Here is a 229554-nt window from a genome sequence, read left to right on the forward strand (position 1 = left end):
GGAAGTGCCATCCCAGCCTCCATGGCTCATCTGGTGTGGGGAGCGGCGGTTCTCCGTCGCCCCGGGACCGATCGGCGGGCGGCCCGTCGCCGTGGGACCGTGACCCGCCTGCCGCCCTGCTACTCGTCGACCGATCCCGTGCCGCCCGACAGCTGTGCCAGCCGGAACACCACGAACTCGGCGGGCTTGACCGGGGCGATCCCGACCTCGCAGACGACCTGGCCGGAGTCGATGCTCTCGGCGGGGTTGGTCTCCCGGTCGCACTTGACGTAGAAGGCCTCGTCCGGGGTGAGCCCGAACAGGGCGCCCTTGCGCCACTCGTTGACCAGGAACGCCGAGATGGTGCGCCGGATACGCGCCCACAGGGCGTCGTCGTTCGGTTCGAAGACGACCCACTGGGTGCCCGTCAGGATCGACTCCTCGATGTAGTTGAAGAGCCTGCGTACGTTCAGGTACCGCCAGGCGGCGTCGGAGGAGAGGGTGCGGGCGCCCCACACCCGGATCCCGCGGCCCGGGAAGGAACGGACGCAGTTGACGCCGATCGGGTTCAGCAGGTCGTGCTCGCCCTTGGTGATCTGCGTCTGGAGGCCGACCGCGCCCCGCAGGACCTCGTTCGCCGGCGCCTTGTGCACACCGCGCGACGCGTCGTTGCGCGCCCATACTCCGGCGATGTGTCCGCTGGGCGGAACGAAGGTGTTGCGGCCCACCGACGGGTCGAAGACCTTGATCCACGGGTAGTAGAGCGTCGCGAACTTCGAGTCGAAGCCGGCCGTGTCCATCCGCCAGTCCTTGATCTGCTGCGGTGACAGTCCGGGGGGAACGTCCAGGATGGCGACCCGGTCGCCCATCAACTCGCAGTGGGCGATCAGGGCCTGCTGCACCGAGATGACGGTCTCGGCGTCGAGGATGCCGCGCTGATGGGCACTCATCAGGTCGGGCACGGACACCATCGTGATCTCGTCGATGGCCTCCAGCCCGCCGAAGCCCGTCCGCTGGTCCGCGTCACCGATGTAGTCGTCGGCCGACAGTTCGACCGTGCCGGAGGCGGCCGGTGCGGGGGCCGCGGGGGACCCCCCGGCGAGGACGACCGTGCCGGAGTCGGGCTTCGTCGACGCGGCGGCCCGGCTGACCTCCTCCAGGACGATGATCTGCGACTTCTCCTTGACCTTGGTGACGACGTTGTCCTTGCCGCGGCGGGCGGACACCGAGGGGTAGGTCTCCTTCTCCTCCCCGTCCACCTTGACCACCAGCTTGAACGCCTCGTTCGGCGGTGCCTCGCCGTCGGCCCCGCCGACCTCGACCGTGATCTCACCGGTGACTCCCGGCAGCGCCCGGACCCGGAACCCGCCGAGCAGCGCCTCGGCCGCGGACCCGCCGCTCGCCGTTCCGCCCGCGACCCCGGCGGGCGGTTCTCCCGGGACGCCGTCACCGCTGCCGCCGATCCGGACGACGTAGCAGTTCCCGCCCCCGTTGGCGAAGTACCCGTACACGGCGGACGCCAGATAGGAACCCTCGACGAAGTCGCCGAAGACACCCGCGTACTGGCTCCAGTTGGTGACGAGCGTCGGCTCGTTCAGGGGCCCTTGCGGGGCGAAGCCCAGAAACGCGGCGACCGAGGTGCCCACTCCCTCGATCGGCCGTGCCCCGGCCTCCACTTCCTCGACGTAGACGCCCGGGGACAGATACGACGGCATACCCACTCCTCCTTGACCAGCGGCCGAAGCCGATTCTGACTCCGGTCCCGATCACCCGGAACGCGTCGTCGGGCCGCGCCGCGGTGCACAGCCCGCTGCCCGATGAGGCAAGTCGCCCTTCCCCCGGCCGTACCCGCCGTTCTCGTGTACGACGTGGCCACGAACACGAACACTTGCGGCCATGAAGGCGGTGCCGGACAAAAAGACCAGCACGAGGACCGGCGCGGCGCCGGCCCGCCCGACCGTCCCTGCCCAGGCCCAGGCCCAGGACCGGTCCACGGCCGAGGGGTCCGGATCGCCCACCACGGTGGCCGGGCCGGAGAACTCCCCTTCCGCCGGACTCGCCCCGCAACAGCTGCGTCTGCTGCAGGCACGGGCGGGGAACGCGGCGGTGGCTCGGCTGGTCGCGCAGCGCCAGACCGCGGCTCCGCCGTCCACGACCGCCCCTGCCCCGTCCCCCGTGGAAGCCCCTGCCCCGTCCTCCTCGGAGGCCCCGGCTCCGCCGGTCAAGCCGCCGCCGTCCGCGTCGCCCGCGTTCCAGGACCTGAGGTCCGAGGTGCGGGCGAAGAAGACCGCGGCCTCCCGGCACGCTCCCGCCGCGGCGGAGTCGAAGGCCGCGCAGGACGCCGCCGTCGCCCCGCCGGACGACAAGCAGGCCCAGGGCAAGGCCGCGCAGGCCGAGAAGATGAACGCCGCCAAGCCCGGCACCTTCGACAAGGCCGCCTTCGTCGCCGCCGTCAACCAGGCCATCGCGGCCCAGGCTCCGAAGAACCTCGACGAGGCCGACCACTTCTCCGGGTCCGGCAAGGCCGCGGCCGTCAAGGATCAGGTCAGCGGCCAGGTCAGCCAGGGGAAGGCCGCCTCCGCCAAGGAGATCGACACCGCCACCAAGGCGGCCCCGGACCTGTCCGCGGCCAAGGACAAGCCGGTCACCCCGCTCAGCCCCGACGCTCCCCCGCCCGTCCCCGGCACCCCGAACCCGGCGGGCGCGGTCCCGGCCAGGCAACCGGACGCGGTCACCGACTTCTCCGGCGGCCCGCGGCAGATCGACCAGCAGATGGCCGACGCCGAGGTCACCGAGGACCAGCTCGCCAGGAGCAACGAGCCCCAGTTCACCGACGCCCTCGGCGCGAAGAAGGAGGGCGAGAGGCACTCCGCGGCGGCACCGGGACAGGCCCGCGGCGCCGAGGCGAAGCAACTGGCCGCGGCCAAGCAGGGCGCGGCGGCCGCCGGCGCCCAGGCCATGACCGGCCTCGCCGCCGCCCGGACCGCCACCGGCAAGCAGGTCGACGGCGGCAAGGGCGCCACCAAGTCCGCCGACGAACGCAAGCGCGCCGAGGTCACCGCCCGTCTGCAGAAGGTCTTCGACACCACCAAGGCCGACGTGGAGAAGACCCTGTCGGGCCTGGACAAGCTGGTGGACGAGAAGTTCACCGCGGGCGAGAAGGCCGCGCGGGACGCGTTCACGGCCGACCACAAACGCCGGATGGACGCCTACAAGGACAAGCGCTACTCCGGCTTCACCGGCAAACTCAGGTGGGTCAAGGACAAGTTCGCGGGCATGCCGGAGGAGGCCAACCAGCTCTTCCAGGAATCACGCAAGCTCTACGTCGCGCGGATGCAGCAGGTCATCTCCTCCGTCGCCGACGTCATCGGCGCCGAACTCGGCAGGGCCAAGGAGCGCGTCGCGCGCGGCCGGGCCGAACTCAGAGCGGAGGTCGACAAGCTCCCCGCCGACCTGAGGAGGTTCGGCCAGGACGCCGCCAAAGACTTCACGGAGAAGTTCGACGGACTGGACGCCGACGTCAACGCGAAGTCGGACCAACTGGTCCAGGACCTCGCCCAGAAGTACACCCAGGCGCTGAACGCGGTCGACGACGAGATCAAGAAGCTCCAGGAGGAGAACAAGGGCCTGGTCGCCAAGGCCAGGGACGCCGTCGTCGGCGTCATCCAGACCGTCATCGAGCTGAAGAACATGCTGCTCGGTGTCCTGGCGAAGGCCGCCTCCGCGGTGATGAAGATCCTCAAGGACCCCATCGGGTTTCTCCGCAACCTGGTCGGCGCCGTCAGCGCCGGTCTCCGGCAGTTCGTCGGCAACATCGCCGAACACCTGAAGAAGGGCCTGGTCTCCTGGCTGCTGGGCGCGGCCGCCGGTGCCGGCCTCAGCCTGCCCGCCAGGTTCGACCTCAAGGGCGTCATCCAGCTCATCGCCGGTCTGCTGGGGCTGACCTGGTCCAACATCCGTGCCCGCATCACCCGCAAGGGCGTCCCCGACCGGGCGGTCAGCGCCGCCGAGCAGTCCGTACCCGTCGCCCAGGCTCTCCAGCGCGAGGGCCCGGCCGGTGCCGTCGAGCACATCAAGGCGTCCGTGGGCGACCTCAAGTCGACGATCCTCCAGAAACTCACCGCCTACCTGATCCCCACCGTCATCGTCGCCGGCATCACCTGGATCACCTCCCTGCTCACCCCGGCCTCGGCCTTCGTCCGCGCCGTGAAGGGCATCATCGACCTCGTCACGTTCGTGGTGACCCAGGGCGGCCAGATCGTCCAGTTCGTCAATTCGATCCTGGACGCGGTCGTCGCCATCGCCAACGGCGGCGGAGGCGGCGTCCCCGCCCTCATCGAGGGCGCCCTCGCCGCCTCCGTCCCCGTCCTCATCGGCTTCCTCGCCGCCCTGCTGGGCATCGGCAACCTCGCGGGCAAGGTCCGCCAGGTCTTCACGGCGGTCGCCCGCCCGGTCAACAAGGCCATCGACAGGATCGTCGACTTCATCGCGAAGGCGGCGAAAAAACTGTGGTCGAAGTTCAAGCGGAAAACGGGGAAGCGCGAGGGAAGCGAACAGTCGCCGGATTCCGCAAAACACGATGGGCCTCTCAGCCCGTCCGAGGTGAAGGCGAAGGCCTCTCGTGAACTGCGGGCCAGACTCGCCTCCGGAGTGAACTCGGCGGACCATCTGCAATCCGTGGTTCAGGATGTCCACCGCACCAACAGTCCGCTGGGCCTTCACAGGATCGACGTCAGGCCGGGCACCTTCGGAGTGTTCAATGTCTACGTAGCCGCGTCACCTGAGGAATTGGCTACCACCGCCGAGTTCGACAAAGCCATCAAGTTCCGCAAGAAGGACTTCGCCGTACGCGTATCGAAGAAAACGGGACGGGCGACCGGAATTCCGCACACAGCCTTGGTGGGCAAATGGAACGGCGAGCCCCTGCCCCGGCAGGAAAGCTTCGACAAGGACCACCACGCCGAGGACGTACTCACCGCCTTCATCGAGGCGAACCGGGACCGACTGCCCAGCGCCCCGGCTGGCCAGAAGGACCGACTGAACGTGACGATCACCAAGAGTCCGTGCGAGCGCTGTGGCGTACGACTGCATTCGTACGCTTCCACGAAGAATGTCCACCTGACCCTGTCCATGATCGGCCTCTATCGGGGCAAGGGGACCAACGAGGAGAAACAGGCCAGCATCGATGCCATGATCAAGCTGCGGAGCGAAGGGCACGAGCTGCGCGTACCCACCTTGGCGGAAGTGTTGAGCGAGTACGGCGGCGAGGAACTCGACGAAACCTCAATAAAGGCGCTGCAGGGCCGACTTGACGGCCTCAAACCCATTGTCGAAAATATCAATGCCGAAGCGGCAAAAATGGACGCGATCAAGGCTGGTACCTGACGCATGACGACATCACCCGGACAGAATGATCTGATCGACGAAATCCAGGGACGACTGGAGAGCCAGGGATGGCGCGCGGACAGCGGTGAAGGGTGGCGTTGGGTCGACCATACGTACCAGAACGAGAGCGCGACGCTACGGATCCGCTACCTGCCCAAGGTCGACGTACTCCGGTTCGATTTCGAATCCGAGGAGCACCTGGCGCAGCTCTCCATCGCCTTCGAGGATTCCCCCCGCGAGATTCTTGATTTGATCATCCGTGACCAGTCGTCGCTGTCGGAGGAGACCTGGCGGGCGTTCATCGCTTCGCTGATCGAGCTGTCTCCCCGGCTCCTCTCGCTGGCCGACGAGGACGACGAGGAAATCATCACCGATCCGGAAGGGGGCGCGGCAGCGCTGCACGAGATCGAGTGGGAGTGAAAAGCCGCCGTATGGATCCGCAGCGGACCCGTCGTCGGCGAGAAGCCCCGCGGCAGCCGCCTACCCCGTCCACCACACCGCCTTGTTCGTGTCGTAGTCGCGGCTGGCGCTGTGGGCGGCTCGGGTGCCGCCGTTGCAGGGCTGGGCGCACAGGACGCGCAGGTTGGCGACGTCGTTGGCCCAGCGTTTCGCCTCCGCGCGGGTGATCGCGCTGACATTGCGGCCGTCGACCTGCCAGTTCACCGCCGTGGCGTTGGCCTGGACGTAGGCGATGATCTCCGTGATGTGGTCGATGGTGACGTGGCGGTTGCCGTCCGCCGGCGTCGCGTCGCTCAGCCTGGGAATGTACGTGCCGCACTCCGCGCACGCGTACTCGGTCCGCCCGTTCGCGTTCTGGCTGGGCGCCGCGTCCAGCACGGCGGTCGTCGTCGCGGGGGTGAATCCGATGTCGTCCCGGGTGCCGCTCCAGATGATCTCGTCCCTGGGGCCCCGGCTCGGGAGCTCCGGGGCCCGGGGCATGTCGGGGTCGAAGCCCTGCGCGGCCTGCTGCCGGGCGGACACCGGTCGGTTGCCGTACGGGGAGTCGGAGACCGCCTTGCGTTTGGGCCGCTGTGGACCGAGCATCCGCTGGGCGGTCACCAGTTGCACCACCGCCGCGTTGCCGGCCGTCCGTTGCAGGGCGGACAGGGCGGCGAGCGGCGAGGCGCACGGTTCACCGGCGCGCACGGCACCCGCGGGACGGCGTGTCCGCTCCGGGGCCTGCTCCGCCGGCCGTTCGTCATGGGCGCGCACAGCGGTCCTCCTCCGATCGGTCGGTCGGTCGGTCGGTCGGTCATGGAACGAGCAGGTCGACGTACGGGCCGAACTCGCTGGCCAGCGTGAGCCGGCCGAGTTTCTGGTACTCGCGCTGGATGGCGTGGATCAGCTGCCGCATGGTCAGTGGTGAGCCCGCGTCGGCGGTGAGGTAGGCGGCGGTGACGGCGATGGAGCGGATGTTGCCGCCGGCGAGTTCGAAGGAGTCGGCGCAGAAGGGGAGGTCCAGGTCGTCGGCGCCCGGCATGAGGGGGGCCAGGCAGCGCCGCCAGAGGGCGAGGCGCCGGTCGGCGTCGGGGACGGGGAAGTCGATGACCAGGTCGAGGCGGCGGGTGAAGGCGTCGTCGAGGTTGGCACGCAGGTTGGTGGCGAGGATCGCGAGGCCGTCGAAGGACTCCATGCGCTGGAGGAGGTAGGCGCTCTCGACGTTCGCGTAGCGGTCGTGGGCGTCCTTGACCTCGGAGCGCTTGCCGAAGATGGCGTCGGCCTCGTCGAAGAGAAGGACCCCGTTGACCCCCGCCGCCTCGGAGAAGATGCGCTCGAGGTTCTTCTCCGTCTCGCCGACGTACTTGTCGATGACCGTGGACAGGTCGACGGTGTAGAGGTCCAGGCCGAGGTCGGCGGCGATGACCTCGGCGGACATGGTCTTGCCGGTGCCGGAGTCCCCCGCGAACAGAGCGACGACGCCCCGGCCGCGGGCGCCGCCGGGACGCATGCCCCATTCGCCGAGTACGACGTCGCGGTGGCGGGCACGGGCCGTGAGCTCGCGGAGCTGGGTCAGCGGGTCGGGGGGCAGGACGAGGTCGTCCCAGCCGACGGCGGGTTCGACGCGGCGGGCGAGCAGGTCGAGTCCGGCGGAATTCTGGGCCCGGGCGCCGCGGCGTACGTGCCCGGGGCGCAGCTCGGTGCCGTCCAGTACGGCGTTCTGGGCGGCGCTCCGGGCGGCGCGGGTGATCTGTTCGGGGTTGAGGAGGAAGGGGGCCAGGAGGTTCACGAGGTTCACGTCGGCGGGAAGCGGCTGCCCGTACGCGGTCTGCCACAGAGCGGCTCGCGCGGTCGGCTCGACGCGCGGTGCGTGCAGCAGCAACGGGGGGCGGGTGGACCAGGCCGCGTCCCACGGGATCCGTCCGACGAGGACGACGGGGACCGGGGCTTCCGTCAACTGCCTCGACAGGGCGGCCCGTTCACGGTCCCGGTCCAGGGCGTCGACCGGGACGCAGACCAGGCCCGCGCCGGTCAGCCGGGCCTCACGGACGGCGGCGCGTACGGCGTCGGCGGGGACCGGGTCACGGGTGAGGCGGGCCAGGTCCAGGGTGAGCGCGGGGCGCCCGGCCTCGGCGAGGGCGGTGGCGGCGAGGGCGGGGCCCGCGCCGCCCTGCTCCTCCCGCAGATAGACCAGCGGGATCCCGGCGGTGAGGGCCCGGGCCAGCGGGGCGGCGTCGCCCGCGCCGGGCACGGGCGGGGCCGGGGTCAGCAGGTCGGCGACCCGGGGGTCGGGGGTGTCGTCGCCGAGCAGGTGTGCGGTGATCCGGTCCGGTACGCGCAGGGCGCGCCCGAGGAACGGGCGGTCCGGATCCTCGACGATCAGCAGGCCGCCGGAGAGCAGCGGCGCGCCGGCGCCGAGGCGGGCGCGGGCGGAGGCGTCCGCCGGGGACAGTCCGCACAGCTCCAGGGCCAGACCGACGGAGGGCCGACGCCGGGTGACGTCGTCGTTGAGGTAGCCGTAGAAGGACTCGAACCGGGCGTCCAGATCGGGCAGGAGGGCGATGAGCAGGATCTCGACGTCGAGGTCGGTCAGGTCCAGGCCGGCCGTGAGGCGGCGCAGGCTGGTGGGCGGCTCGGCGGCGCCGGCCCGCGTCTCGGCCTCGGCGTGCCGGGCGGCGTCCGTGCGGTCGGGGGCGGCGGGACGGGGTGGCGTGTCGAGGAGGCGGCCGACGGCCTCGTCGGTGAGGTAGAGCCCCCGGAAGGCGTCGTCGGGATTGGGGTCGGTCCGTCTGCGGGCGGCGACGGCACGGCGTACCCGTTCCTCGACGAGGACCACCCGGTCCAGCAGGTGGCGAAGGCTGGGGTTCTCGGCGATGGGAGGCTCCTCGCTCCGCTCGGTGGGCGCGGGTGGGGTGGCGCGGCTCGTGGGTGGCCGGCCGCACGGTTGCCGGCCCCTCACGGGGCGCGGTGCCGTGCCGGGCCCGGCACGGCCGCGAGTGCGGCACGGGCGGGCCCGCGCCGGGTCCCGGTGTCACCACCGGCCCCGGCGATCCGGGACGACACCGGCGCCGGGCACGGGCGACGCGGCGTCGGCTCGTCCGCCACGTCTCCGTGCCGGGGCGCGACACGTGTCCCGGAGGTCCCGGCGGTTCCCGCTCATTCACGGACGCGCCGGGACAGCGCCGGCCGCGGGCGGCGCGGTGCCGCCGGCTCGTCCGCCTCCCGTGCTCCCGTGGCGCCCTGCCCGGTGTGCTCGGTGTGCTCCGTGTTCTCCACTCCGAGTCGCAGGCCGCCCTCCTCGGTGACCGGCGGCCCCACCGGAACGGTCCCCGTGCCGACGAGGGGGACGCTGACCACGAGGTCGAGGGAGGGCTTCAGCTCACCGCCGAGCGCGCTCCACACGTCCGCGAACGACCGGTCCTCGGGAGGCGGCAGCGCGATCGTCATCGGCACCGGCAGCGGAAGCCCGGCCAGTGAACCGGTCAGGTGCTCGGTGGGCATGGCGTCGCTGCCCAGCAGGCACAGCAGGAGGGACGACAGCAGGCGGTGTTCGTCCTCGGGACGCCGGGTCCAGGCGGTGATCAGGTAGGACAGCTTGAAGTACCGGGGCGGGCGGTGCCGGGCGACGACGGTGCCGCGCTCGTCGTACTCGTTGGACAGGCCGCGGGAGCGGCGGCGCATGTCCTCCCGGATGTCGTAGAGGTACAGGTTGACGGTGGGCGCGTTGACCTTGGCCGCCCACTCGCGGGTGGGCGCGTCGAACACGACGCTGACCTGTGTGCCGCCCAGGGCGTCGTTGCGGACGAGGGAGCGCAGTGCGTCGTCCACCTCGTGGATCACGGTTCCACCTCCGTCGTGGTCATCCGCGGCCGCTGAAGTCGGGGGGCTGGAGGCTGCGGGGCACGACGAGGACCTTCTCCGTGCCGACCGGGTCGTACCCGGGCCCCGTCGCGCGCAGCAGCCGCGATCCGGTCCGGTCCTTGCGCAGGACGAGGACCTGGGTGCGGAACGTCCCGTCGGCCTCCACCCGCACCGGAACCGTCGCGGCGGTGATGCCCGCGCTCCACTTCAGACCCACGACGGTCCCGGCCGGGAAATCGCGGCCCTCGGCGAGGACGACGTCGCCGAGCCGGGCGACGAGGGGTTCGACGGTCAGCACGGGCTGCAGGACGCGGAGCCGGGCCGTGTCGGTGTTGTTGGCGGGGACCGGGTCGGTCGGTGTGCCGGCGACCCGGGCCGTCAGGGTGCCGCTGGTGGCCTTGTCGTACGACAGCCGGGTGGTGACCTGGATCCGGCCGCCGGCCTTCAGGGCGCAGGGGTCGGCGGTGGTGCAGCGGTCCTGGGGGCTCACCACGGTGGCAGTCCCGGGGGATGCGGCGGTCAGGACGACGTCCGTCGCGTCGTCCGGTCCGGCGTTGGTGAGGGTGAACGTCGCCGTGACGGTGCCGCCGGTGAAGGCGGGCTGCGGGCCGGCGGCGGCGGTCACGGCGAGGTCGGCGGCGGGCGGGACGGGGCCGGGCGTCATCAGGATGACGGTCACGACGGCGGTGTCGGTGCCGGTGTTGCCCGCCTTGTCGGTCGCCGTACAGGTGACCGTGGTCCTCCCGACCGGGAAGGTGGAACCGGAGGGCGGGGCGCACTTGGTGGGGAGGGTGCCGTCGACGAGGTCCTGGGCGGTGGAGGTGTAGCGGACGGGGGCACCGCTCGGGTTCATGGTCCGCACGGTCCGGTCGTCCACCCGGACGACGGGCTTGCCGTCGTCGACGACGGTGAAGACGGCGGTGTCGGTGCCGGTGTTGCCCGCCTTGTCGGTCGCCGTGCAGGTCACGGTGGTCTTCCCGACCGGGAAGGTGTAGCCGGACGGGGGCATGCAGGTGACGGACACGGCTCCGTCGACGAGGTCCTGGGCCGTGGCGGTGTACTCGATCACGGCGCCGTCGGGTCCGGTGGCCGGCTCGGTGCGGTCCTCCACGGTGACCACGGGCGCGGTCGTGTCGACCACCGTGATCACGGCGGTGTCGGTGCCGGTGTTGCCCGCCTTGTCGGTCGCCGTGCAGGTCACCGTCGTCGGGCCGAGCGGGAACACCGAACCCGACGGCGGGACGCAGGTGACCGGCACCCTCCCGTCGACCTTGTCCTCCGCCGACGCGGGATACTCCACCGTCGCGCCGTCAGGACCGGTCGCCTCCACGGTCCGGTCGTCGACGGTCACGATGGGCGCGGTCGTGTCGACGACGGTGACGACGGCACTGCCCGTACCGGTGTTCCCGTGGGAGTCCGTCGCCGTGCAGGTCACCTTGGTCTCCCCGAGCGGGAACACCGAACCCGACGGCGGGACGCAGGTGACCGGCACCCTCCCGTCGACCTTGTCCTCCGCCGACGCGGGATACTCCACCGTCGCGCCGTCAGGACCGGTCGCCTGCGCGGTGCGGTCCTCGACGGTGACGACGGGGCCGGTCGAGTCGGTCACCGTGATCACGGCCGTGTCGCGGCCGGTGTTGCCCGCCCTGTCGGTCGCCGTGCAAGTGACCGTGGTCCTCCCGATCGGGAAGGTGGAGCCGGGGGGCGGCTCGCACCTCACCGGTACGTCGCCGTCGACGTTGTCGTACGCGGTGACCGGGTAGTCGACGAGCGCGCCGTCCGGGCCGGTGGCCTCCACCGTACGGTCGTCGACGGTCACCGAGGGAGCGGTCACGTCGTCGACGGTGATGCGGATCTGCTCCCGGAAGTCCGGATCGGCCGCGGAGCCGAGGGAGAACTGGACCGTACAGGACAGCGTGGCACCCTGCGGCGCGTCCGGGGACACCGTGATCCGCTCGCTGAAGGAGGCGGTCTGACCGCTGGTCACCTGGACGCTCTCCGGGGACAGGGAGACGCTCAGCGAGCGGTCGCAGTCGACGAGCTGGTGACCGACGGAGACGAGGAGGTTCGTCAGGCCCTGGACGATGGCGTTCGACACCTGGTCCGTGTCGATGCCCTGGAGGTACGTACCGCCGGTGGCCCGGGTGACGAGGGTGGCCTGGCCGTTCTGGCTGTCGAGTCCGTTGCCGCTCACGGAGACGGCGAGCACCTTCACACCACGGCCCTGGAGCTCCCCGACGACGTCGGTGAACCTGTGCCCGTTGCTGGGGTCGTGGGTGGGGGCGTCACCGACCAGCACCACGATGGGGCTGGCGCCGTCCCGGAACGTGTTCCGGCCGCCGACGCCGGTCGCCACCTCGTGGAGGGCGTTCCCCCAGTCCTCCGGCACGTCGTCGCCGTCGGAGGCGGTCAGGGCGTTCACGCCCCGCTGGATGGCGTCGCGGTCGGTGGTGAACGGCTGGTGCAGGAAGAAGAGCCTGCTTCCACCGACGTCCCTCGCGTCGCCGTAACTGGCGACGGCGAACCGGGAATCGGGCTGCACGGCGAAGACCCGGTCGACGATCGTCGGCAGGTTGTTCTTCACGTTGCCGATGGCACCGCCCATGCTCCCGGTGTTGTCCACCAGCAGCACGACGTCCGGCTTGGGCGGCACCGCCGGGGTCCGCACCTGCTTGTCCACGGTGATCGAGGCACCGGGGGCCAGCGACCGTTCCACCAGCGCCGGTGTGACCGGAGGTGCCGGGGACACTGCCGAGGACACGGACGGTGAGGCCGAGGAGGACGGCGAGGGCGAGGCCGTCGTCCGGGCCCGCGGCGTCGGGTCGGCGATGCCGGCTCCCATCGCGCCGAGCCCGAGGACCGCGGCCATCAGGCCCGCACGCAGCCGCAGCAACCGCACGACATCCCCTCCCAGATCGGCGTCCGCCCCACCGTCCCCGGCACCACCCTTCGGCGGAGCGGCGCTTGGGACACCCCCCGGGGAAGCGCGGCCTGCCCCTCCGGGCAATCCGCCCCTCCCCCAGGGCCCTTCCGCAGCGACGCCGCGACGAGCCGTCGGAGGGCCCGACGGGCCGCCTCCTTCGGATCAGCGGGCCGCCTCCTTCAGATCAGCCCCTGCCGGAGCGCGTAGGCGACGACGTGCGAGCGGTTGCGCAGGTGCAGCCGGGTGACGAGTTCGTGCAGGATGTTCTTGATGGTGCGTTCGGAGTACGCGAGTTTCGAGGCGATGTCCCCGGTGTCGTACCCCTCGGCGACGAGTCGGACGACCTCGATCTCGCGGTCGGTGAGCCCGCTGAAGTTCAGGCCGCGCGGCGCCAGGACCTGGCTCTGCAGCTGGCCGACCTGCTCCAGCAGGCGGCCCAGCAGATCGGCGGGAACGCATCCCTCTCCCCTGGCCACCGCGTTGATCACCTGCACCAGCCGCTCCGGCGTCGCCTCGGACCGGCGCAGGATGCCCGCCACTCCGCACTCGGCGGCACCGACCAGCTGCTGGTCGTCGATGCGGGTGGCGATCAGCGCCATCCGGGCCGCCGTCGTCCGCCGGATGTGCCGGAGGATCCGCAGCGATTCCTCGTCTATGGTCTCCACGACGACCACCACCACCGCGGCGGCCGTTTCCTCCCCCTCTTCCTGCAGCCGGATCTCCGGCCGGGGCCGCAGCTGTGAGGCGACCCCCGCTCTGGAGATCGGGTCATCCGCGCGCAGGCACACGACTATCCGGTCCACCACGGTCTCCCCCCTGGTCAAGCGCCTCTCGGCGCGTCGAGCAGTATGCGGCAGGCGACTCCACACGAAGTCAACAAGGCATCAATGGGCACATCAGCTTCCCGAAAGTCTTCCTGAGAGGCCCGTGTAGCCCGCCGTCACCGGTCTTACCGTGCCGCTCATGACAACTGCGGCGAGCCTGGACACGACCGCTGTGACGGTCGAGCCTGGTGGGCGGACGGAAGTGCCCCTCCAGATACGCAACTCCGGCAGCACGGTGGAGGAGTACCGCTTCGAGGTCGTGGGCCCGGCGGCGGCCTGGGCGACCGTCGAACCGGCGAGCCTTTCGCTGTTCCCGGGCAGTACGGGCACCGCGGTCCTCGCGCTGAGCCCGCCCCGGAGCTCGGAGGCACTGGCCGGGGACGTCCCGTTCGGGGTACGGGTGGTGCCCACCAGCGCTCCCGACACGACGGTGGTGCCCGAGGGCGTCGTCACGGTCCTGCCGTTCGCCTCGATCACCGGGGAGCTGGTGCCCCGCGGGTTCGACGGCGCCTGGCGCGGCCGTACGGACGTGGCCGTCGACAACCACGGCAACACTCCGATCACCGTGCAACTGGCGGCCCAGGGGGACAGCTCCCGGGTGCGGCTGAGCCTCTCCCGGGAGACCGTCGAACTGCTGCCGGGCGCGGCCGAGCTGTCGCGGCTCACCCTGCGTCCGACGCGACGGCTGTGGCGCGGCACTCCCGTCGTGCATCCCTTCCAGGTGGTGGTGACGCCCGCGGGCGACCTGCCGCACGAGGCGGTGTCCCTGGACGGCACCTACCAGCAGAACGCGATACTGCCCCGCTGGCTGCCGCGCGCGCTGATGGCGGCGGTGGCCGCGGTGGTGGCCCTGGCCGTCCTGTGGTTCGCCCTGCTGCGCCCGGTGGTGCGGTCGGCGGCCAAGGAGGAGTCCAAGAAACAGGTGGCGGCCGCGATGTCACCGAGTCCCGCCGCGCCCGGCGCCACGGGCGGCGGGGGCGCGTCGGCGGGCGCCGGCGGAAGCGGAAAGGGACAGGACGCGGCAGGTGGTGGTTCACCGAGCCCCGGCGCCTCGGCCGGATCGACGGCCGGAAGCACCGGCGGGGGCACGGGCGGGACGGGTGGCGGAGGCACGGGAGGAAGCGGCGGCGGGGGTGCGGGGGATCCGCGCAGCGCTCAGGTCGAGGTCAAGGACTCGACGGGCGGCGATCCCACGGCCGGCACGGTGTTCCGTGTCCCGAAGGACCATGTGCTGGACCTGACGGACCTCGTGGTGCAGAACCCGCAGGGCGACTCCGGCACCGTCGTCATCGCCGCCGAGGACCGGACCCTGCTGCGGCTCGCACTGCAGAACTTCCGTGACCAGGACTACCACTTCGTCACCCCGATCGCGGTGCCCGCCGGAGGACGGATCACCATGACGGTGACCTGCGCCAAGGTGGGACAGCCGGTGGGCGCTCCGAAACCGGGCCAGTGCGAGGAGTCGGTGCTGGTCGGCGGGACGCTGCGGTCGGTGCCCAGCGCCTCCCCCTCCGCGGCCTGAGCCGACCGGACCGGCCTGAGCCGACCGGACCGGCCGGGGCCACCGGCCGGTCCGGCATCCCGGCGAGCGGGGTCGAGCCCCTACGGCGAGCCGGAACGGCCCCGGGCAGCGGCGGACTCGAGCCGGGCCCGGGGCCGTTCCGGTCACGCGTCACCCGGTTCGTCCTGCTCCTCCTCGGTCCGCTGCACGAACAGCCCCTGCACGTCGGCGGGTTGCTCGTCCTCCTGCTCGGCCTCCCGCTGAACCGCCGCGGACGGCCCGGCGACGGCCGTCGTCCCCTCCGGGGCGTGTGCGGCCGGGGCCGGGGCGGACATGACGCGTTCGGCGTTCGCGCTGGCCTCCCGCTCGTACCGGTCCGAGGGGTCGCTGACCCGGATCCCACCGGGTGCCGCGGTCCCGTCGACCGGACCGCTGCGCTGCTGGATCACATGGGTCAGTTCATGCGCGAGCGTCGTACGCCCGGCGTGGGACGACGGATCGTAGGCGTCCCGCTGGAAGACGACGTTGCTGCCGACGGTGTAGGCGTGCGCTCCGACGGACTTCGCGGACTCGTGCGCCGCGTCGCCCGTGTGCACCCGCACGTCGGAGAAGTCCGCTCCGAGCCTCGCCTCCATGTCGGAGCGGACATCGGCACCGAGGGACTGTCCGGAGCCGGATCCGATGACGTCGTGCACGGGCGAGCGCCGGTCCGAGAGGGGCTCCTCGTCCTGCTCGCGCTGCAGCATGGCGCCCACCGCGCCGTTGCCGACGGCACGCTGCAGCGTGCCCATGCCGGACGGGCCCAGGACGTCGGGGCGGCCCGCGGCCGCCGCCTTGAACAGCCTCGAGTCGTCGGTCCGGGACTGCCCGTGGCCGGCTTGCCGGTGGTCGTGATCGTGATCGTGGTCATGATCGTGCAGGTGATCGGGCATTCTCACTCCCCGGGACGGCTGGCGGCAGACCTCTCTCACCCTGACACTGCCTCAGTGCGCGCGCCGGGTACAGGCGTGCGGCTGTCCACGGGAGTGCAGCCACCGCTGCCCGATGGGGCAGACGCCGTCCCGGGTGCCCGTACGCCGGTCTGCCCTTCCGGACCATGCCGGGATCCGCACTCGCGGGGGCTCTCACCCGATGGAACGTGCACGGCGGGTGGAAGTGGCGGGGACGTGATCGACTGGCCGAAGGCGGTACCGGGCCGCGCTCCCGGCAGGGAGGCAGCGATGGTGCAGGACCGGGCGTACCAACGGGTGGCGGTGGTCACCGGTGCCGCGCGCGGAGTGGGAGAGGCGACGGCCCGCCGGCTCGCGCACCGCGGACTGCGGCTGGCGCTGCTGGGACGCGAGCTGGAATCCCTGCGCCGGGTCGCGGGCACCCTGCCGACCGAAGCGTGCTGCATCGAGGTGGACGTCACCGACGAGCCCGCACTGCGCGGCGCCGCCCGCAGCGTTCAAGCGCGCCTGGGACCGGCCTCGGTGGTGGTGGCGAACGCCGGGATCGCCACGGGGGGTCCCTTCGCCGACAGCCCCGCCGCCTTGTTCGACCGGGTCATCGAGGTCAACCTCATCGGCAGCGCGAACACGGCCCGCGCCTTCCTTCCGCAACTCGCGCGGACGGGCGGCTACTACCTGCAGATCGCCTCCACCGCCGCCTTCGGCTCCGCACCCCTGATGAGCGCCTACTGCGCGTCCAAAGCCGGGGTCGAGTCATTCGCCCAGGCACTGCGCACCGAACTGCGCACCGAGGGCGTGGGGGTCGGTATCGCCTATCTCCACTGGACCGGAACCGACATGATCGGCGAACTGGACGACCACCCCGTGCTGCGCGCTCTGCGTTCCCACCAGCCCCGCCCAGCGCGACGGGTCCACAGCCCCGACCAGGTCGCCGCCTGGCTGACGCGGGGCATCGACAGGCGCGCGACCAGCGTTTACGCCCCGCCCTGGCTGCGTCTCGTACAGCCGCTGCGCCCCGTGCTGCCCCTGATCGTCTCCCGGATCGCGCGCCGTTCCCTCGCCGATCTCTCCGCGGCCGAACTGCACGACGCCGTAGGGGTCCTGGGCGCGGGCGGCCGCGCGGACTGGGAAGCGCACCGGCCACCGCCACCGGCGCCACCCGTCACTCCACCTCAGTGCTGAAACGCCCTCTGGGCTCCGCCGAACAGCCCGCACGCGCCAGGCCGACGCCCTCGAAACGGTCCGCCGGCCGGCCCGCCACCGCCGAGCTCTCGAGGGCCTCCTGGAGGAACGGCGGAATGCCGCGCTCTGCGGGTCACGTGCCGTCCGACGGGTTCGGCCCGTAGTACGCGTCGATGGGTGCGCGTGCCTCGCCGAAGAGGGCCGGGCCGTCCTGTGCCACGGACGGCCACTCCCCCGATCGCGGGTTGAGTTCCACGAGTTGCTCGGTGGAGAGCGCGTACACGACCCGGCCGATGCCGGAGCGGACGATGCCGCCCGCGCACATGCCGCACGGCTGGCAGCTGGTGTACATGGTGGTGCGGGCGGCCGTGTCCGCGTCCAGCTCACGGGCCGCCCACCGGGCCAGCTTCAACTCCGGATGGGCCGTGATGTCGTCGTCCCGCCGGACCGTGTTGTGCGCTTCCGCGAGGACCGTCCCCTCGGGTCCGGCCAGCAGCGAGCCGTACGGCGCGTCGCCCAGCTCCACCGCGCGCGCCGCGATACCGATGGCCTGCCGCAGCAGCGCCTCGTCAGCAGAATCGATCACGACACCATCCTCCACCGCTCGGCGACCGCGGTGAGCGCCCGCCACGCGGCCTCGGGCCGACGGGTCTGATCCGGATCCCCGTCATAGGGGTCGAGCACCACGGTCTGCGCACCGAGCCCGCGAAGCTCCCCCAGATCACCCACGATCCGCTCCAGGTCCCCGACACCGGCGGGCCGTTCGACCTCATGGACCGGAGCGTCGCTCAGCCGCAGCGCGATCCGCGGTGCGAACCCCGGCAACCCGTTGTCCGCGAGAACCGACCGCATCCGCGTCACCGGCAGCCGCAGCGGATGCCAGGCGTCGCCGAACCTGACCGCCCGCCGGATCGCCGCCGCACTGTGCCCGCCGACCCACACCGCGGGCGCGGCTCCCTCCTCCGCCCTCCACGTGTCCCGCACCACTGCCAGGTACTCGTCGGTCAGCCGGCCCCTCGCGCCGAACGGCACGCCGAGCGCGTCGAACTCCTGTCGCGCCCACCCGACCCCCACTCCGAGCACGAACCGCCCGCCGCTGAGCCGTTGCAGGCTGCTCGCCATCCGCGCCACCAGCAGCGGATGCCGGTACGGCAGCACCAACACGGTGGTGCCCAGCCGCAGTTCGCCACCGCTGACTCCGGCCAGCCAGGACAGGGTGGTGAACGGGTCGTAGAACGGCTCCGGATACCGCTGCGCCACATCCGGGGTGACGGCTACGTGGTCGGACACCATCAGCAGGTCGAACCCGAGCCCCGCCGCGACCCGCGCCCACTCGCGCAGCACGCCGGGGTCGGTCCCCGGCCCGAAGTTCGGTACGTTGACACCAAGTTGCATGCTCCGAGGCTATTGCGGCGATCACGCCGAAGGGAACCGGACCTTCCCGGTGGTTCCCGCCTCCTACGGTGAATCTCCCGGTAATGTCGCGCCATGGCCGTGAACCTCGACGACCTCGACTGGGCGATCATCGAGCAGCTCCAGCAGGAGGCCCGCATCTCCCTGAGCGAGTTGGGCCGCCGCGTCAACCTCAGCCCGTCGGCCACCACCGAGCGGGTGCGGAATCTGGAGGCGCTGGGCGTCATCACCGGCTACCACGCCACCGTGGACCTGGCCAAGGTCGGCTACCAGGTACTCGCCGTCGTCCGCCTGAAGTACCCCGGCAACCGGCACCAGCCACTGCACCGCCTCCTCGCCGAGCGCCGCGAAATCCTGGAGTGCCTGCGTACCACCGGCGACGACTGCTACACCCTGAAGGTGGCCGCGACCTCCATGGAGCACCTGGAGACACTCGTGGACGAACTGGCCGGCTTCGGCAGCACGACCACGAGCGTCGTCTACAGCCGAACACTGCCCCACCGCGGCCCCACCCGCCCCTGACCGACAGCCGACCGGCACCGCACGACCGCCGGTCGGTATCGGGGGGCAGGCCGCTCCTGACGCCGTGGCGCGTGCACCCTCCAAGAGGGCACCAAGCGCACAGCCAGGTCGACTTACGATCAGGGCAAGGACCAGTCGTCTGTCACGTCGAAGAGGCACTCATGGCTGAGCTCGTGCGGCAGCAGGACGTCAATGCGTACGTGGGCTTTCACGCCTTCGGGTTGCAGGAGTCCGACGACGCGGACCTGCCGGTGCCTTTTCCGGACGACTTCGACCGGCACGCGTTCCTGAGCACTCACCCGGGGCGCCTGGACATCACCAGCGGCGGCCATACCCACACCGCCACGGTCGGTGTGGAAGTGTGGGACGGGCCACCGCCCCGGCAGGACCGGGCCGCCTGGGACGAGACGGCCGAAGCCGCATTCGAGTCGACCAGTGGACAGATGGCGGTGTGGTCCATGCACACGGGCCGGATGGACGACCTGATCACGCTGGCGGATTCCGGCGGTCGGTGGCACGTCCGTGTCCACTGTGCGGGCCGGGCCGAGGCCGCCGCCCTGTCGGAGGACGAGGGCACCGGCCACGGCGTGGAGCGCTACCTCGTGCAGTTCTGGCCCGCCACATCCTGACCCGTACTGCGGCGGGATCGGTGCCGACTCCCCCGCAGCGCGCGTGAGGGCGACTTCCTCGACGCGTACTTCGTCGGCACGGTGGCCCAGACCGCCGGCTCTTCTCGAACGTGGCGAACGATACGCGCCTGAGCCGGGCGAGGCAGAAGCACGACGGCACCGACCACACGCCGGTCAGCGTCTTCCCGGCTCAGCCGTTCCGCGAAAGGAACCACACCCGTCTCGGATCGAGGCCGCGAACCCCGTCATCGATCGATCCGCGACGGTCCGTTCGGCTCCGCCGGTGCGGACCGGAAGGGCGAGCAGACCGCGGGAGCGCATCGAGGGCCGCCAGCGCAGTTCGCTCGGAGGCACGTCCAGGGCCATGTCCGGAAAGCGGTCGAGGAGCGCGGACAGCGCGATCTCGGTTTCCATGCGGGCCAGCGGAGCGCCCAGGCAGTAGTGGATGCCGTGACCGAGGGCGAGGTGGCCGGTGGCGTCCCGGTGGATGTCGAAGCGGTCCGGGTCGGTGAAGCGGCGCGGGTCCCGGTGGGCCGCGGCGAGGGACAGCAGCACGGTCTCGCCCGCCGGGATGGTCACCCCGCCGATGGAGGTGTCCTCGGTCGGGAACCGGCGGACGGCCAGGGGCATCGGGCCGTCGTAGCGGGCCGACTCCTCCACCGCCGCACTCAGGCGCGCGGGATCGGCCCTCAACTCGGCCGACTGGTCGGGATGGCGAAGCAGGGCGAGGATCGCGTTCCCGATGAGATGAACGGTGTTCTCGTACCCGGCGAACAGGATGAGGAAGGCCAAGGACGTCAACTCGTCCTCGTTCAGCCGGTCCTCCTCGTCGCGGACGGCGATCATCGCGGAGAGCAGGTCATCGGCCGGGGCGGTTCGCTTGCCCGCGATGAGGTGGGTGAGGAAGGACAGCATGTTGCCGATCGCTTCCCTGGCGAGGGACGGACGCGTCGGATCGGGGGCCACGAGAGCGTCGGTCCACGACCGGAAGTCGAGCCGGTCGGCCGGGGCCACGCCGAGCAGGTCGCAGATGACGGTGATCGGCAACGGCGCGGCGTACGAGGCGATCAGGTCCGCGCGTTCGTCCGCGGCGATGGCGTCGAGGAGCTCGTCAGCGGTACGCCGGACCGGCTCGCGCAGCCGCTCGATCCGGCGCGGGGTGAAGGCCCGGGAGACCAGGCGCCTGATGCGGGTGTGGTCCGGGGGGTCCATGTTGAGCAGGTTCGCGTCCAGTGCCGGCGGTAAGGCCATGCCCCGGTAGCCGCCGGGCGTCACATTGCGCTTGTCGAGGGAGAGCCGCGGGTCCGCGAGGGCCTCACGTACGTCGTCATAGCCGGTCACCAGCCAGGCGGGCAGTCCGTCCGTCCCGGTGATCCGGTGTACGGGCCCGGCTCGGCGGAACTGCGCGTAGACGGCGTAGGGGTCGTCGGCGAGTGCCGCGATGTCGATCGGCGCTTGCCGAGCGGGGTTCGTACCAGTCATGCCTCGACCCTACTCAGAGGTCGCGCGGACAGGCGCGGTCGGGGACACCGGCGACAGAGAACGGGCACAGGTCCCGGTGATCATGGAGTTACGGCGCTCTGTGATCACCGGGGAGACCCGTGCCCGTGCTTCCATCACGGCCGACCGAACCACTCCGGGACCGATTCGCGGCCCCGCTGCCCGAGCGGCCGCGGCGAACAGGGACCGAAACGCTCGGGCATGACGGATGGATACGGCATTCCGCTGGGACGAACGCCCGAACCGCCGACCGTGAACCTTCGGCCCCGCTCCGGTCACTTCGGCAGATCGGCGGAGAGGAAGGGAGCAAGGAGCGCGAACAACGCGTCGGGGCGGTCCAGGGGGATGATGTGGCCGCAGTCCTGGAGGCGGTGTCCGACCAGGTCATCGGCGATGGGGCGGAGTTGGCGCTCGAGCCCGCGGCCGACGGGGTGAGAGCCGACGGCCATGGTGGGCATGGTCAGCCGAGCCGTCGCGACGGCGTCCTGGATCTGCCGCGCGCTGGTGGGCAGGGCCCGGTAGTAGGAGAACGCGCAGCGCAGGGCCTCACCCCCGGTGTACGCGTGGACGAAGGCCGCACGGATGTCGTCGGGTACTCCTCGCCCGAGCGTCCCCGAGTCGAGGAACCAGTCGACGTACGGGGCCTCGTTGCCGGCCAGGACGGTCTCGGCGAGGCCGGGCACGGCGTGGAATCCGAACCACCACGGGGCACCGCCCGCGACGACGTCCTCCGCTCCGGGCAGGCGGCCGAGCAGTGCCTCCATCACGACCAGGCGCCGGACGAGGCCGGGCCGGCGCAGCGCGAGCAGGACGGCGGGGGCGGTGCCCGCGTCGATGCCGACCACCGCTGCCGAAGGCTCGCCGAGTGCGTCGAGCAGCCCTTCGGCGTCGGCGGCGAGGGTGCCCGCGTCGTAACCCCCGACGGCGCGCGCACTGGCACCGAAGCCTCGGAGGTCCGGGGCGATGACCCGGTACCGCCCGGCCAGTCGGCCCATGATGCCGCTCCAGAGTCGCCAGGTGTGCGGGAAGCCGTGCAGCAGGAGAACCGCGGGTCCGTCCCCGGCGATGGCGACATTGAGTCGGACGCCGTTCGTCGCGATGCGGCGCAGGTGGTGTGCGGTGGTGACGGGCATGACGGCTCCTCCCGGATGGTTACCATTGGTGACCACAGAACGATAGGTAACCGACCGACCGCTTCCTAGACGGCACTTTCAGGGAAGGTGGTGAGCCACAGGTGACCACCCGAGGAGCCCGGGCCGCCGGTCACGGGGCGCGCGGCGATCTGTTCGATCCCCATTGCCCGACGCGGCAGTTGCTGGACCGCATCGGTACGAAGTGGACGTCCATGGCCGTCAAGACGCTCGCCGATGCCGCACCGGACGAGGTGCGCTTCGCGGAGCTGAGACGCCGGATGCCCGGCGTCTCGCAGAAGATGCTGTCCGTGACGCTGCGAAGCCTGACCCGCGACGGACTGGTGGCGCGCCGGGTCGAACCCACCGTGCCGCCGCGGGTCTTCTACCGGCTCACCGGACTCGGGCTGTCCCTGGAAGCCGCGCTCGCGGGGCTGCGGACCTGGGCGGAGGAGCACATGGCCGAGATCGACCGCGCCAACGAAGCCGCCGCCCGGGAGGCCGACGAGGAGTAGGCAGGCCGGTTCCGCGCTCGGTACGGGTGACTGGGGTACCCGATGCAGCCGTCGTCGCCGCCCTGGTACCGCGTCGCTCTGTCAGGTCGACGTGGGAACCGGCTCCGGCTCTCCGGACGGTCGGGCGGCGACGCGGAGCGCGGGCCGGTGAGCGCGGAGGCTTCCCGGCCCGCTCATCACATGGTGATGGTGCCGGTCAGGCGCCTGCTGCCGCGGTGTAGCGGGTGGCGACGTCCTCCCAGTCGACCAGGTCCCACAGCTTGGTGACGTAGTCGGGGCGGACGTTCTTGTACTGCAGGTAGTAGGCGTGCTCCCAGGCGTCGAAGACGAGCAGGGGGGTGGTGCCCTGGCCGACGCTGCCGTGGTGGTCGTAGACCTGTTCGACGATCAGTCGCTCGCCGAGGGGTTCCCAGGCGAGCACGCCCCAGCCGGAGCCCTGGACGGACGCGGTCGCGACGGTGAGCTGCTTCTTGAACTGCTCGAAGCCGCCGAAGTGTTCGTCGATGGCGTCGGCGAGGACGCCGTCGGGCCGGTCGCCGCCGTCCGGGGAGAGGTTCTGCCAGAAGATCGAGTGCAGGACGTGGCCGGAGAGGTTGAAGGCGAAGGTCTTCTCCAGGCCGACCAGCGAGGTGGGCGTGATCAGGTCCTTGTCGCGGGCCTCGGCGAGCTGCTCCAGGGTGTCGTTGGCGCCCTTGACGTAGGCCGCGTGGTGCTTGGCGTGGTGCAGTTCCAGGATCTGCCCGGTGATGGCCGGCTCCAGCGCGGCGTAGTCGTAGGGCAGGTCGGGAAGCGCGTAGGTGCCCATCAGGCACGTCCCCTTTCACGGGTGCGGGTGATCGTCCCGCGACAGCCTATGCCTTTATTGCGAATAACTTGCAACAACGAATGGCATGCATCAACATGGTCCCCGGCGGGGTCGGCCCGTCAGTCTTCGGTGTCCGAGGGCCTTCCGTCCGTCGGCGTGTCCTTCCTGGAGAGTGATCGTCTTCTCACCCGGCGTCCGCCGGTCCGGCCGGCCCCGCTCCCTCACCGCTTGCCGAGGACGTGGAGTCTTGGTCATGCCCCGACTGATGCCGGACACCGGACCGCAGCGCGTCCTCGCGGCCTCGAACTTCGTCTACACCGTCGGAAGCGGCCTCTACCTCACCGCCGGAGTGCTGTATTTCACCGAGGCGGTTCACCTGCCGGCAGGCCAGGTGGGGCTCGGGCTCGGCATCGCCGGTCTTCTCGCGCTGGCCCGCGGTCCTCGCCGGATCGCCCTGCGGGACCGCCCTTACCTGCTGCTGACCGCCCTCGACGGCATCATGGCCGTCCAGTTCAAGGTGCTCACCGTGGCCATCCCGCTCTGGATCGTCGACGCCACCACCGCCCCGCACTGGATCGTCTCGGCCACCATGCTCACCGGCACCGTCATCGTCGTCGCCTTCCAGGTCCGGGTCGGCCGCGACGTCGATTCCCCCGCCGCCGGCGCACACGCCTACCGCCGGGCGGGCGTGGCCTTCCTCATCGCCTGCTCACTGGTCTCCCTGTCCGCGGGCACACCGGCGTGGGCCGCCGGAGCCCTGCTCATCACCGCGGTGGTGATCCACACGATCGGCGAACTGTGGCACTCCGCCGCGGGCTTCGAGATCTCCTTCGCCCTCGTTCGCCCTCGCCCCGCAGCACGCCACAGGCCAGTACCTGGGCGTGTTCGGTCTCGGTGCCGGGCTTGCCGAAGCATTCGGACCAGGACTGCTCATCGCGCTCTGCATCACCTGGGGCCGCCCCGGGTGGTATGCCGTGGGGGCCATGTTCGCGCTGACGGGCTTGGCAGCACCACCCGCTGTCCGCTGGGCACAACGCCATCGGCACGCTCCGCGGGCGCGGCTCGTGCCTGCGGAAAAAGCTTCGACCGCCTGATCGGGCCGAGGCGGCGGCCCGACCCCGCGGAGCGTGACCGTGGTGTGGTCTTCCCTTGTCGGAAGTACCGGCGGGCGGGGCTGCGAGGATGTGGTCATGGAGCAGACACCGAGTCGGCGGGAAGCGTCGGAGGCGGTCCAGGATCACGGGTGGCGCTACGTGCTGGGCACCTTGCAGACGTCGGTTCCGGTGGGGACGTTGGCTCAGGCGGTCAGCCTGGCGGCGGACGCTGTCGCGGTGTGCGGCGACGACGCCGATCGCCATCTCCGGGTCGATGTCCGCCCCGGCCTGGCCGTCTTCACCCTGCAGTCGTCGGACCACGCGGCGGTCACCGCCCGGGACGTCGAACTCGCGCGTCGGATCTCCGCCGCCGCCCGCGAATCCGGGCTTCGGCCGGAGCCCGGACTCGGAGCGGGGACACCACGGTCCGTCCAGCTTCTGGAGATCGCGATCGACGCCCTGGACATCGCCGGGATCCGACCGTTCTGGAAGGCGGTGACGGGCTATGCCGACGAGGCGGGCGCCGAGGGGCCGGAGGATCCCGTCGTCGACCCGGTCGGGCAGGGCCCGGCCATCTGGTTCCAGCAGATGGACAGCGCGCGGCCGCAGCGCAATCGCATCCACATCGACATCAGCGTTCCGCATGACGAGGCACCCCGGCGGATCGAGGCCGCGCTGGCAGCCGGGGGCCGGCTCGTGTCCGCGACCCGCGCCCCCGCTTTCTGGGTGCTCGCCGACCCGGAGGGGAACGAAGCCTGCGTCACCACATGGCAGGGCCGGGACGGCTGACACGACGCGCCGGTCACGGCCACGCGTCGACGGCCGCGCAGAACTCGCCCCGGAAGCGGGACGACAGGTCCGACGTCCCGCTTCCGGGCACTTCGGCGGACGGCGATGAACGTCCGGCTCAGCACGCGAGTTCGGCGTCCGCCCAGTCCGCGTGGTCCGAGTCGATGCCGTCGCCGCCGTCGGTGACCACGAGGCGGACCACCCGGGCCCCCGTGACGTCCGCGGTGAGCGGCCGGGCCGGCACGGCGTTCGTCAGGGTGCCGCTGGAGGCGACCTCGACGCCGTCGGCCCAGATCGCGAAGGCGACGGTCCCCCGCGCCCCCTTCTCGTCGTCGACACCGACCTCCGCGCTGACCGTCTCGCACACCGTGCCGGTGTAGTACGCGACGGAGCTCTCGGCGTGCACGCCGAGCCCCTTGGCGTATACCGCCCCACCCAGGGTGATCGGATGCCCGTCTCCCGCGGCGCTCTCCCCGTTGCTGGTGTCGCGTTCCACCGGACCCCAGCCGTTCGTGGCCGACATCCACGGCAGGTCACCGAGGTACGACGTCCCCGGGGGCGGGGCCACCACCACCGGGACGTCCAGCGGCAGGGTGCTGTCGACCCGCGCTCCGGACGGCGAGCGGTAGACGGCCCGCAGCGTCAGGTCGTACGACCCCGTGAGCGTCCCCCGTGGCGCGGTCACCCGCCAGTCGGTGCGCAGCGTGCGGCCGGTTCGCAGGGCGGCCGCACGCGTCGGCGATGCCGGTGCGACGGTCCAGCCGGTGGGGCCGGTGAGCGACACGGACACCCGTACGGCGGGCGTACGGCCGAGGTCGGTGACCGTCGTCGTCAGTGCGGCCGGTGCACCCGCCTCCACCAACGGGCCGCCGTCCAGGCCGAGTTCGACGGCGGGTGGATACGAGGCCCAGCGCCGGTCGGCCGCGACCCGGACGAGGACCGTGCCGTGCGCCGGGACGGTCGCGGAGATGGTTCCGGCGGTGTTGCGGGTCCGGTGCCGCCACAGGTCGCGCAGTGTGTAGGCGGGGGCGTCGGGCAGTCCGACCGAGCGGGCCGTCGTCGTGACGCGCTGGGGGGCGCCGGACTCGTTGAACAGGGCCACCGCGCGGCTGCCGTCCTTCATCTCCTTGGCGACGACCCAGCGCCCGCCCTCGGAGGAGACCACCGTGCCCTGTTTCCCGAGCGGGTCCTGGTCGACGGCGATGACCTCCTCGTTCCCCAGGATGTCCAGCGTGGCCGGGGACGCCTTGCGCAGATCGGTGCCGATGAGCAGCGGGGCCGCCATGACCGACCACAGGGAGAAGTGGGAGCGGTACTCGGTGTCGGTCATACCGCCGTTGCCGACCTCCAGCATGTCCGGGTCGTTCCAGTGACCGGGACCGGCGTGGGAGGCCAGGGGCAGGTTCTGCTTCAGGATCGACAGCATCGAGCCCCAGCTGTCACTGATGTCCCCGGTGGTGCGCCACAGATGACCGACGTCCGAGGCCCACTCCCAGGGCTTGTTCTCGCCCCACTCGCAGATGCTGTAGACGATGGGCCGTCCGGTCGCCCTGAGCGCGTCCCGCATGGTCGTGTAGCGGGTTCTGGCGTCCACGCCGGAGTTGTTGCAGTTGTCGTACTTGAGGTAGTCCACACCCCAGTCGGCGAACTGCCTGGCGTCGCCGTACTCGTGTCCGAGCGCGCCGGGGAAGCCCACGGTGTCGCAGGTCTTCGTACCCGCGCTCGTGTAGATGCCGAGCTTGAGCCCTTTGGCGTGCACGTAATCGGCGACGGCCTCGATGCCGTGGGGGAAGCGGGCGGGGTCGGGCACCAGCCGGCCGTCCGCGTCCCGCGAGGGCAGGGCCCAGCAGTCGTCCAGGTTGACGTACTGGTAGCCGGCGTCCTTCAGGCCCTTCTCGACGAAGAGGTCGGCGATCCCCTCGACCATCGCCTCGTCGAAGTCGGCCCGGCAGTGGGTGGAGTTCCAGTTGTTGAAGCCCATCGGCGGGGTCAGGGCGAGGCCGTCGCCCAAGGCGGGCACGGCCGGGGCGCCGGCGGGAGCGGCGACGGCGGGGGCGGCGAGCCCGGTCGCGCACAGAAGTCCCGCGGCGAACGCTCCGGCCACTCTTCGGCGGATGGTGCGGGTGGCGCGGATGGTGCGGGCGTGAGGGTGACGCATCGTTACGTTCCTCCGACTCGCGAAAAAGAGATGGCGACATGTACGTGTCATCGATGCGCGTTTACGGTAGGACTTGTTCGACTGTGATGGAAGACGACTGCCGGGAGGGGTTCGACATCTCGCCAAGTGCCTCGACCTAGCGGCCGGTTGGACACGGATCGAAGCCGCGCGTTCGTTTGTGTTCGAGTCGCGGTGTCGGCGGTGTGCGTGGCCAGATCCGGCCCGCTCCCCGCTCCCCCTCGGGCAGCCACGCCGGATACGCGCCGCCCGGCGCGCGAGCCGCGGAGCGGCCATCGCCACGAACGGGATCGGGCCGACGATGCGTGTCGTCAGCCCCGCTCCGTTGCGCCGTACGCGCCCCTGCGCGCTTCCTCACGCCGCCGGCCGTCGGGCGAGCGTCCCGCGAAGCCGCCTTCCGTCCTTCGCGGCGCTGCTAGCTTGGCGCCACTCGGCGTGCGGCGATCGGGGGAGGCTTCATGGCCGAAGGCACGCAGGACGACAGTGCGTACGGAAGGTCCGACGATCCGGCCGTGGACGCGGCCGAACATCTCGCCGCGGCGATCGGGACACCGGCCTGGGCCGAGGCACGGGAGCGAGTGACCGGCCTTCTGCCGGACGACGATCCACAAGTGGGCGAGCGGATCGAGGCTTGGGCGGCCGAGGCGGCGCGTCACGAGGGCGATGACCTGAGCCGCTTCCTGACGCGCTCGCTGCCGCAGTGGCAACAGCAGATCTCTGCGGCTCTCACGGACGACCCGGAACGGGCGCAGGAGGCCCGCCGATTCGCCGATTCCGTGCAGTCGCTTCTGCCGCCGCCCGACGGCACGACGACCCAGATGGCCATGGCGACGGGCCACGGCACGGTCAACTCCGTCCAGAACGGCAACATCTACTACCAGGTCGTACTCGGCCTCGCTCCAAGACCCCGCAGGACGACTCTCGGCAAGGCGGCCGCCACCGCACTGGGTGCGGGCGCCGTGTCGACGGCAGGTGGCCTCGCCGTCACGAACCATCTCGCCGCCGAAGCCGTGAAGCAGGCCGGCGTCGGCCACCTGCCCGGGGCGCCGCTGGCCGACCCGGCCCAGGCATCCGCCACCGCCGCGCAGACCGCCGGTTCCCCCTCGGTCGCGGGAGCGTCGACGCCGGGCGCCGCGGCGACGAGCCTGAGCGGCGCGACGGTCCTGGCAAAGGCCGCCACCGTCGCCAAAGCCGTCACCAAAGCCACGACCTTCGGCGGTGCGGGTGCCGCCGGTGTCAGCGTGCCCGTCGTGGCAACCGTGGTCACGGTCGTAGTGGTCGTGGTCACCACGGTGATCGTTGTCGTGCCACGCATCATGGGCGGCGCCTCCTGCGACGCGGCCGCCGGGGACCGTTCGGCGCCCGCGATCCTGGCGGAGGCCGCCCGACGCGTGGAACTCACGAGCTTCCGTTACGACGTCACCCGTGGTCGGCACCATGTCACCGGAGCGGCGGACCCGCAGGCGCGGACGGCGTGGTTCCGACAAGGCGTCAGAGGCGGCACCGACACGAGCGGCACGATCGACCAGGGCAAGGTCGTACTGCCCTCCGGCGTGACCACACCGTCCGGAGCGGATCCCCGGTGGGTACGGGCCGACGGCGCCTTCATCGACGCCGTCGACCCCGCCGCCCCGGCCCGCGGACTGCGGTCGGTGATCCGGGCCCGGCGCGACGGCTGCGCCTTCACCGGCACTCTGGCTCCCCCCGCCACCGCGCCCGAAGCATCCGCCGAACCGGCCGTGGCCCGGTTCGGCGTCACCTCGGCCGAGCCGGTGGCCACCACCTCCACCCCGATGGCCGATGTCTCCCCGGTGGACTTCACAGCACGTATCGACGACCGGGGCCGGCTCGTCCGCCTCACCACCCAAGGCTCACCCGACCGGCTGCCCGTCGCCGCCCGCTACTGGGACTTCGGACTGGCGGTGACCGCATCGGCGCCGCCGTCGAGCGGCGCGCCCACGTCGTCCGAGAAGGAGACCCTGACGGGCAGGTGGACGGGAGACTGGTCCACGTCGTTCGGTTCCGGCCGGTTCACGGCCACCCTGTCCCAGGACGGCGAACGCCTCACCGGAGACCTGACGGTCGACGGAGTGCCCTGCTCCCTCGACGGATCCGTCACCGGCACGTTGAAGGGCGACCGCATCACTTTCGGCAACGTGAACAGCGCGGGGACCATTTCGTTCACCGGAAGCGTGGACGGCGACACCATGCGCGGCAGCTTCAAGACCGACTGCTACGACACCTCCGGTTCCTGGACCGCGCAGCGCTCCGGTTCGTGACCGCGAAAGGACACCCCTTGATCCCCGACTGGCTGACAACCCTCGCCGCAGCCGGCTCCGCGGCCCTGGTCGGTGCCGCCTCCACCGACGCCTGGCAGACCGCCCGCGACCGCTTCGCCCGGCTGCTGGGCCGGGGCGACGCCGAGCACACCCGGACGGCAGCCCTGCACCTGGACGCATTGCGGAGCCTCGTCCAGCGCCCCGGGAGCCGGCAGGAACTGGCCGAGGCCCGCCGCACCTGGCGCCTGCACCTCCAGAATCTGTTGGCGGAGCATCCCGACGCCGCCGACGAACTCCGTTCGGCGATCGCCGAACTGCCGCCTCCCGGCCCCGCGTCCACGGCCGCGCCCCGGCAGGAGAACCGGGCGTACGACCACGGGACCGTGAACGCCGTCGTCAACGGGAATCTGACGATCCACCAGACAGGGCCGGACGCGTCCCGCAGCTGAAGGTGTCGCACACCGGACTGTCGCCAAGGACTCGCGACAAAAGCGGTGGGCTCGACCTGGTCGGGGAATGGTGTCGCGCACGAGGCCGCCGAGCGGCGGGGCGCGGTCGGCCGCTTCATCGCACGCGACGAACCCGGCGACGTCGGCGGCCGTCCCCGGGATACTGGTCGCCGTGGATGAGGTCGAGGTCGTCGTCGCCCATTCCGAGCGCGCGACCCTGCGCGTCGGCGACGTGTTCCTGAAGGTGGACGCCGATCAGGCGCGCGTCGACGCCGAGGTCGAGGCGATGGCCCTGGCGCCGGTCCCGACCCCGGAGGTCCTGTGGCGCGAGCCGCCCGTGCTCGCGATCGCCGCGCTCCCGGGGACGACGCTCGGGCGTCTCGGCGAACCGTCGACCGCGTCGCCGACGGCGTGGGCCGCGGCGGGCGCCGCCATCCGGAAGCTGCACGACGCGCCGTTGCCGCCCCGGCAGGGCCAGGCCGGCCGGAGCATCGTCGCTCTGACGGCGGAACTCGACGACGAGTGCGAGCGGCTCGTGACGAACGGCGTCCTGCCCGCCGACCTGGTCGCCCGCAACCGCCAGGTCGCCGAGGCCGCGCTCCGGCCGTGGACCCCGGCGTTCACGCACGGCGACCTGCAGATCGCGCACGTCTTCGTCGACGGCGACGAGGTCACGGGCATCATCGACTGGTCCGAGGCGGGCCGGGGTGACGCCCTGTACGACCTCGCCACCTTCACGCTCGGACACGAAGAGCACCTCGACGACGTCATCGCCGGCTACGGCACCGGCGTCGACCTCGACGTGATCCACGCGTGGTGGTCGTTGCGTAGCCTGCTGATAGTTCGCTGGCTGATCGAGCACGGCTTCGACCCCTTCGCGCCGGGCTGTGAGGTCGACGTGCTCAGATCCCGGATGTGAGGCCGCGCGGGCCGGACTGCCACGTATGCGTTCACCGTCGTGTCACGCAGCGCCGATCAGCTCGACGTGTTCCGGATCGGACCCGACGGGGGCATCGGCACCACCGCCTGGAACCCCCGGCTCGACGTTCACCGGCATACGGCGCGAGCGGTGGATGGCCTGAGGCCGCGGTAGCTCCTTGTGCCTGCCCGCGTTGGCGTGCAGGGTCTTCTCCTTCGAGGCGAAGGCGTTGAACAGCGAGAGGCCGGCCTCGCGCGGGATGTGCTCGTCGTCCCACTGCAGGTCGAACTCGATCGGGATGGTGATCTGCTTCGCCTTCTCGGCCAGGACGTCGGGCCAGTGCTGACCGAAGACCGCGGCCGTGATCCTGGGTTCGGCTGCCACGAACGGTATTCCGATCGCGGTGCCCATGTTGATGCCCCAGTGGCCGACCGGCCCGTCGGTGCCGATCTCCGGAAGTTCCTGGACAGCGTTCAGAGTCGCCTGCCACTCGGGCACGGCGAGCTCGGCCAGGTGGGCGTTGTAGCGGACGGTGATCGGGCCTTCCGGCTCGCCCGCCGCCCTCGCCCGGAACAGTTCGGCGATCTCTTTCTCGTCGTGTGCCGTGCGCGGCCGGTAGCCGTGACCCGGTGCGTCGATGACGGCGACGTGGAAGCCGCAGCCGTTCACGAGGAGCTGGGCGCGGCCCGCCATCTCGGGGTGCTTCATGTGGTTGCCGCCGCCGTGGCCCATCAGGATCAGAGGCGTACGACCGGCTGTGCCGGATGCGGGCGACCAGAGGACACCGGGAACCTCGCCCATGGTGAAATCGCGTTCGACCATGCCCTTGGAGGACGACCGGACCCGTCTGCCACCACCTCCGCACCTCCACGATCTGGATCAACGACCTCCTGAGGACAACTGGTTGATCACTACGCCCCACAGGTCCTGGTGCCGCAGCAGGCAACGTTCGCCCTGTCGGCGGGTACTGTGCCGACGTGGCCGACGAGAAGGACAGCGGGAACGGCTCGATCCAGCGACGTCCACGGGACCTGGTGTGGGATCTGGTGGTGGAGACCGTCTTGCTGGAACTCGACGGCCTCGCTCTCTTCGGGGTTTTCACCCTGCCCGACTCCGACACGTTGGCTACGGGCCTGATCGTGACCGGGCCTGCGGTCTGGCCCGCAGTCGAGCTGTACCGTGCGGGGCCGCCCCGACGGGCTGCCGTCGTCGCCGCTGTCCTTGCGCTGGCAACGGTGACACTGCTCGTGGCCGCAGCAGTGAACTGGGCCCTTCCGGCGTCGGCCGACTCGGAGGCCGGCATCTTCATCGGCTGCCTTGTCGCGATACCCGTCGGCGCGGCTGTGTTCGCGTGGCGCCTCAACAGGGCGAACGTTGCCTGATGCGGCACTAGAGGCCGCGTAGCGCCTGGTGCAGGTCGCCGTAGGCGGTCCAGCAGTCGATGCTGCCGTCGTCGTACAGGCTGCCCATGTACCAGTCGTCATCATCGACAGGCTTCACGAGACACAGGCCCTGAAACCCGAGAACGATCTCCGGGCGTGGCATCTCGTAGGCCTCGCCGACGCCGACGCCGACGCCGACCCACTTCACCGACCGATCGGGATCCAGGGCGGCAGCCTCTCGGTCCCCCGATACATCGCGGATCTGCTGGAGGGTCCATCCTCGGGGTAGTCGCGCGTCGGCCATCCATGGATGGTCCCACTTGCTCTGGCCGGACAGGGCCGGGCGGTTCCCCTGGGAAGAGGGAACGGACGAGCCCTGCCGCGCGGGACAACCACTGCTCTGGATTCCCAAGGACGAGACCACCGGCCCGTGGACCGACATCACGTGAGACCGGTGGAGCCTCAGTGGCCGAGTCGACTCGTGTCGGTGTCCACCGCTCCCCGCTGTTCCCCGTCCGTTCCGGCACGGCCGTGGCACACGCTGTGAGCTTGGATCGTGCGCCAGACGCCGGTCTCGACGCGCTCTTGTCCACCGCGTCCTCGGCGTGCCCACTCCCGCAGTCTTCCGACAGCGCGCTCCTTGCGGGGACGGGTTGCCGAGGATTCGCCGCCGGGATCCGTCATGAACGCCACCAGAGGGGTCCAACGCCTGCGTCCGTTGCGAGCCGTCCACCTCACCGCGGGGAAGTCCGTGATCTCCGTGATGCGCTCCCGGTCGATCACCCGCGTGCGCAGGTAGCCACGGACCGTGATCCGCGCATGCTCGCACGTCGTACCGAGTCGGTGTCCCCGGACCGCCAGGACGACGAACCCGATCACGGACAGACCGGCCGCGAGCCTCGGCACCCCGCCATCGGCCTGCGCCGCGTACGCGATACCGACAACTGCCGGAAGGATTCCGAGGCTGCTGTTCGCCAGACGGTTGAGGGCCGATGGCGATAGCTCCATGGTGTTCCTCGGATGGTCATGACTGTCGGCGCAGCTTACAGTCGGCGCTCGGGCACGTCATGAGCACCAGCCTGGAGGAGTGGAACTGCGGGGCCGTGCAGCGGTCCGGCCGCGTCCTGGCTTCAGGTATGCCTCCCCAGGTACCCGCTGCCCCCTGCAGAAGTCTCGGGCGCCTGTGGTGCGAGCTGTCCTGCCCCGCCTCTGGCGACGCACACCATCACCTGTCCGGTCCGCAACAGATCAAGGACGCAGCCGACGCTCAACCACCAATAGAGGGCTGCGAATACGCGCGCGGAAGCTGCCGAACTTATGAAAATTGCGGCAAAAGGGCGAGAGCAAGGAAATTGAGCGTCAGTAGCGGCCAGCCTGAATCCGTTTTTGCTCGATTCAGTTTCTGCCAGGTCGTTCTCGGCATTCGAGCCGGGTGCGGGCTGAAGCCGCGCCTGATCTTGCCCACGAAAGATCGCTGTGTCATGGGGCACATGAAATCCCAAGCGCTGTCCTCATCGCCAGAGGTCAGTCCCGTCGCGCCCGCTGGGATCCATCGTCAGGATGTCTTCGTGCAGACCCGACAGGGCCCGCCCGGTCGCAGAGCCATCCCTAGCAGTACGAATCGCGCGAGCTGCGGAAGGTCCTCCATGACCTCCGACTGGATCAGGTCGAGAGGATCAGTCACGCCGAGGGCACTGAACTGGGCACGCAGCGACTCCGCGGCAGCCTTCCGCGGCGCGTCCAGGCTGTCCAGCCACTCCTGCCACGCCGGTCGGGGATCACTTATCGCAACAGCATGCCCTACCGTCGCGAGACGGGACCATCGACGCATCCGTCTCGGCCGACCTACCAGACACCGTGGTTCACGGAACCGCGGCCAGAGCCGTGAAAATCACCGGTTCCGCCCTCCCCACCCCACTCCACTCCATTGCGACGTCGACAAGGGTGGCGGGCAAGCCTGGTCGGTGACATACCCACCCTGGTGATTGTGCGGTTCTCCCCCGACACCGCGGAGCACGGCTGACAACAGGCCGCCGGGGGCCCTTCGGGTTTCTCGGACGCGCGGACACGCCCTGGATCCCTGGCCGACGAGGAAGATCCCGCCGTCCCCGAGGACATCGCCCAGGGTCGGCCTCACCGGGCCCCGCAACGCCGCGGTCAGGCGCTGGAAGCGTTCGGCACCCGGGGGAACACAGGGTCGACGTAGCTGTCATCACCTGTTGGAACTGCAGTGCCCGGCAACGGGCTTCACTCTGAAGCGATCAGGAGGCCGCAGTCCCCGCACTCGCGATCCCCTGGCCTTTTCGGGCGGATGTATCGTCGCCGGGTGGCGACGAGCGAGGCGTACAAGCAGCTGGGCGAGGCGGCGTGGTCGTGGGTGCTGGACCAGGTGCGCGAGGACGAGGGCCCGTGGCTCCCGGAGACGGTGCCCGGGGACGGCCGGGCCGTGACACCGGCGAAGGACCGCGACTCGCTGTACTCGGGGATCGCGGGCCTGGCACCGGTGGTGGCGGAGATCGCGCAACACCGTGAGCCGACCGAGCGGGAGCGGGTCCTGGCCGACGGGATCGTGACCAGGTTGTCGGCAGAGGCCGAAGGACGTGTCGAGCCGTCGTTGTACGACGGGCTGGCCGGTGACGGCACGGCACTGCGTCTGCTCGCGCCGGGCACGGAATCCGTCGCCCTGCGGCGGCTGCACGATCTGACGACCTCCGACGGCTGGAGGACGACCCTGGAGTTCGAACCGGACTCCGACGCCCCGCTGAACGACATCATCATGGGTACCGCAGGCATCGTCATGACGGCGGTCTGGGCCGGGGGAGACGTCGCGGACGCGATCGCGACGACGGGGTGCGAGGCGCTGCTCCGTACGGCGGACCGCACGGAAGCGGGCCTGGACTGGGGCATCGCGGCGAGTACGCCGTGGCGGGCGCCCAACTACTCCCACGGCACCGCCGGAGTGGCCGCCGCGCTGGCCGTGGCGGGCGCGGCGCTCGACCGTGACGACTTCGTCGAGGCGGCGGTCGAGGGCACCCGGCACGTCCTGTCGGTGGGTGTGTTCGACGACGGCGGGTTCGTCGTACCGCACACCATCCCGCCGTCGAAACGAGAGGTGGAGCCCCTCACCTACACCTGGTGTCACGGCCCGGCGGGAACCTCGCATCTGTTCTCGGCGCTGTCGCACGCCGGCGTCACGGAGGTGGCCGGGTTCCAGGTCGACGAGCTGCGTCGGCGTTGCCTGACCTCCCTCCTCACGTCGGGCATCCCCGAGCGGCTGCGCCCCGGGTTCTGGGACAACGACGGCCGGTGCTGCGGCACGGCGGGGGTCGGCGACGTGCTCCTGGACGCCGCACAGGACTACGCGGGCACGGACTGGGCGGAGACGCTTCTGCGCGGGGCCCGCACCATGGGCGACGCGCTTGTGGAGCGGGCGATCCAGGACGAGTCAGGTGCCCGCTGGCGCTTTGTGGAGTACCGGAACGACGAGCCCCTGCTGCCGCCCGGCACCGCGTGGATGCAGGGAGCGTCGGGCATCGCGGCCTATCTCCTGCGCCTCGGCCGGTTCATCGAGACAGGTCCGAAGGCTCTTGTGGTGGACCGGCCGGATCAGTGGTGGGCCGTGCCCGACGACGTGCGCTCGACCACTCGAAAGATCTGATGCCGGCCGACGGGCGACCATGTGAGCGTCTCCGAACCGAAGCGCCCGGAGGGCGGCAGCCACGAGGCGCATCGGCCCGAGCCGACACCGGAATGAAGGCTCTGCCTCACCCGACGTCGGAGGGTCTGTGACAGGCCGGACAGCTCATTGGATCAGGTCGGTGTGCGGATGCTCGGGAGAGGTCGGGCAGACGTAGATCTGCATGTTGTCGGTGCTGCCGACTTCGACCTTGGTCGGCTGCGAGGGGCACTGGCCACAGCAGCTCCCGACGGTGTTGGCGGCGTAGGCGGCGGCCTGGTCTTCGTGAGGTGCCCAGCTGTGTCCCTCACCGCCGTCCCATTCGTAGGAGGCGATGGTCAGCAGCGGGACCATCTGCACATCACAGACCGTGCAGTAGCGGGGGTTGGGGTCGGTGCGGCCCCACGGAGGCCAGCCGCCGACCTTCCAGCCGGGAGCGTCGGCCAGATGGACGTCATAGAAGTCCCGCGGACAGTCCGCGTAGGAGCTGTCCACACCGGCGCCAGCTGCCTGCCACCTGCCCCAGTCCTCCACCATCAGCCGCATCTGCGGGCTCAGATCGAGGCTGTCGGGATACTCGGTGATCGCTTCCGGTGCCAGCACGCACGGCTCCGGCAGATAGCCCTCACAGTTCACCTCGAACGGCTCGGGCGGCGTGGCGAGGATGTCGACGACCTCGGCGGCGGACCGCCAGAACAGTGCGGTCGACGGCTTGTGATCCGGATCGTGGTCGTAGGGGCACCACAGGACCTGGAGCAGATCGGCCTGTCCGGGCGGCCGCAGCAGGGGTATGTCGCGCAGGTACAGCTGGGCCACGGGCAGCAGGGGGACCGGGCAGTCCGCGGGCTGCGGGCCGGCGGCGAATCGCTCCGCGAGCCTCGCGGCGTTCCGCTCCTTGACCGCCGCTTCCTCGGGCGTTGTCCCAGGACCGCCGTGATCGCCGTGCCACCGGACCCTCATGCACCTCAAGAGCCGCACGTCGTCCGGCGATTGGCGGAACCCACTGTCCACGTGCAGGTGCGAGGCCTCGCAGTGCGGCCACGGCTCATCGGCCGGCCACAGCAACGGCCCCCCGACCGAGCTCTCCCCGACCGAAGGCGACCCGGGACGCGGGTGCAGCCGAATCACAGGACGCGCCAACGGCGCCAGCTCGGGAAAGACCGCGGTCACGTCCACGGGCCGCGGCGGAGTAGTACGTACGAAAACCATGCCGGTGATCCTGCCACCAGCCACCGACAACCCCTGACCGCCTCAACCAGCTTCGGTGGCACCGGTGTTCAGTGTGCTGGTCACTGCCGTGCACAAGGCCGAGCTTCGCCGGTGCCCCACGGACGCACGCTCAGCGGCGGCCGGTTCCAGGTCCCCGCCCGCTGGTAGCCTCTGCACGCGCTGACCAGCGCGGCCGTCCGGAATCGATCCCGCGGCCCCGTTCTTCGAAAGAGTGACGTGATCAAGCGGGTGCACACGACCGCCGGAGTGGTTACGGCGGCAGTCATGGCCTTGTCCGGATGCAGTGCCACGGAGCCGGGCGAAGCGAAGTCCGCTCCACGGCCTGCGCCAACGGCAAGGTCCGGCAGCGCGGTCGGCACCCCCGCTGCCGGCTCCGGGCCGAGTACCGGTGAAAGCGGCGGCACGCGGCGTTCACGGCCGACCGGGCGTCCCACCCCCACGGCGTCCCCCTCCGTCACCGCCACCCGGCCCCTGAAGGACGCCACCGCCGTGCTCACCCACTGCGCGGACACCGACGACCCGTACGTGACCGTCGAAGTCAGGAATCCGAACGGGCGCGAGGGCACCTTCGCGGTGAAGATCAGATACAAGAACGCGCAGGGCTTCGCCATGAGTGAGTCCTACGACCAGGTGTCGGTGCCGGCCAAGAGCACGGAGAGGGTGCGGGTGGCCGTTGCCGGCATGGGACCCGTGGACGCGATCGATCGCTGTGAGGTCGATCCCCGGGCCGGCGCCGTGCAGTGACGGTCCGTCGAACAGGCGCTCCCGAATGAGGTCGGTGACCGTCGGGCTCCTCGTGGGCCCAGCCGCCGTCACCCGCACCGGAGTTCTCGGTCTCCCGACCTCTCGACCACGGCGAATGTGACGTGAACTACACCGGGATTCAAGGCAATTGCTGCGAGATGTTCAGGCCGCGTCCCGCCACGCCTATCGGGTGATTCCGGTCATCCGGTCGTCCGCACGCCGGACGTGCTTCGATGCGCTGCGGTGATGCCGGGGGACGGCTGGCATGATGGCTGACCATGTCATCCGGACTCGTTTTCCGTCTTGCGCGCGCCGCGGTGTTCGCCGCCGTGTGCGTGACGGTGACGAGTCTCGGCCACGCCCTGATGTCCCAGGGGGTGCCGGCCCGGGCGGTGGGACACGGGTTCGCTGCCACGACCGCGGGGGCCTGGTGGCTCGCCGGGCGCCGCGAGCGCGGTGTGCTGGCGGTGACCGGCTCCACGGTGGCGGCGCAGTTCGCTCTGCACAGGTGGTTCGACTTCGCCCAAGCCTCCGCCGGCCCTCCCGCCATGCCCTGTTCCGGGGCCGGGATGGTTCATGACGCGTCGTCAGCGATGGGCGCCATGCCCATGGACGGCCCGATGACGAGTCACTGGTCCCTGGGCATGGTCGCGGCGCACTCCCTGGCCGCGGTGCTGTGCGGACTGTGGCTGTGGCGTGGCGAGGCCGCCGTCTTCCGTGCCGGCCGTGCGCTGGCGGTGTCCGTCTTCGCTCCGCTGCGCCGGGCCGAACGGATCCGTTCCGTCTGCCAGTTGCCGCCCCCTGTACGTCCGGCACGGTTCTTCGTGCCGGTGCTCCCGGTGCGTGGTGTGCTCCTGCGGCACGACATCGCACGCCGTGGTCCCCCGATGCCCGCAGTCTGCTGCTGACCGTCCGTCCCGCCCACCGGTGGTGACGGGCGCAGTCCGGCGTGCCCTCTTCGACGGCACTTCCCACAACGGCCGTATCTCGTCGAGCCGTTCCCGGAAAGTGGTCCGCCGCGCACGCCGTGCCGCCGCTTCCCGGCGGATCGACCTGCCGACTTCACTCGCACCCGCGTCGCCGACGCCGGGTGCCCATTGGGGATGCATCCATGCCTTCCATTCAGGAACAAAAACCACAAAACGATCTCGAGGCCGCCGACACGGTTCTCGACGAGACCCCTGCCACCGCGGCCCCCGACGCCGCGGCCCCCGGCGCAGCGGCCGCCGACACGCGGCCGGTCCGCTCATGGCGGGGCGTGCGGGCGCTGCTGGTACGACTGCACTTCTACGCCGGGGTGTTCGTCGCCCCCTTCCTGCTCGTGGCCGCCCTGACCGGGCTGGCCTACACGTTCACCCCGCAACTGGACGATCTGGTCTACGGCGACGTGCTGCACGTGGAGCAGTCCGGCCGGCAGCCGCGCCCGCTGGCCGAGCAGATCTCCGCGGCCCGCGCCGCCCATCCGGAGGGCACCCTGGCCTCCGTGACCACTCCGCCCGGCCCGGGGGACACCACACGGGTGGTGCTGTCCGTGCCGGAACTGGGCGAGAAGCAGCGCACCGTGTTCGTCGACCCGTACACCGCCGAGGTCAAGGGTGAACTGACCACCTGGTGGGGCTCGACCCCGCTCACCACGTGGCTGGACGACCTGCACCGCAACCTCCACCTCGGTGAGACCGGACGCCTGTACTCCGAGGTCGCCGCCAGCTGGCTGTGGGTGCTCGTCGCCGGCGGACTCGTCCTGTGGCTGGGACGTGCCCGTGGACAGCGCGCCAGGTCCGCGCGCGGTGTTCTGCTGCCGGACCGGTCCGCCCGGGGTGTCCGCCGCACCCGCGGCTGGCACGCCGCCACCGGTGTGTGGATCGCCCTCGGCCTGCTGTTCCTCAGCGCGACCGGCCTGACCTGGTCCCACTACGCCGGCGACCGGTTCGGACAGCTCCTGGACACGGTCAAGGGACACGCCCCCGAACTCGACACCGCGCTTCCCGGCGCCAAGGCCACCGACGGCGGCGAGCACGCGGGACACGCCGGACACCACACCGGCCAGGACGCGGCATCGGCCGACCCCGCCGCCTTCGACACCGTTCTCTCCGTGGCCCGCCACAACGGCCTGGGCGGCAAGGTCGTACTGACCCCGCCCGCCGACCCCGCGAGCGCCTGGACCGTCGCCCAGGACGACCCCAGCTGGCCCGTCCACTACGACAAGGTCGCCGTCGACGCCGCGAAGGGCGAGGTCACCGCCGAGACCCGCTGGGCCGACTACCCCGCCCTGGCCAAGCTCACCAAGCTCGGCGTCCAGGGGCACATGGGGCGGCTCTTCGGCATCGCCAACCAGATCCTCCTCGCCGTCATCGCCCTGGGCCTGACCTTCATCGTCCTGTGGGGCTACCGGATGTGGTGGCAGCGCCGCCCCACCCGCGAGGACCGCACGACCCGTCTCGGCAAGGTCCCGGCACGCGGCACCTGGCGCACCCTGCCCCTGCCCGTCCTGATCCTCGGCGTCCCCGCCGTCGCCGCCCTCGGCTGGGCGCTGCCCGTCCTCGGCATCACCCTCCTCGCGTTCCTCGTCCTCGACATCGCGACCGGACTCATCCGCAAGGCCCGTACCACGGCGTGACGCCACCCGGCCGAAACCCTGCCGGAGCATAAAACGAGCGAAGGCCCGGGCCACGGAGAACATCTCCGGGCCCGGGCCTTCGGCGCACCGCGTTCCCTGGTGGCCGCGGTGACGCCTGCGCCTCGCAGTGGAGTGCGGTGGCTGAACGATCGGCGCGCCCTCTCCTGCGGGAACACGCAGATGGCGGTGTGGTGGTCGTAGCCGCAGGCGTGCGTCGCGCCGTCGATGCGTGAGGCGTAGGGGACGTCGGCCAGTTCCCGTACGGGCAGGGCGTCCATGGTGCCCCGCAGCAGGACCACCGGGCCGCGGCGGCCGCCCGGGAGCTCGCCGTCAGTGCGACCGTCTATGTTCAGCGGATGACACAGATAGATCTTCCTGCGTTCGAGCATGAGTGGATTCGGTTTGAGTCGTGGCTCCGTTCGAACTCGCCCGCCGATCACGCCATGCTGCGAAGGCCGGCGGAGCGCGAGCGGCTCGTCGAGCTGGAGTCGCGACTCGGCTTCGACCTGCATCCGGAGCTCAAGGCACTGCTGCAGCAGCATGACGGAGCCGCTGAATCCATTGTCGCTCCTGGCTCCCGCAGACGTCTTCCCGCTGGTGCTTTTCTTCCCTTGGGACACCGCCTCAGCGGCGTGGACGACATCGTGATGATGTACGACGTGCTCGTGGACATCGGCAAGGACAACATCGATGCCGACCTGTGGGAGGACGATGAACTGGCCGTGAATCTGTCTTACTCCGTGCCGTTCGCGCTTCCCAACGATGGCGGGGTTGCCTTTGTCGATCACCGCCCCGGACCCTCATACGGTCACGTGTATGAGATGGGCGTCGGATCCGGGGACCTGGACGGAACCCTGTGGGCAACCAGCCTGACACAGCTTTTTCGAACCCTGACCGATGCTTTGGAATCCGACGGCCCGTTCCTCCACTACTGGCCCACACCCTACGAAGACGAGTCAGGCCACCGTTGCCTGGAGTGGCAGATCCGAACCTGACGCGGTCGCCCTGCTGGCGCGGTTCCGCCGCCTCGGCGCGGGTCACCGCAGATCCCGGATCAGCCTTCCCAGGGTCGCGTCCACCCTGTCCTCGTCGAACTCCTCCGAACCCACCAGCAGTGTCACCGACCGCGAGCCGTTCCCGGTGACGGCGTTGCGAAGCTTGTGCCCGGTCTCCATGAAGCCGCTGTGGCCCCAGGTCACGAGCCCATCCTTCTCGTAGCGCTCGACGCCCAGGCCGTATCGGCCGCCCTCTCCGTCGGGCACGGTCCGCTTCATCTCGGCCAGTTGGGCCGGGGGCAGCAGTCGGCCACCCATCAGAGCGGTCCAGAAGACGGTCACGTCCGCTGCGGTGGAGACCAGCGCGCCGGAGGCGTCGGAGCCGGAGACGTTCCAGTCGGTCCGGTCGCGCAGCCTTCCGCCGCGTTCGACGTAGGCCCGCAGGGCCGGTGACGGGAGCGTGGTGCGGTCGCCGGGCCAGGAGGTGTGTCGCAGGCCGAGGGGGCCGGTGATCCGCCGCTGGATCTCGGTGGCGATGCTGTGACCGGTGACTTCGGTGACGATCAGGCCGGCCAGGTTGTAGTTGGTGTTGGAGTACGAGAAGCCGGAGGCGGGCCGGTCCGTGGGCGGGGGGAGCTCGAGGGCCTGCCGGACCGTCCACAGGGGCTCGAAGTGCTCCCAGCGATGGGCTGTCTCGTCTTCCCAGTACGGAGCGTCCAGGTAATCGGGCAAGCCGCTGGTGTGCTGCAGGAGCTGACGTACGGTGATGCGGCGGCCGTCGTAGTGCCTGGAGCGGATGAGGCCGGGCAGGTAGTGGTCGACGCTGTCGTCGAGCCGGATCCGGCCCTCGGCGGTGAGTTGCAGGACCACGGTGGCCACCCATGCCTTGGTGTCGCTGGCGATCCGGCTGTGCTCGTCGCCGGTGACCGGGCGGCCGGTACGGAGGTCGGCCAGGCCGACACCGCCCTTCCAGGCACCGCAGCGTGGGCTCTCGATCGCCACGCTGATGCCCGAGGCCCCGGCGCCGCGCAGTGACTTCAGTGCCGACCGGAGCGGCCGGGTGTCGCACCGCGGGGTGGTGACGGTGGCGGAGACCGCGGGGGCGACCAGCACAGAGGCCGAGATTGCCAGGGTCAGGGCCACGGCCAGGTTCTTCCTGCGTCGCATGAAGTCCTTCTCCTCAGAAGGTCGGAATCGGGCTGTCCGTCGCCACGATCTCCGTCCCGACGGGGCGACCGGTACCCGCCGGGCCACGTTCAGTTCCCCGCCGACCGGCGGGTTCCGTAGGGAATCCGCATCCGCACCCGGTATCCCCCGTCCGCGACCGGTCCGGCTTCCAGGACGCCGCCCAGCGTCTCGGCGCGTTCCCGCAGGCCTGTCAGGCCGTGCCCCGAGCCGGGCAGCGGCAGTACGGGACGGGTGGCGGGCGCGTTGGTGACGGTCACGCCGCAGGCGTCGGGGTCGTGCCACAGGCGTACGGCCGCGGTGGCGCCGGGTGCGTGCTTACGGATGTTGGTGAGGGCTTCCTGGACGCAGCGGTAGACCGCGCGCTGCGCCGGGGCGCCGAGGTCCGCGGGCAGGGCTCCGGTCAGCTCGGCCTCGATACCGCCTGCCGCGACGAGCCGGTCGAGGTCGGTGAGGGTCGGCTGTGGGGTGAGCTCCGTCGCACGGCCGCCGGAGACACGCAACAGAGCGACCATGTGACGCAGTTCGTCGAGGGTGTCCACGCTCAGCGCCCGGATCGTGCGGGCGCCCTCCCGGGTGCCGGGGTCCTTGGCCGCCACCTGGAGCGCACCGGCCTGCACGGCGATCAGGCTGACCTGGTGCGAGACGACGTCATGCATCTCACGGGCCAGTTGGGCGCGTTCGCGGGCGAGGACCCTCTGGGCGTGCAGCAGTCGCTCGTGCTCGCGGACCTCCTCGATCTCGGCGAGGCGGCGGCGCAGGTCCCGGCGGGCCTGGACGAGCTGGCCCAGCAGGACGGGTGAGGCGGCGGTGGCCAGGGTGTAGAAGAAGTTGACGGCGGTCCAGGTCCGCTCCCCCGAGAAGACCTCGCCCGGCGGCCAGGGCAGAACGGCGGCGAGCGCGAACAGCAGCGCGCACAGTGTCGGCGAACGGCGGCCGCGAGCACGCTCGGCGAGCGTGAACAGCGCGGCGGACGGGGCGAACACGAGGTCCAGCACGAGGGTGGCGGGGAGGGTGAGCAGAAAGACCGCGAGGGGGAAGCGGCGGCGTACGACCAGCACGGCACAGGCCAGCACGGCCAGGACGACCGTGACCGGTGGGGCGCCGCCCCCGTCCCACAGCGCCACCGCCGCGTCGGCGGCGGCGACCGCGACCACCAGCGCGTCGACACCCCACGACCGCACGGCGGTCACCGCCTCGTCCCCCGGTCCATGAGCAAGCCGGCTCGCTGGGCCAGCAGCGCGGCCTGCACCCGGCTGCCCACCCGCAGTTTGCCGAGGATCGTGCTCACATGGTCCTTCACCGTGCTCGGGCTCAGGTGAACGCGGGCTCCGATCTCCCCGTTCGACAGTCCCTCGGCGACCAGGACGAGAACCTGACGCTCCCGCTCGGTGAGTCGCCCGACCCTGGCCACGTCCTCGTCCGCCTCCGGGTGCCCCCGCAGCACCGCGTGCGACGCCTTGGGCGACAGCACCACGCCGCCCGCGGCGAGCGTGCGCACCAGCTGCGCCAGCTGTTCCGGCTCGGTGTCCTTCAGCAGGAAGCCGGCCGCGCCGCTGCGCAGCGCCGTCAGCACGTACTCGTCGGTGTCGAACGTGGTCAGCATGGCCACCACGGGCGGCTCGGGCAGTGCCCGCACGGCACGCAGCACGGTCAGCCCGTCGACGTCCGGCATCCGGATGTCGAGCAGCAACACGTCCGGGCGCTCACGGCGCACCGCCTCGACCGCCTCCGCGCCCGCCGCGGTCGCGACGACCCGGACGTCGTCGGAGACGCTCAGGATCAACTCGAACCCGGAACGGACGAGCGCCTCGTCGTCCACGACCACCACACGAATCACTCGGGACATCCGCCGAGGCTACGCCGCCGCGCCCGGAGCGCGGCGGCACAGCAGCCGGTCGGCGGGACGGCACCCGCCGACCGGCGGGGGTCGAGTCCACCGGGGCACGCGTCGCGCCCGCCGAGGCGGATGCGCAAGCGACGCGTCCTGATCTCTAGGCCGAGGAGCCGATCCAGGTGGCGAAGGCTTGGACGAGACCGGTGTAGAACCGGTCGTCCGGTACCGAGCCCGGGTTCTTGCCGGCGTCGTAGAAGGCGACGTTGGTGAAGGTGGCCGACGCGGAGGCGTTGAGGTTCTTGTAGAAGGCGAGCTTGCCCCGGCCGAAGCCGACGAACAGCCAGAACACCCCGAGCGAGGCGGTGTTCTGCAGCAGGGAGCGGATCTCGGCCTTGTCACAGGGTTCGTCGCCGACCTGGGTCACGATGAAGGCGGGGTCGGCTGCTCCGGATTCCTGGTAGTGACCCACGGCGCGACGCATCGACGCGGCGACGTCGCCCCAGCCCCAGTCGATCTGGGTGTGCAGCCGGCCGATGCGGCCGCGGTAGTTGTCCAGCCTGATCTCCTCCAGGAACGGCTGGTCCTGGCTGGAGAAGATCACGGGAACGGTGCCGTCGTCGTCGAGGTTCGCCGACAGTGCCAGGATCCGCTCGGCGAAGGCCTGCACCGCGAACGACTCGTACAACTGCTCCATGTGCCAGTCGTGGTCGAGAATCAGGTACACCGCGGCCCGCCGCTCCGCGATCCCGCGGTCGGCGAGGGCTTGGCCTGCCTGACGTACGGGCGCCGCCAAGCCGGGTGCCCGTCGCTCGACCTTCGCCAGATCGATCGCAGACCGTCCCGGTCCCGGTGCCAGGGCTGTTGGGCCCGGCACACGCGCGACGGGGGCGGCGGGCTGCTCGGGTTCGACGTCGACGCCGTAGTCGGTGGCCAGTCCCGCCAGGCCGGAGGCGTAGCCCTGTCCCACGGCACGCACTTTCCAGCCGCCGCTGCGGCGGTACAGCTCTGCCAGGACCACGACGGTCTCCCCGGAGGTGAAGTCCGGTGCGGTGAACGACAGGTCCGGGGATCCGGCCTGGGTCACCGTCAGCTGCGGCGCCCGCGTGAAAACGGCCCCCGGCTGCTGCGGATCGGCACTCGCCGCGATCACCACGCGGTCCACGCTCTGCGGCACACGAGCCAGGTCGGCGGTGACCGCCGAACCGGCGATCGACACCGCGTCCTGGACCGGGTGGTTGTAGAAGACCAGGTCGTCGTCGCCACGCACCTTGCCGTCCGCTCCCAGAAGCAGCGCCGACACGTCCGCGGCCAGTCCCGGAACCGACACCGACAACACCACCGGCCTCACGGCCAGTGCCGCGTTCTCCCCCTTGCACAGCGACATCGCCTGCACCTCAGCCCCCTTGATCGCCGGGAGGGAACGCTAGACCTCCCGCACCCGACCGACGGCAATTTCGGGCAAAGCCCACTCCATCGACACCGGCGTCCTGTAGTAGCGGTACGCGCCCAGCAGCCGGACCCCGCCCTGCGGTGCCGACAGAGTTCGACTCAGGAACCGGGATCGGCGAAACTCGCTTCCGCTGCGGTACCGGTCAGACCCAGCGTGCCCTTTCCACGCCCAAGGCTTCCGCCGGGAAGGCCGCCCGACAGGCGACGCGCCGGTGTTTCCTCACCGGGGGCAGGACTTTCGTCCGTAATCGCGCTGTGGGAAGGTTGCGGGCCCGATCCGCACGAAACGCGACATCGGAGCCTGGCCAGCCGACTGGAGCGAGCGCTCTCGGCCCTTCGCACGGGCCAAGACAGCCGACGAGGTCCTCGACGAAGTCGCAGCCTGCCGCCGACGAATCTCTGACTCAGGTCACCATGGCCTGTCCGGCGGATCCGCAGACGGCGCTCTTGGCCGGCCGTCCACGCCCCGTCGGCCCCGAGCAGTGCGCTTTTCTCCAATACCCGGCAGCGCGGCAGGCGTCAGCCTGGGACCCGGCAAACGGCGTCCGAGTGTGCGGGCACGCGTTCTCGCGAGGCCGTGAGCCCGGCTCGGTCCCAGCTCGGGTCCGGCCCTCACCGGGCCAACTGCCTTGCCCGATCTACGGATCGGCGACCCGGGAGCGCAATCGGGTCGGGCTGAGTCGGGGCCATGCAGCACTCCTGCCGACCAAGATACGATCTTGGCCAACTGACCATTTTAGGGGGAGATTTCACAGTGAAGTCAGGTGCCAAGACGGCCCTTCGCGCGGGTTCCGTGGCCTTCTGCGCAACGCTCGCAGTGACGTTCGCGGGCGCGGGGCCGGCAAGTGCCGCTCCGTACAACACGTTTCTGGTCAACGCGGCAAGCGGCAAGTGCCTGGAAGTGCCCTGGGGCAACTACGACAACGGCGCACCGGTCCAGCAGTGGAGCTGCAACTGGGGCGACAACCAGAAGTGGGCGGTGTATCCCACCGCTGACGGCTACAGCATGATCGTGAACGTGCAGACCGGAAATTGCCTCGAGGTCGCCGACTGGCGTACGGACCAGGGTGCTCCCGTACGGCAGTGGGAGTGCACCAACGGCGCCAACCAGCACTGGGTGGTCTCGGGCAAGGACGCCAACAACCAGGTCATGGTCAGGAACCGGAACAGCTGGATGGTCATCGACGACCCGGGGGCCAGCGGCGCCAACGGCACGCAGATGATTCAGTGGAAGTACAACTACGGGGCGAACCAGGTCTGGACCGTCCGCTGAGGATCGCTTCAAAGCAGCCTGCTGCGACCACAGATGCCGAGTGGGCGCCCACTCGGCATCTGCGGAGCGCGTCTGTGGAGCGCGCTCGGTCCCAGCTCGTCAGCGGCCCTGACGATCGTCGATGTCATGGCCTCGAGCGATCGTCTGCTCGATCTCATCCGGAGCATGCCGGAGGTCCACCAGGCGGTCCTGCCGGGTTGCCGGGCCCGTTGGTCCGGCATGGGGCGGGTGAGTGGAACGATCACCGCCACTGGAGTCCGCGCAGGTGATCGCGGTCCGGGCGGCGCGGCTGTCGTCACGCGGGGGCGCCGCCCGGTCGGCGGAACCGATGTCGTCCGCGCCCTTGCTCAGCGGACGGCCGTCGTTGTGGTCGATCAGCGCGGTGAGTGCCTTGGCGAGCGGCGTCCAGCCGTCCGCGCCGAGCAGTAGGCCCCCGACTGGAAGGCCCGCTACGCGGTTCGCTCAGGAGTCGAGGGCACCATCAACGAGTCTGCCGGCCCCGGCGGAAGGCCGGCTGCCCGGCGGCCGTCATGTGCGGCCTTGGCGGCGGTTCAGACGGCCGCAGCAATCGCTCGGGTGACGGCCGCAGCGATCGCTCGGGTGACGGCCGTGATCGCCGGGGCGGGGTGGCCGGGGAGGCGTGCCACGAGAATCCGGCGGATCTCGCGGGGTGCGCCGTCGACGTGCAGCAGGCTCACTCCCGGCGGCAGCACCGGTGAGAGCCGGGAGGGCACCGTGGTCACGCCGAAGCCGCCGGCGACCAACTGGAGTTTCGTCAGCCAGTCGCGTGCGGAGTGGATGATGCGCGGCCGTCCGGGCAGGCCGGGCCAGACGCCGAGCAGCGGCTCGGAGCTTGATGACGGGGTGGCGATCCATGCGGCGTCGGCCAGTTCGTCGACGTGCACCGTGGTGCGTCCGGCGAAGTCTCCGGTCGAGGGCGCCGCCACGACCAGTTCGGTGTCCGCGACGGTCTCGACGTGCAGGCGCGGCGAGTCGCCGTCGAAGGGCCGGTGGGGTGGGCGGGACGTCAGTACGGCGAGGTCGAGCGAGCCCGCGCGCAGCGCCCGGATCAGTGAGGGCGTGGTGCCCTCGCGGGTGGTGACCGTGATCTGCGGGTCGGCCGCCGCGAGGTGTGCGAGTGCGGCGGGCAGGATCGCCGCGCCCGCGCTCAGGACCACCCCGAGCCGTACCGGTTCGGTCCGCGGGACGGTGCCGGTGAGCTCACGCTCGGCCGCCGCGAGCGAGGCGAGGACCGTGTGGGCGTGCCGCAGCAGGGTCAAGCCGGAGGGAGTGAGCCGTACCCCGTCCGGGCGGCGTTCGAACAGGGCGGTGCCCGCGCTGCGTTCGAGGGCGGCGGCCTGGCGTGAGACGGCCGACTGCGTGTAGCCGAGCCGGGTGGCGGCCGCGGTGAAGCTGCCGGACTCGGCGATCTGCCGCAGGACCCGCAGGCCCGTACTGGAGACGTCCATGCCGAATACGCATACCAGAGATGCCAGATCTTCGCTTCCCGCATACTCCCCCGGCTCCTAGTGTCGATCCCGCGAGCATCGACGAACACGGAGGTCATCACGTGCGAGCAGCGGTTCTGACGCGGTTCGGCGCCCCGCTCACGGTGCGGGAGGTGCCCGACCCCGAGGCCGGAAGCGGCGAGGTGGTGGTCGAGGTCCTCGCCGCCGGCGTGGCCCCGTACGCGGCCGAGGTCTTCAGCGGCGAGCGGAACTACCCCCTTGTCCCTCCTGTCGTGCCCGGTGTCGGTGGAGTGGGGCGGATCGTCCACGTGGGCCCGGACGCCACCCGGCTGCGCGTCGGCGACCTGGTGTGGTGCGACTCGACGGTGCGCTCGCGGGACGACGCCCTGACGCCCGACATCACGCTCCAGGGCTGGAGTTCGCGCGGCGAGGGCGGCGCGCGCCTCGCCGAGTACCTGCACGACGGCGCGTTCGCCGAGCTCATGCGGGTCCCGACGGAGAACGTCTTCCCGCTGCCCGCGGCCGCGGGGGACGATCCGGCCCGCTGGGCCGCACTCACGGTGCACGCCATCTCCTACGGCGGGCTGCTGGCCGGCGGGCTCGCAGCCGGTGAGACGCTGCTCGTCAGCGGGGCCACCGGCAACCTCGGCAGCAGCGCGGTCGCGGTCTCGCTCGCCATGGGCGCGGGCCGCGTGGTCGCCCCGGGCCGCAACCGGGCCGCGCTCGGCCTCCTCGCCGACCGTTTCGGTCCGCGTCTGCGCCCGGTCCCGCTGACCGGGGAGGAGACCGGCGACCGCGCGGCGATGTCCGCGGCGGCCGGCGGCCCGATCGACATGGTGATCGACCTGCTCCCGCCGAGCGCACCCAGCTCGGCCTCGCGCGCGGCGGCCATGACCGTGCGCGAGTACGGCCGCGTCGTCCTCATGGGCGGCGTCGGCATGCTCGGTGGCGACGACCTCGCGCTCCCGTACCCCTGGATCATGCGCAACTCGATCACCGTGCGCGGCCAGTGGATGTACCCGCGCACGGCGAACGTCGGCATCATCCGGCTCCTCGCCTCGGGCACCCTGGACCTCGCCCCCGAACGGGTCCGGTCGTTCGGCCTCGACGCCGTCAACGACGCCGTCGCGTACGCCGCCGCGCACGGTGGCCCGTTCGACCGCACCAGCCTCACCCCGTCAGCCGGCTGACACGGCCCGCTGATCCCCACCACCCGCACGACCCGTCACCCTCACGAGCACAGGCAGCCGTACTGCTGCCGTTCGCCGTGGACGAAGCCGATCGGGGCCCGGCCGGTCACTGCTTCGTGGCGAAGCCGCCGTGTCGATCCCTCGGATGCGCGCTCGTCCGCCGGAGACGCCGACCCGTCCTGGCAGGAGTCCTACTCCGTCACGACCGGAGGTAGCGGTTCACGGGCCGCGTGCCAGGCAGGGGGGAGGGCGGCGACGCCCGTGCGGGCGGCGATCACCCCGCCCGCGATGGCGCAGGTGGTGTCGATGTCGCCGCGCCCGGCGACCGTGGACCACAGGCCCTCGTGCAGGTCGTCGAGGTGCCCCGCCGCGCACCACAGGGCGTACGGGACGGTGTCGGGCCCCGACATGCGGTAGCCGGATCCCAGGACCTCCGCCGCATGCCGGACCGAGGTGTGCTCCGGCATCCGGGCCGCGATCCGCACTCCCGACCGGACGTCGCTGTCGGGAAGCCGTTCGGCGACCGCTCGGAGGAAGTCCGGCCTGGCCGGGGTGCGCCCGCCCCGGCTGCGGGTTGCCAGCGCCGCGGCGAGGGCGACCGCCACCGCCGCGGCGACCGCCTCCCGGTGGTGGTGCGAGACCGCGCTCTGGCGGGCGGCCTGCTCGGCGACCGCGTCGAGGTCGGTGGAGTGCCAGGCCCCGAGCGGGGCGGCGCGCATGGCCGCGCCGTTGCCCCAGGAGCCTTGGCCGCCGAACTGTCCGGCGACCACCTCCTGCCAGGGCTCGCCCGCACCGATCCGGCGGAGCACGTCATGCATCGACGCTCCGTAGCCACGGTGCGTGTCGTCGGCGTAGGCCGCCGCGAAGCGCAGGGCGAGGCGGTCCTGGTCGACGGTGCCGCCGCCCTCGGCGAGTTCCCGGACGAGGACGAGCGCTTGGGCGGTGTCGTCGCTCCACCGCCACAGCGGTTCCGGGGGCAGCGTCCGGGCCTCCAGAACCGCCGGACCTTCCCAGCGCAGGATGCCGAACCAACGATCGCCGAAGGCGTCACCGAACGCGAGCCCGTACAACGAGTCCAGCACAGCAGTGGGCACGGTGATCATCGGGGCAGTATCGCAGCGCGCCGACGCCCCCGCACTCCGGTTTCGGGGCGGACAGGCTTCCGGCCTGGGCATGGTGCCGGGCGGCCTGGTCTTGAAGCCCTTCCGTCAGGAGTTCTTGCCGTCACGGGCGGTTCAGGCCCCACGTCTGCAGGGTGTAGGGCCGTCCCTTCTCCTCGCCCGTGATCAGCGGCACGTCGAGCAGGGTGAAGCCCGCCTTGGTGGCCACGGCGACGCTGGCGGCGTTCTCGGCCTCCAGTTCCAGGATCACCCGCCGCGCGTCCCACCGCTCGAAGGCGTACGCGACCATCACCCGTACCGCCCGCACCGCCAGCCCCTGGCCGCGGTGCGCCGGGCCGACCGCGTAGCCGATCTCCATGTCCTCGGGGGTGCGGCGCAGCATCACCTCGCCGAGCGGCGCTCCGCCGTCGACCGTGATCGCGAGCAGCACGACCGTGCCCTCCTCGCGCATTCGCCGGTCCCGGGCGAGGCGTGCGCGGGCGGCGGCTTCGTCGAAGGGGGAGACGAGCGGTGTCCAGTACGCGATGTCGGGGTGGTCGAACAGCTCCGGCATCGCCGCCAGGTCCGCCTCCGTCCAGTCACGAAGGACGAGGCCCTCCCCCGAGAGCTCTATCCGCTCGGGAAAGGACGACGTGGTGCTGCTCATGGCGGGACCTCCCTGGCCGGTTCGGGACAAGGCAGGGTATCCGGAGAAATCCTCGGGGCCGGGCCGGTCGCACCACCATGGGGAGCCCGCCCGCCCGGGCCGTGTGTACGGAGCGAAAGCCCTCTCGCTCCACCGGAGCCGACCGAGGCCCGATCCCATGGGACTGACACCTCAGCACAGGGTGATAGTCGGCCCGGCAGGCGTGGCGCGGTGAACTCCCTGACAGCACTTCGCCTCGCCCGGTCCGCGCGGGCGAGGCGAAGCGAAGGGCGCATCACTCGTGGAACCCGCCCGACGGGCACGCGGGCTTCACGAGAGTGAGGCGGAACCTCGTGTCGGCCGGTCGCAGGGCTCGTACGGCGGCGTGCGGTCGTACGGCTGCTGCCCTGTCCGGGTCGGGCACGAGGGGGTTGCCGTCAGCGGTCGTGATCCTCTCTCATGCCAGGGCGAACTTCTGGGCACCGGAGCCGTTGCAGTCGTAGATCTGCAGCCGGGTGCCGTTCGCGGTGGCACCCGAGGGCGAGTCGACGCACCGGCCGGTGGTCGGGTTGGACATCGAGCCGTCGGCGTTGGCCACCCAGTTCTGGTAGCCGCCGCCGTTGCAGGTGGCCAGTTGGAGCTTGGTGCCGTTCGCGTTGGCACCGCCCGCGATGTCCAGGCACTTGCCCAGTGTGCGCAGGGTCTGGCCGTTCCAGGTCCACTTCTGGTCGAGCGAGGTGGCCTGCTGGCAGTCCCACAGCTGGACCGCGGTGCCGTCACCACCGGTGTCGTCACCCGCCACGTCCACGCACTTGCCGCCCGGACCGTAGATCGGGGTGCCGATGGCGAACTGCTGGGCGCCGGAACCGTTGCAGTCCCAGATCTGCAGCCGTGTGCCGTTCGCGGTGGCGCCCGACGGCGAGTCGATGCACCGGCCGCTGGCCGGGTTCCGCAGTGTGCCGTCGGTCTGCCGCACCCAGGACTGGTAGCCGCCGCTGTTGCAGGTGGCGAGTTGCAGCTTCGTGCCCCCGGCGCTGTTGCCGCCGGCGATGTCCAGGCACTTTCCGAGGGTCTGCAGGGTCTGGCCGTTCCAGGTCCAGTGCTGGTCCTTGGCCGTCGACTGGCAGTCCCACAGCTGTACGGCGGTGCCGTCGCCGCCGGTGTCGTCACCCGCCACGTCGACGCACTTGCCGCCCGGACCGGTGATCGTCTGGCCGGTCACCGAACCGCCGCCGCCACCGCCGCCACCGCCGCCACCGGAGCCCGGTCCCTTGTTGTAGACGGCCACCGAGTCGATGACCAGCTTGCCGCCGGAGACCGTGGAGGCGTTCGGGCCCCCGCCGAAGGCGTCGGGGAAGCCGCCGCCGATCGCCAGGTCGTAGATGATGAAGAAGGGGTGGTCGACCGCGTCGGCCCAGGTCGTCGCGTCCACCTGGTTGGCGTTGACGGTGAAGAAGTTGTTCCCGTCGAGGTAGAACCGGATCTGCTCCGGTGACACCGAGCGGTCGATCTCCGCCGCGTAGTCGTGGAAGCCGGTCTGGCAGCCCGGACAGGCGCGCTCACCCGAGCCGATGCCGGTCGACTCGTTGCACGGCCCGCCCGGGTTCACACCGCAGTGCAGGGTGCTGAAGACCGAGCTGCGGCCGTTGATGTCCTCCATGATGTCGACCTCGCCGGACTTCGGCCAGGTCACACCGTCGCGCAGCGGCGCGCCGAGCATCCAGAACGCCGGCCAGTAGCCCGCGCCGTTGGCGGTGGTGACGTTGGGCTGCTGGAGCACGGACTCGATGCGTACGACGCCGCCGGCCGCGGCGCCGAAGCCCGCCGACTGGGTCTCCACACGCCCGGAGGTCCATCCGGCCCGCGGGTCGGAACCGGAGTGCAGCGCCTGGAGCACCAGATGGCCCTGACCGTCGTAGTAGACGTTCGAGGTGCTGTTGGTCATGGTCTCGATCTCACCGGTGCCGAAGTTGCTGCCCGGACCGGTGTCGTACTTCCACAGGCTCTGGTCGATGCCGGTGCCGGAGGCGCCGTTGAAGTCGTCGCTCCAGGTGAGCGAGAAGCCCGACGGCGTCGGGGGCACCGCGGCCTGGGCGGTCGACGTCGAAGTGACGGTGGCCGCCACCGTCATCACGACGACGGGAATCAGTGAGAGCGCTCTCTTCCACGCGCGGCGCTGTGCTCTTGCGGGGAGTAACTGCATAGGTCTGGCCTCCGGGGGAAAGGCATGATCGCGTTCGTTCGCCGTACCGCTTCACACATGGGCTGCCATGGACAGACAGACCCGCAGTGGACGGCCGGGCTCGGGTCCCTCAGCCGACGGACGCACCATCAACACAGGTGACGGCTGGTGGTGTTGAGCCTTGTGGAGTTCTGTGCGGGGCGACGTTATTGGACCGGACCAATGCAGTCAAGGCTGTTGACCAGTCATGCCTGGAGGCGCTGACGTCCGTGACTCGGCACGCCGGGGGCGGTTCGACTCGCCGGACGGGCCGTGGTCGTCGACCGCACCGGTGATCACCGCCCGGAAGGACCGGCCTCGCTCCGGCCACGCCGGCGCCGGACAACGGTGTCTTCTCGTCGGCGAATTCAGCGAATTCAGCGGATGTCGTGGTCGGGATGGGTCCGGTCGTACGCGTGCCGTGCTTCGGCGATGACGGCACGGTGGGCGAGCGACCAGTCGGCGAGTGCCTTGACCAGGTGGGTCAGGCCGGCTCCGGTCTCGGTCAGGCGGTAGTCGACCTGGGCCGGGACGGTCGGGTACACGGTGCGCAGCACGAGGCCGTCGCGTTCGAGCCTGCGGACGGTGAGGGTGAGCATGCGCTGGGAGATGCCGTCGACGGCGCGCTGCAGCTCACGGAACCGGCGTGGTCCGCCCGCGAGTTCGACGATCACGAGCACCGACCATTTGTCGCCGATGCGGTCCAGGACGTCACGGATGCCGCAGTCGGGGTGGTCCTCGCGGCCACAGGGGTCGAGGTCGGCGGGGTCGGTTACCCCGGTGTGCGTGAGTGACATGGAACTGCCTCCTTGTGGCCGGTGGACGTGCGATCGAGGATCAAGCGTAGTTACCGATGAGAACCACGACGGAAGACTGCGATTGACATGATCTTGGTTACGGGAGCGAACGGGAACCTCGGCTCGGCCACCCTTGCGGCGCTGCGTCGCGGTGGCGCCACCGCGACGGGCGGCAGCCGCACACCGGGCGCGGGGACGCGGCACCTCGACTTCGACGACCACGCGAGCCTCGACCTCACCGGGGTGTCGACCCTGGTGCTGGTTTCCGCCGGTTACGCCGAGGACGACCGGGTCGTCGCCCGGCACACGGCGGTCCTGGACGCCACCGTCCGCGACGGCGTCGACCACGTCGTCTACACGAGCTTGACCACGGCCGGCGACCATCTCGGGTTCGCCCTGGCGCACCGTGCCACCGAGCGTCTGGTGCGGGCGAGCGGACTGTCCTGGACGATCCTGCGCAACGGCCTGTACGCCGAACTCTTCGGCGGCCTGCTGACATGGCACGGCGACGGTGTGGAGTCCGCGTTCGGGGACGGTGCCCTGGCCGCGGTCGCGCGGGAGGATCTCGCCGCTGCCGCGGCGGCCGTAGCGGCGCGTCCGGCCCGACACGGCGGGCGGGTCTACGACCTCGTCGGTACGCCGATCACGGCGGGCCAGGTGACCGATCTGCTCGGGGTCCCGCACCGCGCCATCGGGCTGGGCGAGTACCGGCACAGGCTCCTCCACGGGACACCGGGGCTCCTGCCGTTCCAGCCGCCCATGCTCGCTTCGATCGCCACGGGCATCCGGCACGGCTTCCTGGACGGCACCTCTCCCGACCTCACGGACCTCCTCGGCCGCCCGGCCCGCGATCCACTGTCCGTGGCCGTCGCGGCCGCGGCCGCCTCGCGGCCGGAGACAAGCCTCCCGTAGGACTCCGTCAGGTCCGACTAGGCCTTGGCCGGCCTCGTCCGCGCGCTCGACGACCGACAGCGTCTCCTATCCTGTCGGCTCGTCGCTCCGCGACATGCCTCTGAGCCACTCGTACAACTCGACGCCGTCCTGCCCGCCGAGAAGGACGTCCACGACATTCTGGTTCACCGTCCCAGGCAACGCGCAGGCCAGAGCCGCTGTACGCCGTGACTGCCGCGACTCCCACTCGATGAATCGGTCCACGGCATCTCCTACTGCTCCACCAGGAGGGTCTTGCCACTCCCGCGCCCCTCGCCCTCCGTCCCCTGTGGCAGGGGCGCACGATCCTTCGCAGGGTCATCAGGCAGATCATGGGATCAACCTGAGCACTCGTACTCATGCGGCCGCCTCGCCTGCACGAGCAGGATCAAGGGCATGGACTTACCCATTGCCCCACCGGCCTTCGACGCGACCACCGGCCCGAAGCAGCGCCGCCGTGCCGACCGAGGCGCCGACATCGGAGCCGGATGCGGTCTGGTGTTCCTGGAGCTGATCGCCTTGGCAGTGGTCTTCGGACTCTGGTTCCTGTCCGGGTTCAACCTGGATCCGGCCAAGACCGTCACGAGCGACTCGTTGTGGAAGTACCTGGCTGCCGTCGGCGGAGTGGGGCTCCTCGCCATCGCGGCGGCCGTGATCGCCGCGTGGGTCGGGGCTGTCGTGACGGTCGTCGCCCAGGCCGTCATGGCCGTCCTGATCTGTGTACTCGTCCTCAGCGGGGCTGCGGTGCAGTCCCATCAGGATCGCCTGTGCCATGACGTGCCGTCAGCGGCCGGCTGCAGGAGCGACAACTAGCAGGACTCCGTGAGGCCTTCCTCCCGTCCCGGATCAGGCCGTATGGAACTGGCCCGGCGGGGGCGGTTCCTCGAGCTGAGGCGGTGGATATGACGCGCGTCGAACCGTGAGGGCCGAAAGGGCTGATGGGCACGGGAGGAGGCGGCAGACTGGTGATCCACTGATCCACGGGATTCGTCGAACGAGTGAACGTAGGGCGGAGCGGCTGTGAGCGTGACCTTACCGGCACATTCGTGGAGACGCTCGGCCCGCGCCGTCCTCTGCGGCGCCCTGCTGCTCGGCGGGCTCGTCGCGTGTGACGGTGACGAGGACGCCTCGCTCTCGGCACCAGGGGTTTTCTACGTCCGCCCCTACGGCGACACGTCCCGCCCCTCGAACAAGACGGTCTTCCGACTCGGCGTCAAGAACGGCGCGCGGACCACGACCCCCCGCCGACTGACCATAGACGTGCCGCGCGACGCGCAGGACGCCGTCCGGCTGCGCGTCATGATCGAGGACTGCAAGGGGAGCTCCACACACGTCACATGCGAAGTGCAGGACATGTCCGGTGATTGGTACGGCGGAGGGCATCTCGTCCCGGTCGCGGCGAAGGGCAGCGCGGCGGGCGACTCGGGCGTCCTGCGGATCACGTACACCACCGCCGACGGGAAGGAACTCACCGCCCGTACCCGGGTCGTCGTCGGTGAACCGGTCGTGCAGGTGCGCGCCACCACGTTCGAGGACGTCCCGCCGGGAGCCGACGTGGCCGTCCCCGTGGTCGTACGCAACGCCGGCGAAGTGCCCGTCAGAGGCCTGGGTCTGCTGCTCGACCCCGGGGACCTGGAGTTCCGGCAGCGGTACGCGAACTGCCGTTACCCGACGCAGATGAACGGACGCGCCGCCGTCTGCCGCCTGCCCGAGGTGCGGATCGATCCGGGGCAGGCGGTGGTGATCCGGCCGCCCGTGCGGATGCGCGCCTCGAAAACACGGATGTACGGCGCCTACACCCGGCAGGTGTGGGCGCTGGACGCCGGGGCGGGCCCGCACAGTGTGGCCCTGGAGGGCGGTGACTTCGGCGACGGTCCGGTCCTCGAGGCGTTCCCGGCACGGCCCGCCGATCTGAAGGGCACATGGACCAGCGGCGACTCGGCCTCCGAAAACGTACGCCTCGGCACCGGCGCCGACTTCGGCGTCATCGCGGTCGTGCTGCCCGGCTCCTCCGGCGACAAGCGCGTACTGCGGCTGGTCGTCCGCAACAACGGCCCCGGCGACCCGGGCCGCTCCACCCGGCTGGAGTTCACCCCGCCCGTCGGCTCGGGCGTGCTCGAGCAGCCCATGTACGAGGTCGACGACGGCGAGTACGGGCCCTACTGCAAGTCGAAGGACTTCGCCTACGCCTGCGACGTGGACGAACTCGGACCGGGAAAGTCCCGCACCTTCGAGTTCGTCCTGCGCCTCGACAGGCCGGGGAAGGGCCTCGTGCGCCTCGAGGACAGCGAGTCGGCGACCGCGAGCGGGGTGTTCAATCCCGACCCGGACCCGAGCAACAACACAGCGTCCGTCAGGATCCGCTGAGCGAGTGCCGTCCACGGACGTTTCCGGGGCTGCTCGCCGGCCCCACCTCCGCGCCTCCACGCCCCGGATCGACGACCCCTGAGGGCGACTTGGCCGATCACGGCGTCGCACCGGGCCTAGTCCGGCGGTCGCGTGTAGACGACGACCACCGGGCGTTGGAAGTTGAACTCCTCGACTCCCCGGGCGGAGATGTCGCCGGCGCCCCACACCTGGCGTGTGCCCGGCACCTGGACGAGGCCGTAGAGCTCCAGCCGCTGGCTCCGGTCGAAATCCGTGATCCCGCCGGATCTCCCCGGTATCAGGGGCGGTGCGCCGACGGGGTCGACCGTGCCGTCGACGTGGAGCCGTGCCGTCGGCCCGAGCAGGCCCCGGGCACCGTCCGAGGCGACCGGGCGAGTGGCGTCGTAGGGTGCCCGGAGCCGCTTCTCCCAGTGGCTGCCGTCCCAGTGGGCGACGATCGGCGCCTCGTCGTCGCCCTCGTCCGGTTCGTCGCCCCGGTAGGACTGTGTGCCGACCGCCCACACCCCGTCCGGACCGGAGATCACCACCTTCCGCAGTTCGGCGCCGTGATCGTCGCCGGGTGCGGCGGGGGCCGGAGGATCGAAGTGCGGGACGGGACTGAGCCGCCAGGTGCGTCCGTCGTAGTGCATCGCGGCGGGCTCGGGACGGCGGGTGCCGTACACCTCCTTGCCGGGCAGGGAGCCGACCGCCCAGATGTCGTCGGGCGCCCGTCCGGCGATCGCCGTCGCCACGGCCGGCAGTCGCACCTCCGTCCAGTGCGCGCCGTTCCAGTGCCAGATCGTCCGCGCCTCGGCGGGCCACTGGTCGGGGGGCACGGCAGGTCCTGCCAGCATCCACACGTCGTCCGGGGCGAAGACGGCCGCGTCCTGGTACTGCCTGTCGACCCGTCCTGGCGGTGGGGGTACCTCCCGCCAACGGCGGCCGTCCCAGCGGGCTGTGAGAAGGGCGAAGTCCTTCCTCGGGTCACCGGCGAAGAGCCAGGTGTTGTCCGGTCCGGACGACCGCAGCCGGGGCCGCTGATCGGTGAGGTCCGCGAGTACCGGCAGTTCGGCGGCGGCGTCGTGGTCACGCCACTGCCGGCCGTCGTAATGGAGGAAGAAGGTCTTGCCGTCGCGTCCCAGTGTGATTCCGAGCGCCCAGGCGTCCCGCTCCGAGGCCGCTGCCAGATCGATCAGCATGGCGTCGTCCGACGTGCCGGAGTACGAGACCTTCCAGCTGCCCGGCTTCGCGTCCGCGGGCGACGGCGACGGCGACGGGGTGGTCCTGTCGCTCTTCGACGCGACCGGCACCGGCCTGGTCGGGGAAGGCGCCCCGCCGTCCGCCTTCCCCGCCCGGCCTCCGCACGCGGCGAGCAGCATCAGGCACAGAACGGCGCTCGCGGTGCGCCTCGTCGTGCGACCGCGAGAGTCGGGCGTCATCAGGTACCTCCGGCATCGAGCAAGATCGCGAGAGTCTAGGCCCGGGTGCGGCCGCACCACCAGACCCGCGGCAGACGGACCCGCGGCAGACGGACCGACCCGCCGACCGTCGGGCGGCACCGGCCTCCGGCCCACCGGCTCCGACCCATCGGCTTCCGGCGGCTTCGTGAAGTGGTCCCGGAGCGCACGCTGTTCGTCGGCGGCCCGGGCTCCGGGGTCTCCCCTGGCGGAAAGCCACCGGGCGCACTCGCGGCGCTGGGATCATGAGCCATGCGACCGGACGACTGGCACCTCACCGAAGACGTCGACAGTTTCCTCGCCCGCGCCGGTGACTTTCTGCGCTCACGGCCCGGCCGGCACATCATGCAGCTCACCTGGGCCGAGAGGGTACGAAAGCGCGGGGCGGACGCGTTCGGCGCCGTGGCGCCCCTCTTCGGCGTGCTGGAGCGAGGGGGCGAGGTCCACGCCACCTTCTACCGTCTCCCGCCCCGCGGTTTCGGCCTTTCCCCGCTCACTCCCGAGCAGGCGGACGCCCTCGCCGTCCGCCTGGCCGCCCTCGGGCACTTTGTCCCCCACGTCAGCGCGGACCACCGTACGGCCACCGCTTTCGCCGAGGCCTGGCGGCGGCACACCGGGGCGACTCCGAAACCGCGCGACCCGCGGCTGCGCCTGTACCGCCTCGAAACGCTCACCCCACCGGATCCGATGCCCGCGGGCCGCGGCCGCGTCCTGGGCGAGCGGGACCTCGAACACGTCATGTTCTGGTGCGGCGAGTTCGCCCGAGCGGTCGGGGAGGACGTGTCCATCAGCGCCGACACGTGGGCCGACACCCGCTTCGCCGACAAGCGCTACACGCTCTGGGAGACCCCGGACGGCACCCCCGTCTCCGTCGCGGGCATGAACCCGCTGATCGGCGGCCAGATCCAGGTGGACATCGTCTACACCCCGGCCCACCTGCGCGGCCACGGATACGCGGCCGCCGTGACGACGGAGGTGAGCCGCGCCGCGCTCGACGCGGGCGCGAGGGACGTGGTGCTGTTCGCGGACCTGTCCAACCCCACCAGCAACGCCCTCTACCAGCGCCTCGGCTATCGCACGCTCACCGACTGGACCGTGTACGACTTCCGGCGCGACACGCTGGAGAGCCCTGCGGCGTAGTACCCGCGTTCAAGACCACCGGGACCCGCCCGCGCCGAAAGCGCTGCCCTGGGGGCTACACGGTGTGCCGCAGCCAGCGTTGGAGGACCTCGTTGACGTCCTCCGGAAGGGCGCTGATCTGGTCGATGGCGGCACGGTCCTCCGGCATCGGGGGGACGCCGACGGCGGTCAGCGTCGCGTGCAGTGCCAGGCGCCGCTGGTCCCGTGGGTCGAGGGTGAAGCCGAGGCGCTGGGCGGGGTCGGGCGGCGGCAGCAGTGCGTCGATGTCGTCGCGGGACCGGGCCGCGGCCGTCCAGGCGCTGTCCTGAGGGTGCACGGCGTAGGGGTCGACGAAGGCACGGGAACCGGGGTTCTCGCTGCTCCAAGAGGTCATCTCCGGCTCCTCACCGTATGTGCTGCGGACTACCCCTCCAGAGTTCCGCGAGAGCGGCTTCGGTTGCGTCCGCGGCCGTATGTCACGCCGACGGAGTCATCGGCGGCTGATCACCTCGTGTGACCGGCGGACGGCGGCCGGTGTTCCGGAGCCCCGTGGGACCGTCATCGCCCGCCGCCCCATCGGACCGCGGCGGCACCGGCGAAGTCGCCGGCGTGGGCGAATCCCCCCAGCACGACGAGGTCGCCGTCCTTGACTTGGCCCGAGCCGATCGCGTGGTCCAGGGTGACCGGGATCGCGGCCCCGAAGAGGTTCCCGCACCGGTCGAAGGTGTTCAGGTGCCGCTCGGCGGGCAGTTGCAGCGCCTCCCGCCAGTTCCGCAGGAAGGTGCGGTTCGGCTGGTTGGTGACCAGGACGTCGATGTCGCCGGTCGCCACGCCGAGCCGCCGGCACAGATCCGTGACCACCTCCGGGACCAGGCGGTTGCCGCGCGCCAGGACCTTGGCGACGCTCGCGTCGGTGAAACCGATCCGCAGCTGGGACTCCCCCGGCTCCCAGTACTTGCGGCCGTCGTCGACCGCCACGGTCATGTCGCCGGCGAACTCTCCGATGTGCCGGGTCTCCACGTCCAGGACCGGACTCCCGGCCGACGTCGTCACCCATCCCACGCCGCAGCCGTCGCCCGGGATCGCGGCCTGCGCGAGCCGGCGCACCTCGGACTGGGTGAAGCACTGGCCGGCGGCGCTCTGCGCGTTGCAGATCAGCGCGGTCCTCGCGTCGGTGGTGCCGAGGATCTGCCGGGCCAGTTTCAGCATGTACACGAAGGAGGCGCAGCCCGCGTTGGCCACGTCGATGAGCCATTCCGGGTTCAGCCCCAGTCGGCGTGCCACTTCGGTGCCCGCGCCGACGAACGGCAGATCCGGCAGCTGACTGTGCACCAACAGGACGTCGACGCCCCGGATCTCGTCCCTGCCGTGCCGTTCGATCAGGGGCTGCACGGCGCGTTCGATCATGTCCGTGTTGGTCTCGTCCGGGGCGACGTGGTGGCGTGCCGGCGGGGCCTTGAACATGGGGTTGTTGCGGAGCTTGTCCTCGGCTCCCGGGTAGTCGGTGTAGAACTCCGCCGGTACCGGATCGCCCGGAAGGTAGGCCGCGACGTCGGTGAGGCTGACCGTGGTCACCGGGCCACCGCCTTCGCGGGCACCGTGCTCACCGGTTGTCCGTTGCGGTGGCGGTGTTCCAGGATCGCCTTGAGGTTGTTCATCTCCACGGTGTGCCCCGCGTAGAACAGGTCCCAGTAGTCGCCCACCCAGGGCCGGTCGGCGCTGGGAGCCAGGCCGGGGTGCGGGTTCGCGTCGTAGTAGGGATGACGGCAGTTGGTCCAGGTGATCACCGATCCCGGCTTGTCGAGCACCAGGCGGGCCGGTACGACACGCATCAGGTAGATCATCCACAGCTTGTCGCCCTGGTCCCAGGAACAGTGGTAATCCACGGTCATGGCCTCGGGGTTGGCGACCACCTTGCAGTAGATCCGGGTGTCGTCCTCCAGCCGGTCGCGGCCGACCCACAGTCCGGGGGTGGTGCCGGAGGGGGCGAAGTCCCGCAGGCTGCAGGTCCACTCCTCCAGGTGGTGGCCCTGACGGAGGTAGTCGTACGTCAGTTCCGGCGGGCAGTCGACGTACTCGTGGATGGTGCAGTACTGCCCGTACACCTGGTGGTGGGGGTAGACGGAGTGGGTGAGTTCCACGCAGTGGGCGGTCAGTTCGTCCCTGCCCGGGTTCTCGATCCGCATCAGGCCGGGGATGTCAGCCAACGTGGACGACTCGTCGCTCATCTGAACTCTCCTTGTTGTCGGCACGGTCGGCACGCTCGGCACGACCGCCGGCTTCGGCGAAGGACTGGAAGGGCAGGAACGGGGGGACCTCCCTCGGGTCGCAGTCCAGCGCCACGAACGCCGGGCCGCCGCCGGTGTTGCCGCGCAGCAGCGCCTCGCGCAGCTGCGCCGCGTCCTCGGCGCCGGTGACGTCGAGGGACGGGAAGGCGGCGGCCATTCCGGCGGCGATGTCGGTCCGGCCGAAGAGGTCGTCGCCGCGGACACCGCCCTGGAGGAACTCCTCGCGCAGCACGCACATCGCGTGGGCGTTGTTGTTGAAGACGACGAAGGTGACGGGCGCCGAGTGCTCCACGGCGGTGTGCACCTCCGCGCCGTGCATGAAGAAGGCCCCGTCGCCGGCGAGTACGTAGGTGCGTCGCCCGGTGGCGAGCGCGGCGCCGATGCCGGCGCCGAAGGTGTAGCCCATGCCTCCCATGCCGAGCGCCACCACGAAACGGCCGTGGCGCGGCGCCGGGAGGAGGTGGACCGCGCTGGCCCCCGTGTTGCCGGCGTCCACGAACACGTGCGCGTCCTCGGGCAGCGCCGCCTCCACCGCGGCGAGGGCCTGGGGATAGGAGACGGTCCGGCCGCGGACGGCCGGTGAGTCCGGTCCCTCCGTGGGGGCGGGGCGGGGGCCGGGGTGCCGGGGGCAGGCACGCGGGTCCGACGGGAGCCGGCCGGTCACCGCGCGCAGCGCGTCCCGCAGGTCCCCGCCCAGCGCCGTGCCCGGCACGTAGGGCCTTTCGGGGTCCAGGCACACGACCTCGGTGGCGGCCAGGGCCCGCTCCAGCCCGCCGCGCGCCAGGAGCGGCAGCCGGGTGCCGACCAGCAGGCACACGTCGGCCCGCCGCAGACAGTGCTCGACGTTGGCGTGGCCCATCACCCCGGCCACGCCCGCGAACCGGGGATCACGGTTGTCGAAGACGTCCTTGGCGTCCGGGGTGACCGCCACCCACGCCCCGAGGTTCCGGGCCAGCTCCGACAGTTCCGCGCGGGCGTCCGCCGCGGCGACGCCCTCACCCGCGATGACGAGGACCGTGTCCGCGCCGCGCAGGACGTCCGACACCTCGGTGACAGCCGCGTCGTCGAGCCGTACCGCCGGGGCCGACGAATCTGCCGGCGCCGTCGGCGGTATCACCACGTCGGACGAAGGCGCGGCCGGTGAAGACGCGGCCTGCGCCGGCACGACCGGTGCCGGCACCGGATCGCGGCCGGACAACCGGATCCGTGCCTGTTGCACGTCCTTGGGCAGCAGCAGCACCGCCGGCCCCCGCGGCTCGGTCCGCGCCGCCGCCATCGCCCGCGGCAGCAGTTCCACGAGCGAGTCCGCGTCCTCGACCCGGGCGCAGAACCGGGAGATCGGGGCGAAGACCTCGCCCGCGTCGAAGGAGTCCCCCTTGCCGCTGGTGTCCTGGAACGCGCCGTGGCCCTCCTGGACGGTCGGCGGCTGGCCCACCAGCGCGAGCAGCGGCACCCGGGAGGCGTACGCCTCCGCGAGGCCCGGCACCAGGTTCATCGCGCCACCGCCCGACGTGGCGGCGACGACACCCAGGCCCCTGGTGGTCCGGGCGTATCCGTCGGCCATCGTGACGGCCGAGAACTCGTGCTTGGCGACCACACCGCGGACGGTTCCGCCACGGTGCACGGCGTCGTACAGGTCCTCGATGTTCGCGCCGCCGACACCGAACACATGGGTGACTCCGGCCCCGGCGAGCTCGCCGGCCAGATAGTCGGCCACGCGTACCGTCTCGGCCCCGGGCGTCTGCGTGCCGGTGGTCATACGGGGCTCCCCTCCCTCTCCTGGCGCCGGTCGACGAAGCCGGCCGGCGTGATCACCTGAAAGCGGTGCCGGTACTCCTTCGGGGTGAGCCCCAGGGCCCGCCCGAAGGAGCGGAAGAAGGTCTCGGGGGCCCCGAATCCACAGCGGCCCGCTATCTGGCCGATCGGCAGGTCGGTGGTCTCCAGCAGTTCGCGGGCGCGGGCGATCCGCGTGCGCTGGACGTACTGGCCCGGAGTCGTGCCGACCTCGCGCCGGAAGACCCGGGAGAAGTTGCGCGGGCTCATGTTGGCCCGCTGGGCCATCTCGGCCACGGGTAACGGGTTGTGGAGGTTCTCCAGAATCCACTCCTGCGCGGTCCGGATCGGCGGATGGTCGGCCAACTGGGCGTCCAGCACCGCGCTGAACTGGGACTGCCCTCCGTGCCGTTTGAGGAAGAGCACCAGGAACCGTGCCGTCTCCAGGGCGAGTGCCGCTCCGTGATCGGCCTCGACCAGGGCCAGCGCCATGTCGATCCCGGTCGACACGCCCGCCGAGGTGACGAAGGGGCCGTCCCAGACGAAGATCGGCTCGGCGTCCACCGTCACCGCCGGATAGCGACAGGCCATCGCCTCGCTGTACGCCCAGTGCGTGGTGGCGCGTCTGCCGTCCAACAGGCCCGCCTCGGCCAGCAGAAAGGATCCGCCGCATACCGAGGCCACCCTGCGCGACCGGGCCGCCGCCGCCCGGATCCACGAGACCAGCGCCTGGTCCTGGAGCGCTTCACCGACACTCCATCCGCCCGGGACGAGGAGGGTGTCGACGGGGCCCTGTCCCGCCTCCAGCGGCAAGGCCTCCACGCTCACCCCCGAACCCGTGCGCACCAGTGGCGCGTCGGCGGAGACCAGGTCGATCCGATAGGGAACGGCCCCCCGGGGGAGGAGCCGGTTCGCGAGGTCGAACACTTCGATCGGTCCGGTGATGTCCAGCGCCATGGCGCCCGCGTACACCACCACAACAACACGTCGCTCTGACACGGTCACAGCCTGTATCGGATCTCGGACTGACTGCAATGACAGATCACTGACGCATCCGGCCAACAGACGGCCACCCGAAGGGAGTTACGGGCCGCTGGCCAGGCAGTTCGCACACGGCCACGGCCACGACGGGTGAGGTAACTCACAGGGACCGGACGTGAGCGGCCACCCTGCGCACCCGACTCGATCGGGCACAGGATGTCGGGTCCGGCACGGTGGACGCCGCCTAGCGTGGTGGTCGTCAAGAGGAAGGAGACCGGGCGTGCTGGAACGGCTGAACCAGGCCATGGAGCACATCGAACGCCATCTCGGCCAGGACATCGAGGTGGAGGAGCTGGCACGCATCGCGGCCACCTCGGAGTACCACCTGCGCCGGATGTTCTCCGCGCTCGCGGGCATGCCGCTGTCGGAGTACGTCCGGCGCCGTCGGCTCACCCTCGCGGGTGCCGAAGTGCTCGCGGGGCGCGAGACGCTCCTGGAGATCGCGGTGCGCTACGGCTACGGCTCGGGCGAGGCGTTCGCGCGGGCGTTCCGCGCCATGCACGGCATCGGACCGGGCGAGGCCCGGCGTACCGGGGCCGCGCTCGACTCCCAGCCCCGGATGGCCTTCCGTCTCACCGTCGAAGGGAGCAGCAGCATGCGATACCGCGTCGCGCACAAGGCGGACTTCACCGTCGTCGGGCTCAAGGCCCGGGTACCGCTGGTGCATTCGGGACCGAACCAGGCGATCATCGACTTCGTCCGCGGGATCGCCCCGGGAACCCTGGAACGCCTGGAGAAACTGTCGGACCAGGAGCCGCACGGCATCGTCGCGGTCTGCGACGACCTCGACCCCAGCCGCGCCGAGGGCACCGAACTCGACTACTACCAGGGCGTGATCACCTCCGTGGCCGCGCCCGAGGGTGCGACCGCGCTGGCCGTCCCGGCCGGCACCTGGGCGGTCTTCACCACCTCCGGACCCGCGCCACAGGCCATCCAGGAACTGTGGCGGGACGTCTTCACCGAGTGGTTCCCGTCGAACCCGTACCGCAGCCGGCCCGGCCCGGAGATCCTGCGCACCCGCCTGTCGCCGGACGGGACCGAGGCCGACGCCGAACTGTGGCTCCCGGTGGAGCCCGAGCACGGCTGACGGAGCGGCAAGCCCCCGGGACGGGCGGGTGCGGGCGCGTCGGCCGGCCTCCCGGTTCGGCCGACGTGCTTCCCGGCGCCGCTCGCGGTCGGCCTCGGGCTCGGTCGACGGGGCCGGCCGGGGCGAGGAGCGGACGCCGTCAGTCGAGGTCCGCCTGCCACAGGTCCGGGCCGAACACCTCGTACTGGATGTCGTGCGGCGCGACGCCGCGTCCGAGGAGCGCGCTCCGCAACGGCTGCATGAAAGCCAGCGGGCCGCACATGTAGTACACCGCGTTGTCCGGCAGGTCGACGTGGGAGAGGTCCATCATCCCCGCGAAGACGCCCTTCACCGGCTCGTTGGTCTCCGCGCCCTTCTCGTACCAGAGGTACATCTCGGCGTTGCGCAGTTCGAGCACGTCGCTGACCACCTGGCGGCGCAGCGCGAACGACGCCTCGTCGAGGTCGGCGTGCAGCACGGTGATCGGCAGCCGGGACTCGGCCTGGACGAGGTGGGAGAGCATCCCGGCCATGGGGGTGATCCCGATGCCCGCCGTGGCGAACACCACCGGCCGTCCCGAGTCGTCGAGCACGACATCGCCGTAGGGCAGCGACAGGGTGAGGACGTCGCCCACGTCGACCGTGTCGTGCAGGAGGGCGGACACCTCGCCCTCGGGTTCACCGTTGCCGCGGACCCGCTTGACCGAGAACTGGCGGTGTTCGCCGTCGTCGGCCCGGGTCAGGCTGTACTGGCGCGGCTGGCGCACCCCGTCGGGCATGTCGATCAGCACCGTGACGTACTGGCCGGGGAGCGAGGTCGTCACCAGGCGGTCGTCGACCCGTTTGAGCACGAACGTCACGACGTCCCGGGTCTCCCTGATCTTCTTCTCGACCTCCCACTTGCGCCACACCGTGTCCGGTGTGACCCCTCGCGCGCTGTAGAGGCCGCGCTCCTGGTTGATCAGGGCGTTCGCCATCAGCCAGTAGACCTCGTCCCAGGCCGCTGCGACCTCCGGGGTGACCGCGTCGCCCAGCACGTCGACGATGGCCCACATCAGATTGTCGTGGACGGTCTGGTACTGGTCCGGACGGATCCCGAGGGAGGCGTGTTTGTGCGCGATGCGCTTCAGCAGGTGTTCCGGGGTCCGCTGCGGTGTGCTCACCAGGCCACTGGCGAACGCCGCCACGGATCCGGCGAGCGCCTGCTGCTGTTCTCCGTGCGCCTGGTTTCCCCGGTTGAAGACCCCGTCCAGGAGTTCGGGGTGGTTGGCGAACATGTGACGGTAGAAGCGTTGGGCGATCTCACCGATGTGTTCACCGACGACGGGCAGCGTCGCCGTGATGACGGGTCGGGACGTGTTGGAAAGCATGACGCGTATCTCCAGCGCAGGCGAAGTGCGGGACAGGCATCGGACAACTGCGGCATCGCTCGTACGGCGGCCGGGGCCGGGGCGGAGCCGCTCGCCCCGCACGGGTACCACGGCCGTCCTCGATGGCCGGATCGCCGGGACGCCCGGCACGACGTCCGCGCTCCACGCTAGAAGGGGACGGGGCGCTTCGCACCCCCGACTCCCGCATCGGTGGGCTTTCCCCGGGGTCACCTGTGGCGTGGAGTCCGGGGCGCCCGTCGACCACGGGTGGCGCCGCCACGGGCGTTGCTACCGTGACGGCATGGGACGTCGTCGACACCGGCAACTGGTCATGGGGAACGATCGGTTCCGGTGGTGGGTCAGCCATCGCCACGCACCGGCTCCGGATTCCGGCGGTGCTCTCGGACACTCGTGCCAAGAGGTCCTCTCCGTCGCGCGCGAGGGTTCTCCGGGAGCGATCCGCATCGTCTTCGCCTCGGGCCCCGGTCGTGTCGTGGGCGGGGGTGGCTGGGGGGCTCATGAAGGGGGCGTCAGTCGTGCGGGAGGCGGCTACCTCAACCTCCACCGGCCCGCGACCGTGCGAGAGCTGATCGAAGAGGCCCTGGCGGACGGACAGCGGTTCGGGCACGCCACCCAGGTCGACGGATGGCGCTTCTTCGATGCCGCGGCCGCGCGCGTACCACCGGAACGCCCGGAACCGTCGGCCGGGTCATCGGCATGAAGCGGTTCCGTACGACGGACCCCGCCGCCGGCGACGGTCGTACACACCGGGCCACCGCCGCCACCGCCGCCGAAAACGGGCCACATCGGCGGTCCCCGCCGCAGAACGGGCGGCCCCTCGGACAACCAGCCCTACGATTGTGCCGGTTGACGAGCCGTACCATCTGTTGAGACCCCGGCGCACCGGGACGTCGTACGGGAACGGCCGGCTCGTCCCCGTCATCGGTCCCGGCCCTCCTCGCGAGGCCGTGGAGCGATGAGCCGCACGTGTCCGTCGGGGCGGGCCACGACGCGAAAGGCAGCGACATGGTGCAGTGGCAGGGGACCAACTTCACCGTGGACGGACACGAGCCGACCAGCGCCGAGGAGTACTACCGGATCGGCCTGCACTGCTGGAACACCGGGCAGCACCCCGGTGCGGAGATCCGTTTCCTGGAAACCGCGGCGTCCACCGGTCACAGTGCCGCGATCGAACTGCTGGGGCACATCGACTACACGCAGGGGCGGTACGCGAGCGCGGTGCCACGGCTGCGGCACAGCAGCCGTTCGCCGCGAGCGGCCTTCTACCTCGCCTCGCTCTACCACCACGGATGCCCGCAGGCGGGCATCGTCCAGTCGCTGGAAGAAGCGGCCCGCTGGTACCACGCCTCGGCCGAACTGGGCGAGCCCGAGGCGATGCTCGTCCTGGGCGACCTGTACCTGGAGCGGCTGATTCCGGCCGGCAGGGCTCCCGCGGAACACGCCCTGGAGCAGTTCCTGGCGGCCGCCACGCGCAACCATCCCTACGGCCAGTACCGTGCCGCGGAGATCTACCGGACCCTCTACCAGGACAACGAGCGCGCCGCCGTGATGTACCAGTCCTGTGTGGACAACCCGATGACCGAGCGCCACGCACTGGGGTCGATGATGATGCTCCAGAGCCAGGCGCACCTGCGGGAGATATCGGCCTTCAGGGCGGCGCGCCGGCAGCAGCAGCGACGTGACACCGCCGGTCCCGGGCGACGGGGCGACTTCTACTGACGTCGTCCCCCGCCCCGCACCGCCCCGGCCGTGCGGGGCGGGTCCGGGCGGCCGCATCCGTCGTCCGGCGCGGGCTTCGTCTACCGTGGAAAGCGCCTGCGCGACTCCCCGGTTCCGCTGCGGACGAGCGCGGATTCTCGATGAGGGAGCCGTTCATGACTGACAGCATCTGGGGCTACGACCCGGCCGCCGGGCACGCCGCGGGCACCGATCTGGTCGGGTACAAGGTCGAGGCCGTCGACGGCGCCATCGGCAAGGTCGACAAGCACTCGGACGACGTCGACTCCGCGCACCTCATCGTCGACATCGGCGTGTGGATCTTCGGCAGGCACGTCATGCTGCCCGCCGGCACCGTGAAGCGGGTCGACCGGGACGCACGGAAGATCTACGTCGCGCTCACCCAGGAGCAGATCAGGGAGTCCCCCGAGTTCGACAGTGCCCGGCATGTCGGCGATGCCGACTACCGCGACCAGATCGGCGGCTACTACCAGGGCCACCGCTCCTGACCCGCCGGCACCGCTCAGCCCTGGGCCAGCTCCGCCACCGGCTGCCACTTCTCCCATGACGCCAGGCGCTGCTCGTAGTCCGCCCTGGCGATGCCCAGCGGCGCCGAGCCGAAGAAGCAGCGCAGCGGGGGCTCCTCCGCGTCCACGATCTCCAGCACCGCCGCGGCGGAGGCCCGCGGGTCGCCCGGGGTGCCGACGCGCTTGCGCCGCTGTTCCTGCACTTCCTCGTGGAACTCCGCGTACGCCGACAGCTGCTCGGACGTGCTGGACGAGGAACCGGCCCAGTCGGTGGCGAACCCGCCCGGTTCGATCAGGGTGACCTTGATGCCGAACTGCGCCACTTCCTGTGCCAGCGCCTGGCTCATGCCTTCGAGTGCCCATTTCGACGCGTGGTAGATGCCGACCAGCGGGAAGGCGCTGATCCCGCCGATGGAGGAAACCTGCAGGATGTGGCCGCTTCCCTGCTCGCGCAGGAACGGCAGTGCCGCCTGGGTGACCCACAGCGCCCCGAACAGGTTGGTCTCCAGCTGAGCGCGGGCCTCCGCCTCGGTGAGCTCCTCGACCATCCCGAAGTGCCCGTAGCCGGCGTTGTTGACCACCACGTCGAGCCGCCCGAACCGCTCGTGCGCCAGCCGTACGGCGGCGAAGTCGGCGTCGCGGTCCGTGACGTCGAGCCGCAGGGGCAGCAGCCGCTCCCCGTAGGCCTCGCGGAGATCGTGCAGCGTGGACAGGTCGCGGGCCGTCGCGGCCACCGAGTCGCCGCGTTCCAGTGCGGCGATCGCCCATTCCCGCCCGAAGCCGCGGGAGGCGCCGGTGATGAACCAGGTCTTCTGTGTCATGGAGTGCTCCTCGTGGAAGGCGTCGTCCGCTCGGTCACCACGTCGCCGCGGCGCCACTCCTGCCACCCAACACCTTCGAGTGCGCTCCAGCGCAAGTCCGGCCTCCCCGGGCGCGGCCGGACACCGGCTCCCCCCGTCCGAAGGGCCGCCGCGGCCGGTCCGGGACGTTCCCGGGCGCTGCGGACGGGGGGCGCGGAGCCGTCACGCCTGTACGAGCTGCGGTTCCGGTTGCTGCACGGGTGCGGTCCGCGGGTCCCACAGCCGGGTGGTCCGCACGTATCCGTAGATCACCGAGGCCATCGCCAGGAGAAGGCCCGGTCCGAACACCCAGGCGTGCCGGGCCATCTCCACCGGCAGATAGCGGTACGACAGCAGGAGCAGGGTGAAGATCACCGAGCCGTAACCGACGAGCGCGATTCCCGCCCGGTCCCATCCTCGGTGGAACGAGCGCATGGCCGCCTCGATCGTGAGCGCGAACACCACGCCCGCGACGAGATCCGCGCCGTAGTGGTATCCGAATCCGAGCGTCGCCGTGAGGGTGCCGATCAGCCAGAACGCGCCCGCGTAGCGCAGGAGCCGTGAGCCCTCGCGCGTGTGGATGAAGAGCGTGGTGGCCCAGGCCGTGTGCAGGCTGGGCATGCAGTTGCGCGGGGTGACCTCGTCGAACGGGATCGCGTGCGGGGTACCGACCGGCACCGGGGTGTGCGGCCACAGGTTGGCCGCCGCCCATTGCCCGCCCTCGGCGCCGTAGGCGAAGACCGGTCCGGCCACCGGGAAGATCATGTAGATGGCGGGCCCGACCAGGCCGATGGCCAGGAAGGTGCGCACCAGATGATGGCCCGGGAAGCGGCCCTCCTTCGCCACGTGGCGCAGCTGGTAGAGCGCGAAGACGGCCGCCGCGAGCGGCAGCTGGCCGTAGACGAGGTGGATGGCCTGGTAGCCGATCGGGCCGGTGGCATTGACGATCCGGCCCATCACCCACGACGGGTTGCCCAGCGCGTGGTCGGCCGTGGCCACGTACGCGTCGAGGACCGTCGGACGGGTCTCCGACGTGATCATCAGCCAGGTGTCGCCCGTCTTGTGACCGGCCACCAGGAGCAGGCCCAGCCCGACGCCTTTCAGGAGCAGGACGCGTTCCTTGCCCGTGCGGCGCGTGACGGCGATGAACGCGTGGCCCAGGATCACCCACAGCGCGCCGTTGCCGAACATCATCTCGTCGGCGTCGACCGCCCAGCGCACCAGGAAGAAGACGACGTCGATTCCGGCCGCGATCCCCAGCGCGACGAGTCTTTGCCGCCAGGAGAGGACGACCATCATCAGCGCCAGACCGGCGTACAGCAGCGGTCCCGAGGTGGGGGCGAAGATCGCCTCTCCGGCCTGGTTGACGATCGGCCCCGGCGTTCCGTAGTGGCGCGCGATGATCTCCATCGCGACGAGGAACCCGAAGGTCACGACACCCGCGACGGTCCACAGGATCACCCGCGGTCGGCTCTGTTCGTCGAAGTCAATTATTTTGTTTATTCGTGAAATTACTCGGGATGTTATAGATATCAACTGTTTGGCCGTTTTGTTAGATATTGATCAAATGACTCACCCTTCGCGCTAGACGGCGTGTTCTTCTAGTGAAGGACGGACGATCAGGGCAATCGTCGTGAGTTCGATCATGCTATGAGCGTCACAGGTGCGTTTCAAGGGTCACAGCCTGTGCAAAGGCCCACGGATTCCGTGCCCGCCGATCTGCCGAAGCGCCCGAATACTGCCACTCTGACTGTGGATCATTCTTCGACGCTCAGGGGTTTTCATGGCGCGGACAGGCAGGAGACCCATCTCTGGACCGAGGACGGGGAGTCGGCCGTGACCGGCTCCCCGGCTTCCGGCGGCCGCTACGGGGAAGATCTGTTCGAGCCGGAACATCCGCAGGAGGCCGAGCGCATCGACGCGGCGGCGCTGGTCTACGACCCCTTCACCACGGACCGCCTGCGCGCGCTGGGCCCAGGGCCGGGCAGCCGCTGCCTGGAGGTGGGAGCGGGGACCGGGACCGTGGTCCGGTGGCTGCTGGAGGAGGCGGGAGCCGCGGAGGTGGTCGCGCTGGACCGGGACACCGGCGGCCTGGGGACCCTCGCGGGCCCACGGGTACGGGTGGTCACCGCCGATCTTCGGGACGAGGGCCTGGACCTCGGCCGCTTCGACCTCATCCACGCCAGATTCGTCCTCATGCACCTGCCCGAACGCCGACGGCTCGTCTCACGTCTCGCGCGATGGCTGAAGCCGGGCGGCTGGCTGCTGCTCGGCGACGCCGTGGAGGTGCCGAACCCCCTGGACACCTCGTCGGCCTACCGGCGGACCATGGACGCCATGTGGCAGGCACTGCGGTCGACCATCGGCACCGACACGTCGGACGTCCCGGCGTATCCGCACTTCCTGAGGGAGGAAGGGCTCCGGAGCGTCGGCGCCGAGCTGGTCTGCCCCCCGCTGGTCGCGGGCGGCCCGCTGGCCCGGTTCTGGTCCGAGACGCTGGACCGCATGCGGCCGGCCCTCGAGGAAACCGGACGAGTGGACTCCGTCGTCATCGACGAGGCGCTGGCCTACCTGGCCTCCCCCCGGCTCGCCGAGCTCGGCCCCGGCATGGTGACGGCCTGGGGGCAGCGCCCCTGAGCCCACCGGATCGCGGGCCCGCCGGTCGTCCTCACGTCTGCCGGGACGGCTCGTACGCCTCGGCGGCGAGGCCGAACGTCCAGGCCACCCCCTCCCGGGCCGTACGGGTCGTCGGCGGGACGCGCAGCCAGTACGTGCGGTTCGTCCCGTCGGGCTCCGGCGTGGAGTTGACGACCTCCACCATGACCACGTCCTCGTCCCCGGCCAGTTCGACCCGCCACAGCACCCCCGTCTCGTCGCGGTGGACGGGAACGGCCCCGGACTCGTCCAGGTACCGGTCGTAGCCGTAGTGCTCCAGCATCACCCGGCGCAGTTCGGCGTTCTCCTCGTCGCGTATCCGCTCGGGCGTCAGCGCGGTGAGTTCGTCGAGGAAGGTGCGGGGCACCGGCATCCCCCGCCACGCGTAGAGCTCGAAGCCGTCCGCGTAGCGCAGCGCCGGGCCGTCCCCCCGGTCCAGGCGTCCGGCTTCGTCGCGGTGCAGGACCAGCGGGCGTTCGCTGACGACCGCCACCTTCTCGTACGGCCACCACCAGCCCGCCTCGCGCGCCACCGCCGCGACCCCGGCCAGGGCACTCGTCCCGTCGGGGTCGAAGGCGCACAGCCACGCCGCGTCGTGCTGGCCGAGGGTCGCGTCAAGGAGCAGCAGCCGCACCCGGCTCTCCTCGTGCCGGTCGGCGGCGAGGTCCTCGACGACGCCCGCGCGCACCCGGTCGGCCAGGGCCCGGGCCGACTCCCACAGGGCCGCCGCCGTGGCCCGCCAGTGCCCGCTCCATCCCTCCGGTCCCAGCCGTTCGTGCGCCCGGGCGCGTTCCGCCGCCCAGGGTCCGGTGACGACGGCGCTCCGGACGCTGGGGCCGGTGTCCCCGAGTTCCGGGCCGTCGGCGGACGCCCTGCCCATGAGGATGCGTACGGCCTCGTGGGGCGAGCGCGCCCAGACGACGCGCTCGGGCTCGTCCAGCCCGGCCTTGCGGTAGGCGAGCCTGACGCCCTCCTCGGCCGCCGCCCGGTCGCCCGCCCCCGTCCGTGTCGCGGTGGCACGCCAACTGCCCTGTTCCATCACACCGTTCCTCTCCGATATCCCCTGTGTCCGAGCGGCACGACGGACCCGTCAGTCGGCGACGATCCGCACCGAACCCGGCACGTACTCCCGCTGGCGGATCACCCGGTACCAGCCCTTGGGGAGCGGTATCGCCCCGTGCTCCTCGTGCACGACCCGCGCCCCGTCGGGAACGTGCAGGAGCATCGGGCCGAACACCCCGCCGTCCCGTACCAGGCGCCCGGGGCCGACCACGGCGTGGGCGTGCCCGGTGACTTCCCCGAGGGCCAGCACGAGTCGTCCGCGGCCGTCGCGGGGCTCGGACGCGGCGTCGAGGGCGTGGTCCGGCACCGCCTTCTCGTCCAACGGCACGATCAGCACGTCTCCTTGGCGGAACATGGGTCTCCCTCCCGGCGCGGCACGGGATGTGCCATGGGAAAAACCGTAGGGGCGACCACTGACAATCGGCCTCCGGCCGCACGTACACCCTGGCTGACCAGGCATCATGTCGTCGATGACCGGTGGTCGCGCCCCGGCCGGGCCGCTCGGGCCGGTCGTCCGGCGGGCGCCGCCCCGCTTCCGTCCCCAGGTGCCGACCCGGTTCGCCGTGATGTCGGTGGGACTTGGTAGAACTCGTCTGTCCGGGTGCGAACCGCGCGCTCCGGACTCTCCACCACGACCGTCGACCCACCGGAACCGGCACGAAGGAGCGGGCGCGCATGACCGTCAACAGGCACCTCGAGGAGTTCCACGGCCTGCCGGCCTTCACCTTCCCGGACGCCGACGACAAGTCGCCCCGGGCCAGGTCGCTCCCCTCGCCCGAAACCGTCGCCTGGCGCATCGCCGTGGACGCCTACGACAGCGAGGAGGAGTGGGAGGACGCCTTCGCGCGCTTCCTGGACGCCGTGGACACGGAGCGGGTGCGGGCGCTGATCGTCGGCGCGTGGAGCGAGGTCTACGACACGTCTCCCCACGCGGTGATCGACGCCCTGGTGGCCGCGCGCGACCGACTGCCCGCGCTGCGCGCGCTGTTCCTCGCGGACATCGTGGCGGAGGAGTGCGAGATCTCCTGGATCGTCCAGGGTGACGTGTCGCCCCTCCTGGAGGCCTTCCCCGCCCTGGTCGAATTCGGCGTCCGCGGCGGCAACGGCCTGGTCTTCCCCGCCCTCCGGCACGAGGGGCTGCGCACGCTGACCGTCGAGACCGGCGGCCTGCCCGTCGAAGCGGTGCGCGGCATCGCCGCCTGCGACCTGCCCTCGCTGGTGGCACTGGACCTGTGGCTCGGCACCTCCGAGTACGGGGGCGACGCCGATGTCGCCGACCTGGAGCCGTTCTTCGCGGGCACCCGGCTGCCCGGTCTGACCCGTCTGGCCCTGCGCAACAGCGAGATCCAGGACGCCATCTGCGCGGCGCTGGCCTCGGCCCCCGTCGTGGCCCGCCTCACGCACCTCGACGTCTCCATGGGCGTGCTCACCGACGACGGCGCGACGGCCCTGCTGTCGGGCCAGCCGCTGACCCACCTCGAGGTGCTCGACCTGCACCACAACTACCTCAGCGAAGGGGTGCGGGCGCGCCTGCTGGAGACGCTGGAGCCCGCCGGTGTCGTGGTCCACGCCGACCAGGACGACGCGGACTCCGACGAGGAGGAGGACGGGACGGTCTGGCGTTTCGTCGCGGTCGGCGAGTAGCACCGGAGCGGGGAACGAGGAGGCGGGATGGGCGGGTTGCGGCCGAAGGGCGCGCCGGTGAAGTGGGCGGTCGTGGCCAACGGGGAGAACCGCCGGGTGGCTCTGTTCGCAGCGGCGGCCGAGGCGGCGGGCTGCGGCACACCGCGGGTGGTCGAGTGGCGGGACGTACTGCGGGACGGCGGGCACGACTTCGCCGACGACGAGGTCGTGCGGCTGGACTCCCCCGGAGAGAACGCCGAGGTGGACCGGCTGTTGCGCGGCATCGACGAGCCGACCAGGGTGGAGGGCTCCGCGCGCTGGTACGCGGGTTTCCTGGACGGTGTGCGTTCGCTGCGCGGGGGCCGCCGGCTCGACGACCCGGCGGACCTGGCCGTGCTCTTCGACAAACGGCTGTGCCACGCCCGTCTCCACGCGGCGGGTGTGCCGGTGCCTCAGTCCCCCACCTCCGGAGCCCTCCGGACCGTGGAGGACTGGGACGGCGTCCGGGACCTCATGGCGGAGGCCGCGCTGCGGCGGGTCTTCGTGAAGCTCGCGCACGGTTCGTCCGCGTCGGGTGTGCTGGCCGTCGAGACGACCGCCTCCGGCCGGATCCGGGCCACGACCTCGGTCGAACGCACGGCGGACGGCGACCTCCACAACTCCCTGCGGATCCGCCGCTACACGGACGAGGCGCAGATCGCGGCGATCGTGGACACGCTCGCGCCGGACGGACTGCACATCGAGCGCTGGCTGCCGAAGGCCTCGCTCGGCAGCAGGTCGGCGGACCTGCGCGTCGTGGTCGTGGCCGGTCGCGCGACCCACGCGGTGGTCCGTACGAGCCGCTCTCCCCTGACCAACCTGCATCTGGGCGGGGCACGCGGCGATCTCGCGGCCGTGCGCGCCCTGGCCGGTGACCGCTGGGCGGAGGCCCTCTCCATCGGCGAACGGGCCGCCGCCTGCTTCCCCGGCACCCTGTGCGTGGGCGTCGATCTGCTGCCCGCCGTCGGCTGGCGCCGGTTCGCCGTCGGGGAGGTCAACGCCTTCGGCGACCTGCTCCCTGGGCTGACCGGCCTGCCGGGCAGCGGCGCGGAGGGCCTGGACACGTACGCGGCGCAGGTCGCGGCGCTCCGTTCCCTCTCCCCCGGACACTTCCCCGTACGACCCGCGCTTTTGCTCGACACCCCCACCAGGACAGCACATGCCCCAGCCTGACCCCGGCCGCGCACCGGCCATGACACCTTCCGCCCCGGGACCGGCCGGGACACCCGACATGAACGAGGTGGTGGGCCGGGACGACCTGCTCCTGCTCACCCTCGACACCCTGCGCCACGACGTGGCCGTCGAACTCGCCGCGGCCGGCCGCCTGCCGAACCTGGCCGCGCACCTGCCCGGCGGCACCTGGGAGCGGCGGCACGCGCCGGGGAACTTCACCTACGCCTCCCACCAGGCCATGTTCGCGGGCTTCCTGCCCACCCCGGCGGCACCGGGACCGCATCCGCGGCTGTTCGCGGCGCGGTTCGCGGGCAGCGAGACGACGGCGGACCGCACGTTCGTCTTCGACACCCCGGACCTGGTGTCCGGCCTCGCCGCGCACGGTTACCGCACGGTGTGCGTCGGAGGCGTCGGCTTCTTCAACAAGCAGGGCGCGCTGGGGAGCGTGCTGCCGGGTCTCTTCCAGGAGAGCCACTGGGAGCCGGAGTTCGGGGTGGCCTCGCCCACCTCGTTCGAGGCCCAGGTCGCGCGGGCCGAGAAGGTCGTCGCCGGACTTCCCGCGGAGCAGCGGCTGTTCCTGTTCCTGAACGTGTCGGCGCTGCACCAGCCGAACTGGTTCCACCTGCCCGGTGCCACCCGCGAGGCGGGCGACAGCCGGGCCACCCACGCGGCGGCCCTCGAGTACGTCGACGCCCATGTCGGACGGCTGTTCCGCGCGATGAGCTCGCGCCGCCGCTGCTTCGCCGTCGTCTGCTCCGATCACGGCACGGCCTACGGGGACGACGGCTACACCGGCCACCGTCTCGGTCACGACTGCGTGTGGACCGTTCCCTACAGCCACTTCTTCCTGGAGCCGACCGCATGACGCCCGCCCCCGTGACCGCCCCCACCGGCCCCCCGCGCCCCTACCAGAGCTATACCTACGCCTATCCGCACAAGACCGCCTACCGGCCCCTCGACCCGCGCCCCGCGCTGAGGGACCTGTGGGCGGGCGAGTCCCGGCGCTCGCTCTCGCTGTACCTGCACATCCCGTTCTGCGAGGTCCGCTGCGGTTTCTGCAACCTGTTCACCCGGATCGGCGCTCCCGGCGACCTGACGGGACGCTATCTGGACGCGGTGCGGCGCCAGGCCGCCGCGATGCGCGAGGCACTGGGCGACGGGGAGACCCCGCGTTTCGCCAACGCCGCGTTCGGGGGCGGCACACCGACGTTCCTGGAGGCCGCCGAGCTGGAGCGGCTGTGCGACATCGCCGAACGGGAGATGGGCGCCGATCTCCGCGCGATACCGCTGTCCGTCGAGGCCTCGCCGTCCACGGCCACGGCCGACCGGCTGGCCGTGCTGGCCGAGCGGGGCACCACCCGTCTCAGCCTCGGCGTGCAGACCTTCGTCGAGGAGGAGTCCCGTGCCGCCGTGCGGCCGCAGCGGCGCTCCGAGGTGGAGGCGGCGCTCGCACGGATCCGCGAGGCGGCCTTCCCCGTCCTCAACATCGATCTCATCTACGGCATCGACGGTCAGACCGCGGCCAGTTGGCGCCACTCGCTGGACGCGGCCCTGGCCTGGCGGCCCGAGGAGCTGTACCTCTACCCCCTCTACATCCGCCCCCTCACCGGCCTCGGCCGGCACGCCGACGCGCGGACGGCCGATCTGGAGTGGGACGAACAGCGGCTGCGGCGCTACCGGGAGGGCCGCGACCATCTGCTGGCGCACGGCTACGAGCAGGTGTCGATGCGCATGTTCCGGCGCGCCGACGCACCGCCGCAGGGGCCGGACGACTACGCCTGCCAGACCGACAGCATGATCGGCCTCGGCTGCGGTGCCCGCTCGTACACCTCGACGCTGCACTACTCCTTCGACTACGCGGTGTCGATGCGGGAGATCCGCGGCATCATCGACGACTACACCGCCACCGAGGACTTCTCGCGCGCGCTGCACGGCCGCCGTGTCGACGAGGACGAGGCACGGCGCCGGCATCTGCTCCAGTCCCTCCTCCAGGCCGAGGGCCTGCCCGTCGCCGACTACCGGCTGCGGTTCGGATCGGATCCCCGCGACGACTTCCCGTCCGAGATCGGCACGCTCGTCGCACGGGGATGGCTCGCGCACGAGGAGGACGAACGGCTCCGCCTCTCCGCCGAAGGCCTCGCCCACTCGGACGCGATAGGCCCCGAGTTCTTCTCCCCGGCCGTCCGGGACGCCATGGCCGCCTACGAGACGAAGTGAGGCCCCGGTGGACCTGACGATCCTGTACCGCGGCCCGCTCGCCTCCTGCGACTACGACTGTCCGTACTGCCCGTTCGCGAAGCGCCGCGACAGCACCGAGCAGCTGCGGACCGACCGCGCGGCGCTGGAGCGGTTCACCGCGTGGGCGGGCGAGCAGCGCGAGGACCGGCTGTCGGTGCTCTTCACCCCGTGGGGCGAGGGCCTGGTCCGCTCCTGGTACCGCCGCGCCCTCGTGGAGCTGTCGCACCTGCCCCACGTCAAGCGGGTGGCCATCCAGACGAACCTCAGCTGCCGTACCGACTGGCTGCGGGAGGCGGACCGGGACACGGTGGCGCTGTGGTGCACGTACCACCCCGGGCAGACACCGCACGAACGGTTCGTCGCCAAGACCCGGCGGCTCGGTGAGCTGGGCGTCCGCTTCAGCGTCGGCGTCGTCGGCCTGCCCGAGCACAGGGAACCCGCGCTCAGGCTGCGCGCGGAACTCCCGGAGCACGTGTACCTGTGGGTGAACGCCGCCGAGGGGCACACCTACACGGACGAGCAGGCCGCCGAGTGGACCGCGCTCGACCCCCTCTTCCCCTTCAGCCGCCACCCGCACCGCTCGGCCGGTCTGCCCTGCCGCACCGGCGAGTCGGTCATCTCGGTGGACGGCGACGGAGCGGTGCGGCGCTGCCATTTCGTCCGGACCGAGATCGGCCGGCTGTACGACGGCTCCTACCGTGCCGCGCTCGTCCCGCGTCCCTGTCCCCTGACCGCGTGCGACTGCCACATCGGTTACGTACACCTGGAGACGCTGCCGCTGTACGACGTCTTCGCGGGCGGTGTCCTGGAACGCGTCCCGCGGGAGCTGCCGGGCCGGGCGCCGCTTCCGGTGGTCCCCGCGACCGGCTCCGCCTGACAGCCGGACCCGGGGCGGCGGCCGTCCCGGTCCGGGCGGTGTCAGCCGTCGCGCCTTCGGGCGACGTAGACGGTGTTGGCCGCGGTCCCGCCCTGGAGCGGATTGTCGAAGTCCACGACGTGTGCCGCGGTGTCCGTGAAGACCTCCGCGAGCACCGCGCCGAACTCGTCGTCCGGCGGGTCGTTCGACCACAGCGCGAACACCCCGCCGGGACGCAGCAGTTCGGCCAGAGCCGTCAGACCGGCCCGTGTGTAGAGCACGGCGTGGTCGGGGTGCAGCACATGGCGCGGCGAGTGGTCGACGTCGAGGAGGACGGCGTGGAAACGGCGCCCGGGCGTCTCGGGGTCGAGGCCGCGTGGCACGGCGCCGTCGGCGGACGGCGGTCCGGCCGTCCCCGCTCCCCCGGTGACCATCGTGAAGAAGTCCCCGCGGACCAGCCGGCACCGGGGGTCGGACGCCAGTCCCGCGCCCAGGGGCACGAGCCCGCGCCGGTGCCAGTCGATCACTTCGGCCAGGGTGTCGACGACGACGAGCGACCGTACGCGCGGATCGTCCAGGGCCGCCCTGGCCGTGTACCCGAGGCCGAGTCCGCCCACCGCGACGTCGAGCGGGCCCTCGGACAGCCCGGCCAGGCCGAGCCGGGCCAACTCGACCTCTCCCGTGGTGAACAGGGAGGACATCAGGTACTCGTCGCCGAGCTTCACCTCGTACACGTCGTCGCCCGAGAGCGGGTCCCGTCGGCGGCGCAGGCTGATCTCGCCCATGGCCGTCGGCCGCCAGTCGATCTCCTCGAAACGTGCGCTCATCCGATGTTCTTCTCCCCGGTCTCGGGCCGCCGCGCCGGGCGGCTCGGGCCCGGTGCTCGGGAGGATCTTCACATGGAGCGCGGCCGGCGAGCGGTCGAACGGTCGCGCACCACCGGAACGAGTCCGCCCGCTCCGTCGTACGGGCCCGCGTCCCGGTCCGGCGGGAACCGCCCCTCAGAGGGTGAGCACGGGCCGGACGGAGAAGTCCTCGCACATGTCCTCGCCCTCGGGGCCGTACACGAACTCGGCCATGGAGGGATTGCGGTTGGCGGTGGCCAGGGGCAGCCACGCCAGCAGGGTGCCGTAGCCGCCGCACACCGACTCTCCTCCGTCGCCCCCGTGGACGGCGGTGACGTCGCTCGTCAGTTCCGTGCTGTACGTGTCATAGGCGATGCGCAGGCCGAAGGCGTTCGGCTGATGGTGCGGCCCGGTGCGGTCCCCGTACGGAATGCGGTCCAGCGGGCATTCGTCGCCCCATCGGAACAGGGTGCGGGCGCCCGCTCCACAGGCGTGCTCCCACTCGTCGGAGGTGGGCATGCGCAGTCCGCGCGCCGCGAGCTCCGCGGGTGTGTCGGCCGGGAACTCGATCAGCTTCTCGTCCTCCACCGCCATGAGCACGGTGGCCAGCGTGACGCTTCTCCGGGGGCTGAGGACCTGCGCGAGGTAGGCCCGCAGATCGGCGCCGAGGCCGAACCCGGCCTCCAGGCTCCGCGCGTAGTCGGCGGTCTGCTCGGCCGTCGGCCGCCACGCGTCGGCGTCGAATCCGAGCTCGACCGTGCCGCCCGGTACGAGGGCGAATTCCTGGGCGTTCCGCTCGATCCGGACGCGGTGGAACGGGGACCCGAGGTGCTCGGCGCTCTCGACCGCGGTCACCCGGCCGCCCACCGTGTCGGCTGCTTCCTGGGCGACTCCACGCGCGGTCCGCAGGTCGAACGAGCGCCAGTGGTCGAGAGTGAGATCAGCGAGAGACATGCACCGGAGTGTGCCACGGGGGTCCGACATCGCCCGGGCGAGGCGGAGCGGCTGCCGGTGCGCGGCGGTGGCTGCCCACCGGCGGCACGGGAACGTGGTGACCGGGCTCCTACTCCTCGGTGCGGGCGGTGTCGGCCACGGGCTCGCCGGAATCGGCCACCGGCTCCGATGCCCCGCCCGTGTCCCGGCCTCCCGTCAGCCGCAGGGTGACCAGGGCCGTCAGCCCCGCGATGGCGCCGAAGGGGAGGGCGGCCGGGACACCCACGTCGAGATGGGTGATCAGGGACACCGGCCCCCGGACGGGGAACGGGTCGTCGAACGCCAGGTGCACCGTCCGACCCACCGACAGGGCGAGTACGGTCGCGCAGACCCCGCCCAGGGCCATGGCCGGCGCCGTGGTCCGGGTGAGCAGTCCGGGCAGCAGCCGCAGCGCCCACCAGACCACGACCAGCATGAGCGCGTCGGCGGCTCGGTACAGCGGCCCGTCGCCGATCGGGATGCCCGTCGGGCCAGTCCAGCTGCCGAGCAGCAGCCAGACACGCAGCAGCGCGCCGGGCTCGGACAGCCGCCCTCTGCCGTCGAAAGAGGTCTGGATCCAGGCGGCCACCGACGGGTACGACAGGACCACCAACGACAGTGCGATCACCGCGGTTCCCGCGCTCGCGGCCAGGCGGGCGGCGCGGGGTGCCACGGTCCGGCGGGGCGACGGCTCCGCCCCCTCGGCGGTGGCCCGCGCCACGAGCACGGTGACCAGGGCGGTCAGCAGGCCCGCGGGCACGGTGGCCGACCCGCTGGACACGCTCACCGAGGCCAGTCGCGGCAGCAGCCCGAACCCGATGTGCCCGCCGGACGCGATCTCCCACGGCGCCGAGACGGTGACGGCCAGCACCCCGGCCATCGGGGCCCAGGCCCACAGCCCGAGCACGGTGGCCGGAGTGCGGCCCTGTGCCGGAGGGATCCTGCGGATCAGGAGCAGTGCGCCGGCCAGGAAGAACGCGAAGACCGCCACGAATCTGATCCGCATCGCGGTGGTGTACAGGTCGGCGTAGGCGCCTCTGTCGAGGTCCGCGCTCCGGTCCGCGACGACGTCCTCGGGTCCGCCGGCGAGGAGGGCCGCTGAACGGTGGTACGTCCAGGGGCGCAGCCACATCCGGAGTTCGCTCACGACCCCGGCGTCGAACACATGGGGAACGCCTCGCGGTTGGAGTGCCTGGGCGCTTTCCGCCGCCCCCCCCCACAGCAACAACGTGATCAGCAGACTTCCGACCAGTGCCGGTATCACCGCGCGCCGATATGTCACGTGCGTTCCCACGCCCCCGCCTTGCATTCATGTGTGCTTCAACTAGCCGTAGAATAAGGGCAGTTGATTGTTCAGCGACGATCGCTCCCGGACAGGACGAGCGAGCGGCGAGGACGGGGAGGGACAAAAAAAGACCCTGCCCCGGAGAAACACGGGACAGGGTCTTCACAGGATCAGGCGTCCGCCACCAGGAGCCGATAGCCGACGTCGATGGTGTCGAGCGCGAGCAGGTCGGACTGGCGACGGTGCCAGTGGCCCGTCGCGAGGTCGTCGGTGAGCGCCGCGAGGCCGGACGCGAGGGCGTCTTCTCCCGTCTGGGCGAACAGGGAGATACCGGCGCGCACTTGGGGGTCGAGGTAGGCGTGGGGTCTGCGCCAGTACGCCGCGCCGAACCCGTCCGTGCAGTCGTGCGGGACGTGGACGGGTTCCTGCTCCGCCCCGCCGAGCAGAGCGGCGAGCCGGTCGATCGGGACGGCCCGGCCGTCGTCGAACGCCGCGGCCTGCGGGAGGTATTCGCGCACGAGCCAGAACCTCTCGCGAAAGATCTCCTGGTCCCAGGTCAGGATGACGATGCGGCGGCGCGCGACCCGGCGGAGTTCGGCGATGCCTGCCACGAGGTCGGTCCAGTGGTGGACGGTCAGCAGTGCCATGACGGCGTCGGCGGCGTCGTCGCGCAGCGGAAGGCGTTCGGCGACCGCGCACACGGCGGGCGCGGAGCCGCGCGGGCGCTGGTCGATCATGATCTGGCTGGGCTCGACGGCGAGGACCGTCTGCCGGGGCTCGTAGGAACCGGTACCCGCCCCTACGTTGACGACTGTCGCGGCGTCCCCGAGCGCGGCGTGCACCTGCGCGGCTATGCGCGGATCCGGCTGCCGGGTCCGGCCGTACGTCGCGCCGAGCGTGTCATAGATGGCCATGCTTCCCAGTATCACGAAGGAGCCGCCCCCAGCGGACCCGCTCCGCGCGCCGGCTTCGGCATCACCGTTCGGCACGGATGACCGGACGGGAAAAGGCCCCGTCCCGTTCAGTACGGGACAGGGCCTTCATGGAGCGCCGGGCAGGCCTTGCACCTGCATTTCCCCGCAGGAAGCGGGGCGTCTTTCCTTGGACCACCAACGCAGCACCGCCCGGAGCGCTTGCTCCGACCAGCTCAAGATCAATAGTACCAGACGATCACACCGGTCGCGGTGACGAGACGGGTGACGAGACGTTCGGGCTCGGACCCGCGGAGGATCCGGGAGCCCTCCGGGACGCGCGAGGAGCACGACGGCCGGTTCCAGGCGCGGGTACGTCGCTTCACCGGGCCCTCAGCCGGCGGCCGCCGGGCGGTCTCCGGCGCCGTACAGGCGACCGTGGGCGCCGTGCACCGCGGTGCGCCCGGCTTCCAGCGCGGCTTCGAGGAGGTCCCCCTCCCGCGCCAGGCGGCCGACGGTCGGCGAGTCCGGGGCGGGGCGGATCGAGACGATCGCCGCGTGGTCGGCCAGGCGGGCGTCGTCCTCGGCCAGGCGCGTCTCACGGTCGAGGAACACCTGGCGCAGGGCCGCGGGTTCACGCCGCAGCACCGTCTTCGCGATGAGCGGGGCGGAGCGCGACGGCCGCGCGACGTCGGTCGTGCGACGCGACCGCAGCACCATGACGTGGGTCGCGCCCTGGGCCAGCGCGGTTCGGTAGGGCACCGATTCGGAGACCCCCGCGTCGTAGAACCGGCGCCCGCGCAGCGTCACCGGCCGGCCCGCCAGGAACGGCAGGGAGGCGCTCGCCCGCAGTGCGAGGCGCAGCTCCGCGGCATCACCCACGAAGGGCCGCAGGTCGGTGGATTCCCCGGTCTCGGCATCGGTCGCCAGGGGGTGGTACTCGATGTCGCTGGCGAGGATCGAGGCGAAGTCCATCGGCGCGCAGTCCTGGTCGCCGTAGCGGTAGAGGACCTCGTAGAAGGCGTGCAGGTCCACGAGCGGCTTGCCGCGCAGGGGGTTCGAGCGCCGGATCAGCGTCCTGGCGTACTTGGGAACCGCCCAGAAGCGCAGCGACTGCGGGCTCGTGCTCAGCAGCCACGCGCCGGAGGCGGCGCCGGCGGAGGCGCCGTAGACGGCGTCGAAGCTGTCGGTCAGCCCGAGTTCGTGGAGGGCGAGAGCCATCCCGCCGGCGATGATGCCGCGCATCCCGCCGCCCTCGATGGCCAGGGCGACGCGGTGTCCGTCGGCTCGCGCGCCGGGGCGACTGCCGGTCCGCGCGCGCTCGGTGAGCACGTGCCAGACCGGGTGCGGTTCCTCGGGCCCGGGTGTGGCGGCGGAGGGCGTGGCGGTCGTCGTCATCGTGGTCAGGGCTCCAGGGACTGCTCGGGGGTGGTGTGTGCACGCGGTGCTCGGGGACGGCCGGGCACGAGCCCACCCGCGCCCCCGGGATCGCGGCCGACTGCTGCCGACCGGCCGGCGGTCGGCCGCGTGGACGGTGACGGTCCGGGCCGCGCGCCGCGGGCCGCGACAGCACCACCCGCCCGGGACATCACTTTAGCAGTCAATAGCCGCTCACTAGCCGATGGCTAGTGAATCGTGTGCCGCATCGGAGCGGAAGACCGGACGGGCACGGCGAGCGCCCCGCAAGGGCCCTGGCGGGGCAGCCGTCGGCCTCGGCGGGAACACCGTCCATCACCGGCCGTGAAGGCCGGTGACTCACGCCTCGACGGACTCCGCGGCCCCCGGCGCGGCCAGAAGACCGCGGACGGTCAGCAGCAGGGTGGCCCGCAGGTCGTCGTCCGAGAGGTCGGACAGCTCGCCGAGGCCCTCCAGCATCCACACGCACATCACGTAGGCCATGCGTTCCGCCGGCGTGGGCGAGCTGCCGAACAGCACCCGCAGAATGCGCCGCCTGCGCCGGTCGTTCTCGGCGTAGACGCTGGCGGCCCGGATCTCGGGGTCGTGCAGGAGCATGGTTCCGAGTTCGCGGTGCCGTACCAGGAAATCGACCCAGCCGACCGCGTACGCCTCCAGCCTCTCCTGGCGCGACGGCATGCCCGCCAACTCGTCCAGGAGCACCGTCATTTCCTCGACGGTCGGATCGAGCGACGCCTGGAGGATCTGCGCCTTGGTCCGGAAGTGGTAGTAGACCGCGGCCTTGGTGAGGCCCATCTCGTCGGCGATCGCCTGCAACGAGGTCGCTTGGTAGCCACGGCCGGCGAAGAGCCGCTGGGCCGTCTCGACGATCTGCCGTCTCGTCGCCGCGGCCTGGGCGGATCGGCTGACGACCGGGACGCCCGGCTCTCGCTCGCTGGGCACGCTCGCTCGCTCCCGCTCGGGTCTCGCCTTGATGGGCTGCTGGTGACAAGGGACTGAACGCCCACTTTACCCGCGCGGTCCGTCGGCCGGCGAACGGCGGGCCGGTCGCCCGGTTCCCGCGCGGGCGGGCCCGGGCACACCTCAGACCTGGGCCGCCGGCTCGAGCGCCTCGACGGCCGCCGCCGCCGCGGCGGAGTCCCGGCCGTAGAAGATGTCGATGTCGACCTCCTCGCCGCCCATGGTCAGGGTGTCCCAGGCACCGCTGAGCACCAGCATGCGGAGCGTGCTGCTCTCCAGGGTCCCGAGCCGTTCGAGGATCGCCTCGTCGTCCGGCAGGCCGGTCATGCGCTTCGCCAGGCGGGAGCGGATCCCGCGCAGCCGCTCCAGCAGCGTCGCGGTGTCGGCCTCGCGGTCCGGTTCCTCGGCGATCCCGTCGATGCCGTGCGCGATGATGTCCTTGATGGCCCAGGTGTCGCCCTTGTCGTCGGTGGTCACCATCGCCTTCCAGGCACGGCTCTTGTGGCGGTACTGGAGCATCGACATGGCGGCCTCGTGGCGCAGGAAGTCCGCGTCCCGGAAGGGCTTGCCGTTCCACGCCCCGTTGAGGGACCGCGCGAGTGAGATCGCCGACGCCAGACCGCTGTTGAGCCCCCGGCCCGGCCAGAAGTGGATGGCGTTGGCCGCGTCGCCCAGCAGGAATCCGTACGTGCCCGGGGAGTTCGCCGTAGGTGGCAGCAACTCGGCGGTGAAGCGCGGACGTTGCACCATGTCGAGGCGGAACGAGGTGACCGCGCTCAGTTCCCCCGGCTCGACGCCGAACAGGCGCAGTCCTTCGCCCACCCGCTTCCACAGGGCCGAGCCCCTGATGAGGGCGGGCAGGAACAGGGTGCTGTGCGTGGAGCACCGGAAGTCGCCGTGCTCGTCGCGTCCCATCAGACAGGGTCGGGAGGCGATGCACTCCTCGAAGACACGACGGACCGGATCGATGCCGACGACCTCCGCGGCCTCCGCCTCCGTGAGGCGCATGTTGAGGAAGCCCTCGCCACGCAGGGAGTTCAGCAGGAAGCGGTTCTGTCCGACGGTCAGCAGGACGGCCATGGGGTCGGCCAGAACCGATTTCACGCGCAGCCCGAGCACCACGTCCTGCAGATGACGGCCGTTCAGCGAGTAGATCGACTCGTCCGCCTTGCCGAACTTGGCGGCGAAGTGCTCGCGCGTGTGCGACCGCCCGCCGTCGCAGATGGCGAGCACGTGCTGGCCGGCCAGCGCGTCCTGCTGCTCCTCGACGCTGAACCGGGCGGGGACGAGCCGGATCCGGCCCCGCTTCTCGTTCGCCACCTCCAGGAGCCGGTCCTCGATGTAGGCGATGCGCATGTTGCGCGGGTGGTGATCGCCGATGGAGTCGGGACCCGAAGGCCACATCTCGGTGTAGCTGTCCGGGTCGAAGAGCCGGGCCTGCACCTCCTCGGGCAGGCTGAGGTACTGGCGGCTCTGTATGGTCACCACCTGCTGGCGCCGCACGTTGCCCTGGCTCTCGTCCTTCCAGACGATCTTGCGGCCCTGCTTCCGCCAACGGCCGTCGTAGACGGTGATGTTCACCTGGGCGCCGAGGAAGTGTTCCAGCAGCAGGGCGAGCGACAGGCCGACGGGTCCTCCGCCCGCGACGGTGACCCGCAGCACCGGCCCCCGTTCGATCTCGTCGTCGTCCAGGGTCAGGGACCGCGGCAAGGAGAGCGCCATGATCGTCTCCATGGCGTCCGCGACCTCGAAGCGGAACTCCTGGTCACCGATGGTGATGTCGTCCCCGGGCTTCAGGAGCCGGGAGTCGATCTCCTCGCCGTTCACCAGCGTGCCGTTGCTGCTGCCGCAGTCATGCAGCACATAGCCCTGGGTGTCGTCCAGGACGATCTCCGCGTGGAAGCGGGAGACGCTCAGGCTGGAGACCACGACGGTGTTCTCGGGGTTGCGTCCGAACGTGACCCGGGTGCCGATCACCGGTATCCGCTCTCCGGCCAGCAGTCCTTCGCGTCCAACAAGCACCGGCGCCACTGGATTTCCTCCCCAGGTTGACAACATCGCTGCTGTCGCGGCGCCACCGGCACGCCCCTCCGCGCGGGCATGGCCGGGCAGGGTGCGACAGGTAGGGCGGGGCGACACTCGCTCGACGTACGGGAACGGCGGACTGTTCGGTCTGACAACGGCGTAGAGTCGCTTGATCGGTACGGATGGTCCATCATGCCCGATTCCGCAGTCTTTCGGGAGAGGCCGTCCGGCGTCGGCGGAACGGACCGCGCCGAGGCCGGCGCGACCGCGCCGCGCCCCGCGCTCCACGGCTTCCGGGCGCCGCCCGCGTGCAGGGGATCCGTTCGCCCCCGGTGCGCCGATGTCTTCCCCCGACGTCCCGTCGGGAGGCGAACTCGATGCCGGGGAAGGGGAGTTCGGGTCCGCCGAGGAACCCGGCGGGTTCACCGCGCGATCGGACGGGACCGGGTGCCGCCCCGGAAGGCGGACATCAGGCGATGAGGAAGTCCGCCCGTCCCTTCTTGACACCGCCGATGAACTCGGCGACGACCGACGAGGCGCAGATGAGGGCGGGGCCGTCCGGGTCCGTCGCCTGCCTGACCGCCACGACGCCGCCGCCGAGTTCCTTGATCTCGACGCAACCGCTGTCGCTGCCGGAGCCCCAGGGCCTGCTCCACCCCTGGGCTCCCAGCTCTTCGGCGGCGTTCACGGCGTGGTTCATCGTTCTGTCTCCTTGCGGACGTCCACCGCGGAGCAGTCTGCCACGGCCCTCCCCCTCACGGACAGGTTTGGTGATCCTCACGGCGCGCACCGGCCCCGGTCACCGCCACCACTCGGCGGCGAGAGCCTCCACCTGCGCCGGGGTGGAGACGGAACGGACCGGGATCCCTTCCGGCAGGGTCCTCCGGGCGAGGTTGGCCAGTACGGAGCCGGGACCTGCCTCGACGACGCGGAGGCGCCCGCGCGCCATGGCCGTGAGGGTACGCATGGAGCCAGCCCAGCGCACGGGCATGACGAGCTGACGGAGCATCAACGCCCGCCATCGTTCCTGGTCGTGGAGGTGGGCGCGGGCGTCGACGTTCGCGATCACCGGGCAGCGCGCCGGGTGGAGCGGGGTGCGGTCGACGGCCGCGGCCAGGCGCGGGGCGGCCGGAGCCATCAGGGGGGTGTGGAACGCTCCGCCGACCGGGATGCGCAGCGCGCGTGCGCCGTCGCGCTCGGCCTCGTCGGTCAGCGCCGCGACCGCTTCGACGGTGCCGGAGACCACGACCTGTTCGGCGCCGTTGATGTTGGCGACCCACACCTGGGCCCGGCGTTCGGCACGCATCCGGGCGGCGAGCCTCTGGGCCCTGGGCACGATGCCGGTGCCGACGAGCACCGTCATGGTGCCGGGTGCGAGCCGGTCGGCCTCTTCCATGGCGGCCCCGCGCTCGGCGACGAGCCGGACACCGTCCTCCGCGTCGAGCACCCCGGCGGCGGTCAGGGCGGCGTACTCGCCGAGGCTGTGCCCGGCGCACACCGCGGGCCGCAGATCGCCCACCACCGTGCGCAGCGCGTCGAGCACCACCATCTCCATGGTGAAGGTGGCCAGTTGAGCGGCATCGGCGCGGGCCAGCCGCTCGGCTCCGGCATCCAGCAGCAGCTGGCCGAGATCCCGCCCGGAGACCTCGGAGAGGCGTGTGACGACCTTCCAGTGCGGAGTGTCGCGCCAGGGTTCGCCCATGCCGGGTCGCTGGGCTCCCTGGCCGGGGAAGAGCAGGCCGACGCCGAACGGCACGGCCTCGGTACGGGGAGCCGTCCGCGGGGACGACTCCTGTGACATCGGTGCGGACACCTTCTGAAGTCCCTTCCCGGTGCGGATGCCCCGGACTTCCGGAACCGGGGGCGTACCGGTTCCGGAAGTCCGGTCGGTGCGGGGCACGTTCGGGCCCCGGGTCAGCGGACCCGTGCCGCCGGTCCCGCCCCGGGGACCCGCGGCACGTGGACGTTCAGGACGTCGCTCAGGTAGGCGGGCAGGGAAGCCCGTACTCCGGCGAACGGCTCGTGTCCGCCGGGATAGCGCTGCCATGTCACCGGATGCCCCCAGTCGGTGAGCAGATCTCTCAGCACGGCGCCGCTGCGTTCGGGGACGACCCAGTCCCGTGCCCCGTGGCCGATCCACACCGGCAGGCCGCTGCCGGCCGGCGACGGTCCGCCCGCCGGGAGCAGTGCGGGCAGGTCGGGGGGCATGAAGGGCGCGTAGAGCGCCACGCCCGCCAGCCGCCGCGCGTAGGTGAGGGCCGTGGTCAGGGCGACCGTGGCGCCCTGGGAGAAGCCCGCCAGCACGATCCGTCCCGCGCCGATCCGGTCGGCCTCCGCGTCCAGCAGTGCCGAGAGCGGCCGGTGCACCGCCAGCAGGCCCTCGACGTCGATCCGGTCGATCGCGAGGAGGTTCTGCGGGAACCAGCACGGCACCGCCAGACCGCTCAGCAGGCTCGGAGCCTCGACGGGGGCGCGCGGGAACACCCCGCGCACTCCCGCCTCGGCGAGCCGGAACCGCTGGGTCACGGCCATCAGGTCGCCCGGCGCCTGGCCGATGCCGTGCAGCCACACGACGGTGCCGCGGTGCGGTCGGGTCGGGTCGGCCGTCTCGTACTGCAGCCGGTCCATCGTGCTCATGCCGGCCGGGGTGCCGGCCGTGGCGTGGCCGGACGGCGGAAGAGCATCGAGGCGTACTGGCCGCCGAAGCCGAAGGAATTCTTCAGCACGGTCCCGACCGGTCGCCGGACCGGGGTGAGGGAGGTGCGCACGGCGCAGGCCGGGTCGGGCTCGGTGGTGGTCGTGACGGGCGGGATGACCCCCCGGCACATCGTGAGGGCCGCCACCGCCGTCTCCACGACGCCGGAGGCCGCGGAGCCGTGCCCGGTCAGCGACTTGACGGCGCTGACGTCGAGGTCGGCCATCCGTTCGCCGAAGACCTGGTGCAGTGCGCGGGCCTCGGTGACGTCGTTGAGGCGGGTCGAGGTGCCGTGGGCGTTGACGGTGTCGACGTCGTCCGGGTGCGCGCCGGCCTGTTCGAGGGCGGTCCGCATGACCCGTTCGATCATGTCCACGCTGGGAGCGGTCATGTGGCGGGTGTCCACCGCGAGCCCCCAGCCGCCGATGACGGCGTACGGCTGTGTCATCCCGCGCCGGGCGGCGTGCTCCGCCGTCTCCAGGACGAGCGCGCCCGCCGACTCGTTGATGACCATGCCGGTGCGCCGCCTGTCGAACGGCATGGACGCCTGGGCGGGGTCGCCCTTCCAGCGCGAGAGCGCCATGAGCTGGCCGTACTGGGAGAGTACGTACGGTGTGTTGCGCGAGACGGACGCCGACACCACCGCGTACCGGGCGCGTCCCGAGCGCAGCAGCCGGGCGGCTTCCGCGATGGCGCGCAGCCCTCCGGAGCAGGTGGCCTCCAGCCGTACGGGGACGACGGCCGTCCCGAGGCGGTCGGCGATCTCGGTCGGGTAGGCCGACAGGTCCCGTGTCTCGGGCGGGAGGTGCCTGCCCCGCAGGTGTTCGAGGACGGCCGAGGGTTCGTTGCCGATCCTGTCGTAGCGTTCGGCGAGGTCTTCCATGTGGGTGACGTAGTCCTGCGGGAACGAGCCGGTGGGGCCCGGCCACACGCGCGCGTAGACCAGGGCGGCGGGCCCGTCCTCCGCGGGCAGTTCGCCGAGGCGGGCGTCGGCGAGGGCCTGGTCCACCGAGGCGAGCATGAGGGAGTCGCCCCAGGACCTGTCGGGTGCGCCGTAGTCGGCGGCGACCTTCGCCTTGACGTCCTCCGGGATCAGTCCGGCCGTCCACCCACAGGGCAGTCCGGTGGTGTCCATCCGTTCCTCCAGGACGATTCCGGAGCGGCCTTCGAGGTTGGCCGACCAGAACGTCTCGACGTCCCCGCCGATGGGGGTGATCACCCCCATGCCGGTGATGACGATGTCGTCGCTCATGTCCGTGCCTTCCCGTCGTCGGCCGGGTCGCCGTGCGTCGATGCGATGACGAGGGCTCCCGCCGCCGTCGAGTGCTGCCCCTGGTTGAACGCCGTGACCAGCGCGGTCGGCGCCGGCCCCAGGGGGCGGGTCTCCCCCATGACCGGATCCAGGCCGCCGAGTCCGGGGTCGGGGCGGCGCAGCAGGCCCACGGGAGGAAGTCCTCCCCGTGCGAAGCTCTCGACGGCCAGGGCGGTGTCGATGAGCGCCGAGCATTCGAAGGCGTTGCCGATGGTGCCCTTCGAGCCGGTGACGGGCAGGCCGCCCGCGCGGGGCAGCACCGCCCGCGTCTCCACGCGGTCGAGGCGGACCGAGCCCGCGCCGTGCGCCCACCAGGCGGTGGGGGTGGTGCCGGCGTCGGCGAGCACGGTGTCGACGACGAGTCCGGCCGAGGCCGTGACGTCGGCGGCGGCCAGCACCTCGCAGCCTGCGAGCCGGGCGCGGGCCGTGCCGCGCGCGATGTCGGCACGCTCCAGCAGGACGGCGGCGGCACCCTGTCCCAACAGGGTCCCCGACCTGTCGGCGTCGAAGGGTCCGGCGCCGGCGGTGGCACGTGTGCCGAGGGGTTCGTCCTGGTCGAAGGCGGCCATCGCGGTGGTCGTCAGCGGCGGTGCGACGCCCACGACGAGCATCCGGTCGAGTTCTCCGCTCTCCAGCAGCCGTACGGCCAGGGCGAGCGCGCCCGTGCCGCCGGCCGCCGCCTCGCCGTAGGCCGCGACGTTGGAGCCCCGGAATCCGCTGGCCATGGAGACGAACTGGCCCAGCTGGGAGGGGATTCCGCGGATGTAGGAGTAGTCGGGAACCTCGTCGTGGAGGAACTTGGCGAGGGGCCGCCGGTCGCCCCGGAAGCGGGAGGCCAGTTGCGGGATGACGTCGCTCAGCTCGTCGCTGCTGCTGCCCACGGCCATCACGGTCCCACCGCGCACGTCCTCCGTGTCACCGGTGATCCCGGCCTGCTCCAGGGCCTGGCGCGCGACGGCGACGGCCCAGCGGGCCGACTGGTTGGCGTACTTGCCGGCGTTGGCCCAGTCACGGCCGGCGGGCCAGGTGATCTCCGTGGTGTCGACGGAGGCCGAGGGCCACGGCAGTGCCGGGGCGGGTCCGTCGTGGCCGCCGGTGTCGAAGAACGTCTTGCCCGCCGCCATGGCCTCCCACAGCCGGGCCGCGCCGATGCCGGCCGGGGAGATCACCCCGAGGCCGGTGACCACGACGTCGGGACGGTCCTGCCGTCCGGCGCGTTCACTCGGCACGCCGGCCTCCGCCGCTGATGCCGCCCCACAGCCGGTATCCGCCGTCGACCGTGATGGTCTGTCCGGCGATCCAGGAGGCCTCCTCCAGGCAGAGCAGGGCGACGACGTCGGCGCTGTTCTCCGGCGTCGTCATGCGGTCGCCGGGCCACGGGGAGACGGACAGCTCCTTGGTGACGCCGTGGGCGAAGTCGGGGCGGACCTTGAAGACCCCGGTCTGCACGAGTCCGGGACGTACGCAGTTGGCGACGATGCCGTAGGGCGCCAGCTCGTAGGAGAGGTAGTCGGTCAGCGCCTCGAGCCCCGCCTTGGCCGCGGCGAAGAGTCCGGCGCGCGGGATGATGCGCGTGGTCGTGGAGTTGGTGATGGTGATGAAGCGGGCTCCCTCGCGCTCACGCATCAGCGGGAGCGCGTGCTTGGCGAGCAGCCAGGTGGCCCGGGAGTTGGTGTCCTGTACGAACTGCCAGTCGCCGAGGGAGGCTTCCGCGAGCCTGGCGAACTTGGTGGCGGCCGCGTTCTGGACGAGGATGTGGAGGTCGTGGTGGATCTCGCCGATCTCGGCGATCAGGTTCTCGATCTCCGCGGGCTCGCTCAGATCGGCGCGGTGCAGGGTCACTTCCGTACCCTGCTCGCCGAGTTCCTCGGCGAGTTCCTTGGCCGGGCCCTCCCGGTCGACGTAGTTGACAGCCAGGGTCGCTCCCCAGGCCGCGAGTTTGCGGGTGATGCCCGCGCCGATGCCGCGCGAGCCGCCGGTCACCAGGGCCACCCGCCCCTTGAGGGGCTGGTACTGACTGTCCATCACTGAACCCTTCCTGTCGCTGCGGTCCGCTGCGCGGCGTGCCGCAGCAGTACGACGCTCATGCGTCCGATGGCGTACGTCCGGTCGTTCTCGTCGAACACCCGGCGGGTGGTCTCCACCAGGCCGATCCGGTCGTCGATCTCCTCCGCCCGGTCGGTGGCGGTGGTGAACCAGAACGGGGTGTCGGGGTACAGCGGCCTGACGAAGTCCCAGCTCAGCCGTCGCATGCCGACGATGGCGGCCGGGGAGCCGTGCTGGACCACCCAGCCCGAGGTGATGGAGTGGATGAACCCTCCGGGCACGATGCGCCGTCGGCGGTCCGTGCCCTGGGCGAAGTCGTCGCTGTCGTGCACCGGGTGCTTCTCCCCCATCAGGTCGAGGAGTCGGTCGAGAAGCTCACTGCTGAAAACCACGGGTCCGAACCGGCGCACCGGTGCGTGCGCCAGGTCCTCCCAGTACTTCACGTCCCCCACGGCTGTTCCTCCGTCCGCCCCTGGTTCACCGGGACCGCCGGCCCGGGCTGCGCATGATCATGCGACCGCCGTCCACGGTGAACGTCTGGCCCTGGATGTAGTCCGCCTCGTCGCGGGTGAGGAAGGCGACGAGTCCGCTGATGTCCTCGGGCAGACCCCAGCGGGTGCCGTCGCCGTCCGAGCCGAGCCGGTCGGCGACGGCCTCGGTCATCTCGGTGCGGACCTTGCCGGGTGCCACGCAGTTGACCCGGATGCCCTTGCGTCCGACCTCCACGGCCAGGGCGCGGGTGAGGGCTTCCAGGCCGCCCTTGGACGCCGCGTAGGCGCTCTGTCCCGGTCCCGGGGTACGCGCCGAGTTGGAGGAGATGTTGACGATGCGGCCCCAGCCCTGGTCCAGCATCGTCGGCAGGACCGCCCTGCTGGTGAGGAAGGGGCCGGTGAGATTGGTCCGCAGGACGTTCTCCCAGCGGTCGGTCCGGGTGACCGCGAGGAGCTGGTCGTCGATCACCGCGGCGTTGTTGACCAGGACGTGCAGGGCGCCCTCCTGTGCGGTCACCCTCTCGACCAGGTTCTCGACCTCGGTCTCGTCGCCGACGTCCGCCCGGTGCAGGACCGCGCGGCCTCCGGCGGCCTCGATCTCCTTCACCACGGCCCGTCCGGCGTCCACGGCGCTGCGGCAGACGAGGTGCACGGTGAGTCCGTCGGCGGCGAGACGGTACGAGACCGCGGCGCCGATCCCCCGTGAACCACCCGTGACGAGAGCGACGCGGGCGGCCGCGGCCGGCTCAGGCACGACTGCCGGCGGCCACGACGGCCACGATCGAGGCGATGCTGCGGTGGTGCTGGTCGGCTTCGGCGTTCCACTGGTCGAGGTCGAACTCGATGCCGAAGCGCCGGTTGATGCGGCGGGCGAGCTGCAGCAGGTCCAGCGAGTCGAGACCCAGGTCCTCGACCACGGAGTGTCCGGGCTCGACGGTCTGGTCCGCTGTACCCGGCTTGACCTCCTTGAGCAGCTCGATGATTTCGGCCAGGGCGGTGTTGGAAACGGTGGTCATTGCGTTCCTCCGCGGATTCGACAGGATCAGGCCGGGCCGGCGCCTCCGGCCGGGCAAATCCATGTCAGCAGAGCGACGAATGAGCCAGCAAGGCCGTTATGCAGCAGGACTCAGGACACTCACTGGGGCGCTCGGGCGGAGTTCACGCAAAACCCCATGTGGACGCACGGATCTCATCACTCCACTTCTCGGACAAAATGAACCAAACATCTACCGAAAGAAAAGGGATCCCCATGCAGAGTAAAGTAGGGTAAAGCCGTCTTGACTCTTCGTCGAAGCCATCCATAGCGTCGATCTATGTGAGCCCAAGTAAAGACCAAAACGGGCCCTCCTAGCGGTGCGCAATACGCGGGTCCCGGCATCGACCGAATCAGTGGGCGTCGTCGATCGACATACCATCGGACGCGTCGCGCATCCGAAAGTCTCGACATCCAGGGGGCAGTGGTGGGGCGGAGCCGAACATCGATACCGCGATCCGCGCCGTGCTACGAACTGGCTCAATGGCTGCGCTCGCTGCGCCAGCGGTCCGGGCTCACCTACCGGCAGATGGCGGAGCTGACCGAGGGACTGCGCATCGCGGATCCCGCTTGTTCCGCCGTCACCCTGTCCCGGGCCGACCGCGGCACCTTCCTGCCCCGGCGCCATGTCGTGGAGGCGTACGCGCAGGTCTGCGGCGCCACGCGGCGCGAGGCCCGACTGCGCTGGGAGCAGGCGGCACGGCAGTCCGGCCACACTCCCGACGGCCGCGAGGTCGCGTCCGCGCCACGCGCCGAACGCAAACTGGAGCTCGTCTACCACCCGGCCCACCTCCTCGAGGCGATGCACCAGGCGCGGCTCGCCGCCGGCCAGCCGTCCCTGCGCGAAATGGAGAAGAAGGCCCGCGACCTCGGCGCCGGACCGTTGCCGCGCAGCACGGTCGCCGACATTCTGGCCGGTTCTCGTATGCCGTCCGAGGAACTGCTCGTCGCCTATGTCCGGGCATGCGGGCAGAACGGGCGCCGGATTGCGCTCTGGCGCACCGCATGGGCTCGCGCGTTCAGCACCTATGCCGCGTGACGGACGTGCCATGAATCGACTTGCGGGAGCATTTCAGCAATGCGAAAACCATGAACACATCAACGCGATGGAAGCGTTTCCCGGCAGGGCGCATTTCGTACACTGATGATTTTCTCACGTTCTGTCGCCGCAGCCGGTGCGGCGCCGGCGGATTCTCGCCGTGGGCGGTGCCGGAAAATCCGCGAACACCGACATGAGATCAATGACGGATTTCCGGTGTCGTGGCGATGAACCAGCCGGTCGGGGAGAGCGAGACGACACCCGTGGCGGAATCGACGGAGGAGTCGCCCGCGACCGGCGTCCACGGAGCCGCCGGAATGCCGGCGGTGGCCGGGGCGGGGCCGAAGTTGAGCGCGACCGCGACGGTGGAGTCGGAGTCGGGCGCGGTCAGGGTGTAGCCGAGGACGGCGCCGTCGAGCGTGTGGATCCGGGTCCGGGCACGTACCAGCCAGGGGTGGCGGCGGCGCGCGCCCACCAGGGTCTGGTGCAGCCGCTGCACGGCCAGCCCTTCGGCACCGAGCCCCGACGGGGAGCGGGGGAACGCGGGACGGATGGCGTCGTCCCCGCCGGCGCGGTCCTCCTTGACGCCCTTCCGGGCGCGCTCGTCCCCCGCGTAGATCGACGGCGTCCCCCCGACGGTGAACAGCACGGCGAGCGCGTGTGCCAGGTGACGGGGTTCCTCCAGCCGGCTGGCGAGCCGGGTGACGTCGTGGTTGCCGACGAACGTCTGCGGTGCGAAGGTGTCGATCATGGCGTTGTGCCGTTCGAGCGCCCAGGCCAGCTCGTGCGGATTGCGGTCGTTGAGCGAGCTCCAGATCGCCTTCCACAGCTCGTACTGCGTCACGGTGTCCAGTCCGCCCTCGGCCACGTACGCCGCGTAGTCGCCGTGGATCACCTCGCCGCTGAACCACACACCGGGGTGACGCGCCCTGACCCGGTCCGTGACGGTCCGCCAGAAGGACCGGGGAACCGCGTAGGCCGCGTCCAGCCGCCAGCCGTCGACACCCCGGTCGAGCCAGTGGCCGAGGACCTCGGCGACATGGTCGGCGACCGCGGGGGACGCGTGGTTCAGGGCGACGAGATGACGGTGCCCCTCGAAGGTCCGGAAGTCGTCGCCCTCGGGGACGAACCAGTCCGCGTACGGGGAGGCGGTGCCGCGCCGCGCCACGTCGGCGAAGGGGGCGAAGGACCTGCCGACGTGGTTGAAGACCCCGTCGAGCAGCACCCGGACCCCGCGCGATGCGGCACGGTCGATCAGTTCGACCAGGTCGGTCTCGGTGCCCAGGCGGGGATCGACGCGGAAGTGGTCGGTCGTGTCGTAGCCGTGGGTCTCGGCGGCGAAGACCGGGCCCAGGGCGAGGCCGTTGCAGCCGAGCCCGACCAGGTGGTCCAGCCAGTCCGCCAGGACCGGCAGCCTGTGCCGCACGGGCGCGCCCGCGGGCAGCGCGTCCGGCTCCGCCCCGAGGAAACTCAAGGGGTGGACGTGCCACCAGATGGCGTGGTCGGGCCAGGACACGGGAGCCTCCGTCAATGGGGTCGGGTCGTGGAGCCGGGCACGGTGACCGGGGAGTCGGCGAGGCCGTTCATCAGACGGGCGGCGAGCAGGAGGACCTGCCGCTCCGTCTCGGTGAGGCCGACGAGGGCGATGTCGAGCCAGGCGTCGCGCTGCGCCATGTCACGGGCGAGGGCCTCGCGGCCCGCCTCGGTCAGCTGCACCACGCGCTGCCGTCCGTCCTGGGCGTCGCGCGTCCGGCTGATCAGGCCTTCCTGTTCGAGGTCGGCGAAGACCCGGGTCAGGGACTGCGGCTGCTGATGATCGGCGGCGGCCAGCGCGCCGGCGGACATCGGGCCGTTGCGGCGCAGATGGCCGAGGACGCTGCTCTTGTTGAGGCTGAGCCCGTCCGCGGGACGCTCCGCGCTCAGCCTGCGCGCGAGCCGGATGACGCCCTGCCGGATCTCGGCGGAGGCCCGGCCGTCCCGTCGCTCGGACCCGGATCGTCCCGCGTCCTCGTGTTCTGTTCGCTCTCCCATCACATTGCTAAGGTATCACTTACGATACCCGCCGGAGGGTGAGTCTCCAGATGGCTCATTTATGGCCCATTCCAGCAGTTTCCTTGGCGGTGGTTCTACGTGTTGCGTAGTTTTCTCAGGTCGGCACATCGTGCGCTGCACTTCGATCCGCGAGGGACGCACCTGCGGACGACGGCCGTGTCCATGGCCACGGTGCTGGGCACGTACGGCTTGGCGCTGCTCGTGGAGCACGAGGCGGGGCTGCGCGTGGACAGCGTGGTGCAGGCGGTGGTGATCGCCTCGGCGCTCGGCCGGGTGCAACGCCTCTTCGACCGGACCGACCGGCTGCTGGCCTGTGCCGTGCTGCCGTGCGCGGCGGCGGCGGGCACCGAGCTGAGCACCTTGATCCAGCAGCACCCCGACGCGGGGGACGCGGCGTTCGTCGTGGGGGTCGCGGGGGCGATCTGGGTACGCCGGTTCGGCGCCCGCGCCACCCGGGCGGGCACGCTCGTCGTCCTGCCCCTGATAGCGGTCCTGGTGGTGCCGGCCGGGGCGGTGCCGGCCGGCGGGCACGGACACACCGCCTGGGCGGCCGTGACGGCGCTGGCGGCGGTCGTCTGGGGAACCGTGGTGACGTGGACGGCCCAGCGCACCGGTCTCGTACCGCGACCGCCCTCCGCGAAGGTGACCACGGTGCCCCGCGCCCCGCGCCGCCGGCCGGCCGCGAGCACCCGGATGGCCCTGCAGATGGCGGCGGCGCTCACCGCCGCGTTCGCGATCGGCCGGAATCTGTGGCCGGACCACTGGGCGTGGGTGGTCCTCACGGCGTTCCTGGTGTGCAGCGGCGCGCGCAGCCGCGGCGACGTCCTGGTCAAAGGGGCCTGGCGCACGCTCGGCGCCGCGGCCGGCACGGTGGTGGCGACGGCCGTCTCCGGGCAGTTCGGACCGCGGTCGGACACCGCGGTCGTCGTCATCTTCGCCGTGCTCGCCGTGGCCACATGGCTGCGTGAACTCAGCTACGCGTACTGGGCGGGCTGCGTCACCGCCGTGCTCTCGCTGCTCTACGACTGGTTCGGGCAGAGCCCCGGGGATCTGCTGCACACCCGGCTGGCCGGGATCGCGGTCGGCGCGGTCCTCGGCGTGGCGGCCTCCTGGCTCCTGCTGCCCGTCCGCACCGAGGCGGTGGTACGGGCCCGTACCGCGGCGGCGCTGTCGGGTCTGGGCGAGCTGATGGAGGCCGACTGGCGCGACGGTCCGGCCGTCCGCACGGCGCGGGCCCGGTTCGCCTACCGTGTCCAGCAGTTGGCGACCGTGACGGCTCCGGTGCGGGTCCTGGCCGCCGTGCCGGCCCCCCGGGCCGTGTCCGCCCGCTGGCGTCCGGACCCCTTCACGCTCCGGTCCGTGGCGGCGCTGCGGCACTGCGCCGATCCCGTGGACGACCTGACCGACGCGGCGGGTTCGGCGCCGGAGACCCTGAGCGCCGACGCCGCGGTGGCGCGACGGCGCGCTCAGGTCGCGGCCCACGCACTGGCCGTACGGCGTGCGATCGGCCGGCGCCCGGCCCCGCCCGCCCCGGCGGAGACGACCCCGCGGGAGCGGTTCCGGACACTTGGGACGGTCGCCCCCACCGACCGGTCCGTTCCGGCCGCTCTCGCCGCCCTCGACGCGATCGACGCCCAACTCGACGTACTCGGCGCCCTGTTCACTCCACCGCCGCCCCTCACCGCCGACGTGTCCGCGGCAGCGGCCGGTTGACGGGAGGGCGCCCCGGCCGCGCCCGCCGCCGCGCGGGACGGCCGACGTCGTGGAAGCGGACTACCTTGGCCCGCATGGACACGACTCGATCGGGTTACCGCTATGTCGGGCCCGGCGATCTCCTGGCTCTCGTCCGGGCGGCCAAAGAGGGCGCGCGCATCCGGTCGGCGGCGGACCTCGCCCGATGGGTGTTCGCCCGCGGTGCCGAGGAACGGACCGAGCCCTTCACCTTCGTGGTGGACGCCGAAGGGGCACTGCGTCTGGCGCCGCGACGCAGCGAGCACGTGGTGTGCGCGGGCGGAGAAGCGGTGCTGAGCGCCGGCGAGGTGGGCTTGCGCGAGGAGTGCGGGCGGTGGGTGGTCGACGAGATCACCAACCTGTCGACCGGATACTGCCCGGACGTCGACTCGTGGCCGGCCGTCGCACGCGCCCTGGACCGCGCCGGCATCGGACACCCCGGTGGCTTCACCCACCCGGTGGTGTTCCGGCGCTGTGTGTCGTGCCGGCAGGTCAATGTCGTGCGCGAGGACCACTTCGTCTGCGTGTTCTGCGACGAAGCCCTGCCACCCGGCTGGAACATCGACCGGGAAGGCCGCCGGACCGGTACCGCCACCGATGACTTTCGCCGCTCCCGGTGGTCTGCCTCGTGAGGGTGGGCGGACGAAAGCGAGGACGAACGTGTTTGTCTTGGTTCCCGGGGCCGGGGGTGCGGCCTGGTACTGGCATCGTGTGGTGTCCGAGCTGCGGGCGAGGGGGCACGAGGCGGTCGCGGTCGATCTGCCCGGCCCCGACGAGTCCGCGGGCCTGCCCGAGTACACGGACTCCGTGGTCGCGGTGATCGGCGGTCGTACCGACACCGTGCTGGTCGCGCAGTCGATGGGCGGATTCACCGCGCCCATGGTCTGCGCCCGTGTTCCGGTCGGACTGCTGGTGCTCGTCAACGCGATGGTGCCGCTGCCGGGCGAGACTCCCGGCCAGTGGTGGGGCAACACCGGATCGGAGCCGGCCCGCATCGCCGCCGCCGAAGCGGGCGGATACGGCACCGGACTCGACCTGGACACCTGCTTCCTGCACGACGTCCCGGCCGAGGTCGCCGCCGCCGGGGCGGGCCATGAGCGGCCGGAGGCCGACATCGCCTTCGGTCAGCCCTGCGACATCGAGCGGTGGCCCGACACGACCACGCGGGTGCTCGCCGCGACCGGGGACCGGCTCTTCCCCGTGGACTTCCAGCGCCGGGTGGCCCGTGACCGCCTCGGGATCGACGCCGAGACCATCCCCGGCGGGCACCTCGCCGCGCTGTCGCGCCCGTCCCCTCTCGTGGACCGGCTCGTCGAGCGGCTGCCGTGAGACGTACGTCGACCTCCCACGCCCCGGCGGTACTCGGATGACCCGTCGGCACCCCCCGCGACCTGGCCGATCGGCGAAACGTATCCCCCTGGCGCGAAGCTCGTTGAAGTGGTCAGCGCGCAAACGCCCCCGACGGATGCGCGACGTGAGGGCCCGAATCCCTGCCCGGTCTCGGGCCCTCACCCCCTCCACCGCCCCGCCCGGTCAGGGCCCGTGCCGCCCGGCGGGACATGCCATGATCCCCACTCATGAAGACGCCGAACCCGTCCATGGTCCGGGCCGCCGCCCGCAACAACGCCGAGTGGTGCGCCGCGATGAGCCGGTCGCACGGTGTGGAGGGCGAGTTGGGGGAGCAGGCGTGGACCGCCCCGGCCCGTACTCCGCCGTACTACCCGGACGCGGTGACGCTGGTGCCCGGCGCGGCCCCGGACGCGCTGCTGGCCCGGATCGACACCGCCGCACCCGGCGCCTCCGTCAAGGACAGCTTCGCCGACCTCGACCTGACGCGGGCCGGCTTCCAGGTCCTGTTCGAGGCCCGGTGGATCCACCGTCCGGCGAACGAGCCCGCCGGGCCCCCGGGTCTCGCCTGGGAGGTGGCGGACGACGCGGACGCGTTGCGCGCGTGGGCGCTGGCCTGGGACGACGGGAACGGCGACGCGGATCTGTTCCGCCCCGAACTGCTCGACGACCCGGCCGCTTCCGTGCTCGCCGGGCGCTCGGGCGACGGCCGGGTGGTCGCCGGGGCGGTGGTGAGCCGCGGCGGCCAGGTGGCCGGGATCTCCAACGTCTTCGCACACGACGGCGGTCCCGACACGGTCTGGTCCGACTTGCCCGGCGTGGTTCACTCGCTGTTCCCCGCCCTGCCCCTGGTCGGCTACGAGCACGGCGACGACCTGACCGCCGCCGTGCGTCACGGCTTCGAGCCGATCGGCCCGTTGCGGATCTGGACCCACCCCGGGCGGGGCTGAACCGGGTGCGCCGGCTCAGTGCTGCGGCCGGTGGTCCGGTTCGGTACGCGCCGGGACGCACCGGCACCCGCCGCTAGGAGGCCCCGCCGGACAGCCGCTGCGCCGCCCGCTCCCCGCGTCGTTCCACGGGCTCGACCCCCCATGCCGCGCCCAGACCGGCCGGTGGCATGTCGACGTAGATCGACTCGTACGAACCCTCCGGGACGATGTACGTCTCGTGCCAGACCCCCACGCTGCCCTTGCTGCTCCGCAGCCGGCGGTTGAACGCCGCCCACGCGGGACGGTGCTCCCCGGACTGGTCGGAGGCGTAGGCGAGCAGCTTCTCGCGCGACTCCCAGTACTGCGCGACGGTGAACACGCGCGGACCGCCGCCCAGCCCCCGGTGACCCAGGAAGCCGCTGTCGCCGTTCCGCGAGAGTTCCTTGAGCATGCGCGGCATCGCCGTCAGGGCCGGCAGCCAGTGGCGGACCGCCCGCCATCGGTTGATCCGCATACCGATGAGGAAGACGACGACGTCGCCCTTGGCGGCGGCCGTGACCCGCCGCCCGGATGTCGGTGCATTACCCATGAGATTCCCTGTTCCCGTGTTGGATAGTGGCACGATCCATGCTTGGATAGTGTCACTGTCCGATGGAGGGCGCAAGAGCGATGGAGGGCGCGAGAGCATGCGACTGGCGGAGCTGAGCGAGCGCAGCGGTGCGTCCACCGCCACGATCAAGTACTACCTGCGCGAAGGACTGCTCCAGCCTGGACGTCGGATCTCCGCCACCCAGGCCGAGTACGGGGAGGAGCATCTGCGGCGGCTGCGCCTGGTGCGGGCGCTGATCCAGATCGGCGGGGTCTCGGTGGCCGACGCGCGCGAGGTGATCGCCGCCGCGGAGGACGATTCCCTGGACCACCATCTGCGGCTGGGCGCGGCGACCAGGGCGCTGCCCTGCGCCGAGAGGCCCGCCGAGGACGATCCCGCGGTGGCGATCGCCTGCCGCTCGGTGGAGGCGCTGCTGGAGCGGCTGGGCTGGTCCTGCGACCCTGGTGTGGACATGCTCAACCCCGCCCACCGGCGGCTCATCGACTCGGTCGCCGCGCTGGTCCGGCTCGGCTACCCCTGCGACACCGAGCAGTTGCTGCCGTACGGGCGGCTGGCGGCGCAACTGGCGGTCACCGACCTGGACATGGTCGAGGAGCAGCCGACCCCGGCCGGGCAGATCGAGGCGGCCGTGGCCCTCACGGTGCTGTACGAACCGGTGCTGCTGAGCCTGCGGCGCATGGCCCACGCGGAGGAGTCGGCCCGGCGGTTCTGAGACGTCCCCGCCCGGGTGCGGGCCCCGCCCGGCCGCCCCGTGGGCCGACGCGCGGGGATGCACGTGGACGCCACCGGAGACACCGCCGGGACCCGGCCGGCCCGTACGTGCGGGCCCGGTCTGCCGGGTCCCGGCGGTTTCGGTGCGGCCGTACGTCCTTCACGGCACGGCGCGGCATGGCGCGGCCCGGCCCGGGCGTCGTCCGCCCCGGTGCGCGGAGCGCGCCGACGCCGGCCGGGTCGCGGTCAGTTCAGTTTGCGGCACAGCAGGGCGGCCGGCCCCTGACTGGCGCCGAAGCGGGTCGTGAAGGCGATTCCGGCGGCGTACTCGTCATCGGCGCACTGGCCCTTGTAGTCGCCGTTCGCGAAGTCGCCCCCGGCCGCGTCGGCGGGCCGGTTGTCGGAGCGGTCGAACCACACGGTCCGCCCGGCGCCCGCCAGCGGGGTGCCGGCCGGAACGCACAGGGCCGCCGACGTCCGTCCGCCCCGGCGGCTGTAGCCGATGAGGAAGTTCCCCGCGGGACACTGCAACTTGGTGTACCCGGAGGCCCAGTCGCCGCCCGCCGGGACATGGCGCTCGTCGGTGACGACCGTCTGGGTGCCGGCGGAGGAGCGGAGGTCACCGGTGGAGACGTCGGTGCACAGCGCGCGGACACCGCTGTGACCGAGACCGATCAGCCGCTCGCCGTCGGGACAGACGGCCTTGGACGCGCCCGGGTTCCAGTCGCCGCCCGCGCGCACCCGCAGCGACTGCACGTGATCGCCGTGATCGGTGGCGAGCATGTGCCAGCCGGGAACCGCGGGAACGGATCCGGTACGGGCCGGGGCGGTCATGAGCCGGTTCCACGCGGTGCCGCGCCAGTCGGACCCGTCGAGGATCCCGTACCGGTTGCCCGAGGTGTCGTAGCGCAGCAGCGACCAGTCGTCGTGCCCCTCCCAGCCGACGAGCGGCCAGTAGGCGAAGTCGACGTCGTGGTCGGCGAAGTAGTCGGTGATGTTGCCGAACCAGGTCCGGGCGGCCGCGCCGGTCTCGCCGGCCCCGATGCCGAACTCGCTGATCCACACGGGAGCGGTGAAGTGCCGGTTCGCTTCGGAGGAGACGAAGAAGGCCTGGTCGTTCAGGACTTGGTAGAGCTGGTCGCGGGTGAGGTCCTGGTAGCGGGCGTCGTGGGTCTCGCCGATTCCGGTGGCCCCGCTGTGGTTGGGACCGGTGTATCCGTAGAAGTGCGCGGAGTACACCAGCTTGTGGGCGGCGACGAGGGTGTGGGACAGATTGCGCGCGGGAGTGAGGGTGGGGCGGCCGTGCGCGAATCCGTCGACCGGGATGCCGGTCCAGTTGATCCCCTCGATGACGATGAGGAGGTTGGAATTGGCCTCGGAGAGGATGCGGTCACCGGCGAGCTGGGCGGCCGCGTACCAGTCGTGGGCGTCGCCCAGGCCCCAGTTGGGGTCGTCCAGTACGTCACGGCGCACCTCGTTGTAGAGGTCGGCGCCCACCACCCGTGGATCACCGGCGTAACGGCGGGCCATGAAGACCCAGTCGTCCGCCCACTGCTGGGTGGACTGACTGCTGTTCCAGCGCTCGTTGCCGTCGACGCCGCAGCACCAGCGCGAGGTGTTGGTGTGGTTGTTGAGGATGACGGCGAACCCGCTCCGGGTGAGTGCCGAGACCACGGCGTCGTAGACCTGCAGGGGCGTTTTGCCGCGCAGCCCCGGGTTGGCCGTGACGGCGGCGTCCGGCACCGGTGCCGTCGCGTGGATCATCGCGTTGGAGAAGGGCAGCCGGATGCTGTTGATGCCCAGCTCGTGGAAGTCGTCGAGCAACCGGGGCAGTGACGCCCGGTCCAGGCCGAGGGGGATGCCGTAGGAGTTCTGGCCCGCGTGCTGATCGGCCGGGTCGTCGGCGCTGCCGCTGCCCGTCCAGGAGCCTTGCGCGCCGTCCCAGTTGGCCGACTTCAGCCGGAACCGGTCGCCGTCGGCGTCCACGACGTACCGCCCGCGGGTGGACAGCGGCGGTTGCCACGCCTCGGCCGCCGGAGCGGCGGCGGAAGCTCCCTGCGCGCCGCCCGCGGGATCCGAGGTGGTGGCGACCGCCCCGGGAGCCGTGGCCAGCAACAGGAGCGCCGCCGTCGCTAATGTCAGGTACTTGCCAAATCTGAGGGTAGGCATCGGACCTCTGTGAGGGGTGTCGGTACGCGGACGTGGGTGTCGGTGCCCGTCGGCGCCCGAGGAGCGGTGTCGGCCGCGGCGTTCCGGTGCGACGGGGCGGGTCGGGCTCGTGAGCCTAACGGGAAGACCCGCTCGGGGCGACGGCCGGGTTCAGGGGTGACGCTCGGCACACGGCACCACTCCCCCGGGCCGGGAGACAGCCGGTCAGCGGACCCGGATGAACAGCACGTCGTATCCGCTGTTCGTGCTGCGGGACTTGACGTAGACGCCGTCCGACCCACCGTTGGGGTTGCCGGTGTTGCCTTCGACGGTCGTGAAGCCGGAACCGCCGCTCACCGTGCGCACGATGCCCATGTGCTCGTGCCCGCCGGTGTAGTCGTTGCCCCCGTTCCAGTCGAAGGCCACGATGTCGCCCGGCTGCGGGTTCGTCGTCACCGAGAGGTGGTAGTTGCCGGCCCGCGCCTGCTTGACCCAGCCCACGACGTACGAGTTGCGGTAGGAGCTGGCCCCGGTCTGCTTGGCCACCCAGCTCACGAACGTCGCGCACCAGGCGTAGTTGCTGGTGGACAGCGACAGGCCCACGGCCGATCCGTAGCTGTTCGCCCGGGCACTCCCCTCGACCGTGCCGACCTCGGCCGCGGCCACGTCGAGGATCTTGCCGTACCCGCCGCCGGGCGCGGGCGAGGACGGCGGGGTGACCGCGCCGTACAGGGCGGCCTTGGTGTTCGGACCCACCTGGCCGTCGACCGACAGGCCCTTCTCGGCCTGGAAGTCCCGCACCGCGCTGTCGGTCAGCGGCCCGAAGTCGCCGTCGACGGCGAGGTCGGCCCCGTGATGGTTGAGCAGGCTCTGCAGTTCGGTGACGCAGCCGCCGCGCTGGCCCTTCACGATGTTGCCCGGGCACGAGCCGGAGTTGAGGTTGACCGGCGCCGGCGCGCCACTGCCGCCGCCCGTGCTGATGTTCGCGTACAGCGCGGACTTGGTGTTCGGCCCGACCTCGCCGTCGACGGAAAGGCCCGCGGAGGACTGGAACGCCCTCACGGCGGCCAGGGTCAGGGGACCGAACTGGCCGTCCACGTCGAGGTGCTGCCCCTTGCCGTTGAGCAGGGCCTGCAGCGTCGCGACGCAACCGCCGCTCTGCCCCTCCACGATGTTCGACGGACAGGACGTCGATCGCAGGTCCAGGGCGGTGGACGGCGACTCGTCGGTGTCGTAGAGCTCCCGCTTGGTGTTCGTGCCGACCTGGCCGTCGACGGAAAGGCCGTGCGTGGACTGGAAGTCACGGACCGCGCTGTCGGTCGCCGGTCCGAAATCGCCGTCCACGTCGATCGAGTAGCCGAAGTGGCGGAGCAGCCGCTGCAGTTCGGTGATGCAGCCGCCCTTGTTCCCCCGGACGACGTTCGCCGGGCACGACGAGGAGGTGAGTTTGATCGGCGGCGGGGCCGAATCACCGGTCGCGTACAGCTTGGCCTTGGTCCGGGGCCCCACCAGCCCGTCCACGGCGATCGCGGTGGAGGACTGGTACTCGCGTACCGCGTAGAGCGTCTTCGCCCCGAAGCTGCCGTCCACCACCAGACCGGCGCCGTGGGCGTTGAGCAGGTTCTGCAACTCTGTGACGCAGCCGCTCACCTGGCCCTGCCGGATCACACCGGGACAGGACGAGGAGGTCAGTCTGATCGCCGCGGGCGCCGCCGACGCCGGACCGGCCCCGAGCAGGGTGCCCGCCGAGAGGAGTGCCGCCGTGACGGCGAAGACCCCGGCTCTGCCCCTCCACCCCGGTCTCGCGCCCGTGGGGCCCCGATGCCCGATGAGCGCTTTGCCGGTGTCACCACGAAATGAACTCGTTCTCATGACTTCGAGACATCTCCTTCGCCGGATATGCGGATCACCGTCGAACCGTCGGCCGACCCGAAACCGCACGCTGCCGTGATGTGTCGTTCATGGAAGGCTTCGCCCGCCCGACAGACGCCCACCTCAGGCTTACGGCCGGTAAATAGCGGAGAAATTGACATTTCGGCCAGGTGGGCACGATTGCTCACCAACAGCCTCGTGCAGGAAGGGAGTTGAGGTCTCAGAAAATCATGATCGGGCTGTCTTTCCGCGCATGACGGTGACAGTTCACGCCCGCGCGCACAATGCAAGGCCACACAACTGGCTTGATTCAATCGCTGTCGACGGCCTGTAAAATCGCATGCGCGGCGGATTTTTGGAATTCAGCCTTTTCCGGCGGTCTGTCTCATTGAGCCGCTTCCGGACCGGTGCGGGTCTCCGCCGAGTGCCGTGCCGGCTCAGCCGACGGCGGGGACCTCGGAAAGACCCATCACGGGGCGGCCGAGCATCCCTGTCAGCACATGCTGCTGCCGCTCGGTCAAGGAGGCGACGAAGACCACCAGGTCGGCATCGGCCCTTTCGCAGCTCTCAGCCACCTCACGGACCTTCCCGGAGCTCAGCAGCGTGCGCGACGAGTACGGCAGGGCCATCTTCCGGGCCCCGCCGTCCGAGACGCCACGACGTTGCACGATCCGCCCGACGACCCGGGCGCCGCGCGCCGTCAGTCGCAGCGCCGCCGCGTCCATGAGCGCGGCGAAGTCCTTCTCCTTGGCGGAGAAGAAGCCGACGAGCATGACGTCGGCGCCCGCCACCGCCACGGGTACGTCCCGGAGCCCGGCGGACTCCACTTCCTCGCGGCGGGCCGGACGCCGGTCTCGACCTCGGAACCGGTACATGCTCCAGAGGTTAGGGGCTGTCCCGCCCCGTGCGCGAAAGGTCAGCTCGCCCTGGACACGGCGGTCGCGGCGTCCTGTGAACGTTCGTGTTCCATGCGGGCCGTTTCCAGGAGGTGCAGCCAGGAGGTGACCGTCGGCCGGCGGCGCAGCAGAGCACGGCGCTCACGCTCGGTCATGCCTCCCCAGACGCCGTGCTCGATGCGATGGTCCAGCGCATAGGCAAGGCACTCGGTGAGCACGGGGCAGCCGATGCACAGCAGCTTGGCCCGGTTCTGCGCCGCGCCCTCGACGAACAAGTCGTCAGGATCGGCCGTACGGCACAGTCCTCGATCGCTCCAGTCGGTGCTCGTCATCTCGTGATGCCGTCCTCTCCCCTGGCCCCCGCCTGCGAGTTGCCCTTCTGCCCTGGGCAACAGGCATATGACACTACGCCTTTCGAGGACCGCCACTCAATCTGCGGTGCGGCACCACACCAACGAGTGAGCGCCGCTTGCCTCTCGCGCGCGGCAGCGCTATGAAGGTGCCTCGACGGTTCACGGTCCGGGTCGATGTCTCCGGTGGACGGTGCGGCCTTTCCTTCACCATGCGTGACGGAAAGGTCCACGAACACCGTGCCCGGGTGATCCGACTCGGACGGAATGCCTGTCCGTGATCGCCGGGACGGTTCGGGGTCGGTTCGTGGTCAGTTCGCGGTCAGCGTCACGGCCGCTTTGTAGGTGCACAGCACCGGCGCCGTCTCGATCCGTGTGACGGCGTCCCAGGCGACCCGACGCGTCAGATAGTGGTGCAGGGCCTCCGCGTCCCGGCACAACGCGTGGGCGACGAGGTTCGTCGGACCGGTCGTCGCCGCGACGACCGCGAGTTCGTCGTGGCCGGCGAGCGCCGTCGCCACCGTGTCCAGATGCGCCGGGGCCACCTGCATCCACACCGACCTCGGCGGTGCGCGGGAAACGATCCCGTGGTTCAGCGCCGCCTACACCCTCGCGTTCGCCCTGGGCCTGCTGACCGGCGCCCGGCTCGGCGACATCGCGGGCCGCAGGAGGGTCTTCCGCGCCGGCGTCGTGGTGTTCGCCGCCGCCTCCCTGGCCTGCGCGCTCGCGCCGGGCGCCGCGACGCTGATCGCGCTGCGTGCCGTGCAGGGTGCGGCGGCGGCCGCGGTCGTCCCGCAGACCTTCGGACTGATCCGGGCCATGTACGAGGGCGGCGGACTCACCAGGGCTCTCGGCACGATCGGTCCGGTCATGGGGCTGTCCGCGGTCCTCGGCCCGGTTCTCGGCGGCGTCCTGACCCGTGCCGACGTGTTCGGCTCCTCGTGGCGGGCGGTCTTCCTCGTCAATCTCCCGCCGGCGGCGGTCCTGGCCGCGTCCGTGTTCCTGACCGAGGACCGCGCACCGGCACGGCCCCGCCTCGATCCGGCCGGCACCGTCCTCGCCGTGCTCGGCACCGCGCTGGTCGTATGTCCTCTGGCTTCCGGGAGTCCGGGACCCGCCAGGTGGGCCCTCGCCGCCGCGGGTGCCGTGGTCCTGGGCGTGTTCGTCGTCCACCAGCGCCGGGCCGGCCGCCGCGGCCGCGCCCCGCTGATCGAGCCCGCCCTGCTGCGCGGCCGGGCGTTCCCCGCCGCCCTGGCCACGTCCGCCCTGTTCTTCGCCGTCATGAACGGCGTCATGATCACCGTCGTCCTGCACCTCGAACTCGGCCTCCGGGACGGACCGCTCACCGCGGGTCTCACCCTGCTGCCGTGGTCCGTGGGACTCGCGACCGGCTCCTGGGCCGCGGGCACGCATCTGGTCACGCGGTACGGGACGCGTGTCATGCACACCGGCATCGCCGTCCTCGCGATCGGCCTGGCGGCCGCCGTCCTCGCGTACCGCGGCGCGGACCCCGGCTCGTATCCGGCCGCGCTGCCCGCGGCCCTCGCCGTGGCCGGGCTGGGCACCGGCCTGTTCACCCCGCCGTTCTTCAGCACGGCGCTCAGCGGCGTCGGCCCCCAGGAGACCGGCTCGGCCGCCGGTCTGCTCAACGCCGTGCAGCAGCTCGGCGGGACGGTCGGTGTCGCGGTCGTCGGCGGCGTCTATCTGGGGGTGTCCGGCGACGCGCGCACGGCGGCCGAGCACGCGCTGGTGACCGCCTCGGCCGTCCTGGCCGCCGCGGCGGTGTCGGCCGCGGTCATGACCACCCGCCGCGCCGCCCGCCGAGGACCGGCCGACGCCACGGGCGCGCGGACGGACGGCTCACGCCCGTGACCGGCGCGGACCCGAGGCGCGTACCGGCGACCGGCCCGGAGACGGGACACCCGCGCGGGCTCGTGGCCGACGTCCGCGGCCGGCACGGGCCGCGGACGTCGGCCTCCGCTCAGGCCTCCGCGCGCCTCGGCAGCCGCCAGTTCGGACGCACGAAGTGGCAGGTGTAGCCGTCGGGGTAACGCTGCAGGTAGTCCTGGTGCTCCGGCTCCGCCTCCCAGAACGGACCGGCCGGCGCGACCTCGGTCACGACCTTCCCCGGCCACAGTCCGGAGGCGTCGACATCCGCGATGGTGTCCTCGGCGACCCGCTTCTGCTCGTCGTCGAAGTAGAAGATGGCGGACCGGTAGCTGAGACCGATGTCGTTGCCCTGCCGGTTCTTCGTCGACGGGTCGTGGATCTGGAAGAAGTACTCCAGGATCGTCCGGTAGTCGGTCTTCGCGGGATCGAAGGTGATCTCGATCGCCTCGGCGTGCGTGCCGTGGTTGCGATACGTCGCATCAGCCACGTCGCCACCGCTGTACCCCACCCGCGTGTCCAGAACACCCGGGAACGTCCTGATCAGTTCCTGCATGCCCCAGAAGCAGCCACCGGCCAGCAGCGCCTTCTCCTCGTTCCGGCTCATCGCACGCACCCCTTCTTCCTAGTCCTCGTCAGACTCGCACGGCACCGCTTCGCGCGCCGCCGGCGATCCGTCCGCCCCGCCCTCACAGCGACGTGGCACCGCATTGCACAAGGCCGGAAGGGCCGTTCGAAATTCCCGGTCCGGCACCCGGGACGCGACGGGGATCCGGCCCCCGCCCGGACTCCGGGAGCGGGCGCCCGCACGAGATCGATAACGATCGCGCAAGTTTCAACCGACATCGGCTTGAGAATTTGCTATCGCGACCATGAAAAGGGCTCAATGTCCTTCGCATGTAAGCAGTGAAGCGTTAGGGAGCGGATGAACGGCACGATCGACGGCTTCAGCTACGGGCTGGTCACACCGGTGGCCGCCTACGTCATGGCCTGTGTGGGCTCGGCGTTGGGGCTGCGCTGTGTGGTGCGCACGGTGCACCACGAGCCCGGATGGAGGCTGGGCTGGCTCGCCCTGGGAGCCGCCTCCCTGGGCTGCGGCATCTGGACGATGCACTTCATCGCCATGACGGGCTTCTCCGTGGCGGAGACGCCCATCACCTACGACATCCCGCTGACCGTGCTCAGTCTCCTCGTGGCCGTCGTGGTGGTCTCCGCGGGCGTCTTCATCGTCGGGCACCGCGGCGCCACGCGGTTCGCCCTGGCCGTGGGCGGCTCCATCACCGGCCTCGGCGTCGCGATGATGCACTACCTCGGCATGTTCGCGATGCAGCTCAACGGAGATCTCGGCTACAACGCGTTCACCGTGGCCCTGTCCGTGATCATCGCCCTCGTCGCGGCGACCGCCGCGCTGTGGGCCGCCGTCTCCGTGCAGGGCTTCGTCCGCACGCTCGGCGCCAGCCTCGTCATGGGCCTGGCCGTCACCGGCATGCACTACACGGGCATGGCCGCCGTGAGCGTCCACGTCCACAACAGCATCGACACGGCCCCGACCGTCACCGGCCAGGAGGGCTCGTCGCTCCTGCTGCCCATGCTCCTGGGCCCGATCATCTTCCTCATCCTCGCCGCGGCCATCGTCATGTTCGACCCGGTCCTGATCCTCGGCGACAACAGCTGGGACAAGCCGGCCAAGGGGCGCCGCTCCAAGGTCGTCGCACGTGGAAACGTCATGCCCGTGCGGCTGCCCGGTGTCGAGGACACCTCGCTGCCGATGGCGCACAGCGTCCCGCAGGCCGACCACTGGTCGTCGGCGGCGCCCCAGTGGCCCGCCGCCGACGTTCACGCCCCCCAGTACGGCGACCCAAGCACCGGCGTCCCCCACGGAACCCGGTACGAGGGGGAGTAACCGCCTCCCGCGCCCCTCGACGGCCCGGCCGACGCGACCGACCTCGCGCTCGTGCCGGGCCGTCTCCGTCTCCGTCAGACGGTTTCGGCACGGGGCCCCTCCGGCGCGCCGGGCAGGAGCCGCGGCCGTACCCGGTCCGCGCGACGGCACCGGCGGTGACGTGCTTCGGCCCCCTCGGGATGATCTCGGGATGATCTCGGGACTAGGGTGCCTCGCATGACTTCCGCTGCCTTACGGGGTACGACGCTCCACTACGACGACACCGGATCCTCGGCCGGGCTGCCCGTCCTGCTGATCCACGGGCACCCCTTCAACCGGTCCCTGTGGGCTCCGCAGACCGAGGCGCTCGTCGCGGCCGGACACCGGGTCGTCACCCCGGACCTGCGCGGCTACGGCGACAGCGGGGTGGAAGCCGGGACCGTGTACCTCTCCGACTTCGCCGACGACCTCGTCGCCCTCCTGGACCACCTGGACATCGACCGGGCCGTGGTGGGCGGTGTCTCGATGGGCGGGCAGATCGCCATGGAGATGCAGCGCGGTCACGCCCACCGCGTCCGCGCGCTCGTCCTGTCGGACACCTCCGCGCCGGCCGAGACGGACGACGGCAAGGCCTTCCGCAACCGGCTGGCCGACCGTCTCCTGGCGGAAGGGATGGACGGCTACGCGGACGAGGTCATCGACAGGATGCTCGCCGACTACAACGTCACCGCGATGCCCGACGTCGCCGAGCGCGTCCTGCGCATGATGCGTGCCACCGATCCCCGCGGTGCCGCGGCGGCCCTGCGCGGCCGGGCAGAACGCCCGGACTACCGGGACACGCTCGCCGCCGTGCGGTCCCCCGTGCTGATCGTCGTCGGCGCCGACGACGTCTACACACCGGTCGGCGACGCCGAGGCCATCCACGGGCTCGTCCCGCACGCGACCCTGACCGTCATCGACGGCGCCGGCCACCTTCCCGGTGCCGAACAGCCCGGACGGTTCAACGCCGCGCTCCTCGATTTCCTGGCCACCCGGGTGATCACCCGCACCTGAGCGCCCCGGCCGGTACTACGCCACGCCCTCCGTCGGCACCTCGAACCACATGGTCTTGCCCGTGGGCGTACAGGTGCTGCCCCAGCTCTCGGCGAGCAGGTCGAGCAGTTCCGTGCCCCGGCCGCCCTCCGCGTCGGCGTCGACCTCGCGGCGTACGGGGCAGAGCGGCTCCGTGTCCTCGACCTCGCACTGCAAGCGGTCGTCGCGCAGGCACAGGTTGAGCCGCAGGGGGCCGCGCGTATGGCGCAGGGCGTTGGTCACCAGCTCGCTGACCAGGAGCTCCGCGGTCTCGGCCAGCTCTTCCAGGTCCCACTCGTCCAGTTGCGCCGTCACCAGGCGCCGGGCCCGGCGGGCAGAGGTCAGTTCCCGCGACAGGGGCCAGGAGGCCTCCCAGCGGGTGACGCGGGCGCGGGGCGCGTCGAACGGGCGGATGGGTTCCAGCACGCGTGACCAGAGGGCCCGGTTCCGGGCGAGCCACGAGGTGGGCGCGGCCGCCTCCTCGGACACCTCGTTCTCCTCGCCGCGTCTCATGACTTCCTCGCGCCCCTGCTCCTCGGGCCGGCGGTAGAACCGGGCGAAGCGCCCCCGGCGAGAGGTCGCCAGGAGGTCGATGGCCCCAGGGGCCATGGGAATCAGTCCCTTCTGCACTGAAGGCGACCACACCGCTGAGCGGCACGGACCCGTCGGAGACGACCGGTCCGGACATTGTCAGGTCACGCGTTCACGTAACGCCCGTCACGATAACAAATATGCATGTAGCGATCGCTACGGTAAAAATCCTTTCCAAGAGTACAGATCGGCACATATGGAATGTGTCTGGTGTCACACGACCGCACAGCGGCCACCTCACGGCCGCCGGGAGCCCTCATGGCACGACCGCCTGACCAGCACAAACGCCGCGAGCTGACCGACCGGGTCCGCGCGTACCTGGTGCGCAACGGCCTCGCCGGGCTGTCCCTGCGCCCACTCGCCCGAGCCCTCGGCACGAGCGACCGCATGCTCCTGTACTACTTCGGGACCAAGGAAGGCATGGTCGCCGAGGCACTCGCCCTGGACGAGAGGCGACCGCTCATGCAGGCCAGGGCCGTGTTCGACTCCGCCGAGTCCCCGCGGGACCCGGCGGGGATCCGCCGTTTCATGGAGGAGACCTGGCAGCGGTTCGGCGCCCCCGACCTGCGCCCCGCCCTCCCCCTCTACGTGGAGATCATGGCCGCCGGCCTGATCGACCCCGACCGGTACGGGCCTGTCCTGCGTGACGTGCTGGCCGAGTGGACGGACCTGCTCGCCTCCGCCTTCCAGCGCCTCGGCATGCCGGAGGTCCGCGCCCGGACGGAGGCGGCCCTGCTGGTCGACGCGTCCTTCGGCCTGGTCGTCGCCTCGCTGGCCGAGGGCGGCCGGAAGCAGGCCGACGCGGCCTTCCACGCCCTCCTCGACCGCCTCGAACCCGGCTGGCACGTCACCTGAGAGGTTTCCGCGCCCGAGGCGCGCCCGGCGGCCCGGCCACGACCGGTGGGGCTCCCGCCCGGAAGGACGCGCCCGGCGTCACAGCTTCGCCCCGAAGTCCTGCGTCCACCACGGGCCGCCCGACCCCTTGTGCACGCCCACCCCGATGTTCTTGAACGAACAGTTGAGGATGTTCGCGCGGTGCCCCGGGCTGTTCATCCAGGAGTCCATCACCGCCGCGGGGGTCTGCTGGCCCATGGCTATGTTCTCGCCGTACGTGGACCAGCGGTAACCCGCGGCGGTGATGCGCTCACCGGGGTCGGCGCCGTCGGGGTTGGTGTGCTCGAAGAAGTCCCGGGCGGCCATGTCGGCGGAGTGGGCCTGAGCCGCGTCCTCCAGCTGCGGGTCCTCCGTGACGGGACCGCAGCCGGCGGCCGCCCGCTCCTTGTTCACCAGCGCGACCACCTGCGCCACCGTGGTCGTGGGGGCCGACTGCGTCTGCGCCAGGCCGGACACCCGGCGGGTCGGCGCGGCCGAGGAGGCGGCGGCCGACTTGCTCGGCCCGGCGGGACGGGGTGTCTTGGACGCCTTGGCCTTCGCCTTCTTCGACGCGGACGGCGAGGGCGACGGAGAGGCCGACGCCGTGGCGGTGGCCGACGCCGAAGCGGTGCCGGAGGCGTCGGGCGCCGAGAGGTCCGCGACGGGGGCACCCGCCGTCCGCGAGGGGGACGCCTCGTCGGTTCCCGATCCGGGCCCGAGGTCGAAGTACCAGAGGCCGCCGCCCGCCACGCAGACCGCCACGAGGGCTCCGCCCAGGGCCCGGCGCCTCACGCGCCGGCGCCGGCGCGCCTCGCCGCGTGAGGCCGCTCTCCCGCCGGACGCCCGGTGCCCGGCCCCCGACGCCGAACCCGTGGCGGCCATCCCGCCCGAAGCGCTCCGCAGCGCCGCGGTCAGCCCCGGTGACACGGCGACCAGTGCCAGTCCGGCCAGCAGCCCCTCCACGGGCATCAGTCCGCTCCACAGTCCGGAACAGCGGACGCAGTCGCGGGCGTGCCGGGCGATCCGCTTGCGCCACAGCGCCGAGGGCCGGCCGTCCCAGGAGGCGAGGACATCCCGCAGTTCCTCGCAGGCCGGGCGCGCGGCGAGGGCCCGTACGACCCCCCGGGCCGTCTCCAGCTGCGCCTTCATCCGCTGCACCCGGACCGCCGTGTGCTGCGGCGACAGCTCCAGCGCCTCGGCCATCTCGGTCCGGGTCACCTCACCGGCGCACTCCAGCCACCACAGCGAGAGCACGCCCCGGTCGTCGGGTTCGAGCCAGCGGGTCGCCAGCGCGGTCTCCCGCCGCTGGCCGGAAAGCTGGAGCCGCACCATGGTGAGGTCCACGAAGTCGGCGCCGGGGTCCGCGAGGTCCTCCGCCTCCTCCACTCCGCCGGGAGCGTCCTGCCGGTCCCGCCAGTGCGCCCGGACCTGGTTCATGGCGATCGCCACGAGCCAGGAGCGGAAGCTCTCCGGGGCACGCAGACCGTCCAGCCCGTCCAGGGCGCGGAGCATGGTGTTCTGCACGACGTCGTCGACGTCGACGGATCCGTTCAGCGCGCGCCCGACGATGTTGTACACCAAGGGGAGATAGGCGCCGACCAGGGCGTCCTGGGCCGCCGGGTCACCCGCTCGGGCGGCGGTCACCAGTGCCGTCGGCTCCACCCCGTGCTGTCTCCTCATGAAAACTTCCCTGTCCTCGACTCCGAACGATGCTGCCGTTGCATGGGAGACCACCCACGGAACCTCGAATAACAGTTCTCCGGAGACTCGTTCGCAGATGCTTCTCACACCGGTGCGCGATGGGCAAGGAAGAAGATCACACCGGCGGCGGTCCGGTGGGCGGCTGTGGGCCCGCTGGTAAAGTGGGGAGCACGCTTCGAAGTCGCCGGGGCCCGTGCCGAGTGGTACGGGCCCCGGGGCGTTCCGGGCGTCAGACCGAGGAAGGTTCCCCATGAACGCGAAGCCGCCGGCCCCTGGACTCCCCGACACCGGCGACCGTCAGCCGGCGCCGCGGGACGACGTCACGGCATCACCGTCCCGCTCGGCGGGCCTGTCTCCCGCCGCGTCGTTCGACGCCCTCGGCCTGCCCCCGGAACTGCTGGACAGGATGACCGGGCTCGGGGTGACGGAGCCCTTCCCGATCCAGGCGGCGACCCTGCCCAACGCGCTGGCCGGACACGACGTCCTCGGCCGGGCGCGCACCGGCTCCGGCAAGACGCTGGCCTTCGGACTGGCCCTGCTCGCCCGGACCGCGGGCCGCCGGGCGGAGGCGAAGCGGCCCCTCGCGCTGGTCCTGGTGCCGACCCGGGAACTCGCGCAGCAGGTGAGCGACGCGCTGGAACCGTACGCGCGGACCCTGGGCGTACGGCTCGGGACGGTGGTGGGCGGCCTGTCGATCAACCGGCAGCAGGCCCTCCTGCGGACCGGCGTCGAGGTGCTCGTCGCGACGCCGGGACGGCTGACCGACCTGGTGTCGCGCCGGGACTGCTTCCTGAACCAGGTGCGGATCACGGTGCTGGACGAGGCGGACCAGATGTGCGACCTGGGTTTCCTGCCCCAGGTCTCGGACCTCATGGAGCAGGTGCGCCCCGACGGACAGCGGCTGCTGTTCTCGGCCACGCTCGACCGGGGCGTCGATCAACTCGTGCGGGACCACCTCCACGACCCGGTGCTCGCCTCGGTCGACCGGGTGGCGGGCTCGGTCACCACGATGGAACACCACGTGCTGAACATCCACGGCGCCGACAAGTACGCGACGGCGACCGAGATCGCCGCCCGGGACGGCCGGGTGCTGATGTTCCTGGACACCAAGGCGGGCGTGGACCAGTTCACCCGTCATCTGCGGGCCAGCGGCATCCGGGCCTCCGCCCTGCACAGCGGGAAGTCGCAGCCGCAGCGCACGCACACGCTCGCCCAGTTCAAGGACGGCGAGATCACCGTGCTGGTGGCCACCAACGTCGCGGCCCGGGGCATTCACGTCGACGCGCTCGACCTCGTCGTCAACGTCGACCCGCCCGCCGACGCCAAGGACTATCTGCACCGCGGCGGGCGCACCGCGCGGGCCGGGGAGTCCGGGAAGGTGGTCACCCTGGTCACCCCGGACCAGCGGCGCGATGTGAACCGTCTGATGTCCGAGGCCGGCATCCGGCCGACCGTCACGCAGGTGCGCTCGGGCGAGGCGGCGCTGACCGCCATCACCGGGGCCAGGCGTCCGCCGACACTGCCGAAGTCGAGCACCGGCAACGCGCCCTTCCGCGGCATGGGCACGCGTCCCGGACGTCCCAAGGAGTCGCGCAAGGCCGCGGACGCCCGCAAGGCGGCGGAGGCCCGCGCGGCGGCCCGGGTACGCAGGGGGCGCTGACGACGCCCGGATCAGCCGCCGCGCCCTGAAGACGAGGCGGGGCGCCGGTCCCGGGGTTCCCCCGGCGAGGCGCACGGGCCGGGTGCCGTCCGGGCGCCCGGCGCGGGGTACCTCAGCCCACCGCCTGCTTCTGCTTCACGAGCGCGCCGGTCCTCGCCGCGCGGACGGGAATGGTCAGTCGGGTTCTACGGCGTGGCGGGCAGCCGGACCGTGACGAGGAGGCCGCCGGCGGGGCGGGCGGCGAGGTCGAGCGTCCCGCCGTGGGCGCGGACGACCCCGGCCACGATGGCGAGGCCGAGGCCGACACCGGCGTGTTCGCCGGTGTGCACGCGTTCCGTTCCCCGCTGGAACGGTTCGGTGAGGGTCGACACCAGTTCCGGTGGGAGCCGGCTTCCCGTGTTCTCGACCCGCAGCACGCTCGTGTCGCCGTCCCGCCCGGTGTGGACCGTCACGGTGCCGCCCTCGGGGAGGTTGTGGACGACGGCGTTCTGGACGAGGTTCGTCACCATCCGCAGCAAAAGCTCTCCGGAGCCGCTGGTACGGGCCGCCTCGCCGGTGACGTCGAGCGTGATCCGGCGCTGTTCGGCCAAGGGGAGCAGCGTCTCGGCGGCCTCCTCCGCGACGAGGGAGAGGTCGACGCTCTCGCGGGGGAAGTTTCCGCGGTCGCTGCGGCTGAGCAGCAGGAGGGCCTCGGTGAGGTCGATCGCCCGCGTGTTGACGGTGTCCAGGCGTTCGATGAGTTCGTCCCGGTCCCCCGTGGGATCCTTGCGGGCGACGTCCAGGAGTGTCCGTGAGATCGCCAGCGGGGTGCGCAGTTCGTGGGAGGCGTTCGCGGCGAACCGCTGCTCCTCCGCCACCTTGGACTCGAGTCGGTCGAGCATCGAGTCGAAGGCGTCCGAGAGTTCGCGGAATTCGTCCTGGCGGTCCTTCATGCGGATCCGATGGGACAGCGATCCGCTCCCGGCCGTCCGTACCGCGTCCGTGATCCGGGTGAGCGGCGAGAGCATCCGGCCGGCGAGGACCCACCCCCCGAGGAGGCCGAACACCAGGAGGAACACCAGCGCGACGGCCGCGGCGGGGGCGAATCCGCGCAGGAGGTCGGAACGGCTGGGCCCGACGATGATCACGGCGCCGTACGTCTTCTGGATGAGCCGGGGGTCGTTGGTCGGCAGCCAGCGCAGTACGAACACCCACATCACGACCAGCAGGAGCGTGCCGGCGACGAAGAGGAAGCCGGCGTAGCTGAGGGTGAGCTTCAGTCGGGCGCTGCGCCCCGGGCGTCTATTCATGGGTGCCGTCGGACCGGGAGGTGTCCGGGCGCGCGTCGATCCGGTACCCGACGCCGGGCACCGTGGCGATGATCCAGGGCTCGCCGAGCCGTTTGCGCAGGGCCGAGACGGTGATGCGGACGGCGTTGGTGAAGGGGTTGGCGTTCTCGTCCCAGGCCCGCTGGAGCAGTTCTTCGGCGCTGACGACACCGCCGTCGGCGGCGACGAGCACTTCCAGCACGGCGAACTGCTTCCGGGTGAGGGCGACGTGCCGTCCGTCGCGGAAGACCTCCCGGCGGAAGGGGTCGAGGCGCACGCCCGCGAGCTCGCGGACCGGCGGCCGGGCGTACGCGCGCCTGCGGTCGAGCGCCCTCAGCCGCATGACGAGCTCCCGCAGCTCGAACGGTTTGGTGAGGTAGTCGTCGGCGCCGAGCTCGAACCCGGAGGCCTTGTCCTCGATCCGGTCGGCGGCGGTGAGCATGAGGATCGGGATGCCGCTGCCGGAGGCGACGATGCGCCGGGCGACCTCGTCGCCGGAGGGGCCGGGGATGTCCCGGTCGAGGACCGCGAGGTCGTAGGAGTTGACGCCGAGCAGTTCCAGGGCGGAGTCCCCGTCGCCCGCGATGTCGGCGGCGATCGCCTCCAGCCGCAGACCGTCACGGACGGCCTCGGCCAGGAAGGGCTCGTCCTCCACGATCAGTACACGCATGTCCGAAGCCTAAGCAGCAGAGCGTATCGCCGGCGTATCGCGACCACGTCGCGCCCGGGGCGCACGATCAGCCCACCGCCGTCGGCACGGGACCGGGCCGGTCGGACGGGTTTCCCGCCGTGGTGCGCCACCAGCGGTGTGACGCCAGCCCGGCGAGCAGGGCACCCGTCGCGTTGACCAGGACGTCGTCCACGGAGGACACCCGGTCCAGCCACAGCACGTACTGCGCGACCTCGACCAGGACCGAGCAGCCGGCCCCCAACGCCAGGATCCGCGGCACGGACGCGAACGCCGCGAACCGCATCGGGGCGAAGAACCCCAGCGCCGCGAAGACCAGCAGGTTGCCGATGATCCCGCCCGTCCCCATGGTGGCCAGGTCCCGCAGCGGTACCAGGCTGACCCGGCGGGGAGCGACGCCGGGCGCGAGGCCCGGCATCATGGTCAGCCACAGGAACGGCACCGTCCCGTGGACCATGCCCACCTCGGCCAGCGACGAGCGCCACGCCCGGGCCGAAGCGGCGCCGGCGGCACGCCGCCAGGACGCGAGGGCCCACGCCACCAGCACGGCGAGCGGCACCGCGACGAGCGTCATGAGCACCACGCCGTTGAAGGTGTCGTAGCAGCCGTGCCACCGCCCGGCCATGCACCTGGGGGCGGACATCATGAGCGGCCGCCGGATGAAGAACAGGGCGCCCGCCACGCCGAGGACCGCCAGGCTCAGGAACACGGTCCTGAGGGCGCGACGGGGTGCTGAGGAGGATGCGTCGTGGCTCATGCTCCCAGTGAAGGGAAGGGCCGGTTGCGGGGGCGTATGCGCTTTTCGATACGCCCGCGATATGCGGAGCCGTCCCGGAAAACCGGTGGGCACGCCCGGCCGGGCCTGTCACGCTCGTCGCATGGGAGCGTTGGAGGGTGTGGCGGGCAGGGTCGCCGGCGGGGAGACCGTGGAGTTCCGGCCGAGCGGCACTTCGATGGTCCCGCTGATCCGCAGTAGGCAGCTCGTGGCCGTCGCTCCGGTCGACCCGTCGAAGCTCGCGGTCGGAGACATCGTCCTCGCCCGTGTGGCCGGCACCGTGTACCTGCACCTGGTGTCCTCCGTGGATCCGGCCAAGAAGCGGGTGCAGATCAGCAACAACCGGGGGCACGTCAACGGCTGGACCGGTCACGGCCGTGTGTTCGGCATCTGCGTGGCGGTCGACGGGACGCCCCGGGCCGGTGCCGCGGCCAAGGTGCTGAAGGCGGAGCCGGTCACCGGGTCCGAAGAAGGACCGGGACGGTCGGCGTCGTCGTAGCGACGGGTCGAGGAGCGCCTGCGGGATGCCGAACTTCTCGTGGGGGGCGAGGTCCGCCCCGGGTGACCGTCCGGTCGGGCACCGCGGGGCGGTCCGAACTCACCCTCTCGGAAGGCGAGTTCAAGGAGCCACCCGGCTAGAGCGCCACCAACCGCCCGCCGCGCCCCCGCAGTCGGACCGAGGCCACGGTGCCGCAGACCAGTGCCACGCCGAGGAGCGTGCCGCAGGACTCCGCCACGGCGTACGCGTCGCCGGCGAGAGCGGCGCGCATGCCGCGCACGGCCCAGTAGCCGGGTGAGGCCGGGGCCACGTCCGAGACCCAGGCCGGCAGGGCGGCGAGCGGGACGAGCGCGCCTCCGACACTGCTCAGCAGCATGCCGCCGATGTCGTAGGCGGCCGAGAGCGCGCCCAGGCTGCGGACCAGCACGCCGAGCAGCGCGCCGAGTCCGAGGAGCGCCCAGCTCCAGCTGAGCAGAACGCCCAGCAGCAGGAACGGGTGCGGGACGGGCAGGCCGAAGGCGCACACGGCGAAACCCACGACGGTGAACTGCTGGGCGAGCAGGACCGCGAAGGCCGGGACGGCCTTGCCCGCGAGCAGTTCGGCGGGACGCAGGACGGTCCCGCGCAGACGGTCCCAGGTGCGGCCGAGCCGTTCGGTCAGGATCGCGCTGCCGCAGATGCCGATCGCGAGCAGCGAGAAGGTGACCAGCGTGCCGACGACCGCCTGTTCCGTGCCGGCGCTCTCGCCCTGCCCGGCCGTGTAGAGCGGCCGCAGGAGCGTGACGAAGACGAGCGGAAGGACCAGCCGGCTCAGGAGCGGACCGGGTTCGCGCGCCATCAGCAGCACGTTGTGGCGTATCAGCACCCACAGGCGGGCGGCGGACTCACGCGGCATCACGGACCTCCGTGCGCGTCGCGGCGGTCGCGGGATCCGCGGTCTCCATGGATCGGTAGAGGTCGTCCAGTCCGGGGCGGCGTACGTCGACGGACGCGGGTGTACGGCCGGACGCGAGCAGGGCCGCCAGATCGGCGCCGGGGTCCGTGGTCGGCCGGCGCAGTTCGGGTTCGGCCGGGTCGGCGAAGGTGACCCTGAGTTCGCCGGGCAGGTGCCGGGTGAGTTCTTCCTGCGTGCCGCGCGCGATGATCCGTCCGGCCCGCGCGAGTGCCAGCGTGGCGTCGAGGTCGACGAGTTCCGGCAGGTAGTGGGTCGTGTAGACGACGGCCGCGCCCGCTTCGGCCCGGGCCCGGACCGCGTCCAGCAGGGCCGAGCGGGTTTCCGGATCGGCTCCGGCGGTCGGCTCGTCCAGCAGGAGGAGCGGTGGTGAGCCGACCATGGCGGTGGCCGCCTGGACCCGGCGGCGCTGGCCTCCGGACAGGGCCGCGACGGGCCGGTCCGCGACGTCCGTCAGACGCAGTTCGTCCAGGACCCGGGCGATCTCCGCGGCCCCGCGCCGGCCGCGGAATCCCGCCAGTCCGGCGAACAGCCGCAGGTTCTCGCGGGCGGTGGCGCTGCCGTACAGGGCGAGTTCCTGCGGGGCCACGCCGAGGAAGCACCGCGCGGCCCGGCCGTCGCGCAGCGCGTCGAGGCCCGCGACGGTGATCCGGCCCGCATCGGGACGTACGAGACCGGAGACGGTCTCCACGAACGTCGTCTTGCCCGCGCCGTTGTGACCGATCAGGCCCACGATCTCCCCGGCCGGGACCGTCAGGTCGAAGCCGTCGAGCGCGCGGCGCGGCCCGTAGCGCTTCACCAGCCCCTCTGCGATCAGCATCATCCGTCCCTCATGAGGTCTACACCGTATACGTCTACACTGTAGACCCATGAGTGGGAGACGGGAAGAGATCCTGGACGCCGCCGTGGCCATCGCCGACGAGCGCGGGGTCGACGCCGTCTCGATGCGCGCCCTGGCCGATCGCGTCGGGGTGACACCGATGGCGCTGTACCGGCACGTCAAGGACAAGGCGGCACTGCTGGACGGCATGGTCGGACGGCTGCTCACCGCGTTGCTGCCCACGGATCCGGCCGAGGAGCACACCTGGGACGAGCGGCTCCGCGCCCTCGCGCACGCGGCCCGGAAGGTGACCCAGCAGCACCCCTGGGCAGCGCATCTGCTCTTCTCACGGCCGGCCGTCACCCCGGACGGCCTGCGTGCGGTGGACATCATCTACACGGCGCTCATCGAGGCCGGGGTCCCCGAGCCCCAGGTACCCCGGCTGGAACGCCTGATCAGCACCTTCGTCATCGGCTTCGCGGCCTCGGAGGCCTCGGGCCGCTTCACTCCCGGCGCGGAGGACCCGCGCGGCCGTCGGGGCCGTCCCGACGACGGCGAGCTCCCCGGCCACCGCGCCCTCGGGCCGTGGCTGGACCTTCCCCTCGACCTCACCGCCGAGTTCGAAGCCGATCTCGCCGACATCACGCGCCTGGTCGAGGCGGTCGCGCGGCACGAGGAGTGATCCGCGCCCCGGACGCGCGGGGCGGCGACCAGGTCGTACGCACGGCCCCCGCTCAGTCGGTCAGGCCCAGCGCTCCCGCCGCCTGGATCGCGAGCCAGACCTCGGCCAGCGCCCCCGTCGACGTCAGATCACGGTCGGCGAGCGCCCCGAAACGGCGCAGCCGGTAGGCGAGGGTGTTGGGGTGGATGTGCAGCGCGGCGGCGGCCGTCTCGGTGCGGCGGTCGCGCTCCATCCAGGTGCGGGCGGAGACCAGCAGCTGCGAGTCGTGGCTCTCGTCGTACCGCAGTACGTCACCGAGCACGTGCTCGACCAGCGCCGTCAGGACGGCGGGATCGTCCGGCAGCCACCGGCCCGCTCCGTCGTCGCCGTAGTGGACGACGGCACGGCCCGACTCGACGGCCTTGGACACCGCCCACAGGGCCTCGCGCTGGGCGACCTTCAGCGCGGCGCCCGGCGGGAAGGGACGGCTGGCCCCGGCCGCCACGGCGGGCAGCGCGCCGACGGCGGCCGCCAGTTCCGGCGCTCCGAGGACATAGCGGTCCTCGCCCCGGGTGAGCAGCAGATGCGGCCGGTCCTCCAGGCAGCGCAGCAGCGCCTCGTCGGTCGTGCGGCGCACGACGAGCAGCACGGTGTCGCCCTCGATCGCGTGCCGGGCGAGCCGGCGGCGCGCGGCCTCCGGGTCGAGCACCTCCTGCAGCAGCTCGGCGAACGTCTCCGCCCCCTCGCGGCGCAGCGTCTCGCGCTCGTTGCGGACCATCGCCAGCCGCAGCGCCGCGACGGTGGCGATGTGCTGGACGACGGCGAGCCCCGCGGGCCGGGCGCCCTCGCGCTCGTACGCGACGAGGAAGCCCGCGGGACCGCCGGGCGCGGGGACGGGGAGGACGAATCCGCCGGGGATCGCCGGCGGGGCGTCGACGGAGGCGGGCAGGACGGCCGGGTCCGGTACGGGGACGCCGGGCAGGAGCGGGCGTCCCTGGGGCGTGCAGAGGAAGACGTCGTAGCCCGACAGGCCTTCGAGACGGCGCAGGAGTGTCGGTGTGTCGAGGTCCTCCGCGACCAGCCAGCGCAGCGCGCCGAAGACCTGGAGCTGCGCGCCCAGCCGGTGCCGGGCCTCCTCCTGGGCCGAGGCCGCGACCTCCTGGGCGACGGCGATGAAGGGAACGGCGAGCGGCACCTCCAGGACCGGGAAGTCCCGCTCCTCGGCGGCCCGGAAGAACGCGTCGTGCAGCGGCGGCATGTGCAGCTGCGCCGAGAGCGCGAGACCGGACGCCCCGGCGTCGTCCAGCCGTTCCAGATAGGCGCGCTGTTCCGCCGCGGTCCGGGGGATCGCCAGACCCGCCGTCATGATCAGCTCGGCTCCCAGGAGCCAGGGCGTCGGGTCGACGAGCTCGCTGGCGTGCGCCCAGGAGACGGACCGGTCCAGGCCGCCGTCGGCCTTCAGCGAGAGCTGGAGCGCCGGCGAGGAGAGCAGGTCCCGGATCGTGAGTTTGTCGCTGGCCACAAATGACATCGTACGCATCTGTGATGGCCACCATTGTCGCAGGTCACCGGGGGCCTCACACTGTGGGTGCCAATATTTGAGTGGTGCATAAACGTAGATTGGAGGAGCCGTGACGACCTCGGTCACCGAAATCGAGACATACGGCGTCGAGCGCATCCCGGACGAGGACCGCACGGCCCGGCCGATCGACTTGTTCCGGCTCGCCTTCGGCGGCGCCAACACCTTCGCGACCTGTGTGCTGGGCGCCTTCCCGATCCTCTTCGGCCTCTCCTTCTGGCAGGGGCTCGCGGCGACCGTCCTCGGGCTGGTCGCGGGTGCGCTGCTGCTGGCCCCGATGGCGCTGTTCGGCCCGGCCAACGGCACGAACAACGCCGTCTCGTCCTCCGCGCACCTGGGCGTGCACGGCCGGGTCGTCGGCTCCTTCCTCTCCCTGCTCACCGCCATCGCGTTCTTCTCGATCTCGGTGTGGTCCTCGGGAGACGCGCTCGTCGGCGGCGCGCACCGGCTGGTGGACGTCCCCGAGTCGGACCTCACGTACGGCATCGCGTACGCGATCTTCGGCGGACTCGTGCTCGTCGTGTGCATCTACGGCTTCCGCTTCATGCTGCTGGTCAACAAGATCGCGGTGCTGGCGGCCTCGGCCCTCTTCGTGCTCGGCGCCTTCGCCTTCGCCGGTGACTTCGACCCCGGATACGCGGGCGCCTTCGCCTCGACCGCCGACCCGCTGTTCTGGCCGTCGTTCATCGGCGCCGCGCTGATCGTGCTGTCCAACCCGGTCTCCTTCGGCGCGTTCCTCGGCGACTGGTCCCGCTACATCCCCGCGAACACCCCGCGCCGCCGGATCATGGGCGCCGCGTTCCTCGCGCAGATCGCCACCCTGCTGCCCTTCGTCTTCGGTCTGGCCACGGCGTCGATCATCGCGACGAAGGCCGCGAAGTACGTCGACCCGGCCGCCCCGAACTACGTCGGCGGACTGCTGGCGATCTCCCCCGGCTGGTACTTCCTGCCGCTCTGCCTGATCGCCCTGATCGGCGGCCTGTCCACCGGCACGACGTCCCTCTACGGAACGGGTCTCGACTTCGCCAGCGTCTTCCCGCGCTTCAACCGCGTCCAGGCCACCTTCTTCATCGGCGTCCTGTCCATCGGGTTCATCTTCCTCGGCCGCTTCGCGCTCAACCTCACGCAGTCCATCTCCACCTTCGCCACGCTGATCATCACCTGCACCGCGCCGTGGATGGTCGTCATGGCGCTCGGCTACGTCACCCGGCGCGGCTGGTACGACCCGGAGGCGCTGCAGGTCTTCAACCGGCGCCAGCGCGGTGGCCGCTACTGGTTCGCGCACGGCTGGAACTGGCGCGGCATGGGCACCTGGATCGTCAGCGCCGTCGTGGCCCTGCTGTTCACCAACCTGCCGGGCCAGTTCGTCGGCCCGCTGGGCGACCTCGCCGACGGCGCGGACATCTCGCTGCCGGTCGGCCTCGTCCTGGCGGTCGTGCTCTACTTCGCCGCGCTCACCGTGTTCCCCGAGCCGCGTGCCGTGTTCGGCCCGGACGGACCCCGCTTCGTCCCGTCGTCCGACACCGGGATCACGCCGATCACCGGTGGCGCCGAGGAGAGGCCGGCCGAGCCCGCCGCGGCCGTCTGACCCGCCACCGCCACCCCCACGAACCGGGCGCCCGGTCCTGACCACCGGGCGCCCCGATCAGGAGCCGAGCATGAGCACCACCACCGCCCAGGAGATCCGGGCCGCCGCGGACGCGCTCGTCGCCGCCTTCGCCGAGGGCCGCCTCGACGACTACTTCGGCGCCTTCGCCCCGGACGCGACGTTCGTCTTCCACACCACGCCGCGGCGGCTCGGCTCCACGGCCGAGTACCGCGCCCTGTGGCGGCGGTGGGTGGAGGAGGACGGTTTCCGCGTCCTCGGCTGCGTCTCGTCGGCACCGCTCGTCCAGCCCTTCGGCGACACCGCGGTCTTCAGCCACGACGTGGAGACCCGCGTCGCCACCCACACCGGAGAGGAGACGGTGCACGAGCGGGAGACCATCGTCTTCGCCCGCTCCGAGGACGGCGCCTGGCTCGCCGTCCACGAGCACCTGTCCCCCCGTACCACCGCCTGACCAGGAGAGACGTTCCATGAGCAGCACGTTCCGCAACTACGTCGACGGCGCGTTCGCGGATGCCGCCGACGGCCGGACGCTCGACGTGGTGGACCCCACCACGGGTGACGTCTACGCGACCTCCCCGCTCTCGGGAGCCGCCGACGTCGACGCGGCGATGGCGGCCGCCGCCGCGGCCTTCCCCGTCTGGCGCGACGCGACCCCGTCCGTGCGGCAGCGCGCGCTGCTGAGGATCGCCGACGTGATGGAGGCACGGGCCGAGGAGCTGGTCGCGGCGGAGAGCCGCGACACCGGCAAGCCGCTGCACCTCACCCTCAGCGAGGAACTCGGCCCCGCGATCGACCAGGTCCGCTTCTTCGCGGGCGCGGCCCGCATGCTGGAGGGCCGCTCGGCCGGCGAGTACATGGAGGGCATGACCTCGATCATCCGCCGCGAGCCGGTCGGCGTCTGCGCCCAGGTCGCGCCGTGGAACTACCCCCTGCTGATGGCGGTCTGGAAGTTCGCCCCGGCGCTCGCGGCGGGCAACGCGGTGGTCCTCAAGCCGTCCGACACCACCCCGGCCTCCACCGTGCTGCTCGCGGAGATCATCGGCGGTGTCCTGGAGGAGCTCGGCCTGCCCAAGGGCATCTTCAACGTCGTCTGCGGCGACCGCGAGACGGGCCGCCTGATGGTGGAGCACCCGACCCCGGCGATGGCCTCCATCACCGGCTCGGTGCGCGCCGGCATCCAAGTCGCGCAGAGCGCGGCCAAGGACGTCAAGCGGGTCCACCTGGAGCTGGGCGGCAAGGCCCCGGCCGTGGTCTTCGAGGACGCCGACCTGGTGAAGGCGGTCGAGGACCTGGTGGTCGGCGGCTTCTTCAACGCCGGCCAGGACTGCACGGCCGCCACCCGCGTCCTGGTCCACGAGTCGGTCCACGACGAGTTCGTCGCCGCTCTGGCCAAGGCCGCGGCCGCGACGAGGACCGGGCAGCCGGACGACGAGGACGTGCTGTACGGGCCGCTCAACAACGCCGACCAGCTCGCCCAGGTCAGCGGCTTCGTCGAGCGCCTGCCCGAGCACGCGCGGATCGAGGCCGGCGGCCACCGGGTCGGCGACAGGGGCTACTTCTACGCCCCGACCGTCGTCTCCGGCCTCAGGCAGGACGACGAGATCGTCCAGAACGAGGTCTTCGGCCCGGTCATGACCGTGCAGTCGTTCACGGACGAGGACCAGGCCGTCGCGTACGCCAACGGCGTCGACTACGCGCTGGCCTCCTCGGTCTGGACGAAGGACCACGCGCGGGCGATGCGCATGTCGAGGAAGCTCGACTTCGGCTGTGTGTGGATCAACTCCCACATGGCGCTCGTCGCCGAGATGCCGCACGGCGGGTTCAAGAAGTCCGGCTACGGCAAGGACCTCTCCGCGTACGGCTTCGAGGACTACACCCGGATCAAGCACGTCATGACGTCGCTCTGACCGGACGTGCCCGCACGGCACGGATGAGACGACAGGGGTGAGCCCGGCGAAGGCGCCGGACTCACCCCTGCCTCACGTACGGCGAACCGTCCTGCCACGAAGGACGGGAAGAACGGGAGCGCGGGCGGGTACGGCCGACGAGCCCGAGCAGGAAGCCGGCCGGAATGCTGATCAGCCCCGGTGTCTGGAGCGGGAACCAGCGGAAGTCATGACCGGGGAAGACCGCGAACGGGGTGCCCGACACCGCGGGCGACCCCGCGAGCAGCAGCAGAATCAACGGCAGGGTCCCGTAGACGGTCCAGCGCACCCCGGTGGCCGAGTGGCCGGGCAGGAAGAGCGCGTACAGCAGGACCGGGGCGAGCACCGAGGCCGCGACGGCGAACGACAGCGAGATCAGCGTCATCCTGCCGCGGTCCCCGAGGGCCGCCGACACGACGACGGCGACCGCGCCGACCAGGACGATGGCCAGCCGTGCCCGGCGGATCTCCCCTGCGGGCGAACGGTCCCCGCTCCCGTGGGCGGGCCGCCCGCCGAAGTCGCGGGCGAGAGTGGAGGCGGCGGCCAGCGTGATGCCCGCGACGGCCGCGAGGGTGGTCACGAAGACGGCACAGGCGACGACCGCGAACAGCATGCTGTGCCGGGCGCCCCCGGCGACCGGGTCGAGCGCGCCCGTCACCATCAGCAGGGCGGTCGCTCCCCCGGGATCGGCGGCCCGCACGGGCCCCCGGCCCAGCAGGGCGCAAGCACCCAGTCCGGCCACGACCACCCCGGCGCACACCACCGCCACGGGGCCCACCGCCCAGCCGACGGCGCGCCTCGCGGTGCGGGCCTCCCCGACCGGATGCAGCCTCATGGTGATGTGCGGCAGACAGGCGGCGCCCACCACGAGGGTGGCCCCGAAGCCGATCAGATCGAGGCGCCCGGCGACGGAGTGCCCGAAGTGGAGTCCGGGGCGCGCGTAGCCGGCGCCCGCTCCGGAGTGCTCCCGGGCGGCACCGAAGAGGGCCGGCGGCGACCAGCCGTACCGGGCGAGGACGGCCCCGGCGAGAAGCAGCATGGCGGTGAGCGCCACACCGACCTTCAGGATCTGCACGTATCCGACGCCGCGCATCCCGCCGAACGCGGCGTAGCAGACCATCAGGGTCCCTCCGGCGACGGTGCACCCGGTGAGCGCGCCGTCCGGAAGTCCGAACATGGCCGCCATGACACGTCCGGCGGTGGAGAGCTGCACCAGGAGCAGCGGGGTGAGGACGACGAGGGAGGCGACACCGAGGGCCCGGCGTACGGAGGGGGTGCCGAGGCGGTCGGCCAGGAAGTCCCCCAGGGTGAACACCCCTTTGCGGCGCAGGGGTTCACCCAGGAACCGCATCACCAGCCAGAGCGAGACGACGGTGGCGCCGGCGAAGAGGACGCCGTCCGCCCCGTCGAGGGCGACCGCGCCGGTGGTGCTGAGCAGGGTGGCGGCGGAGATGTAGTCACCGGCGACGGCCAGTCCGCCCCCGACCGGTCCGAAGGCCGCGCCGCCGCCCGCGTAGAAGTGCTCGGGGTCGTCCAGGTCGGCCGCCGCCAGGCCGCACAGCAGCAGGGACACGGCGACGAAGCCGAGGAAGACCACGACGGCGAGCGACTCTCCGTCGCCGCCGCTCATCGACGGCCCTGGGACGCCGTCGGCACGGACGGGCCCGCCGGTGCGCCCGGCACCGGGGACGAGGAGGACACGAGAGCTGCGGGAGCTGCGGAAGACATGCCGGGCATGGCATCAGCCGAGCGGGGGGACGTACAGGGGACGGTGCTCACGGAAGGCACACGCACAGTGCCCGCGGGACGGATCTGTGCGGGAGCACACCCCGTCGGTCCCTCGGACCGCGTTGGTCCATCGGAATGATTCACGGGCACCGCGGGGTGAACGACGGGACGGTACGCCCCTCGTGGCCCGTCACCGGTCCCCCGCGGTCACTAGCGTGGCTGCCTGTGTCGATGAGCTATGCCTTTGTGAACCTGAAACCCGGAGTGGGCAAGACGACGAGCGCGGTGTGGCTGGCCCACGCGCTGCACGAGTCGGGCCGCCCACCCCTGCTGGTGGACTCCGACCCCGCGTCCTCGGCGCTGCGGTGGAGCGAACTGGCGGGGGGTTTCCCCTTCCCCGTGGTCTCCCTCCCGGTGGGCGACGTGCACCGGCGCGTGAACGACTTCCTCGGCGACCGGCAGGCCGTGGTGCTCGACGCCCCGCAGCTGGAGGACCACGCCCACATCGCCCGGAGCGTCATGCGGTACGCGAGCGAGTGGATCGTGCCGGTGACCCCGTCCCCCATCGAACTGGACCGCATGGCGCCCATCGGCCGCGAGATGGGCGACGTGCAGTCCCTGCGGGCCAGGCCCGCCCGCTCCGCCGTCCTGCTGAACCGTACGAACCGTCCGGACGCCACCCGGACCGGTCCCGACGCCGATGCCCGCGAAGCGCTCACGGAACGCGGCTTCGACGTGCTGTCCACCCACATTCCCCGACTCGACCTGTACTCCCAGTCGTTCGGCAGCCCTATCACGGTCAAGGGCTCGGCGTACATGGATCTCGCGGACGAGCTCGCCAAGCGTCAGGACACGATGTGAACCAGCGCAAGGACACCTACCGGGCCGCCCTGCGGCGGGAGCCGGACACCGCCACTCCCCGTCACGCCAAGGTCGCACGGCTGCACACGCGGTACGTCCGGGTGACGATCGAGCTGGACCCCGCACTGCCGCGCGAACTCGGCCGCTGGGTGGGGCCGCCGGTGTCCGCGCTCCTGCGCGCCGGCGCCGCCGCCCTGCGGCCCCTGACGGGCACCTCGTAGACGCGTACCGAGGCACCGGTCCGTGGGGGCGGGACGAAGCACCACGGTGCCCGTTCGTCCGCCCGGGCCGGGAGCCGTGCCTCTCGGACCACCCGGGCACGGTCATGTGACGGGGTCTCAGGTCTCCATCGGGTGGCCGCCGTCGCCCTCGACGACGACCCGGTCGACGCCCGGCTCGTCGCCCCGTTCGACCATCGTCAGGTCGATCCGCCCGTCACCGGTGGTGTCGAACTGGTAGAGATCGGCCTTGCCGTCGCCCGTGGTGTCGGTCATCCAGACGTCGGTCCTCCCGTCGCCGTTGGTGTCGGCGCTGAGGACGACGTGATGCTCGTCGCCCTGGGTCTCGACCACTTCGCCCGTGCCGTCATTCGTCTCCATGACGGCCGGTTGCCCCGGCCGACCGCTCCGAAACGGTGTGCCGCCGTGCCCGGCCGGCAGCCGGTGTCCCGTCCATGGGGCAGGATGGGCGTCATGACCGAGATCCGCACCCCCCGCCTCCTCCTCCGCCGCTGGTACGACGACGACCTCGCCCCCATGGCGGACATCAACGCGGACCCCGCGGTCATGCGCTGGATCGGCGACGGTTCGGTCCGCGACCTGGACGCCACGGCCGAGGAGATCGAACGCTGGGAGGAGGAGTGGGACGAGGAGGGTTTCGGTGTCTTCGCCGTCGAGCTGCTGGCCTCGGGCGAGCTGGCCGGTCTCGCGGGACTGTCGGTGCCCGGGTACCTGCCCGAGGTGATGCCCGCCGTGGCGATCGGCTGGCGGTTCGGCTCACCGTTCTGGGGACAGGGCTACGCCTCCGAAGCCGCCCACGCCACATTGGAGTTCGCCCTCCAGGACCGCGGCCTCGACCGTGTGATCAGTGTCAACCGGACGGAGAACCGGGCCTCGTTGAACGTCGTCCGCAAACTGGGCATGGAGCCGGAGAGGACGATCGAACACCCCGAGTACGGCTTCCCCCTGAGCGTCCACGCGATCGATCTCACCGAGTTCCAGGCCTGATCCGCCTCCCCGCGCGGACCCGCTCCGGCGGACTTCGGCCGGACTCCGGTGAGCGGGACTCCGCCGGTCCGGTAGCGTCCCGCGGCCCCGCGGGCGCGGTCGGCCCGCCGCGGCGCAGCGTCTCGGCCACCGCCGTGTTCACCACCACGACGATCGCCATGACCACGGCGGCGACGGGACGCCCCATCCCGTGAACGGCCACCGCGCCACCGCCCAGCACCACCGCCCAGCACCACTCCGGGCCCGTCGGCATGGGGTCCTCTCCTTCAGGGGTGCCGGCACGACAGGGCCGCACGGCTCGACGTCCCCGTTCGCCGAACCCGGTTCGGGCGGGCCGCGTCGAGGTCACCGAACGCGGGCTCCCCGGATTCCCGGCCCCGGGAACACGGCACCGTCCCCCCGCTGTTGAGGGCGACGACACTGCCGGGCTCCGGCCGCTGCGGGGTGTCGCTGTCCGAGGTCTGTGGGAGGTCCGTCCGAGCGGGGAAGAGCGGTGATCGTGCGATGAAGGCGGTGCGGTTCCACGAGTACGGCGGGATCGATGTGCTGCGGGTGGAGGAGGTGGAACGGCCGACGCCCGGCCCCGGGGAGGTACTGGTCGAGGTCCGCGCCGCCGGGATCCAGCCCGGCGAGGCGATGATCCGCGAGGGCGCGCGGCACGGACGCTGGCCGGCGACCTTCCCCTCGGGACAGGGCAGCGACCTGGCCGGGGTCGTGGTGGAGACCGGTCCGGACGTGCGCGGCTTCGCGGTGGGCGACGAGGTCCTGGGCTTCACCCACGACAGGGCGAGCCATGCGGAGTTCGTCGTGGTGGAGGATGTGAAGCTGGTCTCCCGTCCGGAGGGGCTGCCCTGGGAGGTGGCCGGGTCGCTGTACGTGGCGGGTACGACCGCGTACGCGACCGTGTTCGCGGTGGACCCTGGGCCGTCGGACACCGTCGTGGTGTCCGGCGCGGCGGGTGGTGTCGGATCGCTCGCCGTGCAGCTCGCGCGGCGGCGCGGAGCCACGGTGATCGGGCTGGCGAGCGAGCGGAACCACGCCTGGCTGAAGGACCGGGGCGTCGTCCCCCTCGGCTACGGCGAGGGCGTCGCCGAGCGGATCCGGGAGGCTTCCGCCGGGAGCGTCGACGCGTTCATCGACACGTTCGGCGACGGCTATGTGGATCTGGCCGTCGAACTGGGCGTGCGGCCCGAGCGGATCAACACGATCCGCGACTGGCGGGCGGCGGCCCGGGTCGGCGCCCACACGTACGGGGAGGGGGCGGCGGCGTCCGCGGTGGTGGTCGGCGAACTGGCCCGGCTCGCGGCGCGCGGTGAGCTGGAGGTACCGATCGCCGCCACCTACCCGCTGGAGCGGGTGCGCGACGCGTTCCGCGAGCTGGAACTGCGGCGGGCACACGGCAAGATCGTGCTGCTGCCCTGATCCAGGCCGACGGCGGGCACCGACGGTCGGCGGTCCGGTGGAGGACCTACGGATTGCGGCAGGGTCCGCCGAACGGCGGGCGGTCCGCGGCCTGGGGCCTGTGGCCTACGGCAGGAGCCGAGTACCGGCGGTCGGCGGCGCCGCCCGTCCGCCGTGTCCTCCGCGCGCGGGCCGGGCCCGGGGCGCGCCTCGCCGTACCGGCGGTGAACCACCCGCTGCCGAGGGCGACTTCGGGCCGTCCGGGGGGGCGAGGTCACGCATCCGCGGCCACCGCCCTCAGACCGGCCAGCGACTCCCGGACGAACTGGGCCAGTTCCTTCTGCTCGGTCCGCTCGATCCAGCGCCGGAACGCGAACTTGAAGACGGCGATCCCCACCTCCGCGGCGAGGCCCGCGGAGGCCTCGTCGACACCGCGCAGGCGCAGCGCGTCCGCGAGCGTCGTGGACAGCGACGCGAGTTTGATCAGCTCGCGTTCCTGCAGCTCGGTGTTGGCGTCGATGACGAACTGTCGCTGCCGGGCGTGCTCCTGGCGCTCCTCCAGCACGGCCGCCGCGCCTTCGAGGGCCACTGCCACGGCGTCCATCGGGGTGGCGGACTCGGGAGCCTGCGCGACGGCACGCGCGAGCACGTCCTGGAGCTCGCTCGACCCCGCGAACAGCACCTCGCGCTTGTCCGCGTAGTGCCGGAAGAACGTCCGCTCCGTCAGCCCCGCCCGCTCGGCGATCTCCGCCACCGAGGTGCGGTCGAAACCCCGCTCGACGTAGAGCTCCAGTGCCGCCCGCGCGAGGCGGCCGCGCGCGTCCGGCTGCCATCGACCCATGCCCGGCATCGTACTCGATGGCAGTCCCTGACATCAGGACCGTGAGACCCGACGACAGTCACTGACATCAGGTGTTACGTTTGATGACAGTCACTGACATCGCTGGCCGCCCCGGGCACGCGTCCTCCGGCGCGGGGGCGGCCACTCCGACTGGAGGCTTACTCATGCGTGTTTTCGTCACCGGGGCGTCCGGGTGGATCGGCTCCGCACTCGTCCCCGAGCTCATCGGCGCGGGCCACCAGGTCGTCGGGCTCGCCCGCTCGGACGCCTCGGCCGCGGCCCTGACCGAGGCCGGGGCCGAGGCGGTGTCCGGCACCCTCGACGACCTCGACGTCCTGCGCGGGACGGCGAAGGCGTCGGACGGCGTGATCCACCTCGCGTTCAAGCACGACCTCGCCTTCACCGGCGGTTTCCAGGACGCCGCCGACGCGGACCGCCGCGCCGTGGAGACCTTCGGCGACGCGCTCGCGGGCTCCGGGAAGCCGTTCGTCATCGCGTCGGGCCTGGTCGGGGTGGCCCCGGGCCGTATGAGCACGGAAGCGGACGGACGGACGCCGGACGGGGCGACCGCACATCTGCCGGGCGGCCCGCGGACCCGGATGGGCACCGCCCACGTGACCCTCGCCCTCGCCGACCGGAACGTCCGCTCGTCCGTCGTACGGCTCCCCCCGACCGTGCACGGCGAGGGTGACGGCGGATTCGTCCCGGCCCTGATCGGCATCGCCCGCGACAAGGGCGTCGCCGGGTACGTCGGCGACGGCACCCAGCGCTGGCCGGCCACGCACCGCGACGACGCCGCCCGCGTCTTCCGCCTCGCCCTGGAGGGCGCCCCGGCGGGATCGGTCCTGCACGCGAGCGCGGAGGACGGCGTACCGCTCCGTTCGGTCGCCGAGGTCATCGGCCGCCACCTCGACGTGCCCACCCGTTCCGTCCCCGCCGAGGAGGCGGCCGAACACTTCACCTGGCTGTCGGGATTCATCGGCCTCGACAGCCCGGCCTCCAGCGAACGGACCCGCGAACTGCTGGGCTGGCACCCGACCGGGCCGGGCCTGATCGAGGACCTCGACAAGGGGCACTACTTCCGGACCGACGGGGAGTAGGCGCCACTCACGGCCGTTCCCGGAACCGGTGCGGGGACGGGTGCTCGGACCGGAAGCGGTTCGCGTTCCTGCGGGAAGAGGCCTCCCCCGCAGGAACGCGAACCAGCAGCATGACGGCCTCTCGGCCCACGGAACGGCGGGCCCGGCCGGGGCGATCCCGCACACGGGCCGTCCCCCGCCCCCGTTCGGACCTGTCCGACCGCGCGAGCGGACAGAGAACAGCCAGTCAGAGGTTGACGCAGGTCCGGTAGTCGCACCCGGCCGCCCGCCAGTTCCCCACGTAGCCCTGGAACTGATGGTGACCGTAACCGTGGTCCACCTGAGCCCGGGCTCCGAGCATCACCTCGAAGCGGCGGTACATGCCGACCAGCTCTTTTATCGGCGGACCCCCGCTGGGGGCGAACCCGAGGACCGCGACGTGGAATGCGGTGAACGCTGAATCCCGACCGTCGGATGCGTTCTTGAGGACGAGCCGGGTCGCGTCCCGCCCGCCGCTGCCGCCCGCAGCGCAGCGCACTCCCTGCTCCCAGGGCTCACGCCCTGGTCGAAGCTCCGGACGAGCACGTCGTCCAGGGGAACTCGCACGGCTCCTCCCTTTTGTCGTTAACCGCCCGTTCATGCCCCCTTTGCCCAACCATCATGATTCGTCATCGGCTGATCATGATCCCTGGTGGTTGTGGTCACCGTTCAGATGGGCGTCCATGATCGGAATGGGGCCGGGAACAGGTCACGGACTCCCGCACCAGTCCGGTGCGTGCTGTGTACACCACAGGCCGAAGCAGATGGTGGCCGGACCGTCCGGATCAGGACGCTGTCCGAGGACACCGATGGGGGATGGGGAAGTCCGGCCCGGCGCCACCCGTCGGGCAACCGGACGACATCTTCCCGAACGAAAGTTGACATGATGGATGCGAAAGACCTCTTGATGCTGGTGCGGGTGGGCTGCCTGCGCGAGGGTGCATTGGCTGCCTGGACGGCCCGGCAGGACTTCGATCTGGCCATGGCCGAGAGTGCCACCGCCGCGTACCTCCGCCTGGCCGACCATCAGATCCCGCTCTCCCCGGAGCGTCCCGCGGAGGAGGTCTATGAGACCTGTCGCGCGGCCCTGGCCGCCGCACCTGGCGGCAAGGGGGTGATCGGCTTCCTTGATTCGACCCTGCCCCTCGTAGCGCGGCTCGCCGAGGAGTTCGGCCTGCCGGGTTGCTCCTCGCAGACGCTTCGGATGCTCACCGACAAGGCCTGGGCGCGTGAGCGCTTCGCCGAATCCCAGGTGCCCGGCCCGCTTTTCCGGGTACTGAACGCGGCCACCACCTCCTCTGCGGACAGGCAGGCCGCGGTCGACGGCCTCGCCTATCCATTCATCGTCAAGCCGGCCGATTCCTCGGCCGGACGGGGCGTCATACGCGCCGGATGCGCCGAGGAACTCGACGCGGCCTGGGACACCGCGGCGCGCTTCACCAAGACGGGGACCCTCCTCGCCGAGGAGGAGATGATCGGCGACGAGATCAGCGTCGAGACGGTCACAGTCGCAGGCAGAACCGTGGTCCTGGCTTGCACCGAGAAGCTCAGCACCCGAGGCGAGTCGTTCGTCGAACTCGGCCAGGCGGTCCCCGCACGCCTCGGCCAAAGCCTTGAGGCCGAGGTGAAGGACATTGCGGTCGCGGCGCTGAAGGCGGTCGGCTACGACTACGGCATCGCCCACACCGAGATGATCCTCACGGCCGACGGTCCGCGGATCATCGAGGTCAACCCGCGGCCGGCCGGCGACTGCATCCTCGACCTCATCCGGCTCACCACCGGGACCGACGTGTACGACATCGCCGCCGACCTCGCCCTCGGCCGGCCCGTCGACGTCGACACCCTCGAGCGGTCCGATTCCACCGGCGGCGCGGCCATCCGCTTCCTGACGGCGGAGCCTGGTGTCGTCCGCCGCGTCGACGGTGTCGCAGAGGCTTCGGCCCTGCTCGACCGTGCCAAGGAGCGCCTGGTCCTGCTCACCCGGCCCGGTGATGTCGTGGAGACCGTCACCACCAATCTGCACCGGCTCGGATACGTCATCGCCGTGGGTGAGGACACGGCAGCCGCGGTCGCGCGGGCCGAGGAGGTCGCCGCCTCGGTCTCCATCCGCACCTCCCCGTCCGCCGAGGGTGAACCGCCCGCCCGTCGCCTGCCGAGCGCGGAGTGCTGGACCTGATGACCGGCCGCGACAGTACGACAAGGACTTCCATGCAATCGCCTGACTCCTACTGGCTGACCACCGGGCCGGAGTGGACTCGCGGCAGCGCCGCACTGCCCCGGCACACCGGTGTGTGTGTACTCGGTGCCGGTGTCATGGGCTCGACACTCGCCTACTGGCTCACCCGCGCCGGACAGCGCCCCCTAGTCCTGGACCGTAACCCGAGCCCGGCCATGGGCTCCTCCGGCCGCAACGCCGGCCGGCTCATCCAGGGCGGTCACGCCCAGCATGCCGTCGCCATCGAACGTCACGGCCACGCCGAGGCGCTGGCCCTCTACCAGGCCACCCTCGTCAACCGGGACCTGGTGCGCGAGGTGGTCGCGCGCGAAGGACTGGAGACGACCCGCCACGCCACTGCCAAACTCGACCTGGCCGTCGAGGAGGACGAGGCACTCGAACTCAAGCGGACCGCCGAAGCCCTACGCTCGGACGGCATTCCCGCCGAATGGCTGGACCTCCCGGCCGCCCGCGAGGTGTTCGGCACCGACCTGCCCGACACCGTGCTCGGCGGGCTGTACCGGCCGGACCAGGACTCGGTCCACTCGGTCGCCTACGTCCGGGGCATGGCGGACACGGCGGCCCGCGCAGGTGCCGAGTTCGTGTGCGGGGTGACGGCGACGTCCGTGGAGCCCGTGCAGGGCGGCGGCTGGCTGGTCACCACCGATGCCGGCCAAGTGGCCGCCGAGCACGTGGTCGTGGCCCTCAACGCGTGGACGCCCCGGCTGCTGCCAGAGCTGGCACCGGTCGTCCAACCCGTGCGCGGACAACTCGTCCAGACCGCACCGGTGCCCTTCCGCATCCCCCAATGGGGTCTCGATCGCGGCCTCGTCTACGGAGGCCAGGCACCGGACGGCTCCTTGCTCCTCGGCGGACTGCGCACCACCGTCCCGGGCCGGGACGAGGGCATCGACCTGCCGCAGGACGGGAACACACCCGCCTTCTCGCCGGAGCTGGCCGACCGGCTGGCCACAGCGCTCCCCGCACTGCTGCCGGAGACCACCGGCGTACCGGTGGTCAGGGCATGGAGCGGAGTGATGGCTTTCACTCCGGACCGCTGCCCACTGGTCGGGGCCTGGCCGGGCCGAGAGGGCCTGTGGGTGATGGCCGCGTTCAACGGCCACGGCATGCCGTACTCGCAGGTCATGCCGGAACAACTCGCGGAACGGATCCTCGGCGGCCCGGGGGCGGGCATACCGACGGCCTTCGATCCCGCCCGTTTCCTCTGAGCCGGAGCAACCATGTCGCATTCATCAACGCTTTCGCCGTCACCGGCAGACGAGTCCTGGACCGTCTCCGGCCACGACGGTGCGCCCCTGCTGGTCATCGGTGCGGGCCCCAAGGCCATCGCCCTCGCGGTCAAGTCGCACGTGCTGCGCGCCGTCGGATTCGACGTCCCCGAGGTGATCGCCGTCGAACGGGACCGCCCGGCCGCGAACTGGTGCGAGGGGCGGGGCTGGACCAACGGGCGGCAGCCTCTGGGCACCCTCCCCGAGAAGGACCTCGGATTCCCCTACGACTGCGCCGTGTGGGGAGACTCCCAGGACCCGGTGATGGGGGAGCTGGCTCAGCGCATGACCGGGTTCAGCTGGACCGGTCACCTTCTCGACCGGGGCGGGTACGCGCGCTGGATCGACCGCGGACGGCCCCAGCCGAGCCACCGGGAATGGGCCGACTACCTGGAGTGGGCCGCGGACCGGGTCGGTCTCAGGACCGTCATCGGAGAAGTGCGGCGCGCCGAACTCGTCGACGGCGGCTGGGCCCTGGGCGTCGACAGCGGCAACGGCCAGACTGTGGTGCACGGCTGCGGACTCGTGGTCTCGGGCCCGGGCCCGGCCACCGGTGTCGTGCCCACCGACGGCGACCGTGTCCTGAGCACCGGCGACTTCTGGCGTCTCACCGCCGAGGGACTGCCCGGATGGGCACGCAGGGTGATGGTCGTCGGAGCCGGTGAGACCGCGGGCACGATCGTGCGCGAACTTGCTCTGTCACTGGACCGTGACGTCACGGTGGTGACCCCGCGGGCCACCGTCTACAGCCGTGGCGAGAGTCCTTTCGAGAACCGCTACTACAGCGACCCCACCGGCTGGGCCGGCCTCACCGAGGCGGACCGGCGGGAGTTCATCCGACGCACCGACCGTGCCGTCTTCTCCCAGGAGGTGCAGCGCGAGCTGGCCCCCGCGGCGAATGTCACCTGGGAGCCCGGCCGAGTGGTCGGCACGCGTCACACGGACGACGGGCAGTTCGTGGTGGACCTCGTGTACGCGCAGAAGCAGCGGAGGCTGCCCACCGACCTGGTCGTCGACGCGACGGGCGGCGATCCGCTGTGGTTCGGCCAGATCCTCGGCCCGCGCGCCGAGGGCGCCCTGCGCGCCGCGCTCGGCGGCCCCGTGACCCGCGACGGTGTCGAACGGGCCATCGACGCCTCGCTCGCGGTGACAGGACTGCCGGCACCGCTGCACCTGCCGAACCTCGCGGCGTTCGCCCAGGGCCCCGGGTTCCCCAATCTCAGCTCCCTCGGCCTTCTCTCCGACCGGGTGCTGGCGGCCTACACGCCCTCGGCGCACCGCGAGTCCGCGCGCGGCCGCACGGGCCGATCCCCAGCCACGTCCCGTACCGAGCAGACCGGCAGCCGGTTCTCCCTTCCTTCCACCAACGCAGGAGCAGCACACCCGTGACCCGACAGACGATGACCGAAGCCCTGGAGCAGGGCATCGACTTTGTCCAGCTGCTCTTCACCGACATCGCGGGACGCCTGAAGACACTGGAGATCCCCGCCGGCCGCTGGGCCGAGGTACGCGACCGGGGCTGGACGCTCGACGGGGCCGTGCTGCTCGGGTACGGCGACCCCCGGCACAGCGACCTCCGGCTGGTCCCGGACACGTCGACCCTCGTGCGCCGGCCCTGGACCACCCCCTCCGGGCGGACGGTCGCGATGGTCTTCTGCGACGTCCTGGACGCCACGGGCCGGCCGTTCGCGGCCGACCCGCGAGCCGTGCTGCGCCGGGCCGTCGAGAGGTCGCAAGCCCGTGGACAGCGCCCGGTCTTCGGTGTGGAGGCCGAGTTCTATCTGCTGCGCCGATCGGACCCCGGCGCCACCGGGCAGCCGGCCGACAACGCCGGCTACTGGGACCTGGGCGTCGACGAACAGGCCGACGAGGTCTGCCGGGACATCAGCGAAGCACTGGAGCAGATGGGGCTGACCGTCGACGGGCACCACCACGAGGTCTGCCACGGACAGCGCGAGATCGTCTTCCGGCACGGCGGCGCCCTGGAGACGGCGGACCGGCTGCTGCTGCTCAAGCACACGGCCCGGGTCATGGCACGCCGTCGTGACATGGCGGCGGTCTTCATGCCCAAGCCGCTCGCTCATCTCTACGGCAACGCCCTGCACGTCCATGTCTCGCTCGAAGGCACCGGAGCGGACTCGGCACCCCTGTTCCACGATGCCGCCGACCCGCAGGGCATGTCCGCGCTCTTCCGCAGCTCTCTCGCCGGTGTTCTCGAACACGCTCCGGCGCTGACGGCGTTGGGCAACCCGAACGTCAACTCGTACAAGCGGCTCGTCCCGGCCTCCGGCACGCCTGTGCACCGCAGCTGGGCTCGGCACAACCGCTCCACGGCGTTCAAGGTCGTCGGCGACAACGCCGCACCACGCTCGATGCGGCTGGAGATGCGCAGCCCGGATCCCGCGGCCAATCCGCATCTCTTGTTCGCAGGGGTGCTCGCGGCATTCGCCGACGGCCAGGACAGGGATCTCCCGCTCGCCGCCGCATGCGAGCAGCCGGCCGACGAGCTGACCGCGGACAACCTCGCCGTGCACGGAATCACCGCTCTGCCCACGGACCTTCCGTCCGCCTTGCAGGCCCTGGCACAGGACACCACCGTCCGCGGCGCCCTCGGCGACCTTGCCGTACACGCCGTCGACCGGGGCGCCCGAGCGGAGTGGTCCGCGTGGCACCGCATCGTCACCCCCTGGGAGATGGAGCAGTACGCGGAGACCGTCTGACCCGCCGGCGGCCGTGCCGATGCCGGCCGCCATGACCGCCTTGCCGACTCATGGAGGAACCACCACCATGCACTTCACCGCCGAAAGCACCGACGGCCCGATCGCCGTGCCCTCCCCGGACCACGAATGGACCGCCCTGTTCTTCATCACCGAACCCGGCATCGGCGAGATCCTTCCCGAACTGGCCGGCTGCACGACGGGCCTGTGCTCCGTCCGCGACGACGCCGCCCGGTTCGCCCGTGCCGGGGTCCGGGCGCTCGGCGTCAGCGCGCACGCCCCCGGCCACCTGGCCGACTTCGCCCGGACCCGGGACCTGGGCTACCCCCTCATCGGTGACGGTGACCTGACGCTCGGCCGGACCCTGGGCGTACCCGAGGTACGAGCCGACGACCGCACCCTGTTCGCCCGGGCCGCGGTGGTCCTCGACCGGACCGGCGAGGTACGGGCCCTGCTCCACCCGGTGCCGGAGCCGGAGCGTCACGCCGCGCTGGTCCTGGAGAAGATCGCGCAGCTCAAGGCCGAGGAAACCGCCGAGGCCGACCGTGACTGAGGGCGGTACCACGCTCGCCTCCCGGGTCCGAGCCCTGGTCCCGGCCCCGGGAGCCCCCCGAGCGCTGGCGCTGTCCACCCTCGTCGGGCAGACCGGCAGTGGGCTGTTCCTGCCCGTCAGCGCGCTCTTCTTCACCCGCTCCGTGGGGCTCGCCCCGTCCAGGGTCGGACTCGGGCTCGCTGTTGCCGGTCTGATCGGACTGGCGGCAGCCGTCCCCATCGGCCGGATCGCGGACCGGTTCGGTGCCCGGGGTACCTACGCGATCGCCCTGCTCGGCCAGGCCGCGGCAACGGCATCCTTCGCGCTGGTGCACTCGCTGTGGGCCTTCGTCCTGGTCAACACGCTCGCGGCACTCGCCGAGCGAGGAGGCGCCGCCGCCCGTGGCGCCGTCATCGGGGGCGTGGGCACCGGCGAGGCACGGGTCCGGCTGCGGGCCATGCTCAAGTCGGTGACCAATGCGGGACTGAGCACAGGGACGGCCCTGGCCGCGCTCGCCCTCACGGCCGACACCCGCTCCGCCTACCTCGCGGTGGTGTTCGCCAACGCGGTGGCCTACCTGGGCGCCGCGCTGCCTCTCGTACGCGTTCCCGCCGTCGCACCCATCGGCCGCGGGCAGGCCGGGCCGCCCCGCCGCGCGGTGCTGCGCAACCGGCCCTACACCGCGGTCACGGCCCTGTGCGGGATCACCAGCATCCACTACGACGTGCTGTCCCTGGCCCTGCCGCTGTGGATCGCCGGGCACAGCAACGCCCCGCAGTGGAGCATCTCCGCGGTCATCCTGGCCAATACCGTCCTCGTGGTCCTGCTCCAGGTGCCGTTCTCCCGGGGCACGGGAGAGGCGGCGAAAGCCGCGGGCGCGGTACGCCGCTCGGGCTGGGTTCTCTGTGCGGGCTGGGCAGTGATCGCCTGTGCCGTCTTCGCCGACTCGCCCGTTCTGGCATTCGCCGTGCTCGTCGTGGGCATGGTGCTGCACACCGTCGGCGAGCTGTGGCATTCGGCCGGCAGCTACGGCCTCAGCTACGAACTGGCCCCGGCAGGTTCACACGGCGAGTACCAGGGGTTCTTCTCGCTCGGTCGCGGCCTGACCGCGGCCCTGGCCCCCCTGGTGGTCACCACTGTCTGCCTCGCCGACGGCGCCGACTGGCGTCCGGTCGGTGGCTGGCTGCTCCTCGGACTGATCGTCGCCGCCGCCGCGTCCGCCGTACCCCGCGCGACCCGCTGGGCCGGGAGTGCCGAGGCGGCCCGGACCGGCGCCGAACCGCCCTCCTCCCCCCTCCGCCTCCCCGTACAGGAATCCGCATGACTGTTCTCGACCCCTCCCCCACAGGTGTGCCCAAGGACCAGCACCTCGACCGTGCGGACCTGCCCGGCCCGGCGGTCCTGGTCCTGGGAGGCGGCACCAGGCTGCCCAAAGCCTTGCGCAACCACGGAATGTACGTCGTCTACGGCGGTGGCACCGACGAGTACACCGCCGCGCACCACGAGGCCTGCCACGAGGCATGGCTGCTCTCCGGCAGCTCCGAAGACGCCTGGGTGGCCCGGGCGGTGGCCCTGCACCAGCAGATTCCCTTCGAGCGTGTGGTCACGGTCCGGGAGCGGTTCCTGACCACCGCAGCGCGGATCGCCGACGCCCTCGGGCTCGCCGGCAATCCCCTGCAGACCGTGCGGGCGCTCAAGGACAAGGCCCGGATGCGAGAGCTCCTCCAGCGGCGGGCCCCGGACAGCGCCGTACGCGCGAAGGTGATGCGGACCGTGGAGGAGGTCGACGCCTTCGTGGCGGAGGTCGGCCTGCCGATCGTCCTCAAGCCCCGGGACGGATCCGCCAGCGAGGGCATCACGATCATCCGTCACACCTCCGGCATGGCGGCGGCCCGTCAGCTGGTGCGCTCCCGTCCGGAAGCCCTGCTCGCCGAGGAATTCCTCGACGGGCCGGAGTTCAGTGTCGAGACGTTCAGTGACCAGGGCAGCCACCGCCTGCTCGCGATCACCGAGAAATTCACCGGACCCGGCGCCGTGGAGATCGGTCACCTCGTCCCCGCACGGATCAGCGCGGACGAGTACGCCACCCTGGAAGAAGCGACCGGCGACTTCCTCGACGCCATCGGCCTGCTCGAGGGCCCGGCCCACACCGAGGTCATCCTCACCCCGCGGGGACCTCGTGTCGTCGAGTCCCACAACCGCCCGGGCGGCGACGGCATCGTCGATCTCGTCCGTCATGTCACGGGCCTCGACCTCCGGGACCTGCTTGCGGCCCAGACAGCAGGCGAGCCGCTGCCCGCGGCGGACGGCGAGCGGGCCGGAGCCGCGGCCACCTGGTTCCTGACCACGGACCCCGGGCTCGTCACCGAGGTGTCCGGATGGCAGGCTGCCGCCGAACAGCCGGGAGTCGTGGCTGTATCGCCCGCTGTGCGGGCCGGGGACACCGTGGCGCCACTGGGCGGATCGGACGACCGGTGCGGCTCGCTGATCGCAGCCGCCCCCACCCCCGACGAGGCCCTCGACCGTGCTCGTGCCGCGTTGAGCCTCGTCACCGTCCACACCGTCGTAGCGCCCCAGCAGGCGCCCGAGAATCGAGACAGCCGATGACGTCCGCCGCCCCCGCCCCGCCCTTCACCGCGCGCAACTCCCTGACCGCACGCTGGCTCGGCTCGTCCACGGGCGCGACGCCGGTCTGGCCGGACCAGCCCGATGCGGCACGGTACGAGACGGTCCTCGACGGCCTGGAGGACCGGTTCCTGACCCGCCCCGCCTTCCTCGAGGCCGACGAGACCAAGGCCCTCGAAAAAGACCTGAACGGGACAGTGGACCTCCTGCTCTCCCTGCCCGATCGCCTCTTCGGCGGAGACGTCCACGCCTATGCCGCCGCAACGGGGCTCCGGCCCGAGCAGGCACGGCTGGCCCTCCGTACCCCCGGGCAGCAGCCTGCGAGGATAGGCCGAGCGGATCTGTACCACGACGGCACCCGCTTCCGCCTCCTGGAATTCAACCTGAGCAGCGCCCTGGGCGGCTTGCAGACTCCCGAACTCAACCGGCTGCTCCTGGCACACGACGACCTGGCGGCCTTCGCCGCATCCGAGGGCCTGACATTCCCCGACACCGTGGGGGCGCTCGCGGCCGTCATCCTCGAAGCCGCGTACGATCTCGGCCGATCCCGGGAAACACCTCGCGTCGCGCTCATGGACTGGCACGCCGGCTACGCCAAGACCGAGCCGGAGATCCGAGCCCTGGCACGGCTGCTGGAGCCGCACGGAATCGAGGCGATCCCCTGCCACACCGGCCAGGTGCGGGAGACGGGCGGCCGCATCACCGTCGACGGCCGTCCCATCGACGTCGTCTACCGCTACTTCACGCTCGGCGAGCTGACCGCAGACGCCTCGTCGCTCGCACGAGCCGAGGAACTCCTGGACGCCTTCACACGCTGTGCCACCCCGTTGCTGTCGCCGCTGCGTACCTCCATGCACGGCAACAAACGGGCGCTCGCCATGTTGTGGGACGACCGCTGCCAGGCCACGTACACTCCGGTCGAGCAGGACCTGGTACACAGGTTCCTTCCGTGGACGCGCGAGCTGCGGCCCGGGACCGCCCTCATCCGCGGCGAGCAGCAGGACTTGCCCGCCTACTGCCTGCACCACCGCAGCGACCTGGTTCTGAAGCCTTCGCACGGTCTCGGCGGTACGGGTACGGCTGTCGGGCGAAGCATGTCCGACCAGGAATGGGCCGCGGCCGTCGACACGGCGGTGAAGGAACGCTACGTCGTCCAGGAACTCGTCCGGCCGAGCCCCGAGCAGTTCCCCACGCCGGACACCGGAGAGCTCTCTCCCTGGACCCTCAACTGGGGCGCCTTCCTCATCGGCCACCAGTACGCAGGAGCATTCCTGCGCGGGCTCCCGACCGGCCGCGGCGATGTGATCTCGTACGACAACAAGGCGTACGCCGGCTGCGTCTTCGAGAGCCGACGTGCGTGAACGACCGGCCGGGTCCGCAGCCATGCCCGGAACCCCGGGACCGGGCTGATCGATGCGGTCGACTCCCCACGCGATCGCCCGTGTCGGCGCCGGGCATCAGGAAGCCGTCCCGCCGGAACATGATGGCCGGCGGGGTGGCGCTCGGCCCTGGGCCGGGCCGAGTGACGGGTAGCGTGACGTGCCATGACGGCCACCGAATCGGCGCGCTTGGTGATTGCCTACGTGAGCGCCGACGAAGCACTGCACCGCGACTTTGTCGCCGATCCCCCGGACGCTCACATCGTGCGCGTGAGGAATCCCGATCCCACGCTGCGGGACGAATTCGAGAAGGCCGGTTTCCTAGTCACCCCCGGCTGGGTCAACTGGACAGCCCGGGTACGGAGTTCCGAGGAGGAACACCTCGCCGGGCTGGTTCCGGGGGAACGCAAGGAGGTCCGGCGGATCCGGCGGATCATGGAGCGTGACGGAGTCACGCTCCATGTCACGCACGGCATCGACGAGGGCGACCTGGAACGGTTCCTGACGCTCTACGACCGGCAGGTCGCTCGCATGCCTCACGGCGTGAACTTCCTGAGGAGACAGCTGCAGCGGATACGCGCCGAGCGCGATCAGGTCATCGCGGGCTTCGCCTCGGCCGACGGTGTCATGGTCGCGGGCTGCCTTGGCTGGATCCGGCGCGACGGCGCCCTGCTCCACCTGCGGTTCTCCGCGACCGACACCAGCGGCAGGCTCAACGGCGCGGTGCGCGCCGTGTACTTGAAGATGTTCCAGGCCGCCCGCGAGCGAGGCTGCGACTGGATCTCGCTCGGCAACGACCCCGCGCTGTACGGACACACCGTCCAGCCCGGCCTGTTCGTCTTCAAGAGCCGGCTCGGCTTCACCCCCGTCGCCTCGCGTGCGGTCGACGTGGCCATTCCCGGTGACGAGGCGGACCTGATCCTCGATCTCGGTCCGCTGGCGCGCCCGTCGGTGGTGCTGGCCCACCATGACGCCCCCGTGAGCGGACCGGTTCCGCTCGACGAAGCCCCGCGGCTACGTGCTGTCGTGCTCTCGGACGGGCTTGAGCACGAGCTCCAGGGCCTGCGCACCGACGCCGTGGCCACGATCGAGCGGCGCCGTGTCCCCGCCCGCCTCCGCGATGACCGAGGCGAATGAGGTCACGTAGGTCCGGACGCTCTTCCTCGCCGTATCGGTGGCGGGATACCGCACATGCGCGAACAGACCACTGCTCGTCCTGCTGACCCACATGTCCACTCCTGCTCCGCTGCGCGAGCAGGTGAGGATGTGCGCCCGCGCGCGCTCGTGCTGGGCGGACCCCGCGAACCCGCGGTAGTCCACGTACGACAGCCAGGACGCGGGCCGGTCGAGAGCGGGGTGACGCAGCTGTGCGAGGACCTTGTCGGCCGGCACCGAACGATGCGGCAGAGCCGTCCGCACGGCGGCGTCGGCGCGGGCCAGGACCGGGTCGAAATCCCGGCCGTACGGTACGTCGAAGGCGATGGGCAGTCCGTTGACGAACCAGCCCATCGAGGCCTTCGTACGATCGTCGCGGGTGTGCACCGGGATGATCGTACGGAACCGTTCGGCACCGGAGCACAAGGCAAGAGCGGCCAGCAGACCCGCGAGGAATCCGCTCCCGCTGCGTCTGCACCGCCGCTCCAGCCGGTCGGCGCCGGCCGCATCCGCCAGCGGGAACTCCTCGGCCCGCAGCGGCGTCAGGTCGCCGTCCGGCTTGCCGAGGTCGACGGGGAAGCGCACGGCGGGTGAGTCCCCGGGACCGAGCATGTCGTGCCACGCGGCCGCAGCCGCGGCGACTCGCTCCCGCGAGACGTCCGCGGCCTCTTCGGCGCAGTGGGCCAGGAAGCTGCCCGCCGGGGGGACGGCGGGAGGCAGCCCGTCGCTCGCGGCCGCGTACAGTTCCCTGATCTCGTCGACGGCCAGGGCGAGTGAGTACAGGTCGGTCACGCTGTGGTCGAAGGCCATGAGGAGGGTGCAGCCCTCCTGCCTCAGCACCGCCGCGAAGGTGTAGGCGGGCCACCGGGCCGGGTCGGTCCGGTTGTCGAAGATACGGCCCAGCCGCGCCACGGCCTGCCGTCCCGAGGTGTACGTCCCCGCATCGGTGGGCCGTGTGGCGACCGCGGCGGGAGGAAGCACCCACCGCCGCAGGCCGCCTCCCACCGGGTCGAAACCGCTGCGCAGCGTGTCGTGCCGGGCGACGAAGGAACGCAGCGCCGTACCGAGGGCGTCGAGGTTCACCCGTCCCTGCAGGTCCAGGGACGCCGCGTACCACCGCGGGGCGCGCGCCGACGGCGCGCGCCCCGACCGAGCGGTGAGATGGGACCACTGGTTGGAGGAAGCGGGGGCATGGTGCGGTCGTGGCGCCGAGGACGCGGTGACGCGCCACTCCACGAGCCGGCCCGGGCCCGGGTCGAAATCGCTCAGCGCGATCATCCGCATGGCGCGCTCCCGGTCCCGCTCGTCGCGCCCGGCTGTGCCAGCTTCCTGGCCAGCCGGTGGGCCAGGGCGAGCGTGGTGAGGGAGGGATTGGCCGCGCCGAGCCGCGGGAACGTGGCGGGGCCCGCGGCGTAGAGGCCCCTGACGGCGTGGAACTGGTGGTCGTCGTCGAGGATGTCGCCCAGCGGGAGGGTCCCGCCTTCGTGGTCCTCCGTTCCCACGCTGTTGCACCAGGTGACCGGTGTGTTGACCGTCATGGCGTCCACGGCCTCCGGCAGCGCGCAGTCGTTGCCGCGGGCGGGCCGGTCGTAGTCGGCGAACGACAAGGGCGCGGCGGGGACGCCGAGCAGTTCGCAGATGGCAGCCAGGTACTCCGTGAGCAGGTGCTGCTGGCGGGCCAGCAAGTCGCGGTCGTGGACCGAGGGAGCCGAGCTGACCCGGACGGGCCAGGGATACACCGGGCCGGGCACGCATTCCACGTAGCTCTCGTCGCAGGGCATTTGCTCGCCCATGGCTCGCACTTCCAGCAGCACGTCCCCCAGAGGGCGGAGGTGAACGTCGACGAAGAGGTTCGACCGCGCCTCCTGCGGACCGGGGGCCATGTACGAGCCGGGCGGGAGGGCCTCGATGAGGCGGGCGGCCTCGTCGCCTTCCAGCCGGAGGAAGACCCCCTGCACGATGTGGTCCGCAAGCCGTCCGAGGCGCGGTCGGCGGCCGCGGTCGCAGTCGACCAGCGCCTGGATGGCCAGCCGGGTGCTCTCCACCGTGCCGGCGCAAAGAACCACTCGATCCGCCGCGACAACCGTTTCGGGCCCGGATTCCGGTTCCACGGGACGGATGACGACGCCCCGGCAGACGCCGTTGTCGACCTTCACGCGCACCGCGGTGACACCGGTCAGAAAGCGGATGCCCTCCGGCTCACGGGTGCCCGTGCCCGTCTCGCCGTCGCGCCATGCGTCCAGGGGCGAATAGGCGTACCAGCGCCCCGGCACGTCACGACTGGGCCGTCTCGCCCGTGGGGTCGCCCGCAGCACGGTACCCGCGAACTTGACCTCGGTGTCCTCGGCGGCCCCGTCGACGCCCTGCCAGGCACGCAACTCCTGGCCGACACGGTCGTACAGCGGGGATCCGCCCTCCCAGGACTCGGTGAGGTCGGAGACGACGGAGCGCGGCCAGTGCGGCTCCGCCAGAGCCCAGTTCTCCAGCGGCAGCGTCACGCCGTACCAGTAGAGCGATCTGCCGCCGAGCCGTCGGCGTACTCCGGAAGCGCCGGCGTAGTGCGGAGGAGTGAGCGAGGTCCAAGGCCGGTGAAAGGTGCTGTCGGTGTCCGGGGCCAGCCACAGGCGGAGGGCGTCGTCGCCGGTCCCGGTCATGTTCACATGGCGAAGTTCCGTCCGGGCTCCGGCTTCGAGCACGAGGACGTCGCCCACCCCGTACGTCTCCAGCTTCCGGGCCAGTTCGAGTCCTGCCAAGCCGCCGCCGACGATGACGGTGCGGGGTGTGCCGGTGGCGGGTTTCATGCAGCATTCCTGTCGGAGGAGGGGGACGGGGCGGGGGCGAACAGGGCGTGGGCCTGTCGGAGCGCGTCCTCCGGATCGCCCCGCGGTATGAACTCGTGACCGACGAAGCCGCCGTAGCCGCGCTCGCGCAGCAGCAGGGCGATGGCGGGCCAGTTGACCTCCTGACGGTGGTCGAGCTCTTGGCGTCCGGGCACGCCGGCGGTGTGGAGGTGGCCGATCCTGTCGAGGTGGGTACTGATCGTGCGCAGCAGGTCTCCCTCCATCAGCTGCATGTGGTAGACGTCGTAGAGCAGCCGCAGGGCAGGCGAGCCGACCAGGTCCACGACGGCCGCGCCCCACGCCGTCGTACGGCATTGGTGGCCGGGGTGGTCCACCTTGGTGTTCAGCGGTTCGAGCAGAAGGCCGACGCCGGCCTGTTCCGCCCTCTGCGCGAGGGGAGCGATCCCCTCCGCGCAGATGGCGATGGCTTCCTCGTCCGTCGCGGCGCCGGTGTCCCCGGACATGACGGAGAGGTTCAGGACGCCGGCGTCCACCGCGCGGTCCAGGGCCCGCAGCACCTGATCGCTGAGGTCGGCGTGGTGCACCCGGTTGTTGAAGCCGATGTCGATGGACTCGTGCCCGTCGACGACGACCAGGTCGAGACCGAGGTCGCGGGCCCGGGGCCAGAGTTCCTCCGGGAGGAAGTCCACACCCTCCAACCCGATGGAGGCCGCCAGACCCAGCAGGTCGGGGTGCTGGACGGGAGCCTCGGCGAAGGACCACCAGGCGAAGCTCTGGCGAAAGCTCATGGCTTTGCTCCTTGGGCATAAGCGGACAGCGGGGGTGAGTTCAGGGCGGTCACGAGACGGTGGACCCAGTCCTGGACGTGTTCGAGGAAGCCGTCGCCCGGTCCGACGGCGTCGACGATGCGGCGGTGGCTCTCGGCCTGGTAGGCGGCTCCCAGGGCCGGTGCGGCGTCGAGCGCCACGTCGAGGTCCTGTTCCGGGACCAGATCGGCCCACACACAGGCCACGGCGGCCCGTGCCCGCGTCCACTGCGCGGCCGAGGCGGTCTTGAGGGGGCGGGCGAGGTCGACGAAGGGATGGCTGATGCCGCAGTCGGTCCAGTCGATGAACATCCAGCTCTCCCCGGTCCAGGCCGCGTTGTCCTTCTGGACGTCGCCGTGGACCAGCGTGGCGGGCAGGCCTGCCCGCGATACGTCGTCGAGCAGCGAGGCGAAGGCCGGCAGCACGGCCCGCAGTGCGTGCGCCGCTTCCGCTCCGAGGAGGTCCGTTCGGGCCGCGAGCGCCTCCGTGTCCGCGAGCATGTGCTCCAGTCCTCGGTCCGGGCAGCCGAGGAGAGCGAGTTCCCGCGCCTTCCCGACGGTCTGGCGCTGGAACCGGGCGAGGGAGGCCAAGGCCTGGTCGGGGGCGTGGCCGGGCTGGGCCGGCATGTGCGCGCTGAGCAACCAGCCGTCGCCCGCGCCTATCACGCCAGGGGCGATGTCCGGCCGCCGGTCGGCGACCCAGGCCATGACCCTGCCCTCATGGGCGAACAGGTCCGGCACCCGCTTGAACCAGACGGTGCCCGCGGTGGTCGGGATGCGCAGGACGGCAGAGATCGACCATTGCCGTACGGGTACGGCCGTGCCGGTCCGCCGCAGTCCGGCAGCGAGCAGTTGCTCGTCGACGAAGCCGAGGACGGTCTGCGGCCAGTCGCCCCGGCACCAGTCGGGAACGGCGTCCGGCATGGTGGTCTCATCCGCGAGCTGCGGCATGCCGCTCGACCTCCGCACTCGTGAACGCCGGCACGTAGAACTCCTGTCTCTGGTAGGGGTACGTGGGCACGGCGACCCGGCTCGTCCTCCGGGGACGGGGAAGTGCGAACCAGTCGACGGTGCCGCCGGCCGCCCACACCGCGGCCAGGGTGTTCAACAGCGCCCGCCAGTCGTCCTCGGGGCCCGTTCGAGCCAGGGCCGTGACGACCGGCCCCGTCGGGTGCGCGGTGTCCGCACCGGCGCTTCCGGGGGCGCACAGCACCCACAGCGGCGACGGGGAGGGCGACGTCGGCGACGGTGGCGGCGACGTGCCCTCTTCCAGCATGCGCACCGCGTCGGCGAGGTCGAGAGTCCCGGCGACCACCGATGCGGTGATCGTTCCGGAGCCGGTGCCCGACACTCGGGAGGCCTCGGGCAGCAGCCCGGTCAGGGCCTTGGCGAGTGCGTACTGCGCGGCGAAGCCGGTCACCGTCGCGGTGCGTGGCTCACGCTCGGACGTGGCCTCGGGGCCCGGCCGGTCGGGCAGGTGCTTCACACACTCCCGCCAGGCCTCTGCGTAACCGGGCAGCCGCTCGGCGAGCCGGGGCGCGTAGCGCTGACCCGCGGTCTCGAGCGGGGGGAACAGCAGCACGGGTTCGCGTACGACACCGTCGGAACACGTCGTGACCCTCCCCGCCGGATCCGCCAGGAGGGCTGCTGCCTCTTCGGCCGAGGACACGCGCAGCGCGGCCCGGACGGGCAGCGCGGTTCGCCCGACCTGGGCGGTGAAGGCCACGTCCGGCAAGGCGTCCCCGGCATCCGCGAGGGTGTCGGCGAAGCTGCTGCGCAACTGGGCGAGCGCGGTGTCGTCGTGGGCCGACCACACCAGCAACTCGTCGTCCTCCCATAGGGGTTCGCCGCAGGCAGGCATCTCGGGCGCCTCCTCCAGCACGACGTGGGCGTTGGTGCCGCCGAAGCCGAAAGAGCTGACCCCGGCGCGGCGGGGTGCGCCGGTGCCACCGCGCGGCCACGGCAGCAGCCGGTCCGCCACCCGGAAGGGCGACTCGTCGAGGTTCAGCAGAGGGTTCGGCGAACGGAAGTTGACCGTGGGAGGGATCTGCTCGTGCCGCAGGGCGAGCACGGTCTTGATCAGGCCGGCGATGCCGGCCGCGGGTCCGAGATGCCCGATGTTGGACTTGACCGAGCCGATGACGCAGTCCTGCGCCGGCAGCGCCCGGTCGGTCATGCAGCGCATCGCCTCGGCGAGGGCCTGCACCTCGACGGGATCGCCGACCTGGGTCGCCGTCCCGTGCAGTTCGACATAGTCGAGGTCTGCGGCGTCCACCCCGGCCGCGGCGAGGGCTTCGGCGATGACCCGTTGCTGCCCGCCCGCACTCGGCGAGGTGAAGGTGGCTTTGTCCGCGCCGTCGTTGTTGACCGCGGAGCCGCGGATCACGGCATGGACCGTGTCGCCGTCGGCGAGTGCGTCCTCCAGCCGCTTGAGGACGACGACGCCCCCACCGCTGCCGAAGACCGTGCCGCTGGCCTCGGCGTCCAGCGGGCGGCAGCGGCCGTCCGCCGACTCGATACCGCCTCGCACGTGCTTGTAGCCGCGGCCGTAGGGCATCTCGATCTCGACGCCTCCGACGACGGCGGCATCGCAGTCGCCCAGGCGCAGCCCCTGGCAGGCCAGGTGGACCGCCACCAGGGACGAGGAGCAGGCGGTACGGACCGTGATGCCGGGACCGGTCAGGCCCAGCCGGTGCGAGACGAACGTGGCCAGGTAGTCCGCATTGTTGCCGAGCATCAGCCCGGTCTCGCCGACCAGCGGCATCAGATCGGGGTGCGCCCGGATGTGGTCCTCCGCGTAACGGTCGGAGGCGCAGGTCCCGTACACACCGATCTGCACATCGTCGTCGGGCACCTGGCCGGCGTGCTGGAGGGCTGTCGAGCACAGCTCCAGGAACAGCCGGTGCTGCGGGTTGCGCAGCAGGGCTTCGCGTTCCGACATGCCGAAGTAGCGGTGGTCGAAGTGCCATACGTCGTCCAGCAGGGGGCGGGCGCGCACATAGCGGTGGTGGGCCAGGAGCTGCGGGTCCTCGCCGGTGGCCGCCAGCTGTTCGTCCGTGAGCCGGTGGATGGAGTCGCGCCCCGCGACCAGGTTGGCCCAGAAGTCCTCGATGTTCCTGGCGTCCGGCAGCCGGGCGGCGAGTCCGACGATTGCGATCGGATCCCTCATGGGTCAGCTCCTCTTCATTTGTTTCAGGCGGGCTCGCGCGGACTTGCGCAGGGCGCGCTCATCGCCCCCGGACGCGCTCAGGGGTGCGTGCGACGCCGGGGCGTGTGCCGGGACCGCACGGTCCGGAGCGGCGGTGAGGTGCGCGGCCAGTCGGCGCGCACTGGAGAACCTGAAGACGTCGGCGAGCGGGAAGCGCAGGCCTTCCTCGGCGACGAGCAGGCGATAGAGCTGCAGCAGGTCCAGCGAGGTGAGGCCCGCGCGGAAGAATTCCGTGTCCGGGCTCAGGCCGTCGCCGGTTCCCAGTCGTTCCTCGGCAAGGCTGCGCGCACGGTCGGCGATACGTCGGGCCAGCGACGGCGCCGACGCAGGCACGTCGTCGGGTACCGCCGGATTCTCCCGGGTACTTCTGGCCAGGGTGCGTAGCGCCGCGAGATCCACCTTGCCGTTGCGGGTCACCGGCCACTGCTCCACCCGTACGAACCGCGTCGGCACGGCCCACCGGGGCAGCCGCTGCCGTAGAGCCGCCCGCACGTCGAAGGGGCGAAGCGGCTGTTCGTCCTGGTACCAGGCGATGAGGTCGCCGGCCTGGTCCGGACCGTCCATGCCGACGGCACAGACCCGTACGCCATGAACACTGGCCAGGGCACCTTCGACGCCGTCGAGTTCCACTCGATAGCCCGCGACCGTCACCTGCCGGTCCCTGCGGCCCACGATGTCGATCGTCCCGTCCGGGGCGCGCCTGGCCAGGTCACCGGTGCGGTAGCGGGAGACGGCCTCGCCGCACCGGCCCCGCGCCACTCGTACGGGCCCGGAGCGCTCGCTGTTGCCGAGGTATCCCAGCGCGAGTCCGCGGCCTGTCACCACGAGTTCTCCGAGCACGCCGATGGCGGCGTCCTCCCCTCTGGCCGTACGCACGGCCAGGCGACGGTGCGGCAGGCCTGCGGCCACGGGTGCGCCGTCCTCGGCCCCGTCACGCCAGAGGGCGAGGCCGCTGGCTTGAGGGGTCTCGGTGGTGCCGTAGAGATTGTGGATCCGGGCTTGCGGACAGAGCCGGGCGAGGCCGCGCGCGTCGGCGTTGCGCAGTCGCTCGCCGTGGAGGACGACATGGCGCACGGAGGGCAGCCGCAGGTCCGGACCGGCGACAGCGGTCACGATGCGTGCGAGCGAGGGGGTGAGGTGCCAGACCGTCGTCCTCGAGGTCGCGAGGAGGTCCAGCAGAGCCTGGGGGCCACCGCTCTCCTCGGTCCGCGGCACCTGCACCAGGGCCCCCAGGAGGAGCGGCAGGATCAGGTCGCGGAACATCGGATCGTGGGCGGGCGGCACGGTGAAGCAGAACCTGTCCTCGCGGTCGAGGCCGAGCGCATCGCTGTATGCGGTGAGCGCCTCGGGCAGAGCCTCGGCCGGGAGGAGGACCACACCGGGCGTTCCGGTGGTGCCCGACGTGACCAGGGCATGTCCGGGCTTGCCGATGGGGATGTCCTCGGGGGCTTCCGTCGTCGGCGGGACACCGGCGAGGGCGGCGCGGTCGAGGGGGAGCGTGGACAGACCCGGGGGGACCGCGGTGGCACCATCGAGGGTGAGCAGGATCTCCGCGTCCGCTGTCGCCATGGCGGAGGCGATCCACTCGCCCGGGGCCGCGCCGTCCAGCAGCAGCACGGGGTTTCCCGCGTACCAGGCGCCCAGCACGGCCTGCGGCAACTCGGGACGGCGCTCGGCGAGCACGGCGACCAGGGCACCGGGGGGAGCGCACTGCCGGATCCGTGCCGCTGAACGCCGTATCAGCTCCCCGAGTTCACCGAACGTGACGCGGTCGGGGCCGGACCCGATCGCCGGACGGCCCGGATCCGCGGCGGCGTGGCCGAGGACCTGCCGTACGAGGTCCGTGCACGTCTGGAGCTCGGGGGCGGCCTTGATCCCGCAAGACGCGGGGCGGGGCGACGGAGGCGGTGGCAGAAGAGTCAGGGTCTGGAGTTCGGTGACGCACTGCCGCAGGAACTCCCGGGCAACGTCTCGTTCCCAGCGGTCGGTCGCGTGGACCAGTTGGATCCGGTAGTCGCCCGACGCGTCCAGGTGCAGGTACAGACCGAGGTCGAACAGCGACCAGCGCACGTCGGCCATGACCGGCCGCGCCCCGAGACCACCGAAGGACCGCGGTGGGGCGGCCTGGGTCAGGTCGTTGAACCAGACCTGGAACAGCGGGTTTCGGGCCAGGTCGCGGGAGCCGCCCACGGCCCGGACGATCTCGTCGAACGGCACTGATCCGTGGTCCGCCGCCGCGAGCAGTGCGTCGGCGACGGGCTCCAGCAGGTCGTCGGAGGTGGCTTCCGCCGGCGTCGTCAGGCGTACCGGCATCGTCCGCATGAAGAAGCCGACGGCGTCGTGCGCCTGCGCCGTCTCCCGGCCGGACACCGGCACGCCGACGACGACTTCGGGCTGGCCGCACCAGTCCGCCAGCACACGGACGTAGCAGGCCAGAACGACCATGGGCGGGGACACCCGGCGATACCGCCCGAGCTGTCTGATGAGCGCCGACAGCTGAGGGCCCAGGTCCTCCTCGACGGCCGCCCCGAGGAAAGAGGGCCGGTCCGGATGCCGCTGGAACGGCAGCGCGATCTCGGGAACGGCGCCGGCCAGGGTGGTGCGCCAGAACTCCGTGTCCCGCTCGCGCCGGAGCGGATCCGTCCCGGCCGCGGCGATCACGTCGCCGTACTGGACGGGCGCGGTGCCGTCGTGGCCCGGCAGATCCGACAGCTCGGCCGTGTACTGCTCCTCCAGCGCCCCCCACAACAGGTCCAGGGAGCGCTGGTCGGAAACGAGATGGTCGACGACCATGACGAGAGCCGTCCGTCGGCGGGCAGCGTCCGTCACAGCGCCCAGGACGGCTCGGCGCGGCCGGTCCGCCGGAAACGGATCGTCGGACAGAGTGCGCGCGAACTCCTGGACGCACTGGTCCCAGGGAGCGTCCCCGGCCTGCTCCACCCGCAGCACCCCGGCCTCGCGGCCGACCGCTGTGAAGGGGTGAATGCGCTGGTGGGCGCGGCCGCTGCCGTCCTCCTCGATCGTGGTGCGGAGCACCTCATGGGTCTCGACCAACCGGGTCCAGGACCGGTGCAGGGCAGCGGTGTCGAGGAGTCCGTCGCACTCGAGCACACCCACCACGTTGTAGGCGGGCGAGTCCGGGTGGATCTGCCGGTGCAGCCACAGGCGGCGCTGGTCGGGCAGCAACTCGGCGCGCTCCCGGTCGGTGCGTCGGGGCACGTCCGGGCGGGAGCCGGCGGGCGCCTCGGGCAGGAGCGCGCGCAGTCCGTCCAGGGAGAGGTCCTGGCGCAGGAACTCGCTCAGGGGGACCCGTACGCCCCACCGCTGCAGGACGCTGCCGGCCAGCCGTACGGCCGCCAGGCTGTGTCCGCCTGCCTGCAGGAAGCCGAGATCGGAGCGCTCCGGCGCGGAGCCCACCGCCTCCGCCCAGCAGCGCGTCAGCTCGTCCATGTCCTGCTGGGGTGCGGCCGGCGGGCGGGTCTCGGCCACCACGCGGGTGAGCCGGCCACGGTCGGTCTTGCCGCTCGACGTCAGCGGGACGGCGTCGATGCTCAGGTAGCGGGCGGGCTGGTGAGCCGGGGGAAGACGCCTCTCGACCGAGCGTCGCACCGCTGCGAACAGCTCGGCCTCGTCGTCGGTGATACCGGTCGCGACCACGAAGGCGGCCAGCTGCGTGCTGTGCCCGTCGTGCACGGGAACCACCACGGCGTCACGAACCTGTGCGCACTCCTTGAGGACGTCCTCGACCGCCCCCGGTTCGACGCGCTGGCCCCTGATCTTCACCTGCCCGTCCGAACGGCCCAGGTACTCCAGGGCGTCGCCCCGGATCCGGACCAGATCGCCGGTGAGGTAGATGCGGGGTACCGGACTCCACGCGGGAGCGTCCACGAAGGCCGCGCCGGTCAGATCGGGCCGGCCGAGGTACCCCAGAGCCAGCGGCTGTCCACCGATGGCCAGCTGGCCTGTCTCGCCCTCGCCGACGGGAGAGAGGTCCTCGCGCACCACCAGCAGGGTGCAGTTGGCGATGGGCCGGCCGATGAGGACGGCATCGAGCGGCTCACCGTCGCGTGGGCACGGCCAGAAGGTGACGTCGATCGCCGCCTCGGTCGGGCCGTACAGGTTGTGCAGCTCCGTACCGGACAACTGCGCCCGAAACCGCTGCACCTGCCCCTCGGTGAGGGCTTCGCCGCTGCACATCACCGCACGCAGTGACCGGCACCCCGCCACGCCCGGCCAGCGGAGGAACTCCTCCAGCATCGAGGGCACGAAATGGCAGAGGGTCACCTCGTGGCGGGTGATCCAGTCGATGATCTCGGCAGGATCGTGATGGGCCTCCGGCGGGAGGAGCACCAGCCGGCCGCCGCTGATCAGCGGAGCCCAGAACTCCCACCCCGAGACGTCGAAGGTGTACGGGGTCTTCTGCAGGATGCGGTCGTCCGGGCCGAAGCCGTACTCCTCGCACATCCACAGCAAGCGGTTGCACAGCGCCAGACTGGGCACCACGACGCCCTTGGGCCTGCCGGTCGACCCGGAGGTGTACAGGACGTAGACCGGGTGCTCGTCCGGACACGGCCGGGGCGGGTCCCACGGCCGCGCATCCGACGCGTCGGTCCGCACGACGTGCTCGACGTCCACCAGGGGCACACCGGTGTCGGCCGGGAACCGGTGCGAGCCGGAGGCGACCAGGGCGATACGTGCCCCGGAGTCCCGGACCAGGGTGTGCAGGCGCTCGGCCGGGTCGTCCATGGCCAGCGGAAGGTAGGGGGTGCCCGCCTTCAGCGCGCCGAGCAGAGCGACCACGAGGGCTGTTCCGCGCGGCATGCACACCGCCACGACGTCGCCGGGCCGGGCTCCGGCCGCGGCCAGTGCGCGGGCGACCCGGTCGGAGGCCGACTCCAGCTCGGCGTAGGTCAGACTGCCGTCGGTGTCCACGAGCGCCGTCGCGTCCGGGGTGGCAGTCGACTGCTGCCTGATCAGCCCGACGAGTCCGTACGGGACCTCCCGTTCCACCGTCGGCCCGATGAGGACCGGCACATTCCGTTGGCTCCCGCTCACCACATCAACTCCGTTACACGACACGACAACGACGCCCCGCGCTCACACGGCCAGGTGCTGTTCGACCATGGCCTCGCTGGCCTGCCACAGGCGGGCGGCCGACTCCTCGTCCCGGGCTGCCGCCGACTCCTGAGCGGGCTGCCGCTTCTCGTAGTAGACGGCCGTGGGCGCTGCGCCCTCGTCGTCGGTCGCCAGCCACACCAACGTCTCCGCGCCCTCCTCCGGCCGGCCGTAGTAGAAGCGCTCGAAGGGCTTCACCAGGCGGAACCAGGGCGAGTCGCGGTTGAGGTCCGTGCTGATGGCACCGGGGTGGAAGCAACTGGCCGCCAGCCCCGTACGACGGCGCAGTTCGGCGGTGAACAGGATGTTGGCGAGCTTGGACGTGGCGTAGGAGGCGGGACCGCTCCAGTCGCGTTCCATCTCCAGGTCGTCGAGGTCCAGGCGGCCGTCGACGTGCGTGTCGGAGGACGTGGTGATCACCCGGCCGGCGCTCTCGCGCAGCCGCTCCTGCAGCAGCATCGTCAGGAGGAAGGGCGCGAGGTGGTTCACCGCGAGACCGAGTTCGTGGCCGTCGGCGGAGAGTCGGCGCCTGCCGGGCTGGACCCCGGCGTTGTTGACCAGCACGTCGATCCGCGGGTACCGCTCCAGCAGGGTGGCGGCCAGTTCACGGACGGCGCGCAGGGAGGACAGATCCGCGCGGACGGGTTCGGGAACCTCGACGCCGACGGGTGCGGCCTTGCGCATGCGCTGGTGGGCGCGGGCCAGCTTGGCGGGGGTCTGGCCGAGGGCCAGGACGCTGTGCCCCTGGCGGCTGAGTTCGACGGCCGCCGCAGCACCGATGCCGGAACTCGCGCCGGTGATGACGATGGTCTTGCCCATGGTCTCCTCGTTCTCGATGGTCGATGGGGACGTCAGGCCGGCAGTTGGTCGGCGAGGCGGCGGATCTTGTCGAAGGCGTCGACGACGGCCTGGGTGTGTCCGGGGGACCCCAGGAGCATCGGGTGGTGCAGGAGGACGGTGCGCTCGGCCTCGCGGTGGGCGACCGGCAGCTCGAACCGCGCCGGGTCGAACTTCCAGGCGAAGTCCTGGTCCGCCAGGCCCGGCAGACGGCGCGGGTCGTAGAGCGGGTGGCCGTTGAGCGGGCGGTAGGGCGTGTGCACCCAGAACCCGAGCTCCGCGCTGAGCGCCCGGCAGACGGTGGCCGCGCTGCGGCCCGCGAAGGCTCCCGGACGCAGCCGGATCGCGTAGTGGTAGTAGGCGCGCCGGTCGTTGGCCGTATACGGCTTGATCGGCTCCAGGTCTCCCTCCGCGCCCAGTGCCTTGTCGAGGACCTCCGCCGCTGCCGCCCGGCAGGCGTTCTGCTCGGGCAGACGCTCCAGCCCGTCCAGCAGCAGCGCCGACTGCACCTCGCTGATGTGCATGTTCCAGCCCTGGACGAGGGAGAGTTCCTCGAGTTCAGGGCGGCCGACCTCACGCGGGCCCAGGGCGTAGCGCCGCCCGTCGCCACGTACCATCTCCGCGCGTTCGCGCAACCCGGGGTCGGAGGTGACCAACAGCCCGCCCTCCCCGGCGGTCAGCGTCTTGCCCTGCTGGGCGCTGAAGGCCCCGAAGTCACCGAGGCTTCCGGCGCCCGCGCCGTTCCACGTCGAGCCGTAGGCCTGTGCCGCGTCCTCGACCAGGGCGAGCGAACGGCGCCGCGCGATGGCTCGCAGGGCGTCCATGTCGGCCATCGCCGAGTAGAGGTGCACGGCCATGACGGCGACGGTCGCCGGCGTGATGGCAGCCTCGACCGCCTGCGGATCGATGCACAGGGTGTCGGGGTCGACGTCCACGAGGACGGGTATGGCCCCGGTCCGCGCGACGACGGAGGCCGAGGCGACCCAGGTCAGACCGGGGACGATGACCTCGTCGCCGGGCTTGATGCCCAGCGCGTGCAGCCCGGTGATCAGCGCGCTGGAGCCGTGGTCGACCGGCACGCACCAGCGCGCCCCGACGAACTCGGCGAAGCGTTCCGCGAGTTCGACCTCGACGGCCGGCCTGCCGGTCCAGTGGCCGCTGATGGCCCAGCGTTCACCGTTCAGCACCTGTGCGACACGCTCCGCCGTGTGCGGCCCGAGCTGCGGCCAGCCCGGCCAGTCCCCCGACCACACCGGCGCCCCGCCCGCCAGAGCCAGTCGCCCGGTCATACCGCGACCTCCTCGGCGAGCCGCGCGGCGGCCGGCAGGAGCCCGGAGACCACGTCCTCCACCAGCCACAGCGGCACGGTCACCAGCGGCAGGTCGGGGGAACCCAGGGGCTCGCCGAATCCGCGCAGCAGGACCATGACCGCCTCGTCGGGGCCGGCGGTCATGTAGCCGCGCTTGTTGTCGGAGCGGACCGTCGCCATGATCTCGTCCACGGTGATCCCTGCGGGCACGGTGAGCGGAGCACCCAGGGCACGGGCGAGTTCGTCGTGCACAGCCACCTCGTCGGCCGTGAGCACGCCCAGCTCGGCCGCGATCCGCGCGGCGACGAGCATGCCGAACATGACGGCCTCACCGTGCGAGACGCCCTGGGCGCCGCGCAGCTTCTGGTCGCACAGCTCGACCGCGTGGCCGACCGTGTGCCCGTACTCCAGGATCAGGCCCGATCCCTGTTCCCGTGCGTCCTTGGCGGTGACGCCCGTCTTGGCGGCCAGGCTCTCCTCCAACAACCACAACAGGGATTCCGGGGCCGTCAGGTCGCCGTCCGCCAGCAGCTTCCGCATCGCGGGGATGGCGTGGGGGGCGATCGCCAGGCAGTTCTTGGTGGCCTCGCACAGCCCCGAGCGCAACTGCTTGTCCGGCAGCGTCCGCAGGAGGGCCACGTCCAGGTAGACGGCCTGCGGTGTGAGATAGGTGCCGAAGTGGTTCTTGCCGCGGCTGCTGTTGATGGCTTGCTTGAGGGAGATCACCGAGTCCATGGCGGCGACCGTCGTGGTGGGCACATGAACCATGCGCACCCCGCGGTAGAGCAGCGCAGCCAGGACTCCGGCGAGGTTGCCGGGCACTCCGCCGCCGAAGGCGATCACGACAGACCTGCGGGTGGCTCCCGCGGCCACCGCCCGCTCCAGGTGGCCGGCCAGATGCTCCAGGGACTTCATGCCGTCGCCCGCGGGGAGGGAGAGCACCTCCACGGGTGCCAGGGCACGCAGGCCTTCCAGCAGAGCCTCGCCGTGCAGAGCGAGCACGTTGTCGTCGGTGACGACGAGGAAGCGGTCCGCGTCGTACTCGCCGAGCGCGGCGAGGATGTCGTCGATGCAGTCGTGACCGTAGTGGTAGGGGTAACTCACGTCTCCGAGCCGGATCGGGCGCATGCGCATTCCCGCTGCTGTCATGGCGGAATCTCTCCTCGTCTCACTGATGTCGTGTGGGTGGTGCGTACTGCGCACGGCGTGCTCAGTCCTCGGGGAGGTAGCGCAGGAGACGACCCCACATGGCCACGTCCTCGGCGTCCTCCGCGCCCTCGGCCCTCGGTGCGCCGAACCGCGTGGCGTACTCGGCGATCTCGCTCAGCACCCACCGGACCCGGTAGAAGTCCAGGAAGGGCCGGCGGCAGTCGGGTACATCGATGCCGAGGGTCCGGCGGACGTGGAACCAGTCCCGTTCCGGCGGCCCCCACAGGGCGCCGCCCCAGTCGGCGAGGACCAGTCCGTCCGCGCCGCGCAGGATGTTGGCCGCGCTGGGCTCACCGTGGGTCAGGACGAACGGCTCCCCCTGTGCGGCGCAGACGGCTGCCAGATCCGCGAGCTCGCGCAGCATCGCCCGGATCGCGTCGCGGTGTGTGCGCAGCAGCCGGTGCAGGCGGGCACGGTAGCCGTTGCCCACGGCCGGTGGGGCGTCGGCGAAGTCCAGGGCGGCCGTCAGATCGTCGCGGAAGGCGATCTCGTAGCTCTCGCAGGGCAGTTCCGTCGCCGCAAGGGCGGCCTTTCCGGCGCGATGCACCTGGTCGAGCAGGGTGACGACCGCCGTGGCGTCGTCCGCGGTGATGCCGTGCGGGGTGAGCTGCTCCAGTTCCCGGTAGGGGAAGACCACGACCGGGTACCGGCCCACCGTGCGCACGATGCGCCCGTCTGCGCCCATCAACGGCGCCAGCACCCGCGCCGTACCTGACCGCTCGAGCAGATGCGCCGCGTGGTAGGCGCCCGGCACGTGGCCGCGCAGGTCACGCCGCAGGCTCACCCAGAGGGCACCGCGCCGGAAGGACCAGCTGTCCTCACCCAGAGGGACGAACTCGAACGGCTGCGGGTCCGCGTCGTAGTGCAAGTCGATCTCGCGACCCAGCTGGTCCAGGTCGACATCGTCAGGTGGCAGCAGCACTTCGGGCTCCTTCCGGGTGGTCCTCGAAGGCCGGCAGATGGGCGGCGAGCACGGGCCGCAGTGCCGCGTGCATGGCGGCGCCGCCGTACAGCAACCAGGCGGCGTCGAGCCGACGGCCGCCCGCGGGGTCCGCGAACACGCCCCCGGCCTCGGCGACCAGCAGGGCGGCCGGCGCCTGGTCCCAGGGATTGCCGCCTTCGTCGAGCACCGCATCGAGGCGGCCTTCGAGGAGAGCCGCGATCACGGAGACCTCGTCCTCGCACCACTGGGCATGACGGGCGATCGCTGCGGCAGCGGGCGACTCCCCGGGCGGAACGAATCCACCGACCCGGGCCCCGGTCAGCCGGGCGGTGTGCGACAGCTTCAGAGGCGCGGTCACGGACAGGGTGTCGGCCGCGTCGACGACGTAGGCCCCGCCCCCGCGGACCGCCCACCACCAACGGTTCTCGGTGGGCCGGGTCAGCACGGCGACGGCGAGTCCGTCCTGGTCCTCCAGAGCGACGTGGGCGCCCCAGGCTCGTCCTCCCGCGAGGTAGGGGACGGTGCCGTCGATCGGGTCGATGATCCAGCGACGGCCCGAACGCCCCGTACGGTCGCCCGACTCCTCGCTGAGTACCCCGTCTTCAGGGCACGTGCGGGCAAGGAGGTCACCGAGAGCGGCGTCGACCTCCAGGTCTGCGTCGCTGACCGGGGTGCCGTCCGGCTTGCTGCGGTGGGCCACCCCGCGCCGGAAGTACGCAAGGGCTATGTCGGATGCCGTCTTCGCCAGACGGTGTGCCAACTGCACGTCGGCAGCGGTGACATCGGTATGCACGGGTTCACCTCCTTTCGGCCGCACGTGGTGCGCGGCTCGTCGTCAGATGGCGTCCAGGGGGTTTTCGAGCACGGTCAGCGCATGCCGGCCGAACGCGTCGGCCACTGACCGGTCCACTCCGGCGCGCTGATGATTCAGACGGGCGTCGATCTGCGCCGGGGTCACGTTCCACACCACGTGCAGCGGCCGCCAGTCGCGGATCACCACGGGCACGGGTACGGGGGTGACGCCGACGCCGGGCAGGGCGGGAACGTCCTGCGCCGTGACCCGGCCGCTGTTCAGGTTGACCTTGAACAAGCGGGACAGGCCCAGTTCCTGCAGGATCAGGTCCGAGTAGACGTCGCGGTACTTCTCGGCCGCCGCCCACTGGTCCCAGACACGCCGGGCGAGTTCCACGAGGGGAACACCCGGCTCCACCGTCACGGCGGTGAACCGCGAGTTCACGCAGTGTCCGACGAGGTGCCGCTTGCGTCGGTCCTCGCGACCTGCGGTGTCGGTACCGATGAGCTGCGACCGCCACCCCGTCGTGCGCGCGACGGCAGCCGCCGTCGCGCCCAGGAGCACGGCTGACGGTGAGACACGGGCCTGACGGGCTGCGCTCCGGAGGGCGGCGGTGGCATGGTCGGGCACGCGCAGCGGCACGTGGCCGAGCACCAGAGGCGGCTCCCCGGCGGACGCCGTGGGCGCAGGCCAGGGCACCTGGCTGGAGAAGCCTTCGGCGGCTTCGCGCCAGAAGGTCACCGCCTCCGGCAGCAGGGTGGAGACCAGTGCACGCTGCTCTGCAGCGAAGTCGGCGTAGCTCCAGTCCAGTTCCGGTAGCCGGGCCGACCGCTTCTCCACGCGTGCGGTGTAGCACTCCGACAGTTCCCGCCACAGCGCGGACAGCGACCAGCCGTCGTAGACCATGTGATGGATCGTCAACGACAGGAAGACACCACCGGACAGGACGTGCAGCCCCGGCCGGAAGAGCGGCGCTCCCGACAGGACGGCATCGGCGCCGTGCCGGCCGGCCGCGAGGGCGTCGGTGAGCGCCGCCAGGTCCCCGTCGGTTCGGGACTCGTCGAGGGCCACCAGGGGCTCGGGGTGGATCTCCTGCAGGTACCCGTCGCCATGGCGGCGGATCACCGTCCGCAGCGCGGCATGGCGCCGGACGACGTCCTCGAGCGCTCCGGCCAGGGCGGCGCGGTCGACCGGGCCGTCGAGCCGGAACAGGCAGACGAAGTCGTAGCGGTCGACACACTCGGGGTAGTCCAGCAGGTTGCGGACCATCTCGTCCTGCTGGGGGGACAACGGGGCCAGTGTCGTGCCAGTCATCGTGCTCGCCTCTCCGCGTACGCCGTTTCCTGGATCCCGTACAGGTCCGCGTAACGGCCCTGGAGCCGCATCAGCTCCTCATGGGTGCCGCATTCGGCGAGTCGTCCCTTGTCCAGGACCAGGATCTGGTCGGCTCCGGTGACGGTGGAGAAGCGGTGCGACACGATGACGGTGACTGTCCCGGTGGCGCGCGCGAGCCGGCGGGCCCGGTCCATGTACCGCTCGAAGATCGCCTGCTCGCTCGGCGCGTCGAGGGACGCTGTCGGCTCGTCCAGGATGAGCAGGAGCGGGTCGTGGCGCATGGACGCCCGGGCGAGTGCGGTGCGCTGCCACTGCCCCTCCGACAGGTCGGTCCCGTCGAGTTCGCGGCCCAGCTGGGTGTCCAGCCCCTGGGGAAGGGTGGCGAGGAGCGTTTCGGCGTCCGCGTCGCGCACCGCTTCGGTGATGCGCGCGCGGTCCTGCAGGCTGGGCAGGTCGCCCAGACCGACGACCTCCGAGAAGCGCGTGTGGAAACGGCCGAAGTCCTGGAAGGCGGCGCTGGACCGGTCCCGCCACGCCCGGGTGTCGAGGTCGGCCAGGTCGGTCCCGTCCACCGTGATGCGCCCGCTGTCGGGACGGTAGAACTTGCCGAGCAGCTTGACCAGCGTCGTCTTGCCCGAGCCGTACTCGCCGACCACCGCCACCACGGATCCGGCGGGCAGGCGGACGCTGAGGCTGTCGATGGCGAGCCGGTCGGTCCCCGGATAGGCGTAGCTCACGTCCCTCAGCTCGATGCCGGCGTGCAGCGCGGCGGGTGCCGCGAGGCCCTCGCGGGCGGCAGCGTCCTCCTCGGTCACGTACTCGCGCAGCCACAGGTAGGGCTCGATCAATCGGCCGGCGCCGGCGGTCGCGGTGGTGCTGACGACGGTCGTCTGCACGCTCTGCCGCAGGCTCGCGGCGACCGTCACCGCGAGGACCAGGTCGCCCACGGTGCCGTGGCCGTGCGCGGTGCGGTAGGCGACCAGCCCGAGCCCGCCCACGAAGCCGGCGACGAAGAGCAGCCAGCCGGTGAACTTCCACGCCGCCGCCGTCAGCTGGGCCCGGTACCGGGGGCCCATCGCGGCCCGCCAAGCCTCAAGCTGGCGCCGCGCGAGATCGGGACCGGCGCCACAGACCCGTATCTCCTTGCCGCTCGCCGCCTGCGCCGCGAGGTCGGCGAGATGTTGCTCCAGCCGCTGGGCCTCCGCGGTCTCCACCTCGACGCGCTTCACCACGGCCTGGCCGCGGTGGTCGCACCAGACGGGCACGGCTGCGACCAGCAGCAGGAGGAGCAGCCACGGGCTGACGGTCCCCAGCAGCAGCATCACGAGGACGAGCTTCGCGACGCTGGCGACGGCCAGCAGGGCGTTCCACATGCTCGCCACCAGCTGGCCGGTGCCTGCCCTGACCAGGCTGACGCGGTCGAGGAAGTCGGTGCGCTCCAGATGTTCGAGGCCCTCGAGACGGGCGATGTCCCGGTGCACGCGCGGATGCAGATCGAGCCTGCCCACCCGGTCCGTGGTGGTGATGCGGAGCAGCCCCGAGGTGTCGTGCAGCACCAGATTGAGGGCATAGGTCAGACCCGCGGCGACGGCAGCCGCCACGGCACCGGTGGTGTCGCCCCGGACGATCGCGTCGACCGTGGCCCGCAGGGCCAGCGCGCTGACCGCGACCGCGACGACCGACAAGGCGATCGAGGCCAACGTGGCCGCGGTCAGTCGGCGCTGACGCCGCCAGGACAAGACGAACAGTTCGGCCCACAGGGCCAGATACGCCTTCATCACACTGCCGTTTCTTCGAGCCTGTCATCGTGTCCGCGTCGGAAGCGCTCCGCCTGAACGGCGAACATCTCGGCGTAAACGCCCCCGAGCGCGATCAGTTCGTCATGCGTGCCTGCCTCGGCGATCCGGCCGTGGTCCAGCAGGACGATGCGGTCTGCCTGCCGGACGGTGGACAGGCGGTGGGAGATGAGCACCACGCTGGTGTCGCCGCGGTGCCGTGCCAGGCGCTGGAACACGTCGAACTCGGTACGCACGTCGAGGTGGGCGGTGGGTTCGTCCAGAACGAGAAGGCGCGCGCCCTGCTTCACCGCGTACAGCGCACGGGCCAGGACCACCTGCTGCCACTGGCCTCCCGACAGGTCGACACCACCGCTCCGGGAGCGGGCCAGAGGGGTGTCCCAGCCCTGGGGGAGCCGGGAGAGGACCTCGTCGAAACCGGCGTCCCGGGCCGCCGCCTCGATCAGCGCGGGGTCACGGGGCACGCCGGCCTGCCCGAGCGCCACGTTGTCGGAGGCAGACAGGTGGTAGCGCACGAAGTCCTGGAAGACGACGGACAGCCGGGTACGCCAGTGCTTGAGGCCGTGGCGGCCCAAGGGAACGCCGTCGACGCGGATCTCTCCCCCGGTGGGCCTGTACAGGCCGGACAACATCTTGATCAGCGTCGACTTGCCGGCGCCGTTCAGCCCGACGATCGCCAGGAGTTCTCCCGGCTTGATCTCCAGGTCGAGACCGTCCAGCACCATGCGGTCCGTCCCGGGGTACGAGAACGACACCTTGTCGAAGACGACCGATGGAGGAGAGCCGAGGTCATCGGCTTCCACGGGCTCACCCTCCGAGGCGGTCTCCGCGTCGGGCTCGGCGATGGCCTCGCGCAGTTCCGCGAACGCCTTCAGCACCCGGATGCCGCCGACGATCTGGTACATGTCCGAGTTGGGGCCGAGCACCTGGAAGAGCGACCAGCCCGCGGCGAGCACGGCCGTGGCGACGGCCACCGTGCTGTGTCCGCGTGCGGCGTCGAGCGAGACGATGACGTAGGCCGGGATCAGGCCCACTGAGACCAGTAGGAACTGCTTCCAGCTGGCGAAGAGCATCCGCGTGATGTAGCCCCACAGCGGTGCGTTGGCCTCACGGATGTGCTGCTGCATCCGCTCGACCATCCAGTCGGCGAAGCCGAACACCCGTACGTCCTTGCCTTCACCGGGCGAGACCGCCGCGCGCCTCCACACATCGGCGTGCAGCTCGCCCTTCGTCGCCCCCTGCCACAGCTGCGACAGGCCGAAGTCCTGCCGGGTGCGCACCATCCGGTTCAGGGCTGCGGGGACCAGCACCAACGGGATCAGCCACCAGGCGTAGCCGAGGAGCACCCCGCACGCCGCGGCGGCGCCGACCAGGCCGCACAGCCAGCGCAGCTGCCCGATGGCGGCGTCGGAGGGAGTGCAGTCGTAGCCGCGGCTGCGGTCGGCCATCGCCTCCTTGATCAGGGCTTGCACCGCCGGGCGTTCGAGGGCCGCGTAGTTCTCGCCGCTCGTTGCCACTTCGCTGACCCGGGCCCGGTGGCGGCCGTCGATCCGGCTCGCGGCGAGGAACGTCAGCGGGCCGGTGGCGGCCGTGGCGAGATGACCTGCGGCAAGGACGGCGCCGAACAGGGTCAGGGGTGCCAGCGCCGCCTGGTAGACGTTCGGGACACCGGCAGCGTCCAGCTTCCCGACGAGCAACGCCAGTGCGCCCGCCGTCGCCGCCGGCACCAGGTTCTCGACGAGCAGGGCGACGCTCAGCGTGGCCACCACCAGGGGGCCGACCGCCTTGAGCACCGTGAACAGGTGGAGCCGGTCCTTGACCGCTTCCACGGGACCTCCAAACGTGGGGCGAGGGGGTGTTCCGGGACGCCGGCGCTTACCGGTAGGTCTCCAGACCGCCGGTGCGCCGGATGTCCAGGGAGACACAGTGGAAGGAGCCGCCCAGCGTCCTGGCGTGGGTCAGGCGTTGCGGCAGGACGTCGACCCCGTGCTTCTCGAGCGTCCGCAGCAGCTCGGGCTGGCGGTCGTCGGCCACGACCAGGCCCGGCTTGAGAACGAGGAGGTTCATACCGATCCAGGTGGAGCAGTAGGGGCGTTCACCCACAAAACCGATGTCCTCCAACTCCGGGCACCAGATCTTCTCCCAGTCGCGCAGGAATCCCGGCATGTTGTCGTCGTTCACCCGCTCGGGGTTCAGGAGGACCAGGCCCGGACGCAGCGGGACGATCGTGGAGTCCACATGAGTGGAGGCATAGAGGTCACGGCACGGGTGGACGGTGTACTTGTCACCGAGGACGGATTGCAGCCAGCGCCAGCCCTTTTCGTTCCCGCTGTCGGAGACCAGGTAGAGAATGTCCGTGCCGAACCGGAGGACGTTGGCGGCGTCGAAGGCAGGCTCGAGGTCCAGCAGGCGGTGCCCCGCCCGAGCGGTCGCGTCGAACATGTCGTCGGCGAGCCGCGGCTTGGGGCCCGAGATCCACTTCGCACCACTGTCGAAGTACTCGATCAGCATGTTCTTGTACGCGAAGGGCTCCAGGAAGCGGGAGCGCAGGACCATCGGGGTCTCTATGACGGTGTCACCGATGGTGAGCAGGACGTCGCGCGGGCAGTAGTTGTAGAAGCCGTCGGTCTGCCAGTCCGGGGTGCTGATCGTGCCCGACAGATCCGTCGGGTCCGGCCTGCGGACCGTGATGCCCAGACCCCTGAGCGACTCGCACAGCCGCTCCAGATCGTCACGGGTCTCCTCGAACACCTGCTGGGGGACCGGCCCCGAGGGAATCTTGTCGGCTGAGCCGTACTGGGTGAACTCGATGGCGAACAGATCCGTGCCCGGGCGCGGCACCCGGGCGCCTTCGATGGATCCGATGACCACTTCCTCCAGCGGGTCCCATTCGTTGTGGGCGTTGACCAGGCTCATGTCGTCTCCTCCAAGGTGGGCGTGGCGACGGCTGCGGCAGCCGGTCGCGGGTCGGTGATGTGGAATCGCAGCTCGCCGAAGTAGCTCTCGCCGTCGGGTCCCGGCACCCACGCCTCGGCGGGGTCGGGCAGCATCTCCGTCACGGTCAGGGCGACATCGCCGCTCTGCCTCTTCAGCGCGGCGCGCAGCGAGGCGCACAGCGCGGAGACGTACAGCGGGCTCGTGAAGTCGATGTACAAGGGCTTCGCCTCGGTCGCGATCTTCACGAAGCAGCGCTCCGGCAGCCCCAGCCGGCCGCGCCAGCGGCGCGCGGCCAGGAACTCGCCCGCCTCGTCCCTGATCGCCGTCAGGCCGGTGGCCTCGCAGGTCGTCCGCCACGTCTCACGGACGACGACCAGGTGGTCGATGACCAGCCGCGGAGTGTGCTCGGCCGGGGCCACGAGTTTGAAGGCGTCCGCCGCGACGGTCGAAAGGAACGCGGAGAACACCTCGATGAGCGGAAGATCCCGCCCGTCGACGGTGGCGGTCGGCGCACCGTCGCGCAGCGCCACCGGGATGCCGCTCACAGGCGTGGTCCTCGTCAGATCGGCACCAGGGGCGGGGGCGAATCCGAGGAAGTGGTCGTCAGCGTCTCGTTCGAAGGGCACGAGTCGGCCGGCGTTGCGCGGCCACACGGCGGGGAAGAGCGGCATGACGCGCCGTATCCCGTAGTCCTGGGTGACGAGCTTGGTGACCCACCGCGGTTCGGGCCTGGCCCAGCTGAAGAGTTGTCCTTCCATGGTGGGGACGGCCGCGTGGAGCTCGCCCAGTACGACGCGGTAGTCGCCCTCGTTGACCGCTTCCGGCGAGCGGGCGCAAATGTGCAGGTCCGGACTGTGGAGGCGGGCCGCGGACCATCCGGGCCGGTCCGCGGGGAAGGCTTCGTCCACTTTCCCGGCCAAGTCCGTCGCCGTCCAGCGCAGTTCCCGGACCTCGCGGGTGTCCGCGGGCAGCTCGAGCAGGCGTGCCCAGCGGTCGGCGAACTCGTCGAGCACGGCCTCGGCGGGACTGGGCCCGCTGCCCATGAAGAGCGAGAGCGCCTTGTACCAGATGGTGCCGAGCATGACGTCCGCACCGTTGTCCGAGGCCTTCGCGCAGACGTGCAGGAGTTCGCGTTCGAAGGCCTCGGCGAGTGCGGCAGTCAGCCAGCGGGTCGCCTGCAGGACTATCGCCATCGGGGGCGCCAGTTCGTCGAGGAACCGCCGTCCTAGGGTCAGCTGCAGATCGCGCGTCGTGTCCTCGTAGCACAAACCGCGTCCTGCGTAGACGGCGCCGCCGTGCCGCCGCGGTTCGCACCCGGTGAGTGAGGTGAACTCCTCTGCCAGCAGACCGAGAGCGTCGGTCAGGGCATGCGCGTCGCCTGCGGCGACTGCCACCTTGTCCCGTGCATCCGTCAGCCGGCGCAGCCCGAGCGTCGCCCGCTCCCGCGCTGCCGGGTCGCCGATCGCCGCAATACGCGCTTCGAGGACGGACTCGGCGGTGGTGTCCAGGGGAAGATGGGCGTTCCAGGTCAGCAGCTTTTGCTCCACCAGCTGTGCCATGGCTGCGTAGACGTCGGCGGGCTGCTCCAGGCCGGGCGCGCCCGCGGCGATCAGAGCGGCGGCGATCTGCGATGCGGGCCGTGAACCGTCACTCGCCGCCAGGATCTCCGCCTGCGCCGCGGAGACCTCCACGGACGGCAGGCCGGGCCGGTGCAGTTGTCGTCCGTCCAGCCGATGGTGTGGCTGCCGCGCGGGCGGGAGCCACGGGCGGATCTCCGGGTCCTGGGCCAGCCGGTCGCCGTAGGCCAGTACGGCCCACGGTTCGAGGAACACCGTTCGGCCGTCGGTCAGGCGGTCTCCGACGGTCGCGGTGACGTCCGGTGACGTCGGATCCAGGGTGATCCACAGCGACGGACCGAAGAAGCCGATGGTCTCGGTCTTGGCGCAGTAGCGCTGCCAGAACCTGCTGAGCTGCTCCTCCCGGTAACGGCGCTTGGCATTGCGGCGGATCGGCTCCTGGTTGCGCAGGAGCGAGTCCAACAGGCCGACGACGGCGGGACTCTGCCATGCGATCGCCTCGCGCAGGCGCGGGTCGGCCGCGACCCGGTTGACCTCGGTCGATGTACGGTCGACCGCCGCGAGAAACGCACCGAGGAACGCTTCATGGTCCGCGTCGCCGGCCAGATGCGCGTCGGCCGCAGCGGCGCAGTCCGGCGCGGCGAACCGTTGCAGACCTGAGGCCGGGAAACCGGTGCTGCGCAGCAGAGCGTCGCGCCAGATCAGCCACTCGCTGTCACCGAGCCTGGCGTGATGCGGCAAAGCCATGGGTGCCTTCCTGTCGGATGATCTGTGCGCGCCGGGGCGACTAGGTGTTCTGCGGGGCGGCGCTACGGATGGACGCGAGGAGCCGCTCGTGGATCTCTCGGACGGTGCCGGCGACGACGATCTCCTGGACGTCGACCTCCGCTCCCCAGCGCTCTTCGGCGACGATCGCGACCTGTAGAGCGGTGAGGGAATCGCCGCCGAGCTCCACGAAGCTGTCGTCGGGGCTCGGCTCGGGGACCCCGATCATCTCTGCGATCAACTGAGAAACATCCCCGAATTCGGGCAGCGGGCTCACTTGAATTCCTCCGGATTCGAAAGTGTCAACTGTTGATGTCGGGCGGCTCAGTCCCATCCGACGTCGCGAGACGAGGCTGCGGCGACGGTCGTGCGGCCGTCGAAGTTCCCTGCTCCCGCCTGCATCGCGAAAGCGCTTGCCATGACCAGCGTGACGATGACAGCGAGTCTCTTCATTAGTTCTAAGCTCCTCAGGATCGCGGGCCGACCGGTGATCTGTTCGCCCGGTGGGATCACTGTTGCAGCAGAGATCATCACGCCACAGCCGATGCCACTATCATCATGTTCTCCGCGACAAGTTGATGGTGTATAAATGGGGGAAAAGTGGACAAGGTGGATCTCGGTGAATGGCCGCCGCTCACTTCTGACGCGGCCGAACTGTTCATGGCGTTGTCGAGCGGGCGGCGGCCCGGGAAGGTGAGTGATCAGGCGTGGCTGGAGTTGAAGTCCATGGCTTTGGTCGCGGGAACCCCGGATACCCCTCGCCTGCGTGACCCCTCGCGCCTGCTGCGACGAGCGGAGAGCGAGTTGCGTCAGAAAGCCGCCGCGGTGGAGGCCCAGGTGGCGAGCTGCCATGAGCAGCTCACACCGCTTGTCGCCGGCTTCGCCGCCTGGCAGGCAAGAAATGATTCGCCAAGTTCCGGATTCGAAGTGCTGTCGGGGTTCGACGAAATCAACATGGTGATCACCGATGCGTTGCGCGACGCCAAGGTCGAGGTTCTCACGGCCCAGCCCGGAGGCGGCCGGTCCGCCAGCACCCTCGAGGATTCCCTTCTCCGCGAAACGGAACTGATCCAGCGAGGAATGCGCGTGCGGACGCTCTATCAGCACACGGCCCGCTTCAACCCGGCAACGCGATATTATGTCGAGCGGATTTCCGAGATCGGCGGCGAAGTACGCACCCTCGATGAATTCTTCGACCGCCTCATCATCGTCGACCAAACCGTTGCCTTCATTCCGTTTGCGGATGACAGGTCATCCGCCCTTGCTTTGCGGCATTCGGCTGTCGTGCATTTCTTGAGGGGTGTGTTCGATCGCGCCTGGATACGTGGCGTCGAATTTGCCGCCGAAGAGCCGCGCGAGATCTCGAGGCAGGCCGTGGACAGTACCCGCCTCGCCGTTGCCCGGCTCCTCATCCAGGGGCACACGGACGAAGTCGGCGCCCGCCGCGCCGGCCTGAGTATCCGGAATTACCGTGAGCACATCAAAAGCCTCATGAATCGCGTCGGTGCGCAGAGCCGCGCCGACCTCGGATTCCGCATCGCCCGGTCGAACCTGCTCGACGGAATGGACGACCTCGACGACGGTGAGTGAACCGCACCGCCCGAAGTCGGCCGGGAAGCCCCGGTCCGATGTGGCGGATGCGGCCCCGGGCCGCCGGTGAGCCGGCCGCGTGGCGGCGCAGGGGTCAGAGGGGGGAGGCCCGCCGCCCCGCCGGGCTTCACCCGGGGCCTCCGCCCGCCTACCTCTCCGGAACGTCGCGTCGACGGGGCAGCCATGACGGCTTCAGCCTGAGGCTCGTCGCGCAAACGTCGATTCACGGAGCGGTGGCAGCCCCCGTGCCGCGACCCTCCCGCAAGTGGCGTGATCTCCAGAACGCCACCTGCGGGAGTGGCGTTCCCGGCTGAGGCACCGAGCCCGGGCGTCACCGGCTACGTCGATCTCATCACGCACTGTTCACCTGTACCTCGAGGAATGATCGAGTTATGTTCGCGTGCCGGATTCGATCAAGAACAGCCTCTGCGGAGGGGCCGGCGTCGGTCGCCCTGCGGGAAGAAGCCGGGCAACGATGAGCAGGGACCGTCCCGTTGCCGCCGAAGGGCGAGACGCGGGGTATGTCCTCGCCGCACGGGTCCTACCGACTCGTCTCGGCCAGGCTTGATATCGGCTTCGGAATATCGCGTGACAGGTGGGACAGGCGACGGTCCCGGGCCGCGAGAAGTGGCTGCAATTCGCGTGTCATTGCGGCGGGGCTGGTGTCGGCTTCCCCTTTGGCTGGGTATATGCCCTGATGGCTGGGTAGTTGCGGGTGCTCGGGGGCGAGTGCTGGGCGATGGTTTTATGGGTACGCCCAGAGCGTGACGAGGACGAACGGGTTGTCATCTATCGGCTGTCGCGGGCGTGTGAGGCGCCGCGGGACGTGGTGATGCGGGCCCGGATGATCGAGTCGAGCCGGTCGGGGCTGCGGGTGCCGGCGGTCGCGACGGAGCTGGGCCGCAGCCAGAGGACGGTACACGGCGTCCTGCGCACTTCCCGACACGTCGTCCGGCCCTGCGAACCCTGCCTGGCGTCGTGATCGACGCGGCCGTACGCGTTTTCGTCCTGCCCGGCCCAGGCGTCTTCCGGCTGCTGGTCGCCGCCTTGCCGCTGTCCCTCGGGACCTGGCCGTGCCGGCGCGCGCTCCACCCCGCCCGGCAGCGCCCCAACACGGCCGAACCATCGTCCAGGCGCTCGTGAGCGGGTCAGCGCGCGGTCCGGGCCGTCGGTCCGGAAGGAGAGCCGCTGTGGGAGTACCGGCACGGCTGCTGGGGGCCTGGACTCGGCCACGCGCACACGGGGGACGAGCAGGAGGTGTGCAGCGGGATCGAACACGGGTCCTGCCGCGTCTCCGACGACGGCCGGCTCGTCTGGGCACATGTCGTGCTCGGCCCGGAGGAGGACTGGCAGGAGTGCCGGGGCGTCCTCGACGCCCGGGACGGACGGGAACCGGCTCGGCTGCCGCTGGACGGCGCGGCCTCCGGTTCACACCACATGTCCCACCCGGACGGCCTCCACATGGGGCTCTGCGCCGACATGGGGCAGGACGGCATCCCGCTCCACTGGGCACGCCGGGACGGCGAGGAGCTGACCGGTCGGGACCTCGACGAGTCCTCGGACCGCATCCTGATGGACGTCCACCCCGGCCGTCCGGGCTTCCTGACGGTCGAGCACCACGGAGCCGACCTGACACTGCACGCCCTGGACGGCACCGTGCTCGCCGAAGGGGTGCCCGAGCCGTCCGACGAGGAGGACCCGCCCCGCTGGGACCACAACTGCGGCTTCGTCGACGCCGACACCGTCATCGCCTCGACGGTCGAATCCGACGAGGACCCCGACCGGCCCCTCCACTGGATGCTCGATGCCCGCACCCTGCGGGTACGGGACGCGGTCGTGTACCCCACGGGCCGTGTCCGCGGCCACGTGCGCCCGCTCGGGGACGGCACCTGGCTCACCTACGACGACGAGGGCGAAACACTCGACCGCTGGACCGTGGCAACGGCTTCGGCCTGACGGCGGGTTCGCGCCGGACCGCTCCGTCGCGTCCGCCGCACCGCGAGGCGCGGTGGGTCGGGGAAGCCCACGGCCCACCGGCCGCCCTCGCGCACACGAGGTGCGCTCGGTGGCCGGTGGGCCGTGCCCGGAGACGGGGGCGGGGAGGGTGACACGGCCGTGCGTGAAGCGCGGGCGGGCCACCCGGGGTACGGACCTCAGCGGGCGAGAGCGGCTTCGCTCGGCGCCTGGGTGCGGGGGTCGGAGGTGAGGGCGTGGAGGATCTCCTCGACGCTCTGCTTGGCGTCGCCGAAGAGCATGCTGCTGTTCTCGCGGAAGAACAGCGGGTTCTGCACGCCCGCATAGCCGGAGGCCATGGAGCGCTTGAAGACGACGACCTGCTCCGCCTCCCACACCTTCAGCACCGGCATGCCCGCGATCGGGCTGGCGGGATCCTCCTCCGCGGCCGGGTTGACGGTGTCGTTGGCGCCGATGACCAGGACGACGGAGGTGTCGGCGAGGTCGTCGTTGATCTCGTCCATCTCCAGGACGATGTCGTACGGCACCTTGGCCTCGGCCAGCAGCACGTTCATGTGTCCGGGCAGACGGCCCGCCACGGGGTGGACGCCGAAGCGGACCTCCACACCGCGCTCCCGCAGCCGGCGCGTGAGCTCGGCGACCGGGTGCTGCGCCTGGGCCACGGCCATGCCGTAGCCGGGGGTGATGACGACGGACCGGGCCTGGGTCAGGAGCTCGGCCACCTCCCGGGCCTGGATCTCGCGGTGCTCGCCCTGCTCCTCGTCCCCGCCCGAGGGAGCCTCGATGCCGAAGCCGCCCGCGATGACCGAGATGAAGGAGCGGTTCATCGCCTTGCACATGATGTACGACAGGTAGGCGCCCGAGGACCCGACCAGCGCGCCCGTGACGATCAGCAGGTTGTTGTCGAGCAGGAATCCCGCCGCCGCCGCGGCCCAGCCGGAGTAGCTGTTGAGCATGGAGACGACGACCGGCATGTCGCCGCCGCCGATCGAGGCGACGAGGTGCCAGCCCAGGACGAGCGCGAGGACGGTCACGGCGATCATCAGGCCGAGGCTCGGGCTGATGGTGAACCAGACCGTCAGCGCCACGAACGCCACCAGCGCCGCGACGTTGAGCGCGTTCTTGCCCGGCAGGACCAGCGGACGGGACTTGATGCGCGCCGACAGCTTGAGGAACGCGACGATCGAGCCGGTGAAGGTGACCGCGCCGATGAAGATCCCGATGAAGACCTCGGCGTGGTGGATCCCCAGCAGGTCGGCGGTGACGTGCTTCTGCGCGTCCCCGTGCGCCTCGACCTCCAGGTAGCTGTTCCAGCCGACCAGCACCGCGGCGAGGCCGACGAAGCTGTGCAGCACGGCGATGAGTTCGGGCATCTGGGTCATCTCGACCTGCCGCGCCCGCCAGACGCCGATCGCGGCACCCAGTGCCATCGCGACGACGATCAGCGTGACCGCGCCCGCGGTGATGCTCTGTGCCGCGAGCACGACGGTGGCGACCAGGGCGAGGGTCATGCCGGCGATGCCGTACACGACACCGGCGCGGGAGGTGCGGTGCTGGGACAGTCCCGCCAGGCTGAGGATGAACAGCAGGGCGGCGACCAGGTCCGCAGCGTGGGAGGCTGTGGTTGACGTCATTGTGGCTCAGCCCTTCGAGAACATGGACAGCATGCGGCGGGTGACGGCGAAACCGCCGAAGATGTTCACGCTCGTCAGCAGGATCGCCACGAACGAGAGCGTGGTGACGACCGCGCTCTCGTGTCCGATCTGCAGCAGCGCTCCGATCACCACGATCCCGGAGATCGCGTTGGTGACGGACATCAGCGGCGTGTGCAACGCGTGGTGCACCTTGCCGATCACGTAGTAGCCGATCACCACCGCCAGCGTGAAGACCGTGAAGTTCGCCGCGAGTTGCGCCGGAGCGAAGGCGACCAGGGCGAACATCGCCAGCATGCCGGCGCCGATCAGGGCGAACCGGACCGCCGGGGTGAGCCGCGGCTCCTTGGGCTTCTCCGCCTGTGCGACCGCCTCCGCGGGCGCGGGCTGGGGAGCGGCCGAGACCGCCACGGGCGGCGGGGGCCAGGTGACCTCGCCCTCGCGCACCACGGTCACCGCCCGCTGGACCACGTCGTCGAAGTCGATGACCAGCCGGCCGTCCTTGCCGGGGGTGAGCAGCTTGAGCAGGTTCACCAGGTTGGTGCCGAACAGCTGCGAGGCCTGGGTGGGCAGCCGGGACGCGAGATCGGTGTAACCGATGATGGTGACGTTGTTGTCGGTGACCACGGTGCGGCCCGCGACGGTTCCCGCGACGTTGCCGCCCTGGGCGGCGGCCATGTCGACGATGACGCTGCCGGGCTTCATCGCCGCCACGTCCTCCGCCGTGAGCAGCCGCGGGGCGGGGCGGCCCGGGATCAGCGCGGTCGTGATGACGATGTCCACGTCCTTCGCCTGTCCGTGGTACAGCTCGGCCGCGGCGCGGTCGTAGTCGGCGGAGGTCGCCTTGGCGTAGCCGTCGGTGCTTTCCTCCTGCGCCACGTCCACCGCGAGGTATTCGCCGCCCAACGACTTCACCTGGTCGGCCACTTCCGGCCGTGGATCGGTCGCCCGGACGATCGCGCCGAGACTGGAGGCGGCGCCGATGGCGGCCAGCCCGGCCACACCGGCACCGGCCACCAGCACCTTCGCCGGCGGGACCTTGCCCGCGGCCGTCACCTGGCCGGTGAAGAAGCGCCCGAACGCGTGCGCCGCCTCGACCACGGCCCGGTAGCCGGCGATGTTGGCCATGGAGCTGAGCACGTCCATGGACTGCGCCCGCGAGATCCGCGGTACCGCGTCCAGGGCCAGCACGGTGATGGGCCGGCCCGCGAGCTCCGCGAGAAGGTCCGCCCGCTGGGCCGGACTGATCAGCCCGATCAGCGTCGCGCCGTCGGGCACCCGCGCGATCTCGCTCGACGAGGGGGAGTTGACCTTCAGCACGACGTCCGTCTGCCAGGCGTCGCCGATCCGGGCTCCCGCCTCGCCGTAGGCGTCGTCCGTGAAGCCCGACGCCGCACCGGCTTCCGACTCGACGACGACCTCGTAGCCCAGTCCCACCAACTGGCGCACCGTGGCGGGCGTGGCCGCGACACGGGTCTCCCCGGGAGTGGACTCGGCCACCACTCCGATGCGCTGGGGCGGGTGGTGGGCCGGTTCTTGTGCGGGCATGGCGATGTCTCCCTCGGGGGGCACGGATGTGGAGGCACAGAAGTTCGACAAGGGGGAGGTCCGCACCCCTTGGACGCAGGAACTTACATGGTGGAGCGGGCTGTTCGGCACAGCACGCAGCCGTGACTTGTTTCACGCGAGGTCTGTCGCCGACAACACGGTGACAGGGGTTCCGCGATCCGGTGTTCCGGGAAACATCCGCCGGCGTTTCGACGCCTCGGGAGTGGGTATCGGTTCGGGCTCAGATCAGGCCCGCGCCGATCCCGCGAGGAGGCGAAGCGGCCTCCCCTCTCCTCCGGATCCCCTCCCCTCTCCTCCGGATCCCCTTCCCGTTCTCCGGACCCCCTTCCCGCCTCCGGACACAGGGGCCGCGCGGCCCGCCCTCCGAGTCACCGTGGCCGGGTGCGGCGGACCGCGGTCCGCCGCGTCCGGACGGCGCGGACTTCGGGCACGGGAGTTCCGGCGAGGAGCTGACGCCGTTACACGGAGGTAATCGTTCCGCAACCTTGACTGCATTGGTCCGGTCCAATAGCGTCGCCCCCGCACAGAACCCCACATGAACCAACTCCCCCCAACCGTCATCTTGTTGACGGCCTGTCACCCCCTCCGGGAGGGCCCCCGTGGTTTCCCGACGTTCTTTCCTGGCCAGAGCCGTTGCCGTCACCGGTACGGCCGCGCTCAGCCCGTTCTCACCGGTCTCGCCGCTGACGTCCACCGCGACCGCAGCGGGAGTCTCGCTCCCCGTGAAACTGGCGAACAACTCCGGCCAGGACACCGTCTACGCCTACATATCCGGCACCGACAGCAGCGGCTGGCCGGTCTTCGTCTCGGCGAACGGCGCCTTGAACCGGCTGCCCAGCCCGTCGTCCCCGGTGACCCCCATCGCCGACTACTCCATCGCGCTGGGTGCCTCCGGGTCGGCCGCCAAGACCGTCACGCTGACCGACTACATCATCGGCGGCCGTGTCTGGTTCTCGGTCGGAAAGAAACTCCAGTTCTTCGCCAACCCGGGCTCCCCGCCCGGCGTGGTGCAGCCCGCCCTGGTGAGCTCCGACCCCAACTGGGCCACCAACTGGACGTTCTGCGAGTTCACCTTCAACAGCGCCAACCTGTACGCCAACATCTCCTACGTGGACATGGTCGCGCTGCCGATCTCGATGTCCAGCACCGGCAGCGGCGGCAACCAGTCCGTCAGTCCGCTGCCCTCCGGCGCCCTCGCCTCCATCGCCTCCGGCCTGCAGGCGCAGCACGCCTCCGACGGGGCACCCTGGGACAGGCTGGTGGTCACCGACTCCTCCGGCGGGGTGCTGCGCGTCATGGCGCCCGCGCACTCGCCGGTGGACTTCGGCGGCTACTGGAACGACTACCTGAACCGGGTCTGGAGCCACTACGCCACCACCCCGCTGACCATCAACGGCCAAGGCAGCATCGGTTCCTACACCGGCAGGGTCTCCGGCGACGCCATCGTCTTCTCAGGCCTCAACACCAACGGCGTGCCGTTCACCAAGCCGAGCGCCGTCGACATCTTCGGGTGCGCGTCCGGTCCCCTCTACAACTCCGGCGGGGACGCCCGCGGGGCGATCGCCGCCCGGCTCGCCGCCGCGATCAACCGCAGCTCGCTGCTGGTCTCGGGCGGGAACAACAACCCCGACGGCGTGAACCCGTCGCAGTACTACACGGACTCGATCACCAACCACTACGCGCGGCTGGTCCACAAGTACGCCAGCATCGGCTACGCCTTCCCCTACGACGACGTCGGCCCCACCGGCTCGGCCCCCGTCGACGGGCACATCCAGGACGGGGCGCCCACCTCGTGGAGCATCACCCTGGGCGCCGGGGGCACCGGCGGAGGTTCGGGGGGCGGCTCGGGAGCGGTCAGCGCCTACAGCACCGTCCAGGCCGAGTCCTACTCGGCGCAGAGCGGGACCACCACGGAGAGCTGCTCCGACACCGGCGGCGGCAGCGACGTGGGCTACATCGGGAACGGCGACTGGCTGAAGTTCTCCTCCGTCGACTTCGGTTCGGCCTCCCCGGCCCAGTTCAAGGCCCGACTGGCGTCGGGCGCGGCCACCGGTGTCAGCGGTGCCGTACAGGTGCGGCTCGACAGCACCACCGGCACGAAGATCGCCGAGATCAACTTCGCGAGCAGCGGCGGCTGGCAGACCTGGCAGACCGTTCCCGCGAACATCGTCGCCTCCGCCACCGGGGTCCACGACGTCTACCTGGTCTTCTCCTCGGGCAGCGGCGCGGACTTCACCAACATCAACTGGTTCACCTTCACCAAGTGATCCGCGGCTCCGCGGCAGCAGCCGCCGCGGGCACGGCGCTTCCAGGCGGAGAGGTACGCGCCCGGGGCGACGGTCGCGGGTCGTGAACCGGCCCGCGCACGGTTCGCCGACAGCGGTGCGACCGCCCCACCAGGGCGGTCGCACCGCTGTCGGGCGGTCGCACCGCTGTCGGGCCGGCAGGCCTTCAGTCCGTCCCGGGGCGCCGGGCGCCCGCGTGCCTCACCCTGCCGAGACCCTGTCGACGGGCTCGACCGCGTCGGCGGTGGCGGCTGCTTCGTCCTGTGCCATGCCGAGAAAACGCTGGACCGTCTGGACCGGCATGTCGAGCCCCTCGGACGCCGCCTGCATGCCGCCGAACACCTGCACCGCCTCGGCGACGGCCATGGCCAGTTCGACCTCCGCCTTGCGGACCTTGTTCTCGGCCTTGTCCACGGTGTCGACCACCGCCAGCTGACGGCGCTGCTTCTCCTGGAGTCGCTGCTTGCGCGAAAGGGCTTTGTCGGAGTTCTGCACAGACATGACCAAGATCATAATCAGCTGGGTGCGCACCGTAAAATCGGCGACCCGTCCGCGCCACGGTCACGTTCCCGGCTCGCGGGTCGGCACGCCCTTCGGCGTCGTGGAACCCGCGGCCGGTCGGTAGGGTGTGCGACTCGACGAAGATCAACCACGCGCGGTCGAGGGGCCGTTGGGGAGGGAGGGGTCGTGGGCGATCTGCCCGGCGTGTTCGCGCTGCCCCGGATGCTCCGTCATTTCGGGGCCACCGGCGAGCACATGCCGCCGGACGGCGCGGTGGAGGTGGACGCGCCGGACTCCGCCCTGCGGACCGCGCTCTCCGCGGCCCGTTCCGGGGACTGGGAGCCGGCGTCGGAACTGATGGCGCGGACCCGCACCGCCCGGGACTGGGACCGGCGCAACCGGTACGGCGCCGGGCTGGCCGAACTCGCCCTGCACCACACCGGATGGCTCGACGACTGGCACCGGAAGCGGCCCGGCGACCCCGATCTCGCCCTGGTCGCGGCCGAGCTGGAGATCGACCGCGCCTGGGAGATACGCACCGCCGCGCGCGCCCGTCATGTGTCGCGGGAGCAGTTCCAGGCGTTCCACACCCTCCTGCGCGACGCCGAGCCGGTCCTGCGGACGGCCGCCGACCTCAACCCCGGCGACCCCGTGCCCTGGCGGATCCTCATCGCCCACGCCATGGGGCTCGCCGCTCCCCGCCCCGTGTTCGACGAGTACCTGGCACGGGGGCGCGAGGCGGACCCCCACCATCTGGGGCTGCACGCGCGCGCGGTGCAGTACCTGGCCCGGAAGTGGTACGGCTCCCACACGGAGATGTTCGAGTTCGCCGAGTCGGCCGCCGCGTCGGCCCCCGAGGGTTCACCGCTGCGCGGACTGCCCCTGCACGCGGTCACCGAGTACGCGGTGGAACACGAGGCGGGCAGTCGGCGGGGCCCGGTGGACTGGTCCCGGATCGAGGGTCATGTCGAGGCGGGTCTGAGCCTGTCCGCCGGGTACGGGCCGGGCGACCGGCGGGCGTCCGACCTCCGCAACCATCTCGCGCTCGGTCTGATCCGCTCCCGGCGCGAGGCCGAGGCACTGGAGGTCTTCCGCCTCATCGGCACCGACGCGCGCACCTTCCCCTGGGCGTACCTGGGTGACCCCAGGGAGATCTTCCTTCTGATGCGCCGGGGAGTCCGTGTGCACGTCGCCCGCCGGACGCCGTACTTCAACGGCTCCGTACCGGCGCCGGCTTTCGGCGGCACGGCGGACGCGGCGGCCCCGGCGACCCCGGCGGCCCCGGCGGAAGGTACGGTCCAGCGCGCCGCCATGGCCGTCGCGCTCGCCGGCGCGCCGCTGCGCGACGTCCGCGAGGCGATCCTGATCACCGGAACGACCATGCGCCTGGCTCCGGCGCGCCGCGGCGGCACGTTCGTCGAGATCGCGCCCTCGGCGGATCCGCCGGGCCGCCGCAAGGGCGTACGCGGGACCCTGCTCGGCGAGGGCGGACTGCCCTCTTTGGCGCGCACGTTCAGCCGGGGTGCGAAGTGGCCGGTGCTGGTGGCGGTCAAGGAGGGTGCGGACTACACGCTCCACCTGTACCGCGACGGCCGCCCGGTGACCGTCCACGCCTGGTGGGCCGACCCGGCCGAGATGCCGACCCAGGAGGAGGCGGCGGAGCGGGCGACCGCGCTGGCCGCGGCCTACGGGATACCGGACCCCCGCCCCCTCACCGCGATCCTGCGGGGCACCGGTGATCCGCGGCAGCACCTCGACGAGGCGTTCGCGGCGCTCGGACTGCCCGCGCCCCCGGCCAGCTTCGGGCACCGCCCCGAGCCGCTGGCCGAGGAGCCGGGCGCGCAGCTGGTCGAGCGGAGGTCCTTCTTCCGAGCGATCAAGGAGTCGCTCGCCTCCGAAGGCGATCAGGCTTCGGGAGGAGAGCTGCCCCCGCTGTCCTGACCTCCGCGGGCCGGTTCGGCTCCCGGTGCCCTCCCCCGGCCGGCACCGGACAGGTCACCGCCTGACGGGCCTGACGGGCCGGTTCCGCTCGGACCGGTCCTCGCCGTGCCCGTCCGCGCGCCCACCGCGCGGCCGCTCCCGCAGCCCCTTTCCCCGGCTTCTCCGGCCGGGCCGGGAATCGGACACGTCGGTGGTGTCGCCCCCGGTGCGGCGGTCCGCGACGCCAGGCGTCGCGGACCGTGAGGTCCAGGAGGGACGGCCCGCAAGCGCGAGCGGGGTCCCGACGGAGCGGCGGAAATCTGCTCCGGGCCCTGCACCCGGCTCACTCCCACGCTCACCCCCAGCAGCTCGATCAAGCCATTTTCCCCTCACCTGAATGGCTCAACAGGATCTAGAGTGTGCGCGTGACCGAGCAGAACTCCGAACTCATCGCCGGCCGGTACCGGCTGGTCGAACGCATTGGCCAGGGCGGTATGGGCCAGGTCTGGCGCGGCCTGGACCAGCAGCTCTTCGGACGCGAGGTCGCCATCAAGGAAATCCTCTTCCCGCCGGGGATGGAAGAGGACGACCGCGCCACGCTGCTCCGGCGCTTCACCGCCGAGGCTCAGGCGGCGGTCGTTCTCAGCCACACCGGGATCATCACGATCCATGACGTCGTGGAGCACAACGGCGCCCCCATGATCGTCATGGAACTCGTCCGCGGGCAGTCCCTGGCGGCCGTCATCCGCCAGGAGGGCCGACTGCCGGCGCGGCGAGTGGCGGAGATCGGCGCCGCCGTGCTCGACGCGCTCGCCGAGGCGCACGAGGCGCGGATCGTCCATCGCGACATCAAGCCGGACAACGTGCTCCTGTCCAAGGACCGGGTCGTCCTCACCGACTTCGGCATCGCGCACCTCGCGGACGCCACGACCAAGCTGAGCCACAGCGGGATCGTCATCGGCACGCCGCAGTACATGTCCCCGGAGCAGTTGGAGGGCAAGCGCCCGACCCCCGCCAACGACCTGTGGGCGCTCGGCGCCACGCTGTACCACGCCGTCGAGGGGCAGCCGCCCTTCGCCGCGGAAGGGCTCCACGCCCTGGCCGTGGCCGTCTTCACCCGCCCGTACCGGCCGCCGGTCCACGCCGGACCGCTCGCGCCCGTACTGGAAGCGCTGCTCACGAAGGACCCGGAGCAGCGGGTGAGCACGATCGAGGCCGCCGCGATGCTGGCGGCGGCGCTGCGCTCCCTCCCGGCCCGGGAGGAGGCGGCCGCCGAGCAGGAGCCGGGGCCCGAGGGCGGTCCCTCACCGGACGCCGCGACGGAGCGGGCACCGCTCCCGGTACCCCCCAAGCCTTCCAAGCCCCCCAAGCCCTCCGATCCGCGCGGGCAACGTGAGCCGCGCGAGCCGCGCGAGCCGAGTGAGCCGCGCGAGCCGCGCGAGCCGCGCGAGCCGCGCGAGCCGCGCGAGCCGCGCGAGCCGCGCGAGCCGCGCGAGCCGCGCGAGCCGCGCGAGCCGCGCGAGCCGAGTGAGCGACATGTGCCGCATGAGCCCACGCTCCTGGACTCCGGGGCGTCCCCGGCCGACACTCCGCGCCCCGTACCGGAACGACCGGCCGACCCGCCGCGGATCCCCGCCCCCGTGCCCCCGGCCGAGGATCCGGTCCCGCCGGAAACGACGGCCGAGATGGAGCCGGGCGAGCCGAAGCCGGTACGGGCGCGCGCCCTCACCCGGCGTTCCGTGGTCCTGGCCACGGCACTGGCCACACTCGCGGCCGGCTCCGTCCTGACCTGGACCCTCTCGGGCGAGGACGGGACACCCGGTGGAGGGACCGGCGGCAAGGCGTCCGGCAACGGCGCCGCGGCTCCCGCCGTCACGGTGGTGATCGGGGTGGACGCACCGCTCACCGGCGCCGTGTCCCCGACGGGCGTGGGCATCCGGAACTCCGCCGACCTGGCGGTCAGGACCGCGAACGAGAAAAAGTACGTCCCCGGCGTGAAGTTCGAGATCAAGGCCCTGGACGACGCCTCCGACCCCGCCAAGGGCACGTCGAACGCGGCCGGTTTCGTGTCCGACGCCAAGGTGCTGGGCGTCGTCGGACCGCTGAGCTCCAGCGTGGCCCGGGCCATGGCGGCACCCCTGGCCGAGGCGGACCTGGTCAACGTCTCACCGGGCAACACCGCTCCCGAGCTGACGCTGGGGCCCGACTGGGCCGCGGGCACCAGGTCCCGTCCGTACGGCACGTACTTCCGCACCATGACCACGGACGTGGACCAGGGGCCGTTCGCCGCCCGCTACCTCCACACCGAGGCCGGGAAGGGCAAGCTGTACGTCATCGACGACGACAGCGCGTACGGCACCGCCCTCACCTCCGGCTTCACGGCCGAGTTCGAGAAGCTCGGCGGGACCGTGGTCGGCACGGAGCAGGTCGGTTCCGCACAGAGCGAGTTCTCCGGCCTCGCCAAGAGGATCCGGGCCTCGGGCGCCGACGCCGTCTACTTCGGCGGCTACTCCGAAACCGCCGGGCCGCTCTCCAAGCAGCTCAAGCAGGCCGGGGCCGCCATCCCGCTGATGGGTGGCGACGGCATCCTCGACCAGGAGTTCATCGCGTCCAACCCGAAGGCCGACGGCGACCTCTCCGTCAACATCGGCGTGCCCGTCGAGGAACAGGCGGGCGGGGCGGACTTCCTCGCCCGGTACCGCGAAGCCGGGTACCAGGACCAGACCGACTGGTACGGACCGTACGCCTACGACGCGACCTGGAGCCTCGTCGAGGCCGTGAAGTCCCTCGTGAAGGACAATGGCGGCACCCTCCCCCAGGACGCGCGCGCGAAGATGTCACAAGCCGTGGCCCGGCTCTCCTTCGACGGGGTCACGGGCCGCGTCGCCTTCGACGAGTACGGCGACACCCGCAACCGGCGTCTGACGGTGTGTTCGGTGGCCGGCGGCCGATGGACCACCGTGACCAGCGGCACCGCGCCTTCCTGACGCCCGCCGCCCCGGGACCGGCAGCTGGATCCTGTCCGCTCGCGACCCCGTTCCCGGGCCGGCCGGGTGAAGGCCGCGATCCGGACCTGCCCCTACTGCACCGGGCCGGCCGCGTACGCCAGCGGAGGTGCGATCGCCTGCGCGTCCGCTCCCTCGCCGACCCACAGGGCGATGAACAGCGCGGCGGTCGCCTCCAGCAGCCCCGCCCGTTCGAGACCACCGCCGGCCACGGGTTCGCAGCCCACGTCCCGCACCAGCTCGCGCACCCGCGCGAGAGCCGTCCCGTCGTCCCCGCAGACCGGCACGGCCAACGGCCGCCCGTCGAAGACCGGCGGCCGCATGCGCCACACGTCCTCGTGGCAGAGGTTGAAGGCCTTGACCACATGGGCTCCGGGTGCCGCCGCGGCCAGTCGCTCCGCGGCCGAGAGACCTCCCCGCGTCAGCAGCCGGAAGCCCGGCCCGACCGGGTTGGAGCAGTCGATCACCACCTTGCCCTCCAGAACCGCGCGCAGTTCCCCCGCCACCGCCGCTCCCGCCTCGAAGGGCAGCGCGGCCAGCACCACCTGGCCGGACTCGGCCGCCGAACGCGGGCTGCCGGACTCCGCCCCGCCCCCGACGCGCTGCGCGAGCCGCCGCGCCTTGTGCGGGTCCCGCCCCCCGATGGTCACCTCGTGCCCGGCCCGCGCCCAGTGGGTGGCGAGCGCGTCGGCCATGTTGCCCGTTCCCAGTACGCCGATCCTCATCACACGTTCCCTCTCCGTGTCCGCTTCGAGCGATCGCACCGACACTAGAAGGCCGTTCGGGCACCATTCGGTACGTGACGACCGACGCCTTCCTCGCGGACTGCCGCGCCCGCCTCGCCTTCGACCTGCTCTCCAACACCTGGAACGCCGTGGTGCTCTGGGCACTGCGTGACGGCCCCAGCCGCCCGGTCGAACTACGCGAACGGATCGGGGGCATCAGCTCCAAGGTCCTCACCGAGACCCTGCGGCGGCTGCAGTCCAACGGGCTGGTCGACCGGCAGGCGCATCCCGGCGCGCCACCACGGGTCGAGTACCGGCTCACCGCTCTGGGCCGGACCTTGCTGGCCCCCATCGACGCCGCCGGCGCATGGGCCTTCGAGTACGGTGACGAGGTCATGGCGGCCCAGGAAGCGGCGGACACACCCACCGCGCGAAGGGTGCCCCGGACGGTCGCCCCGCCCGGACCACCCGTGCCTCCCTCCGAAGGTCCCTGACCGTCCGGCCGGTGCGGCCGGCTCGCCCACGGCGATGCTCTCGTTCACCGATCGGCCTCGATCTCCGACGTCCGGTGGCCCGGCCTCTCCGCCGGCATCACCGCGCCACTCGTACCGGCTCCGGTCCGGGTTTCAGGCCCCCCGCATGAGCTCCGTGTTGACGGCGGCGACCTTGGCGTACAAGGGCCCCTCGACAACGACGCCCTGGCCCCTCCCCCGCCGCCACGGGTCCACGTCGATGACGGTGACGAGCGCGTTGCCCAACCCGACCACGACCCACCAGTCCCGCCCGTCCGCCCGCACCCGCCAGGTCGACTTCACCCACTTGCCGGTGTCCGTACGTACCTCGGCCGAGACCAGTTCCCAGCCACCCGGGTCGAAGCACACCAACTCCTCGACGGGAGAGTCCCGTTGGCCGGCGCGCTCGACGACATGGCCGCCGCGGGCCGTCAACCGCACCGGCTCGCGCAGGATGTGACGGACCCGCACGAAGAGGGAATCGGGGCCCGACTCGACGTGGAAGCGAGCGGTCTCGAAACGCGGCGGCACGGCGAACTCCTCTTGACCGGGCGGGCGAACCGGACAGCGCACACGCGCCGACGGCTCCGGCCCACCACGAACAGGCGACGGCCCACCCTACGATCACCGCAGGCGGGCGGGTCCGCCGCTGCCCCGGTCCGGGCACCCGGACGCATGTCGCCGCGCCCACTGCCGGCACGAACGCGGTGTGCCGCAGAGCGCACTTCGCGCCCTCCTCGCCGGAACGCGCGCAGCGAGCGGAGAAGCCCTCGTCCGTGATGGCCACGAGGCGGGTGCGCAGGTCGTGCGCCGACCACGGCGACGGACCCCGACAGCCGGACATCATGTCCTGAGCGACCTGCTCTTCCGCGCCCGCCCCGCCAAGGGCCTCGCACCACCTCAGGGCGTGAAACCCCAGGGTGAGTCAGGCGTTACGACCGGGCTCGGCCGGAGTCGGCCGACGGAGCAGGTAGACGCCCGCGACCGAGACCAGGACGGCCATGCAGGCGATGAACACGAGCCCGGCGCCCTCCAGGCCGATCGGGCCCACCAGCACGCCGACTCCGATCACCGGTACCGAGATGCCCGCGTAGGCGACCACGAACAGGGTGGAGATCACCGCCGCGCGCTGGTGCTCGGGAGAGGCCTCGGCCACGGTGGTGAGGGCTCCGCGGAACGCCAGGCCCTGACCGCCCCCGCCGACGATCGCGCTCAGCACCACCAGGACCAGGAGGTCCCAGCGCAGCGCGCCGGCGAGCAGCGCGAGGCCGCCGAGGAGCGCGGCGCAGCCCAGGGGCAGCGACCGGACCGCGCCGACCCGGCCGACGGCGAGCTGACCTGCGGTCGAGGCGAAGAAGGCGAGGGCGACGACCAGTCCGCTCACCGCGCGGTCGGTCACGTCCAGGGACTCGGCGAGGAACGCGGGGCTCACGGAGGTGAACACCCCGAACAGGGCGAACCCCACGAACGCGGCGATCGCGGGCGGTCCGAACACCGGTCGCACCTGGGCGGGCAGGCCGGGCCGTTGCGGTCGTACGGTGCTCAGCGGCCGGCGTTCGCGTACGGTCTCCGGGAGCCGCAGCAGCACGACGGCCGAGAGGGCCACCAGGACGAGGTGGACGACGAACGGCAGGTACAGCGGCCAGGGCGCGTACTGCGCGAGGAGGCCCGCGAGCAGCGGACCGCAGCCGAGTCCGCCCATGTTGGCGGCCGTCGCGACGAAGGTGGCCCGGGCGGCGCCGCCCGGCGGTGCCAGCTCCATCACGTAGGCCGTGGCGGCCCCGGTGAACAGGCCCGCGGACAGGCCCGACAGCAGCCGTCCCGCGTACAGCCAGCCGAGGCCGGTGGCGCACAGGAAGCAGACGGCGCTCGCCGCCGCGAATCCGAGGCCCCACAGGAGCACCGGCCGTCGGCCCACCGAGTCGGAGGCGTTGCCCGCGAGCAGCAGCACGCCCATGACCCCGAAGGCGTACACGGCGTACACGACGGTGACGGTCAGCTCGGAGAATCCGAACTTCTCCTGGTAGAGGCCGTACAGCGGGGTCGGCAGTGTGGTGCCGGCCATGCAGACGGCGAACACCGCCCCGCTGAGCAGACACCGGCTCCATCCTCGGCGATCACCGTCCATGCCGCCGACAGTAACGTCGTGGGCCGCCGCGGTCCGGCCCGACGTGCCGCCGGGCGTGGTCCGCCCTCCCGCGAGGGGAGGACGGACCACGCCGACGGCCCGTCAGGGGGCCTGGGCGAGGCGCACGCGGAGCAGCGGGCAGGCGTGTGCCGGGCGCCTCGTCGTCAGGAGCAGCCGGCCGGTGCCGCCTGGGAGGCGTCGTGGATCAGCGCCTCGTGGGCGGCCTTCAGCCGGGCCACGTCGGGTTTGACCACCTTGCGGTCGTAGGTGATCAGGCCGTTCAGTTCTCCCTCCACGTCCGAGATCTGGGTGTAGACGGCGCCGTTGCCGCCCTTGCAGGCGAGTTTGTGCACCTCGGCGAGCCGGGCGAGGTAGTCGTCGGTGTACGCCGAGGGGTCGACGTCCACGTAGGACTGCTGGACGGACCAGGCGTGTCCGGGCACCGCGAGTCCGAGGCCGCCGTACTCGCCACTGACCAGGGCCCGTTTCCCGTCCGGGTTCGGCGGCAGCGCGGGGCTCGGGTAGCCGTGCTCGTCGATGATGTCGCCGGTGCCGCCGTCCACGCCGAGGTTGATGCCCGACATGGAGTTGATCAGGCGCGTCGGGTCCCAGGACTTGGCCTGGTCGGCGATGCGTGCCTCGTCGTACTGGCCCCAGCCCTCGTTGAAGGTGACCCACATGACGACCGACGGGCTGCTGATGTGCTCGTCGATCATCTGCTTCATCTCGCGCTCGTACTCGGCACGGGACGCGCCGCCGGGGTTGACCCCGGCGGTCATGGCGGGCATGTCCTGCCAGACCATCAGGCCGAGCTTGTCCGCCCAGTAGAACCAGCGGTCGGGTTCCACCTTGATGTGTTTGCGGACCGCGTTGAAGCCCATCCGCTTGTGCGCCTTCAGGTCGTACGCGAGGGCTTCGTCCGTGGGCGCGGTGTAGAGGCCGTCCGGCCAGAATCCCTGGTCGAGGGTGGCCATCATGAAGACGGGCTTGCCGTTGAGGACGGTGCGCGGGGTTCCGCCCACCTGCTCCACGGCGATGGACCGCATGCCGAAGTAGCTGCCGACGCGGTCGGCGCCGACGCTCACCTTCAGGTCGTAGAGGAAGGGGTCGTCGGGTGACCACAGGTGCGGGTTCGTGATCTTCAGGACGAGCGGCCGCCCGGTGCGGCCCTTGACGGTGGCGACCTCGCGGTGTCCGGCGTACGCGGTCGCGGTGACCCGCACTCCGTTCCGTACGCCCTTCGGCTCGACGGTGAGCCGGCCGTTCTCGACGTCGGGCGTCAGCTCGAGCGAGTCGACGTGGGCGGAGGCGACCGGCTCCATCCAGACCGTCTGCCAGATTCCGGAGGACGGGGTGTACCAGATGCCGCTGGGGTCGATGCGCTGCTTGCCGACGGGCGGGTTCTCGCCGTTCTGCGCGTCGGTCGGGTCGTAGACGCCGACGATCAGTTCCTGGGTGCGGCGGCCGGGCTTGAGCGCGGCGGTGATGTCGGCGCTGAACTTGTCGTAGCCGCCCTGGTGTTCGGCGACCTCGGTGCCGTTGACGTAGACCTCGGCCCGCCAGTCGACGGCGCCGAAGTTGAGCTGGAGGCGCTTGCCGGAGCCGACCTTCCAGTCGGCGGGCACGGTGAAGGTGCGCCGGTACCACATGCGGTCCTCGTGCCGTTCGATGCCGGAGAGCTGGGACTCCACCGGGTAGGGCACGCGGATCTTCTCGGCGAGCTTCTTGCCGACCGGGGGCTGTTCGCCGGCCTTGGCCGGGGCGAACTGCCAGGTGCCGTCGAGGCCGCGCCAGTCGGTCCGGGTGAGCTGGGGCCGGGGGTACTCGGTGCGGGTCTTGCCGGCCTCGACCTGGTCGGCCCACTTCGTGCGCAGCTCGTGGGTGGAGCGGTTGGGGCCGCTGCTCCAGAAGGCGCTGACAACGTTGCCGTTCGTGCCGGAGAGGCCGCCCTTGCCGTCGTAGCGCAGGTCGGCGGTGCCCTTGGCCGTGCCGGTCTTGTTGCCGACGACGGGTTCCTTCAGGCCCACGATGAGGGACTTGGGGTCGGCCGGGTCCAGCTTCGCCGTGGACAGCGGCCACTTGGCGCCGCCGATGACGGCTTCGACGTGGTCGGTGAGACCGGCGGGGGGCGCGGTGAGCGGCTGGGCGAAGTCGAGGCGCAGGGTGCGGCCGTCGCCCTGGACCGTGGTGGCGATCGCACCGTCGTAGGCGTAGCCCTCGGGCAGCCGGAGCGCCGACTGCGGGACGGCGGTCCTGGTGCCGCCGGGCGGGGTCCAGCGCAGGTGCAGGTTGGAGCCGCCGAAGTGCTCGAAGTACTCGACCTTGATGTCGTAGGCCTGTCCGGCGGTCAGGTCGATGGGCCGGGCGGTCTGTTCGCGGTCCCAGTCGTCGACCCAGTGGTCGATGGCGAGGCGTCCGTCGATCCACAGCCTGAAGCCGTTGTCCCCGATGATCGAGAACGTGTGCGGGCCGGTCTTCTCGGGGACGATCCGGCCGGTCCAGCGGACGTTGACGTCGTCCGACCGTCCGGTGGCGAAGGAGAGCCGGGGCTCCAGGTTGTCGAAGTCGAGGTTGGTGTCCAATCCGGTGGCCTTGAGCTCGTGGAAGTCGAAGGCGCCGGGGGCGGACTGGGTGTAGTACTCGCCCTTCAGGCCGTGGACTTCGACGGGGTCGCCGGCGGCCGTGGCGGCGGGGGTCGCGGTGAGCCCCGCGAGGCCCAGTACCGCGACGAACAGGAGTGCCATATGGGTTCGGAGTCTGCTTTTGCGCACGGATCCTCCTTGGCTGAGGAAGGGTGGCGGCTCGTTGCTTCAGTCTGTACAACGTTGGAAGTAGCGGGAGTGGGCATCACAGCACGGGTCCCGACCCCTGTCCAGGGTCATGACAAAAGCCCAGGCGGCAGAGGCGCACATCGATGAAGAGGAGATCCCTTGCGGGTCAGCCTGAAGGACGTCGCGGAGCGCGCCGGCGTCTCGATCAAGACGGTTTCGAACGTCGTGAACAACTATCCGCACGTCACCCCGGCCATGCGGGCACGGGTCCAGGAGGCGATCGACGAGCTGGGCTACCGGCCGAACCTCACGGCACGCCACCTGCGCAAAGGACGCACGGGCATCATCGCCCTCGCCGTCCCCGAGCTCGGCAACCCGTACTTCGCGGAGCTGGCGGGGGCCGTCATCGACGCGGCGGCCGAGCACGAGTTCACCGTGCTGCTCGACCACACCCGCGGCGACCGCGAGCAGGAGGTGCTGGTCAGCCAGGGCTTCCGGGCCAATGTCATCGACGGTCTGATCCTCAGCCCGCTGGAGCTGGAGGACGAGGACCTGCGCTCGCGCACCGACGACGTGCCGCTCGTGCTGCTCGGCGAGCGGCAGTACGAACTGCCCTACGACCACATCGCGATCGACAACGTGTCGGCCGCGCGCAGCGCCGTACGCCACCTGCTGAGCCGGGGACGCTCGCGGATCGCCTACCTGGGCGCCCGTACGGATTCGGCCAACCGGCCGGCACATCTGCGACTGGCGGGCTGGCGCGAGGAGTTGACGGAGGCCGGGGTGCCCGCGCCCGACGAACTCGTGGTGCCGGTCGGCGGCTGGGACCGCGACGAGGGCGCGCGGGCCATGGCCCGGCTGCTGGACTCCGGGGTCCGTCCGGACGCCGTCTTCGCGTACAACGACCTGGTCGCGATCGGTGCGATGCGGGTGCTGCACGAACGCGGTCTGCGGGTGCCCTGGGACGTGGCGGTGGTGGGCTTCGACGACATCGAGGAGGGGCGTTTCGGAGCGGTCACCCTGACGACGATCTCGCCGGACAAGCAGGCCATCGCCCGGATGGCGGTGGCCTCCCTGCTGCGCAGCCTGTCGGGCCGGACCGAGCCCGGCGGACGTGAACTGACCGCGGATTTCACGCTGGTCGAGCGCGAGAGCACGCTGGGACGGCGCTGACGGGATTTCGGACGGAGGGGTTTACAGGCTTCTTCCAACGATATAAAAACCTCCCCGGAACGACGAGTACACCGAGTTGATCGCAAGAGCCGATCATCCCCGGGAGCGCTCTCAGCGCCGGGGCCGCGCCGTTTGGGGACTCCATGAAGCCGCTCGCACCACGTCATCGCACCTCCGCCAGAACCCTCCTCGCCACCGGCCTCGTCACGAGCCTCGCGCTCGTCTCCGGGTGCGCGAAGTCCGAGGACGACACCGCGGACAAGGACAAGGGCTCCGCGAGCCGGAGCGAGCAGGGACAGGTCGTCGCCTCGCCGTCCACGGGCTCGGGACCGACCTGCGCGATCGACGCCTACGGCGCCGAGAAGATCGATCTGAAGTCGGCCACCGTCGGCTTCTCCCAGTCCGAGAAGGAGGCCAACCCCTTCCGGATCGCGGAGACCGCGTCGATCAAGGCCGAGGCGGACAAGCAGGGCGTGAAACTGCTGACGGCCAACGCCCAGTCGCAGTTCTCCAAGCAGATCAGCGACGTCCAGGACCTCATCGCCAAGGGCGCCGACCTGCTCGTGATCGCGCCGCTCAACTCCGACGGCTGGGAACCGGTCCTGCGCTCGGCGTCCGCCAAGCACATCCCGATCGTCACCATCGACCGCAAGATCAACGCCACCGCCTGCAAGGACTACGTGAGCTTCATCGGCTCCGACTTCGTGGAGCAGGGCAAGCGCGCCGCGGACCAGATGATCGAATCGACCGGCGGCAAGGGCGAGATCGCGATCCTGCTCGGCGCCGCGGGCAACAACGTGACGACCGAACGCACCAAGGGCTTCGAGGACCGCATCGAGGAGAAGGCCCCGGGCCTCGAGATCGTCTTCAAGCAGACCGGTGAATTCGCCCGGGAGAAGGGCCAGTCGGTCACCGAGAACCTCATCCAGTCCAAGCCCGGCATCACCGGGATCTACGCCGAGAACGACGAGATGGGGCTCGGCGCGGTCAACGCCCTCAAGGGGGCCGGCAAGAAGCCGGGCGCGGTGAAGATCGTGACGATCGACGGCACCCGCAACGCCGTCCAGGGCATCGTCGACGGCTGGATCGACGGTGTCGTCGAGTCCAACCCGCGCTTCGGGCCGCTCGCCTTCCAGACCCTGGACACCTTCACCAAGGGCGAGAAGGTCTCCCAGGACATCGTCATCCAGGACAGCGCGTACACCAAGGACAACGCCAAGTCCGACCTGGGCAAGGCCTACTGACATGTTGTCGGTGAAGTCCTGTCGAAGACCTTCCCCGGCGTGAAGGCCCTGTCCTCCATGGACTTCACGGCCCGCACCGGGGAGGCGCACGCCCTCATCGGCGATAACGGCGCGGGCAAGTCGACCCTCATCAAGGTCCTCACCGGCGTCCACCGGCCCGACGAGGGCGAGGTGACGTACGACGGCGCCCCGGTCCGCTTCGCCACCCCGCTCCAGGCGCAGCACGCGGGGATCTCCACCATCTACCAAGAGTACGGCGCCTTCCTGGGCGTCGTCGTCATCGCGCAGACCTGGCTGGGGCGCAGGCGCCGGGTGCTGTGAGGGCCGGGATCCCGTCCGCGCCCGGAAACGGAAGACCCGCACCGGTCGGTGCGGGTCTTCCGTGGTGATGCCGTCCTGCGGGTTCGTGCCTTCACCGGGTCCGATCGGGTCCGGCACTACGGCCGGTCATCTCCACGTCCCGACCGGATGCCACCGGAAGCATCCTGAACGGGAGTACCTTCAGGCGCTGTTCAGTGACCCTGGTGGCCCTGACCCTGGTGCCCCTGGCCCTGTCCCTGGCCCTGCCCCTGGCCCTGTCCCTGGTGCCCCTGGCCCTGGCCCTGGCCCTGGCCCTGGCCCTGGCCCTGGCCCTGGCCCTGGCCCTGGTGGCCCTGCCCCTGGCCCTGGCCCTGGCCCTGGCCCTGACCCTGGCCCTGACCCTGGTGACCCTGGCCATGCCCACGGTTGTCGCCGTGGCCGCGGTTGTCTCCACGCCCGTGGTCGTCACGGCGGTGGTCGTCACGGCCGTGACCGCGGTCGTCCCCGTGACCCCGGTGGTCGTGACGGCCATGACCGCGGTCGTCTCCGTGACCCCGGTGGTCGTGACGCCCGTGGCCACGGTCGTCCCAGTGGCCCCAGTGGTCGTCACGGTCGTGGTGTCGGCCCCAGGAGACGCTGTCGACGAAGCGGCCGCGCTCGGTGCGCAGCGTGGCGGTGTCGGAGTGGTTGTCCCACACCTCGTTGCGGCGGTCCTGGTAGAGGTCACGGCTGGTGTCGCGGCCGTAGCCGGTGTGGACGCGGACGGTGGAACGCCCGGCCAGACGGTAGTCGTCGAAGGTGTAGCGGTTGCCGTCCCGGTCCGACAGCGTCCAGCCGTCCAGGTCGATGCCGCGACGGCCCGAGTTGGTGATTTCCACCCACTCCGCGTTCAGGGAACGGGCGGAGCGGTCGTCAAAGCCCGGCGCGTTGGCCTGCACCCTGCTGATGGAGACGTGCGAGCGCTCGAAGCGCGGCTCCGCGGCCGAGGCCGACACGGAGGCCGAACCGACCAGAGCGCCGGCCGCGATGGCCGCGGCCGCCACACGGCGGGCAGTGACAGACGTGGAAACGGACATGAAAGCTCCTCAAGGTTCGAGAGCCGGCACACCCCGTGCGGGCCCCCCTCGCGGGGAACCCGCACGGTGCGACCCTGTGCGAGTCCCGGCCCGGTGGCCGAGGACTCATAACTTGCTCCACATCCCCGCCCGGGACGGACGACACCCGACCGCTGTTACAGATTACGGACATATCAGTTACAGGCATCTGTATATGGCCTTTAACTACGGAAAGCTGAAAAGTGATGGACTGTCATCCTCAACTCCCTTACTCCCGAAGCATCCTGGTCGAATCAGGGCATCTCTCGCGTCAGCACACGTCACCGGCCGGTCACCCGAAAGTGAGTAACACCCTTCCGGTCCGGTCCCGCGGAAGAAGCGTGTCGCGACGCATCGGCGAGCCCTTCACCCGAGCACTCGTGCGTCCCGGCCCCCCCCTGACGGGCGGACCCGCTCAGTTCTCCAGACGGACCGGCATCAGTACGGAGAACGTGTGCTCGTCGTCGGGCCGCCGGATCGCGATGGGCGCGGTGGGAGCGCCGATCTCCAGAACGAGCCGGTCGCGGGCTCCGGCGTCGAGCGCGTGCAGCAGGTACTCCCGGTTGACGGCGACCTGGTTCTGGTCGCCCCACCGGTCCTCACCGAGGGTCACCGTTCCGTCGTCCGTCACCTTGAGCAGGCTGAGGTCGGCGGCCGTCCCACCCGGTCCGCTCGCTTCGCCCGTGACGACGGGGCCGGTCCTCACCGCTTCCCGGAAGGCCGCCGTGTCGACCAGGGCCTCGCGGCCGTCCGGCGTGCGGACGAGGCGGCGGTAGTCGGGGAAGTCGTGGTCGAGGCAGTGGCCGGCCGTCTGCCCGTCTCCGCTCTCCAGCGTCACGCGGTCGCCGTCGACGGCGAGCCGGACCGGTTCCCCGCCGTTCAGCAGGGCCCGCATCGCGTCCACGAGCGGGGCCGGAACGATGGTCTGCACGCGGGTGCCGGTGTGCCCGTCGGCGCTCGCCCGCGCGACGGCCATCCGGTACCGGTCCGTGGCCACCACGTCGAGCGTCCCGCCCTCGATGTCGAACAGGACACCGGCGAGCATGGGCAGTTCCGGGTCCCTGCTCGCGGCGAAACGGACCGCGTCCAGCGCGTCGGCGAGTTCCGGCGCGGGGACGGACAGACGGACGGCGGCGGTCCTGGGGGACGTCATGGGTTTCTCCCTGCTTTCGAGAAGTGCTCGGAGCGTGGAGAACTCGTTGCGGGCGTCGGACAGACCGGCCTCGAGGCGGCGTAGATGCTCCTGGAGCAGCTTGCGCACCAGGTCGGTGTCCGCGCCGGACCAGCCGGCGAGCACCATGCGGATGTCCGCCAACGGCATGGCGGCCCGGCGCAGCCGGGCCAGCAACCGTGCCTCCTCCAGTTGCCCGGGGTCGTACCAGCGGTAGCCGCTCACCGGATCCACCCAGGCGGGGACCAGCACGCCACCACGGTCGTAGAACCGCAGGGCGCTCACGCTCAGCCCGCTGTCCCGGGCCATCTCACCGATGCTGCGCATCTCGCTCTCCACACCCGGAACCCTGGACCCTCGACCATGTCGAGGGTCAACTCCGGTCACGCCCGGGTGGCTCTCGGCCGGGCCCGGGTCAGACCGGGCAGTCGGCCGGCGTTCCGGCCGTGCCCCAACGGATCATCAGATAGCCGGACCCGCTCTTCTCCGCCACGGCGTAGCGGGAGTACGGCCACGTGTCGCCCGCGCCGTCCCGCTGCCTCACCAGGGCCCGGCACGCCTCGCCCGCCGCCATGTCGGCCCAGGCCGCGGTCTGCTCCTGGTTCCAGGTCCTGTAGTCCGACCACACGTACATCGCCGAGTGCCCTGGATCGAAGCCCATCTTGAGTTCGGCGTTGCCGAGCTCGCGTTCGGTGCCGAGGGTCCCGCGCATCCCGTTCGTCCGCTCGATGATCTTCCTGGTCGCACGGTCCGCGACGTCGATCTCGTCGCTGTCGGTACTGGGAATCATGGCCTGGCCGAGGCCCTGTTCGTCCGGCTCCCAGCCCAGCCCCGCGTAGGAGGGGTCCAGGGCGTCGTCGTCGGCCGACGCGCACCGCGCGCCGGTGGTGAAGCCGTCGTCCCAGGTCACCTGCGGGTCATGGCCCGTCGTCTCCTTCACCATGACGTAGGTGCGGTACGGCAGGTCCGGGTGCAGCCGCAGGACGGCGTCCCGCAGCGTCCGGCACATCAGGTCGGCGACCTCCGTCTCCGCGTACATCGTTCCCGGCTCGTCGGAGGAGAGCCGGTACGAGAGGTAGACCTCCCCGCGCGGGACGTGGAACCTCACGGTTCCCGGGGTGAGGTCGATGCCGTCGCCGAGCTCCTGGACGAGAAGACCTTGGTCGCGCAGGACCGCACGCGCCACGTCGTGCTCGCCCTCGCCCCGCGCCGGCCGTGCTTCGGCCCAGCTCTCCGCGCTCGCCGGGCCGCCGCTCACGGCCGGCTTCCGCTTCTTCGACGTGCTCGCCCTCGTGCTCGCCCCGGACGGCTTCGGGAGTCCGGCCGGAAGTGAGGCGGGAGCGGAGGAGAGGGAAGTGGGGGAAACGGGAGTGGAGGAGGCGGGAACGGAGGACACCGGAACGGAGGACACGTCGGAGGCTCCGTGACGGCCGCCCTCCGCCTTGCCGGGCATCAGGGCCATCACTCCGCCCGCCAGCCCCCCGATGACCGCCGCCGCGACGACGAGCATGCCGCCCCATGGCCTTCGTCCGCGTCTCGCGGGCTTCGGCCACGCCGGATCGTCCACGGGAGGCATGTCCCAGACCGCTGTGATCATGTCCTCGGCCCGGGTGAACAACGTGTCGGCGCGCATCGCCTGGATGAGCTGCGCGGCCAGGAGTTCGAAGCACTCCTCGGCGGCGTCGTCGGCCGAGGGACGGTCGCCGGGTTCCTTGGACAGTGCCCTCCGCACGATCTCGCGCAGGGACGCGGGGACGCCGTCCAGGTCGGGTTCACCGGACGTCACGCGGAACGCGACCGCGTCGGGCGCGCCGGTCCCGAAGGGCGGTCTTCCGGTGGCCGCGTAGGCCACGAGCGCTCCCCAGGCGAACAGGTCGCCCTCGGGCCCGGTGGCCCCCGTCCGGTACTGCTCGGGGCTGATCCAGCCCGGGGTGCCCGTCGTGGCTCCGGGGTGGGTGGCCCTGGTGTCGTCGTCGGCGTGCGCGATCCCGAAGTCCAGGACCCGGGGGCCCGAGGGCGTGAGGATGACGTTCTGCGGTTTCACGTCGCGGTGCACCACGCCGACGGCGTGGACGGCGGACAACGCCTGCGCGGTGGCGGCCGCGAAGGCGTACAGACCGGGACCGGTGAGCCGTCCCTGGGCGAGCACCTGCTGGTTCAGCGTCGGTCCGGCGACGTACTCGGTGGCCAGCCACGGGTTCGCGGCGTTCGCGTCGGCGGTGAGCAGGGGTATCAGGTAGGGCCCGGCGACACGGGAGGACATTTCCACTTCGCGCCTGAAACGTGCCCTGAAATGGGGGTCTTGAGCCTGTGAGGGGTGAATCACCTTCACCGCCACACGCATTCCGTCGGGGGCCACTCCGGCATGGACGGTACCCATGCCTCCGGCACCGAGACGACCGACGATCCGGTACGGACCTATTCGGGAGGGATCGCCGGCGTGAGCCGGCTGGACTCTTCCGGAGGATCCGGATTCGCTCACTGATGGTTCCTTCGTGCGGGACTGAACGGTCGAGCAGGTGGAGATGTGACGGGGGGTCGGAGGCGGGGGCCCGGGTCCAGCAGGCTGCCTCCACAGGCCTTTTGGGTGACTTCCCGTCCGGATGTTATGCGCTCGTCCGCCTTCTGGATAGAGAAACCCCTGATCAGGCGGTGCGCTCTTGCCCGGCGGGTGACGATGTGCTTGCGGACCGTGTCGCGGGCAGCGCGGACAACCGGCCGCCCGCCCGCCCTGATCCGTTCAACTGCCTTACGGGAAAACCTTGTTGAGGCAGAAATCGGCGGTGGCCCCGTGACCGCGCGGATCGGGGACGCCGGCCGGGCGTGCCGTGGGTCAGGACCTCGGGTACGGTCCCTGGCGCGGTCGCGGTGAAGTCCTGGCCGGGGCTCCCGGTCCGGGCGGCGGGGCGCCGGCCTCCGCGGGTCGCGGGAGCGCTTCGGCCACCGGCCCGCCCGGCCGGCCGAGCGGTGTCCCGTCGGCCGAGCCTCCCCTGGCCGACCGCGGTCGTGCTGCCCGTACCTCCTTCCCGGCCGACAATGGACGTACGGCGGGGACGGGCCCGGGGAGGCGCCGGGGAAGGAACGTCCATGCCGAAGCGGCCCCCCTCTCCCGGTCGCGTACGGGCCGCGCGGCAGTCGGCACGGGTCACGGTCGCGTCCGCCACCGGCTTCTACTCGGCCCTCTACGCCCTGGACCGGCCGGTCGTCGCCGTCTACGCCCTCTTCACGCCGATCGCGCTCGGCATCCTCTCCCCGGTCCCGGGCGGCGGCCGGGACCGGGCGCGTACGGTCCTGTTCGCGCTGCCGGTGGCCGTGGCGCTGACAGCCCTCGGCACCGCTCTCGCCGTGACGACCGGCTCCGCCGTCGCGGGAATGCTGGTGATCGGCTTCACCTTCTCCTTCGCCTCCGCGTACGGACCGGCCGCGGCGAGCGTGCTCCCGGGCCTGCTGCTCTTCTACGTACTGGCCTGCTTCCCGCCGTACGCGCCGGACACCCTGCCACAGCGGCTCGGCGGCCTGCTCGCCGGCGGCGTCCTGCTGGTCCTGTGCGAGTTGCTGCTCCTGCCCGCCCCGCCCGTTCAGCCGTACCGCGCGCGGATCGCCGCCGCCCTGGACCTCGCGTCCTCCGCGGCACTCGCGTCCGCCCAGGGCCACCGTCACGCTCCCGAGCGGGCACGGCGCCTGCGCGAGGCGGGACTGGCGCTGCGCCTGTCGCAGGCGCCGCCGGCTTCGCGTCCGACCGGGGCGGGCCGCACCGACCGCGGGCTGGCGCAGGCCGGGGCGGCGACCCGGCGGGTACTGGACCAGCTGGCCCGGACGGCCGAGCGGCCGGACTCCGCGACCGCCGCCGATCCGCCCTCCGAGGCGCTGTTGCGCGGTGTCGCGGCGGGCTGCGCCGCGACGGCGGGCGCCCTGCGCGGCACTCGCGCCGTTCCGGGACCCGAGGCCCTGGAGGAGATGGTCGCCGACTTCGTCGCCGTACGCGGACGTCCGTCCGGCACCGGACCCGACGCGGACGCCAAGGCGTCCCTGCGGCTGCTGGAATGCCGGTCCGACCTGCTGGTCACGGCGGCCTCGGCCCTGACCGCCCAGGCGGCGGTGGCCGTGGCGATCGGCGGGCGCCGCGACTCGGCGGGACTGCCGCCCGAACAGTTCTGGTACGCGGGACCGTCCGCGGCGCGGCTCCTGACACTGCGCCTGACCGGCAACCTGACCCTGCGTTCGGTCCTGTTCCAGAACGCCGTACGCACGGCCCTGGGGCTCGGGGCGGCCCGTCTCGTGGCCGGAGCCCTGGAGCTCTCGCACGGCTTCTGGGTGTTGCTGGCCGTGCTGACGCTGGGGCGCACGACCGCGGGAGCGACCTGGTCCACGGTGCGCTCGGCGGCGGTCGGCACGCTGGTGGGCGCGCTGGCCGCCGGGGCGCTGATCTTCGGGGCCGGGGACACCGTCGAGGTGTACGCCGCCGTGCTGGTGCCGGTGATGTTCGTGGCCTTCTCGGTGGGGCCGATCGCGGGACCGGCCTGGGCGCAGGGGCTGTTCACCCTGGTCGTCGCCACCGCCTTCAGCCAGCTCGCTCCGGCCGACTGGCGGCTCGCGGAGACCCGGCTGCTCGATGTCCTGGCGGGCTGCACGATCGGGCTGGTGTGCGGCGTGCTGGCGTGGCCCGCCGGAGCCCACGCCGAGGTCCGGCGCGGGGTGGCGGAGGTGCTGCGCGCGGCGGCGCCCCTGGTGCGGGCCACCGCCTCCGCCGTGGTCCACGCCTCCGGCGACGCCCGGCCCCGACGCGGTGCGGCCGAGGAGGCGCTGCGGCTGACCCGGCACCGGCTCCGCATCGCCGAGGGTGCCTACGCGCAGTACCGGACGGAGGGCGGCAGGGATCCCGTCGCCAGCGGACCGGACTGGCACCTGGCGCTCAACTGCGCCTCCCACGCGGTGATCGGATCCCATTGGCTGCCCCGTCAGGCGTACGGTCCGGCGCCGCCCGAAGCGGTCCGGTGGGCCCGGGAGTCGGCCGCGCGACTGGCCGCGGCGATGGACGACGCGGCGGCCTTCCCTCCCGGTGGAGTCCTGGCGGCGCCGGTGCCCCTCCCCCACGAGGTCGTCTCCGCCGCCCCGGCGCCCGTGCTGCCCGCGCTGGTCGACGTCGACACCTGGCTGCGGACCCTCGCGGCGGAGCTGACGGCGATCGGCGGGAGCGGTCCGGACGAGCCGCCGCCTCCGGTCCGGGACGGCGGAGCGCGACCGGCGGCCTCCCGCGACACCGCGGCCCGCACGGGAGGGTGACGGGTCAGTCCTTCGCGGGGGCCGGCTCCACCACCGTGAACTCGGCGGGCCCGACCGTGAGGGTGCCGTCGGTCAGCGGGCGGCAGCGGACTCCCCCGCCGTCGCGCAGCGCCCGTCGCGCGCCGGGGCCGAGCGTGGTGTCCATCCACGCGCAGGGCCTGGCCGCGCCGCGTACGGCGAGCACCACGGGTCCGGAGCCGCAGTCCAGGGAGACCGTCGCGCCGACCCAGGCGTCGATGTCCACGCCCCGCAGCAGAACGTTGCGCCGGGTCAGCCGGAGGTCCGCCGCCGCGTCCGGTCCCGGCGGGAAGCGCTCGGCGGCCATGACGGTGACCGATGCGTCGCGATGGGCCGGACGGCCGAAGTAGCGGTCGCCGACGATGCCGAGTCCGGCGCGCACCCGGGCCGTCGTCACCAGTTCCGTCCCGGGCAGCGGGGGCACTCCGTCACCCGGACGGCCCTCGAACCGGTGCACGGCCGAGACCAGCAGCTGAAGGACTTCCACACGTCCCATCCCATCGAGCCTAGGCGACGTCCGCGCGAAGGGTCCGCGGATTCGCGGGCGGGGGCACCGAAGGGGTCGTGTGCCGGGCGTCCCGCTGACACGGGGACGCCCTGCGTGACAGGGTCGGCGGTGATCGGGGACAACTGCGGCGAAGGGGGCTCGGGTGGACACGGGAACGTGGGACGCGCTGGTCGGCTCGATGAAGAGCGCGTACGACAAGGGCGTGCGTGAGGGTGCGGTGCCCCGGCCGGTCATCATGCCGCTCGTACGGGGCGAACTGGTCGGGCTGGTCTGGCTCCGGCCGGCGAAGCCCGGGGCCGACACGCTCACCGGCATCGCGGCGCTGTCGAACATCGCTGCGGCGGCCTGCGCGGACGAGGTCGTCCTGGCCTGGGAGACGCAGGACGTCGCCACCGCCTGTGAGCTGCCCGTCCTCGGCCCCTCCCCGTGCCTGAACATGGTCCGCGCCACTCCGGACGGCCATGTACTGCACCAGTTCCCCTACACCGAGGAGTCCTCGTCCGCGGGCCCCGAGGGCACGGACGGGCCCACGACCGTCCTCGACTGGAAGCGGGCCCCCGCGCCGCGGCCCGGCGGCGAGCTCCCCCCGCCCGTCCGGGCCGCCGTCGACTACGCCTTCACCCCCATGGAGCTGGACCATCCCAATCCCTTCGGCGTCACCGTCGTCCTGATGGAGGAGGACGGCTACACCGTGCGCCTGACCGACGGCTTCGAGCACTGAACATGCCCGTGCGACGCGCCCGCGGGGCTTTCGCCCCCTAGTCTGAGCGGGCGTGGTGAAGCCGCGCGCCCTCAGCGGGCGGTCCGTGATCGCAGCACAGGAGGAGCCGTGTCCGGTCAGTTCGAGGCGACAACCGAGATCGACCGCCCCGTCGAGGAGGTCTTCGCCTACCTCGCCGCCGGTACGAACGACCCCCGGTTCAGCCCCAGGGTGCAGGCGATCACGAAGACCCCGGAGGGCCCGACGGCCGTGGGCACCGTGTTCACCAGCACGGTCAAGGACGCCGGCATGAAGACGGGCCGGAGGTTCCGGATCACCGAGTTCGAGCCGCCCCACCGGATCCGCTGGGCGGAGGTCTCGAAGAACGCCGTCATGGCGACGGAGGGCGGCTACGACCTCGAGTCCACCGGCGCCCGGACCACCCGGGTGAGGATCTTCAACGTCCTCGAGGGGCGTGGCATCGGCAAGCTCCTGGTGGGCCTCGCGCTGAGCGCGGCCCGCAAGGACGCCGACGCGTTCGGCAAGCGGATCAAGACGGCCGTCGAGGCTTCCTGAGGAACACGGGACGGCGCCCCGCGCTCAGGGCGGGGCGGGCTTCTCGCCGAGTGGGCGCCCCGGGGGTTCCGGTCCGGGGCGTGCCCGCAGCTCGGTGACGACGGACCAGGCCACCGACACCATCGGTACCGCCACGACGGCACCGGTCACGCCGGCCAGGATGCTCCCCGCGATGACGGTGACGGCCACGACCACGGGGTGCAGCCGGACCGCCCAGCTCAGGACGAGCGGGTGCAGCACGTGCCCCTCCAGCTGGCCGATCACGACGATCAGCGCGAGCACGATGATCGCGACGACCGGTCCCTTGGTGGCCAGCGCGACGACGGTGGCCACGCCGAGCGCGACCGGCGAGCCCACCAGGGGGATGAACGCGGCGAAGAACTCCAGCAGTGTGAGCGGCAGCGCCAGCGGGACGCCGAGCGCGTAGAGGGCGATGCCGACGAGGATCGCGTTGGTGGCCGCCACGATGATGATGCCGCGCGTGTAACCGGCGAAGGTCCGCCAGGCCGCCCGCCCGCCCCGGTCCCACGGGTCCCGCGCGCCCTGCGGCATCAGCTCCTGGAACCAGCGCCAGAACCTGTGCCCGGAATGGACGAAGAACAGCGAGCAGAACAGCGCGAGCACCAGCCCGGTGGCGAACTCCACCGCGCGGCCGGCACCGCTGAGGGCGCTGCTGATCAGTTCGGAACGGTGTCCGGAGACGAAGTCGGCCACCTTGCCCTGGAGGTTCGACAGCACCGCGTGGCTCAGATGGAAGGGGGAGCCCTCGAGCCACCGTTCGATCCGCCCCAGTCCCCCGGCGAACTCATGGCCGAGCTGCCCCGCCTCGCCCGCCACGACCCGGCCGACCAGCGCCATCACGCCCAGCACCACCAGGATGCTTCCGATGAAGCTCACGATCACCGCCGCGGTCCTCGGCATGCGCCGTGCCAGCAGGTCGGCGAGCGGACGCAGGACCGCCGTGACGACCAGGGCGAGGAACAGCGCCACGGCGACCAGTTGCAGTTTCCCCAGGAGGGCGAAGACCACGTAGGCGACGACCCCGACGACGAGCAGCCGCCACGCGTACGCGGCGGCCGTCCGCAGCCCGTGGCCGACCGGGTCCCCCTCGTGGTCCCCGGTGCCGCGCCGGGCGTCGCCGCGCGCCCGCGCGACCGACAGGGCACCCCGGGAGGAACGGTTCCCCACGACGTGACGCGTCCGGCGCCCGCCGCGCCCCCTGCCGGGCTCGTCCGGCCCTCGGCGTGGACGACGCGATCCGGCGTTCACCTGTGTGCCACCGTCCTCCCGTCGTCGGGGCCACCCGCCACGCGGGCGTCCTGGCCAGCGTGGTGTCGCGCACCGTGCCCCGCAACCCGGGACGCACGTGGTCCCCGGCCACGACCGGCGTGCCGCCGCCCCGGCCGAAGGGACGTCCAATAGCAGACAAGGCCATTAATGTCATTCACGACATTCCCCCCTATATTGGGTCTGTGATCAGGCGGCTGGACCTACTCGACACCGCTGACGACGGCATCACGGAAAGCGAGGTCTTCCGGCTCGCCCTTCAGCACTCCATCGCGGAGCTGGGCTGCGTCGGCGGGGCCGTCTACCTGCGGGGCCCCATGTCGGCCCTGCGTCTGGTGTACTCCACCGGACTGCCGTCGTCGCTCACCCGCGCGTGGGAGATCGTCGACCAGGACGGACCCACCGCGACCGCCCGTGCCGTGCGCTCCGGCGAGCACGTATGGGTGGCCGCGCTCCCCTCCGACCTGGACGAGCCAACCGCTCCACTGCTGTCGCAGTCCGGCTGGTTCTCCGTACCGCTGGTCCACGAGGGCCGTGCCATCGGCGCGATCACGTGCCTCACCGGCGACAACGAGGAGCCCACGTCCGAGCAGTGGACGTTCCTCACCGCGGTGGCCGGATGGACCATGAACCGGCTGAGGAAGATGCCGGAGCCCGCGCGCCTGGGCACCGACCTCGACATGACTCCGGTCGGTTCCTGGGAGTGGGACGTGCGCACCGGCGAACTGGTCTGGGACCGGACCGCCATGAAGGTCTACCAGACCGAGCCGCGGGAGTTCGCGCCCGTCGTCGAGACCTGGATGAAGGTGGTGCACCCCGACGACCTCGCGAGCACCCTGGCCGCCGCCGAACGCAGCATCCGCACCCACGCGCCCTTCGAGGCCGAGTACCGGATCCGGCGCAGCGACGGGGGCTACACCTGGACCCGCGCGTCCGGTCATGTCGTGCTCGACGACGAGGGCCAGGTCGCGCGCATCGTCGGGAAGGGCTGGGCCAGTGACGCGGCGCGCTCCACCCGCGACGCGCTCAGCCGCGCCCTGCGGTACATGAGTGACGCCTTCCTGTCCGTGGACGACGACTGGCGGATCACCTTCGCCAACCTGGAGGCGGAACGCGTTCTCGGTTCGGCCGACGAGATGCTCTTCGGCCGGAACCTGTGGGACCTGCCCGCCCTGCGCCACGTGCCGGACCTGGAGGAGCGGTGCCGGAGCGGCGCCGCGCGGTCGACGGCCGCCGGCTTCGACATCACGCTGGCCGACACCGGACGCTGTTACGACCTGCGGATCGTCCCCGTCCCCGGCGGCCTCACCGTGTACTTCACCGATGTCACCGAGCGCCGCCGTCGTGAGGCCGAACAGGCGGCGGCCGTCCGCGCCGCCGCCGAGCGCGCGAGCCGGACGGCGGAGCTGACCACGCAGCTCGCGGCGGCGACCACCTCCGAGGACGTGGTGACGGCCGTCGCCCAGCGCGTCCTGCCCCCGTTCGGCGCCCAGGGCCTGCTCGTGCTCGTCCTCGAGGACGAGAGGCTGGTGCACATCGGGTCGGTCGGCTATCCGGCCCCCTTCCTGCGGCAGATGCACGGGGCGCACGGCATGGAACCGACGGACGCCGATCCCGTCGGGCGGGCGGTCCTGAGCGGCGAACCCCGTTTCTACTCGTCGCGCGAGGAGTGGAGCACCGCCTTCCCCGGCGCCGGCAGCCGGCCCCCGACCGACAAGGAGGCCTGGGCGTTCCTCCCCCTGACGGCCTCCGGACACACCTTCGGCGTGTGCGTCATCGCCTTCGACGCCCCGCGGCACCTCACGTCCGAGGAACGCACGCTCCTCATCACCATCAGCGCCCTCGTGGCGCACGCGCTGGAGAGGGCGCGGCTCTACGAGGCCGAGCTCACCCGTTCCGAGGAACTCCAGCAGGCGCTGCTGCCCCGCGGGCTCCCCACCGTGCCCGAGACCACCGCGGTGGCGCGGTACCTGCCGGCCGGGCAGACCTCCGACGTGGGCGGGGACTGGTACGACCTGATCCCGCTGTCCGCCGGCCAGGTGGCCCTGGTCGTCGGTGACGTGATGGGCCACGGTCTGTCCGAGGCCGCGACCATGGGGCGCTTGCGCACCGCGCTGCACACGCTGGCCGCCCTGGAGCTGCCTCCCGACGAGATCATGGGCCACCTCAACGACATCGTGGGCGGCCTCGGCGAGCACGCGTACGCGACCTGTCTGTTCGCGCTGTACGACTCCACCGACGGATCGTGCACCGTGGTGCGGGCGGGCCATCCGCCGCCGCTCGTCGTCCGGCCGGACGGCAGTGCCCACTTCCCCGAGATCGCCGTCAACCCTCCGCTGGGCGCCGCGTCCCCTCCGTTCGAGACGACGGAACTGGAACTGCCGGCGGAGAGCCTTCTGGTCCTCTACACGGACGGGCTCGTGGAGTCGCCGCAGCGGGAGATCGACCAGGGCATGTCCCAGCTCGCCGGTCTGTTCGCCGGCCAGGCCGGCTGTCCCGATCTGGAGGACCTGTGCGACTCCGTGGCCTCGGGGCTGCTGCCGGGCGGGCCCACCGCCGACGACGCCGCCCTGCTGATCGCGCGTCTGCACCACGTGGCCGACCGGCAGGTGGCCTCATGGAACCTGCCCGAGGGCCCGGAGGCCGCGGGCGAGGCCCGTCGCCACGTACGGGAGCAACTCGCCCAATGGCATCTGGACGACCTGGTCATGACGACGGAACTGCTGGCCAGCGAGCTGGTCGGGAACGTCATCCGGCATGCCGGCGGCCCGATCGGCCTTCGCCTCCTGTGCAGCGGAACGCTCGTCTGCGAGGTGTCCGACGCGAGTCTGACCATGCCCCGCATCCGGCGCGCCACGGACACCGACGAGGGGGGCCGAGGGCTCCAGCTCATCAACGCCCTCTGCGAGCGCTGGGGCAGCCGTTACACCCCGGACGGCAAAGCCATCTGGACCGAACAGGCCCTCCCCGGCGCGGCGGAACAGGCGGACGACGAGGGGCCCGTCGGGCCCCCCGGTCCTCCGTCCTGAGACGGCGTCCGACGGGGCCCGGCAGGCCCGTCCCGCTTCCCGACGGGAGGCGGCCGGTTCAACCGCGCGCGAACTCCAGCAGGTCGGCGTTGAACACCTCGGCGTACTTCGGCACCATGGCGAGGCCGTGAGGAGCGCCCGGATACACCTTGTAGACCGCACCCTTGACGAGCTTCGAGGATTTGTCGCCGGAGGCCACGATGGGAACGATCTGGTCGTCGTCTCCGTGCACGATGAGCGTGGGGACGTCGATCTTCTTGAGGTCTTCGGTGAGATCGGTCTCGGAGAACGCCTTGACGCAGTCGTAGGCACCCTTGATGCCCACGGTCATTCCCCAGAGCCAGAACTCGTCCCGTGTCCCCTGGGTGACGGTCGATCCGTCACGGTTGGCGCCGTAGAACGGGCCGCTGAGGTCCTTGTAGAACTGCGACCGGTCGGTCTCGACGCCCTTGCGGATCTCGTCGAAGACGTCGATCGGCAGACCTTCGGGATTCTCCGGCGTCTTGAGCATGAGCGGCGGGATCGCGCCGACCAGGACCGCTTTGGCGATCCGGCCGGAGCCGTGCCGGCCGATGTAGCGGGTGACCTCACCACCGCCTGTCGAATGACCGACCAGGATGACGTCCTGGAGGTCGAGCGCTTCGATGACCGCCGCCAGGTCATCGGCGTAGGTGTCGAGGTCGTTGCCGTCCCAGGGCTGGCCGGAGCGTCCGCCGCCGCGCCGGTCGTGGGCGACGGCCCGGAAGCCGTTGTCCGCCATCACCTTCATCTGGGCGTCCCAGGCGTCCGCGGTCAGTGGCCAGCCGTGGGAGAAGACGACCGGCCGGCCCGACCCCCAGTCCTTGTAGAAGATCTGCGTGCCGTCCTTGGCGGTGGCGAAGGGCATGTACGGGTCCTCTCGAATCCGGTCCGGAATTCCGCGCCTCACACGCTGCCGACGCCCGCTTCGAACCTGTCGACGGCGCCGCCGGCAGGTTCGTCGCCGGCGGTACGTCCGGCAGTCGCTCCCCATGACGGCCCACGGCTCGTCCCTGCCACGGCCCCTCCGTGCCAGGCCGCGGATCAGTGGCGGACGCACGAGGGGCGGGGGGACGATCAGCAGCACGCATGACCGGAATGGGCGTGTAACCCACATCACACTAGCCCAGGTGCCACGCGGCGTCGCGGCGGACGGACACCGCCTCCGCGCCCACGGGCCGGACCGAGCCGTCGGGGCGACGACCACACCGCCCACACCGTCCAGGACCCGCCGCCCTCACGTCACGGGACCGCCCTCCCCCTGCCCGCCACCGGGCCCGAAGAGACCGCCGGCCACCACGCCCCTGGTGGAGAAGGTGACGGGTTCGCCCGGCAGGGAGTCTCCCGGCGGGATCCCCGGATGGTGCCCGTCGCCGGGCGACGGGCGCCCGGAGCGGGGGCCGAGGGCCAGCCGGGAGACGATGCGGTAGCGGTCTCCGCGGTAGATCGAGTGGACGTACTCCACCGGCCGGCCCGAGGCGTCCGAGGTGAGGCGCTCGAACAGCAGGGCCGGGGACAGTTCCGGCACGTCGAGCAGGCCCGCCTCGTCACGGGTCAGGACGGTGGGCTCGATCGACTGGACCGCTTCACCGACCTGGATGCCGTGCCGCTCCCCGAGGTGCTCGTACAGGTCGCCGTTCTCCAGTTCGTCACTGGTCAGGTCGGGCACGAGGTCGGCGGGGACGTGCAGGTACTCGATGGCCATGGGTGAGCCGTCGACGAGACGGAGCCGTGCCACGTACCGGATGTCCGCCGCGGGAGAGATGCGCAGCCTGCGGCCCACCCGGGCGCCGGCGGACACCGTGCTGAACTCCAGGAGTCTGCTGGTCCAGGTGCCCGCGGCCCGGGGCAGACTGAAGGTCCGCCGGTCCGGGACGAGTTCCTGGGTGATCTTCTCGGCGGCCACGAACATGCCCCGTCCGTGCTCCCGCACCAGGAGCCCGGCGACGACGAGTTGATCCACCGCGGCCCGCAGAGTGGGCCGGGAGACCCCGAGTTGTGCGCAGAGCGCGCGTTCGGAAGGGATGGCGTCACCGGGACGGCGTTCCTCGATGAGTTCGAGGATCGTGTCCCGGACCCTTTCCCGCTTGAGTACCGCGCGGGAGGCGGCGGGATCGATCTCCATGCGGAACCCCGTTCGTCGTCGGTGCCGGCCACTGGTACAGCTCCCGACCCTAACTGGTCCGCTGGTCAGAGGGACTGCTTCCGCGTCTCTTCACCCGGTGGGCCACACACGCCACCCCGTCCGGCCAAATCCCCTTGCTGGCAAGGGGGTTGACGCACGCATTGGTCTATGCCACTTTCAGGCCAACGCCAACTGGTCAAGCACGGCATGTCTCCTCGTGTTCCTGCGAACCCCCACCTCCCGCGGTCGGCGGGAGCCCACCGAAAGGAACCCACATGAGCAACCGTCCCCTCTCGGGCCGCCGCCGCGTAGCCCTCGCCCTGTCGGCCCTCCTGGGCGGCACCGCCCTGGTGGCCGTTCCCCTGTCCACCCCCGCCGCCGCGGCCGGAGGACTCGCCGTCCAGTACCGCACCAGCGCGAGCGGGGCCACCGCCGACCAGAGCGAGCCCTGGTTCAAGGTGCGCAACACCGGCTCCGCCGCAGTGCAGTTGAGCCAGGTGAAGATCCGCTACTACTTCAAGGCGGACTCGGCGAGCGCCACCTACCGCTTCGCCTGTTCCTGGGCCGTCAAGGGATGCGCGAACGTCACCGGCACGTTCGGCACCCTGGCCCACCCCACCGGAACCGCGGACAGGTACCTGGAGATCGGCTTCACCTCCACGGCCGGATCGCTCGTACCGGGCGCGGACACCGGTGACATGCAACTGCGCTTCTACCAGTCGAGCTGGCAGCCCCTGAACCAGGCGGACGACTACTCCTTCAACGGTGCGCAGACCTCGTACGCGGACTGGAACAAGGTCACCGCCCAGCTCGCCGGGGCCACCGTGTGGGGCACCGCGCCCGCGGGCAACGACCCCACGGATCCGACCGATCCCACCGATCCGACGGACCCGCCCGGCGGCGGCCAGGCGCTGTTCGACGACTTCAGCTACTCGTCGTACACCGACCCCGCGATCTCCGCGCACGGCTGGAACGTCCGCTCCAACTCCGGCGGCCCCGGCGTCCCCGGCGCGACCTGGGACCCGTCCAAGGTCACCTTCCCCACCGTGTCCGGCAACAAGGTCATGAACCTGGAGACCTCGACCGCGGGCACCGGCGAATCGACCCGGCAGACCGAAGTCCTCACCAAGAGCATGAAGTTCAAGAACGGCACCTACGCGGCGCGGGTGAAATTCGCCGACGCCCCGAAGTCCGGCCCGGACGGCGACCACCTGGTGCAGACGTTCTTCACCATCAACGACCTCAAGGCGCCGATGGCCGACGACTACGCCGAGTACGACTTCGAGTACCTGCCCAACGGCGGCTGGGGCGAGACCGGCAACATCCTGTACACGACCTCCTGGGAGACGTACAACCCCGACCCCTGGCAGGCGGTCAACCAGCACACCGAATCACGTCAGAGCTACGCCGGCTGGCACGACCTGGTGCTCACCATCGACAGCGGCAGCATCAAGTACTACGTCGACGGGCAGCTCTTCGGCACCCATGACGCCCAGTACCTGCCCGAGCGGCCGATGTCGATCAACTTCAACCAGTGGCTGATCGACCTCGCCGGACAGACCTCGACCACGGCCCGCGCGTACGACGAGCAGGTCGACTACGTCCTGCACGTCAAGGACCAGGTCCTCACCCCGGCCCAGGTCGCCGCCAAGGTGACCGCCTACCGCGGAGCCGGAACGGCGTTCGTGGACGAGGTGCCGTCGTCCTGAACCGACAGGTGCGTACGGGGCCCGTCCCGGCCCGAACCGGGACGGGCCCCGCAACCGGGTCAGTGGTGGTGGCCCGACCCCCGGTTCAGTTCGGCCAGGACCGCGCGGGCCATGGCCTCCTGGCCCAGGGCATTGGGGTGTGCGGGGGCCGCGGGCGAGGTCGGGCGCAGCGGCTCGATCCAGCGGTCGGCGGGCGCCTTGCACATGTCGTGGCCCACGGTCGGCTTGTACGTGTCCACGTACTCGGCCCGGTTCAGGAAGGCGACCGTGCGGAGCATCAGATTGAGCTTCTTGCCGGTGTCGCGCAGGTAGGGGAAGTCCTTCGCGGCGAAGGGCACCGTCGGGTAGCAGCCGCTGCCGTCGTCGGGCAGCAGGTCGGGGTAGCCGACGACGACCACGCGGGCGTGCGGAGCCCGCGCGTGGATCTCGCGCAGCACCCGGGCGACCTTGGGAGCCGTCTGGAGGATGTTCACGGTGAGCTGGTCGTACCCGGCCGCGTTGTAGTACTGCTGGCACGGGTTGCCCGCGAGGTCCTTGGAACTGAGCCCGGCACAGGTGGAGATGATCGGGCCGAAGCCCATGTCGTTGCCGCCGATCTGCAGGGTCACCAGGTCGGTGTCCCGCTTCACCGCGTTCAGCTGGGGTCCGTTGGTCCCCTGCGCCTTCCACATCTCGTCGGTCTTCGCTCCGGAGCAGCTGACGTCCGTGAACGAGGCGACCTTGCGGGCGGCGGCGGTGATCGAGGGGTAGTTGTGGTCGGACCGCGCGCAGTTCGCGTCGACCTGCTGGGGGATCAGGGGCCCGGACGTGTACGAGTCGCCCAGGGCGACATAGTCCACGCCGTGCTTCCCGTGTCCCTCGCCCGCCTCGGCGGGGGCCGCCGCCGCCACGCCCGCGACCAGCGCGCAGCTGCTCAGCGCGGCCCCCAGCGCCATACCGCCCCGTCGCCTCGAAGCGGTGTTCTCCGGACGCGTGTGATCGTTCATCGTGCCCTCCCCTGGTGCCATGACAGCCTGCTGAACGGGTACCGGTTGCCCGCGGGCGCACGTCGTCGCGGCGCCGCGGGGGACCGGACGGCTCCTGCCCGGCAGACCCAACCCGGTCTGTATACCGGCCGGTAGGCCGCCGGAACAGGGTTTGATCGCCCTCCACTTGTCCAACTCTCATCCATCCGGGCACGGTGCCCGGTGGGGAGCGTCCTCGCGCCGCCCGGCTACGTCATGGGGGCCGACCTCTCGGAAGGCACGGGCGCCGTGTCCCCGAACCGGAGGGTGAAGTCCTCCAGGGCCAGGCTGAGCAGCGGGGTGCGCCGACTCAACTCCCCGAGCGGACTGCCCTGTCGGGCGATCCAGCGAGCCCGCGCCGGCCGCACGGCGGAGCGCGAGCGGACGGCGCTGGTCTTCAGCGCGCCGTCGAGCGTCTGGACGACCCGGTACGTGAGGGGCCAGCGGCCCGGTATCCGGCGGCCGGGTTCGAAGGCCGCGGTGGCCAGGACGTCCTTCTCCGTCGCGGCCCCGGCCCGTAGGCCCGCGGTCCGGTCGATGTCGAAGTCCGCCATCTCCTTGGGGATGCCCCACAGTTCCCGGCCCCCGGTCATCGAGGCGGCGCTGTCCACCCAGATGTCGGTGATGCAGACACGCGGGCGGCGGCCGTCCCGTACGAGGACGGCCCGGAGCAGTTCGTTGTAGCGCAGGACGCTGTCGTTCTCGTAGACGACCCAGGCCGCGCCGACCGCGCCGCGCCCGGCGACGGTGACCGGCCGGGTGCCGTCCGCCACCGGCGGCAGTTCGCGCTCCGGCACCAGCCACAGCGACAGGTACATCTGGCCCGCCAGGTGCCAGGGTTCCTCGGGGTAGCTCGTCACGGGGTGTCCTTTCCTGTGGGGGGAGCCGGCGGCAGGGCGGCCGGTGCGCCGGCGGGCACGGCGGGGTGCCTCGGCGGTACCGGCCGCACCCGGCGGTAGGGCAGGCCGGGTGCGGGCCGCGGGTCCTCCTCCCCGTGGTTCGGCCACAGGGCGACGGCCCGCTCGGCGAGGGCGGTGATGGTGAGGGAGGGGTTCACACCGAGGTTCGCCGAGATCGTGGAACCGTCGATGACGTGCAGGCCCGGATGTCCGTGCAGCCGGTGGTAGGGGTCGACCACACCGGTCTCCGGGTCCTCGCCGACGGTGCATCCGCCGATGAGGTGTCCGGTGGTGGGGATGTCGAACAGATCGGCCCAGGTGCCGCAGGCCTGGCCGCCGATGCGCTCGGCCGCCCTGCGGGCCGCCCGGTGTCCGGCGGGTATCCAGGTCGGACTGGGGGCGCCCTCGCCGGGACGGCTGGTCAGCCGCTCGCGTCCGGTGAGGGTGCGGCGGAGGTACGTCGTCACGGAGTTGTCGAGGGACTGCATGACCAGCAGGACGACGGTCTGCTGGGACCAGCGGCGCGGGCTGTGCAGGCTCGGCAGGTCGCGCAGGTTGCGTGCCATCGCGGCCAGACCGGTGAGCAGCCGGGAGCGGCCGGGGACCGGGTCGACGAGCATCGCGCCGAGCAGCCCGAGCAGGTTGCTTCCGCGGCCGTACCGGACGGCTTCGACGTGCGTGTTCTCGTCGAGGTGCACGGAGGAGGTGATGGCGACGCCGCGGCTGAAGTCGGTGGTCCTCTCCCGGGACCGGACGCCGAGCACGGCCTCGGAGTTGGTGCGGGTCAGCCGGCCCAGGCGGGGCGACACCTCCGGCAGGGAACCGCGCTCCCGCAGCCGGTGCAGCAGCTTCTGGGTGCCCAGGGCGCCCGCCGCGAAGACGACGTGCCGGGCGGTCAGGGTCCGGCCGCGGCGCGGCGGGCCCGCGCCGGTGCGTACCGAGGTGACGGCCCAGCCCTCGCCGTCCCGGGTGACGTCGGTGACGGTGCGCAGGGCCAGCACCTCGGCGCCGGCGCGTTCGGCCAGTCCCAGGTAGTTCTTGGGTAGGGTGTTCTTCGCGTTGTGCCGGCAGCCCGTCATGCAGGCGCCGCAGTGCAGACAGGCGTTGCGGTCCGGCCCGGCTCCGCCGAAGTAGGGGTCCGCGACGCGGGCGCCGGGTTCCGTGCCGGGCGGTCCGAAGTGCACGCCGACCGGCACGGTCCTGAAGGTGTCACCGCGGCCGAGGTCGTGCGCGGTGTCCCGCAGGAGGCGGTCGGCGTCGGTGAGCAGCGGGTTGGGGGTGACGCCGAGCATGCGGCGGGCCCGGGCGTAGTAGGGGGCGAGTTCGCCGCGCCAGTCGGTGATGTCCGCCCACGGCGAGCCCTGGAAGAAGGCCGCGGGCGGCTCGTAGAGCGTGTTGGCGTAGCCGAGGGAGCCGCCGCCGACGCCCGCGCCGGTGAGGACGAGGACGTCGCCGAGCAGGGTCATGCGCAGGATGCCCGTGCAGCCGAGGCGCGGGGCGAAGAGGTAGTCGCGCACGTGCCAGGACGTACGGGGGAGGTCGGCGTCGGCGAAGCGGCGGCCTGCCTCCAGGACCCCGACACGGTATCCCTTCTCGGTGAGGCGCAGCGCGGTGACGCTGCCGCCGAATCCGGAGCCGATGACGAGCACGTCGTAGTCGGGTGTGTCCATCAGGACCCCTTCGGTACGAAGTCGGCGAGGACCGGGCCGAGCAGGCGCGCGATGTTCGCCCGGCGGACTTCGGGGTGCTCGCCCGCGAGGCGTACAGGTCCTTCGAGGCCGGGTGTGTGGGCCGCGAGGGCGAAGTGCGGCAGCAGGATGAGGAGCAGGGACAGCAGGGCGTCGACGTCGGCGTCCTTGCGCAGGTCGCCGGTCTCGACCGCCCGCTCGGCCAGGGGGCGCAGCCCGGCGAGGTAGATGTCCTGCACCGGAGCGCGTACGGCGTTGCGGACGGCCGGGTCGATCTCCATGTTGGTGGCGGCGGTGACCCCGCGTTCCAGCGGATGGCTCGCGAAGTAGTCGAACCACGCCTCCAGGGCGTCGGTGAGGTGGCGGGAGAACTCCGTGGAGCCGTCGTACCCGTCGAGCCAGGGCCGCATGGCGGCGTAGACGCGCAGGGAGGTCTGCTCGGCCACGTAGGCGAACAGGTCGAGTTTGCCCTCGAAGTACTGGAACAGCGAGCCCTTGGCCACGCCGGCCTCGCGGGCGATGACGTTGAGGCTTCCGGTGGAGTATCCGTGGGTGCCGAACTCGTCCATCGCGGCGACCAGGACCCGTTCGCGGCGCACCGGTGACAGACGGGTCCAGGTGGAAGTGGGCATGCGTGCTCCTGCGTATGACCGGGCGGTCATGTGACCGCCCGGTCATCGTCGGCGCGGTGAACGTGCCCTGTCAACGAGTCCGGCGGGAAACGGGGCCCGGGACAACTCCGTTGAGCCGTACGGGTCCGAACTACCGCTCATGTCAAGGTCATTGACACGGCGTTCGCCGCACAGCAGCCTGTGACCGCCCGGTCATGTGACCGGGTGGTCATGAGCGTGGCCACAGGAAGGGGCGGACATGGACAGGGTGTGTGTGATCGGGGCGGGCTCGTCCGGGATCGCCGCCTGCCAGGTGCTCGCGGCGCGCGGGATCGCGTACGACTGCTACGAGACCGGATCGGAGGTCGGCGGCAACTGGCGCTACCTGAACGACAACGGGATGTCGTCCGCCTACCGCTCGCTGCACATCAACACCTCGCGCCAGATCATGGAGTACGCGAGCTTCCCCATGCCCGAGGACTGCCCGGTCTACCCCAGCCACTTCCACATCGCCCGGTACTTCGACAGCTTCGTCGACCACTTCGGGCTGAGGCCGTCGATCGCCTTCCGCACCGAGGTGGTGCGCGTGGACCCCCTGCCCGGCGGACGGTGGAGCGTCACGGCCCGGAACCTGGACTCGGGTGAGACCGCGGAACGGGCCTACGGGGCCGTCCTGGTCGCCAACGGGCACCACTGGAAGCCCCGTTGGCCCCGGCCGGCCCTCCCGGGAGCCGAGGACTTCACCGGCGCGCAGACGCATTCGCACGACTACCGGACACCGGAACCCTTCGCCGGCAAGCGCGTCCTCGTCCTCGGCATCGGCAACTCGGCCTGCGACATCGCGGTGGAGACCTCACGGGTGTCCCGGCGCACGGTCCTCGCCATGCGCCGCGGCGCGCACATCCTGCCCAAGTACCTCTTCGGCGTGCCCACCGACCACCTCACCGGCTCCTGGCTGGCGAGGGCTCCGCTGTCCGTGCAGGAACAGGGCCTGCGGCTCCTGCTGCGGCTCAGCCGGGGACGGCTGGAGGACTACGGGCTGCCCACGCCCCGGCACCGCGTGCTGGGGGCCCACCCCACCATCTCCGACGACCTGCTCTCGCGCCTGGGCCACGGCGACCTCACCGTGAAGCCCGCTCCCGTACGACTGGAGCGCGACCGGGTGGTGTTCGAGGACGGGAGCGCGGAGGAGATCGACGCGATCGTCCACTGCACGGGCTACGACATCGCGTTCCCGTTCCTCGACGACGAGGTGATCGATCCGTCCGACAACGACGTCGACCTCTACCACCGGGTCGTCGCGCCGGACCGTACCGGCCTCTACTTCATCGGGCTGGTCCAGCCCCTCGGCGCGATCATGCCGCTCGCGGAGGCGCAGTCGCACTGGGTGGCGGACCTCATCGAGGGCCGGTGCGCGCTGCCCGCGCCGGAGCGGATGCGCGAGGAGACCAGGGCGTACCGCGCGAAGCTGGCGCGCCGCTACGTCGCTTCGAGACGGCACACCATCCAGGTGGACGCGGGGGCTTATCTCAGGGAGCTGAGGACGGAGCGGCGCAAGGGCGCGGCCCGGGTCCGGCGGGGGGCCGCCGACCGCTGAGATCTCCGTGCGGAACGGCCGTCGGCCCGGGCCGACGGCCGTTCCGCACGTACGCCGGGTCCCCTCCCCCGCGCCTCGACCTCGGCCTCGACCTCGACCTCACCCAGCGTGACCCAGATCACGTGACGCATGTGCATAGCGAGGCACCCGCCGACGTCTTTCTCCAGGTGTACGAGCCGGCAAGTGCGGGGACGGTGCGGATGGAACAGACAAAAGCCGAGGGGACCGACGGCTTCGACGAGTTCGTCGCGGCCCGTTGGTCGGCGCTGTTCCACCTCGCCCGCCTGCTCTGCGCGGGCGACCGGCACCGTGCCGAGGACCTGCTCCAGGAGGCGCTGGTCAAGCTCTGGTTCGTGTGGCGGAAGGTGGCCGACGAGGCGCCCGAGGCGTACGTGCGCAAGATCCTGGCCCGCGCCGCAGCCCGCTCCGCACGGCGGCGGTGGTGGGGCGAACGCCCCGTGGAAGCACTGCCGGACCTCGCGCACACCGGCGACGAGTCCGCGGCCGTCGTGGAACGGTCGCGCCTCGAGGCGGCCCTCGCCCAACTGCCGCCCCGGCAGCGGGCCGCCGTAGTGCTGCGCTACTACCAGGACCTGCCCGAGAAACAGGTCGCGGAGGTCTTGGGCTGCCCGCTGGGCACCGCCCGTTCCCACGCGTCACGCGGTGTGGCGCGGCTGCGCCAGATCCTGGCGGACGTCATCGAGCCGGTGGGGTGAAGGGAAGAATGGATCACTTCGAGCGGGAGTTGGCGCGGATGATGCGCGACACCCAGGAGCACACCCCCTTCGAGCCCGCGCAGCAGAACGGTCTCCGGGACGGCGTACGCGCCCGCCGCCGGATCCGCGCGGCGCAGAAGGCCGCGAGCCTCGTCCTGGCCGCCGCCGGGATCAGCGCCGGCCTGTTCCTGCTGCCGCACGCCCCGGACCGCGACCGGCCCCTGGGCCCCGCGCCGCGGCCCGCGACCACCCCCGTCTCCCCGTACTCCACCCTGTCACCGACCCCGTCGTCGAGCGGGACCCCGACCGAGTCGGCCACCACCACCGCCGAGGACACCACCGGGGTCTCGGGTCCGCCCGGCACGTCCACCACGACGGAGAGTCCGACGTCGGGCGCCGGCGGCCCCGGCGACGGGGGGACGGCGACGACCGGTGCGCCGCCCGCCACCGGACCGGCGACACCGAGCGGGACCCCGACGTCCTCGCCACCGCCGTCAGGACCCGAACCGTCGTCGTCGGCCGGGGCCAGCGCCGGGTAAGCCCGGCACCACCTCCTCCGGCACCACTCCTGCCCGCACAGCACTCACCGTCCGCACCCTGTCGGCGCGGTCCGGCCGTGAGTGCCTTCGGCCTGCCCCACGACAGCGAACAGAACAGGACACACCATGACGAAGGCATCGCCACACGTCCCCGCGGGCTTCGGGAACCTCGCGGACTTCGAAGGCTTCGAGAACGTGGAGGACTTCGAGGAACACGGCAGTGGGCCGCCGCCGGAACGAAGGCCCGGCGAGCGGACGCGGCCGGGCGGGCCTCCCGTGGACCGCCCGCCCGTCGACCGTCTGCCCGCCGACCACCCGCCCGCCGACCGCCTGCCCGCCCGGCTTCCGTTGCCGGTCGGCCGCACGGAACCCGTTCTGGACGTGGTCGTCCCCGTGTTCAACGAGGAGAGGGACCTGGAGCCGAGCGTGCGCCGCCTGCACGCCCATCTGCGCGAGACGTTCCCGTACCCGTTCCGCATCACCGTCGCCGACAACGCGAGCACCGACGCCACCCCGCTGATCGCCGCCCGGCTGGCCGCCGACCTGCCCGAGGCGACGTGGATACGGCTCGACGAGAAGGGGCGCGGCCGTGCTCTGCGCACCGCGTGGTCGGACTCGGACGCACCGGTGCTCGCGTATCTGGACGTCGATCTGTCCACCGAGCTGAACGCGCTCCTGCCGCTGGTCGCCCCGCTGATATCCGGGCACTCCGACATCGCCATCGGCTCCCGGCTGGCCCGCGGCTCCCGGGTGACCCGCGGTCCCCGGCGGGAGATCATCTCCCGTTGCTACAACCTCCTGCTGCGGTCCGCCCTCGCCGTCGGCTTCTCCGACGCGCAGTGCGGCTTCAAGGCCATCCGCCGCGATGTCGCGACACGTCTGCTGCCCCTGGTGGAGGACTCGGGCTGGTTCTTCGACACCGAGCTGCTGGTGATCGCCGAACGGGCCGGGCTGCGCATCCACGAGGTGCCGGTCGACTGGGTGGACGACCCCGACAGCCGGGTCGACCTGGTCTCCACCGCCGTGGCCGACCTGCGTGGCATCGCGAGGATCGGCCGCGCGCTGGCCCGCGGCACACTGCCCACGGCACGGCTCGGACGCGCCTTCGAGAACCCGCCACGGGCGTCCCTGACGGCTCAGCTGCTGCGGTTCGGCACCGTGGGCGCCCTCAGCACGATCGGATACGTCCTCCTGTACGCGGTCCTGTGCCCGGTGACGGGGCCTCAGGCCGCCAACGTATGGGCGCTGCTGGTCTGCACGGTCGCCAACACGGCCGCCAACCGACGGCTCACCTTCGGGCTGCGCGGCCGGGGCGGCGCACTGCGCCACCAGGCCAAGGGGCTGGCCGTCCTCGGCCTCGGCCTCGCGCTCACCAGTGGCTCACTGGCCGCGCTGCACCACTGGTCGCACGCACCCGGACGGCCGGCCGAGATCGTGGTCCTCGTCACCGCCAACCTGGCGGCGACACTGCTGCGTTTCCTGCTCCTGCGCACCTGGGTGTTCACCACCGCCGCCCGGCACGACGACACGGGAGGCGGAGCACGATGAACGAGCCCGGTCTCACCGCGACCCCGGCACTCCAGGGCAACGATCCCCGAGCCGCCGTCCGTTGGCCCATGCCCGCGCGGCCGGACAGGGCGGCCCCGGACGCCGCGCACCCGGGCGGCACGGGTCCGGACCGGGCCCACGTCCGGCGGCGACAGCTGTGCGCGGCGGCGAGACGGTACGGTCCGGCCCTCGCGCTGTACGGCACGATGAAGCTCGTCGGCTTCTGCGTCTTCATGTACCTGCTGGACTCCTCCGGCGACTTCCGCCGGAAGAACCCCCGCTTCGGCGGCGGCGCCCACGTCTGGGACGTCCTGGCCACCTGGGACGGCTGGTGGTACCAGCAGATCGCCGCGCACGGCTACCACCCCGCCCTCGTGCCGGTGCCCGGCGCCACCGGACTGATCACCCTCGAGGGCAACTCCGCCGCGTTCTTCCCGCTGTACCCCGCCCTGATGCGCCTGGTCTCCTCCTACACCGGGCTCGGTCTGCTCGGTGCGGGCCTGGTGGTCTCCGTCGTCGCCTCGTTCGTGGCCGTCCTGGGCATCCACGCCGTGACCGCCCGTGTCAGCGGCCGGCGCGCGGGGCTGGCCGCCGCAGGCCTGTGGGCCGTGTGGCCCGGCTCCGGCGTGGAGTGGTCCGGCTACTCGGAATCCCTCTACGTCGCCCTCGCGGCCTGGGCCTGTCACTCCGTCATGCGCCGGAACTGGCTCACCGCGGGCCTCTTGATCTGCGCCGCGGGCCTCACCCGGCCGACGGCCGGCGCACTGATCGCGGCGCTCGCCGCCGCCGCGCTCGTGGAAGTGGTCCGGCACCGGCGCGCGTCGCGCCGGTGGGGAGACTCCCCCGTCCCGGAAGGCGCCCGGCTCCGGGACGCGGTCGTGCGCCCGGTGGCGGCCGTCATGATCGCCCCCCTGGGTCTGGCGGGCTACCTCGGCTGGGTGGGCCACCGCATGGGCGACTACGGAGGCTACTTCACCCTCCAGGACAAAGCCTGGGGCCATTCGTTCGACGGGGGCCGGCACACCGTCAAGGTGTTCACGTCCCTCATGGTCGGCCACTACGACTACCTCTACGCCTTCCCCCACGAGGACGTCATCGCCGCCGGCACGGTCCTGCTGGCCCTGATCGCCCTGCCCCTGCTGTTCCGGCTGCGCCCTCCCCTCGTACTCACGGTCAGCACCCTCCTGACCATGGCGCTCGTCCTGGGCAGCCAGCAGATCTTCGGCAACGTGTCCCGCTACCTGCTCCCGGCCTTCCCCCTCCTCATCCCCTGCGCCACCGCCATGCGCCGGATCGGCACTCCGGTCCTGTGCGCGGTCCTCGCCGTCGCGGCACTCGCCTCCGGCTCCTACGCCGGATACGTCCTGTTCGAGGTCGGCGTTCCGTGACCGGCGCCCCGGCGGCCGCAGGGTCCGCCCGCGCATCTCGTCCCCGCCGTCGGCCGGGAAGGAGTGTCAGCATGGCGCACATGCTGAACTACAACCTCGCCGTACCCGATGCGGACGACGCCGGTGCCCTGCCCGCCCTGGTGGCCGAGGGCGACGAACTCGACGCCCTGGTCAGGACGGTGGACGACTGGTCCGTACCGACACCGGCACCGGGCTGGACGATCGCCCACCAGATAGCCCACCTCGCGTGGGCGGACGCGAACGCGCTCAGCGCCTTACGCACTCCCGACGCGTTCGGCGCCGAACTCGGCCGGGCGGAAGCCGAAGGCGGCGGGTACGCGGACGAGGCCGCCGCCGCGGGAGCGGCCAAACCGCGGCCGGTGCTCCTGGACGAGTGGCGGGCCGGCCGGGCGGAACTGGCGGCGGCGCTGCGCGACACGCCGTGGGACCACGCGTTCCCCTGGTACATGTCGGAGGTGACCCCGGCCCTGATGACGCCCCTTCGGCTGATGGAGACCTGGGCGCACGGACAGGACGTCTTCGACGCCGTGGGCGTGACGCACCGCCCGACGGACCGGCTGCGGCACGTGGCGTCGCTGGGGGTGCTGGGACGGGCGCTGTCCTTCGCCGCCGCCGGACTGCCCGAACCGGCGGATCCCTTCCGCGTCGAGCTGACGGCACCCGACGGACGGACCTGGGCGTGGGGCCCCGAGACCGCCGCGCAACGGGTGCGGGGCGACGCCGTCGACTTCTGCCTCTGTGTCACCCGGCGCCGCCCCTGGTCCGGGACGGGCATGACGGCGACCGGCGAGGACGCCCGGAAATGGCTGGAGGTGGCGCGCGTCTTCCTCTGAAGGCGTGCCGGGGCGCCTGGTCGTGCGAGACGCGTGACGGTGGCGATCGCCTTCCGTGCCTCCTCCGCACCGGCCGGCCGGGCTCGGTCGAGTGCCTGTGAAGAGAACGGGGCCGGGACTCCTGCCCCTCGCGCGGCACGTCGACGAGCGCCCCGAACCCCGATGACAGCGTGCGGCCCGGTGTCGTCATCCGGCCCGTCGGCCGGGGGCGACCCGTGCCGCGTGCCCGGCGCCGGTTGCCGTAAAGTCTGGGCCGGTGAACGACCCCATCGCCGTCGCCCTGCAGCGCGCGGCCGGCCACCAGCGCCGGTTCGACGCCCGCTTCGCCGACTACTTCGCCTCCCTGACCGATGCGGCCGGTGGCGCCCTGGAGATTCCGCCGCGGGGCGGATTCCCCGCCCGTGCGCTGGAGTTGGTGCGCGAGCTGTCGCTGCGCGGCGGCAAACGCCTGCGCGTGGCCCTGCTGCACGAGGCGGCGGCGCTGGTCACCGACGAGGCCGTGCCAGGGCTCGACGAGGCCGCCATCAGCGTCGAACTGCTGCAGACCCACGGTCTGATCCACGACGACATCATCGACGACACGCCCCGGCGCCGCGGCGGCCCCTCCACCTACTACGCCTACCGGGACGAGTTCCCCGAGCGGCCCGCGACCGCCCTCGCCCTGGCCGTCCTCGCCGGCGACCTGGCGGCCTTCCTGTCCGTGCGCGTGCTGCTCACCGGCGACCTGCCCCCCGCCCGCGCCCTGGCCATGGCCGCCGTCCACGCCGACGCCGGGGCCACCACGGTCACCGGGCAGATCCTCGACCTGGAACGCGACTTCCACCCCGCCCCGGACGCCGAACTCCTGCACACGGTCACCGAGTACAAGTCCACCCGCTACTCCGTGCTCGCCCCGCTGCGACTGGGCCTGCTCGCCGCCGGCGCCGACCTCGCCCCGTACGACGGCGAACTGCGCGCCTACGCGGGCGCGCTGGGCATCGCCAACCAGATCCACGACGACTGGCTCGACCTGTTCGGCGACCCCGCCGCCCTCGGCAAGTCGCCCGGATCCGACGTCCGTTCCGGCCGGCGCAGCTACGTCCTCGCCGCCCTGCTGGCCTCGGCCGACGAGACCGAGCGCAAGGTGCTGGAGGGCGCCCTGGGCGACCCGGACTGCGACGACGAGACCTTGCGCCGGATCCGCCGCATCGCGCGAACGCACGGCATCGACCGGACGCTGCGGGCCGAGGCCGACCGCTACGCGCGCCGAGCGGCCGCCCGGGCCGCCACGTGGCACGGACGCTGGCGGACGCAGGCCGTGGAGTTCTTCGAACACCTCCCGGCCTGGAGCGTGACCCGCGACCGGTAGGCACCGGCCCCGCCCGGCCCCCCGCGTCGCCGGGTGGTTGCGCCTCTTCGGGTGAGCCCCGCGCGTCGGCGGGAAGGCCGCGCCGCCGCGGCCGGAGGATGGGGGCCGAAACCGTTCAGGAAAGGTCCCGCATGTTCTCGAACTCCGCCCGCGTTCTGGTCGCCCTGGCCGCTCTCGCCGTCGTCTCCGTCCCGGTGGCACCGGCGATGGCCGCGACAGCTCCTTCGGAACCGGGCGCGGGCGGTACCCGGGCGTTCGCGGGCGGCATTGGCGACACCCCCTTGACCGTCCCGTCCGCGCAGGTGACCCCCCTCCTCGGCACCAAGGCGCTCGACATGCTCCTCGGCCGCTCCGGCTGAGGGAGAGGGGCGCCGGCGGGCGCGGCTCGGATCCGTGCCCGGCCCGCCCTGTCCGTCGTCGGCGGTCAGTCGCGTACGTGCAGCCCGAAACCCGTGCGGCCCGCGGGCTCCAGCCCTTCCTTCAGGTGCAGCGAGGGAATCTCGTAGTCGCCGAAGTTCTGGCGCCGGAACGCGATCGGATCGGTCGACTCCAGGGTGAGCAGGCGCTGTTCCCAGGCCTTGGCCACGTC

General features: G+C 71.7%; 200 protein-coding genes and 2 pseudogenes (2 of these 202 cut by a window edge). 86 read left to right on the top strand and 116 right to left on the bottom strand.

Translation table 11 applies throughout. From position 1 onward, the window contains the following. Both ACICHK_RS04005 and ACICHK_RS04010 read right to left on the bottom strand, forming a co-directional pair. A protein-coding gene (locus tag ACICHK_RS04005; RefSeq protein WP_151473328.1) for a phage tail protein crosses the window boundary here: on the bottom strand, nt 1-11 show its start. The gene continues 433 nt to the left of window position 1, outside the view; 11 of the gene's 444 nt are visible here — the first part of the coding sequence; its start codon is at nt 9-11; its stop codon lies off the left edge, out of view. Between the two features lie 108 nt (nt 12-119). After that, nucleotides 120-1694 carry a phage tail sheath family protein gene (locus tag ACICHK_RS04010; RefSeq protein ID WP_406835699.1) on the bottom strand — a complete coding sequence of 525 codons (1575 nt, stop codon included), beginning with the start codon at nt 1692-1694 and terminating at the stop codon, nt 120-122. 181 nt (nt 1695-1875) lie between these two features. Between ACICHK_RS04010 and ACICHK_RS04015 the strand changes: the two genes are divergently transcribed. Beyond that, nucleotides 1876-5364 carry a hypothetical protein gene (locus ACICHK_RS04015; RefSeq protein ID WP_406835700.1) on the top strand — a complete coding sequence of 1163 codons (3489 nt, stop codon included), beginning with the start codon at nt 1876-1878 and terminating at the stop codon, nt 5362-5364. Nucleotides 5365-5367: 3 nt separating this feature from the next. Beyond that, a complete protein-coding gene (locus tag ACICHK_RS04020) occupies nt 5368-5784 on the top strand; it encodes a hypothetical protein (RefSeq protein ID WP_406835701.1) in 417 nt (138 codons plus the stop codon). A gap of 60 nt (nt 5785-5844) precedes the next feature. On the opposite strand, the gene ACICHK_RS04025 is transcribed toward ACICHK_RS04020, so the two are convergent. From ACICHK_RS04025 to ACICHK_RS04045, 5 genes are all read right to left on the bottom strand, one after another. Beyond that, nucleotides 5845-6576, bottom strand: coding sequence for a hypothetical protein (locus ACICHK_RS04025; protein ID WP_406835702.1), 732 nt, complete (start codon nt 6574-6576; stop codon nt 5845-5847). Between the two features lie 40 nt (nt 6577-6616). Continuing rightward, on the bottom strand, nt 6617-8677 hold the full coding sequence (locus ACICHK_RS04030) for an ATP-binding protein (protein WP_406841158.1): 2061 nt from the start codon (nt 8675-8677) through the stop codon (nt 6617-6619). A gap of 281 nt (nt 8678-8958) precedes the next feature. Beyond that, complete coding sequence (locus tag ACICHK_RS04035) at nt 8959-9642, bottom strand: DUF4255 domain-containing protein (RefSeq protein WP_406835703.1); 684 nt, start codon at nt 9640-9642, stop codon at nt 8959-8961. 19 nt (nt 9643-9661) lie between these two features. Beyond that, a complete protein-coding gene (locus tag ACICHK_RS04040) occupies nt 9662-12562 on the bottom strand; it encodes an HYR domain-containing protein (RefSeq protein ID WP_406835704.1) in 2901 nt (966 codons plus the stop codon). Between the two features lie 203 nt (nt 12563-12765). After that, nucleotides 12766-13389 (bottom strand): response regulator transcription factor, encoded by a 624-nt coding sequence (locus ACICHK_RS04045; RefSeq protein ID WP_151473322.1) that lies wholly within the window; start codon nt 13387-13389, stop codon nt 12766-12768. 160 nt (nt 13390-13549) lie between these two features. Between ACICHK_RS04045 and ACICHK_RS04050 the strand changes: the two genes are divergently transcribed. Further along, complete coding sequence (locus tag ACICHK_RS04050) at nt 13550-14932, top strand: hypothetical protein (protein WP_406835705.1); 1383 nt, start codon at nt 13550-13552, stop codon at nt 14930-14932. Nucleotides 14933-15075: 143 nt separating this feature from the next. On the opposite strand, the gene ACICHK_RS04055 is transcribed toward ACICHK_RS04050, so the two are convergent. After that, complete coding sequence (locus ACICHK_RS04055) at nt 15076-15843, bottom strand: DUF4157 domain-containing protein (protein ID WP_406835706.1); 768 nt, start codon at nt 15841-15843, stop codon at nt 15076-15078. A 288-nt stretch (nt 15844-16131) separates the two neighbouring features. Between ACICHK_RS04055 and ACICHK_RS04060 the strand changes: the two genes are divergently transcribed. Next, nucleotides 16132-17043: an SDR family oxidoreductase gene (locus ACICHK_RS04060; protein ID WP_406835707.1), complete on the top strand. Its 912-nt coding sequence runs from the start codon at nt 16132-16134 to the stop codon at nt 17041-17043. 133 nt (nt 17044-17176) lie between these two features. Here the strand turns inward: ACICHK_RS04060 and ACICHK_RS04065 are convergent, their stop codons facing one another. Both ACICHK_RS04065 and ACICHK_RS04070 read right to left on the bottom strand, forming a co-directional pair. After that, nucleotides 17177-17629 carry a nucleoside deaminase gene (locus ACICHK_RS04065; protein ID WP_406835708.1) on the bottom strand — a complete coding sequence of 151 codons (453 nt, stop codon included), beginning with the start codon at nt 17627-17629 and terminating at the stop codon, nt 17177-17179. Beyond that, nucleotides 17626-18438, bottom strand: a complete 813-nt coding sequence (locus ACICHK_RS04070) for an LLM class flavin-dependent oxidoreductase (protein ID WP_406835709.1) — start codon at nt 18436-18438, stop codon at nt 17626-17628. The genes ACICHK_RS04065 and ACICHK_RS04070 overlap by 4 nt, the downstream gene beginning before the upstream one ends. A 93-nt stretch (nt 18439-18531) precedes the next feature. Here ACICHK_RS04070 and ACICHK_RS04075 point away from each other — a divergent pair, with 93 nt between their 5' ends. Together ACICHK_RS04075 and ACICHK_RS04080 are read left to right on the top strand one after the other, a co-directional pair. Beyond that, nucleotides 18532-18978 carry an Lrp/AsnC family transcriptional regulator gene (locus ACICHK_RS04075; RefSeq protein WP_406835710.1) on the top strand — a complete coding sequence of 149 codons (447 nt, stop codon included), beginning with the start codon at nt 18532-18534 and terminating at the stop codon, nt 18976-18978. Nucleotides 18979-19139: 161 nt separating this feature from the next. Beyond that, nucleotides 19140-19607 (top strand): hypothetical protein, encoded by a 468-nt coding sequence (locus tag ACICHK_RS04080; protein ID WP_406835711.1) that lies wholly within the window; start codon nt 19140-19142, stop codon nt 19605-19607. Nucleotides 19608-19781: 174 nt separating this feature from the next. On the opposite strand, the gene ACICHK_RS04085 is transcribed toward ACICHK_RS04080, so the two are convergent. Both ACICHK_RS04085 and ACICHK_RS04090 read right to left on the bottom strand, forming a co-directional pair. Continuing rightward, on the bottom strand, nt 19782-21089 hold the full coding sequence (locus ACICHK_RS04085) for a cytochrome P450 (protein ID WP_406835712.1): 1308 nt from the start codon (nt 21087-21089) through the stop codon (nt 19782-19784). A 293-nt stretch (nt 21090-21382) separates the two neighbouring features. Continuing rightward, nucleotides 21383-22240: an alpha/beta fold hydrolase gene (locus ACICHK_RS04090; RefSeq protein ID WP_406835713.1), complete on the bottom strand. Its 858-nt coding sequence runs from the start codon at nt 22238-22240 to the stop codon at nt 21383-21385. Nucleotides 22241-22341: 101 nt separating this feature from the next. On the opposite strand from ACICHK_RS04090, the gene ACICHK_RS04095 reads away from it, so the two are divergent. Further along, entirely contained in the window at nt 22342-22752 is a 411-nt protein-coding gene (locus tag ACICHK_RS04095) for a winged helix-turn-helix transcriptional regulator (RefSeq protein ID WP_406835714.1), read from the top strand. Nucleotides 22753-22948: 196 nt separating this feature from the next. Here the strand turns inward: ACICHK_RS04095 and ACICHK_RS04100 are convergent, their stop codons facing one another. Both ACICHK_RS04100 and ACICHK_RS04105 read right to left on the bottom strand, forming a co-directional pair. Continuing rightward, on the bottom strand, nt 22949-23557 hold the full coding sequence (locus ACICHK_RS04100; protein ID WP_406835715.1) for a superoxide dismutase: 609 nt from the start codon (nt 23555-23557) through the stop codon (nt 22949-22951). 468 nt (nt 23558-24025) lie between these two features. Further along, nucleotides 24026-24166: a hypothetical protein gene (locus ACICHK_RS04105; protein WP_406835716.1), complete on the bottom strand. Its 141-nt coding sequence runs from the start codon at nt 24164-24166 to the stop codon at nt 24026-24028. A 581-nt stretch (nt 24167-24747) separates the two neighbouring features. Here ACICHK_RS04105 and ACICHK_RS04110 point away from each other — a divergent pair. After that, on the top strand, nt 24748-25440 hold the full coding sequence (locus tag ACICHK_RS04110) for a VOC family protein (protein WP_406835717.1): 693 nt from the start codon (nt 24748-24750) through the stop codon (nt 25438-25440). A gap of 118 nt (nt 25441-25558) precedes the next feature. On the opposite strand, the gene ACICHK_RS04115 is transcribed toward ACICHK_RS04110, so the two are convergent. Further along, nucleotides 25559-27598 (bottom strand): NPCBM/NEW2 domain-containing protein, encoded by a 2040-nt coding sequence (locus ACICHK_RS04115; protein ID WP_406835718.1) that lies wholly within the window; start codon nt 27596-27598, stop codon nt 25559-25561. 476 nt (nt 27599-28074) lie between these two features. On the opposite strand from ACICHK_RS04115, the gene ACICHK_RS04120 reads away from it, so the two are divergent. The 3 genes from ACICHK_RS04120 to ACICHK_RS04130 all read left to right on the top strand — a co-directional run bounded on the left by ACICHK_RS04120 (nt 28075) and on the right by ACICHK_RS04130 (nt 31263). Next, nucleotides 28075-29895 (top strand): hypothetical protein, encoded by a 1821-nt coding sequence (locus ACICHK_RS04120; protein ID WP_406835719.1) that lies wholly within the window; start codon nt 28075-28077, stop codon nt 29893-29895. Between the two features lie 17 nt (nt 29896-29912). Continuing rightward, nucleotides 29913-30344, top strand: coding sequence for a hypothetical protein (locus ACICHK_RS04125; RefSeq protein WP_406835720.1), 432 nt, complete (start codon nt 29913-29915; stop codon nt 30342-30344). 172 nt (nt 30345-30516) lie between these two features. Then, entirely contained in the window at nt 30517-31263 is a 747-nt protein-coding gene (locus tag ACICHK_RS04130; protein ID WP_406835721.1) for a phosphotransferase family protein, read from the top strand. Nucleotides 31264-31305: 42 nt separating this feature from the next. On the opposite strand, the gene ACICHK_RS04135 is transcribed toward ACICHK_RS04130, so the two are convergent. After that, the gene (locus tag ACICHK_RS04135) at nt 31306-32085 is read right to left on the bottom strand and encodes an alpha/beta hydrolase (protein WP_406835722.1); all 780 of its coding nucleotides are present in this window, start codon (nt 32083-32085) and stop codon (nt 31306-31308) included. Nucleotides 32086-32240: 155 nt separating this feature from the next. Between ACICHK_RS04135 and ACICHK_RS04140 the strand changes: the two genes are divergently transcribed. After that, nucleotides 32241-32645 carry a hypothetical protein gene (locus ACICHK_RS04140; protein WP_406835723.1) on the top strand — a complete coding sequence of 135 codons (405 nt, stop codon included), beginning with the start codon at nt 32241-32243 and terminating at the stop codon, nt 32643-32645. Between the two features lie 7 nt (nt 32646-32652). Here the strand turns inward: ACICHK_RS04140 and ACICHK_RS04145 are convergent, their stop codons facing one another. Next, nucleotides 32653-32949 carry a hypothetical protein gene (locus ACICHK_RS04145; protein ID WP_406835724.1) on the bottom strand — a complete coding sequence of 99 codons (297 nt, stop codon included), beginning with the start codon at nt 32947-32949 and terminating at the stop codon, nt 32653-32655. Nucleotides 32950-33107: 158 nt separating this feature from the next. Next, nucleotides 33108-33653, bottom strand: a complete 546-nt coding sequence (locus ACICHK_RS04150; RefSeq protein ID WP_406835725.1) for a hypothetical protein — start codon at nt 33651-33653, stop codon at nt 33108-33110. A 1318-nt stretch (nt 33654-34971) separates the two neighbouring features. On the opposite strand from ACICHK_RS04150, the gene ACICHK_RS04155 reads away from it, so the two are divergent. Next, nucleotides 34972-36303 (top strand): lanthionine synthetase LanC family protein, encoded by a 1332-nt coding sequence (locus ACICHK_RS04155; RefSeq protein ID WP_406835726.1) that lies wholly within the window; start codon nt 34972-34974, stop codon nt 36301-36303. A gap of 144 nt (nt 36304-36447) precedes the next feature. Here ACICHK_RS04155 and ACICHK_RS04160 read toward each other — a convergent pair whose 3' ends face one another. Next, nucleotides 36448-37530 carry a hypothetical protein gene (locus ACICHK_RS04160; protein WP_406835727.1) on the bottom strand — a complete coding sequence of 361 codons (1083 nt, stop codon included), beginning with the start codon at nt 37528-37530 and terminating at the stop codon, nt 36448-36450. A gap of 510 nt (nt 37531-38040) precedes the next feature. Between ACICHK_RS04160 and ACICHK_RS04165 the strand changes: the two genes are divergently transcribed. The 4 genes from ACICHK_RS04165 (at nt 38041) to ACICHK_RS04180 (ending at nt 41907) form a co-directional block, all read left to right on the top strand. Next, nucleotides 38041-38295, top strand: coding sequence for a hypothetical protein (locus ACICHK_RS04165; protein WP_406835728.1), 255 nt, complete (start codon nt 38041-38043; stop codon nt 38293-38295). A 278-nt stretch (nt 38296-38573) separates the two neighbouring features. Beyond that, entirely contained in the window at nt 38574-39203 is a 630-nt protein-coding gene (locus ACICHK_RS04170) for a hypothetical protein (protein WP_406835729.1), read from the top strand. 203 nt (nt 39204-39406) lie between these two features. Continuing rightward, complete coding sequence (locus tag ACICHK_RS04175; RefSeq protein WP_406835730.1) at nt 39407-40912, top strand: PepSY-associated TM helix domain-containing protein; 1506 nt, start codon at nt 39407-39409, stop codon at nt 40910-40912. 356 nt (nt 40913-41268) lie between these two features. Then, the gene (locus tag ACICHK_RS04180) at nt 41269-41907 is read left to right on the top strand and encodes an SMI1/KNR4 family protein (protein WP_406835731.1); all 639 of its coding nucleotides are present in this window, start codon (nt 41269-41271) and stop codon (nt 41905-41907) included. A 42-nt stretch (nt 41908-41949) separates the two neighbouring features. Here ACICHK_RS04180 and ACICHK_RS04185 read toward each other — a convergent pair whose 3' ends face one another. The 4 genes from ACICHK_RS04185 to ACICHK_RS04200 form a co-directional block, all read right to left on the bottom strand. Then, nucleotides 41950-43074 carry a serine hydrolase domain-containing protein gene (locus ACICHK_RS04185; protein WP_406835732.1) on the bottom strand — a complete coding sequence of 375 codons (1125 nt, stop codon included), beginning with the start codon at nt 43072-43074 and terminating at the stop codon, nt 41950-41952. Nucleotides 43075-43163: 89 nt separating this feature from the next. Further along, nucleotides 43164-44285: a sensor histidine kinase gene (locus ACICHK_RS04190; protein WP_406835733.1), complete on the bottom strand. Its 1122-nt coding sequence runs from the start codon at nt 44283-44285 to the stop codon at nt 43164-43166. Continuing rightward, on the bottom strand, nt 44282-44941 hold the full coding sequence (locus ACICHK_RS04195; RefSeq protein ID WP_406835734.1) for a response regulator: 660 nt from the start codon (nt 44939-44941) through the stop codon (nt 44282-44284). Before ACICHK_RS04195 ends, ACICHK_RS04190 begins: the two co-directional genes overlap by 4 nt. 145 nt (nt 44942-45086) lie before the next feature. Beyond that, complete coding sequence (locus ACICHK_RS04200; RefSeq protein WP_406835735.1) at nt 45087-46313, bottom strand: VWA domain-containing protein; 1227 nt, start codon at nt 46311-46313, stop codon at nt 45087-45089. A gap of 819 nt (nt 46314-47132) precedes the next feature. Between ACICHK_RS04200 and ACICHK_RS04205 the strand changes: the two genes are divergently transcribed. Continuing rightward, on the top strand, nt 47133-47651 hold the full coding sequence (locus tag ACICHK_RS04205) for an RICIN domain-containing protein (RefSeq protein ID WP_406835736.1): 519 nt from the start codon (nt 47133-47135) through the stop codon (nt 47649-47651). 551 nt (nt 47652-48202) lie between these two features. Here ACICHK_RS04205 and ACICHK_RS04210 read toward each other — a convergent pair. Further along, nucleotides 48203-49120 (bottom strand): LysR family transcriptional regulator, encoded by a 918-nt coding sequence (locus ACICHK_RS04210; RefSeq protein ID WP_406835737.1) that lies wholly within the window; start codon nt 49118-49120, stop codon nt 48203-48205. A gap of 101 nt (nt 49121-49221) precedes the next feature. Here ACICHK_RS04210 and ACICHK_RS04215 point away from each other — a divergent pair, with 101 nt between their 5' ends. Continuing rightward, complete coding sequence (locus ACICHK_RS04215; RefSeq protein WP_406835738.1) at nt 49222-50310, top strand: alcohol dehydrogenase catalytic domain-containing protein; 1089 nt, start codon at nt 49222-49224, stop codon at nt 50308-50310. Between the two features lie 191 nt (nt 50311-50501). Here the strand turns inward: ACICHK_RS04215 and ACICHK_RS04220 are convergent, their stop codons facing one another. The 4 genes from ACICHK_RS04220 to ACICHK_RS04235 all read right to left on the bottom strand — a co-directional run bounded on the left by ACICHK_RS04220 (nt 50502) and on the right by ACICHK_RS04235 (nt 55074). Next, nucleotides 50502-51413: an ADP-ribosylglycohydrolase family protein gene (locus ACICHK_RS04220; protein WP_406835739.1), complete on the bottom strand. Its 912-nt coding sequence runs from the start codon at nt 51411-51413 to the stop codon at nt 50502-50504. A gap of 121 nt (nt 51414-51534) precedes the next feature. Then, nucleotides 51535-52077 (bottom strand): GNAT family N-acetyltransferase, encoded by a 543-nt coding sequence (locus ACICHK_RS04225; RefSeq protein ID WP_406835740.1) that lies wholly within the window; start codon nt 52075-52077, stop codon nt 51535-51537. 436 nt (nt 52078-52513) lie between these two features. Further along, nucleotides 52514-54187: a ricin-type beta-trefoil lectin domain protein gene (locus ACICHK_RS04230; RefSeq protein ID WP_406835741.1), complete on the bottom strand. Its 1674-nt coding sequence runs from the start codon at nt 54185-54187 to the stop codon at nt 52514-52516. A 467-nt stretch (nt 54188-54654) separates the two neighbouring features. Then, nucleotides 54655-55074, bottom strand: a complete 420-nt coding sequence (locus ACICHK_RS04235) for a winged helix-turn-helix transcriptional regulator (protein WP_406835742.1) — start codon at nt 55072-55074, stop codon at nt 54655-54657. Nucleotides 55075-55161: 87 nt separating this feature from the next. Between ACICHK_RS04235 and ACICHK_RS04240 the strand changes: the two genes are divergently transcribed. Then, on the top strand, nt 55162-55986 hold the full coding sequence (locus ACICHK_RS04240) for an NmrA family NAD(P)-binding protein (RefSeq protein WP_406835743.1): 825 nt from the start codon (nt 55162-55164) through the stop codon (nt 55984-55986). A gap of 66 nt (nt 55987-56052) precedes the next feature. Here the strand turns inward: ACICHK_RS04240 and ACICHK_RS04245 are convergent, their stop codons facing one another. After that, the gene (locus tag ACICHK_RS04245; RefSeq protein WP_406835744.1) at nt 56053-56229 is read right to left on the bottom strand and encodes a hypothetical protein; all 177 of its coding nucleotides are present in this window, start codon (nt 56227-56229) and stop codon (nt 56053-56055) included. A 171-nt stretch (nt 56230-56400) separates the two neighbouring features. On the opposite strand from ACICHK_RS04245, the gene ACICHK_RS04250 reads away from it, so the two are divergent. Together ACICHK_RS04250 and ACICHK_RS04255 are read left to right on the top strand one after the other, a co-directional pair. Next, complete coding sequence (locus ACICHK_RS04250) at nt 56401-56817, top strand: DUF6234 family protein (protein ID WP_406835745.1); 417 nt, start codon at nt 56401-56403, stop codon at nt 56815-56817. A 207-nt stretch (nt 56818-57024) separates the two neighbouring features. Then, nucleotides 57025-58371, top strand: coding sequence for a hypothetical protein (locus ACICHK_RS04255; RefSeq protein ID WP_406835746.1), 1347 nt, complete (start codon nt 57025-57027; stop codon nt 58369-58371). Nucleotides 58372-58487: 116 nt separating this feature from the next. On the opposite strand, the gene ACICHK_RS04260 is transcribed toward ACICHK_RS04255, so the two are convergent. Beyond that, a complete protein-coding gene (locus tag ACICHK_RS04260) occupies nt 58488-59810 on the bottom strand; it encodes a hypothetical protein (RefSeq protein WP_406835747.1) in 1323 nt (440 codons plus the stop codon). Between the two features lie 270 nt (nt 59811-60080). Here ACICHK_RS04260 and ACICHK_RS04265 point away from each other — a divergent pair, with 270 nt between their 5' ends. After that, nucleotides 60081-60968: a GNAT family N-acetyltransferase gene (locus tag ACICHK_RS04265; protein ID WP_406835748.1), complete on the top strand. Its 888-nt coding sequence runs from the start codon at nt 60081-60083 to the stop codon at nt 60966-60968. A gap of 55 nt (nt 60969-61023) precedes the next feature. Here the strand turns inward: ACICHK_RS04265 and ACICHK_RS04270 are convergent, their stop codons facing one another. The 5 genes from ACICHK_RS04270 to ACICHK_RS04290 form a co-directional block, all read right to left on the bottom strand. Next, nucleotides 61024-61341, bottom strand: coding sequence for a hypothetical protein (locus ACICHK_RS04270; RefSeq protein WP_406835749.1), 318 nt, complete (start codon nt 61339-61341; stop codon nt 61024-61026). Nucleotides 61342-61505: 164 nt separating this feature from the next. After that, nucleotides 61506-62522, bottom strand: a complete 1017-nt coding sequence (locus tag ACICHK_RS04275; protein WP_406835750.1) for a 3-oxoacyl-ACP synthase III family protein — start codon at nt 62520-62522, stop codon at nt 61506-61508. Continuing rightward, entirely contained in the window at nt 62519-63175 is a 657-nt protein-coding gene (locus ACICHK_RS04280) for an SRPBCC family protein (protein ID WP_406835751.1), read from the bottom strand. Before ACICHK_RS04280 ends, ACICHK_RS04275 begins: the two co-directional genes overlap by 4 nt. Next, nucleotides 63147-64994 (bottom strand): thiamine pyrophosphate-binding protein, encoded by a 1848-nt coding sequence (locus ACICHK_RS04285; RefSeq protein ID WP_406835752.1) that lies wholly within the window; start codon nt 64992-64994, stop codon nt 63147-63149. The genes ACICHK_RS04280 and ACICHK_RS04285 overlap by 29 nt, the downstream gene beginning before the upstream one ends. Further along, nucleotides 64991-66007, bottom strand: coding sequence for a GlxA family transcriptional regulator (locus ACICHK_RS04290; RefSeq protein ID WP_406835753.1), 1017 nt, complete (start codon nt 66005-66007; stop codon nt 64991-64993). Before ACICHK_RS04290 ends, ACICHK_RS04285 begins: the two co-directional genes overlap by 4 nt. A gap of 262 nt (nt 66008-66269) precedes the next feature. Between ACICHK_RS04290 and ACICHK_RS04295 the strand changes: the two genes are divergently transcribed. Continuing rightward, nucleotides 66270-67136 (top strand): GyrI-like domain-containing protein, encoded by an 867-nt coding sequence (locus ACICHK_RS04295; RefSeq protein WP_406835754.1) that lies wholly within the window; start codon nt 66270-66272, stop codon nt 67134-67136. Nucleotides 67137-67275: 139 nt separating this feature from the next. On the opposite strand, the gene ACICHK_RS04300 is transcribed toward ACICHK_RS04295, so the two are convergent. Beyond that, complete coding sequence (locus tag ACICHK_RS04300; RefSeq protein ID WP_151467390.1) at nt 67276-68484, bottom strand: globin domain-containing protein; 1209 nt, start codon at nt 68482-68484, stop codon at nt 67276-67278. 987 nt (nt 68485-69471) lie between these two features. Here ACICHK_RS04300 and ACICHK_RS04305 point away from each other — a divergent pair. Both ACICHK_RS04305 and ACICHK_RS04310 read left to right on the top strand, forming a co-directional pair. Continuing rightward, entirely contained in the window at nt 69472-70224 is a 753-nt protein-coding gene (locus ACICHK_RS04305; RefSeq protein WP_406835755.1) for a tetratricopeptide repeat protein, read from the top strand. Nucleotides 70225-70379: 155 nt separating this feature from the next. Beyond that, entirely contained in the window at nt 70380-70730 is a 351-nt protein-coding gene (locus ACICHK_RS04310; protein WP_406835756.1) for a PRC-barrel domain containing protein, read from the top strand. A gap of 14 nt (nt 70731-70744) precedes the next feature. Here ACICHK_RS04310 and ACICHK_RS04315 read toward each other — a convergent pair whose 3' ends face one another. Together ACICHK_RS04315 and ACICHK_RS04320 are read right to left on the bottom strand one after the other, a co-directional pair. Further along, on the bottom strand, nt 70745-71569 hold the full coding sequence (locus ACICHK_RS04315) for an SDR family oxidoreductase (RefSeq protein WP_406835757.1): 825 nt from the start codon (nt 71567-71569) through the stop codon (nt 70745-70747). A 201-nt stretch (nt 71570-71770) separates the two neighbouring features. After that, nucleotides 71771-73045, bottom strand: coding sequence for a phosphatase PAP2 family protein (locus ACICHK_RS04320; RefSeq protein WP_406841159.1), 1275 nt, complete (start codon nt 73043-73045; stop codon nt 71771-71773). A gap of 378 nt (nt 73046-73423) precedes the next feature. Between ACICHK_RS04320 and ACICHK_RS04325 the strand changes: the two genes are divergently transcribed. Next, entirely contained in the window at nt 73424-74224 is an 801-nt protein-coding gene (locus ACICHK_RS04325) for a class I SAM-dependent methyltransferase (protein WP_406835758.1), read from the top strand. Nucleotides 74225-74255: 31 nt separating this feature from the next. Here ACICHK_RS04325 and ACICHK_RS04330 read toward each other — a convergent pair whose 3' ends face one another. Beyond that, nucleotides 74256-75284 (bottom strand): DUF6745 domain-containing protein, encoded by a 1029-nt coding sequence (locus ACICHK_RS04330; protein WP_406835759.1) that lies wholly within the window; start codon nt 75282-75284, stop codon nt 74256-74258. A 48-nt stretch (nt 75285-75332) separates the two neighbouring features. Then, on the bottom strand, nt 75333-75659 hold the full coding sequence (locus ACICHK_RS04335; protein ID WP_151467383.1) for a hypothetical protein: 327 nt from the start codon (nt 75657-75659) through the stop codon (nt 75333-75335). A gap of 320 nt (nt 75660-75979) precedes the next feature. Between ACICHK_RS04335 and ACICHK_RS04340 the strand changes: the two genes are divergently transcribed. From ACICHK_RS04340 to ACICHK_RS04360, 5 genes are read left to right on the top strand one after another with little or no spacing between them, the layout of a single operon-like run. Beyond that, entirely contained in the window at nt 75980-76948 is a 969-nt protein-coding gene (locus ACICHK_RS04340) for an STM4015 family protein (RefSeq protein WP_406835760.1), read from the top strand. A 27-nt stretch (nt 76949-76975) separates the two neighbouring features. Further along, nucleotides 76976-78139: an STM4014 family protein gene (locus tag ACICHK_RS04345; protein ID WP_406835761.1), complete on the top strand. Its 1164-nt coding sequence runs from the start codon at nt 76976-76978 to the stop codon at nt 78137-78139. A 58-nt stretch (nt 78140-78197) separates the two neighbouring features. After that, nucleotides 78198-79004 (top strand): STM4013/SEN3800 family hydrolase, encoded by an 807-nt coding sequence (locus tag ACICHK_RS04350; RefSeq protein ID WP_406841160.1) that lies wholly within the window; start codon nt 78198-78200, stop codon nt 79002-79004. Next, complete coding sequence (locus tag ACICHK_RS04355; RefSeq protein WP_406835762.1) at nt 79001-80356, top strand: STM4012 family radical SAM protein; 1356 nt, start codon at nt 79001-79003, stop codon at nt 80354-80356. Before ACICHK_RS04350 ends, ACICHK_RS04355 begins: the two co-directional genes overlap by 4 nt. Before the next feature lie 7 nt (nt 80357-80363). Continuing rightward, on the top strand, nt 80364-81254 hold the full coding sequence (locus ACICHK_RS04360) for an STM4011 family radical SAM protein (protein WP_406835763.1): 891 nt from the start codon (nt 80364-80366) through the stop codon (nt 81252-81254). 41 nt (nt 81255-81295) lie between these two features. Here ACICHK_RS04360 and ACICHK_RS04365 read toward each other — a convergent pair whose 3' ends face one another. The 17 genes from ACICHK_RS04365 to ACICHK_RS04445 form a co-directional block, all read right to left on the bottom strand. Continuing rightward, complete coding sequence (locus ACICHK_RS04365) at nt 81296-82060, bottom strand: spermidine synthase (protein ID WP_406835764.1); 765 nt, start codon at nt 82058-82060, stop codon at nt 81296-81298. A gap of 174 nt (nt 82061-82234) precedes the next feature. Continuing rightward, nucleotides 82235-83032, bottom strand: coding sequence for a formylglycine-generating enzyme family protein (locus tag ACICHK_RS04370; protein ID WP_151467376.1), 798 nt, complete (start codon nt 83030-83032; stop codon nt 82235-82237). 109 nt (nt 83033-83141) lie between these two features. Continuing rightward, nucleotides 83142-84332 carry a hypothetical protein gene (locus ACICHK_RS04375; RefSeq protein ID WP_406835765.1) on the bottom strand — a complete coding sequence of 397 codons (1191 nt, stop codon included), beginning with the start codon at nt 84330-84332 and terminating at the stop codon, nt 83142-83144. A gap of 173 nt (nt 84333-84505) precedes the next feature. After that, nucleotides 84506-85249 (bottom strand): class I SAM-dependent methyltransferase, encoded by a 744-nt coding sequence (locus ACICHK_RS04380; RefSeq protein ID WP_406835766.1) that lies wholly within the window; start codon nt 85247-85249, stop codon nt 84506-84508. Nucleotides 85250-85488: 239 nt separating this feature from the next. Beyond that, on the bottom strand, nt 85489-85632 hold the full coding sequence (locus ACICHK_RS04385) for a hypothetical protein (RefSeq protein WP_406835767.1): 144 nt from the start codon (nt 85630-85632) through the stop codon (nt 85489-85491). 7 nt (nt 85633-85639) lie between these two features. Continuing rightward, nucleotides 85640-86644 carry a patatin-like phospholipase family protein gene (locus ACICHK_RS04390; protein ID WP_406835768.1) on the bottom strand — a complete coding sequence of 335 codons (1005 nt, stop codon included), beginning with the start codon at nt 86642-86644 and terminating at the stop codon, nt 85640-85642. A 357-nt stretch (nt 86645-87001) separates the two neighbouring features. Further along, on the bottom strand, nt 87002-87604 hold the full coding sequence (locus ACICHK_RS04395; protein WP_406835769.1) for a TetR/AcrR family transcriptional regulator: 603 nt from the start codon (nt 87602-87604) through the stop codon (nt 87002-87004). A 141-nt stretch (nt 87605-87745) separates the two neighbouring features. Continuing rightward, nucleotides 87746-89644: an FHA domain-containing protein gene (locus ACICHK_RS04400; RefSeq protein ID WP_406835770.1), complete on the bottom strand. Its 1899-nt coding sequence runs from the start codon at nt 89642-89644 to the stop codon at nt 87746-87748. A gap of 472 nt (nt 89645-90116) precedes the next feature. Then, a complete protein-coding gene (locus ACICHK_RS04405) occupies nt 90117-90347 on the bottom strand; it encodes a DUF397 domain-containing protein (RefSeq protein WP_406835771.1) in 231 nt (76 codons plus the stop codon). Between the two features lie 99 nt (nt 90348-90446). Next, entirely contained in the window at nt 90447-91448 is a 1002-nt protein-coding gene (locus ACICHK_RS04410) for an ACP S-malonyltransferase (protein WP_406835772.1), read from the bottom strand. 113 nt (nt 91449-91561) lie between these two features. Beyond that, entirely contained in the window at nt 91562-92284 is a 723-nt protein-coding gene (locus tag ACICHK_RS04415) for an alpha/beta hydrolase (RefSeq protein ID WP_406835773.1), read from the bottom strand. After that, on the bottom strand, nt 92281-93594 hold the full coding sequence (locus ACICHK_RS04420) for a beta-ketoacyl-[acyl-carrier-protein] synthase family protein (protein ID WP_192582233.1): 1314 nt from the start codon (nt 93592-93594) through the stop codon (nt 92281-92283). Before ACICHK_RS04420 ends, ACICHK_RS04415 begins: the two co-directional genes overlap by 4 nt. Then, nucleotides 93591-94883, bottom strand: a complete 1293-nt coding sequence (locus ACICHK_RS04425) for a beta-ketoacyl synthase N-terminal-like domain-containing protein (protein ID WP_406835774.1) — start codon at nt 94881-94883, stop codon at nt 93591-93593. Before ACICHK_RS04425 ends, ACICHK_RS04420 begins: the two co-directional genes overlap by 4 nt. Beyond that, entirely contained in the window at nt 94873-95679 is an 807-nt protein-coding gene (locus ACICHK_RS04430) for an SDR family NAD(P)-dependent oxidoreductase (RefSeq protein ID WP_151467366.1), read from the bottom strand. The genes ACICHK_RS04425 and ACICHK_RS04430 overlap by 11 nt, the downstream gene beginning before the upstream one ends. Then, complete coding sequence (locus ACICHK_RS04435; RefSeq protein WP_406835775.1) at nt 95679-96152, bottom strand: hypothetical protein; 474 nt, start codon at nt 96150-96152, stop codon at nt 95679-95681. The genes ACICHK_RS04430 and ACICHK_RS04435 overlap by 1 nt, the downstream gene beginning before the upstream one ends. A gap of 25 nt (nt 96153-96177) precedes the next feature. Further along, nucleotides 96178-96945 carry an SDR family NAD(P)-dependent oxidoreductase gene (locus tag ACICHK_RS04440; RefSeq protein WP_406835776.1) on the bottom strand — a complete coding sequence of 256 codons (768 nt, stop codon included), beginning with the start codon at nt 96943-96945 and terminating at the stop codon, nt 96178-96180. Next, nucleotides 96938-97207, bottom strand: coding sequence for a phosphopantetheine-binding protein (locus ACICHK_RS04445; protein WP_406835777.1), 270 nt, complete (start codon nt 97205-97207; stop codon nt 96938-96940). The genes ACICHK_RS04440 and ACICHK_RS04445 overlap by 8 nt, the downstream gene beginning before the upstream one ends. Before the next feature lie 444 nt (nt 97208-97651). Between ACICHK_RS04445 and ACICHK_RS04450 the strand changes: the two genes are divergently transcribed. Then, nucleotides 97652-98263 carry a helix-turn-helix transcriptional regulator gene (locus tag ACICHK_RS04450; RefSeq protein WP_192582231.1) on the top strand — a complete coding sequence of 204 codons (612 nt, stop codon included), beginning with the start codon at nt 97652-97654 and terminating at the stop codon, nt 98261-98263. 199 nt (nt 98264-98462) lie between these two features. On the opposite strand, the gene ACICHK_RS04455 is transcribed toward ACICHK_RS04450, so the two are convergent. Next, a complete protein-coding gene (locus ACICHK_RS04455) occupies nt 98463-99779 on the bottom strand; it encodes an alpha-amylase family glycosyl hydrolase (protein WP_406835778.1) in 1317 nt (438 codons plus the stop codon). An 11-nt stretch (nt 99780-99790) separates the two neighbouring features. Then, the gene (locus tag ACICHK_RS04460) at nt 99791-100294 is read right to left on the bottom strand and encodes a MarR family winged helix-turn-helix transcriptional regulator (protein WP_151467360.1); all 504 of its coding nucleotides are present in this window, start codon (nt 100292-100294) and stop codon (nt 99791-99793) included. 183 nt (nt 100295-100477) lie between these two features. On the opposite strand from ACICHK_RS04460, the gene ACICHK_RS04465 reads away from it, so the two are divergent. The 4 genes from ACICHK_RS04465 (at nt 100478) to ACICHK_RS04480 (ending at nt 104343) form a co-directional block, all read left to right on the top strand. Then, nucleotides 100478-102028 (top strand): FUSC family protein, encoded by a 1551-nt coding sequence (locus ACICHK_RS04465; RefSeq protein WP_406835779.1) that lies wholly within the window; start codon nt 100478-100480, stop codon nt 102026-102028. A gap of 74 nt (nt 102029-102102) precedes the next feature. After that, on the top strand, nt 102103-102678 hold the full coding sequence (locus tag ACICHK_RS04470) for a hypothetical protein (RefSeq protein WP_406835780.1): 576 nt from the start codon (nt 102103-102105) through the stop codon (nt 102676-102678). Between the two features lie 28 nt (nt 102679-102706). After that, nucleotides 102707-103375 carry an alpha/beta fold hydrolase gene (locus ACICHK_RS04475; RefSeq protein WP_406835781.1) on the top strand — a complete coding sequence of 223 codons (669 nt, stop codon included), beginning with the start codon at nt 102707-102709 and terminating at the stop codon, nt 103373-103375. 248 nt (nt 103376-103623) lie between these two features. Next, entirely contained in the window at nt 103624-104343 is a 720-nt protein-coding gene (locus ACICHK_RS04480) for a hypothetical protein (RefSeq protein ID WP_406835782.1), read from the top strand. Nucleotides 104344-104416: 73 nt separating this feature from the next. On the opposite strand, the gene ACICHK_RS04485 is transcribed toward ACICHK_RS04480, so the two are convergent. Next, entirely contained in the window at nt 104417-104911 is a 495-nt protein-coding gene (locus ACICHK_RS04485) for a DUF4188 domain-containing protein (protein WP_406835783.1), read from the bottom strand. A gap of 97 nt (nt 104912-105008) precedes the next feature. On the opposite strand from ACICHK_RS04485, the gene ACICHK_RS04490 reads away from it, so the two are divergent. Beyond that, complete coding sequence (locus ACICHK_RS04490; protein WP_406835784.1) at nt 105009-105644, top strand: MerR family transcriptional regulator; 636 nt, start codon at nt 105009-105011, stop codon at nt 105642-105644. Between the two features lie 245 nt (nt 105645-105889). On the opposite strand, the gene ACICHK_RS04495 is transcribed toward ACICHK_RS04490, so the two are convergent. From ACICHK_RS04495 to ACICHK_RS04515, 5 genes are all read right to left on the bottom strand, one after another. Beyond that, nucleotides 105890-107812 (bottom strand): glycoside hydrolase family 5 protein, encoded by a 1923-nt coding sequence (locus ACICHK_RS04495; protein ID WP_406835785.1) that lies wholly within the window; start codon nt 107810-107812, stop codon nt 105890-105892. Between the two features lie 204 nt (nt 107813-108016). After that, nucleotides 108017-109663, bottom strand: coding sequence for a peptidoglycan-binding protein (locus tag ACICHK_RS04500; protein WP_406835786.1), 1647 nt, complete (start codon nt 109661-109663; stop codon nt 108017-108019). 437 nt (nt 109664-110100) lie between these two features. After that, on the bottom strand, nt 110101-110538 hold the full coding sequence (locus ACICHK_RS04505; RefSeq protein WP_406835787.1) for a hypothetical protein: 438 nt from the start codon (nt 110536-110538) through the stop codon (nt 110101-110103). Nucleotides 110539-110579: 41 nt separating this feature from the next. Further along, the gene (locus tag ACICHK_RS04510) at nt 110580-110891 is read right to left on the bottom strand and encodes a WhiB family transcriptional regulator (RefSeq protein ID WP_151467353.1); all 312 of its coding nucleotides are present in this window, start codon (nt 110889-110891) and stop codon (nt 110580-110582) included. Nucleotides 110892-111220: 329 nt separating this feature from the next. Further along, the gene (locus tag ACICHK_RS04515) at nt 111221-111460 is read right to left on the bottom strand and encodes an Lrp/AsnC ligand binding domain-containing protein (RefSeq protein WP_406835788.1); all 240 of its coding nucleotides are present in this window, start codon (nt 111458-111460) and stop codon (nt 111221-111223) included. On the opposite strand from ACICHK_RS04515, the gene ACICHK_RS04520 reads away from it, so the two are divergent. After that, nucleotides 111432-112781, top strand: coding sequence for an MFS transporter (locus ACICHK_RS04520; RefSeq protein WP_406835789.1), 1350 nt, complete (start codon nt 111432-111434; stop codon nt 112779-112781). The genes ACICHK_RS04515 and ACICHK_RS04520 overlap by 29 nt on opposite strands. Before the next feature lie 109 nt (nt 112782-112890). Here ACICHK_RS04520 and msrA read toward each other — a convergent pair whose 3' ends face one another. Beyond that, nucleotides 112891-113403, bottom strand: coding sequence for a peptide-methionine (S)-S-oxide reductase MsrA (msrA, locus tag ACICHK_RS04525; protein ID WP_406835790.1), 513 nt, complete (start codon nt 113401-113403; stop codon nt 112891-112893). 318 nt (nt 113404-113721) lie between these two features. Between msrA and ACICHK_RS04530 the strand changes: the two genes are divergently transcribed. Together ACICHK_RS04530 and ACICHK_RS04535 are read left to right on the top strand one after the other, a co-directional pair. Continuing rightward, nucleotides 113722-114699 carry an MHYT domain-containing protein gene (locus ACICHK_RS04530; RefSeq protein WP_406835791.1) on the top strand — a complete coding sequence of 326 codons (978 nt, stop codon included), beginning with the start codon at nt 113722-113724 and terminating at the stop codon, nt 114697-114699. 216 nt (nt 114700-114915) lie between these two features. Then, nucleotides 114916-115731 (top strand): alpha/beta fold hydrolase, encoded by an 816-nt coding sequence (locus tag ACICHK_RS04535; protein ID WP_406835793.1) that lies wholly within the window; start codon nt 114916-114918, stop codon nt 115729-115731. A gap of 15 nt (nt 115732-115746) precedes the next feature. Here the strand turns inward: ACICHK_RS04535 and ACICHK_RS04540 are convergent, their stop codons facing one another. Further along, a complete protein-coding gene (locus ACICHK_RS04540) occupies nt 115747-116358 on the bottom strand; it encodes an ATP-binding protein (RefSeq protein WP_406835794.1) in 612 nt (203 codons plus the stop codon). A gap of 240 nt (nt 116359-116598) precedes the next feature. Between ACICHK_RS04540 and ACICHK_RS04545 the strand changes: the two genes are divergently transcribed. Next, nucleotides 116599-117195, top strand: a complete 597-nt coding sequence (locus ACICHK_RS04545; RefSeq protein ID WP_406835795.1) for a TetR/AcrR family transcriptional regulator — start codon at nt 116599-116601, stop codon at nt 117193-117195. A 78-nt stretch (nt 117196-117273) separates the two neighbouring features. Here the strand turns inward: ACICHK_RS04545 and ACICHK_RS04550 are convergent, their stop codons facing one another. After that, on the bottom strand, nt 117274-118893 hold the full coding sequence (locus tag ACICHK_RS04550; RefSeq protein ID WP_406835796.1) for a sigma-70 family RNA polymerase sigma factor: 1620 nt from the start codon (nt 118891-118893) through the stop codon (nt 117274-117276). A 271-nt stretch (nt 118894-119164) separates the two neighbouring features. On the opposite strand from ACICHK_RS04550, the gene ACICHK_RS04555 reads away from it, so the two are divergent. After that, the gene (locus ACICHK_RS04555; RefSeq protein ID WP_406835797.1) at nt 119165-120574 is read left to right on the top strand and encodes a DEAD/DEAH box helicase; all 1410 of its coding nucleotides are present in this window, start codon (nt 119165-119167) and stop codon (nt 120572-120574) included. Between the two features lie 185 nt (nt 120575-120759). On the opposite strand, the gene ACICHK_RS04560 is transcribed toward ACICHK_RS04555, so the two are convergent. The 3 genes from ACICHK_RS04560 to ACICHK_RS04570 all read right to left on the bottom strand — a co-directional run bounded on the left by ACICHK_RS04560 (nt 120760) and on the right by ACICHK_RS04570 (nt 123326). Next, nucleotides 120760-121863: a sensor histidine kinase gene (locus tag ACICHK_RS04560; RefSeq protein WP_406835798.1), complete on the bottom strand. Its 1104-nt coding sequence runs from the start codon at nt 121861-121863 to the stop codon at nt 120760-120762. Then, nucleotides 121856-122551: a response regulator transcription factor gene (locus ACICHK_RS04565; protein ID WP_151467345.1), complete on the bottom strand. Its 696-nt coding sequence runs from the start codon at nt 122549-122551 to the stop codon at nt 121856-121858. The genes ACICHK_RS04560 and ACICHK_RS04565 overlap by 8 nt, the downstream gene beginning before the upstream one ends. 67 nt (nt 122552-122618) lie before the next feature. Beyond that, nucleotides 122619-123326, bottom strand: a complete 708-nt coding sequence (locus tag ACICHK_RS04570) for a VanZ family protein (protein WP_406835799.1) — start codon at nt 123324-123326, stop codon at nt 122619-122621. A gap of 121 nt (nt 123327-123447) precedes the next feature. On the opposite strand from ACICHK_RS04570, the gene ACICHK_RS04575 reads away from it, so the two are divergent. Next, on the top strand, nt 123448-123843 hold the full coding sequence (locus ACICHK_RS04575; protein ID WP_406835800.1) for a S26 family signal peptidase: 396 nt from the start codon (nt 123448-123450) through the stop codon (nt 123841-123843). 136 nt (nt 123844-123979) lie between these two features. On the opposite strand, the gene ACICHK_RS04580 is transcribed toward ACICHK_RS04575, so the two are convergent. Both ACICHK_RS04580 and ACICHK_RS04585 read right to left on the bottom strand, forming a co-directional pair. After that, on the bottom strand, nt 123980-124738 hold the full coding sequence (locus ACICHK_RS04580; protein WP_406835801.1) for an ABC transporter permease: 759 nt from the start codon (nt 124736-124738) through the stop codon (nt 123980-123982). Next, on the bottom strand, nt 124728-125618 hold the full coding sequence (locus ACICHK_RS04585) for an ABC transporter ATP-binding protein (protein ID WP_406835802.1): 891 nt from the start codon (nt 125616-125618) through the stop codon (nt 124728-124730). Before ACICHK_RS04585 ends, ACICHK_RS04580 begins: the two co-directional genes overlap by 11 nt. Before the next feature lie 46 nt (nt 125619-125664). Here ACICHK_RS04585 and ACICHK_RS04590 point away from each other — a divergent pair, with 46 nt between their 5' ends. Further along, on the top strand, nt 125665-126297 hold the full coding sequence (locus ACICHK_RS04590) for a TetR/AcrR family transcriptional regulator (protein WP_406835803.1): 633 nt from the start codon (nt 125665-125667) through the stop codon (nt 126295-126297). A gap of 52 nt (nt 126298-126349) precedes the next feature. Here ACICHK_RS04590 and ACICHK_RS04595 read toward each other — a convergent pair whose 3' ends face one another. Continuing rightward, complete coding sequence (locus ACICHK_RS04595) at nt 126350-127798, bottom strand: PucR family transcriptional regulator (RefSeq protein WP_406835804.1); 1449 nt, start codon at nt 127796-127798, stop codon at nt 126350-126352. Between the two features lie 109 nt (nt 127799-127907). On the opposite strand from ACICHK_RS04595, the gene ACICHK_RS04600 reads away from it, so the two are divergent. From ACICHK_RS04600 to ACICHK_RS04610, 3 genes are all read left to right on the top strand, one after another. Further along, nucleotides 127908-129443: a purine-cytosine permease family protein gene (locus tag ACICHK_RS04600; RefSeq protein WP_406835805.1), complete on the top strand. Its 1536-nt coding sequence runs from the start codon at nt 127908-127910 to the stop codon at nt 129441-129443. A gap of 70 nt (nt 129444-129513) precedes the next feature. Further along, nucleotides 129514-129915, top strand: a complete 402-nt coding sequence (locus tag ACICHK_RS04605) for a YybH family protein (protein WP_406835807.1) — start codon at nt 129514-129516, stop codon at nt 129913-129915. A gap of 16 nt (nt 129916-129931) precedes the next feature. Continuing rightward, nucleotides 129932-131371, top strand: a complete 1440-nt coding sequence (locus ACICHK_RS04610) for a gamma-aminobutyraldehyde dehydrogenase (protein WP_406835808.1) — start codon at nt 129932-129934, stop codon at nt 131369-131371. A gap of 61 nt (nt 131372-131432) precedes the next feature. Here ACICHK_RS04610 and ACICHK_RS04615 read toward each other — a convergent pair whose 3' ends face one another. After that, complete coding sequence (locus ACICHK_RS04615; RefSeq protein WP_406835809.1) at nt 131433-133019, bottom strand: cation acetate symporter; 1587 nt, start codon at nt 133017-133019, stop codon at nt 131433-131435. Between the two features lie 344 nt (nt 133020-133363). Here ACICHK_RS04615 and ACICHK_RS04620 point away from each other — a divergent pair, with 344 nt between their 5' ends. Together ACICHK_RS04620 and ACICHK_RS04625 are read left to right on the top strand one after the other, a co-directional pair. Then, on the top strand, nt 133364-133978 hold the full coding sequence (locus ACICHK_RS04620; protein WP_406835810.1) for a hypothetical protein: 615 nt from the start codon (nt 133364-133366) through the stop codon (nt 133976-133978). Then, nucleotides 133975-134199, top strand: coding sequence for a hypothetical protein (locus ACICHK_RS04625; RefSeq protein WP_406835811.1), 225 nt, complete (start codon nt 133975-133977; stop codon nt 134197-134199). Before ACICHK_RS04620 ends, ACICHK_RS04625 begins: the two co-directional genes overlap by 4 nt. Before the next feature lie 117 nt (nt 134200-134316). Here ACICHK_RS04625 and ACICHK_RS04630 read toward each other — a convergent pair whose 3' ends face one another. Continuing rightward, a complete protein-coding gene (locus tag ACICHK_RS04630) occupies nt 134317-134577 on the bottom strand; it encodes a hypothetical protein (protein WP_151467333.1) in 261 nt (86 codons plus the stop codon). Between the two features lie 93 nt (nt 134578-134670). Between ACICHK_RS04630 and ACICHK_RS04635 the strand changes: the two genes are divergently transcribed. Continuing rightward, a complete protein-coding gene (locus ACICHK_RS04635; protein ID WP_151467332.1) occupies nt 134671-135204 on the top strand; it encodes a GNAT family N-acetyltransferase in 534 nt (177 codons plus the stop codon). Here the strand turns inward: ACICHK_RS04635 and ACICHK_RS04640 are convergent. Further along, complete coding sequence (locus tag ACICHK_RS04640) at nt 135185-135457, bottom strand: hypothetical protein (RefSeq protein ID WP_406835812.1); 273 nt, start codon at nt 135455-135457, stop codon at nt 135185-135187. The genes ACICHK_RS04635 and ACICHK_RS04640 overlap by 20 nt on opposite strands. Before the next feature lie 251 nt (nt 135458-135708). Between ACICHK_RS04640 and ACICHK_RS04645 the strand changes: the two genes are divergently transcribed. Further along, nucleotides 135709-136626 carry an NADP-dependent oxidoreductase gene (locus ACICHK_RS04645; RefSeq protein WP_406835813.1) on the top strand — a complete coding sequence of 306 codons (918 nt, stop codon included), beginning with the start codon at nt 135709-135711 and terminating at the stop codon, nt 136624-136626. A 253-nt stretch (nt 136627-136879) separates the two neighbouring features. Here ACICHK_RS04645 and ACICHK_RS04650 read toward each other — a convergent pair whose 3' ends face one another. Then, complete coding sequence (locus ACICHK_RS04650; protein ID WP_151467329.1) at nt 136880-137446, bottom strand: TetR family transcriptional regulator; 567 nt, start codon at nt 137444-137446, stop codon at nt 136880-136882. 164 nt (nt 137447-137610) lie between these two features. Between ACICHK_RS04650 and ACICHK_RS04655 the strand changes: the two genes are divergently transcribed. Further along, a complete protein-coding gene (locus ACICHK_RS04655) occupies nt 137611-138546 on the top strand; it encodes an SDR family oxidoreductase (RefSeq protein WP_406835814.1) in 936 nt (311 codons plus the stop codon). Between the two features lie 226 nt (nt 138547-138772). Here ACICHK_RS04655 and ACICHK_RS04660 read toward each other — a convergent pair whose 3' ends face one another. Then, complete coding sequence (locus ACICHK_RS04660; RefSeq protein ID WP_406835815.1) at nt 138773-139063, bottom strand: hypothetical protein; 291 nt, start codon at nt 139061-139063, stop codon at nt 138773-138775. A gap of 384 nt (nt 139064-139447) precedes the next feature. Here ACICHK_RS04660 and ACICHK_RS04665 point away from each other — a divergent pair, with 384 nt between their 5' ends. The 9 genes from ACICHK_RS04665 (at nt 139448) to ACICHK_RS04705 (ending at nt 150458) form a co-directional block, all read left to right on the top strand. After that, on the top strand, nt 139448-140740 hold the full coding sequence (locus ACICHK_RS04665; RefSeq protein ID WP_406835816.1) for an ATP-grasp domain-containing protein: 1293 nt from the start codon (nt 139448-139450) through the stop codon (nt 140738-140740). Nucleotides 140741-140772: 32 nt separating this feature from the next. Next, nucleotides 140773-142008, top strand: a complete 1236-nt coding sequence (locus ACICHK_RS04670) for an NAD(P)/FAD-dependent oxidoreductase (RefSeq protein ID WP_406835818.1) — start codon at nt 140773-140775, stop codon at nt 142006-142008. Nucleotides 142009-142020: 12 nt separating this feature from the next. Further along, complete coding sequence (locus ACICHK_RS04675) at nt 142021-143457, top strand: SidA/IucD/PvdA family monooxygenase (RefSeq protein ID WP_406835820.1); 1437 nt, start codon at nt 142021-142023, stop codon at nt 143455-143457. Continuing rightward, entirely contained in the window at nt 143454-144788 is a 1335-nt protein-coding gene (locus tag ACICHK_RS04680; protein WP_406835821.1) for a glutamine synthetase family protein, read from the top strand. Before ACICHK_RS04675 ends, ACICHK_RS04680 begins: the two co-directional genes overlap by 4 nt. A 67-nt stretch (nt 144789-144855) precedes the next feature. Beyond that, on the top strand, nt 144856-145338 hold the full coding sequence (locus tag ACICHK_RS04685; RefSeq protein WP_406835822.1) for a redoxin domain-containing protein: 483 nt from the start codon (nt 144856-144858) through the stop codon (nt 145336-145338). After that, on the top strand, nt 145331-146641 hold the full coding sequence (locus ACICHK_RS04690; RefSeq protein ID WP_406835823.1) for an MFS transporter: 1311 nt from the start codon (nt 145331-145333) through the stop codon (nt 146639-146641). The genes ACICHK_RS04685 and ACICHK_RS04690 overlap by 8 nt, the downstream gene beginning before the upstream one ends. Further along, the gene (locus ACICHK_RS04695) at nt 146638-147924 is read left to right on the top strand and encodes an ATP-grasp domain-containing protein (protein ID WP_406835825.1); all 1287 of its coding nucleotides are present in this window, start codon (nt 146638-146640) and stop codon (nt 147922-147924) included. Before ACICHK_RS04690 ends, ACICHK_RS04695 begins: the two co-directional genes overlap by 4 nt. Then, nucleotides 147921-149303 (top strand): hypothetical protein, encoded by a 1383-nt coding sequence (locus ACICHK_RS04700; protein WP_406835826.1) that lies wholly within the window; start codon nt 147921-147923, stop codon nt 149301-149303. Before ACICHK_RS04695 ends, ACICHK_RS04700 begins: the two co-directional genes overlap by 4 nt. A gap of 183 nt (nt 149304-149486) precedes the next feature. Continuing rightward, complete coding sequence (locus ACICHK_RS04705) at nt 149487-150458, top strand: GNAT family N-acetyltransferase (RefSeq protein ID WP_406835827.1); 972 nt, start codon at nt 149487-149489, stop codon at nt 150456-150458. Nucleotides 150459-150686: 228 nt separating this feature from the next. Here ACICHK_RS04705 and ACICHK_RS04710 read toward each other — a convergent pair. The 18 genes and pseudogenes from ACICHK_RS04710 to ACICHK_RS04795 all read right to left on the bottom strand — a co-directional run. After that, nucleotides 150687-151760: pseudogene (locus tag ACICHK_RS04710) on the bottom strand (condensation domain-containing protein); the annotation flags it as partial. Continuing rightward, nucleotides 151751-153277, bottom strand: a complete 1527-nt coding sequence (locus tag ACICHK_RS04715; RefSeq protein WP_406835828.1) for a GMC oxidoreductase — start codon at nt 153275-153277, stop codon at nt 151751-151753. The gene ACICHK_RS04715 and the pseudogene ACICHK_RS04710, both read right to left, overlap by 10 nt. Further along, entirely contained in the window at nt 153274-154065 is a 792-nt protein-coding gene (locus ACICHK_RS04720) for a hydroxypyruvate isomerase family protein (RefSeq protein ID WP_406835829.1), read from the bottom strand. Before ACICHK_RS04720 ends, ACICHK_RS04715 begins: the two co-directional genes overlap by 4 nt. Further along, entirely contained in the window at nt 154062-155033 is a 972-nt protein-coding gene (locus ACICHK_RS04725) for an aminoglycoside phosphotransferase family protein (protein WP_406835830.1), read from the bottom strand. Before ACICHK_RS04725 ends, ACICHK_RS04720 begins: the two co-directional genes overlap by 4 nt. Then, the gene (locus ACICHK_RS04730) at nt 155014-157251 is read right to left on the bottom strand and encodes a beta-ketoacyl synthase N-terminal-like domain-containing protein (protein ID WP_406835831.1); all 2238 of its coding nucleotides are present in this window, start codon (nt 157249-157251) and stop codon (nt 155014-155016) included. The genes ACICHK_RS04725 and ACICHK_RS04730 overlap by 20 nt, the downstream gene beginning before the upstream one ends. Nucleotides 157252-157254: 3 nt before the next feature. Further along, on the bottom strand, nt 157255-162345 hold the full coding sequence (locus tag ACICHK_RS04735) for an amino acid adenylation domain-containing protein (RefSeq protein WP_406835833.1): 5091 nt from the start codon (nt 162343-162345) through the stop codon (nt 157255-157257). Between the two features lie 42 nt (nt 162346-162387). After that, nucleotides 162388-163224, bottom strand: coding sequence for an SDR family NAD(P)-dependent oxidoreductase (locus tag ACICHK_RS04740; RefSeq protein WP_406835834.1), 837 nt, complete (start codon nt 163222-163224; stop codon nt 162388-162390). A 32-nt stretch (nt 163225-163256) separates the two neighbouring features. Then, the gene (locus tag ACICHK_RS04745; protein ID WP_406835835.1) at nt 163257-164531 is read right to left on the bottom strand and encodes a DegT/DnrJ/EryC1/StrS family aminotransferase; all 1275 of its coding nucleotides are present in this window, start codon (nt 164529-164531) and stop codon (nt 163257-163259) included. Beyond that, complete coding sequence (locus ACICHK_RS04750) at nt 164528-165700, bottom strand: 2-deoxy-scyllo-inosose synthase (protein WP_406835836.1); 1173 nt, start codon at nt 165698-165700, stop codon at nt 164528-164530. Before ACICHK_RS04750 ends, ACICHK_RS04745 begins: the two co-directional genes overlap by 4 nt. Nucleotides 165701-165761: 61 nt before the next feature. After that, on the bottom strand, nt 165762-166682 hold the full coding sequence (locus tag ACICHK_RS04755; protein ID WP_406835837.1) for a phosphotransferase family protein: 921 nt from the start codon (nt 166680-166682) through the stop codon (nt 165762-165764). Further along, complete coding sequence (locus tag ACICHK_RS04760) at nt 166666-167496, bottom strand: inositol monophosphatase family protein (protein ID WP_151467308.1); 831 nt, start codon at nt 167494-167496, stop codon at nt 166666-166668. The genes ACICHK_RS04755 and ACICHK_RS04760 overlap by 17 nt, the downstream gene beginning before the upstream one ends. A 42-nt stretch (nt 167497-167538) precedes the next feature. Continuing rightward, nucleotides 167539-168810, bottom strand: coding sequence for a condensation domain-containing protein (locus ACICHK_RS04765; RefSeq protein WP_406835838.1), 1272 nt, complete (start codon nt 168808-168810; stop codon nt 167539-167541). Then, the gene (locus tag ACICHK_RS04770) at nt 168807-170609 is read right to left on the bottom strand and encodes an ABC transporter ATP-binding protein (protein WP_406835839.1); all 1803 of its coding nucleotides are present in this window, start codon (nt 170607-170609) and stop codon (nt 168807-168809) included. The genes ACICHK_RS04765 and ACICHK_RS04770 overlap by 4 nt, the downstream gene beginning before the upstream one ends. Further along, complete coding sequence (locus ACICHK_RS04775; RefSeq protein WP_406835840.1) at nt 170609-172456, bottom strand: ABC transporter ATP-binding protein; 1848 nt, start codon at nt 172454-172456, stop codon at nt 170609-170611. The genes ACICHK_RS04770 and ACICHK_RS04775 overlap by 1 nt, the downstream gene beginning before the upstream one ends. Nucleotides 172457-172502: 46 nt before the next feature. Then, nucleotides 172503-173543, bottom strand: a complete 1041-nt coding sequence (locus tag ACICHK_RS04780; RefSeq protein WP_151467305.1) for an inosamine-phosphate amidinotransferase 1 — start codon at nt 173541-173543, stop codon at nt 172503-172505. Continuing rightward, nucleotides 173540-175888 carry a lantibiotic dehydratase gene (locus tag ACICHK_RS04785; protein ID WP_406835841.1) on the bottom strand — a complete coding sequence of 783 codons (2349 nt, stop codon included), beginning with the start codon at nt 175886-175888 and terminating at the stop codon, nt 173540-173542. Before ACICHK_RS04785 ends, ACICHK_RS04780 begins: the two co-directional genes overlap by 4 nt. 40 nt (nt 175889-175928) lie before the next feature. Next, complete coding sequence (locus tag ACICHK_RS04790) at nt 175929-176147, bottom strand: acyl carrier protein (protein WP_406835842.1); 219 nt, start codon at nt 176145-176147, stop codon at nt 175929-175931. 83 nt (nt 176148-176230) lie between these two features. Further along, nucleotides 176231-176359 carry a hypothetical protein gene (locus tag ACICHK_RS04795; RefSeq protein ID WP_406835844.1) on the bottom strand — a complete coding sequence of 43 codons (129 nt, stop codon included), beginning with the start codon at nt 176357-176359 and terminating at the stop codon, nt 176231-176233. Between the two features lie 147 nt (nt 176360-176506). Here ACICHK_RS04795 and ACICHK_RS04800 point away from each other — a divergent pair, with 147 nt between their 5' ends. The 3 genes from ACICHK_RS04800 to ACICHK_RS04810 all read left to right on the top strand — a co-directional run bounded on the left by ACICHK_RS04800 (nt 176507) and on the right by ACICHK_RS04810 (nt 179452). Next, nucleotides 176507-177496: a helix-turn-helix transcriptional regulator gene (locus ACICHK_RS04800; RefSeq protein ID WP_406835845.1), complete on the top strand. Its 990-nt coding sequence runs from the start codon at nt 176507-176509 to the stop codon at nt 177494-177496. 832 nt (nt 177497-178328) lie between these two features. After that, a complete protein-coding gene (locus ACICHK_RS04805; protein ID WP_406841161.1) occupies nt 178329-178478 on the top strand; it encodes a helix-turn-helix domain-containing protein in 150 nt (49 codons plus the stop codon). 275 nt (nt 178479-178753) lie between these two features. Further along, nucleotides 178754-179452, top strand: coding sequence for a hypothetical protein (locus tag ACICHK_RS04810; protein WP_406835846.1), 699 nt, complete (start codon nt 178754-178756; stop codon nt 179450-179452). Nucleotides 179453-179649: 197 nt separating this feature from the next. Here ACICHK_RS04810 and pntB read toward each other — a convergent pair whose 3' ends face one another. Beyond that, nucleotides 179650-181104 carry a Re/Si-specific NAD(P)(+) transhydrogenase subunit beta gene (pntB, locus tag ACICHK_RS04815; protein WP_406835847.1) on the bottom strand — a complete coding sequence of 485 codons (1455 nt, stop codon included), beginning with the start codon at nt 181102-181104 and terminating at the stop codon, nt 179650-179652. 6 nt (nt 181105-181110) lie between these two features. Further along, nucleotides 181111-182670: a Re/Si-specific NAD(P)(+) transhydrogenase subunit alpha gene (locus tag ACICHK_RS04820; RefSeq protein WP_406835848.1), complete on the bottom strand. Its 1560-nt coding sequence runs from the start codon at nt 182668-182670 to the stop codon at nt 181111-181113. 620 nt (nt 182671-183290) lie between these two features. On the opposite strand from ACICHK_RS04820, the gene ACICHK_RS04825 reads away from it, so the two are divergent. Then, nucleotides 183291-184958: a beta-1,3-glucanase family protein gene (locus tag ACICHK_RS04825; protein ID WP_406835849.1), complete on the top strand. Its 1668-nt coding sequence runs from the start codon at nt 183291-183293 to the stop codon at nt 184956-184958. Between the two features lie 219 nt (nt 184959-185177). Here the strand turns inward: ACICHK_RS04825 and ACICHK_RS04830 are convergent, their stop codons facing one another. Beyond that, nucleotides 185178-185477, bottom strand: coding sequence for a hypothetical protein (locus tag ACICHK_RS04830; RefSeq protein WP_225860306.1), 300 nt, complete (start codon nt 185475-185477; stop codon nt 185178-185180). On the opposite strand from ACICHK_RS04830, the gene ACICHK_RS04835 reads away from it, so the two are divergent. The 3 genes from ACICHK_RS04835 (at nt 185476) to ACICHK_RS04845 (ending at nt 190384) form a co-directional block, all read left to right on the top strand. Beyond that, complete coding sequence (locus ACICHK_RS04835; protein ID WP_406835850.1) at nt 185476-185601, top strand: hypothetical protein; 126 nt, start codon at nt 185476-185478, stop codon at nt 185599-185601. The two genes, ACICHK_RS04830 and ACICHK_RS04835, sit on opposite strands and share 2 nt — an antisense overlap. Before the next feature lie 62 nt (nt 185602-185663). Then, complete coding sequence (locus tag ACICHK_RS04840; RefSeq protein ID WP_406835851.1) at nt 185664-187418, top strand: hypothetical protein; 1755 nt, start codon at nt 185664-185666, stop codon at nt 187416-187418. Between the two features lie 404 nt (nt 187419-187822). Continuing rightward, on the top strand, nt 187823-190384 hold the full coding sequence (locus ACICHK_RS04845; RefSeq protein WP_406835852.1) for a bifunctional serine/threonine-protein kinase/ABC transporter substrate-binding protein: 2562 nt from the start codon (nt 187823-187825) through the stop codon (nt 190382-190384). Nucleotides 190385-190476: 92 nt separating this feature from the next. On the opposite strand, the gene ACICHK_RS04850 is transcribed toward ACICHK_RS04845, so the two are convergent. After that, the gene (locus ACICHK_RS04850) at nt 190477-191127 is read right to left on the bottom strand and encodes an NADPH-dependent F420 reductase (RefSeq protein WP_406835854.1); all 651 of its coding nucleotides are present in this window, start codon (nt 191125-191127) and stop codon (nt 190477-190479) included. A gap of 74 nt (nt 191128-191201) precedes the next feature. Between ACICHK_RS04850 and ACICHK_RS04855 the strand changes: the two genes are divergently transcribed. Beyond that, nucleotides 191202-191621, top strand: coding sequence for a winged helix-turn-helix transcriptional regulator (locus ACICHK_RS04855; protein ID WP_406835855.1), 420 nt, complete (start codon nt 191202-191204; stop codon nt 191619-191621). A gap of 132 nt (nt 191622-191753) precedes the next feature. Here ACICHK_RS04855 and ACICHK_RS04860 read toward each other — a convergent pair whose 3' ends face one another. The 3 genes from ACICHK_RS04860 to ACICHK_RS04870 form a co-directional block, all read right to left on the bottom strand. Further along, nucleotides 191754-192170, bottom strand: a complete 417-nt coding sequence (locus tag ACICHK_RS04860; RefSeq protein ID WP_406835857.1) for a hypothetical protein — start codon at nt 192168-192170, stop codon at nt 191754-191756. A 394-nt stretch (nt 192171-192564) separates the two neighbouring features. Next, complete coding sequence (locus ACICHK_RS04865) at nt 192565-193767, bottom strand: MFS transporter (RefSeq protein WP_406835858.1); 1203 nt, start codon at nt 193765-193767, stop codon at nt 192565-192567. A 164-nt stretch (nt 193768-193931) separates the two neighbouring features. After that, nucleotides 193932-196538 carry a PA14 domain-containing protein gene (locus ACICHK_RS04870; RefSeq protein WP_406835859.1) on the bottom strand — a complete coding sequence of 869 codons (2607 nt, stop codon included), beginning with the start codon at nt 196536-196538 and terminating at the stop codon, nt 193932-193934. 159 nt (nt 196539-196697) lie between these two features. Between ACICHK_RS04870 and ACICHK_RS04875 the strand changes: the two genes are divergently transcribed. From ACICHK_RS04875 to ACICHK_RS04885, 3 genes and pseudogenes are all read left to right on the top strand, one after another. Continuing rightward, entirely contained in the window at nt 196698-197711 is a 1014-nt protein-coding gene (locus ACICHK_RS04875; protein WP_406835860.1) for a LacI family DNA-binding transcriptional regulator, read from the top strand. A gap of 143 nt (nt 197712-197854) precedes the next feature. Further along, nucleotides 197855-198955 (top strand): substrate-binding domain-containing protein, encoded by a 1101-nt coding sequence (locus ACICHK_RS04880; RefSeq protein WP_406835861.1) that lies wholly within the window; start codon nt 197855-197857, stop codon nt 198953-198955. Between the two features lie 57 nt (nt 198956-199012). After that, nucleotides 199013-199267: pseudogene (locus tag ACICHK_RS04885) on the top strand (ATP-binding cassette domain-containing protein); the annotation flags it as partial. A 200-nt stretch (nt 199268-199467) separates the two neighbouring features. On the opposite strand, the gene ACICHK_RS04890 reads toward ACICHK_RS04885, so the two are convergent. The 3 genes from ACICHK_RS04890 to ACICHK_RS04900 all read right to left on the bottom strand — a co-directional run bounded on the left by ACICHK_RS04890 (nt 199468) and on the right by ACICHK_RS04900 (nt 204002). After that, complete coding sequence (locus ACICHK_RS04890) at nt 199468-200331, bottom strand: lamin tail domain-containing protein (RefSeq protein ID WP_406835863.1); 864 nt, start codon at nt 200329-200331, stop codon at nt 199468-199470. 433 nt (nt 200332-200764) lie between these two features. After that, nucleotides 200765-201847, bottom strand: coding sequence for a MerR family transcriptional regulator (locus ACICHK_RS04895; RefSeq protein ID WP_406835864.1), 1083 nt, complete (start codon nt 201845-201847; stop codon nt 200765-200767). 88 nt (nt 201848-201935) lie between these two features. Next, complete coding sequence (locus ACICHK_RS04900) at nt 201936-204002, bottom strand: serine/threonine-protein kinase (protein ID WP_406835865.1); 2067 nt, start codon at nt 204000-204002, stop codon at nt 201936-201938. A gap of 605 nt (nt 204003-204607) precedes the next feature. Between ACICHK_RS04900 and ACICHK_RS04905 the strand changes: the two genes are divergently transcribed. After that, on the top strand, nt 204608-206803 hold the full coding sequence (locus tag ACICHK_RS04905; RefSeq protein ID WP_406835866.1) for an FUSC family protein: 2196 nt from the start codon (nt 204608-204610) through the stop codon (nt 206801-206803). Between the two features lie 4 nt (nt 206804-206807). On the opposite strand, the gene ACICHK_RS04910 is transcribed toward ACICHK_RS04905, so the two are convergent. Continuing rightward, a complete protein-coding gene (locus tag ACICHK_RS04910) occupies nt 206808-207317 on the bottom strand; it encodes a molybdenum cofactor biosysynthesis protein (RefSeq protein WP_406835867.1) in 510 nt (169 codons plus the stop codon). Between the two features lie 154 nt (nt 207318-207471). Here ACICHK_RS04910 and ACICHK_RS04915 point away from each other — a divergent pair, with 154 nt between their 5' ends. Together ACICHK_RS04915 and ACICHK_RS04920 are read left to right on the top strand one after the other, a co-directional pair. Further along, complete coding sequence (locus tag ACICHK_RS04915; RefSeq protein WP_406835868.1) at nt 207472-208050, top strand: hypothetical protein; 579 nt, start codon at nt 207472-207474, stop codon at nt 208048-208050. Between the two features lie 108 nt (nt 208051-208158). Further along, nucleotides 208159-208605: an SRPBCC family protein gene (locus tag ACICHK_RS04920; protein ID WP_406835869.1), complete on the top strand. Its 447-nt coding sequence runs from the start codon at nt 208159-208161 to the stop codon at nt 208603-208605. A gap of 24 nt (nt 208606-208629) precedes the next feature. Here ACICHK_RS04920 and ACICHK_RS04925 read toward each other — a convergent pair whose 3' ends face one another. Continuing rightward, entirely contained in the window at nt 208630-209793 is a 1164-nt protein-coding gene (locus ACICHK_RS04925) for an AI-2E family transporter (RefSeq protein WP_406835870.1), read from the bottom strand. Between the two features lie 284 nt (nt 209794-210077). Between ACICHK_RS04925 and ACICHK_RS04930 the strand changes: the two genes are divergently transcribed. Then, a complete protein-coding gene (locus ACICHK_RS04930; RefSeq protein ID WP_406835871.1) occupies nt 210078-212921 on the top strand; it encodes a SpoIIE family protein phosphatase in 2844 nt (947 codons plus the stop codon). A 58-nt stretch (nt 212922-212979) separates the two neighbouring features. Here ACICHK_RS04930 and ACICHK_RS04935 read toward each other — a convergent pair whose 3' ends face one another. After that, nucleotides 212980-213807, bottom strand: coding sequence for an alpha/beta fold hydrolase (locus ACICHK_RS04935; RefSeq protein ID WP_406835872.1), 828 nt, complete (start codon nt 213805-213807; stop codon nt 212980-212982). Nucleotides 213808-214176: 369 nt separating this feature from the next. Next, nucleotides 214177-215064, bottom strand: a complete 888-nt coding sequence (locus tag ACICHK_RS04940) for a GntR family transcriptional regulator (RefSeq protein ID WP_406835873.1) — start codon at nt 215062-215064, stop codon at nt 214177-214179. A gap of 275 nt (nt 215065-215339) precedes the next feature. Here ACICHK_RS04940 and ACICHK_RS04945 point away from each other — a divergent pair, with 275 nt between their 5' ends. Beyond that, entirely contained in the window at nt 215340-216773 is a 1434-nt protein-coding gene (locus ACICHK_RS04945; protein WP_406835874.1) for a cellulose binding domain-containing protein, read from the top strand. A gap of 59 nt (nt 216774-216832) precedes the next feature. On the opposite strand, the gene ACICHK_RS04950 is transcribed toward ACICHK_RS04945, so the two are convergent. The 4 genes from ACICHK_RS04950 to ACICHK_RS04965 form a co-directional block, all read right to left on the bottom strand. After that, nucleotides 216833-217759 (bottom strand): SGNH/GDSL hydrolase family protein, encoded by a 927-nt coding sequence (locus ACICHK_RS04950; protein ID WP_406835875.1) that lies wholly within the window; start codon nt 217757-217759, stop codon nt 216833-216835. A gap of 227 nt (nt 217760-217986) precedes the next feature. After that, nucleotides 217987-218637: an acetoacetate decarboxylase family protein gene (locus ACICHK_RS04955; RefSeq protein ID WP_406835876.1), complete on the bottom strand. Its 651-nt coding sequence runs from the start codon at nt 218635-218637 to the stop codon at nt 217987-217989. Continuing rightward, a complete protein-coding gene (locus tag ACICHK_RS04960) occupies nt 218634-220346 on the bottom strand; it encodes a GMC oxidoreductase (protein WP_406835877.1) in 1713 nt (570 codons plus the stop codon). Before ACICHK_RS04960 ends, ACICHK_RS04955 begins: the two co-directional genes overlap by 4 nt. Continuing rightward, complete coding sequence (locus tag ACICHK_RS04965) at nt 220346-220996, bottom strand: TetR/AcrR family transcriptional regulator (RefSeq protein ID WP_406835878.1); 651 nt, start codon at nt 220994-220996, stop codon at nt 220346-220348. The genes ACICHK_RS04960 and ACICHK_RS04965 overlap by 1 nt, the downstream gene beginning before the upstream one ends. 238 nt (nt 220997-221234) lie before the next feature. On the opposite strand from ACICHK_RS04965, the gene ACICHK_RS04970 reads away from it, so the two are divergent. The 8 genes from ACICHK_RS04970 (at nt 221235) to ACICHK_RS05005 (ending at nt 229324) form a co-directional block, all read left to right on the top strand. Continuing rightward, a complete protein-coding gene (locus ACICHK_RS04970; RefSeq protein WP_406835879.1) occupies nt 221235-222572 on the top strand; it encodes an NAD(P)-binding domain-containing protein in 1338 nt (445 codons plus the stop codon). 200 nt (nt 222573-222772) lie between these two features. Beyond that, nucleotides 222773-223288 (top strand): SigE family RNA polymerase sigma factor, encoded by a 516-nt coding sequence (locus ACICHK_RS04975; RefSeq protein WP_151467276.1) that lies wholly within the window; start codon nt 222773-222775, stop codon nt 223286-223288. A gap of 8 nt (nt 223289-223296) precedes the next feature. Further along, on the top strand, nt 223297-223827 hold the full coding sequence (locus tag ACICHK_RS04980) for a hypothetical protein (RefSeq protein ID WP_406835880.1): 531 nt from the start codon (nt 223297-223299) through the stop codon (nt 223825-223827). Nucleotides 223828-223953: 126 nt separating this feature from the next. Beyond that, a complete protein-coding gene (locus ACICHK_RS04985) occupies nt 223954-225375 on the top strand; it encodes a glycosyltransferase (RefSeq protein ID WP_406835882.1) in 1422 nt (473 codons plus the stop codon). A gap of 68 nt (nt 225376-225443) precedes the next feature. Beyond that, nucleotides 225444-226763 carry a hypothetical protein gene (locus ACICHK_RS04990; RefSeq protein WP_406841162.1) on the top strand — a complete coding sequence of 440 codons (1320 nt, stop codon included), beginning with the start codon at nt 225444-225446 and terminating at the stop codon, nt 226761-226763. Between the two features lie 71 nt (nt 226764-226834). Continuing rightward, nucleotides 226835-227617 (top strand): TIGR03084 family metal-binding protein, encoded by a 783-nt coding sequence (locus ACICHK_RS04995; protein WP_406835883.1) that lies wholly within the window; start codon nt 226835-226837, stop codon nt 227615-227617. A 256-nt stretch (nt 227618-227873) separates the two neighbouring features. Further along, complete coding sequence (locus ACICHK_RS05000) at nt 227874-228965, top strand: polyprenyl synthetase family protein (protein ID WP_406835885.1); 1092 nt, start codon at nt 227874-227876, stop codon at nt 228963-228965. Between the two features lie 131 nt (nt 228966-229096). Beyond that, on the top strand, nt 229097-229324 hold the full coding sequence (locus ACICHK_RS05005; protein WP_406835886.1) for a hypothetical protein: 228 nt from the start codon (nt 229097-229099) through the stop codon (nt 229322-229324). A 65-nt stretch (nt 229325-229389) separates the two neighbouring features. On the opposite strand, the gene ACICHK_RS05010 is transcribed toward ACICHK_RS05005, so the two are convergent. Then, nucleotides 229390-229554, bottom strand: partial view of an NAD(P)H-dependent oxidoreductase gene (locus ACICHK_RS05010; RefSeq protein WP_406835888.1) — the 3' end only. It continues 615 nt past the right edge of the window; the window shows 165 of its 780 coding nt (coding positions 616-780); its start codon lies off the right edge, out of view — the gene reads right to left on this strand; it ends in the stop codon at nt 229390-229392.

The organism is Streptomyces sp. AHU1 (genome assembly GCF_045343905.1).
GTDB lineage: Bacteria > Actinomycetota > Actinomycetes > Streptomycetales > Streptomycetaceae > Streptomyces > Streptomyces triticiradicis.

Coding starts and splice junctions, on each gene's coding strand:
- ACICHK_RS04460 (WP_151467360.1), bottom strand. CDS start 100,294: ATGGGAGAGCGAACAGAACACGAGGACGCGGGACGATCCGGGTCCGAG.
- ACICHK_RS04615 (WP_406835809.1), bottom strand. CDS start 133,019: ATGAGCGGCGGCGACGGAGAGTCGCTCGCCGTCGTGGTCTTCCTCGGC.
- ACICHK_RS04560 (WP_406835798.1), bottom strand. CDS start 121,863: ATGAATAGACGCCCGGGGCGCAGCGCCCGACTGAAGCTCACCCTCAGC.
- ACICHK_RS04380 (WP_406835766.1), bottom strand. CDS start 85,249: ATGGCCATCTATGACACGCTCGGCGCGACGTACGGCCGGACCCGGCAG.
- ACICHK_RS04260 (WP_406835747.1), bottom strand. CDS start 59,810: ATGACGCCCGACTCTCGCGGTCGCACGACGAGGCGCACCGCGAGCGCC.
- ACICHK_RS04985 (WP_406835882.1), top strand. CDS start 223,954: ATGACGAAGGCATCGCCACACGTCCCCGCGGGCTTCGGGAACCTCGCG.
- ACICHK_RS04645 (WP_406835813.1), top strand. CDS start 135,709: ATGAAGGCGGTGCGGTTCCACGAGTACGGCGGGATCGATGTGCTGCGG.
- ACICHK_RS04675 (WP_406835820.1), top strand. CDS start 142,021: ATGTCGCATTCATCAACGCTTTCGCCGTCACCGGCAGACGAGTCCTGG.
- ACICHK_RS04670 (WP_406835818.1), top strand. CDS start 140,773: ATGCAATCGCCTGACTCCTACTGGCTGACCACCGGGCCGGAGTGGACT.
- ACICHK_RS04965 (WP_406835878.1), bottom strand. CDS start 220,996: ATGCCCACTTCCACCTGGACCCGTCTGTCACCGGTGCGCCGCGAACGG.
- ACICHK_RS04880 (WP_406835861.1), top strand. CDS start 197,855: ATGAAGCCGCTCGCACCACGTCATCGCACCTCCGCCAGAACCCTCCTC.
- ACICHK_RS04060 (WP_406835707.1), top strand. CDS start 16,132: ATGGTGCAGGACCGGGCGTACCAACGGGTGGCGGTGGTCACCGGTGCC.
- ACICHK_RS04630 (WP_151467333.1), bottom strand. CDS start 134,577: ATGGAGACGAATGACGGCACGGGCGAAGTGGTCGAGACCCAGGGCGAC.
- ACICHK_RS04080 (WP_406835711.1), top strand. CDS start 19,140: ATGGCTGAGCTCGTGCGGCAGCAGGACGTCAATGCGTACGTGGGCTTT.
- ACICHK_RS04980 (WP_406835880.1), top strand. CDS start 223,297: ATGGATCACTTCGAGCGGGAGTTGGCGCGGATGATGCGCGACACCCAG.
- ACICHK_RS04010 (WP_406835699.1), bottom strand. CDS start 1,694: ATGCCGTCGTATCTGTCCCCGGGCGTCTACGTCGAGGAAGTGGAGGCC.
- ACICHK_RS04105 (WP_406835716.1), bottom strand. CDS start 24,166: ATGACGGTGCCGGTGAGCATGGTGGCCGAGACGATCCAGTGCGGGGCG.
- ACICHK_RS04910 (WP_406835867.1), bottom strand. CDS start 207,317: ATGGGACGTGTGGAAGTCCTTCAGCTGCTGGTCTCGGCCGTGCACCGG.
- ACICHK_RS04580 (WP_406835801.1), bottom strand. CDS start 124,738: ATGCCGCGTGAGTCCGCCGCCCGCCTGTGGGTGCTGATACGCCACAAC.
- ACICHK_RS04120 (WP_406835719.1), top strand. CDS start 28,075: ATGGCCGAAGGCACGCAGGACGACAGTGCGTACGGAAGGTCCGACGAT.
- ACICHK_RS04685 (WP_406835822.1), top strand. CDS start 144,856: ATGCACTTCACCGCCGAAAGCACCGACGGCCCGATCGCCGTGCCCTCC.
- ACICHK_RS04570 (WP_406835799.1), bottom strand. CDS start 123,326: ATGAGCCACGACGCATCCTCCTCAGCACCCCGTCGCGCCCTCAGGACC.
- ACICHK_RS04780 (WP_151467305.1), bottom strand. CDS start 173,543: ATGAGCCTGGTCAACGCCCACAACGAATGGGACCCGCTGGAGGAAGTG.
- ACICHK_RS04655 (WP_406835814.1), top strand. CDS start 137,611: ATGCGTGTTTTCGTCACCGGGGCGTCCGGGTGGATCGGCTCCGCACTC.
- ACICHK_RS04070 (WP_406835709.1), bottom strand. CDS start 18,438: ATGCAACTTGGTGTCAACGTACCGAACTTCGGGCCGGGGACCGACCCC.
- ACICHK_RS04085 (WP_406835712.1), bottom strand. CDS start 21,089: ATGACTGGTACGAACCCCGCTCGGCAAGCGCCGATCGACATCGCGGCA.
- ACICHK_RS04225 (WP_406835740.1), bottom strand. CDS start 52,077: ATGAGCAGCACCACGTCGTCCTTTCCCGAGCGGATAGAGCTCTCGGGG.
- ACICHK_RS04565 (WP_151467345.1), bottom strand. CDS start 122,551: ATGCGTGTACTGATCGTGGAGGACGAGCCCTTCCTGGCCGAGGCCGTC.
- msrA (WP_406835790.1), bottom strand. CDS start 113,403: ATGAGCCGGAACGAGGAGAAGGCGCTGCTGGCCGGTGGCTGCTTCTGG.
- ACICHK_RS04170 (WP_406835729.1), top strand. CDS start 38,574: ATGTCATCCGGACTCGTTTTCCGTCTTGCGCGCGCCGCGGTGTTCGCC.
- ACICHK_RS04485 (WP_406835783.1), bottom strand. CDS start 104,911: ATGGGTAATGCACCGACATCCGGGCGGCGGGTCACGGCCGCCGCCAAG.
- ACICHK_RS04110 (WP_406835717.1), top strand. CDS start 24,748: ATGGAGCAGACACCGAGTCGGCGGGAAGCGTCGGAGGCGGTCCAGGAT.
- ACICHK_RS04725 (WP_406835830.1), bottom strand. CDS start 155,033: ATGCCGCAGCTCGCGGATGAGACCACCATGCCGGACGCCGTTCCCGAC.
- ACICHK_RS04505 (WP_406835787.1), bottom strand. CDS start 110,538: ATGTACCGGTTCCGAGGTCGAGACCGGCGTCCGGCCCGCCGCGAGGAA.
- ACICHK_RS04745 (WP_406835835.1), bottom strand. CDS start 164,531: ATGACCGGGCGACTGGCTCTGGCGGGCGGGGCGCCGGTGTGGTCGGGG.
- ACICHK_RS04340 (WP_406835760.1), top strand. CDS start 75,980: ATGACCGTCAACAGGCACCTCGAGGAGTTCCACGGCCTGCCGGCCTTC.
- ACICHK_RS04770 (WP_406835839.1), bottom strand. CDS start 170,609: ATGAAGGCGTATCTGGCCCTGTGGGCCGAACTGTTCGTCTTGTCCTGG.
- ACICHK_RS04445 (WP_406835777.1), bottom strand. CDS start 97,207: ATGACCACCGTTTCCAACACCGCCCTGGCCGAAATCATCGAGCTGCTC.
- ACICHK_RS04575 (WP_406835800.1), top strand. CDS start 123,448: ATGGGAGCGTTGGAGGGTGTGGCGGGCAGGGTCGCCGGCGGGGAGACC.
- ACICHK_RS04285 (WP_406835752.1), bottom strand. CDS start 64,994: ATGACCACCGGCACGCAGACGCCCGGGGCCGAGACGGTACGCGTGGCC.
- ACICHK_RS04970 (WP_406835879.1), top strand. CDS start 221,235: ATGGACAGGGTGTGTGTGATCGGGGCGGGCTCGTCCGGGATCGCCGCC.
- ACICHK_RS04865 (WP_406835858.1), bottom strand. CDS start 193,767: ATGGACGGTGATCGCCGAGGATGGAGCCGGTGTCTGCTCAGCGGGGCG.
- ACICHK_RS04280 (WP_406835751.1), bottom strand. CDS start 63,175: ATGAGCGACGAGTCGTCCACGTTGGCTGACATCCCCGGCCTGATGCGG.
- ACICHK_RS04160 (WP_406835727.1), bottom strand. CDS start 37,530: ATGGTTTTCGTACGTACTACTCCGCCGCGGCCCGTGGACGTGACCGCG.
- ACICHK_RS04430 (WP_151467366.1), bottom strand. CDS start 95,679: ATGGACAGTCAGTACCAGCCCCTCAAGGGGCGGGTGGCCCTGGTGACC.
- ACICHK_RS04895 (WP_406835864.1), bottom strand. CDS start 201,847: ATGCGCAGCATCGGTGAGATGGCCCGGGACAGCGGGCTGAGCGTGAGC.
- ACICHK_RS04050 (WP_406835705.1), top strand. CDS start 13,550: ATGACAACTGCGGCGAGCCTGGACACGACCGCTGTGACGGTCGAGCCT.
- ACICHK_RS04090 (WP_406835713.1), bottom strand. CDS start 22,240: ATGCCCGTCACCACCGCACACCACCTGCGCCGCATCGCGACGAACGGC.
- ACICHK_RS04700 (WP_406835826.1), top strand. CDS start 147,921: ATGACGTCCGCCGCCCCCGCCCCGCCCTTCACCGCGCGCAACTCCCTG.
- ACICHK_RS04720 (WP_406835829.1), bottom strand. CDS start 154,065: ATGAGCTTTCGCCAGAGCTTCGCCTGGTGGTCCTTCGCCGAGGCTCCC.
- ACICHK_RS04470 (WP_406835780.1), top strand. CDS start 102,103: ATGGACACGACTCGATCGGGTTACCGCTATGTCGGGCCCGGCGATCTC.
- ACICHK_RS04405 (WP_406835771.1), bottom strand. CDS start 90,347: ATGAACCACGCCGTGAACGCCGCCGAAGAGCTGGGAGCCCAGGGGTGG.
- ACICHK_RS04300 (WP_151467390.1), bottom strand. CDS start 68,484: ATGCTTTCCAACACGTCCCGACCCGTCATCACGGCGACGCTGCCCGTC.
- ACICHK_RS04535 (WP_406835793.1), top strand. CDS start 114,916: ATGACTTCCGCTGCCTTACGGGGTACGACGCTCCACTACGACGACACC.
- ACICHK_RS04510 (WP_151467353.1), bottom strand. CDS start 110,891: ATGACGAGCACCGACTGGAGCGATCGAGGACTGTGCCGTACGGCCGAT.
- ACICHK_RS04820 (WP_406835848.1), bottom strand. CDS start 182,670: ATGCCCGCACAAGAACCGGCCCACCACCCGCCCCAGCGCATCGGAGTG.
- ACICHK_RS04390 (WP_406835768.1), bottom strand. CDS start 86,644: ATGACGACGACCGCCACGCCCTCCGCCGCCACACCCGGGCCCGAGGAA.
- ACICHK_RS04610 (WP_406835808.1), top strand. CDS start 129,932: ATGAGCAGCACGTTCCGCAACTACGTCGACGGCGCGTTCGCGGATGCC.
- ACICHK_RS04135 (WP_406835722.1), bottom strand. CDS start 32,085: ATGGTCGAACGCGATTTCACCATGGGCGAGGTTCCCGGTGTCCTCTGG.
- ACICHK_RS04210 (WP_406835737.1), bottom strand. CDS start 49,120: ATGGACGTCTCCAGTACGGGCCTGCGGGTCCTGCGGCAGATCGCCGAG.
- ACICHK_RS04055 (WP_406835706.1), bottom strand. CDS start 15,843: ATGCCCGATCACCTGCACGATCATGACCACGATCACGATCACGACCAC.
- ACICHK_RS04990 (WP_406841162.1), top strand. CDS start 225,444: ATGCCCGCGCGGCCGGACAGGGCGGCCCCGGACGCCGCGCACCCGGGC.
- ACICHK_RS04635 (WP_151467332.1), top strand. CDS start 134,671: ATGACCGAGATCCGCACCCCCCGCCTCCTCCTCCGCCGCTGGTACGAC.
- ACICHK_RS04115 (WP_406835718.1), bottom strand. CDS start 27,598: ATGCGTCACCCTCACGCCCGCACCATCCGCGCCACCCGCACCATCCGC.
- ACICHK_RS04355 (WP_406835762.1), top strand. CDS start 79,001: ATGACGCCCGCCCCCGTGACCGCCCCCACCGGCCCCCCGCGCCCCTAC.
- ACICHK_RS04350 (WP_406841160.1), top strand. CDS start 78,198: ATGAACGAGGTGGTGGGCCGGGACGACCTGCTCCTGCTCACCCTCGAC.
- ACICHK_RS04265 (WP_406835748.1), top strand. CDS start 60,081: ATGCGACCGGACGACTGGCACCTCACCGAAGACGTCGACAGTTTCCTC.
- ACICHK_RS04585 (WP_406835802.1), bottom strand. CDS start 125,618: ATGATGCTGATCGCAGAGGGGCTGGTGAAGCGCTACGGGCCGCGCCGC.
- ACICHK_RS05005 (WP_406835886.1), top strand. CDS start 229,097: ATGTTCTCGAACTCCGCCCGCGTTCTGGTCGCCCTGGCCGCTCTCGCC.
- ACICHK_RS04730 (WP_406835831.1), bottom strand. CDS start 157,251: ATGAGGGATCCGATCGCAATCGTCGGACTCGCCGCCCGGCTGCCGGAC.
- ACICHK_RS04550 (WP_406835796.1), bottom strand. CDS start 118,893: ATGAGGAGACAGCACGGGGTGGAGCCGACGGCACTGGTGACCGCCGCC.
- ACICHK_RS04365 (WP_406835764.1), bottom strand. CDS start 82,060: ATGAGCGCACGTTTCGAGGAGATCGACTGGCGGCCGACGGCCATGGGC.
- ACICHK_RS04960 (WP_406835877.1), bottom strand. CDS start 220,346: ATGGACACACCCGACTACGACGTGCTCGTCATCGGCTCCGGATTCGGC.
- ACICHK_RS04935 (WP_406835872.1), bottom strand. CDS start 213,807: ATGCCCTTCGCCACCGCCAAGGACGGCACGCAGATCTTCTACAAGGAC.
- ACICHK_RS04665 (WP_406835816.1), top strand. CDS start 139,448: ATGATGGATGCGAAAGACCTCTTGATGCTGGTGCGGGTGGGCTGCCTG.
- ACICHK_RS04220 (WP_406835739.1), bottom strand. CDS start 51,413: ATGATCACCGTGCCCACTGCTGTGCTGGACTCGTTGTACGGGCTCGCG.
- ACICHK_RS04795 (WP_406835844.1), bottom strand. CDS start 176,359: ATGAAGAGACTCGCTGTCATCGTCACGCTGGTCATGGCAAGCGCTTTC.
- ACICHK_RS04415 (WP_406835773.1), bottom strand. CDS start 92,284: ATGAGCACGATGGACCGGCTGCAGTACGAGACGGCCGACCCGACCCGA.
- ACICHK_RS04250 (WP_406835745.1), top strand. CDS start 56,401: ATGGACTTACCCATTGCCCCACCGGCCTTCGACGCGACCACCGGCCCG.
- ACICHK_RS04335 (WP_151467383.1), bottom strand. CDS start 75,659: ATGTTCCGCCAAGGAGACGTGCTGATCGTGCCGTTGGACGAGAAGGCG.
- ACICHK_RS04940 (WP_406835873.1), bottom strand. CDS start 215,064: ATGGAGATCGATCCCGCCGCCTCCCGCGCGGTACTCAAGCGGGAAAGG.
- ACICHK_RS04650 (WP_151467329.1), bottom strand. CDS start 137,446: ATGGGTCGATGGCAGCCGGACGCGCGCGGCCGCCTCGCGCGGGCGGCA.
- ACICHK_RS04495 (WP_406835785.1), bottom strand. CDS start 107,812: ATGCCTACCCTCAGATTTGGCAAGTACCTGACATTAGCGACGGCGGCG.
- ACICHK_RS04995 (WP_406835883.1), top strand. CDS start 226,835: ATGGCGCACATGCTGAACTACAACCTCGCCGTACCCGATGCGGACGAC.
- ACICHK_RS04270 (WP_406835749.1), bottom strand. CDS start 61,341: ATGACCTCTTGGAGCAGCGAGAACCCCGGTTCCCGTGCCTTCGTCGAC.
- ACICHK_RS04020 (WP_406835701.1), top strand. CDS start 5,368: ATGACGACATCACCCGGACAGAATGATCTGATCGACGAAATCCAGGGA.
- ACICHK_RS04830 (WP_225860306.1), bottom strand. CDS start 185,477: ATGTCTGTGCAGAACTCCGACAAAGCCCTTTCGCGCAAGCAGCGACTC.
- ACICHK_RS04740 (WP_406835834.1), bottom strand. CDS start 163,224: ATGGGCAAGACCATCGTCATCACCGGCGCGAGTTCCGGCATCGGTGCT.
- ACICHK_RS04545 (WP_406835795.1), top strand. CDS start 116,599: ATGGCACGACCGCCTGACCAGCACAAACGCCGCGAGCTGACCGACCGG.
- pntB (WP_406835847.1), bottom strand. CDS start 181,104: ATGACGTCAACCACAGCCTCCCACGCTGCGGACCTGGTCGCCGCCCTG.
- ACICHK_RS04530 (WP_406835791.1), top strand. CDS start 113,722: ATGAACGGCACGATCGACGGCTTCAGCTACGGGCTGGTCACACCGGTG.
- ACICHK_RS04230 (WP_406835741.1), bottom strand. CDS start 54,187: ATGACGGTGGCGGCCACCGTCACTTCGACGTCGACCGCCCAGGCCGCG.
- ACICHK_RS04540 (WP_406835794.1), bottom strand. CDS start 116,358: ATGGCCCCTGGGGCCATCGACCTCCTGGCGACCTCTCGCCGGGGGCGC.
- ACICHK_RS04100 (WP_406835715.1), bottom strand. CDS start 23,557: ATGGGCACCTACGCGCTTCCCGACCTGCCCTACGACTACGCCGCGCTG.
- ACICHK_RS04555 (WP_406835797.1), top strand. CDS start 119,165: ATGAACGCGAAGCCGCCGGCCCCTGGACTCCCCGACACCGGCGACCGT.
- ACICHK_RS04370 (WP_151467376.1), bottom strand. CDS start 83,032: ATGTCTCTCGCTGATCTCACTCTCGACCACTGGCGCTCGTTCGACCTG.
- ACICHK_RS04975 (WP_151467276.1), top strand. CDS start 222,773: ATGGAACAGACAAAAGCCGAGGGGACCGACGGCTTCGACGAGTTCGTC.
- ACICHK_RS04945 (WP_406835874.1), top strand. CDS start 215,340: ATGAGCAACCGTCCCCTCTCGGGCCGCCGCCGCGTAGCCCTCGCCCTG.
- ACICHK_RS04590 (WP_406835803.1), top strand. CDS start 125,665: ATGAGTGGGAGACGGGAAGAGATCCTGGACGCCGCCGTGGCCATCGCC.
- ACICHK_RS04420 (WP_192582233.1), bottom strand. CDS start 93,594: ATGAGCGACGACATCGTCATCACCGGCATGGGGGTGATCACCCCCATC.
- ACICHK_RS04605 (WP_406835807.1), top strand. CDS start 129,514: ATGAGCACCACCACCGCCCAGGAGATCCGGGCCGCCGCGGACGCGCTC.
- ACICHK_RS04345 (WP_406835761.1), top strand. CDS start 76,976: ATGGGCGGGTTGCGGCCGAAGGGCGCGCCGGTGAAGTGGGCGGTCGTG.
- ACICHK_RS04695 (WP_406835825.1), top strand. CDS start 146,638: ATGACTGTTCTCGACCCCTCCCCCACAGGTGTGCCCAAGGACCAGCAC.
- ACICHK_RS04075 (WP_406835710.1), top strand. CDS start 18,532: ATGGCCGTGAACCTCGACGACCTCGACTGGGCGATCATCGAGCAGCTC.
- ACICHK_RS04185 (WP_406835732.1), bottom strand. CDS start 43,074: ATGCGACGCAGGAAGAACCTGGCCGTGGCCCTGACCCTGGCAATCTCG.
- ACICHK_RS04850 (WP_406835854.1), bottom strand. CDS start 191,127: ATGAGGATCGGCGTACTGGGAACGGGCAACATGGCCGACGCGCTCGCC.
- ACICHK_RS04835 (WP_406835850.1), top strand. CDS start 185,476: ATGACCAAGATCATAATCAGCTGGGTGCGCACCGTAAAATCGGCGACC.
- ACICHK_RS04705 (WP_406835827.1), top strand. CDS start 149,487: ATGACGGCCACCGAATCGGCGCGCTTGGTGATTGCCTACGTGAGCGCC.
- ACICHK_RS04640 (WP_406835812.1), bottom strand. CDS start 135,457: ATGCCGACGGGCCCGGAGTGGTGCTGGGCGGTGGTGCTGGGCGGTGGC.
- ACICHK_RS04315 (WP_406835757.1), bottom strand. CDS start 71,569: ATGACACAGAAGACCTGGTTCATCACCGGCGCCTCCCGCGGCTTCGGG.
- ACICHK_RS04715 (WP_406835828.1), bottom strand. CDS start 153,277: ATGAAACCCGCCACCGGCACACCCCGCACCGTCATCGTCGGCGGCGGC.
- ACICHK_RS04410 (WP_406835772.1), bottom strand. CDS start 91,448: ATGTCACAGGAGTCGTCCCCGCGGACGGCTCCCCGTACCGAGGCCGTG.
- ACICHK_RS04310 (WP_406835756.1), top strand. CDS start 70,380: ATGACTGACAGCATCTGGGGCTACGACCCGGCCGCCGGGCACGCCGCG.
- ACICHK_RS04480 (WP_406835782.1), top strand. CDS start 103,624: ATGAAGACGCCGAACCCGTCCATGGTCCGGGCCGCCGCCCGCAACAAC.
- ACICHK_RS04235 (WP_406835742.1), bottom strand. CDS start 55,074: ATGTCACTCACGCACACCGGGGTAACCGACCCCGCCGACCTCGACCCC.
- ACICHK_RS04785 (WP_406835841.1), bottom strand. CDS start 175,888: ATGGCTTTGCCGCATCACGCCAGGCTCGGTGACAGCGAGTGGCTGATC.
- ACICHK_RS04805 (WP_406841161.1), top strand. CDS start 178,329: ATGCGGGCCCGGATGATCGAGTCGAGCCGGTCGGGGCTGCGGGTGCCG.
- ACICHK_RS04150 (WP_406835725.1), bottom strand. CDS start 33,653: ATGGAGCTATCGCCATCGGCCCTCAACCGTCTGGCGAACAGCAGCCTC.
- ACICHK_RS04175 (WP_406835730.1), top strand. CDS start 39,407: ATGCCTTCCATTCAGGAACAAAAACCACAAAACGATCTCGAGGCCGCC.
- ACICHK_RS04195 (WP_406835734.1), bottom strand. CDS start 44,941: ATGTCCCGAGTGATTCGTGTGGTGGTCGTGGACGACGAGGCGCTCGTC.
- ACICHK_RS04490 (WP_406835784.1), top strand. CDS start 105,009: ATGCGACTGGCGGAGCTGAGCGAGCGCAGCGGTGCGTCCACCGCCACG.
- ACICHK_RS04890 (WP_406835863.1), bottom strand. CDS start 200,331: ATGTCCGTTTCCACGTCTGTCACTGCCCGCCGTGTGGCGGCCGCGGCC.
- ACICHK_RS04240 (WP_406835743.1), top strand. CDS start 55,162: ATGATCTTGGTTACGGGAGCGAACGGGAACCTCGGCTCGGCCACCCTT.
- ACICHK_RS04515 (WP_406835788.1), bottom strand. CDS start 111,460: ATGCAGGTGGCCCCGGCGCATCTGGACACGGTGGCGACGGCGCTCGCC.
- ACICHK_RS04145 (WP_406835724.1), bottom strand. CDS start 32,949: ATGGCCGACGCGCGACTACCCCGAGGATGGACCCTCCAGCAGATCCGC.
- ACICHK_RS04015 (WP_406835700.1), top strand. CDS start 1,876: ATGAAGGCGGTGCCGGACAAAAAGACCAGCACGAGGACCGGCGCGGCG.
- ACICHK_RS04200 (WP_406835735.1), bottom strand. CDS start 46,313: ATGTCGCTGTGCAAGGGGGAGAACGCGGCACTGGCCGTGAGGCCGGTG.
- ACICHK_RS04180 (WP_406835731.1), top strand. CDS start 41,269: ATGACACAGATAGATCTTCCTGCGTTCGAGCATGAGTGGATTCGGTTT.
- ACICHK_RS04905 (WP_406835866.1), top strand. CDS start 204,608: ATGCCGAAGCGGCCCCCCTCTCCCGGTCGCGTACGGGCCGCGCGGCAG.
- ACICHK_RS04750 (WP_406835836.1), bottom strand. CDS start 165,700: ATGACAGCAGCGGGAATGCGCATGCGCCCGATCCGGCTCGGAGACGTG.
- ACICHK_RS04500 (WP_406835786.1), bottom strand. CDS start 109,663: ATGAGAACGAGTTCATTTCGTGGTGACACCGGCAAAGCGCTCATCGGG.
- ACICHK_RS04765 (WP_406835838.1), bottom strand. CDS start 168,810: ATGACTGGCACGACACTGGCCCCGTTGTCCCCCCAGCAGGACGAGATG.
- ACICHK_RS04465 (WP_406835779.1), top strand. CDS start 100,478: ATGGCCACGGTGCTGGGCACGTACGGCTTGGCGCTGCTCGTGGAGCAC.
- ACICHK_RS04950 (WP_406835875.1), bottom strand. CDS start 217,759: ATGAACGATCACACGCGTCCGGAGAACACCGCTTCGAGGCGACGGGGC.